The organism is Streptomyces sp. NPDC093510 (genome assembly GCF_040683555.1).
Taxonomy (GTDB): Bacteria; Actinomycetota; Actinomycetes; order Streptomycetales; family Streptomycetaceae; genus Streptomyces.
On the sequence record NZ_JBFBEE010000003.1, the window covers coordinates 286647 to 511133 of the forward strand.

Consider the following 224487-nt stretch of genomic DNA (forward strand, 5'->3'; position numbering starts at 1 on the left):
TCGGTGCCGCGCACGATGGCGACGAGGCGCCGCGCCCGGAGAGCCGTGGGGAAGTCGAGCATGTCCCCACATTCGCACAGCTGTTTAAGCCGCCCCGACCGGGGTGGCGGGTCTCTTCAGGCCCCTTGGCCAGGCTCAGACCCCTTGGCCAGGCTCAGACCCCTTGGCCAGGCTCAGGCCCCTCGGCTCGGCTCAGGCTCCTTGACCCCGCTCCTCCCGTATCTGCGCGACCACGCGCGCCACGGTCGTGCGGACCGCCTCGGTCTCGGTCAGGAAGTGCCAGTAGTCGGGATGGCGGCCTTCGAGGGACGCCACCGCGCGGTCCAGGCGGGCCACGGAGTCGTCCAGCGGGCGTGCGTGACGCGGCTCGGGGGTCTGGCGGCCCGCCATCGCGAGGCGTTGCGCGTCCCGGATCGCGAAGCGGGTGCGCTCGATCTCCTGCTGCGGGTCCTTCGCCACCGCGTTCAGCCGCTGGAGGCGGTCGCCGGCCGCCGAGACCGCCTCGTCCGTGGTGTTCAGGAGCGCGCGGGCCGTGGAGAGCCGTGCGGTGGCGTCCGGCCAGCGCTGCTCCTCGCGGGCCCGCCGCGCCTCCTCCAGCTTGGCCTCGGCCTGCCGCACGTTCTCCGCGGCCTGGTCGGGGACGTGCTGCAGGTCCTGCCAGCAGGCGGCGGAGAACCGGCGCCGCAGCTCGCTCAGGACCGGGTCGACCTGACCGCTGCGGGTGGTCAGCGCCTGTGCGCGGGTGCGCAGCGACACGAGCCGCCGGTCGATCTCGGCGGCCCGCTCGGGCAGCCGCTCGGCCTCGGCGCGCACGGCCTCGGCGTCGCGCAGGACCCGGTCGGCACGCTGCAGCGTCTCCGGCACGCCGTGCCGGCCCGCGCCCTGGTTGAGCTTGGTCAGCTCGGGGCCGAGGGCGGCCAGGCGGGCGGCGAGGTCGTCCGCCTTGAGCCCGGCCGCGCGCACCTCGTCGAGGGCGTTGCTCGCGGCGAGCAGGGTCTGGCGGGCGCGCTCCACCGCGGGGGCGAGCCGCGCCAGCTGGGTCTCCGCCTTGTCGAGCAGCGGTCCGAGGCCCTGCTGGAAGCGGTCCAGGTCCTGCTTGGCCTTGCCGAGCTCGGTCCTGGCGGCGGTGAGCTCGGTCCTGGCGCGGGCCGCGACGGAGGACTCCAGGTCGTCCCGGTCGAGGTCGTGGGCGTCCACGGCGCTGATGTACTGGTGGCTGACCTCGTCGATGCGCCGCCCGATCGCCTCGAAGTCCGAGACGGCGCGCTGGGCGGCGGGCGAGGAGTCGACGGCCACGATCGTCTCTATGGAGATGCGCAGATCCCGCTGGGCGGTGTCCAGTTCGTAGAAGGCCGCGGCGGCGGCGTCCTTCGCGGCCTGCGCCTCGGCGCGCTGGCTCTCGCCGCGGCCGCCGAACCACCGGCGGGTGCCGCCGCCCGCGAACGCGGCCGGCGCGGTGGCGGCGAGCAGCGGCAGGGAGAGGGTGAGGGCGGTGACCAGGGTGAGGACGTCACGGACGGGGCCGCCGCGGCGCGCGCTCCCGCGGAGCCGGGGCAGCCGGGGCCGAGGGCGGCGGACCGTTCCCCGCGGCATGCGAGCCGTGCCCGCAGCGCCCCCTGCCACCGCCGAGGCCGAGATGCTCCCTGCTGTCGCTGCTGTCGCTGCTGTCGCTGCTGCTGTGGTGCTCTCGGCCTCGGTTCTGTCCGGTGTGTACGGCTGCGAAGGTGTCGCCGTCACTATCCCTCTCCCGTGCTGTCATCCGCCCTGCCCGGTGTCACATTCTCCCACCGGTTAAGGACGAATACACGGGCCGGTTAGTTCGCGCTGCGCACAGTGACTTGTCCGTCGGCGCTGCGGACGGAGAGGTGGTGGGGGCTTTTGTCGTCGCGCGGCACGGACACGTCGACGGAGCCGTCGGCGGTCTCGGTCTTCACGTCGTACGCAACCTTCTTCCCGTCCTTCCCGTCCTTCCCGTCCTTCTCGCCGGGCACCGCTATGTCGACGGAGCCGTCCTTGCTCCGGGCGTCGACACGGTCGGGCACGGCGGTCAGCTCCAGCCGTACGGCCCCGTCCCTGGAGTCGACGGCCACCTGCCGGGACGTGATGCCGCGTGCGGTGACGGAGCCGTCGGAGCTGTGCACGTCGAGGGGCCCGTCGGCGCCGTCGACGGTGACCGAGCCGTCGGAGCTGCGCAGGTCGAGCGGTGCGCCGGTGTTTCTGACGGTGACGGAGCCGTCCTTCGTACGTATCTTCAGCGCGTCGCGGAACCCGCTCGCGGTCACCCGGCCGTCCTGGTTCTCGACGGTCACCTGGACCCCGCGCGGCACCTCGACGCGGTGCTTGGCCGAACAGTTGGCGATGACTCCGGAGCACGACATGCCGAGCGTGAGCCGGTCCCCGTCCATCTTCCACGTCACCTTGGGGTCGCCACCGAGCATGGTCTCCCCGTCGAACCACCGGGTCACCTTCACGCCCTCGGCGTCGCCGTCGGCGGGGACCAGTTCGAGCGTGGTGTCACTGGAGTCGACGGTCAGCTTCTTGCCAGCCAGCGCGAACGTCCGGTGCTCCGGCTCCGTGTCGGTGTCGGCGTCGGCCCCGCACGCGCCGAGGAGCAGGACGACGGCCGTGGTCCCGCCGACGGCGGCGAGTGCGCGGGCGGCGCGCGGGCGCCGACGGGTGCGGACGGTCATGACGGGCTCCCCCTGAGGTGATCTTGTGTTCCCGCCCAGACTTTACGGAGTGACCCGGGCAGGGAGGATCCGGGCGGCCACCGTTTCCGGGGTGGGGTTAACCCCCGGCCGTACGACGGCAGCACTGCCCGCCGCCGAGAAGCGCTGCACGACGACAAGAAGGGGTTTGCGGGGCACTGCCTGCGGCAAGGTAGGCTGTCCACTCGTCCCGGGCGCGTAGCTCAGGGGTAGAGCGCCTCCCTTACAAGGAGGATGTCGGCGGTTCGAAACCGTCCGCGCCCACCGGGTTGAAGCAGCAGGTGCAGTCCTGCTCGTGGCCCCCCAGCCGTCATCGGCCGGGGGGCCTCTTCCATGTGGGGGTTTGCGGGGTACGGGGTAACTCGAATGGGCTAATCGGTGGGTGAGGGGCCAGAACGGTCCGATCGCCGCAGGGGTGCCGTCGAACGGCTTTCGGGGGCCTTTCCGCACACCGTGCGTGACTTTCCTGGTTGCGGTGCGGCGCTGTACGGCGCGCGATGTAGGGGAGGCGTGCGTCCTCCGAGGCGAGAGTCGAGTTTCGCCTGTCGCGCGCTCCAAGGGAGTGATCACCCATGACGCAGGGCGAGGCCTTCACCAACCCCGACGGGCTCGCGGGCCTGACGGCCTACGACCGGACCGGCGAGAAGATCGGCAGTGTCGAGCAGGTCTATCTCGACGACCGCAGTGGCCGCCCCGAGTGGATCACGGTCAAGACCGGTCTCTTCGGTATGAAGCAGAGCTTCGTCCCGCTGGCCGGCGCCCGTCGTCAGGAGGATCAGCTCCACGTGGCGACGACGAAGGAGGCCGTCAAGGACGCTCCCCGTATCGACGCCGACCAGCACATCGAACCGGGCCAGGAGCACGAGCTCTACGCCCACTACGGACTCACCCGGCCCGGCACGGCGGGCGGCGGCCAGGGCCGTACCGCACCGGCCGCGGGCATGGGCGATCGCAGGGACATGGCGGGTGCGGGTGCGGGCGGTTCGCGCGAGTTCGCCAGCCGTGCCAGGACGGGGCACGACGAGAAGTCCGACGAAATGGTGCGCTCCGAGGAGCGGCTGCGCGTCGGGACGGAAGAGGAAGTGGTCGGGCAGGCCCGGCTGCGCAAGGTGGTCGTCACCGAAGACGTGACGACGTCCGTGCCCGTCTCGCACGAGGAGGTACGCGTGGTCCGCGAGCCCATCCGTGAGGGCGACGGCACGCGCTCCAGGATCGGCGAGGCCGAGACCGAGGTGACCCTGCACGCCGAGAAGCCGGTGGTGCGCAAGGAGGCGGTGCCGGTCGAGCGTGTGCGCCTGGAGACCGAGAAGGTCACCGAGACCCAGGAGGTCTCCGACAAGGTGCGCAAGGAGCAGATCGAGTACGACCGCGCCAAGGGCGAGCGCGGGGCGAAGGGCGACGACTGGCGCGACCGGAAGCAGGGCCCGCGCCACTGACACCACCGCTGACGCCGTCTCCGTCGCCGCACGCTTCAGGCGCCGGTCGGCAGTCCGGTCGAAGGCCCCCCGCCCCATTCGGCGGGGGGCCTTCGACCGGCTCGCGGTCTGTTCCGTGTGGCGCTGTGTGGCGCTGTCATCTGTGGCGCTGTGCGTTCTTCGGCCGTTCCGGCGGGGGCCTCAGCGGCCGGAACCGGGGTGTGTCCTGCGGTACCGGCGGTCCCAGCGTTCCTGGCGTTCCTTGCGGATGCGGTAGTCGCGGTAGGTCTTGGGGTAGCCGCCGCCTCCTGCGCCGCCTCCCCCTCCTCCGCTGCCTCCGCCGCCGCTCGCGCCACTGCTGCCGCTCCCGGAACCGCTGCTCTTGGAGTCCGAGCCGCCCTCGTAGAAGCGGACCAGGTAGAAGGCGAGGGCCGCCGCGGCCAGCCACAGCAGTGGTTGGCTGAAGCCCAGGCCGAAGAGGGCCAAAATCGCGATGACTATCAAGACATTCATGGCTGCACCTCCGTGGCTCGAAGGGGGCTCTAGTGCGCGGCTGGTAGGGAGTCAACGCCCGCCGTCAGCGCGTGTCAATGGCTTGAGGGGGCGGAGTCGTCCGGCGTCTCGTGGACGTGCTTGAGGCGGGCCCGTGCGGCCACGACCTCCGGACCCGAGACCTGCTCCCAGTAGCGATGGCAGGTCACGAAGACCGCCAACTCCCGCTCCCTCTCCCGGAGTTTCTCGACTTCGGCCTGCTCGTCCGGGGTCCAGCCGGGAGAGGCGGGGCGTTCCGTTCTGCGCCAGCCGCCCGTGTCGCTGAAGCCGTCGAGCGGCTCGACCGACCAGGGCAGGCGTTTGAGTAGAGCCAGGAGCGCGGAGCGGACCTGGTGCAGTTCCTCCTGGCCGGCGAGGAGGTCGCTCGGGAAGTCATGGGCTGGGGTGGCAGGCACGCCGTAATGGTACTCCTGTTCGAATTACGTGTGCGAGTGATCCGGCCGACCGCCGACTCCTCTCATGGGGCGGACTCCTGTCATAGGGCGGTGGCAAGCTGGAAGCATGTGCCGAAGCATCAAGACGCTGCGTCCGCCCGCCATCCCGGAAGAGGCCACCGAGGAGGAGATCCGGGCCGCCGCGCTCCAGTACGTGCGCAAGGTCTCCGGCTTCCGTGCCCCGGCCGCGCACAACCGCGAGGTGTTCGACCGTGCCGTGGCCGCCGTGACGGAGGCGACGTCGGAGCTTCTTGCCGACCTGGAGGTACGCGGAGCGCGCGCGTCGTAAACAGGCGCGCGCGTCGTGACAGGCGTGCGCGTCGTAGCCGCCCCCAGCCCCCGCGTCAGGAACGCGCCGCGAGGCCGAGCCGCCGCCCGCGTCCCGCGCCCCGCGTTACGCCTCCGCCGTCCCCGGGCCCGGTCGCCGGACCAGGAAGGCGGCGCCCGCGCCTGCCGCGAAGAGGGCGAGGAGGGAGACGCCCGTGGCGAGCCACGTCGCGCCCAGCCACTGGCCGCCGAAGTAGCCGAGGGCGACGCTGTAGCCGGCCCAGGCCAGGCCGGCCAGGGCTGACCACGGGAGGAACTCGCGGAGCCTGCGGTGGGCCGCGCCTGCGCCGAGGGAGACGATCGAGCGGCCCGCGGGCGCGAAGCGCGCGATGACGACGAGGACGCCGCCGCCGCGGGCGAGCGCCGTACCGAGCCGTTCCTGGGCGCTGGTCAGGCGGCGGGAGCGGGCGATGGCGCGGTCGAGGCGTTCGCCGCCGCGCCAGGCCAGGCGGAAGGCGACCATGTCGCCGAGTACGGACGCGGTGGCCGCGCAGAGGGTGAGGACCAGGATGTCGGGGACGTTGTGCGGCACCTGCCCCGCCCCGGTGCCCGTCGCGGCGGCCGCCGTCGCCGACATGATGACGAGTACGCCGCTGGGCAGCACGGGCACGAAAACGTCGAACAGGACGGACAGGGCCACGACCGCGTAAATCCACGGACTGCCGGTCAACGCCCCCACACTCTCAAGCACCGTAACTCCCCGTTACTCCCCGATCGGCAGCGCGGTGCCGCTGTGTCGCGGAGAACGGCAGGGGCGGCCTGGTGACAGCTGTACAGCGTACGCCGCGTGTGGGGTGTGAGGTCCACGGGGGGTTTAGATGTTCCCTACGTCACGTTCACCCGGCTGCCTCCCTTGATGCGGCGTACCAAGGCTGACACCACGTGGACGGACGACGGCGCCCTCTGCCTCGTACGGACCGTACGTACGGAATGTACGTACGGAATGTGCGAGGCAGAGGGCGCCGCGAAGGCGTGCCACGTGGGGCAAGCGGGGTCCGGCGGGGGCGGTCAGGCGGTCAGGCCGCGACCGGCGCGCGCTTCGAGCCCTCGTTCTCCTCGTCGGCCCCGTTCCCGCCCCGCGAGGCGAAGAACCGGTCCAGGCCGAACGCGCCGGACCCGGTGAAGACGAGAAGCAGCATCGCCCAGCAGAAGATCGCCGCGGCCTCGCCGCCGTTCTCCATGGGCCACAGGGCCTCGGGCTGGTGGACCTTGAAGTAGGCGTAGGCCATCGAGCCGGACGAGACGAACGCGGCGGCACGGGTGCCGAGGCCCAGCAGGACCAGTGCGCCGCCGACGAGCTGGATGACGGCCGCATACCAGCCGGGCCAGGTGCCGGCGTCGATCGTGCCGCCGTCCGCCGCGCCGCCGAGGACGCCGAAGAGCGAGGCCGCTCCGTGGCAGGCGAAGAGCAGACCGATCACGATGCGGAACAGGCCCAGGGCATAGGGCTGAGCGCTGTTGAGACGTCCAGTCATGGTGGGGGACTCCTTCGGTTTGGGGACGGTAACCGAGCGGAGGCCCAAGATTAGGCGAACCTAATTAGTACTTGCAAGTTCAACATTCGGTCAGTCGGAGATTCCGCTTCGGCTCCGCCCGGGGCTCGCGAGGTGACTCATCGGCTCCGGCCGCCGTGCGCAGCGCGGCCCGCGCCACCGCGTCCGCGTCCGACAGCGTGACCGAGTCGACGCCGGGCCTGGCACCGGCGGCGGTCACCCAATGAACCCCTTCCGTGGGCACTCCGAACGCGAACCTGCGGACGTGGGAACGACCTTGACGGTCTATCAGGTGATAGGGGCGCGGTGTCACGTCCAGGCCTCCGGTTTCGTAGCCGTCGACCACATGGGGCCGGCACAGGCCATCCGCCATCAGCTGTCCGAGCAGCGCGTCACCGGTGCGGCGCAGGTCCGGCTCGGGCAGCCGGGCCTCGATCAGCGTGGTGACCCGAACGGCGGAGTCCGGTACGTCGGGGGAGTGGGCGAGGAACGCCCCGCCCACGGGCCGCACGGTCAGCCGCGGGCCCAGCACCTCCAGGACCCCCGCCTCGATCAGCGCCGCCATCTCCTCGATGCGCCGGCGCGGCGGGCCGATGGACAGGAAGGCGTTGAGGGGCGTGTACCAGCGGTCGAGGTGGTCGCGGCGCGAGGTGCCGGACAGGCCCCCGTGGTCGACGATGCCGCGCAGCTCGTTGCGCAGGTCGCGGAGCACGTCGAGCGCGGCCTTCAGCGGGCCCGCGACATTGCCGAGAGCCGCCTGCGCGGCGTCTTCGCGCAACCGGTCGAGGAGCCAGGAGCGGTGGGCGCGCGGCGAGGTGAAGGGGCGGTCGGGATGCGGCCTGGAGAGCCGGTCCCAGGACCAGCGGTCGGCCTCCGCGACGCCGAACGCGTCCAGCACGCGCGCCTCCTGCGGGCTCCGGTGACCGGTGGCGAGAAACCGCCCCCGGAAGTCACTCGCCTCCGCCGGGCCGCCGCTGTGGCCCGCGAGCAGCGCCGCGTAATAGACCGTCTCCACCTCCTTCGCGATCAACGGCCATATCTCGTCGAGGAAGTCGGGGGCGTCACCGCTGTCGGCGCGCTTGCGGAAGCGGGCCACGACGTCGGCGGTCAGGACGGCGGGCTCGTGCCGCCCGTACGGCCCCTTCGCGTTGTCACCGCGCGCCTGGTACGGGACGCCGCGTCGCGATCCCGCGTACAGCCGCGGCTCGTGGCCCGAGGGTTCGTAGCGCAGCGCGCCGCCGGGCGTCCGCACGTACCGGCCGCCGCGGCCGTCGGTCAGCAGCGCCATGTGGTCGAAGAAGTTGAGGCCGAGCCCGCGCAGCAGCACCCGCTCGCCGGGGGCGATGGCGGACAGGTCCAGGTCGGCGGGGTTGGCGGGCGGGAAGTGGCGCAGGCCGTGCCGCCGCGCGTGGTCCGCCAGGCGCCGCTGCTCCGGTTCGCCGTCCGTCGGCACATGGCCCTGCGCGAGCACGACGGCCGAGAGGCCGGACAGTTCGCGGCCGTTGTCCAGTACGAGGGTCTGCAGTCCGTCGGCCGTCTCGGCCAGGCGCACCGCGCGCGCCGCGTGGACCTGGACCCGGACCGCGTCGGGGGCGCCACGGACCGCTTCGGTGAAGACCCACTCCAGGTAGCGGCCGTAACAGGCACGGGTCGGATAGTCGTCGGGCCCGAGCCCCGGTTCGTGCCCGGCGGCCGCCCATTCGTACAGGCTCGGCCCCGGCCGTATCGGCCCCGAGCAGTCGACGCTGTCGTCCGTGAAGAGGGTCACCTGGGACGCGACGGTGTTCATCAGGAGCCCGGCGGGCTGTGCCGTGCGCCAGACGCGGCCCGCGCCCGGCGGGGCGGGGTCGACGACATGGACCGTCAGTCGCGCTCCGGGTGCGAGCAGTTCGGGCGCCGACGCGCAGAGCCGTTCGAACACGCTGGTGCCGCGAGGGCCCGCGCCGACCAGGGCGAGGGTGGACGCGGCCGGTGCGGACCGGTGCGGTGCGGGTGGGAGCGGCGCGGGGACAGGTGCAGACAAAAGCGTGACTCCCGGGGCATAGAGAACGCTGGAACCGGACGGTCCGCATCATCATGCCGTCGGGGACCCGAATGCCGAACCCCTGACGGAAGATCCGCTTCCGCCGGCCTTCACGCGAACCGGACCACCCTCACGAAAGCCGCGTCTCCTCCGCCGTCTCCAGGCGTACGCCCCCGCCGCGCACCGCCCGCGCCTGGTCGAGCCGGAGCCGCGCCGAACGGCCCCGCAGCGTCAGCGTCATGAGCTGGTTGCCGAACCAGGGCCCGCCCGTCCTGCGCCAGTCGATGCCCGCCTGCGTCACCCCGCCGTGCCGCGCGAAGCGCCGTCCGAGGGCGCGCCCCACCCGGCTCCACCCGAAGCGGAATCCGAGCCTGATCGAGGCCGGGATGGAGTTGTGGACGGGCGAGCAGGTCAGCTGGAGGACCCGGGCGGCGGGTCCGTCGCCCGACGGCCAGCTCGGCTCGGCGATGTAGGCGTGATGGACGTCTCCGGAGAGCACGCACACCGTCGCGGGTGCCCGCGAGCCCGAACCCGCCTGCGTGATCAGTGCCGTGAGCGCTTCGAACGAGCTGGGGAAGGCGGCCCAGTGCTCCAGGTCCGAGCGTCTTCGCAGGTTCTCGCCGAAGCGGGCCCAGCGTTCGCCGCGCTCGCCGCGGCACAGCGCGGCGTTCCACCCCTCGGCGTCGTGGATGAGGTGGGGAAGGAGCCAGGGCAGGGAGGTGCCGATGAGGAGGTGGTCGTACGCGCCCGGATCGGCGAGCGCCTGTTCGCGCAGCCAGCCGGCCTCGTCGGCGTCGAGCATGGAGCGCCGGCCCTCTTCGAGGACGCGGGCGGCGCGGGTGTCGACCATCAGCAGGCGTACGCGGCCGAAGTCCCGCCGGTAGCTCCAGCGGGCGCTCTTCGCGTCCGCGTCGGCCGCGGCGGCGAAGGCGCGCAGCGCGTCCGTGCCGTCCGGGGTGGCGCACACGGAGGCGTAGACGTCGTCGTGTGCCAGCTCCTCGGGGCGGAGGTTGCCGAGGTGCTGGTGCACCCAGTACGACATCAGGCCGCTCAGGATGCGCTCGCGCCACCAGGGAGTGGTCCGCATCTCGGCGAGCCAGGCCGCACTGGTGTTCCAGTCGTCGATGACGTCGTGGTCGTCGAAGATCATGCAGCTGGGGACGGTCGACAGGAGCCAGCGGACCTCCGGGTCGAGCCAGGATTCGTAGTAGAGGTGGGCGTACTCCTCGTAGTCCGCGACCTGCGCGCCCGGGGGATCGGCCAGGTCCCGGCGGGCGGCGAGCCAGCGCTGGGTGGCCTTGGAGGTCTGGTCCGCGTACACCTGGTCGCCCAGGAGCAGCAGGACGTCCGGGCGCTCGGCGGCCGGGTCGGCGGCGATGCGGGCGGCGAGGGTGTCCAGGGCGTCGGGGCCCACGGGGTCGTGCTCGCCGGACGGCGGCGCGGCCCACCGGCAGGAGCCGAAGGTGACGCGCAGCTCGTCGGCGTGCGCCTCGCCGGACTCCGACGGCGTGTGGATGGTGCTCGCGGGAAAGGGCGAATCGGGCAGCGGCCAGACGGCCGCCCGAGCCCGCGCGCTGTCGCCGAGCCACACCTCGTACGCCGTCTCCGTGCCGGGGGTCAGGCCGGTGACCGGGACGAGTGCGTAGTGGTGGCCCGCGACCTGGAAGGTCCGTGCCGTGCCGCGCGCGCCGTCCGTGCAGCGCACTTCGGCGGTGCAGGGCCCGTCGGTCTCGACCCAGACGGTCGCCGTGGAACCGTCGACGTATCTCAGCAGTGGACCCAGGCGCAGCCGTGCCACAGGTGATCACCTTCCTCCGTCGCCCCGTACGGTACGGAACGACGGAGGAGGGCGGGCCGGTTCCGGGTCAACCCGTCGGACCCGTCCGGCCGCCGGTGATCAGCAGCCGCTGAGGATCGAGGAGAGGGCGCTCTTCTCCTCGGTGTTCACCGTCAGCTTGTAGTGGTGCTTCACGTCCACCCACATCCGGGCGTAGAAGCAGTGGTACGAGGTGGTGGGCGGCAGCCACTCCGCCGGGTCCTGGTCGCCCTTGGCCTGGTTCACGTTGTCCGTGACGGCGATCAGCTGGGGCTGGGACAGGTCGTTGGCGAAGCCCTGGCGCTGCGCGGTGGTCCAGCCGTTCGCGCCGGACTTCCACGCCTCGGAGAGCGGCACGACGTGGTCGATGTCGACGTCGGACGCGGCGGTCCAGGTGCCGCCGTCGTAGGGGGACTTCCAGGTGCCGGAGGTGGCGGCGCAGCTGGAGTCCTGCTCGACGTTCGTGCCGTCGCGCTTGAGGACGACCTCACGGGTGTTGCAGGCGCCGGACTGCGTGCTCCAGTGCGGGAACTTGTCGCGGCTGTAGCCGTCGGAGGAGCCCTCGGCCTTGACGGTGAGCTCGCCGAGGTAGGTGCGGGCCGTGGCGGCGCTGACCGGGGCCGGGGGAGCGGCCTGGGCGGGCGTGCCGGTGAAGAGGGTGGCGGCGGTGGCCAGGACGACGGCCGCGGCGGCGAAGGCGGGCCGGGTGTGTCGACGCGCGTAGACAGCGGACATGCGAACTCCCTTGGTGTGGGGGGCAGTTGACCGGTGGGGCGGTCATGGTTGCGTGCGGGGGTTACGTGCGGATGTGCGTCTAGTGACAGGGTCGCGTCAAGGGGGTGCCGACTTCAAGGGTTCTGGCGTGGCGTCAAGTGCATTGGGTGGGACGGAAGTTGCATTCCGGCGCATTTCCGTGATCCGGATCACTCCGGCGCGGACCGAAAGGCCCTGGTTGCGGGCCGTGCGCCGTCCCGTACGATGGGCGGCGCAGAAGGGGAGTAGCTCTTCGCCGGACCGTCGACATACTGCTCAGCTCGTCTGAGCCGGCGCCCGGAGGCAGGCCCCATGGGGCAGGCCAGCGAGACCTTCGGCAAGCAGTGCCCGGCGTACGCGATTCGTGTACGTCCGGACGCCCACATCCGTGTGCGTCCGTGTGCGCTGCCGTGCCGAGGTGTCGTACGCGAAACGGTGGAACACTCTCGGTGGGGCAGCCCCGACCGATTGAGGAACCCTTGATCAGCATCAGCGTGACGGCGCTCGTCTTCGGCGTCGTCTTCCTTGCCGAGTTGCCGGACAAGACGGCGCTTGCCGGACTCGTCCTCGGCACGCGCTACCGCGCCTCCTACGTCTTCGCCGGTGTCGCGGCCGCCTTCGCCGTCCACGTGGTCCTCGCCGTCGCGGCGGGCAGCGTCCTGACCCTGCTGCCGCAGCAGCTGGTCCACGCGCTGACGGGCGTCCTCTTCCTCGGCGGCGCGGCGATGCTGCTGCTCAAGGGCGGCGACGACGAGGAAGAGGTCAGGCAGCCCGGGGACCAGAGCTTCTGGAAGGTCTCCGGGGCGGGCTTCATGCTGATCCTGGTCGCCGAGTTCGGCGATCTGACGCAGATCATGACCGCGAACCTGGCAGCCCGCTACGACGACCCCCTCTCCGTCGGCCTCGGCGCGGTGCTCGCGCTCTGGGCGGTCGCGGGTCTCGGTATCGTCGGCGGAAAGGCACTGATGAAGCGGGTGCCGCTGGCGCTCATCACGAAGATCGCGGCGCTGCTGATGCTGGGGCTCGGCGTATGGAGCCTGTACGAGGCCATTGCGTGAGGGCGCCCCTTCGGGGGGCGATCGGGGGCGGTATCTGTTACGGGTCTCAGCTGGTCTGTTTTGGGGGTCTTGACCGGTCTGACCTGCGGCGTTGGCTTTTGTGGCCCGCGTTTTGTACCGTGCAGGAACAAAGTGGCTCCGCCCGTACTCCCTGACCGGCGGGCGGGGCTGCCTTGATTCTTCCGCCGCCTCTGCGCTCTGGAGCACTCCCGATGACGGCAACGACCGCCGACCTTGTCGCACCCGTTCTGACCGCCCGGGCCGTTCTCCTCGACATGGACGGCACCCTCGTGAACTCCGACGCGGTCGTCGAGCGCTGCTGGCAACGCTGGTCCGCGCGGCACGGGCTCGACTTCGACGAGGTCATCAAGGTCGTCCACGGCCGGCAGGGCTACGCGTCCATGGCGGTGCTGCTCCCCGAGCGGCCCATGGAGGAGAACTACGCGGAGAACCGCGAGATGCTCGCCGCGGAGACCGCCGACATGGACGGTGTCGTACCCGTGCCCGGCGCGCCCGCGTTCATGGCCGCGCTGGCCTCCCTCGGCCTGCCGCACGCGCTCGTGACCTCCGCCGACGTGCCCCTGTCCACCGGCCGGATGGCCGCGGCCGGGCTCGCGCTGCCCGACGTACGGGTGACCGCGGAGAGCGTCGGCGCGAGCAAGCCGGACCCCGAGGGGTTCCTCAAGGGAGCGGCGGCGCTCGGTTTCGAACCGGCGGACTGCGTGGTCTTCGAGGACTCCGAGGCAGGCATACGCGCCGGTCGCGCGGCCGGCATGCGGGTCGTGGGCGTAGGCTCCCGGGCCGCCGAATTCGACCCCACGGTGCATGTCCAGGACCTGACGGGCGTGGGCGTCGCGGACGCGGGGGACGGGTCGATCCGGCTCACCTTCGGCGGCTGATCCCGGCTGATCCCGGCTGATCCCGGCTGATCTTCGACTGATCTCCGGCTGCTCTGCGACGGGCCCGCGGCTGCTCTGCGACGGGCCCGCGACGGATCTGCCACGGGCCCGCGACGGATCTGCCACGGGCCTGCCACGGGCCTGCTTCAGGGCTCCGACGTCTCCGACTCCAGGCTGCGGCGGGTTTCCCGGCCGTACACGCCCTGAGCGTCGTCCGTGAGGCCTCGGGCCCACTGGTAACGGGCCACCGCGTCGGTGACGCGCGATGTGTAGGAGCCGTCCCGCTCACCCACGTACAGATAGAGCTGTGCGAGCCGGCCCTGCAGCTCAGCGACGCGCGGCCCCTTGTCCCCCTCCCGCAGCGTCACGTCGGGCGCCCTGCGGGACGGTGACGACGACGGCCGACCGACCGATCCCGTCGCGCTCGCCGTGGAGGGCGGACGCGACGACGGGGACGAGGAGGGCGACGGCGCCGAGCGGGTGGGCGAGGGAGGCGGTTCCGCGACGCTCGGCGTGGCGGAGGGTGCCCGTGGGGTGGAGGTGGGCCGCTGCGCGGAGGGCGGCGCGGGTTTCGTCGGGTCCGCGTACGCCGATACCGGGTCGCCCGGCAGCGCCCGGTCCCTCGTCGGCCTGTCCGATGCCGACGAGAGGAGCCCCATCGCGAAGACGGTGGCGGCCGTGAGGGCGGCCGCGGCGCCGGCCCCGGCGAGTATCGCGTAGCGGCGGTTGCGGGCGGAGGGCTTGCGGGGCATCGCGGGATCGGGCCCGGGGTCGGGGTCGGGCCCGGGATCGGGCTCGGGCTCGGGCTCGGGCGTGGGGTGTGATCGCTCCGGGTGTGCGCCTGGGGCTGCGTCTTCCCCGGTGCCCCTGGCGGGGGCGAGTGCGGGGGCCGGTGCGGGCATGGGTGTGGGTGCGGGTGCGGCCGTGTCCGGGTCCGGCAGCGATACGTAGGGACGTATTCGTAGCGGGTCGAAATCCTCGGCGGCGGCTGCCGCGGCCGAGCGGGCGCGGGTCCGGTCACTCGCGTCTACGGCGTCTACGGCGTCTACGGCGGCGTCTACGGCGTCCAGGGCGCTTACCGCGCCCGCCTCACCGACCGTGCCCGCCTCGGCTGCCCCACCAGCCGTGTTCGCCTCCTCGCCCGTACGAGGGCCGCAACCGCACCCCGAGGTGGCCTCCGCCTCGCCCCGCGCATCTCCGCACCCCGGGCACCCCGGGCACCCCCGAGCCTCCCGCTCCCCACCCCGTTCGTCCTGTCGCCCGCCCTGTCGTTCGTCCCGTCCGGCCACCGGCCGTTCCTCCCCTCCCTGTGCCCCGTTCGTCCCGCCCGCCCCGAGAGCTCCAGCGATTATGCAGAGCCGGGCTTCAACAGGCCATAACGGGAGACACGCACCAGGATGGAAAGGGAAGGCCGCAGCGGACCCGGCGGTCCGGGCGGTCGCAGCGGACCCCAGGAGGTGTCCATGTCGCATGACGTCAGCGCCCACCCCGCGGGGGAGGGCCCCGGCCCGGCCCCGGCCCACGTCGGCAACGGGCATCCCTCCGGAAACGTACTGGTCTCCATCGGCGCGCTGCTGCTCGGCATGCTCCTCGCCGCCCTCGACCAGACCATCGTCTCCACCGCCCTCCCGACGATCGTCAGCGAGCTCGGGGGCATGGACCACCTGTCCTGGGTCGTCACCGCGTACATGCTGGCCGCGACGGCCGCGACCCCGCTGTGGGGCAAACTCGGCGACCAGTACGGCCGCAAGAAGCTGTTCCAGACCGCGATCGTGATCTTCCTGGTCGGCTCGGCGCTGTGCGGCATGGCGCAGAACATGCCGCAGCTCATCGGGTTCCGCGCGTTGCAGGGCCTCGGCGGCGGCGGGCTCATGGTGCTGTCCATGGCGATCGTCGGAGACCTCGTGTCACCGCGCGAACGCGGCAAGTACCAGGGCCTGTTCGGGGCGGTCTTCGGCGCGACCAGCGTGCTCGGCCCGCTGCTCGGCGGGCTCTTCACCGAGCATCTCAGCTGGCGCTGGGTCTTCTACATCAACCTCCCCATCGGCGTGATCGCGCTCGCCGTCATCGCCACGACGCTGCACATCCCGGCGCGCGGGACCCGGCACACCATCGACTACCTCGGCACGTTCCTCATCGCGTCCGTCGCGACCTGCCTGGTCCTGGTCGCCTCGCTCGGCGGCACCACGTGGGCCTGGGGCTCACCGCAGATCATCGGGCTCGCGGTGCTCGGCGCGGTCCTGGCCGTGGCCTTCGTGGCGGTGGAGCGCAGGGCCGCGGAGCCGGTGCTGCCGCTGAAGCTGTTCCGCGTCCGCACCTTCACGCTCTCCGCCGTCATCAGCTTCATCGTGGGCTTCGCGATGTTCGGGGCGATGACCTATCTGCCGACGTTCTTGCAGGTCGTGCAGGGGGTATCGCCGACCATGTCGGGCGTGCACATGCTGCCGATGGTGGCCGGCATGCTCCTGTCGACAACCGCCTCCGGGCAGATCGTCAGCCGCACGGGCCGCTGGAAGGTCTTCCCCGTCGCGGGCACGGCAGTCACCACGCTGGGCCTGCTCCTGCTCCACCAGCTGAACGAGAACAGCGGCACCGGCGAGATGAGCGCGTACTTCTTCGTCTTCGGCCTGGGCCTCGGCCTGGTCATGCAGGTCCTCGTCCTCATCGTGCAGAACGCGGTCAGCTACGAGGACCTGGGCGTCGCCACGTCGGGCGCCACGTTCTTCCGCTCCATCGGCGCCTCCTTCGGCGTCGCGATCTTCGGCACGATCTTCACCAACCGGCTCGGCGACAAGCTGACCGACGCCCTGGCCGGGCAGCCACTGCCGCCCGGCGTGAGCGTGGGCGCCCTGGAGGCCGACCCGCGGGGCATCGCGCGGCTCCCCGCCGACCTGCGTCCCAGGGCCCTGCACGCGTATGCCTCGTCGATCACCGATGTCTTCCTCTACGCGGCGCCGGTCGCCCTGGCCGCCTTCGTCCTCGCCTGGTTCCTGCGTGAGGACAAGCTGCGCGCCTCGGTCACGGCACCCGATCCGACCCAGACGCTGGCGAGCAACCCCGTGCAGCGTTCGTCGTACGACGAGTGCGCGCGGGCCCTCTCGGTGCTCGGGACGCGCGAAGGGCGGCGCGCGGTCTACGAGCGGATCACGGAACGGGCCGGCCACGACCTGCTGCCCGCGTCGAGCTGGCTGCTCCTGCGCATCGCCCGGCACGGCACCGTCGAGCCCGGCGTGCTCGCCGAGCGCACCACGGTGCCGCTGACCGTCATCACGGCGGCCGCCCGGCAGGTCGAGGAGCGCCGCCTGGCCGAACGGCGGGGCCTGGAGATGGTCCTCACCGACCGCGGCCACGAGGTCGCGGCCGAACTGGCCACGGCCCGCGAGGAGTCCCTGTCCGAACTGCTCGGCGACTGGTGGGGCCCCCACCGCCCCACCGACCTGGCCCAGCTGGTGAAGGAACTCAGCGCGGAACTGTGCGGCTCGGAGTCGGAGCGGCCGCATACGGGCGCGACGGTGGTACGGGCGGCGTGACGACGTGACAGTGGGCTGAGGCCCGCCCCGCTATGGGGACGGGCCTCAGCCCACTGGCCGGTCTGCCGCCCACGAGCCGAGGAGCCGAGGAGCCGACGAGCCGACGAGCCGTCGGCAGGAGCGCAGGAGCTCTACGCGCCCTTGGGCGCGGCCTGCTGGACGACCTCGAAGGACCACACCGTGGACCCGCTGGCGGCGGGCTTGGGGCGCTCGCCGCCCTCACCGCCGCCCTGGTGCGCGGCCTTCATGGGGCCCTCCATCCACGCCTGGAAGGAGGCCTCGTCGCGCCAGCGGGTGTAGACGAGGTACTGGTCCGTGCCTTCGATGGGGCGCAGGAGCTCGAACCACTCGAAGCCGTCCGAGCTCTCCACCGCGCCCGCGCGGGAGGCGAAGCGCTTTTCAAGGATCTCGCGCTGTTCTTCGGGGACGGTGAGGGCGTTGATCTTCACGATGCTCATGCCGCCATCCTGCCGTACCCGCGTGTCGGGGCGGCGTGAGCATCGGTTGATGTCAGGCCGTGGTGACCGTGGTGGTCGTGGTGGCCGTGGTGGTCGTGGCGGCGTGGCTCACAGACGCAGCAGGCGTTCCGCCGTTTCGCGGTAGTCGCGCAGGGCCAGGCGGAGTTGTTCCGTGTCGCCGGTGGAGGGGCGGGAACCGGGGGAGCCGGTGGGGGGCTGGGCGGTGGCGGTGCCGGTGGTGGGCCGTGTGCCGGTGGGCGCGGGGGCCTCGGTGATCGCGGGGTCGGCCGGTGCGCCCTCCGCCGGGAGGGACTGCCACGTGGTGCGCAGAGTGCGGCGGCGCTCCTCGAGCATGTGCGTCAGGTCGGCGATCGTCTCCTCCAGGACGCGGTCGGCGCTCTCGACGGCGGCTCGCGGCTCGTCGACGAAGCCGTTGACGGCGTTCTGGAGGCGCAGCGTCAGCTTGTCGCGTGCGTCGGGCGGAAAGAGAGCGGTCCCGTCAGCCATGCTGGACTCCCTTGTGAGTGATGCCGGTCGAGCGCTTGTGGGTGCCGTGCCTGCCGTCGTGGGTGGCGCCGGCGTCGGTGTGCTGCTCCGCCACGAGGGCGTCGAACAGGGCCCGCGCCTCGATCATGGCCGCGCGCAGCTCCTCGGTGGCGGCCGCGTTCTCCTGGTGCTCCGGGGTGGTGCCCGGCGTTTCGAGCGCCGCGCGGTGCACCTTGCGGTAGCCGTGTACGTGGTGGGCGTGGTGCACGGAGAGCGCGTCGACCTGGTCCTCGTAGTGGCCCGCGTCGGGGAACCCGCGGGCTCCGGCCAGCTCGGCGATGAGCCGGTCGGCCTCGGCCACGGCCTCGCGGGGGGAGTCGACGAAGCGTTCCTGGGCGACGGTCCAGCGGGCGGTGTACTGCTCGCGGGCGGCGGGCTCCAACGGCCGCGTACGCAGGGAACCGTGCCGCTTCACACGCTCGCCGAGGTCGCGTTCGGCGGCCTTGGTGTCGCCGTCGTGCCGGGCGACGGCGCGGTCGTACTCGGGTCCGAAGCGGCGCCTGAGGCCGCGTCCGCCCGCGCCCTGCCGCTTACGGCTCAGCACGGCGGCAGCGGCGGCGACGAGGACGACGGCGACCACGATCAGAACGATGATCATGACTGTGGACATGGGTGGGTGCCCTTTTCGGCTCGGGGATCGGCCTGGGGCGCGAGGCCCGGTGGGGCCTCGACACCCGTTCCCCGAGTCGAGTTGCCCGGAATCGGTCCCCCAAACGGGCCGGGCGGCCACCGAACGGGCCGGGGAGCACCGAACGCGCTGCCCATGCGCGCGAGTTGTTCAGGCCTCTTGTCCAGCCCTCTCGTCCAGTCCTCGTGTTCAGTCCTCGTGTTCAGTCCTCGTGGCGTTCGCGCCAGTCGCGGGCCAGCTCGTCCACGTCGTAGGGGGTCAGGCCGAGCGGGGGTCCCGGAGGCGGGGTGCGCAGGGCCTCGCGGATCTTCTCGTTGAGTTCCGTCACGAGCCTGCGCGCCACGCGTTCGGACGGCGCTTCGGCGGCCGCGGCCAGCGTGTCCTCGGCCTCCTTGCGCAGGGCGAGCGTGGGCGACAGATAGGAGAGGCCCTCGCGGGCCATCTTCCGCTTGACCCACCACATTTCGTCGTACGTGGGGTCGGGTCCCTCGGGGAGCGGTTTGCCCTTGCCGGGCAGGGCGGCGAAGTCCCCGCGTTCCTCCGCCTCACGGATCTGCCGGTCGACCCAGGACTCGAAGTCGACTCCAGGTGGCTTGCGCTCAGTCATGGATCGATTGTCCCAGGAGGGTCGTGCGCCCGCCCGGCGGGGCATTTAGGATGCGGCAGCGCGCGACACGCCAACCCTGCTCGCGCCGCCCCGAGTTGAAGGAGCGTACCCACGTGCTGGAGCTGACCATGGCCTCGGTGTCCGGGGCGGACGCGGACGCGGGCGCCACCGCGGGCATGCTCATGGCCGAGGCGCCGAGCGAGCCGGGAGCGGTGCTGCGCGTGGGGCGCGACAGGAGCGTGTGCCGCCTCGTGACGCCCGACGACTGGCTGTTCGTGTCCCGTACGCACCTGGAGTTCCGCTGCGGGCCCGACGGGGCCTGGAACGTCAGCTGGCTGCGCGGCTCGAACGCCGACCCGGCCTCCGAGGTGCGGCTGGTGGTCTCCGGGGGCACGGCGCTGCCCCTCTCCTACGGAGGAGCCGCGCCGCTGTCCCGGGGCGGCTCCGGCGAGGTCGTCATCCAGGACAGGTGGGGGCCGCGGAGCGTGAACATCGGCTACTACCACGAGGGTTGAGGTTCTCCCGGTCGAGGCGAACCCTCTCTGCGTCAGGCGAGTACGCGGGCCAGCGCGAAGCCGTCGTACCCCTTGGTGCCCACCGTCTGTACGGCCGTGCCGTCCAACTTGGGGTGCTCCGCGATGAGTTCGAGTGCGGCGCGGGTGCCCAGGACGGCCGGGTCGGTGCTGGTGGCGTCGGTGACGGCGCCGCCCCGGACGACGTTGTCGAGGACGATCAGGCTGCCGGGGCGGGTCAGTTGGAGCGACCACTCCACGTAGTGCGCGTTGTTGACCTTGTCCGCGTCGATGAAGACGAGGTCGAACGGCTCGGGGCGTGCGGCGTGTTCGGCGCCGAGTGCGGTGAGCGAGTCGAGGGCGGGGCCGACGCGCACCTCGACGAGCTTGTCGAGCCCGGCGCGGGCGAGGTTGCCGCGGGCCACGGCGGCGTGCTCGGGGCTGTATTCGAGGGTGACGAGGCGGCCGTCGGCGGGCAGGGCGCGGGCCAGCCAGATGGTGCTGTAACCGCCGAGGGTGCCGATCTCCAGGATGCGGCGGGCGCCCTGGAGCCGGGCGAGGAGGTGGAGCAGCTTGCCCTGGTTCGGGGCAACGCCGATCTGCGGCAGGCCGGCCGCGTCGCTGTCGTGCAGGGCGGCGGTCAGGGCCTCGTCGTCGGGGGTGAGGAGGCCGGTGAAGTAGTCGTCGACGGAGTCCCATTGCTGCTGGTTCATGTGACTCGTACGTTCCCTTCGGCTGGCTAGTTAGTTTTGCTAAGGAGCCTACGGCGGGTGAAGGGCGTTGTCAGTGGGGGCTCGCATACTGGGTGCAGAAGATCGTCGGGCGAGCGGCGTACGGGGAGATGAGTGATGTACGGGTGAGTGGTGCGCGGGTTCGCCGAACGGTGGCTGACCGAGATGCAGCGGTCGGCCGAAAGCGACGGCGGTTCGGGTGACTTCGTGTGCTCGCCCGCGGGCATGTGGCTCGCCCTGGCCTCCGTCGCGGCGGGCGCCCGCCGGCAAACCGCCGACGAGCTGCGGGAGTTGCTCGGTGTCGCCGAGGGTGAGGCCGCCCGTGCGGTGACCGACGGCGCGCGTGCGCTCGCCGGCACGGACGCGCTGGGCGTCGCCACGCGCGTGTGGAGCCGGGTGCCGGTCCTCCGGGAGTACGAGGAAGCGCTCCCCGACATCGGCTTCGGGCCCCTGGACCCGGATGCCGCCGACGCGTGGGTGCGGGAGGCCACGGACGGCATGATCGAGCGTCTGCCCGTGGTCGTCACTCCGGACACGCTGCTTCTGCTGGTCAACGCGCTGGTGCTGAAAGCACGCTGGGAGGACCCCTTCGAGGGGGCGGCCACGCGGGATGCGTGGGTGGTGGACGTGGGTGTGGGTGCAGGTGGGGGACTGGGTGTGGGTGTAGGGGCTCGTGTCGTCGAGATGCGGTGTGCCGGGCGTGGTGGGCTGCCTCCCGTGCGGGTCCGCTTCGTCCTGGGGGAGCCGGGGGCCGGGCCCGCCGCCGTGCTGCCCCTGGCCTGGGCACCACGCGAGCGGCGGTCGGCGATCGACGCCGAGCAGATATCCATGGCTCTGCCCCGCCTCTCGCTCCGCACGCGGACCGACGCGGCCGACTTCTCCGGGATGTCACCCAGCCCCGCCCCTTCCCGAAACCGGGGGCAGGCCCCCGGGCCCCCGCCGCGTGGCTCGGTCTCCTGGGGCTCCGCCCCAGACCCCGCTCCTCAAACGCCGGAGGGGCTGAATTACCTGCCCCTAGGGCGCCGGAGGAGGGGCTGAATGTCCTAGGAGTCGGAGGAGTCGGAGGAGTCGGAGGAGTCGGAGGAGTCGGAGGAGCCGGAGCCCGTCGCTCTGAGCGTCCTCGCCTCGTCCTCCGTCTCCACCGCCGGCGGCGAACCCGGCAGGGGGCGGCGGGCCGATTCCGTCAGGTACCAGACGGCGATTCCGCCCACCACGGCCGCCGCCATCATGTAGTACGCGGGCATCATCTTGTCGCCCGTCGCGCCGATCAGGGCCGTCACGACGAGGGGGGTCGTGCCGCCGAAGACGGAGACGGAGATGTTGAAGCCGATGGAGAGGGAGCCGTAGCGGACCTTCGTCGGGAAGAGGGCGGGGAGGGTCGACGGCATGGAGGCCGTGAAGCAGACCAGGAGCATGCCGAGCGCGCCGAGGCCGAGGCCGATCGCCCACAGGGAGCCCTCGCGGATCAGGAGCAGGGCGGGGACGGAGAGCAGGAGGAAGCCCGCGCAGCCCGCGGCGATCACCGGGCGGCGGCCGACGCGGTCCGTGAGCGCCCCCATGAACGGCTGGGTGCACATCATCAGCGCCATGACGGCGAGGATCATCAGGAGGCCGTGCGTCTCGTCGTACTCGAGCTCGCTCGTCAGGTAGCTCGGCATGTACGACAGCAGCATGTAGTCCGTGACGTTGAAGACGAGGACCAGGCCCATGCAGAGGAGGAGGGCCTTCCACTGGCCGGTGACCATGTCGCGCAGGCGTACCTTCGCGCGGGCCTGCTCGTCCTTGTGGGCCTTCTCCAGTTCCGCGGCGAAGGCCGGGGTCTCCTCCAGCTTCATGCGGAGGTAGAGGCCGATCAGGCCCATCGGGCCCGCGATCAGGAACGGGATGCGCCAGCCCCAGGAGAGCAGGTCGTCCGAGGAGAGCAGCGCGGTCATCAGGGTGACCAGGCCCGCGCCGCCGATGTAGCCCGCCAGCGTGCCGAACTCCAGCCAGCTGCCGAGGAAGCCGCGCTTCTTGTCGGGGGCGTACTCGGCGATGAACGTGGAGGCACCCGCGTACTCGCCGCCCGTGGAGAAGCCCTGCACCAGGCGGGCCGCGAGGAGCAGCACCGGCGCCCAGACGCCGATCGACGCGTAGGAGGGGATCAAGCCGATCGCGAAGGTGCCCGCCGCCATCATGATCATGGTGAGCGCGAGGACCTTCTGGCGGCCGACGCGGTCGCCCAGCGGGCCGAAGACCATGCCGCCGAGCGGCCGGATCAGGAAGGCCGCGGCGAAGGCGCCGAAGGTGGAGAGCAGCTGGGCCGTCGGGTTGCCCGAGGGGAAGAAGACCTTGCCGAGGGTGACCGCGATGTAGCTGTAGACACCGAAGTCGAACCACTCCATCGCGTTGCCGAGGGCGGCCGCCTTCACCGCCCGCTTGACCATCGCGGGGTCGGTGACGGTGACGGCGACGGGGCCGTCCTGGGCCGCTTCTCTCCGGGGCCCGGCCTGCTGTCCGGGCATGTGTCCCTGCGAGGACTCCGGCTCGCGTAGGGCGACGGGGGTGGCGCTCGCCAAGGGTTCGCTCGCCTGCTTTCGGTCGACGACAAGGACGAGGCCGCACCCGGTGACCGGGGTGGCCCGAAAAGCGACCATAGGTGCAAGGGGCATCATTACGTTGGGTGCCCGGACGGCCGCGCAGCGCACGGAAACGGCTCCTGTCCAGGTCAAACGGCTTTTCGTCCGGTAGGGGAGACTAGGTCTCTATGTGATCTATGTCGCCGCTCCGGGGTGCAACCGCGGCACAACCGCACGTCGGAGGCCGGTTTCCTGCCGCGGTCCCGGGCATCGCGCGGGCGCGAGGCCCGAAAAGCCGATAGAAAGCGATGTGGCCGCCAGGTGAAAAGGTGGTTGCGTGCGTCTCACATGAAGGGCGTGGACTCTTCGTCTGAAAGGCGTGGATTCTTCGTCCACCATCCGGCCCTGTCACGAACAGGGCCGCAGACATGACGAGCGGGACGGAGGGCCGACGGGGCGTGGCGAACGTTGAGCACAGGGGACCGGGAGACGCCCTGGGGGCAGGGCCGGCCGGCGGACCCGAGTCGAGGACCGGAGCGGCCCGCGTCGTCCTCTGGCTGATCGCCGCCGTCCTCGCCGTCCGGCAGGTCACCGACGTCCTGCGCACCCCCGAGGGCGAGCGGCTGACCGATCTGGAGACCTGGATCGGGCCGGAGGGCGTCCTGCACGTCAAGGGCTCCTTCTACGACGCCGACAAGTTCACCGGCACGCCGTTCGCCGGCCTCGTCCTCAAGCCGCTCACACGCTCGGGCGAACAGGCCCTCGGCTGGGCCTGGACCTTCGGCACGCTCGGCCTCGTCGTCGCGCTCGGCCTGGTCGCCGCCCGCGCCCTGCCGCAGCCGGTCACCCGGCGCACCTCGCTGCTCGCGGCCCCCGTGGCGATCAGCCTGCTCATCCTCTCGCTGCCGGTCCGCAACACCCTGCACCTCGGCCAGACCAGCATCCTCCCCGTGCTGCTCGTCCTGCTCGGCCTGTTCGCGGTCCGCGGGGAGCGGGGCAGCGGCGTCCTGATCGGCATCGGCGCGGCCCTCCAGCCGACCATGCTGCTCTTCGCCGCGCTGCTCTGGTTCACCGGCCGCAAGCGGGCCGCCGTGTCCACCGGCGCGGGCTTCGCCGCCTGCACCGCGCTCGCCTGGGCCGCGATGCCGCGCGATTCGTCGACGTACTGGTTCCATCACCTCGGGGGCGCGGGCCTGGGGGCGAACCCGGACGGCAACGCCAACCAGTCGCTGCACGGCATGCTGCTCCGCTTCGGCGCCGAAGGGCCGCTGGAGATCGGGCTCTTCCTGGCCCTGAGCGCCGCCGTCGTCCTGCTCGGCCTGCGCCGCGCCGTGTACTACGCGAAGGACGGGCAGCTCCTGCTGGCCGTCGCGATCACCGGCTGCGTCGCGGTCGCGGTGTCGCCGACGACCTGGCAGCACCAGCTCCTGTGGGTGCTCTTCGCGGTGGTCGGCAGGGTCGGCAGGCGCCAGTCGGACCGCTACATGTGGCCGGTGGCCGTCGTCCTCGTGTCGACGCTGCCCGCCAAGATGATGCTGCCGAACATGCCGGTCACCGAGCCGATCAGGGACAACGTCGTACTGATCGCGGCGCTCGCCGCGGCCGTCGTCGTGCCGTTCCTGTCCCGGACGCACCCGCAGTACCGGAGTCCCATCCCCACGGACTACGCCGCGCCCGTCCCGGCCCGCTGGAAGTGGGTGCCGCTCGTCCCGTTCTGGCGGCGCGTCCTGACCCGGCCGAACCTCCTGCTCGAACTGCTCCTGATCCGCGTCGGCTACTCCGCGTACCAGCAGGTCAGGCTCGCGGCGACGGGCGGCACGATCTCCGGGGGCCGGGCGAACGCCGAACACCACGGCGAGCAGGTCCACGCGATCGAGCGGTTCCTGCACATCGACGTCGAGCACTGGTTCAACCACCTCACGGCGCGGACCGGCTGGCTCGAGGACTTCTTCAACTTCTACTACACGTCGTTCCACTTCGTGGTGCCGCTGACCGTCCTCGGCGTCCTGTACGCCCGCAGGCCCGGCGACTACCGCTGGGCGCGCTCCGCGCTCGGCTTCGCCACGGTCCTCGCGCTCATCGGCTTCTGGGCCTACCCGCTCGCCCCGCCGCGCCTGATGCCCGAGCTCGGCTTCGTCGACACGGTGCACGGCGTGCAGGACTTCACCCAGCCCGACTACGGCACGCTGACCGCGCTCACCAACCAGTACGCGGCGATGCCCTCGCTGCACTTCGGCTGGTCGCTGTGGTGCGGTCTGGTCATAGCGATCATCGCCCCCAGGTGGTGGATGAAGGCGCTCGGCCTGCTGCACCCGTTCTTCACCATCTGCGCGATCGTGGGCACCGGCAACCACTGGGTGCTCGACGCGGCGGGCGGCGCGGCCGTCGTGGGCGCGGGCTTCGGCCTCACCTATCTGCTGTCCGGGCCCCGGTCCGGCAGCCGCGCAGGACGCCCGTGAGGGAGCCGGTCACCGGCACGTCGAAGGACCACTCCGCGAAGGACCGTACCCCGAGCTGATCTCGTAGGTGCCCGGCGCGGGCACCGAGAGGCGCGTGAACTCGCCCTGCCGCCGCAGGCACGCCCCCTCCGCCCGCAGCCACGGCGAGTACACGAGGCGGACCGTCACCGAGCCCCGCTCGGGCACCCGCACCACCACGTTCGAGCCGGTGGAGCGGACGACGGCCGCAGGCTCCGACACCAGCGGCACCGGGTCCTTCACCCGGAAGATCTGCCAGTGCGCGTCCTTCCACACCGGCTTCAGCCACTTGGGCCCGCTGGCCACCAGCGCCGCCTCGTCCTCGGCGAAGCCGTCCGGCTTGCCTGCGGGCAGCACCACGTACCCCACGGCCCACTTGTCGAGCCACTCGCGGTAGCTGGCCGCCGAGAACGTCCCGTCGTAGAAGAGGCGGCCGCGTTCGATGTCGAGCTGGCGGTTCCAGCCGCGCGCCATGTTCACGTAGGGGGCCAGTGCGGTGGCCTCGCGGTGGTTGCGGGTCGGGACGACCTCGACGCGGGTGCGGTTGGCCTCCAGGCGCTCCAGCTCCCGCACCACGCCGTGGGTGTCGACCGCCCACTTCGGCACCTTCGTGGACACCCTGAGGTCGTCGAGGGTCTTCTGCGTCACCCAGGCCGAGGAGAGCACGAGCGCCACCACCAGCGTGATCCGCCGGGCCCGGGTCAGGCCGGGGGCGAGCAGCGCGGCGAGCAGCACGGCGGGGCCGACGAGCTCCGCGAGCCGCTCGACGTTGGTGCCGATGGGGGAGGGGATGAGATACGTGAGGACGGTGCCGACCGCGTAGACGCCGGCGCCCCACCGCAGCACCCGCCATTCGCGCGGCCCCGCCACGATGAGGGCCAGGCTGAACAGGACGGGCGGGAAGATCCGGTCGAAGGGCATCAGGTGCTCGCCGGTGAACGGGAAGAGCACCGTGGTCGCCGCGACGACCAGGAACGGCGGCAGGATCAGCGCGGCGGAGCGCACCCAGTCGCGTACGAAGAAGTAGCCGGCGCCCGCCACGACGAGGAAGAGGCCCGCGACCGGGGACCCCATCGTGGCGAGGGCCGCGCACGCCACCGCGACGACCGTGTGCCGCCGCCCCACCAGGGCCAGACAGGCCGCGAGGCCGAAGGCGAGGCCGAGCGCGAACGTCGTACGCCCGGACGCGACGTTGCACCACACCGCCAGCGAGGCGAGCACCGCGGGCCACAGGGGTCTGCGGATGCCGGTGCGCTCGATCAGGAGGGCGACCAGCCAGGCGCCCGCGACACCGGACACCGCGGTCACGGTCTTCACGCCGAGCGCGGCCATCAGATAGGGCGAGATCAGGCTGTAGTTGGCGGTGTGCATGCCGCCGTACCAGAAGAGGTTGTACGCGGCCGTGCCGTGCTCGGAGGCGAACCGCGCCCACGCCTCCTGCGCCGCGAGGTCGCCGCCGCCCGTCGCGAGGAACGCCACCCACACGGCGTACAGGGGAAGGGTGGGGACGGTGGCCAGGAGCGGGACGCGGTAGCGCTGGAGGAACGGCCGGAGGGGAGTGTTCCGGCCGGTGGACGCAGTGCCGGACGGGGCGAGCGAGACGTCGGCAGAGACCACGGTCACCGTTTCCGTTCGTGTCCTGGGAAGGCAAGGTTCACTTCTCAAGACGCTTCATGCAACGGAAACGTTGGTTCCGTAAATGTAATTGACCTGATAGGTCGCCTTATGGCGCTCTATCGGCTCAGGTGCGAGTGCCGCGGCCCGTGCTGACCCGGAGCTCCTTGACGCCGTTGAGCCAGGCGGAGCGGAGCCTGCGCGGATCGCCGGTCAGACGCAGGCCGGGCATGGCCTCGGCGATCGCGTTGAAGATGAGGTTGATCTCCAGGACGGCGAGGGACTTGCCGAGGCAGAAGTGCGGGCCGCCGCCGCCGAAGCCGAGGTGCGGATTCGGGTCGCGGCTGATGTCGAACTTCTCCGGCGATTCGAACACGTCGGGGTCGTTGTTGGCCGAGGAGTAGAAGATGCCGACCCGGTCGCCCTTCTTGATGCGCGCGCCGCCGAGCTCCGTGTCCTGGGTGGCCGTGCGCTGGAAGGAGACCACCGGGGTCGCCCAGCGCACGATCTCCTCCGCCGTCGTGTCGGGGCGCTCGCGCTTGTAGAGCTCCCACTGGTCCGGGTGGGTGAGGAAGGCGTGCATGCCGTGGGTGATGGCGTTGCGGGTGGTCTCGTTGCCGGCCACCGCCAGCAGGATCACGAAGAAGCCGAACTCGTCGGAGGAGAGGTTGCCCTCGTCCTCGGCGGCCACCAGTTGGCTGACGATGTCCTTGGCGGGGCACTCCTTGCGGGCCGCGGCGAGGTTCATCGCGTACGCGACGATCTCCATGGCCGCCTCGGCGCCGATCTCCTCGGTGATGGCGTACTCCGGATCGTCGTACGCCGCCATCTTGTTGGACCAGTCGAAGATCTTGGAGCGGTCCGCCTGGGGTACGCCGATCAGCTCGGCGATGGCTTGCAGGGGAAGCTCGGAGGCCACGTTCGTCACGAAGTCGAAGGAGCCGTCGTCGCCCGCGGTCGCGAGCGCCGTCTCCACGATGGAGCCGGCGCGGGCGCGCAGCGCGTCCTCCAGCGACCGGATGGCGCGGGGTGTGAAGCCGCGCTGCACGATCTGCCGGACCCGGGTGTGCTCGGGCGGGTCCATGTTGATCATGATCAGCTTCTGGACCTCGATCCGGTCCCGGTCCATCGACTCGTTGAAGCGGATGATCGCGGTGTTGACGTTGGTGGAGAACAGCTCCGGGTGGGTGGAGACGTACTTGACGTCCTCGTGCCGTGTGACGGCCCAGTAGCCCGCGTCGTCGTAGCCGGAGATGCGGTATGGCTGCGTCACCCAGTGCACCGGTTCCGTCTGCCGCAGCTGTGCGAACTCCGGCAGGGGTATGCGTTCTTGGATCAGGTCGGGGTCGGTGAAGTCGAACCCGTCGGGCAGCGCTGGACAGGGCATCGGCAACTCCAGGCGTGAGCTGGGTTCTGACGGTCCATCAGAAGGCTTGTCGGGCAAGGTAATAACGGGTTCTACAAGTGGCAAGGCCCAGAGCGGGCCCGATTGCGCGCGGATCCGGGCAAGGTGCGTGCAGGACCCTTGCGGTACGGGGGCCGCGCTCAGCAGACTGCACAGCGGAACTAGAACGCGTACTAGTTCCACTCGCGAGCCGCCGGGACGGCTCGCGGGACGTGGAGAGGGAGGACGAGCCCATGGCCGCGGAACCCGTCATCGTCGAAGCAGTACGCACGCCCATCGGCAAGCGCTCAGGCGCGCTCGCCAATCTCCACCCCGCCTACCTGCTCGGTGAGACCTACCGCGAACTCCTCGGCCGCACCGGCATCCACGCCGACTGCGTCGAGCAGATCGTCGGCGGCACGGTGACGCACGCCGGGGAGCAGTCCATGAACCCGGCGCGCACGGCCTGGCTCACCATGGGCCTGCCCTACGAGACCGCGGCCACCACCGTGGACTGCCAGTGCGGCTCCTCGCAGCAGGCGAGCCACATGGTCGCCAACATGGTCGCGGCCGGCGTCATCGACGTCGGCATCAGCTGCGGCGTCGAGGCGATGTCGCGGGTGCCGCTCGGCTCCGGGTCCAAGCACGGTCCGGGCAAGCCCTTCCCCGACGAGTGGAACGTCGACCTGCCCAACCAGTTCGAGGCAGCCGAGCGTATCGCGCGGAAACGGGGGCTGACCCGCGAGAACGTGGACTCGCTCGGGCTCATCTCGCAGGAGCGGGCGGCCGTCGCCTGGGCCGAGGAACGCTTCAAACGCGAGACGTTCGCCGTGCAGGTGCCCACCACGGAGGAGGAGCAGGCCGCCGGGCAGGGCATGTGGCGGCTCGTCGACCGCGACGAAGGGCTGCGCGACACCACCATGGAGGGTCTCGGCCGCCTCAAGCCGGTCATGCCGACCGCCGTGCACACCGCGGGCAACTCCTCGCAGATATCGGACGGCGCGGCCGCCCTCATGTGGGCGTCCAAGCGGATGGCGCGGGCCCTGAAGCTGAAGCCGAGGGCGCGCATCGTCGCGCAGGCGCTCGTCGGCGCCGACCCGCACTTCCACCTGGACGGGCCCATTGACGCGACGCGCGCGGTGCTCGGTAAGGCGGGGATGTCCCTGAAGGACATCGACATCGTCGAGATCAACGAGGCGTTCGCCTCAGTGGTGTTGAGCTGGGCGCAGGTCTTCGGCCAGGACCTGGAGAAGGTCAACGTGAACGGCGGCGCGATCGCGCTCGGCCACCCGGTGGGGGCGACGGGCGCGCGGCTCATCACCACGGCCCTCCACGAACTGGAGCGCAGGGACAAGGAGTTCGCCCTGATCTCCATGTGTGCGGGCGGGGCGGTGGCCACGGGCACGATCATTCAGCGGCTGTAGAGACACGAATCGCCGGACAGTCATAGCCTGTCCGGCGATTGAGGACGAACTCGGCGGAGCCGGTGATTCGGCGGTGCTCAGTGGAGCCGGTGATTCGGCGGCGCTCAGTGGAGCCGGTGATTCGGCGGCGCTCAGTGGGACCGTTCAGGTGCCTGTCGCGACGCTCAGTACCAGCCGTTCGCCTGCCAGTGGCTCCACGCGCCGGTCGGGCTGCCGTAGCGCTCGTTCATGTACTTGAGGCCCCACTCGATCTGGGTCTCGGGGTTGGTCTTCCAGTCGGAGCCCGCGGAGGACATCTTCGAGCCGGGCAGGGCCTGGACCAGGCCGTAGGCGCCGGACGAGGAGTTCGTCGCGCTCGGGTTCCAGCCGCTCTCGTGCGAGACGATCTTGTCGAACGCGGCGAACTGCGCCGGGTCCGGGATCATCTTCTTCGCGATCGCCTTGGCGGACGAGGGGGCGGCGGCGGGAGCGGCGGCCGGGGCGGCGGCCTTCGCGGTGGTCGGGGTGGCTGCCTGGGCCGGGGCCGCGGCGAAGACCATGCCGGAAGCGGCGGCGGCGACGAGGCCGCCGGTGATGGCCTTCTTCGGGGAAGCGATGCGGCGGATGAGCGAGGCGGGCACAGAGGACCTTCCGGTGGGGAACGGGGCGGTCGCGGCGCACGCTGTGGCACTCGGGGAGTGTGGGGGGCATGCGGCGGCGCCGAGGCCGTGGGGGGCTGTCGGCGCCTTGCGACTCATCCAGAGAAACAGGCTCGCCGGCTCGCCGCAATGCCCCTGTTTACTAGTGGAAGCCGCATCCGCGCCGAATGTCCATCATGTGACGTGGCTCTCAATGCCCAGGTCAGCGCGGGGATTGATGCATGTACATCAAGCATCTTCGGCTACGGGCCTCTTTCGTAGAGGACCAAGGTCCTGTGGGCCGCCTCACTCAGGAAAGCCCCCGATGTGACGGAGCGCAGCGGCTCCCTCACGTCTTCGGGGCCTCGAATGTGACCGGCGCCTCGAACGCGGCCCGGCGCGTGGCCCGCCGCAGCGCCTTCAGCACGGCAGGACCGAGCGTGAGGCTCAGCAGCACGGTGACCACGGCCCGCGGCAGGTCCCAGCCGAGCGAGGTCGCCAGGCAGTACGCGACGAAACGGCCGAGGTTGTCCAGGAGGGGATCGCCCGGCACGAAGGAGACACCGGTGGCCGAACCGGCGAGATAGGTCCAGCCCTGCAGATTCATCACCGTGCCGTACAGGACGGAGGACGCCGCCCCGTACACCGCGAGCAGCCACAGCTCACGGCGACCGCGCAGGGTGTCGGGCCCCGGCAGCAGCCCGGCGCCCATGCAGACCCAGCCCATCGACAGCATCTGGAACGGCATCCACGGCCCGACACCACCGGTCAGCAGCGCCGACGCGAACATCGACACCGCACCGAGCACGAACCCGAAGCCCGGCCCGAGCACCCGCCCGCTCAGCACCATCAGGAAGAACATCGGCTCGATGCCCGCCGTCCCCGCGCCCAGCGGCCGCAGCGCCGCACCGGCCGCGGCCAGCACACCCAGCATCGCGATGGCCTTCGCGTCCAGACCGGCGTCCGCGATGGTCGCCACCACCACGGCGATGAGGAGCGGAAGCAACGCCGCGAACAGCCAGGGCGCGTCCTGCGCGTGATCGCTGAGCCCCGAATCGCCGTCCGCGAGCAGCGGCCACCCGAACGCGACCACGCCGACGGCGCTGACCAGTGCGAGCGCGGCGACAGAGCGGCGCCCCAGGCGGATGGGGCGGACCCCCGAGGCCGTCACGAGAGGTCCTCCCCGCCCGTGCCGAGAGCCCGGCGCACCTGCGCCACCGTCAGCCACTCCTGCGGCGCGAGGATCTTCGTGACCTGCGGCGCGAAGGACGGCGACGACACCACGATCTGCTCGGTCGGGCCGTCCGCGACGACCTCGCCGTCCGCGAGGATCACCACGCGGTGGGCGATCTCGGCGGCCAGTTCCACGTCGTGCGTGGCCAGCACGATCGCGTGCCCTTCGGCCGCGAGCCCCCGCAGAATCCCGACCAGCCGCGCCTTGGCCGCGTAGTCGAGACCGCGGGTCGGCTCGTCCAGGAGGAGCAGGGGCGGGCGCGTGGCCAGGACGATGGAGAGGGCGAGCGCCAGGCGCTGCCCCTCGGAGAGGTCCCGGGGGTGCGTGTCGTCCGCGATGCCGGGCAGCAGCTCGCTCACCAGGGCGCGGCACGACCCCGGCGCCGCGCCCGCGTCACGGTCGGCGGCCGCGCACTCGGCGGCCACGGTGTCCGCGTACAGCAGGTCGCGCGGCTCCTGGGGGACCAGGCCGACGTGCCGGATCAGGTGGCGCGGGGCCGTGCGGTGGGGGACGGCGCCGCCGACGCGGACGGTGCCCGATGTGGGTTCGAGCAGGCCGACCAGGGTGGACAGGAGCGTGGACTTCCCGGCGCCGTTGCGGCCCATGAGGGCGACGGTCTCGCCGGGCGTGACGGTCAGGTCGACGCGGCGCAGCGCCTCGACGCGGCCGCGGCGCACGGCGAGGCGCTCGACGACGGCGACCGGCGCCTCGTCCTGGTTAGGGCCCTTCGCCTGCGACCCATGTCCTTTGGGAGTGCGGTCCTTGCGCAGCCGGGTCCACCGGCCGGGCGTCCGACCCGCCGACGGTCCGGCCGGTGCCTCCTCGCGCCGCGGCCCGGCGCCCGCGAGCCGCTCCCGGAGCGCGCCCGCCATGCGCCGCGCGTCCCGCACGGTCAGCGGCAGCGGTGACCAGCCCGCGAGGCGGCCGAGCGCGACCACCGGGGGAAAGACGGGGGAGCGGGCCATCAGAGCGGCCGGGTCGCCCAGCACCGGCGGCTCGCCCGGCGCGCCGAGCAGCAGCACCTGGTCCGCGTACTGCACGACCCGCTCCAAGCGGTGTTCGGCCATCAGGACCGTGGTGCCCAGGTCGTGGACGAGCCGCTGCAGTACGGCGAGGACCTCCTCGGCGGCGGCCGGGTCGAGCGCGGACGTCGGCTCGTCGAGGACGAGGACCCGCGGGTGCGGGGTGAGGACCGAGCCGATGGCGACGCGCTGCCGCTGGCCGCCCGACAGGGTCGCGATGGGGCGGTCGCGCAGGTCGGCGAGGCCGAGCAGGTCCAGGGTCTCCTCGACGCGGCGGCGCATCACGTCCGGGGCGAGGCCCAGCGACTCCATGCCGTACGCCAGCTCGTCCTCGACGGTGTCCGTCACGAAGTGCGCGAGGGGGTCCTGGCCGACCGTGCCGACGACGTCGGCGAGTTCGCGCGGCTTGTGCGTGCGGGTGTCGCGGCCCGCCACCGTGACGCGGCCGCGCAGGGTGCCGCCCGTGAAGTGCGGCACGAGCCCGCTCACGGTGCCGAGCAGCGTCGACTTGCCGACCCCGGACGGGCCGACGAGGAGCACGAGCTCGCCCTCGGGGACGGTGATATCGACCCCCTGGACGGTGGGCCCCGCGCTCCCCTCGTACGTCACGGAGACGTCCTCGAAACAGATCATGACGTCTCCTTCTGGTCCTTCACGTTCTTCTGGGGCCGCCGGTCCCGCTGGGAGGACTCGGCGGGGACCGGCGCCACGAACGCCGGCAGCAGGCCGATCAGCACCGCCGCGGCGGGCCACAGCGGCAGCGTCGGCGCGACCAGCGGCACGACCCCCGGGTGCAGCGCGGCCGGGTCGCTCACCGCGGCCCGGATGACCAGCCCCGCCACCGCGATCCCCGACCCGGCGACCAGCCAGGCGCGCGTGCCCCACGGATCGGGCCGGTAGCGGGTGCGCACCGAACGGCGGCCGCCGAGCCGCAGCCCCGCGAGTGCGGCGAGCAGGCCGACGAGGAGGAAGGCCAGGCCGTACGAGGCGCCTGCCGCGGTCAGCAGTCCGTACGTCCCCACGCAGACGCCCACCAGGCCGCCGAGCGTCAGCACGGCCGTCGCCCTGCGCACCCCGGCGGGCACGGGGACGGTGCGGCCGAAGCCGCGCGCGTCCATGGCGGCGGCCAGCGCGACCGACCGCTCCAGCGCGTCCTCCAGGACGGGCAGCCCCACCTGCAGCAGCCCGCGCATTCCCTTGTCGGGGCGGCCCCGCAGCCGCCGGGCGGCCCGCAGCCGCTGTACGTCGATGATGAGGTTCGGCGCGAACGTCATCGCCACGACGACGGCGACCCCCACCTCGTACAGCGCGCCCGGCAGCGACTTCAGCAGCCGGGCCGGGCTGGCGAGGGCGTTCGCGGCGCCGACACAGATCAGCAGGCCGGCCAGCCTGATCCCGTCGTAGAGCGCGAAGGTCAGGCCCTCGGCCGTGACGCGGCCACCGATCCGCACGCCCCTCGCCCAGTCGGGCAGCGGCACCTCGGGCAGCGTGACGACGGTGTGCGTGCCGGGGATCGGCGAGCCGAGCACGATCGCGAAGACCAGCCGGATCACGATGACCGCGAGCCCCAGCTTCACGAACGCGCCGTACGACTTCGCCCACGGCGCCGACGTCCGCCGCGCCGCCACCACATAGCCGGCGACCCCGATCAGCATCCCGAGCAGCAGCGGATTCGTCGTGCGGGACGCCGCGGTGCCGAGGCCGATGGCCCACACCCACCAGGCGCCCGGATGCAGGGCGTTGCTCCGGTGCGCCTCGGGGGCGAGGCGGCGCCGGAGGGGTCCGGACGCGCTGCTGCCGTGCTCGGTCATGGTGCTGTCCGTGTCCGTGTGCGGGTCCGTGTCCGTGTCCGTGTGCGGGTCCGTGTGCGGGTCCGTGTCGATGGACGGGCCGGCGGCGTCAGCCGCGACGACGCCTGGCCTGCCAGATCGCGGCACCGCCGAGCACCGCGATCGCGGCGATCCCGGCGACGATGCCGAGGGAGGGCCCGCCGTCGGAGCCGGAGCCGGAACCGGAGCCGGAACCGGAGCCGGAGCCGGAGCCGGAGTCGGCGTCGTTAGCGGGCTGCGACTCGGTGGCCCGGTCTCCGCCGACCTGCTCGCCGCAGCCCGACTTCGGGTAGCCGTCGATGGCGCAGAGCAGCGCCTTCGTGTCGTAGCGCAGCGGCTTGGCGACAGAGGCGAGGGCGTCCGCGCTGGTGGCGTCGGAGTCGACCCGCGCGCAGGCCGTGCGGGGCGCGGGCGGCCGCTCGCCCTCGGGGGCGTCCTTCGGCAGGCCGAAGTCGATGACGAGGCCGACCCGCTTGCGGCCGTCCTCGGCGGGTGTGCTCGCGCAGATCTCCTTGAAGCCGGCGGAGCCGCGCGGCCGCGCCGAGTCCTTCGAGTCGTCGGAGACGGAGAAGCGGAACCCCTGCACGTCGCCGTCCTCGGGGCGCGCGGTGCCGGGCCCCTGGCTGGCGTACGTCCACCGGTCGCCGTCCCGCTCCCAGAACGACCAGTAGCGGTAGCCGGCGGCCTGGGCGGGCGCGGCGGCGAGGACGCCCAGCAGGACGGCGAGGAGGACGCCGACCGCGGAGCCGCGCCGCACACGGCCCCGCGTCACGGCTGCTGCTTCTTGCGGTTGCCGCTGTACAGGAAGCCGATGCCGATGCCGGCGACCATGCCGACGCCGATGATCCACCAGACGCTGACGCCGCCGTCGTCGTCGGTCTTCTCCTCGTCCGCGTCCGCCTTGGCGGAGGAGTCCGCGTCCTGCGGGGCCGGGCCCTGCGCGTTCAGCTGCTTGACGAGGTCGGCGCCGCCGAAGTCGCGCGGGTCCAGACCGGCCGCGTGCGCGGCGAAGATCAGCTTGGAGTACGCGGCCGGGCCGGACTGCTTCGCCCAGTCCGCGGAGTTCTCCGCGAGCCACTCGGCGGACTTCTCGGCCCGCTCGCCCTGTCCCGCGGCGGCGAGGGCGAGCACGGAGTCTGCGGTGGTGCCGAAGTCCGGCTGGTCCGTGGAACCCGGCATCGACGACATCAGGTGGTCGTCGGTCTTGCCGAGGGTGTCGAGCAGATAGCCGACGCCGTTGCTCGCGGCCTGCGTGGCGGTGTCCGGCTTCGCGCACTTGGGCGCGGTGTCCTCGGACTTCTTGGGCGCGGTGACGACGAGGCCCTTGCCGAGGCTGCCGAGCACCCCGGCGGCGGTGGCGTAGGCGTTCGGCGCGAGCTTGCCGGACTTGGCGTCGGCGAGGCCGAAGGCGCCGCCGTCCTTGCCGCAGTCCATGGCGAGCTTCGGCAGCGCGTCGTAGGCGGACTTGCCGTCCTGCGACTTCATGTCGGCGGGGTTGCGGCCCGCGGCGGCGAGCGCGCCGACCACGATGCCGGTGGAGTTCGCGTCGGAGGGCAGCCCCGGGTTGTTGCCCCAGCCGCCGTCCTTGTTCTGCACGGACTTCAGCCAGTCGACGCCCTTCTTGACCGTGGCGTCCTCGTGGCCGAGCGCGGCGAGGGCCTGTACGGCGGCGGCGGTGGAGTTGCTGTCGACCGCGGTCTTGGAGTCGCACGGCTCGGTCGCGTCCGCGCGGTACGCCGCGAAGCCGCCACTGGCGCACTGCTGCCCGGTCAGCCAGTCCACGGCCTTCGTGGCGGGCCGCACGCCTTCGGTGTGCTGGGCGAGCAGGGCGTACGACTGGCGGAAGACGCCGTCGAACTTGGGGTCGCTCTTGCCGTAGAGGCCCGAGGGGAGCGCGGTCGAGGGCGACGGCTTGGCTTCCCCTAGCTCTCGGCTTCGCTCGACCTGGGGGAGGCCCCTATCCGCGAAGGCGGCTGGTGCTGCCACCGAGCTGAACACGGCGACGGCGGCCAGGACCGCGGCGCTGCGGCGAACGTTCATGATGCGGCGGGTTGCCTCTCCCTGCGGGGAGCGGGGCGGCACGGCGCGTGCGAGCACGGCTACCGGGCGGCTCCGGCTCCGTATACCTCGACGGTGCCGCTCATCGGGGGTCCCGATGAAGCGAGCCGGTCACGTCCCGCTGGGCATTCCGGCTCACCACGTTCCGTGGTTGACGGATTGGGGCCTCCCCCGCTCGAGCGAAGCCGAGAGCTCGGGGAAGGGTCAGCGCCGGATTCGCACCGGCTTCCCCCTGCTGGACGTGAGGACGACGCGCCCACTCTACCGGCCGGTCGGCGCGCGCCCCGGGTCACACCGCCACGAACGTGACCGGATCGCTCCCCTGCACGGCCTCCGCGCGGCCCAGCTTCACCAGGCGCCGCACATGCGCCTCGGCCTCCGAGACGGCGATGTTGCGCGAGCCGTAGGGGATCTCCGCCCAGGGGCGGTTCCACTCCATGCGCGCGGCGATCTGCCAGGGGGTGAGGGGCTCGGCGAGCAGGGCGAGGAGTCCGGTCAGGCGTTCCTCGTGGTGGGCCAGGAGCTCGCGGACGCGGGCGGGGGCGTCGGTGAACGTGTGCTGGTGGGCGGGGAGGATCTCGGCCGGGGCGAGGCGGCCGACGCGTTCCAGGGAGTCCAGGTAGTCGCCGAGGGGGTCTCCGCTGCTCGATCGAAGCCGAGAGCTTGGGGAAGGGTCGGTCGCGGTCTCGGCGTCCGGGTCCTCGTACAGGCCGATGTGCGGGGTGATGCCGGGCAGCAGGTGGTCGCCCGAGAAGAGGCGGCCGTTGCCGGGCAGGCCCGTGGGGTGGTCCTCCTCCAGGTGCAGGCAGACGTGGCCCGGCGTGTGGCCCGGGGTCCAGATGGCGCGGAGCCTGCGTCCCGGCAGGGCGAGCAGTTCGCCGGGGGCGATGCCGCGGTCGGGGAGGGCGGGCGCGAGGCCGGGGAGCTTGCGGGGACGGCCCTCGTCCCGGGCGCGGATCAGCGGGGCGACGTGGTCGGCGGGGGCGCCGGCGGCCGTGAGCTTGTCGACCAGGTACGCGTACCAGCGGTCCGGGGGGTTCGAGCGGGTGCGGTGGACCACGGACGCGTCGGCCTCGTGCATGGCGATCCACGCCCCGGAGACGTCCCGGACCTTCTGGGAGAGGCCGTGGTGGTCGGGGTGGTGGTGGGTGATGACGACGCCGTGCACGTCCTCGACCGCGACGCCGCACGCGTCGAGCCCGGCGACGAGGGTGTCCCAGGACGTCGGGTCGTCCCAGCCGGTGTCGATGAGGACGGGGCCCGCGTCGGTGTCCAGGAGGTGGACGAGGGTGAAGCCGAGGGGGTTGTCGGGGATCGGGACCTTGATGCTCCAGACGCCGCCGCCGTGCTCGGTCACCGGCGGGTCTGTCACCTGCGGGGTCATGAGGGCCTCGTCTCTCGTCGCCGGATGCCGTCACTATAACTAGAACTAGTTTCAATGGTCGCCCAAGTCGACTGACCCGGGGGCGAGTTGCCCCTTCCCTCCGTGGGCTCGGCCAACTAGAACTGGTACCAGTTCTGAAACGGCGTCAGAAACCGTCCCGCAGGAGGCAGTCAGCCATGACCGAGCTCGTGGAACACGGACAGCTGTTCATCGGCGGGGAGTTGGTGGACCCGCTCGGCAAGGGCGTCATCGACGTCGTCTCCCCGCACACCGGCGAGGTCTTCGCCCGCGTGCCGCACGCGGCACCCGCCGACGTCGACCGCGCCGTCGCCGCCGCCCGCAGGGCCTTCGAGCACGGGCCCTGGCCGCGGATGACCCTGGACGAGCGCATCGAGGTCATCACCAGGATCAAGGACGGTTTCGCGGTACGCCACGAGGAGATCGCCCGCGTCATCAGCTCCGAGAACGGCACCCCGTACACATCCAGCGTGATGGTGCAGGCCCTCGCCGCGATGATGGTGTGGGACGCGGCGATCACCGTCGCCCGCGACTTCCGGTACGAGGAGGCGCGCGACGGAGTCCTCGGCAAGATCCTCGTCCGGCGCGAGCCGATGGGCGTCGTCGCGGCCGTAGTGCCCTGGAACGTCCCGCAGTTCACCGCCGCCGCCAAACTGGCGCCCGCACTCCTCGCCGGCTGCCCGGTGATCCTCAAGACCTCCCCGGAGGCGCCCCTCGACGCCTACATCCTCGCCGAGCTGGCCGCCGAGGCCGGCCTGCCCGAAGGCGTGCTCTCGATCATCTCCGCGGACCGCGAGGTGAGCGAGTACCTCGTCGGGCACCCCGACGTCGACAAGGTGTCCTTCACCGGGTCCGTCGCCGCGGGCAAGCGCGTCATGGAGGTCGCGGCCCGCAATCTGACGCGCGTGACGCTGGAGCTCGGCGGCAAGTCGGCCGCCGTCGTCCTGCCGGACGCCGACGCGGCGAGCGCGGTCGCGGGCATCACCCCGTTCGCCTGGATGATCAACGGCCAGGCGTGTGTGGCCCAGACCCGCATCCTCGTGCCGCGCACCCGCTACGACGAGTTCGCCGAGGCCTTCGCCGCCGCCGCCTCCGCCTTCAAGATCGGCGACCCCCTCGACCCCGCCACCGAACTCGGCCCGCTCGTCGCCCGGCGGCAGCAGCAGCGGTCCCTCGACTACATCCGCATCGGCCAGGAGGAGGGCGCCAAGATCCTCGCGGGCGGCGGCCGCCCGCCCGGCCTCGACCAGGGCTGGTACGTCGAACCGACGCTGTTCGGCGGCGTCGACAACTCGATGCGCATCGCCCGCGAGGAGATCTTCGGGCCCGTCATCTGCCTGCTGCCGTACGGCGAGGAGAGCGAGGCGGTGAAGATCGCCAACGACTCCGACTACGGGCTCAGCGGCAGCGTCTGGACCGCCGACGTCGAGCACGGCATCGAGATCGCGCGCCGGGTGCGCACGGGAACGTACTCCGTGAACACCTTCAGCCTCGACATGCTCGGCCCCTTCGGCGGCTACAAGAACTCCGGCCTCGGGCGCGAGTTCGGCCCCGAGGGGTACGGCGAGTACTTCGAGCACAAGATGATCCACCTCCCCGCCGGATATGAGGGGAGTGGCGCCTGATGGGCGACCGCTGGCACGTCGAGGTCGACCGGTCGGTCTGCATCGGCTCCGGGATGTGCGTGCTCACCGCGCCCGGCGGCTTCGAGCTGGACACCGCCCGCCAGTCACACCCCACCGCGCCCGAGACCGACGCCAACGAAAAGGTCCTGGAGGCCGCGGAGGGCTGCCCGGTCGAGGCGATCACCATCGCGCTGGCGGACGGCGGGGAGACCGTGTTCCCGCCGGAGGAGTGACAACCCGGAGATCTCAACAGGAATACACCCGCGCCCCGTTGACCCCACGGCGGCGCGGGTGTCGCCATTTGTCCTGCCGACGGATATTCTGTGCTCTCGAACATGAGCGAACGTGACTTTACGCATGCGTTCCGCACGGTGATCTGATGACACTCGTGACTGTTCTGTCTCCCGGCGTCCTGGAAATGTCACTGCCACGCCGAGCAGTGAGGGGACACCATGGACAAGCGGTACGAGGTCTACTGCCTGGCCGACAGGTACTTCTACGAGACCCCGGACCGACTGTCGTCCAAAGGCAATTCGAGCGCCCCGGAGTACCCGGTGGCCGCCCGCCCCGTCCCCGCCGGCTGGCGCTCGGGCCGCATAGGTGACTGGCTCTCCCTCGTCCCGGTGGACGACGCCGGAGCCGCCCTCCCCGCGCCCCAGCAGGGCTGGAAGGTCCACGTCTCCGCCACGCTGGAGAACGCGGACCGCGTCGCGTCGACGGTGTGGGACTACTGCGTGGCCCGCGGCATACCCTTCAAGTTCGTGCCGGCCAAGCACCTCCTGCACCTGCGCAACAGCAAGTACGCGGGACGCGACCACAGCGGCAAGGCCGTCACCGTCTACCCGGCCGACGAGACGCAACTCCAGCGCATACTCGAAGAGCTGGGCGACCTCCTCGACGGCACCGACGGCCCCTACATCCTCACCGACCTGCGCTGGCGGCAGGGCCCGCTGTACGTCCGGTACGGCGCGTTCACCCGCCGCATGTGCGACGACGGCAAAGGCACGATGGTCCCCGCCATCGAGGACGGCGAGGGACAGCTCGTACCCGACCCGCGCGACCCCGCCTTCAAGGTCCCCGCCTGGGTGACGCTGCCCTCCTTCCTCGAACCGCAGCTCGCGGCCCGCAACACCACGACCGTCACCGACCTGCCGTACCGCATCGAGAAGGCCCTGCACTTCTCCAACGGCGGCGGCGTCTACGCAGGCACCGACACCCGCGACGGCAGCAAGGTCGTCCTCAAGGAGGGCCGCCCGCACGCCGGACTCGCCTCCGACGGCGCCGACGCCGTGGCCCGGCTCGAACGCGAGAAGGACGCCCTGGAGAAGCTCTCCGGACTCGGCGTCGCCCCCGAGGTGCGCGACTGGTTCATCCTCGACGGCCACCGCTTCCTCGTCATGGACTTCCTCGAAGGGTCCACCCTCAACTCGTTCTTCGCCCACCGGCACCCGCTGTGCACCAGCGAGCCCGACGACACCGCCATCGCCGACTACACGGCCTGGGCGCTGCGCATGCACCGCGCCGTCGAAGAGGCGGTCACCGCCGTGCACGAGCGGGGCGTCGTCTTCAACGACCTGCACCTCTTCAACATCATGGTCGCGCCCGACGAACAGTCCGTGTCGCTCCTCGACTTCGAGGCGGCCGCCGCCGTGGGCGACCCGGGCCGCCAGATCGTCGCGCACCCCGGTTTCCTCGCCCCGCCCGACCGCACCGGCACCGACATCGACCGCTACGCCCTCGCCTGCCTGCGGCTCGCACTCTTCCTGCCGATCACCTCGCTGCTCTCCATCGACCGCGGCAAGGCGGCCCACTTCGCCCAGGTGATCGCGTCCGAATTCCCCGACGTGCCCAAGGAGTTCCTCGCCGAAGCGGTGACGGAGATCGAGCGGGCGCCGGCCCGCGCAGCGGGAGATGCACAGGCCCCGGCGGGGGGCGTCCAGAAGGGGGAACGGGCCGGCGCCACCAGCCGCAAGACGGCGGCCGCCCCCCTGGTCGACCCCGCCGACTGGCCGCACAGCCGCGACTCCATGGTCGAGGCCATCCTCGCCTCGGCCACCCCGGACCGCGACGACCGGCTCTTCCCCGGCGACATCGCCCAGTTCGCCGACGGCGGCGGCCTCGGCATCGCGCACGGCGCGGCCGGCGTGCTGCTCGCCCTCGCCGAATCCGGCGCCGAACGCTACGAAGAGGGCGAGAGATGGCTCCTGAAGCACACCGGGCCCGCCCCGACCGGCACCCCCCTCGGCCTGCACGACGGTCTCGCCGGCATCGCCCACGTACTCGACAGGCTCGGCCACCGCACCCGCGCCCTCGACCTCGTCGACGGCATCCTCCGGGAGAACTGGCAACGGCTCCCCTCCGACCTGTACGGCGGCCTCGCAGGAGTCGGCCTCGCCTTCGACGCCCTCGCGCAGAGCACCGGTGAGAGCACCCTCGCCCGGCACGCGGAGCAGGCGGCCGAAATCCTCGGCGAACGCCTCACCGCCCAAGCCGCCGAAGACGCAGAACCCGTCCCGAAGAACGGGCGGCGACGCGCCGGACTGCTCCGCGGCGCCACCGGCCCCGCCCTCCTCTTCCTGCGCCTGTACGAGCGGAGCAAGGACCCCGCGCACCTCGACCTGGCGGCCCGCGCCCTGCGCGCGGACCTCGCCCAGTGCGTCACCCAGGAGCGGGACGGCAGCCTCGCCGTGAACGAGGGCTGGCGCACCATGCCCTACCTCGGAGACGGCAGCGTCGGCATCGGCATGGTCATCGACGACTACCTCGCGCACCGGGACGACGCCGCGTTCGAGGCGGTACGGCCGGGCATCCTGGCCGCCGCACGCTCGCGCTTCTGCGTGCAGCCCGGACTGTTCCAGGGAAGGGCCGGACTGCTGCTGCACGTCAACCGCAGCACCACACCCGGCATCACACCCGAGGACGTCGCCGCGCAGATCGAGGCACTCGGCTGGTTCACCATGGCGTACGCCGGTCACCTCGCCTTCCCCGGACACCAGATGCTGCGCCTGTCCATGGACCTCCACACCGGGACGGCGGGCTGCCTTCTCGCCCTCGCCGGCGCCCTCGGTGACGGCACGGCGCACGTCCCCTTCCTGCCGCCCCTGCGGCAGCCCAAGAGCCGGTCCCGTGACACAGCGGGGTCGTGACACAACCAGCACGGAAAAGAGCACATCCCCCGAGAGAGAGGCAAGACCATGGCACTTCTCGACCTGCAGAGCATGGAATCCGACGAGATGACCGGTGGCGGCGGCGGCGGTGGCGGCAGCCTCGCGAGTCTGCTCCTCTGCTGGAGCGACGCCAGCGTCATCCTCTGTCTCTGACGCCTGACCGCACCTGAGCGGCATGGCATTTAAGGCCCGGGCGGTAACCCCTGAGGGGTCCGCCCGGGTCCACCACTGCCACCGCCACGGAACACCGGAGACGAGGCGACGGAGACCCGGACCGCATGGCGACGACGACCACCCGTCCGCACCAAGCCGCTGCCGACACCCGCCTGCTGGGCGCCGCGACCCGGTACAGCGCAGGACGCTGCGCCGTCCTCGCGCTCTGCGCCGTCGCGGGCTCGGGCGCGACCCTGTTCCTGCCGCTCGCGATCGGCCGCGCCCTGGACGCCGTCCTCACCGGCCACCTGAGCGGCGGCGCCGGCACCGACGCCACCCGCTGGATCGCCGTGTGCGCCGCGCTGATCGGCGCGAGCGCCCTCCTCGACGCCGTCGACGGCGTCCTCACCGGCACCACCAACGCCCGCACCACGGCCTGGCTGCGCGGCCGCGCCGTCCGCCACGTACTCGCCGTCGGACCGCGGGCCACCGCGCGCTTCGCCCCCGGCGACCTGGTGGCGCGCCTCATCGACAACGCGGCCCACGCGGGCATCGCGCCCGCCACCTTCGCCGCGCTCCTCGCGGCCCTGGTCACGCCCGTCGGCGCCGTCGTCGCCCTCGCCCTCATCGACGGCTGGCTCGCCGTCGTCTTCGTCATCGGCGCGCCCGTCCTCTTCCTGCTCCTGCGGGCGTTCGTCCGCGTCTCCTCCGACTGCGTGGCCCGCTACCAGCGGGTCCAGGGGGACATCGCGGGCCGCCTCAGCGAGGCGATCGGCGGGGCACGGACCATCGCGGCGGCCCACACCGAGGACAAAGAGGAAGCACGCGTCCTGCGCACCCTCCCCGAACTCGCCCGCCACGGCCACCGGATGTGGCGGGTCCAGGGCCGCTCCCAGGCGCAGGCCGTCGCCGTCGCGCCGCTCCTGCAGCTCGCCGTCGCCGCGGTGGCGGGCCACCTCGTGCTCCACCAGCGCATCAGCGTCGGCGACCTGCTGGCCGCGACCCGGTACGCGGTCCTCGCCACCGGCATCGGCATGCTCGTCGGCCAACTGGGCGGCCTGGTACGGGCCAGGGCCGCGGCCCGGCGCCTGGCCGAGGTCCTCGAGGAGGCCCCGACCGCGTACGGCGATGCCGGACTCCCGCCCGAGGGCGGCCTGCTGGAGCTGCGCGGCGTCAGGGCGTCCCGTGGCGGGCGCGCCGTCCTCGACGGCGTCGACCTGACCGTGCCCGCCGGCGCCACGGTCGCCGTGGTCGGCCGGTCCGGCGCGGGCAAGTCACTGCTCGCCTCCCTCGCGGGCCGCCTCGCCGACCCCGACGAAGGAGTCGTACGCCTCGACGGCGTCCCGCTCGACTCGCTCAGCCGCGAGGAACTGCGCCGCGAGGTCGGCTACGCCTTCGAGCGGCCCGCGCTGCTCGGCGACACCCTGGAGGACACGATCGGTTTTGGAACCCCCCGCCCGGGACGGGAGCGCATCCGCGACGCGGCCCGCGCGGCCCGCGCCGACACCTTCGTCACCCGCCTCCCCGACGGCTACGCCACCCCCTGCGGCGAAGCGCCGCTCTCCGGAGGCGAGGCCCAACGCCTCGGCCTGGCACGGGCGTTCGCGCGCGGCGGCCGCCTCCTGATCCTCGACGACGCGATGTCGAGCCTCGACACGGTGACGGAACACCACATCGCCGAGGCCCTGCTCCGCCACACCCCCCACAGCAGCCGGCTGATCATCGCCCACCGTGCGGCGACGGCGGCCCGCGCGGACGCGGTGGCCTGGCTGCACGAGGGCCGCATCCGGGCGGTCGGCACCCACGCGGAGCTGTGGGAACGGCCCGAGTACCGGGAGGTGTTCGGCGCGTGAGGCCGACGTCCCCCTACCGCCGAGGCGTCCTGTTCCTGCGGCGCAGGTGGCCCGTCGTGGTGCGGCTCGCGATCTGGTCCGTACTGGAGACAGGACAGACGTTCCTCACCGGATACGCCCTCGCCCGCGCCCTGGACGACGGCTTCCTCGACGGGCGCGAATCGGTCGGCCTCGCCTGGCTCGGCGCGGCCGCCCTCGGTGTGCTGGTCGCCGCGTACGGCACGGGGCAGGTGTACCGCGCGGTCGCCGACCTGGTGGAGCCGCTGCGCGACAGCCTCGTGCGGCAGGTCGTCGGGCGCGGGCTGCGGGACGCGGACGGCGCCGCCGTGTCCCGGCTCACTCAGCAGGTGGAGATCGCCAGGGACACCTTCGCGGGCCTGGTGATGGTCTCCCGCTCCTTCATCTTCACGTCCGTCGGCGCACTCGTCGGCCTGTTCTCGCTCGACCCGCTCCTGCTCCTCGTGGTGGCGCCGCCCCTCCTCGCCGGCATCGGCCTCTTCGTGGTGTCGCTGCGCCCGCTGGCCCGGCGGCAGGAGGACTTCCTGGTCGCGGACGAGCGGCTGGCGGGCCAACTCGGCATCGTCTGCCCGGGGTTGCGGGACGTCGCGGCGGCCGGCGCGGAACCGGGCGTCGCCGAGGACCTGGACCGCGGCGTCGCCCAGGAGTACTCGACGGCCGCCGCCCTCGCCCGCTGGGGCGTCCTGCGCACGGCGGCCCTCGCGACCGGCGGCCAGCTCCCGCTCGTCCTGCTCCTCGCCACGGGCCCCTGGCTCCTGGACAACGGGGTCTCCCCGGGCGCCCTGGTCGGCGCCCTCGCCTACGTCACCCAGGCCCTGCTCCCCGCCCTGCACAACCTGGTCAACGGCCTGGGCGCGAGCGGTTCCCGCCTGGCGATCGTCCTGCGCCGCCTGACGTGGGACCCGCCTCAGGAAGCCGGGACGGTGAGCGGCCCGAAGGAGGCCGGCACGGACGCGGCAGCCCGCGCCGAAACGGACACGGCAGCCCGCGCCGAAACGGACGCGGCAGCCCGCGCCGACACGGACACGGCAGTCCGCGCCGACACGGACGCCGGGGCCCGCGAGGCCGGGAGCCCCGCTCCTGCCCCCACCCTCGCCCCCACCCCCGCCCTCCAGGTCTCCTCCCTCACCTTCGCCTACGGTCCCCACGCCGAGCCCGTCCTGCGTGACCTGCGGCTCACCGTCGACCGCGGCGAGCACCTCGCCGTCGTCGGACCCAGTGGGATCGGCAAGTCCACATTGGCCGGAATCATCGCCGGACTCCTCGAACCGGACGCCGGAGAGGTGCGTGTCGACGGTATGCCCGTGCGCGGCGAGGGGTCCGTGGGGCGGCGCGTCCTCATCCCGCAGGAGGCGTACGTCTTCACCGGGACGCTCCGCGACAACCTGAGCTACCTCCGGACCGACCCCGTCCCGGAACAGGAGATGCTGGCCGCCGCCGAAGCCGTCGGCATGACCGCGCTGGCCGAACGGCTCGGCGGCCTCGGCGCAGAGCTCGTGCCTTCCGAACTCTCCGCAGGTGAAAGGCAGTTGATAGCGCTGACCCGCGCCCACCTCTCGTCCGCCCCGCTGGCGGTCCTCGACGAGGCGACCTGCCATCTCGACCCGGTCGCGGAGTCGCGCGCCGAGCGGGCCTTCGCGGGCCGTCCCGGCGGCACCCTGGTGGTGATCGCCCACCGCATCAGCTCGGCCCGCCGCGCCGACCGCGTCCTGGTGATGGACGGGGCACACGCCCTGTGCGGGCGGCACGACGAGCTGATGGAGCTGTCCTCCCTCTACCGGGATCTCAACGGGGCGGGCGACTGGGGTGAGGCGGACGCCGTCTCACACCCACCCCTCGCCCTGCGAGATCCTTATCGCGTCGATCCTGTTCCGCGCCCCGGTCTTCCGGGTGATCGCGGCCATGTAGTTGCGCACCGTACCGTTGGACAGATGGAGGCTGTTCGCGATCTCGGCGACCGACGCGCCCCCGGCGGCAAGTGACAGAACGCTCAACTCCCGTCGCGTGAGCGGCATTTGAGCCGCCCTGAGAAAACCGAATCCCAGCGATTCGTCGACGAACCGCTGGCCTGCCGCCACCTGTCTGATCCCGGCGAGCAGCCGTTCCGGCGGGCTCGCCTTATTGACATATCCGAGCGCGTCCGCCTCCGCCGCACGCCGCAGCTGGCCCGGCCGGTTGGCCGTCGTGAGCACCAGGACCCGGCAGCCCCTCCCCAGCGCCGAGGGCCCGGTCAGCTCGCCGAGCGGAGCCGCGGCGTAGGTCGCCTCGTCGTCGAGGTCCACCACGCAGAGGTCCGGCCGTACGCTGCGCTGACGGCCGCGTGCGTGCGACCACGGCGCGTGGAACACCTCCAGATCCGGCTCACGGGCGAGTTGTTCCGCCAGAGCCATTCGCAACAGACAGGCGTCGTGCACGAGTAGAACCCGGATCACGCTCTGCCCCTCCAGCTCATGCTTCCGGTTGCTCCGTTCAAGCACGCAGACCATTCATAGCGGTGAGTACCCCCGTCGTGACGCAGAGAACTGGCCAAGGCGGAGGCAGGGGGCGCATTTGCCATACGACTGTGCGCCCCCCGTGCGCAGACGGGCGGGGGACTTCTTTACGTACGGGACTCCGCCGTAAGGTCGATGAGCCGGCACACCGTCTCGATGTCGATCTTCACCTGGGCGATCGAGGCCCGGCCGGAGAGCCAGGTGATCAGCGCCGAGTGCCAGGTGTGCTCGATGACCCGCACGGCGGACAGCTGCTGGGCGGTCGGCGTCTCCGTCAGGCCCATCGCGTCCAGGATGATCGCCGTCGTCAGCCGCGAGACCGTGTCGACCTCGGGGCTCACCGAACGGTCCGCGAAGGTCAGGGCCCGCACCATCGCGTCCGCCAGATGCGGTTCGCGCTGCAACGCGCGAAAGGCGCGCATCAGCGTCTCGGCGACCCGCTCGGCGGGCGTCTCGCCGGCCGGCGGGCGCTTCCTGATGGTCGTGTGCATGTGCTGCAGCTGGTCCTGCATGGTGGCGACCAGCAGATGGACCTTGGAGGGGAAGTAGCGGTAGAGGGTGCCGAGGGCGACACCGGCGGCCTCGGCGACCTCCCGCATCTGCACGGCGTCGAAGCCGCCCCTGCTGGCCAGTTGGGCGCTTGCGTGCAGGATGCGGCGGCGGCGCGCCTCCTGGCGCTCGGTGAGGGCCGGCGCCGCAGGGTTCGCCGCCTTGACTTCCGCTGTCATGTCGATGCCCCTCCGAAAACGCCTCGCGAGATCGCACAGCATGGCAGGGAGCCTGTCGTGGCGCGAATCACCTGATCCGGGCCTTACACCTCGCCTACCTGCCGGTAGATTCAAAGCTCGTTCAGCGATCATTCAGCGATCAAGTCTGAAACTTGTTCTAGATTACCGTCCCGGCGTAACCTCGCGGAGAACTGCAGGGAGAAGGGGGCCGAGAGTGACCGCTGAGGCCATGGAGGCGGGCCCCCGAAAGGGCTCTGGCGGCGACGGCGAGCGCCCGTTGCGCATCGCTCTCCTCACGTACAAAGGGAACCCGTTCTGCGGGGGACAGGGCGTCTACGTACGCCATCTCTCGCGCGAACTCGCCCGGCTCGGCCACAGCGTCGAAGTGATCGGCGCACAGCCCTACCCCGTCCTGGACGAGGGTGCGGGGCTGGAGAACCTCAAGCTCACCGAGGTGCCCAGCCTCGACCTCTACCGCTCGCCCGACCCCTTCCGCACCCCCAAGCGCGGCGAGTACCGCGACTGGGTCGACGCCCTCGAAGTGGCGACCATGTGGACCGGCGGCTTCCCCGAACCCGTCACCTTCAGCCTGCGCGCCCGACGGCACCTGCGCGCCCGGCGAGGCGACTTCGACGTCGTCCACGACAACCAGACCCTCGGGTACGGCCTGCTCGGCGACCTCGGCGCGCCCCTCGTCACCACCATCCACCACCCCATCACCGTCGACCGGCAGCTGGAGCTGGACGCCGCGCCCGACTGGAAGCGCCGCGCCTCCGTCCGCCGCTGGTACGCGTTCACCCGCATGCAGAAGCGCGTCGCGCGCCGCCTGCCCTCGGTCCTCACCGTCTCCGGCACCTCCCGCCAGGAGATCATCGACCACCTCGGGGTGCGCGAGGACCGTATCGACGTCGTCCACATCGGCGCCGACACCGGCCTCTTCTCACCGGACCCGGCCGTCCCCGAAGTGCCGGGACGGATCGTCACCACCTCCAGCGCCGACGTCCCGCTCAAGGGCCTCGTCCACCTCGTCGAGGCGCTCGCCAAGGTCCGCGCCGAGCACCCCGGCGCCCACCTCATCGTCGTCGGCAAGCGCGCCGAGGACGGACCCGTCGCCCAGGCCATCGAGCGCTACGGCCTCGAAGGAGCCATCGAGTTCGTCAAGGGCATCACCGACGCCGAACTCGTCGACCTCGTCCGCTCGGCGCAGGTCGCCTGCGTTCCTTCGCTGTACGAAGGGTTCTCGCTGCCCGCGGCGGAGGCGATGGCCACCGGCACTCCGCTCCTCGCCACCACCGGCGGCGCGATCCCGGAGGTCGCGGGCCCCGACGGCGAGACCTGCCTAGCGGTCCCGCCCGGCGACGCGGGGGCACTGGCGCTCGGTCTCGGCCGGCTGCTCGGCGATGCGGGGCTGCGGGCGCGACTCGGCGCCGCGGGACGCGAACGCGTCCTGGCGAAGTTCACCTGGGCCCAGGCCGCCAAGGGCACCGCAGACCGCTACCGCGAGGCCATCGCCCGCTCCGCGGCCACGAACCCCGGCCGCGCCGCCGCGGCCACCACGACGTACTCGACGCACTCCGGGAGCCATCGCTGATGCTGACCGTCGACTTCACCCGCTTCCCGCTCGCCGCGGGCGACCGCGTCCTCGACCTGGGCTGCGGCGCGGGCCGGCACGCCTTCGAGTGTTACCGGCGCGGCGCGCAGGTGGTGGCCCTCGACCAGAACGCCGAGGAAATCCGCGAGGTCGCCAAGTGGTTCGCCGCGATGAAGGAGGCCGGTGAGGCACCGGCGGGCGCGACCGCCACCGCGATGGAGGGCGACGCGCTCAACCTCCCCTTCCCCGACGCCTCGTTCGACGTCGTCATCATCTCCGAGGTCATGGAGCACATCCCCGACGACAAGGGTGTCCTCGCGGAGATGGTCCGCGTCCTCAAGCCCGGCGGCCGCATCGCGGTGACCGTCCCGCGCTACGGCCCGGAGAAGGTCTGCTGGGCCCTCTCCGACGCCTACCACGAGGTCGAGGGCGGCCACATCCGCATCTACAAGGCGGACGAACTCCTCGAACGCATGCGGGAGGCGGGCCTCAAGCCGTACGGCACCCACCACGCGCACGCACTGCACTCGCCGTACTGGTGGCTGAAGTGCGCGTTCGGCGTCGACAACGACAAGGCGCTGCCGGTGCGCGCGTACCACAAGCTCCTGGTCTGGGACATCATGAAGAAGCCCCTCGCGACGCGGGTGGCCGAGCAGCTCCTGAACCCCGTGGTCGGCAAGAGCTTCGTGGCGTACGCGACCAAGCCCCACCTGCCCGCCGACGCCGCAGCCCCCGCCGACGCCGCGGCGGCCGCCAAGTGACGAGCCCGGAGCGGACCGAACACCTCGTCCTGCCCGGCGTCCTGACGGCCGATCAGGCCACGGCGACGGTACGCGGCATCCTCGCCGTCCAGCGCGATGACGGCGCCCTCCCGTGGTTCCGCGGGCACCACCTCGACCCGTGGGACCACACCGAGGCAGCCATGGCACTGGACGCGGCGGGCGAGCACGCGGCCGCCGAGCGCGCCTACGACTGGCTCGCACGCCACCAGAACCCCGACGGCTCCTGGTACGCGGCGTACGCCGACGGCGACCCGCACGACGTCACCGACCGCGGCCGCGAGACCAACTTCTGCGCGTACCTCGCGGTCGGCGTCTGGCACCACTACCTCACCACCGGCGACGAGGCGTTCCTGGACCGCATGTGGCCCGCCGTCCTCGCCGCGGTCGAGTTCGTCCTGGCGCTGCAGCAGCCGGGCGGCCAGATCGGCTGGAAGCGGGAGGACGACGGCACGCCCGTCACCGACGCGCTCCTGACCGGCTCCTCCTCCATCCACCAGGCGCTGCGCTGCGCCCTCGCCATCGCGGAGCAGCGCGACGAGCCGCAGCCCGACTGGGAGCTGGCGGCCGGCGCCCTCGCGCACGCGATCCGCCGCCACCCCGAGCGCTTCCTCGACAAGGACCGCTACTCGATGGACTGGTACTACCCGGTCCTCGGCGGCGCGCTGACCGGCGCGGAGGCCAAGTCCCGCATAGAGGAGAGCTGGGACCGCTTCGTCGTCCCCGGCCTCGGAGTGCGCTGTGTGGACCCGAACCCCTGGGTCACCGGCGGCGAGAGCGCCGAACTCGCCCTCGCCCTCTGGGTGCTGGGCGAGTCGGACCGCGCCCTGGAGATCCTCCAGTCCATCCAGCACCTGCGCGACCCGGCGTCGGGCCTGTACTGGACGGGCTACGTCTTCGACGACAAGGCGATCTGGCCCGAGGAACTCACCACCTGGACGGCGGGATCGCTCCTGCTCGCCGTCGCGGCCCTGGGCGGCGACGAGGCGACCTGCGCGGTCTTCTCGGGGGAGCACTTGCCGCGGGGCCTGGACCCGGACTGCTGCGAGCCGCCCGAGCAGTCGCCTCAGTAACGGCGCAGGCGGCTCGCCACTGCGTGGCCGATGAACAGGTAGCCGGCGACGACTCGGGCCCAGTTCTCATCGAACGTGCTGTGTCTTTCCGGGGGTGCCCCCCGGGCCCCCGGGTCGTGTGACCGGTCTGCTGTGGGGCGGGTATGTGCTTCAGTAGCGGCGCAGGCGGTTCGCGACGGCGTGGCCGATGAAGAGGTAGACGACTGCGGCGAGGCCGTAGCCCGCGACCACCCTGGCCCAGTTCTCATCGAACGTGAACAAGTCGTGGGACCAGCCTGCCAGCCAGCGGGCCACGTCGTGGATGAACTGGACGAGGTCGTTGGCGCGGTTCGCGTCCAGCAGGTACATCAGGATCCACAGGCCGAGGATGGCGGCCATGATGTCGGCGACGAGCGCGATGACCCGTGCCGCGGTGCTGCCGTGGGAGTTCCGCGTGGGAGACATGGCGTCCGGGTACCGGGGAAGCCGCCGTTCGAAACCCGTTCGGGTCCACCCCGGTGGCGGGGCACGGCGGGCCGGGTGAGGGTGCGAGCAGGTCCGCGCGCTCCCGCGCGCCGCTCAGCCCACGCCTGGAGGCCCCGCCGTGCCCAGCCCCGTAACCGTCCGCCGAGCCGGAGTCTCCCTCACGCTCTGCTGCACCCTGCTGGCCGGAGCGACGGCCTGCGGCGGCAGCAGTGAGGACACCGCCGCCGCGTCGGCACCGTCCGCCAGCAGCAGCGCCGAGAAGCAGAAGTTCGCCAAGACCCGCTTCGTCGCCAACGCCGGCCTTGCCGCGGGCGCGACCTACCAGTGGATCGTGAAGCCGTACCGCGCGGGCAAGTTCAAGAAGGGCGCCAACGGCCGCAAGTTCGCCCTGGTCAAGGCGGGCCTCGCGGGCGCGTTCACGTACAACAGGCTGAAGGCCGCGACGAAGAACGCGAAGGGCGACCCCACCCTCTCCAAGGCGGTGGCCCCGCTGACGTCCGGCATCGACGCCCTGAAGGACCTCCCGTCCAAGCTCCGCAAGGGCGAGGGCACGGACTCGGTCGTGAACTCCTTCGACGACATCATCAAGGACGTCAAGGGCGCGGGCAGCAGCGCGGGCGCCGAGGTCAAGGACAAGGTGCCGTCGGCGGGCGAGCTGTCCAAGGGCTGAGCGGCACGGACGCCGGACGTCACGCGTTGAGTTCGGCGAGCACCCGCAGGGTGTGCGGGTCCGGGGCGAGCACCAGCAGATCCGTCACCGGACCCTTGCGCCACAGTTCAAGACGCTCCGCGATCCGCGCCCGCGGCCCGACCAGCGAGATCTCGTCGGCGAAGGCGTCGGGCACGGCGAGGACCGCCTCCTCCCTGCGCCCCGCGAGGAACAGCTCCTGGATGCGCCGCGCCTCGGTCCCGTACCCCATGCGCGCCATCAGGTCGGCGTGGAAGTTGCGGGCGGAGTGCCCCATCCCGCCGATGTAGAAGCCGAGCATCGCCTTGACGGGCAGCAGGCCCTCGCCGACGTCGTCGCACACCTTGGCCCGTGCCATGGGGGCGATGAGGAACCCCTCGGGGACGTCGGTGAGCGACGCCTCGTACACATCGGTCCGCAGCGGCGACCAGTACAGCGGCAGCCAGCCGTCCGCGATCCGGGTCGTCTGCGCGATGTTCTTGGGCCCCTCGGCGCCGAGCAGCACCGGCAGGTCGGCGCGCAGGGGGTGGGTGATCGGCTTGAGGGCCTTGCCGAGCCCGGTGCCGTCCGGGCCGTTGTACGGGTGGGAGTGGAAGCGGCCCGCGACCTCCACGGGGCCCTCGCGCCGCAGGACCTGCCGGATCACCTCGACGTACTCGCGCGTCGCGGTCAGCGGCGACCTCGGGAACGGCCGCCCGTACCAGCCCTCCACCACCTGTGGCCCGGAGAGCCCGAGGCCGAGCATCATCCGCCCGCCGGAGAGGTGGTCGAGGGTGAGCGCGTGCATGGCGGTGGTGACGGGGGAGCGCGCCGCCATCTGTGCGACGGCCGTCCCCAGCCTGATGCGGGAGGTCTGGGCGGCGATCCAGGTCAGCGGTGTGAAGGCGTCCGAGCCCCAGGCTTCGGCGGTCCACACGGAGTCGTAGCCGAGCCGCTCGGCCTCCTGGGCGAGGGCGACGTGCCCGGGGTCGGGGCCGCGCCCCCAGTAACCGAGTGCGAGCCCGAGCCGCATAGGCCTGCCTCCCTGGTGAACTGACGGTGTGTCAGATGGGGTCCGTAGGGGAGGGACTGTACGACAACGGCCCCCCGCCCGGAAGGGCGAGGGGCCGCGGTACCGCGAGTGCGTGGGATCAGCCGCGCTGGATCCCCGTGGTGTCCTGCAGCACACCGCGACGGCCGTCCTGCGTCTGGGCCACCAGGCCGGGACCGCGCTGCTCGACGGCCAGGTACCAGGTGCCCGGCGCCAGTTCGGCGATCGGCGTGGGCGAGCCGTCCTCCGCGTACAGCGGACGCGGCACCGGCACGGCGAACCAGAACGGCGAGAAGTCACCGGCGGGCTGCGCCTGCGCGGGCGGCGGGGTCTGCCCGGCCTGCGGCTGCGGCTGACCGCCGAAGGACTGGCCCTGCGGCTGACCGGGCTGGCCCGGCTGGGCGCCGTAGGGCGCACCCGGCTGCGGCTGGCCCGCACCGGCGCCCGGGTAGCCGTAGCCACCCTGCGGCTGACCGCCGTAGGGCTGCGGGGCCATCGGCTTCGGGGCGCCCATGAGCGGACCCTTCAGGGCGGGAACGATCAGCCCGGCAACCGCACCGGCGGCGAGCACGAGGGCGGCGATCAGGCCGAGGATGAGGCCGACACCGGCGTCGGGCCCCTCGGCGCTACGGCCGCCGTAGGCCTCGAAGAAGAAGTGGTAGGACTGGTCGACGTCGAAGATCGCACCGAGCGAGCTCCAGGCAGCGGCGATGGCGAAGGCCACACCGAGCTGGCCGAGGTCCAGGCCCACGACCTTGCGCGGCTGCGGCAGCGCGCGGCCGACGACGATGAGTGCCGCACCGATGATGCCGAGCAGGTACACGCTCAGCAGCAGGTTGCCGTTTTCCCAGGCGTTCGGCAGCTTGTCACTGGGAGCGCCTTCGATGTCCAGGGTGTCGAGGAACGAGGCGATGAAGAGCAACACCGCTGCTCCGATCACCACGCCGTCGCCTCGAGTGAGGGAGCGGAAATTCACTTCAGGTCCTTCGTCAGTCGTCTCGTCAGTGGAGGCGTCGCTGTCGCAGTGGTCGCGGTCGTGTCGCGGTGCGCGTAGCGCGGGGGTGGCCCCTCATCGTAGGGAGGACAATATCGTCCGGACGTGCGGGGTGTCTGCTCGGGATAAAGACGTGCACGCTTCATGGCGAAGACGTTCACTTCCACTTACGCCCCTACTTCCGCAGGAACCCCGCGATTCCCTCCGAAATCCCCTGCGCCGCCTTCTGGCGCCACGCGGGGCTCGTCAGCAGGGCCTCGTCCTTCGCGTCCCGCATGTTCCCGCACTCGATGAACACCTTGGGGACCGTGGAGAGGTTGAGGCCGCCGAGGTCCGTGCGGGTGTCGAGGCCGGTGCCGCCGCCGATGTAGTTGGAGGGGGCGCTGCCCGTCGCGCTCACGAACTTTCCGGCGATGCGCTCGCCCAGCTCCTTGGAGGGCGCGACGATCGCCGAGGTGTCGGCCGACCCCGACCGCACCTTGCCCGGCATGATCACGTGATAGCCGCGGTTGCCCGCGCCCGAGCCGTCGGCGTGGATGGAGACCACCGCGTCGGCGTGCGCCTTGTTGCCGATCCGGGCGCGCTCGTCGACGCACGGCCCCCACGGGCGGTCGCCGTCCTGCGTGAACTTGACCGTGGCGCCCTGCTGTTGCAGCAGCGTCCGCAACCTGTGCGAGACGTCCAGGGTGAACTTCGCCTCGGTGTAGCCGTGGTTGGTGGACGTGCCCGTCGTATCGCACTCCTTGCGGTTCGTCCCGATGTCGACCTGGCGGTTGATCTCCGACGCGTGGCGGAAGTTGCCGGGGTTGTGCCCGGGGTCGATCACGACGACCTTGCCCTTGAGGGGGCCGTTCGCGGCGGGACGGCCACCGGACGGCTTCGTGGCCGAATCGTTGTCGTCGGCGTCCCGGCCCTTGCCGTCGTTGTCGTTCTTGTCGTCTTTGTCGCCCTTGTCGTGCTTCCCGTCCTTGCCGGGGTCGCCGGTCCCGGAGGGGGACGACGAGGAGCCGGACGGCGCGTCCCGGTCGGCGGACGCGCTCGACGAGGCCGGCAGCGATCTCGCGGGTTCGTTCCCGTCGGGCCCGCTCGTCGCCTGGTAGACGAGGTAGCCCGCCAGACAGGTCGGCACCAGCGCGGCGGCGGCCACCGTCAGCGGTCGGCGGACGCTGCGCCGGGGCGGCTGGGAGGGATCGAATTCCGGACCTACGTACGACACGAGGGCGAGCCTATCCGCGAGGCCGGGCCCCTCGCTGCCGTTGAGGTCAGATCCCCGGCCCCGTCCGCCGCAGCACCCGCAGCGAGTCCGCCACCGCGACCTCGGTGAACGCCCCGGACTCCAGGGCCCTGAGGTAGACGCGGTACGGCGCCTGCCCGGTCATGATGTCGGCGGGGTCGGGGAACACGTCGTGGATCACGAGCAGCCCGCCCTCCGCGACGTGCGGCGCCCACCCCTCGTAGTCGGCCGTGGCGTGCTCGTCCGTGTGGCCGCCGTCGATGAAGACGAGGCCGAGCGCGCCGCCCCACGCCTTCGCCACCTGCGGCGAGCGTCCGACGACCGCGATCACGTGGTCCTCCAGGCCGGCCCTGTGCAGCGTGCGGCGGAAGGTGGGCAGCGTGTCCATCCGGCCGATCTCGGGGTCCACCGTCTCCGGGTCGTGGTACTCCCAGCCGGGCTGCTGCTCCTCGCTGCCGCGGTGGTGGTCCACGGTGATCGCGGCGACGCAGGCCCGCCGGGCCGCGTCGGCCAGCAGGATCGTGGAGCGGCCGCAGTACGTGCCGACCTCCAGGAGGGGCAGGCCGAGCGTCGCGGCTTCCGTCGCGGCCGCGTACAGCGCGAGCCCCTCGTCACGCGGCATGAAGCCCTTGGCGGCCTCGAAGGCGGCCAGGACTTCCGGTGCCGGTGTCGGTGCCGGTGCTGGTGCTGGTGCTGGTGCCGGGGCCGGTACGGGGGTGGGCGTCGGCTGCGCGGCCATGGGTTCCTCCTGGTCGGACGGGGTGTGCGGGGGCCGCCCATGCTGCCGCACGGCGCGAACGGCCCGGGGGCGGGGGGTGCCAGGGGGTGTCAGGGGTGTCAGGGGTGTCAGGAGGGGATGTGCGAAAGACCCGTCGGCACACCGCGCTGCGCGGCATGCCGACGGGCCTTCCAGCGACGTCCCGGCGTCCCGGGGGAGGGCTCCCGTGGGCCGGTCAGGCCGGGACGTCGCTCTCGGCCGGGAGCGCGAGGTCCATCAGGACCGGGCGGTCCTGGCCCGGGTGGGCGGCCGCCGAGGCCAGCGGCCCGTGGCCGAGGGCCCGCACCGCCAGGACGTACGAACCGTCACCGGGCACGGCGAGTTCGTACCGCCCGCCGTCGTCCGTCAGGGCCGCGCCCGCCTGGCGCCCCCTGCGGTCGATCAGCGTCACCTTCGCGCGGGGCACGGGCGTGCCGTCCGCGTCCCGGACCTGGCCGTGGAAGCCGGCGAGCGCCTCGGTGGCGCGCTTCAGGTTGGCGTCCTCCTCGCTGCTCGCGCGCAGCTGCGTGGTGGCGGAGCGGCGTGCGGAGGGCAGCATGAGGGCGAAGAGCAGACCGACGACGACGGCGCCCGCGGCGATCAGGAACGAGACGCGGAAGCCGTGCATGGTGGGCACGGCGACGCCCCCGACGTGGTCCGCGGTGTTGGCCAGGACCATGCCGATCACGGCGCTCGACACCGACGTGCCGATCGAGCGCATCAGGGTGTTGAGGCCGTTGGCCGCGCCGGTCTCGGACGCGTCGACCGAGCCGATGATGAGCGCGGGCAGCGAGGAGTAGGCGAGGCCGATGCCCGCGCCGAGGAGCACCGCGATGACGACGGTCTGCCAGGCGGCGCTCATCAGGCCGAGTCCGGCGCCGTAGCCGATCGTGATGATCAGCATGCCGAGGATGAGGGTGACCTTGGGGCCGTACTTCGCCGACAGGCGGGCGTAGACGGGGGCGGTGAACATCATCGTCAGGCCGAGCGGCATCACGCACAGACCCGCGACGACCATCGACTGGCCGAGGCCGTAGCCGGTGGCGGTCGGCAGCTGGAGCAGCTGCGGCAGGACGAGCGAGACGGCGTAGAACGCGACGCCGACCATGATCGAGGCGAGATTGGTGAAGAGCACCGAGCGGCGGACGGTGGTGCGCAGGTCCACCAGGGGGGCCTTCAGGCGCAGCTCCATCACGCCCCACAGGACGAGGACGACGGCCGCGGCACCGAAGAGGCCGAGCGTGGTGGGCGAGCTCCAGCCCCAGTCGCTGCCCTTGGTGATGGGGAGGAGGAAGAGGACGAGGCCCGCGGAGAGGCCGAGCGCGCCGAGCACGTCGAAGGTGCCCTCGGCGCGGACCGGGCTCTCCGGGACGAAGACGAGGGTCAGGAGGATGGAGAGCGCGCCGAGGCCCGCCGCGCCGAAGAACAGCGCGTGCCAGTCGGCGTGCTGCGCGGTGAGCGCGGCGACGGGCAGCGCGAGGCCGCCGCCGACACCGATGGAGGAGCTCATCAGGGCCATCGCGGAGCCGAGCTTCTCGCGGGGCAGGCCGTCGCGCATCAGGCCGATGCCGAGCGGGATGGCGCCCATGGCGAAGCCCTGGAGCGCGCGGCCCACGATCATCACGATCAGATCGTCGGTGAAGCCGCAGATCAGCGAGCCGACGATCATCACGGCGAGGCTGGTGAGCAGCATCTTCCGCTTGCCGTAGAGGTCGCCGAGGCGGCCCATGATCGGCGTGGATACGGCGCCCGCGAGCAGGGTCGACGTCATGACCCAGGTGGCGTTCGACGGCGAGGTGTCCAGCAGGGCCGGCAGGTCCTTGATGACCGGGACGAGCAGGGTCTGCATCACCGCGACGACGATGCCGGAGAAGGCGAGTACGGGGACGACTCCGCGTGTACCGCGTGGGTGGGTCGTCGACATCGACATTGCTTGGGGCCTCCGGGGAGGTAGAGAGCTCGGCAGGAGTACGTGTAGCTCGAACCTGTATCCCGGGGCGACTATTCCGACGGATGTCGTACGAGGGGAACTCTTGACCTTCTGTTAACCGAGTCGTCAAGCGCGGAGGGCGTCCGGCTCCGATCCGGGCCTGATCCGACCGCGATCCGACCGCGATCTGACCACGATCCGACCACGACCTGACCTTCCGTCAGATTGAAACGTGTTCTACTCTGCCTCCGTCCCGGCAGCTGCCACCGGCGAGGATGCGCAGGGAGATCGCGATGGGAATCGGAATCACGCGGGAGCAGGGGGAGTTGGCGTCGGCGGTGCGCGGCTGGATCGCCCGCGCCGCGCCACCCGAGGAGACACGCCGGCTGCTCGACACCGCCCCGGCCCCCCGGCTCCGCACGGACGGGAAGGGCCCCGCCCCCGGCGACGGCAGGCCCGCCCACTGGGACGGACTCGCCGGGCAGGGCCTCCTCGGCGTCCATCTGCCCGAGGAGTACGGCGGCGGGGGCGGGGACCTCCTCGACCTCGCCGTGGTCCTCGAAGAGGCGGCGCGGGCCGCGCTCCCCGGCCCCTTCGCGGCGAGCTCCCTCACCTCGCTGGTGCTGCGCCGCGCGGGCGCGCACGCGCTGGTCGCCGACCTGGCCGCCGGTGCCCGCATCGGAGCCGTCGCCCTGGACACGGGCACCCTCACCGCCGTCTCCGTACCCGACGGGCACATCCTCGACGGCACGGCGCCGCCCGTCCTCTCCGGCGGCGAGGCGGACCTGCTCGTGCTGGCCGCCGCGTCGGCGACGGGCCCCGTGTGGCTGGCCGTCGACGCCGACGCCCTGACCGTACGTACCCACGAGAGCGCCGACCCGACGCGGCCCACCGCCGAAGTGAGCGCACGGGCCGTCCACGTCCCCGCGGAACGGACGCTCGCCGTGGACTCCGCGGCCGTCCGCGACCTGGCGGCCGCCGTACTGGCCGCCGACGCGTGCGGCACCGCGGCGTGGGCGCTGCACACCGCGGCCGAACACGCCAAGGTGCGCGAGCAGTTCGGGCGCCCCATCGGACAGTTCCAGGGCATCAAGCACCTCTGCGCCGACATGCTGGTCCGCGTCGAGCAGGCCCGCGCCCTGGCCTGGGACGCGGCCCGCGCCGCGGACGACCCCGGCCTGCCGGAGGACATACGGGGCCTGGTCACCGCCCTCGCCGCGGGCACCGCCTTGGACACCGCGTACTCCTGCGCCAAGGACTGCGTGCAGATCCTCGGCGGCATCGGCTTCACCTGGGAACACGACGCCCACCTGTATCTGCGCAGGGCGGTCGTGGCGCGGCAGCTGCTCGGCGCCGGCGACGCGCACAGGCTGCGTGCCGTGCGGCTCGCCGAGGGCGGCGCGCGGCGCGAACTGCGCCTGCACCTGCCGGCGGAGGCCTCGGCCGACGCGCAGGCGTACCGGGTCCGGGCCCGGGCGGCGATCGCCCCCGCCCGCGGACTCGCCCCCGCCGAGGCGCGCAAGGCACTCGCCCCCACCGGTTACGCGGCCCCGCACCTCCCCGAACCGTACGGACTGGGCGCGGGTCCCATCCAACAACTCGTCGTACAGGAGGAGTTGAAGGCCGCCGGGGTGAAGATCGGCGACCTCGGCATCGCGACGTGGGTGATCCCCTCCCTCATCGCGTACGGCACCGACGCGCAGCGCGAGCGCTACCTCGCGCCGACCCTGCGCGGTGAACTGCTCTGGTGCCAGCTCTTCAGCGAGCCGGGCGCGGGCTCCGACCTCGCGTCCCTGCGCACCAGGGCCGAACGCGTCGAGGGAGGCTGGCTCGTCAACGGCCAGAAGGTGTGGACGAGCGCCGCCCAGTGGGCGGACCACGGCATCCTCCTCGCCCGTACGAACCCGTCGGCGCCCAAGCACAAGGGCCTCACGTACTTCCTCGTCGACATGAGGAACGCCGCGGGGATCGACATCCGCCCCCTCAAGGAGATCACCGGCGACTCCCTCTTCAACGAGGTGTACTTCGACGACGTGCTCCTCCCCGAGGACGCCGTCGTCGGACAGATCGACGACGGCTGGCGGGTCGCCCGCGACACGCTCGGCAACGAACGCGTCCACATGGCCGACCAGGTGGCGTTCGACACCGGGCTCGAAGCGCTCATCGCACGCGCCGGTGAACTCGACGGCGCGCACCGCGCACGCGTCGGGGCGCTCGCCGCCGAGGCACACGCACTCGCCTGCATCGGGCTGCGCACCACCATCCGGCAGGTGGCGGGCGCGGAGCCGGGCGCGGGCGCCGCCATACGCAAACTCGTCCAGACCCCGCACCAGCAGAAGGTCGCCGAACTGGCCCTCGAACTCCTCGGCGCGGCGGGCGCGGTGCGCGAGGGCCCGGGGGAGCGGGCGCTGCACGGCTTCCTGATGTCGCGCTGCCTGACGATCGCGGGCGGCACCACTCAGGTCCAGCTCAACGTCGTCGCCGAACGCATCCTGGGCCTGCCCCGTGACTGATCCCATGACTGGAAGGACCCTCATGAAGGCGTACGTCGTCGGTGTCGGGATGACCAGGTTCGAGAAGCCCGAGACGCGCGACTGGCAGTACTGGGACATGGCGAAGGAGGCGGGCACGAAGGCACTGGAGGACGCCGGTATCTCGTACGACCAGGTCGAGCAGGTCCCCGTCGGCCACTGCTTCCAGGCCTCGACGGCCGGCCAGCGCGCCGTCTACGAACTCGGCCTGACCGGCGTCCCCGTCTACAACGTCAACAACAACTGCGCGACCGGATCGACCGCGCTGATGATGGCGCGCCAGTTCGTGGAGGGCGGCCTGAGCGACTGCGTGCTCGCGCTCGGCTTCGAGAAGATGACGCGCGGGGCGCTGGGCGGAGGGGGCGAGGGCGACTTCGCGACGTCACCCGTCGCCCGGCACTACGGGATCATGGCCGAGCGGCACGGCTTCGAGATGACCCCGCCCACCGCGCAGATCTTCGGCAACGCGGCCCGCGAGCACATGGAGAAGCACGGCACGACCGAGGCACAGCTCGCGGCGGTCGGCGCCAAGAACCACCGGCATTCGGTGCACAACCCCTACGCCCAGTTCCAGGACGCGTACACCGTCGACGAGGTCCTCGCCGCCAGGACCATCCACCGGCCGCTCACCAAGCTCCAGTGCTCCCCGACGTCGGACGGTTCGGCGGCGGCGGTCGTCGTCTCCGAACGGTTCGTGGCACGGCACGGCCTCGCCGGGCGCGCGGTGGAGATCGCCGCCCAGGCCATGACCACCGACACCGGCGAGTCCTTCGCCTCCGGGTCGTGCGTCGACGCCGTCGGACAGCCCATGTCGCGCGAGGCGGCACGCCAGGTGTACGAGAGGTCGGGGCTCGGCATCGAGGACGTGGACGTCGTCGAACTGCACGACTGCTTCTCCATCAACGAACTCCTCACGTACGAGGCACTCGGCATGTGCGCGCCCGGCGAGTCGGGAGAACTCGTCGAGAGCGGCGCGACGACGTACGGCGGACGGTGGGTGGTGAACCCCTCCGGCGGCCTCATCTCCAAGGGCCATCCGCTCGGCGCGACGGGCATCGCGCAGGTCGCCGAGCTGACCTGGCAGCTGCGCGGAGAGGCGGCGGCACGACAGGTGAAGGGGGCGCGGGTAGGACTCGCGCACAACATCGGTCTCGGCGGGGCGGCGGTGGTGACGCTCCTGCGCAGGTAGGGGGGCGGGTTCCCTGCTCCCCTTACGGGGGGCGGGTCTCCCTGCTCCCCTTACGGGGGGCGGGTTCCCTGCCCCCCTTACGGGGGGCGTTGGACCTAGGCCTGTCGGCCCAGGACAGAGGGCGCGAATTCCCGATGCGTCGCTCGAGTCTCGCTTGAGAGGATGGCTGTCATGGTCCAGACGCCCTCCACCACTTACACAGCCGGTTCGGCTCCCGTGTCCGCCCCCGCCCCTACCTCTGCCCCTACCCATACCCCGGCCCCCGCCTCGCCGAAAAGGTCCGTCCCGGTGTGGGCGGTCCTGCTGACCGCCTGCGCGGGCCAGTTCCTGGTCGTCCTCGACGTGTCCGTCGTGAACACCGCGCTGCCGTCGATGCGGTCCGACCTGGGTATGAGCGCCATCGGCCTGCAGTGGGTCGTCAACGCGTACTCCATAGCCTTCGCCGGCTTCATGCTGCTCGGCGGACGAGCGGGCGACCTCTTCGGACGCAAGCGGATGTTCCTCGTCGGGCTCGGCCTCTTCACCGCCGCCTCGCTCGGCGGCGGCCTCGCGCAGGCCGAATGGCAGTTGCTCGCGGCACGGGCCGTGCAGGGCCTCGGCGCCGCGGTCCTCGCGCCGTCGACCCTGACCATCCTCACCTCGGCGGTGCCCGAGGGCGCGGCGCGGGCGAGGGCGATCGGCGTCTGGTCGGCGGTCGGCGCGGGCGGCGGCGCGGCGGGCGGGCTTGTCGGCGGGGTCCTGACCGACCTGCTCTCCTGGCGCTGGGTGCTCCTGATCAACGTGCCGGTCGGCGCCCTGGTGATCGTCGCCGGCCTGGCCTGGCTCACCGAGAGCAGGGCCGACCGGACGCGCCGCCTGGACGTGCCGGGCGCGGTGCTCGTCACCGCCGGACTCGCCACCCTCGCGTACGGCATCGTGCAGACCGAGGAGAAGGGCTGGACGGCGGCGGCGACCCTGGTGCCGCTGGCGGCCGGGCTCGCGCTCCTCGTGGCCTTCCTCGTGGTGGAGGCGCGCACGAAAATGCCGCTGATGCCGCTGAAGCTGTTCAAGGTACGGACGGTGTCGGCCGCGAACGCCGCGATGTTCGTGTGCGGCGCCGGCATGTTCGCCATGTGGATGTTCATGACGCTCTACACCCAGAACGTCCTCGGCTACTCCCCGCTCAAGGCGGGCCTCGCCCTCATGCCGTCCTCGCTCACCGTCGTCCTCGGCTCGATGCTCGCACCCCGCCTGATGCCGGTGCTGGGCGCGAAGAACGTCTCCGTGATCGGCATCCTCGTCGCCTCCGCGGGCTTCGGCTGGCAGTCGATGATGATGACGGTCGACGGGGCGTACGTCACCTCGATCCTGCTGCCCGGCATGGTGATGATGCTCGGCGCGGGCCTCGCCACGACACCGCTCGCCTCGCTCGCCACGTCGGGCGCCCGGCCGGGCGACGCGGGACTCGTCTCCGGCCTGGTCAACACCTCCCGCACCATGGGCGGCGCGCTCGGCCTCGCGGTGCTGTCCACGGTGGCGGCAGCGCAGATGAACGGCTCGGCGTCGCGGCAGGCGCTCACCGACGGATACGCGATGGCGTTCCGGACGAGCGGGTGCATTCTGCTGGCGGGCGTCGTGGTGCTGCTCCTGTGGATGCCGCGGCAGCGGAGTTCCTCACAGGGGTGAGGCAGGAGTTCCTCACAGGGTGAGGCAACGGTTTGCGGCCCTCATGGACTCCAATGTGCAAGGAGGCATTCATGGGGGAGCGAAAACAGACCGTGGACGGTGAGTGCGGCGGTGGGTTCGGCGGTGGGTTCGACGGTGACTTCCAGGGGTTTGTCACCGCCCGCTGGTCGCAGCTGATGCGCACGGCGTTTCTTCTCACCGGACAGCAGCACGCGGCAGAGGACCTGGTGCAGTCGTCCCTGGAGCGGACGTATGTGTCCTGGCGGAAGGTCAGCGCGGCGGGCGACCCGGACGCGTATGTGCGCCGGATCATGATCAACCTTCATGCGCGCAGACACCGCCGGAAGCTCAAGGAGTTCCTGTCCGTGCAGGACGCGGCCCCGGTGCTCGACAGGCCGGAGCACGGCGACCGCATGGCGCAGGCGGACGACCGCGCGGCGCTGCTGCATGCCCTCGCCCAGCTGCCCGTCCGCCAGCGAGAAGCGGTCGTCCTGCGGTATTGGGAGGACCTCAGCGAGACCCAGACCGCCGAGGCTATGGGCTGCTCGGTCGGCGCCGTGAAGAGCAATGCCGCCAAGGGAATCGCCAAGCTGCGCGCCATACCCGCACTGACCGAGAAGGTCGGAAGCCGAGGGGAGAAGCAATGACCAGGGACCAGGACCCGGCGCAGCTCGACACCGCCGCGCACAGCGACATCACCCAACGCCTCGCCGACGTGGCGGACGCGGTCGAGACCGGCACGGTCCCGTTCGAGGCGGTGCTGCGCGGCGGCCGGCGCAGGAAGACGCGCCGCTGGGTGATCAGTGCCCTGGCGGCCGTCACGTTCGCCGGCTCCACGGGTTCGCTGGCCCTCGCCGTGGTGGACGGCAAGGACCAGACCCGGGCGGCATCACGGGGCGACTCGGTGCGGGACCGCCATGTGTACACCCCGCAGTTCACCCCGTTGACCGAGATCAGGGACAGCTCCGGCACCCGGGTGGCCCGGGTGGAGCTCCAGATGTGGGGCGCCCCGCGCGACGACGAGGAGGCGCGCGGCCAGAAGAAGGCGATGACGGAGGCCGGCCTGTGGGACGAGCGGACGACCGACCCCGTCCCGAACTTCCACCAGCCCTGGTTCGCGGTCGTCGTCAGAGCCGACGGCAAGGAGAAGGTCGCCTCCTTCGGCCTCCAGGACAAGAAGCCGGGCGGCGACGACGGCATGGGCTTCGCCTCGGTGGAGTTCGAGGTGAAGGGCCGCGAGCTCACGGTCGGCCACGTCGGCCCGAAGACGGACCGCCTCGAGTTCGAGTACGAGAACGGCACGACCGAGCCCGAACTCCGCAAGGCCGCAGGCTCCGCGTACTTGTGGTTCACACGCCAGCAACCCGAACCGTCCCCCAAGGGCAAGCTGGTGTCGGTGCACCTCTATGACGGGGACGAGGTGGTGACGGTGGTGCAGGAGGACTAGAGCCTGTTCGGAGTCGTGATCTGGTAGCAATTGAGGGCTGTGGTATGCATGGGCGGTGACGGCTTCCGAGATATCCAGCAGGCCCTTTGACGCGGTGCTGTGCGACCTCGACAACGTGATCCGCTTCTACGACTTGACTCCGCTGGCCGAGTTGGAGCGTGCAGTGGGAGTGACCGAGGGCATCACCGCAAGGGTGGCCTACGCCCCTGAAGTGGACCTGCCGCTCCTCCTCGGCAAGATCACCGAAGAGGAATGGGTGGACTCCATCGCGTCGGCGCTCTCCGACAAGGTCCCGCAGGCGCAGGCCCGTGAGTTGGCGGTGGCGCTTGCCGATGCGCCGTTCCGGGCCGACGACGTGGTGGTGGCCCTGCTGCGCCGGCTGCGAGGACACATGCCCGTGGTCCTGGTAACCAACGCGACCCTGGAGCTGGAGCGCGATCTTGAGGCGATGGGGCTGGCGGATCTCGCGGACCATGTCGTCAGCAGTGCACGGGTGGGGGTGGCCAAGCCCGATCGGGAGATCTACGAAATCGCAGCCGAGCGAGCCGGAGTCGCCGCCCACCGGTGCCTGTTCGTGGACGACTTGCTGAAGAACGTCGAGGCCGCCACCGCGCTTGGGATGACTGGTGTGCACTACCAGGGGCCTGGCGACCTCCAGAAGGTGCTGGGCTTTCTCCCCGGCAGTTGAGAAGTTGAGAATCCCCCTCACCTTCGGTGCCGGCCCTGGGCATGCCCTGGCCATGATCATGTGGTGGGGCGGAGGCTGCGTATCCAGATGACCGAGCCGCGCAGTTGAAGCCCGGCCAGATAACTGCCCGGCGTCTTGTCGTAGCGTGTGGCCACGCCCCGCCACGCCTTCATCTTGTTGATCAGCCGCTCCACGGTGTTGCGCTCCCGGTAGAGCTCGGCGTCGTGGGAGATCGGGCGCCCGCCCATGCTTCCGCGTTTCCTGCGGTTCGCTGCTTGGTCGGTCTTTTCCGGGATCACCGCTTTGATCTGCCGCTTCCGCAGGTAGGCGCGGTTCGCGCGGGACGAGTAGGCCTTGTCCGCCGAGACTGCGTCGGGCCGGGTACGAGGACGGCCCACTGGGCCGCGGACCCTGACTTTCTCCAGGACGGGGATGAACCGGGGGCTGTCGGCGGTCTGTCCCTCGGTCACCACGAAGGCCAGCGGGCGGCAACGCCGGTCGGATGCCAGATGAACCTTGCTGGTCAGCCCGCCGCGAGAGCGCCCCAACGCCGCCGCCTTGAGCCTCGCGCGGCGTCGGCGCCGGATGCGCCGCCGCTCAGTCCGGTCGGCATCCTCTTCCTCTCCCTGAGCCACATCCCGCTCCTTTTGCCGCTTTCGCACGCCCCCTTTGTTCGATCGACGGTCTCCTCCAATGAGGTGAGGACATCGTCACTCACCCGCATTCCCGCTGCGTCGTGGTGGGCACGAGCCACCGTGGAATCGACGCTGACCAGGGACAGCTCCGCCTGCCCGCGCCGGGCGGTCTCCGCGATCATGCCCTCCATCAGGGCCTCGAAGACGCCGGAGTTCCGCCACTGAGCAAAGCGGTCATAGACCGTCGACCACGATCCGAACTCCGGCGGCATCTCCCCCCACTGACTGCCCGTACGGAACCGCCAGATCACCCCCTCGAACTGCTCACGCAGGCGCTCCGGGTAGGGGCCGTAGCGCCCTATCGGCAGGAACGGCTCGACCAACTGCCACTCATCATCACTGAGTTCACGTCGTGCCACACAAGCGTTCTACCAGCCCAAGCGGCACTCAGGGCACAGAACCCGAGCACATTGATCACGACTCCGAGCAGGCCCTAGAGCCTGACGAGCCCGGCGTGGTAGCGGACAGCGAGCTTGTCGAACCGCGTCGCAATCGCGCGGAACTGGATGCCCCGGCGCCGTCGAGGACCTGACCGAGCGTGGTGGCATCGTGAACGTTGCCGGGCGTGAGCACGACGGACAGAACTCCGCTGGCGCATCGAGCGCGACTACCGCGAGCTCAAAGGCGGCCTGGGGCTGGCGCACTTGGAGGGCCGCACCTGGCGCGGATGGCACCACCACGTCAGCCCCACGCAAAACACCATTCGCGACGCGCAGTTAGCATTCAAGCCTCCGTGATAGGGGGCCCCTTTCGTTAGTCGATGTCGCGTCAGGTAAGGGTGGTAGGAAAACCCTTCTTCCTTTGCGTCTCATTTAAAAGCGCATTAGTCTCCGGGCTGCTCTCCCTCGGTGATGCAAGCTCACTCGTTCGAGGGCCACTTAGTGCGCGAGGAGACTCTGTGAAGCCATACGGTTTGCGGACCCCGACGTTTCACGGGGACCCATCGCGCGCACAGTACGCACGAAAGGCTAAACGTGAACCGTAAGAGCTGGCGTATCCGCACCACCGTCATCTCTGCAGCCGTCGCAGGAGCCGTAGCCGTAGCCGGCGTCGGCACCGCAAACGCTGTGGCGGCCCTCGACAGCAGCCAGTCGAAGGCGCTCACAGCCCAGACCTCCCAGCTGGCCACCGACAGGCTCAGCCTGGAAGACGACCAACTGGAACAACTTGGCTCCGAAGACGAAGTCCTCGCAGGAATCGAGAAAGCCTTCGCCGTCGTCGACGCCATCCCCGACGATGTCCTGGAGAAGGGGCAGGAGGCCACGCAGCAGTGGCTGCAGAAGGAGCTGGCCGCCGGCGGCAGCGAAGCCGCGGCGACCCGAGCCTTCAGCGCCCCCAAGTGTGCGGCGGGAATCCTTCAAGCTATCGGTTCCAACATCTTCGCTGTCGCCAAGATCTACAAGATGAAGAAGGCGATCGACAAGCTCGGCGGCATCAAAAAGATCGTCAACAAGATCCGCAGCGCAAAGAAGAAGGGTAAAACATTCAAGCAGGGCATCAGGGACGTCTTCGAAGAGGCTGGCGCCGGTATGGGCGCCATAGCCATCGGATTCCTGGGAGTCGACGGCGTCATCAAGAACTGCTGGTAAGGGGAGCCGGTGAACACCCTGGCAGAGGCTCTGCGCTGGACATTCCTATGCGGGGCAGCCGCTCTCCTGGTCGCATGCATGATCACAGCCATCCGGAAGCGTGCCACAGGAGCTGGCTTTGGGCCGATCGTCGCCCACATGGAGAGCAAGTGGTTCAGCGCCGACAAAACCCTCTTCGCCATAATCACCGGCTACTTCGGTTCGTGGGTCGCAGCACACATCGGCGGATCGCCCCCTGATGTAGGCGAATGCCTCACAATCCTCTTCCCGCTAGGCGTCGTTGCCGCGTTCGTCGCGACCCGGCTCACGGCGAGGAGAGCCGACCGCGCCCTACAGATCAAGCTGCTGGCACTCGTCGCCGCACCCATAGCGCTCGGCGCCGCTATGACAGGCTGGTAGCGAGCGCGCCCCAGCCGGCTCCCGCGCGAGCATGGAAACCGGCTGGGCACCATGCCCGCCCCAGACCCACGCCCAAGAGGCCCGACGACGCATCCCCCGCCCGCACCGAACGGCCGGGCGCAGGCAACCAGGGCCTGTATGCCAATTCCCGTCTGCCGCGCTCCGGGAAACGACGCGAATTGTCAGACAGGCCCTGGACGGGGGCGTGTGGTGCGGGGCGGCTTCTACTGGGTGGGGCGGGGCACTGCCCGGGGTGGCTTCCACCGGGTGGGGCGGCAGTTCGCGGCGCGGCGGCCCGCACCTGCACGGAGAGGCCCGCTTTGCGCGGCCCGCACCCGCACCGCGCCGCTGCCCTGCACCGCGCAGGCTGCCCTGCACCGCGCAGGCTGCCCTGCACCGCGCAGGCCGCCCCGCACTGCGCCGCCCGCACGTGCGGCGCTCACAGCCAGCCCTGTTGCCGGGCCTCCCGCACCGCCTCCATCCGGTTCCGAGTCCCCGTCTTGCCGATCGCGGCGGACAGATAGTTCCGTACGGTCGACTCCGACAGATGCAGCTTGCCCGCGATGTCGGCGACCGTGGCGCCGTCCACGGAGGCCTTGAGGACGTCCGCCTCACGGCCGGTAAGGGGGCTCGGCCCCGCACTCAGCGCGGCCGCGGCGAGTGCCGGGTCGATCACCGTCTCGCCCCGCAGTGCCCGGCGGACCGCTTCGGCGAGCTCCTCGACCGGCCCGTCCTTGACCAGGAAACCGACCGCGCCCGCCTCCATGGCACGGCGCAGATAGCCCGGCCTGCCGAAGGTCGTGAGGATGAGGACACGACAGTCGGGGCACTCCTCGCGAAGGTCGGCCGCGGCGTCCAGTCCGCTGCGGCCCGGCAGCTCGATGTCGAGCAGTGCCACGTCCGGGCGGGCGGTCAAGGCCGCGTCGACGATCTCGTCGCCCGCCCCGACCTGCGCGACGACCTCGATGTCCTCCTCCATCCCGAGCAGCAGGGCGAGCGCGCCTCGCATCATGCCCTGGTCCTCGGCGAGGAGAACTCTGATGGACTTTCCCGGGCGGCGGTCCTGCGGCATCTCGTTCACGGGGAAAAGGGTATGGGTGGTGGTCTGTTGAGGCAGGGCGGCGCGGTCGCGTCGCGTCCGTGGCCGAAGCGGCGGAAGCCGACCCCGAGAGTGCGTGCCGGTCGCCGGGGCCCGTCCGGTCTCGCGGAGCAGCGCCCGCGAAAGCTTGCGCACAGGCTGATGGGACTCAGCCCGCAAACGGGGGCCGTTCACGTGTCTGTCCTGCTTCGTGCCGCCACGACGACCCTGATCGCCGCGCTCGCCCTCCTGGGCGCCTCCATTGGACTCCGGCACCACCCTCTACGACTCCTTCGGCAACGCCAACGCCCGAGGCTGACGGCACCCTCCGTGACGACCGGTCAGGTGCGGAGGAGGGTTAGGAGAGACCCGAGGTCGGAGTCGGAGTCGGTGCCGAAGTCGAAGCCGGCGTCGGAGGCGGGGTCGGGGCCGGGTCGGCTTCGGTGGACGGGAGGACGGCCGTGACGCGGAAGCCCGGGTGGCCCGGGCGGGGGGACGGGCCGGAGGTGAGGGAGCCGCCCGCCGCGGCGAGGCGCTCGGCCAGGCCCTTCAGGCCGCTGCCCGATACGCCCGGTGCGCCTGGTGTGCCTGGTGTGCTCGATGTGCCTGAGGGCGTGCCCGGGGTCGATGCCGGGTCGGGGGAGGCGTTCGTCCCGCCGCCGTCGTCCGTGATGACCAGGCGGGTCTGTTCGGAGGTGCCGGTGACCTCGATCTCGCAGTGGGCCGCGCCGGAATGGCGTACGACGTTGGTGGCGGACTCGCGGACCACCCAGCCGAGGAGCGCCGCGGTCTGCGGGGAGAGGGGCGGCCCCGACTGGCGTACGACCGATTCGATGCCCGCCGCGCCGAGCAGATCGCGGGCCCGGTCCAGCTCCGTGGCGAGGCTGCCCTCGCGGTAGCCGGTGACGGCCTCGCGGATCTCGGTGAGCGCCTGACGGCCGACGGATTCGATGTCGGCGACCTGGCCGAGCGCCGCGTCCAGGTCGCGAGGGGCCAGGCGGCGGGTGGCCTCCGCTTTCACCACGATCACGGAGAGCGTGTGGCCGAGCAGGTCGTGCAGGTCGCGGGAGAAGCGGAGGCGTTCCTTCTCGACGGCGGCGCGGGCCAGTTCCTCGCGGGTGTCGCGGAGTTCGCGGACGGCCTCGGACAGGGAGAGGATCGCGGCGGTCACCATGGTGGAGAGGAACGTGCCGTAGGCGATGGTCACCGCGCCCCAGCCGTCCCGGAAGCCGCCGATGACGCCGGCGAGTGTGCTCAGGCCCAGGCCGACAGGGCCGAGGCCGCGCCCCCGTACGACGGCTCCGGTGGCGAGGCCGAGGAGGGGGAAGAACATCAGCCAGTTGCCGCCGTAGCCCGCGGCGAGGGCGATGGTGAGCGCGGCCAGGGCGCCGAGGGCCCGGAGAGTGGCGGGTGCGGTGCGCTTCTCCTTGTCGAAGGCGCGGAATACGACGGCGATGTAGAGGGAGTTGAAGGCGAGCAGCCCCACGCCCGCGATCCACGGGTTGGGGGTCTTGCCCTGGAGGAGGTGCGAGAAGGCGCCCATGCCCATGAGCAGCCAGGGCAGCAGGGCGAAGCCGTTGGGCGGGCCGAACTCGTGCGGGGGGATCTCGCCCGCCTTCTTCTTGGCGCGCCGGGCGGGCTCGGCCTCCGCCCATTCGGACTTCCACGCCCGGCGGGCGTGCTGCCACCCGTGCATCCGGCAGCTGACCTTGTTCTTCCAGGACATGTCCACGTTCCTCGTCCTCCGGCTCATGCGGCTCACGCGGTCCGCGCGGCCCGCCGGTACGAGACAACAGCGTACGAACCGAACGCCAGCAGCCAGCAGAGCAGGACCGCCACCGTGACGAGGCCCGGCGCGCTGTGCTCGGTCACCGCGACGCCGAGGTCCGCGAACCGGTGGGTGGGCGTGTAGTCGGCGACGGTCCGCAGCCAGTCGGGGAACTGCGTGATCGGGAACCACAGGCCGCCGAGCACCGCGAGTCCGAGGGAGCAGGCGATGTTGACGACGCCGGTGGACTGGGCGGTGAGGCGGTAGCCGTTGCCGAGCCCGAGGAGGGTGAACGGCAGCGAGCCGAGCCACAGCAGCAGCGTGGCCGCCGCCCACTGCCAGGCGTCCATGCGCACGCCGTTGACCAGGCCGCCCGCGATGAACACCGCGGCGATCGAGGGGAGCACGGTGACCGAACCGTTCAGGGCTCGACCCGCGACGACCTCGCGCGGGGTCATCGGCGTGACCCTGAGCTGCCGCAGCCAGCCGACGGACTTGTCCTCGGCGACACCGGTGCCGGTGTTCATGGCCGCGCCCAGGGCGCCGTACGCGGCCATGCCGATCATCATCTGTGTCTTCCAGGCGTCCGCGTCGTCCCCGCCAACGTTGGTGAACAGCAGGAACATCAGGACCGGCATCGCGATCGCCGAGATCACGTAGCCGGGATCGCGCAGCGTCCTGCGGACCTCGAGTCGGAGGTAGGCGAACATCAGAAGCTCTCCAGAGCGGTCGGAGCGGTCGGGGCGGTCGGGGCGGTGGGGGTGGTCAGGGCCGTGGGGCGGGCGGAAGTGAGGGCGAGGAACGCGTCGTCCATGGAGGCCGGTGCGACCTCGAGACTCCGGATCGCGCCGAGCGAGGCGAGCGCGAGGACCGTCGCGTCCGAGTCGTCGGTACGCAGCCGGGCCCGGTCGCCATGCACCTCGAGGGAGAGCACCCCGGGCAGCTCGGTGAGCCCGGACGTGCCGCCGCCCGCCAGGTCGAAGGAGACGAGGCTGCCGCCCGCCGCGCGCCGCAGCTGCTCCCCGGTGCCGTCGGCGACGACCCGGCCGCGGTCGAGGACGACGATCCGGTCGGCGTGCAGCTCGGCCTCCTCCAGGTAGTGGGTGGAGAAGAGGACGGTGTGGCCGCGCCGCGCATAGGTGCGCATCGAGGTCCAGAAGGCGTTGCGGGCCTCTACGTCGAGGGCGGCGGTCGGCTCGTCGAGCACGAGCAGCGCCGGGTCCCCGGCCAGCGCCACGGCGAACCGCACGCGCTGTGACTGGCCCCCGGACAGCCGGTCCACGCGCCGGTCGGCGAGTTCGGCGATGCCCGCGAGGTCGAGGGCGCGGGCGACGGGCATCGGCTCCGGGTAGGTCCGGGCGACGAAGGAGACCAGTTCGCGGACGGTGACACGTGGCACCTGGCGGCTCTCCTGCAACATCGCGCCGACCTGTCCGGCGGCCACGGCGTGCTCCGGGGACCGTCCGAAGAGGCGGACCGTGCCCGCGTCGGGATCGTTCAGGCCGAGGAGGAGGGAGAGGGTGGTGGACTTGCCCGCGCCGTTGCGGCCGAGCAGGGCGACGGTCTCGCCCCGCCGGATCTCCAGGTCGACGCCGTCCACGGCGCGGACCCCGCCGAAGGTTTTGACGGCCCCGTCGAATGCCACCGCGGGTCCGTCCTGTGCTGTCTTCTTCATGGTGACGACGCTACGAATCCGGGGCGGGGCGGCGACAGATGCAGCTGTACGGACCAGGCCGGTACAAATGTCACCGCTCTCCGACGCGGTCCGTGCTCTCCGACGCGGCCCGCGATCTCCGAAGCCGTCCGCGATCTGACGTTGCGTCAGGAGGGTTCACAAGTGCTGGGCCCTCGGCTATACATGGGATCGCCGGACTGGAACGCGTTCTAGAACAAGCCGGTTCGCGGACCGCTCGCGGACCGTTCGCGGACCGTTCGCGGACCGGTCTCCGGCCCTGTTGCGACCTCGGTGCGGCCGACGGTGCGGACGGTCGCACCGAGGTCTTCTCCCGTCGGCCCAAGGAGCTGCCACCCGATGCCCATCGACGCCGAGAAGGCCATGGCCGCCGAGCCCCGGTCCGCCGAGATCGCCTGGGACCACAAGGACGTCCAGCTCTACCACCTGGGGCTCGGCGCCGGACTGCCCGCCACCGACCCGGACGAGCTGCGCTACACCCTGGAGTCCAGGCTGCACGTCCTGCCCAGCTTCGCCACTGTCGCGGGCGCCGGCATGGGCGTCGTCGGCGGTCTCTCCGCGCCCGGCATCGAGATCGACCTCACGGCGGTCCTGCACGGCGGCCAGAGCATCACGCTGCACCGCCCCATCCCGGTCAGGGGCGAGGCCGTCACGACGTCCAGGGTCGCGGCCGTGTACGACAAGGGGAAGGCGGCGATCCTCGTCCTGCGCTCCGAAGTCGCCGACAGCGACGGGCCGTTGTGGACGAGCGACGCCCAGATCTTCGTACGCGGCGAGGGCGGATTCGGCGGCGACCGCGGCCCCTCCACCCGGGTGCCCGCACCCGAGGGCGACCCGGACCTGGAGGTCGAGCGGCCCGTCCGCGAGGACCAGGCACTGCTCTACCGCCTCTCCGGGGACTGGAACCCACTGCACGCCGACCCCGAGTTCGCCGCGCTCGCCGGGTTCGACAAGCCGATCCTGCACGGCCTGTGCACCTACGGAATGACGCTCAAGGCCGTCGTCGACACGCAGCTCGGCGGCGACGTGACCCGCGTCCGCGGCTACAGCACCCGTTTCGCGGGCGTCGTCTTCCCCGGCGAGACGCTGCGCATCCGCATGTGGCGCGGCGAGGGCCGTGTCCAGGCCACGGTCACGGCGGTCGAGCGGGACGACGCGCCGGTGCTGGCCGACACGGTAGTCGAACACGCCTGAGAGCCAGCGATCTTCGTACGAGAGGAGCCGCACCATGCGCGCAGCCGTACTGCACGAGACAGGCCAGGAGAAGCTCGAAGTCCTCGACGACATCGAGACGGTGGGCTTTGGCCCCGGCAAGGTGAAGATCCGGGTCCGGGCCACCGGACTGTGCCACTCCGACATGTCGGCGATGAACGGCGTGCTGCCGCAGCCCGCCCCCTTCGTCCCCGGCCACGAGGGCGCCGGCGAGATCATCGACGTCGGCGACGGCGTGAGCGGCCTCTCCCAGGGCGACCGGGTCCTCCTCTGCTGGCTCCCCGCCTGTGGCGCCTGCCCCGCCTGCAAGCGAGGCCAGACCCAGCTCTGTCTCGCCGGGTTCATGAACGCGGGCACGCCCAACTTCAAGCGCCCCGGCGGTGACGTCTTCGGCTTCGCGGGCACCGGCACCTTCGCCGAGGAGGTCGTCGTCGAGGCCGGGTGCGCGGTGCCGATCCCCGACGACGTGCCCTTCGACATCGCGGCACTGATCGGCTGCGGCGTGACGACGGGGCTCGGCGCGGCCGTCAACACGGCTGATGTGGCGGTCGGTTCGTCGGTCGCCGTGATCGGCTGCGGCGGCGTCGGCATCTCCGCGATCCAGGGTGCCCGGCTCAAGGGCGCGGCGCAGATCATCGCGGTCGACCCGGTCGCGTCGCGCAGGGAGGCCGCGCTCACGTTCGGCGCCACGGAGGCGGTGGCGCCCGACGAACTGGCCGACGCCAAGCAGCGGATCACCGCGGGCGAGGGCTTCGACTACGTCTTCGAGGTCGTCGGCAAGTCGGCCACGGCCCGCACGGCGTACGAGACGACCCGCCGCGGCGGCACCCTGTGCGTCGTCGGCGCCGGAGCCATGGACGACTACCTGCGACTCAACATGTTCGAGCTCTTCTTCGACGAGAAGCGCATCCTGCCGTCCATGTACGGCGGGGCCGACGTCCTCACGTCGTACGAGCGGGCCATCGCGCTCTGGCGGGCCGGACGCATCGACCTGGCGAGCCTGATCACGCACCGCGTGCAGCTCGCCGAGGTCAACGAGGCCCTGGACCAGATGCGCACGGGCGTCGCCCTGCGCACCTGCATAGAGATCTGACCAGAGATCCGACCAGAGATCCGACCAGAGATCTGATCAGAGAACTGACCCGACCAGTCCCAGTTCCGGGAGGACATGGATGGCACTGCCACTTGAGGGCCTGTCGGCGATCGTCACCGGCGCGGGTCGCGGGCTCGGCCGCGCCGAGGCGCGGGAACTCGCCAGGCTCGGCGCGAGCGTCGTCGTCAACGACTTCGGGCAGCCGGGACGCGACGGCTCCGGCGAGGCGTCGGCGGCGCCCGCCGAGGAGGTCGCGGCCGAGATCCGGGCGGCGGGCGGACAGGCCGTCGCCCACACCGGCGACGTCGCGGACCACACGCAGGCCCGCGATCTGGTGCGCCTGGCGGTGGACGCGTACGGAAAGCTCGACATCCTGGTCAACAACGCGGGCATCCTGCGGGACCGGATGATCTTCTCGATGAGCGAGTCCGAATGGGACTCGGTCATCCACGTCCACCTCAAGGGCCACTTCAACACCACCCACTTCGCGTCGGCCCACTGGCGCGAGCGTTCCAAGGCGGCGGGCGGCCCGGTGTACGGCCGGATCGTCAACACCTCGTCCGAGGCCTTCCTCGCCGGGTCGGCCGGGCAGCCCAACTACGCGGCGGCGAAGGGCGGCATCGTCGGCCTGACGACCTCGACGGCGCTGGCCCTCGCCAAGTACGGCGTGACCGCCAACGCCATCTGCCCCCGTGCCCGTACGCGGATGACGGAGGACGTCTTCGCCGGGTTCGAGGAGCCGTCGGAAGGAGAGCTCGACCCGCTGGCACCCGAGCATGTCGCGCCCCTGGTGGGGTACTTGGCGTCACCCGCCGCCGGGCGGGTCAACGGGCAGCTGCTCGTGGTCCACGGCGGCATGGTCGCGATCGTCGAGCGGCCCAAGGTGGCGGCGAAGTTCGACTCGGCGAAGGAGGCGTTCACCTTCGACGAGCTGGACGAGGCGCTCTCCCCCTATTACGCGGACCGTCCGGCGAGCGAGACGTTCGCGGCGGCGGAGGTACTGGGGCTAAAGCGGGGCTGAGCCACCGGCGTTCCGCAGGCGACGGAGAGACCGAGAGATGGGGAGACGGGGAGACGGGGAGACGGAGAGGCGGAGAGGCGGGGAAAGGTCTCGCCCCCGTGCCGCTCGTGACGGCGCGGGGGCGAGACCTTTCTGCACATCCGCTGCTCTGCGGCGCGGCACGCGGTGGATCAGGACTGGTGGTCCTGCCTGCGGTGCCGCCCCCGCGGCGCCGTCGCCTCGTCGTGCTCGGCCACCGGGCCCCGGTGCCTGCCCGCGCCGACGTGTGCGCCGGTGGGTATGGTCGCCGGCCGCTGTGGTGCGGCGTTCTGCTGTGTCTCCGTGACGGTCTCGGTCGTAGTCAAGCCATTCACCCCGTAAGAAGATCGTTCGTACAGCCGGGCGAGTCTAACCGCCCGCCGTCCGACCTCCGAGGGGTGCCTGCTGCAGGGGGACGGGGCGTGCCGCGGCGGGCTTCGGGGGGCCCACCGGGGGCGGCTGCGGGGTGTGCGGGACGCCGTCCGGCAGGGCCGCCGCGGCGGCGGGGGGCGGCACGGGCCCCGCCACCCGGGCCACTCCGCACGGAGTCGTACCCGTCACGTACGGCAGACACAGGGTGCCCTCCCGCGTCCACCAGCCCGAACCGGCCAACCAGCCCGGGGGAGCGGCCAGTTGATGCACCTGCCGCCGCGCGGGCCGCCACAGGCCGAGCCGGCTCGCACCCTGCGCCGGACCGTCGATCCGCAGCGCCACCCCGCAGGACTCCGGCGTGAGCACCTGACCCGGCTGGATCGCGAACGGCGTCACCGTGAGGCCCGGCAGCCGCAGGCACTCCGGGAAGCGCACCGGCCGCGTACCGCCGAGGACGCCCCAGCCGAGGCGGTGCTCGCCCGGGGCGTCCGAGCGGATCAGGAGCAGGCCGCTGCCCGCGTCGGCGAGCAGCAGCCGGTCGTCGCTGTCCTCGGAGATCTGCAGGAGGGGAGAGACCTCGCCGCCGCGCTCCAGGTCCACCGCGACCGTCTTGGTGCGGCCGTCCAGTTCGCGGTCCAGGGCGAGCATGCGGTCCGTGCCGTCGAGCCAGACGCCGCCCGAGCACCGGCCGGGCACCTCGGCGAGGTGCTCGGGCCCGAAGGCGCCGCCCGCCACCAGCCACACGTCCGAGGCGCGGGCGCCGGGTGCGAGGGCGTACGCGCGCGTGCCGCCCGGTGCGGGCGGCAGCAGGCTCAGCTCGCCGCACTCCACGGCCCCCAGCGGCACCTCGCCGGTGCCCGGGCCGGTCGGGTAGAGCAGGGAGAAGGTGTGCCGCTCGCCCACCACCCGGTGGATGAGGACACGGCCGTCGGCCATCGGGAGCACTTCCGTGGCCGGTTCCTCGGGCTGGTTGCCGGGCAGCGGCACGGCGTACGGCTCGGCGGAACCGAGGGTCCAGCGTTCGGGATACCAGGAGTCGGGCGCGCCGGCCGCGCGGGCGAGGCGCGCCGCGTACGACCCGTCCGCCGTGATCGTGCATCCCGCGGCGCGGGCGGGTGTACGGACACGGACGCGGGCCTGGACCGGTGGCGGCACGGGGGGCGCCAGAGGCGCCGGTGGTGCTGGTGGCGCTGTCATCGTGGGTGTCACCTCCGGCCATGAAGCTAGTTTTCGCACGCACTGCCGCGGCACCGACGGGCGTCCGCTTCACACAGAAGGGTGGCGATGTCCGGATTCGCCTGAGAGGGCAGGGACGGTTGTGCTGTGCCGGGTGCGAAGGTTCCGCGGACGGCGGTTGCCGCCGCTGTCCCCTGCGCCCCTCACCGGGGCCGGGGAGCCGTTCCGTAGCGGCCCGACAGCGGTCCGTCACGCACGACCTGCCGGGCACGGAGGGAAGGTAGCCTTTCTCCGTGCCCCGTCTGTCTGAAGTCATCGCCGCGCTCGACGCCCTGTGGCCCGCCGAACTGGCCGAGAGCTGGGACGCGGTCGGCACGGTCTGCGGAGACCCCGACGCGGAGGTCTCCCGGGTCCTCTTCGCCGTCGACCCCGTCCAGGAGATCGCCGACGAGGCGGTCGCGCTGGGAGCCCAGCTCCTGGTCACCCACCACCCCCTCTACCTGCGGGGTACGACGACGGTCGCGGCGTCCACCTTCAAGGGCCGCGTCGTCCACGACCTGATCAAGCACGACGTCGCGCTGCACGTCGCGCACACCAACGCCGACCGCGCCGACCCCGGCGTCTCCGACGCGCTCGCGGGCGCCCTCGACCTCCGGGTCGTACGCCCCCTCGTGCCGGACCCCGCCGACCGGCACGGCCGCCGCGGCCTCGGCAGGATCTGCGAACTCGAACACCCCCTGACCCTGGGCGAGCTGGCCGAGCGCGCCGCGAAGCGGCTGCCCGCCACCGCGCAGGGCATCCGCGTCGCGGGCGACCCCGACGCGCTGATCCGCACCGTCGCGGTCAGCGGCGGCTCCGGCGACAGCCTCTTCGACGACGTGCGCGCCGCGGGCGTCGACGCCTTCCTCACCGCGGACCTGCGCCACCACCCGGCGTCCGAGGCCCGCGAACGCACGCCTCTCGCGCTGCTCGACGCGGCGCACTGGGCCACCGAGTGGCCCTGGTGCGAGCTGGCCGCAGCCCAGCTCGACGAGATCTCCGACCGGAACGGATGGGGACTGCGCGTCCACGTCTCCAAAACGGTCACCGACCCCTGGACCGCCCACGCGGCCTCCACCACTTCTCAATCCTCTGGAGCCCCCAACTGAACGCCGCGCCCGCCGACCAGATCCGACTGCTCGACGTCCAGGCCCTGGACGTACGCCTGCAGCAGCTCGCGCACAAGAAGAAGTCCCTGCCCGAGCACGCCGAGATCGAATCGCTGAACAAGGACCTCGCGCAGCTGCGCGACCTGCTCGTCGCCTCGACGACCGAGGAGAGCGACTGCGCCCGCGAGCAGACCAAGGCGGAGCAGGACGTCGACCAGGTCCGCCAGCGCGCGGCCCGCGACCAGCAGCGCCTCGACTCCGGCGCGGTCACCTCGCCCAAGGACCTGGAGAACCTCCAGAAGGAGATCTCCTCGCTGGCCAAGCGCCAGGGCGACCTCGAAGACGTCGTCCTCGAGGTCATGGAGCGCCGCGAGGCCGCGCAGGAGCGGGTCACGGAGCTCACCGAGCGGGTCTCCTCGGTCCAGTCGAAGCTCGACGCCGCGACGGGCCGCCGCGACGCCGCGTTCGAGGAGCTCGACGGCGAGGCCGCGACGGTCGGCAAGGAGCGCGAGGTCGTGGCGGGTTCGGTCCCGGCCGACCTGCTGAAGCTCTACGACAAGCTGCGCGTGAAGGAGGGCGGCGTCGGTGCCGCCAAGCTCTACCAGCGGCGCTGCGAGGGCTGCCGCCTGGAGCTCAACATCACCGAGGTCAACGAAGTGAAGGCGGCGTCCCCGGACACCGTGCTGCGGTGCGAGAACTGCCGCCGCATCCTCGTCCGCACGTCCGAGTCCGGCCTTTAGGGTCCAGGGGGCTTTGTCCGTGCGGGAGTTCATCGTCGAGGCCGACGGCGGGTCACGGGGCAACCCGGGGCCCGCGGGGTACGGCTCCGTCGTCATCGACGCGGCCACGGGGGAGACCCTGGCGGAGGCCGCCGAGTACATCGGCGTCGCGACCAACAACGTCGCTGAGTACAAGGGCCTCGTGGCCGGTCTGAAGGCGGCGTACGCGCTGGACCCGGCCGCCTCGGTGCACGTCCGCATGGACTCCAAGCTCGTCGTCGAGCAGATGTCGGGCCGCTGGAAGATCAAGCACCCCGACATGAAGCCGCTCGCGGCGGAGGCCGCGCAAATCTACCCGTCGTCCCAGGTGACGTACGAGTGGATCCCGCGCGAGAAGAACAAGCACGCGGACCGGCTCGCGAACGAGGCGATGGACGCGGGCAAGCGGGGGGAGCCGTGGTCGCCTTCGGCGTCCACGGCGGAGCTCGACGCGCGGGCCGCGCGCGCGGCCGCGGCGGTCGCCCCGCTCGCCGGTCCGTCCACCTGTTCGCCCACCGGTCCGTCCACCTGTTCGCCCACCGGTTCGCCCACCGGTCCGCCGGGGGACGCTGCGGCGGGCGCGGCCCGGGCGCGGGCGGCGCTGGCCGCCAGGGGTGACGGCGCCGCGGGCTTTGGCACGGGTTCTCCCGCTGGCACGGGTTCTCCTGCTGCCGCGGGTTCTTCCGCTGCCGCGGGGTCTCCGGCTGCCGCGGGTTCTTCCGCCGGCGCGGGTTCTTCCGCCGTCGCGGGTTCTGGTTCTCCCGTTGTCTCTCCGCAGGGCGGAACGGCCGCGGCCGTGGGTGCGGACGTCCGGGCCGCGGGGAACGCCGCGCGGGTTCCGCAGGTCGGCTGGGCCGCGCCCGCCGATCTCGGTGCCCCCGCGACCTTCGTCCTGCTGCGGCACGGCGAGACCGCGCTCACCCCCGAGAAGCGGTTCTCCGGGAGCGGCGGATCCGATCCGTCCCTGTCGGACGTGGGACGCGAGCAGGCCGAGCGGACCGCGGCCGCGCTCGCCGCGCGCGGCACGATCCAGGCGATCGTCTCCTCACCGCTCAAGCGCTGCCAGGAGACCGCGCACACCGTCGCCGCCCGCCTCGGGCTCGACGTGCGCCTCGAAGAGGAGCTGCGCGAGACGGACTTCGGGGCCTGGGAGGGCCTCACCTTCGGCGAAGCGCGTGAGCGCTACGCCGAGGAGCTCAACGCCTGGCTGGCCTCGCCGGACGCGGCCCCGCCGGGCGGCGAGTCGTTCGCGGCGGTCGCCCACCGGGTGTCGGCGGCGCGCGACCGGCTGACCGGCGCCTACGCGGGCCGAACGGTCCTGCTCGTCACGCACGTCACGCCCATCAAGACGCTCGTGCGGCTCGCGCTCGGCGCCCCGCCGGAGTCCCTGTTCCGCATGGAACTCTCGGCGGCCTCGGTCTCGGCCGTCGCGTACTACGCCGACGGCAACGCGTCGCTGCGGCTCCTGAACGACACGTCGCACCTGCGCTAGCGCAAGGACGCGGCCTCGCGGGCCAGGGACTCCACGCGGGCCCAGTCCTTGGCGGCGACGGCGTCGGCGGGAAGCATCCAACTGCCGCCCACGCAGCCGACGTTCTTCAGCGCGAGGTAGGTCGGCGCGGTGCCGGCCGTGATGCCGCCCGTCGGGCAGAAACGGGCCTGGGGGAGCGGGGCGCCGAGCGACTTGAGGTAGGCGGTGCCGCCGGCCGCCTCCGCCGGGAAGAACTTCATCTCCCGTACGCCGCGTTCGAGCAGCGCCACGACCTCCGACGTCGTCGAGACGCCCGGCAGGAACGGCACGCCGGAGTCCCGCATCGCGTCCAGCAGCGTGTCCGTCCAGCCCGGACTGACGAGGAAACGGGCGCCCGCCTCCACGGACTCGGTGACGTTCCGCGTCGAGATGACCGTGCCCGCGCCGACCATCGCGTCCGGTACCTCGGCGGCGATCGCCGAGATCGCGTCCAGCGCGACGGGCGTCCGCAGCGTCACCTCGATCGCGGGCAGGCCGCCCGCGACCAGTGCTCGCGCCATCGGCACGGCGTCGTCGAGGTCCGCCACGACGACTACGGGGATGACGGGGGCGAGGTCCAGGACGGAGGTCGTCGGCTCGGGGGAGGGTGCGGAGGCGGAGGCGGAGGCGGAGGTGGTCATGAAGGCATCCTGCACGGGGTGCGCAGCATGCGCAAAGGGTGTTGCGCATGCTGCAACGGTGAGGGTGTCGGGATGCGGGGACGTGGGATGTGGGGGCGTGGGATGTGGAGACGTGGGATGTGGGGGAGGGGGTGAGCTTCCTTCTTCGCTGTGTCAGTGGATCTCGCGTACCACCACGTCCAGGGCCCACGGCTTGCCCGCCTTGGCCGGAGCCTCCGCCTCCACCACGTGCCCCAGGTCCCGCAGCGCCTCCACCAGCTCGGCCGGGTCCTTCGGCTGCGTCCCGGTCGTCAGCAGGGAACGGACGATGCGGCCCTTCGTCGCCTTGTTGAAGTGCGACACGACGGATCGCTTCTCGGCGCCGGTCTTCTCGTCGACCTGCGCGTGCAGCACGCGTACGGTCGCCGTCCGGCCCGCGACCTCGCCCTTCGGCTTCCACGCCGCCGCGTACGCGGACGACCGCAGGTCCAGGACGAGGCCGTCGCCCGCGGCCTCGGGCATGACGGAGGCCATCGGCGTACGCCAGTACGCGCCGAGTGCGCCGATGCCCGGGAGCTTCACGCCCATCGAGCAGCGGTAGGAGGGGATCCTGTCGCCCACGCCGACGGCGCCCCACAGGCCGGAGAAGACGAGCAGGGAGCGGGTGGCGCGGCGCTTGGCGGGGGCGTCGAGGGAGGCGAGGCCGAGGGCGTCGTACAGGACGCCCGTGTAGATCTCGCCGGCCGGGCGGGCGCCCGCCGTGCGCAGCTCGGCGTTCTTGGCCACCTCGCCGCGCAGGCCCTCGCTGAGGCCGAGCACGGTTCGGGCCTTCTCCTCGTCCGCGGCGCACAACTCGACGAGCTCGTCCAGAACGGCCTGCCGCGCCTCGGCGAGCCCCGGCAGCGACAGGGACTCCGGCTTGAGGGGGGCGCCCCGACCGGAGGGAGCCTTGCCTTCGGACGGCGGCAGCAGGACGAGCACGATCGGACTCCTTAAGCGGTACGGGGGAGGGGTGCGGCCCCTGCGAAAGCGTACGGGGTGCGGGGGCTGGGGCGGGTTCGCCTGCTGGTCTGTGGGGCGGGGCCGTGGGGGTATGTACGTACTCGCTATCCCTTCGCCACGCCTCAAGTCCAAAGACGCCAGAGTGTGCTTGGTGCTCCGTGCGCACATACCCCCACGTCCCCTCGGGCCGGTTGCGCGGCTGCGGCCCGGTGGAGGGCCACCCCCCTACTGCTCCTACCCCTGCAGGGCGTCGCGGGGAACACCCCACCCACCCGCCCCTACTCCCGCGGGACGTCGCGGGGCGAACGGGTGGGTGGGTGGGATACATCCGCCGCGGAGCGGCGGGCTTGGTGCTCCTACCCCGGGGGGACGTCGCGGGGAACATCCCACCCACCCGCCCCTACTCCCGCGGGACGCCGCGGGGCAAACGGGTGGGTGGGTGGGGAACATCCGCCGCGGAGCGGCGGGACTGTTTGGGGGGTGGGGCGGCCTACCCTCGGCGTATGCCCCGTCGTCGATTCCGTGTGACCGGCGCAGCCGAGGCCCCCCTGCGGGCCGCCCTGCGTGAGCTGCGTACGAAGCTGGAGGTGCCGGGGGAGTTCCCCGACGGCGTCCTCGCGGAGGCGGAGCGGGGGGCCGCCGCGCCACGGCTTCCGGAGTACGACGCCACCGGTATCCCGCTGTTCACCGTCGACCCGCCCACCTCCGTCGACCTCGACCAGGCCATGCACCTGGCGCGCCGCGAAGGAGGCGGCTTCCGGGTGACGTACGCGATCGCCGACGTCGCCGCGTACGTCGCGCCGGGCGGCGCCGTCGACGCGGAGGCCCACCGGCGGGTCACGACCCTCTACTTCCCCGACGGGAAGGTGCCGCTCCACCCCACCGTGCTGAGCGAGGGCGCCGCCAGCCTGCTGCCGGGCCAGAGCTGTCCGGCCGTCCTGTGGACCATCGACCTCGACGAGGACGGCCGTACGGTGGCGACCGACGTGCGCCGTGCCCTCGTACGCAGCCGGGCGAAGCTCGACTACGAAGGGGTGCAGAGGGACATCGACGCGGGGACGGCGGAAGAGCCCGTCGCGCTGTTGCGGGACATCGGGCTGCTGCGGGAGCGGCAGGAGGTGGAGCGGGGCGGCATCTCGCTCGACGTGCCCGAGCAGGAGATCGTGGAGCGCGACGGAACGTACGAACTCGCCTTCCGCGCCCCGCTCCCCGCCGACGGCTGGAACGCGCAGATCTCCCTCCTCACCGGCATGGCCGCCGCCGAGCTCATGATCGCCTCGGGGACGGGCCTCCTGCGGACGCTGCCCACCGCCCCCGACGGAGCCGTGGCCCGGCTGCGCCGCACCGCCAAGGCGCTGCACATCGACTGGCCGCACCACGTTCCGTACGCGCGGCTCGTACGCTCACTCGACCCGCGCAGCCCGCACCACGCCGCCTTCCTCCAGGAGTGCACGACGCTGCTGCGCGGCGCGGGCTACACGGCGTTCCGCGGCGGCGAGGTCCCCGAGCTCACCACGCACGCCGCGGTCGCCGCCCCGTACACCCACTGCACCGCCCCCCTTCGCCGCCTCGTCGACCGCTACGCCTCCGAACTCTGCCTCGCGGCCTGTGCGGACGTACCGCCCCCGGAGTGGGTGCTCGCCGCCCTGGACGAGCTGCCCAAGGAGATGGCGGACGGCGCGCGGCGCGGCAACACCGTGGAGCGGGAGTGCGTGGACATCGTCGAGGCCGCGCTGCTCAAGGGGCGGGTCGGTGAGATCTTCGACGCGGTCGTCGTGGATGTGAAGGAGGGGGCGACGGCCGTCGGGACCGTGCAGTTGGCGGAGCCGGCCGTTGTCGCGCGGATCGAGGGCGGTTCGGCGCAGCTGCCCCTGGGGGAGCGGATGCGGGTCCGGCTCACCCAGGCCGACCCCGGGACGGCGAAGGTTCAGTTCGCGCCCGCGTGAGGGCGGGCGGGGGGAGGGCGCCGCTCCGTCAGTGCCGTGAAGAGGTGCTTCGGGTCGTCCGCGTGCAGGCGGATCGTCGTCACCTCCCGGCGCCTCCCCAGGAAGCCGACGTCGGTGACGGGCCCGGTGAGCTCCAGGGTCAGTGACGTCGTCGAGGCGACCGGCACGTCGAGCACTCCGTCGGCGACCTCGTGCGTGAACCGGCGTTCGAGGCGCACGGCGCCGACCAGCGCCAGCGGTATCCGCAGGTCCCGGTGCGCGCCCTGGCGCACCCGCAGCGCGTCCGGCGACAGCACGTGCGGGTGGGTGACGGACGCGGCGTGGACGCCGATCAGCAGGACCACGCTGTAGACGTGGACGACCAGCACGACGGCGTGGACGGTCGCCCAGTCCCGCAGCAGCACGGACATCCCGAACGCCTCGACGGCACAGATGAACGTCAGGGCGTACAGGGTCGCCGCCTGGTCCTTGGCGTGCCCGAAGGCCCGCTCGCCCGCCGCCTCCCGCACACCGTGCCGCCGCCGGGCCACCCACAGCACGAGGCTGGCCAGGACGCGCAGTTCGTGCCCGAGGATGCGGCCCGGGAAGGTCATTCCGATCCCCTCTCTCCCGCACGGTTCGTGTCCGGTCCGCGGCGTGCGAGCAGCCGCATCGCGCGGCGTACCGCTTCGGCCTGCGCGGGCGCGAAGTCGGCGAAGAACGCTTCGAGGAAGCCGTCGTCACGGCCCTTGTGGATCTCTCCGTTCTCGGTGAAGATCTGTGCTCCCTCGGTTCCCAGGTCCGTCAGGAGCGCGTCGGGCAGGAGGTCGGCGAGCGTCCGCGCGGCCTCGTCCACGGCGGCGTCCGTGCGGGGATCCGCGAGGTCGGCGTCGGCGAGCGCGTCGAGGCGCGTGTACACCTCGTGGGCCCGCTCCACCGCCCCGGGCGCGGTGAACGCCGGACGCATCGCGGCGAGGAGGGCGTCCCGGTCCTCGGGCGAGGCGGTCGTGTCGAGCAGGGCGAGGAACTCGCGGTCCTTCGCGGCCATCACGGACTCCGGCCCCGGGCGCCCCTCCGAGGCGCGTGCCATCTCGCCGAAGAAGTCGGCCAGTTCGGGTGAGACGGGCCCTTCCGGCGAGAGGCGGCCGCGTTCCGCGTCGTCGAGGAGGGCCCGCAGCCGCTGCCTGCGCCCGCGGATCGCGGCCTCCTGCCGGGCCAGGTCCGCGTCCAGTTCGGCGAGGACCTCGGCGAGGTCGCGGCCCGCGTCGTCCGCGAGTACGTCCCGCACCTCGGCGAGCCCCAGCCCGAGCTCGGTCAGTCGCCGGACGCGGGCCAGCGCGACGGCGTGCCGCAGTCCGTATGCGCGATAGCCGTTGGGCCGTCGTTCCGGTTCCGGCAGCAGGCCCTGGTGGTGGTAGTGCCTGATGGCGCGTGTGGTGACGCCGATGATGGCGGCGAGCTCTCCGATCCGCATGCGCTCAGTAGAAACGTTGACGCCGCGACAAGGTCAAGCAGCCGCGGCGCCCGGCCGCGGGACCCGGCGGGTACCATGGTCGGCACGGCAGACGAGCCGGGCGGACGGTCGCGTGAGGATCCCTTCGGGGAGCTTCCCGAGGAACGTCCGGGCTCCACAGGGCAAGGTGGTGGCTAACGGCCACCCGGGGTGACCCGCGGGACAGTGCCACAGAGAACAGACCGCCGAGGGCTCCGGCCCCCGGTAAGGGTGAAACGGTGGTGTAAGAGACCACCAGCGCCTGAGGTGACTCAGGCGGCTAGGTAAACCCCACCTGGAGCAAGGTCAAAAGGAGCGCCGTGAAAAGCGCTCTGCGCGGACGTTCGAGGGCTGCCCGCCCGAGTCCGCGGGTAGACCGCACGAGGCCGGCAGCAATGCCGGCCCTAGATGGATGGCCGTCACCGCGACGTCCGCGAGGACCCGCGGTACAGAACCCGGCGTACAGCCCGGCTCGTCTGCCCCACCCGCTCCGGCCCGGCCGGAGCGGCGCACCACTCAGGCCCGCGCCCGCTGGGCCGAAGCCTGCCGGGCCTTTCTCGGTACGCGTACGCTCCCGATGCGGAAGGCCGCCATGACCCACCAGGAACGCCCCGGCACCCCGACCGCCGAGGACGCCCCCGCCGTCGCCGTCTCCTCCTTCGCCGACCTGGACCTGCCGCCCGCCCTGCTGCGGACGCTCGACGGGCTCGGCGTCACCGAGCCCTTCCCGATCCAGGCCGCCACGCTGCCCAGCGCCCTCGCGGGACGCGACGTCCTCGGGCGCGGACGCACCGGTTCCGGCAAGACGCTCGCCTTCGGGCTGGCGCTGCTCGCGCGGACGGCCGGGCGGCGCGCGGAGCCGAAGCAGCCCCTCGCGCTGGTCCTGGTGCCCACCCGCGAGCTGGCCCAGCAGGTCACCGAGGCCCTCACCCCGTACGCCGAGGCGCTGCGGCTGCGCCTCGCCACCGTCGTCGGCGGCATCTCGATCGGCCGCCAGGCCGCCGCGCTGCGCGAAGGGGCCGAGGTCGTCGTGGCCACCCCCGGCCGGCTGCACGACCTCATCGACCGCAAGGACTGCCGCCTCGGGCGGGTCCGGATCACCGTCCTCGACGAGGCCGACCAGATGTGCGACATGGGCTTCCTGCCGCAGGTCACGGAGGCTCTCGACCAGGTGCGCCCGGACGGTCAGCGGATGCTGTTCTCGGCCACCCTGGACCGCGACGTCGACCAGCTGGTCAGCGACTACCTCGACGCCCCCGTCGTCCACTCCGTCGACCCGTCCGCGGGCGCGGTGACGACGATGGACCACCATGTCCTGGTCGTCCACGGCCCGGACCGGTACGCCGTCACCACGGAGATCGCCGCCCGCGACGGCCGCGTCCTGCTGTTCCTGGACACCAAGCACGCCGTCGACCGCCTCACCCGGCACCTGCGGGACAGCGGCGTGCACGCCGCCGCCCTGCACAGCGGCAAGTCCCAGCCGCAGCGCAGCCGGACACTCGCACAGTTCAAGGACGGCCAGGTCACCGTCCTCGTGGCGACGAACGTCGCGGCCCGCGGCCTGCACGTCGACGACCTCGACCTCGTCGTCAACGTCGACCCGCCGACCGACCCCAAGGACTATCTGCACCGCGCGGGCCGCACCGCACGGGCGGGCGAGTCCGGCCGCGTGGTCACCCTGGTGCTGTCCGCGCAGCGCCGCGAGATGAGCCAGTTGATGGCCGAGGCCGGCATCGAGCCGACGATCACCAAGGTCCGCTCGGGCGAGGCGGAGCTGACGCGGCTCACCGGGGCGAAGGCTCCCTCGGGCACCCCGCTCGACCGCGGACCCGCCACGGCCCGCGCCAAGAACGTCAACGCGCCCTTCCGGGGCCTGGGCACCAGCAAGGACGCCTCCCGCGGTTCGGGTGGCACGGGCGGCAAGTCCCGCAAGGCCGGCGAGGCCCGCAAACTCGCCGAGGCCCGGAAGGCGGCGCGGGTGCGGCGCGGGGGCTGAGCCGGGGGGTCGGCAGTCGGCGGCCGGGACGCCGGATCTTCCGGGATCATGCCCGGACGCCGGGGTTCGCCGCGTCTGCGTTGCTCACCTCGGCCCGGGTCCAGCAGCCGTTCCGGACGGCTCTCCAGAAGACGAGAGCGAGAACCGCCGACGGAATCAGGGCGCCGGCGACGGCGAGGACGGCGGAATCCCAGACGAACACCGCGACGGCCGCCAAGGGGATCGCGAGCGCGTAATTGGTGACCGTGGAGGCGAGTGCGAGCAGGCCACCGCGCTGGTGGACGGTGAGGATCTCACCGAAGTGATGCTCGAGCAGGTACGCGGGGACAGTGAGCAGACAGGCCAGGACCAGTGACCGGGTGAGTTCGGTGTCCTGCTGTCCGTCGGCGAAGGCCGCCACGAGCCAGGGCGAGAACACTGCTACGAGTACGGCTCCGGCAGCGGTCGGTACGGCCGCGTACCGCAGCAGCAGCCGGGACGTACGGGAGAGGTCCGGTTCGCCTTCGCCCAGCCGGTATCCGTAGAAGACGAACGTGCTGGACACGCAGGCCTGCGGTATGCGGCAGAAAAGGCTCCAGATTTTGACGGCCACGGTGACGGCGGCAAGTGTCCGCACACCCAGTGTGCCCAGGAGCATCGTTCGCGCGATCGTGCCGGAGTAGTCGTTGAAGTGGCGCACACCCACGCCCGGCGCCGTTCGGGCCATGGACCGTGCTTCGGCCGCCGACGTGCTCCAGCTCAACTTCGCGAAGGAATCGGCACGTTCCCTCAGCGCCCGCAGGAACAGCCAGAGGCTGCCGCACGCGATCAGGAGCTGGGCCGCCGTCGTGGCGGCCGCGACGGCGGCGGCGGGGGAGGCGAAGAGCTCTGCCGCTCCGGTGTAGAGGAACAGCCAGTTCAGCGCGGCGTTGGCGCCGAAGCCCAGGACGAGGAGCATGAGCGACTTGTTCTTCAGGCCGCATATCTTCAGCGCCTCGTTGAGAGCGGCGTACACGACGGAGAAGCCGATGCTGAGTCCCCGGACCGTCACGAAATCGCCGGTGAGCGGCACGACGTCGGCGCTCTGTCCGGCCAGTCGCAGAGCCGGTTCGACGCCCAGGATGATGAGCGAGGCCACGATCTGGACCGGGATGACGAGGAGCAACAGGGCCCCGGCCAGGGCAGGCAGGCGTCGCGCGATGGAACCGCTGCCCTCGGCGATGGCGAGACGGCCGCTGAAGGTGTCGACGATGCCGATGACGAAGAGCGCCGATATTCCCGCGGTGATGACGTCGCCCAGGCCCACGGCCGCCACTTGGTCGATGCCCTTGGGGGCGATCATCAGAAGGTCGATCGCGCCGAAACCCACGGAGGCCAGACCGATGAGTCCGATGGTCGTGGCGAGCCCGGCATAGTTCCGCACGGTCAGTTCAGTGTGCCGAAGGTCCGTACGCGTCATCGCGTCAGCGCGTCCCGCCACCCGATGCCGCCGCGTCCTCCGTGAGGCTCAGGTGGATCAGATGGGCCACCGTGGGCGCGGTGCGCTTGCTGCGGATGCGGCGCAGGTACGTGCTCACAGTGTGCACGCTGATGCCCAGACGTCGGGCGATCTGCTTGTGGGAGAGGCCTGCCGCGATGTGGGCCAACACCTGACGCTCCCTGTGGGACAACGCCGGTGCGTTCTGCGGGCGGCTGTCTACTGGCATCTTCCCTCCGGGAGGGACTGTCAACACGTACGGCGGCTGTGGCCGCAACGTGATCTAACCACGGTCGTGGAGAAACAGAAAGGAACCCCCGCACACCCAGGGAAAACGCGGCGCTACTGAGCGCCACCGGCGGTGTCAAGTCCCCAGTTCGGGTGACTGTGGACGCGCTTCGGTGCGGGCGAGTGTGAAGGCGGTCTCGGCTGAGCGGCAGCCGTGCACGTTTCGAATGGCAGCCCGGCGCGGACCAGGGGGGAACGCTTGCGGCACTTTCGCCTGCTCGTCGTGGGGAACGGCGTCTCGGCGTACGGCAGTTACCTGAACATGGTCGCCCTGAACGTCTTCGTCTACGAGGTGACCGACAGCGCGCTGGCCGCCGGACTCTTCATGGCCGTACGCCTGTTGACCAGCGTCGTATCCGGCTTTGTGAGCGGACGGCTGGTATCGGCGTACGACCGCAAGAGGTTGATGGTCGGAGCCGATCTGACGCAGTGCGTCGCCATGATAGCGCTGCTGATCGCCCCCGAGGGGGGACGTGCGGGGCTTCTGTACGTACTGGCCGTCGTGACCGGCTTCTGCTCGACCCTGTCGGGCGTCGCACTGCGCAGCAGCATCCCGGAGATCGTCGGCAGCGACCTGCGTATGCGCGCCAACTCCCTCCTCGCGACCGGGCGTTCACTCGCGATGATCGCGGGCTTCGCCTCCGCGGGTGTCGTGGTCGCCCAGCTCGGTTACGTCGCCGCCATCTCCCTGGACGCCGCCACCTTCGCTGTCTCCGCGTGCGTGCTGCTCTCGCTGCCGATCCGTACGCGGGCAGAGGCGGTCGAGGGAACCGAGGGAACTGGCGGGGCCGTCGGTGAGGAGTCGACGGCATCGGATGCCAAGAAGGCGGCGGCGCGTGACGCGCGGCGCGGGCCCGGTGCCGGGGCGTTCCTGCTGCTGCGGGCCGCCCCCGTCCTCGCGCTCATGATCGCGCTCAGAGCCGCCGACGGTCTCGGCTCCTCGTCCCACAACGTGGCCCTGCCCGTCTACTCCAGCGACCTCGACCCGTCCCACCCGGCCACGTTCGTCAGCCAGTTCTGGGCGACGTGGGCCATCGGCAACATCGTCATGCAGCAGGTGTGCGGGCGGTGGGCGGGGCGCGGCGGTCGGCAGGGGCCGGGGGAGCGGGCGTTCGCCGTCGGGGCCTGCGTGATGTCGGTCGCGTTCATCGTGGTCTTCGCCGGGCTGCCCACGGGTGTGGCGGTCGCGGCCGCCCTGGTCGCGGGCATGGCCGACGGGCTCACCGAGATCGCCTACGTCACCCGCCTCCAGGCGGCACCCGACGAGCAGCGCGGCCGGCTCTTCGGGCTCTCCGCGTCGGTCGAGAACACCGGATTCGGGCTGGGGATGCTGGTCAGCGGTGCGCTGCTCGACCGCTTCTCGCCGCTCCAAGTGGTGGGTCTGCTGCACGGCCTCGCGATCGCACTGTGCCTCGGGATGTTCGCCGTCATGGTGCGCCAGGGCCGGGAGAGCAAGGCGGTGACCGCCCCGGCGGAACGGGACGTGGCGCCGCCACCGAAGAGCGGAGGCCCTGTCGGGGGCGGGAAAGCCGTCGAGGGCGAGAGGCACGAGGAGAGCGGGAGTGAGGTCCGATGATCCCCGTCGGCCGTGACGCCGTAGCAGTCGTCGGCATGTCCTTCCGGCTGCCCGGCGCGGACACGCCGGAGGAGTTCTGGCACACGATCCGCACCGGCGCCGACCGCATCCGCCGCTTCACCGACGCCGAACTCGCGGCCGCCGGAGTGCCCGAAGAGGAGTACCGCGCCGAGGAGTTCGTCGGGGCGAGCGGAATCCTCGACGACATCGCCGGCTTCGACGCGGGATTCTTCGGGATGAGCGCCCACGAGGCGCGGATCACCGACCCGCAGCACCGGCTGTTCCTGGAGTGCGTGCACCACGCGCTGGAGAACGCCGGCTACGCGGGCGGGCACGAGGGCGGCCCCGGGGAGCACGGCGGTCACGACGTCGGCGTGTACGCCAGCACCGGCTACCACCTCTACTCCCTCCAGACCTATCTGCAGAACAACGTCCTCCAGGGCGGCATCGCCGACTGGGTCGCCGGACTCCAGGTCACCGTCGGCAACTTCACCGACTTCACCGCCAACCGTGCCGCCTACCGCCTCGGCCTGACAGGCCCGGCCGTCAACGTCCAGACGGCGTGCTCCAGTTCGCTCACCGCGGTGTACCTCGCGGCGCAGTCCGTGGTCGCCGGGGAGTGCGACATCGCTGTCGCCGGGGCCACCGCCCTCCACGTGCCGCAGGTGCTCGGCTACCAGTACGTCAAGGGCTCCATCCTCTCCAAGAGCGGCTACCTGCGGCCCTTCGACGCCGACGCGGACGGCACGGTCGGCGGCACAGGAGTCGTGGCGGTGGTGCTCAAGCGCCTCGACCGGGCCGTCGCGGACGGTGACCACATCCACGGCGTCATCAGGGGCTGGGGCGTCAACAACGACGGCGCGGACAAGAAGGCGTTCACCGCGCCCAGCGCGGACGGCCAGCGGGGAGCGATCCGCCGCGCCCTGAAGCGGGCGGGCGTCGGCGCAGAGACCATCGGCTACCTGGAGACGCACGGGACCGGCACGTTCAAGGGCGACCCCATCGAGTTCGAGGGCGCCACCGCCGCGTTCCGCGCCGACACCGACCGCACCGGCTACTGCGCGCTCGGCTCGGTCAAGGCCAACATCGGTCACCTCGACGTGTGTTCGGGACTCGCGAGCCTCGTCAAGGCGCTCCTCGTGCTGCGGCACGGCGTCATCCCGCCGATGGCCAACTTCCGCCGCCCCAACCCCGCCCTGGACCTCGCGAACAGCCCGTTCCACATCCCCGACACCGCACGCCCGTGGCCGAGGGGCGACGTGCCGCGCAGGGCCTGCGTCAGCTCGTTCGGCGTCGGCGGCACCAACGTCCACGTCGTCCTGGAGGAGGCCCCCGAGCCCGCACCCCGACCGTCCGACGCCCCGCGGACGCCGGGCGTCCTCGTGGTCGCGGGCCACACGGAGGAGGCGCTCACCGCCAACGCCGAGGCCCTGCGCGACCACCTGCGCGCCCACCCCACGACACACCACGCCGACCTCGTGACCACGCTGGCCCTCGGCCGCGCCCACCGCAGGCACCGTCTCGCGGTCCGCGGCGACTCCGTGGCCGCGCTCACCGCCGCCCTGGACGACTGGCTGGCGCGGCCGCCGTCGCGGGCGCCGGGCGCGGGCGGCGCCGGGTTCCTCTTCACGGGGCAGGGCAGCCTCCACCGGGGTGCGGCGCGCGCTCTCCACGAGCGCTTTCCCGTCGTACGCGAGGTCCTGGACGCCTGTGAACGGCAGTACGCCGAGCTCACCGGCGGGGACAGCCTCCTTGCCCCGCTCCTCGGCACCCGCCCCGGCGATGGGAACGGAAGCGGGAGCGGGGCCGGGGACGGGAACGGGGCCGGGGACGGGAGCGGGGCCTGGGACGGGAGCATGCCCGCGGGGGAGCCGGTCCGCGACACGGGCGTGGCGCAACCCGCGCTCTTCGCCCTGCAGTGCGCGCTCGTCCGCCTGTGGCGCGAGGCGGGCGTCGCGCCGGACGTGGTGGCCGGACACAGCGTGGGGGAGTACGGCGCGCTGCACGCGGCGGGCGTGCTGAGCGTCGAGGACGGGCTGCGGCTGACCACCGGGCGCGGCCGGCTCATGCGGCTCCGGTGCGAGCCCGGCGCGATGGTCGCGGTCCCGGTGGACCCGGCCACGGCGGAGCGACTCGCCGCCGAGGTGCCCGGAGTGGAGCTCGCCGTCACCAACGGCAGCCACAATCAGGTGCTCGCGGGCCCGGCGGCCGCCATGGAACGCCTGACGGGGCTGCTCGCCGAACGCGGCGTCCACGCACGGGAACTGCCGGTCGGGCACGCCTTCCACACCGCCCTCATGGACCCGGTACTCGACGGGCTGCGGGAGCTGGTCGCCGACGTGGCGCCGCGGCCGGCCGACGTGCCGTTCGTGAGCGGCCTGGACGGGCGCACCCGGCCCGTCGGCTGGGTGCCGGACGCCGACTACTTCGTACGGCAGGCACGTGAGCGGGTGCGTTTCGCGGACGTACTGCGGGAGTTGGGGGCGGCCTCGTATGACGGCGTGGGCGCGCTGGTGGAGATCGGCCCGCACACGACGCTCAGCGGGCTCGCGCGCCGGGAGCTCCCGGGCCGGGCCGCCCTGCCGTCGCTGCGGCGCGGCGCCGGGCTCGAACCGCTGTGGGACGCGGCCGCCGGTCTGTACCGGGCCGGGGCGCCCGTCGCCTGGCGGGCGTTCATGGGCGGGTCGGGACGCAGAGTCCCCCTGCCCGGATACCGATTCCAGCACAAGCACTACTGGACAGGGCCGGAGAACTCTCTTCCCCGGCCCGCACAACCCGTACAAGCGGCAAGGGATGGGGCGGAAGTGGCACAGGACGAGGCAGCGGTCGAGCGCGTGCTCCAGCACATCATCAAGGTCACCGCGAAGCACCTCAGCTACGACACGAGCGAGATAGCCGAGGACGCTTCCTTCTTCGACCTGGGCGCGGACTCGCTCCAGATGATCGGAGTCCTCCGGGAGCTGGAGGAGGAGCACCGGGTCAAGGTGTCGATGCGGGAGCTCTTCGAGGAGGCGGGCACGGCCAGGGGGCTCGCGGTGATCATCGCGGGGAAGGCGGCGGCGGAGCAGGCGGTGGCGGGGCAGGCGGTGGCAGGGCGTACCGAGCCGCTGCCCGAGCCGCTGCCCGAGTCGCCGGTCCACGCGGCTCCCGTGGCTGCCCCGGCCTACGCGCCCGCCCCGGCCCCTCTGGCCCCCGCGCCCGTCCCGGCGCCCCGGGAGACGGTCACCGCGCCCACGGCCGTGCCCGTGTCCGTGCCCGTGCCCGCTGCCGTGCCGCCCGCCCGGGCGGCATCCACCGAGTACGCCACCCGGCAGGAGGTCGACGACCTCGTGCGCCAGGTGCACCAGCTCTCCCAGATGCAGCTGCAACTCATGGGCCAGCTCACGCGGCTGCTGGACGCCCAGACCACGCGGACCGACCGATGAGCGCGCACCGGGGCTCCGTCTCCGCCGCCGTCGACCAGGACCTCGCCGCGATGGCCGAGCTCTCACAGCGCATCACCCGGCAGCTGGCGGCCCCGACGGCCCCGACGGCCCCGGCGGCCGAGGAAGCGCGGGTCGAGGAGACGCAGGTCGAGGAGACGCGGGCCGAGGAGGCGCAGGCCACCCCGCGCCCCGCCCAGCACGGCCCCCGCCTGGAAGTCGCCCGTGGCTCCGGCATGCTCCGCGGCAACGCCTCCGCGTCCCAGCGGGCCCACCTCGACGACCTCGTCCGCCGCTACACCGCGAAGACGCCCACCTCGAAGAGCATCACCCAGCGCTACCGCCGCGTGCTCGCCGACAGCAGGGCGGCGGTCGGCTTCCGCAGCACCACGAAGGAGATGCTGTACCCCATCGCGGGGCGGCGGGCGAAGGGCTCCTCGCTGGAGGACATCGACGGCAACCGCTACGTCGACATCACCATGGGCTTCGGCGTCCTGCTCTTCGGCCACGAGCCCGCCTTCGTCACCGAAGCGGTCCGCGAACACCTCTCGCGCGGCATCCAGCTCGGCCCGCGCAACGTGGAGACCGGCGAGGCCGCCGAACTGCTCGCCGAGCTGACCGGCATGCAGCGCGTCGCCTTCGCCAACTCCGGTACGGAGGCGAACTCCGCGGCCATCCGGCTCGCCCGCGCCGCCACCGGGCGCTCCCGCATCATCACCTTCGAGGGCGCCTACCACGGTCACAACGACAACGTCCTCGGCCGCTCCCCGCGCACCGGCGGCGAGGGTCTGACCACCGTCCCGATGTCCGCGGGCGTCCCGCACAACGCCGTCGCCGACCTGCTCGTCCTGCCGTACGGCAGCGAGGAGAGCCTCGCCGTCATCGAGCAGCAGGCCGCCGACATCGCGGCGGTCGTCGTGGAGCCGGTGCAGAGCCGTCACCCGTCGCTGCGGCCCGCCGAGTTCGTGCGCCGCCTGCGTGAACTGACGCGGCGGCACGGCATCGTGCTGCTCTTCGACGAGATGCTGACCGGCTTCCGTCCCGCGCCGCGCGGCGCCCAGGAGCTCTACGGCGTCACGCCCGACCTGGCCACGTACGGAAAGCTGCTCGGCGGCGGCTTCCCCATCGGGGCGATCGCGGGCCGGGCCGACATCATGGACGGCATCGACGGCGGCCACTGGACGTACGGCGACGACAGCTACCCGCGGGCCGACACCACGTTCTTCGGCGGTACGTACATCCAGCACCCGGTGTCGATGGTCGCCACCCGCGCCGTACTGGCCCACCTCAAGGAGCACAGCCCGCGGCTCCAGGAACGCCTGAACGCCCGCACCGACGACATGGCCGCCACCCTCAACGCCTTCTTCGAGGCCGAGGGGTTCGCCCTGAGCATGAGCCACTTCGGCTCGATGTTCCGCTTCGAGCACCGCGCGGACATGGAACTGCTCTACCACCACCTCATGCTGCGCGGCGTGCACGTGTGGGAGTGGCGGAACTTCTTCCTGTCCACCGAACACTCCGACGGCGACGTCGAGTTCATCGTGGACGCGGTGAAGGACTCGCTGCGGGAGCTGCGCGCGGCGGGTTTCCCCCTCGGAAGCCCCACCGCCTCAATTCCTACTCCTATTCGTACTCCTACTCCTACTCCTACTCCTACTAGTACTCGTACTCCCGCTCCCGCCGCCAAGCCGCAGGCCATGGCCTGGAACAGCGCGGCCGCCGTTCAGCCGGAGCGGCCGAAGCAGTCGCAGCAGCCGGAGCGGCCGAAGCGGCCGGCACCCGCCCGGCCCCGCCCTCTCGACTTCGGTGTCTACTTCTTCGGCGACTACCCGCAGGACGAGGCGGCCCCGCGGCACGGCAAGTACGACCACCTCCTGGAGACGGCCCGGTTCGCCGACCGCAACGGCTTCCACTCCCTGTGGATTCCCGAGCGGCACTTCCACTCCTTCGGGGGCCTGTTCCCCAACCCCGTCGTGCTCGCCGCCGCACTCGCCCGCGAGACCAGTCGCATCCGCATCAACGCGGGCTCGGTGGTGCTGCCGCTGCACGACCCGATCCGCGTCGCCGAAGAGTGGTCGATGGTCGACAACCTCTCAGGCGGCCGCATCGGCATCGGCTGCGCCGGCGGCTGGAACGCCAACGACTTCGTCTTCTTCCCCGAGCGCTTCGGCGCGCACCGGGAGCTGATGTACGAACAGGTGGCCCAGGTACGGCAGTTGTGGCGGGGCGAGCCGGTGCGCCGCACCACCGGGAACGGCGAGAGCGACCTGCGGCTGTTCCCCCGGCCCGTCCAGGACGCGCCGCCGATGTACACGGCCGTGGTCGGCAACCCGGCGTCGTACGAGCTGGCCGCACGCCACGACGTGGGCATCGTCACCAACCTCATGACGCAGAGCGTGGAACAGCTCCGCGACAACGTCGCGCTCTACCGCCGCACGCGCGCCGAGTGCGGCCTCGACCCGGACGCCGGGCACGTCGCCGTGCTGCTGCACACCTACCTCGCCGAGGACCACGCGACGGCCCGTGCCGAGGCGCGCGAGCCGCTGTCGCGGTACATGCGCTCCTCCCTCTCCCTCTTCGGGAACGTCGCCAACAGCCTGGGCCAGAACATCGACCTGTCGGCGATGACCGAGGACGACCTGGACGTGGTCTTCCGCCGCGCCTACGACCGCTACTGCGACCAGCGGGCCCTCATCGGCAGCCCCCAGAGCGTGCGGCCCGTGGTGGACGCGGTGCGGGCCGCGGGCGCCGACGAGGTCGTCGGGCTCGTCGACTTCGGCGTCGCGCCCACCGCGCTGCGGGACGGCCTGGTCCACTTCGACGGGCTGCGCCGCGCGTACGTGGCGCCCCCGGAGCGGGAGCCCGAGCCTGTTCCTGGCGCGGAGCCGGTGGCCGACCGCGGGGCACCCCTGTCGCCGGGCCAGCAGCGGGTCTGGTTCCTGGAGCGGATGCTGCCGGGCCGTACCGCGTACAACGAGACCAAGGCCATCGAGCTCGAAGGGCCGCTCGACGTCCCCGCGCTGCGCGCCGCCCTGGGCGACCTCGCCGCACGGCACGAGCAGCTGCGCACCGTGTTCCGCGAAGTGACAGGCGAGGCACGGCAGTTCACCCTGCCGCCGGGCCCGGTGGACTTCGAGGTCGTCGACGGCACAGGTGCGGGCGCCGGCGACCCCGTCGCCGACGTGCTCGGGGCGGAGAGCGGGCGCCGCTTCGATCTGGCGAACGGCCCGCTGTTCGTCACGCGTCTCGTCCGTCTCGGCGAGCGGCGGCACGTCCTCGTCCTCTCCCTGCACCACATCGTGATGGACGCGGCCTCGGCGGCCGTGCTCGCCCGCGACGTCTCCGCGCTCTACCGCGCGCACCTGCCGGGCGCCCCCGCCGCGGACCTGCCCGCCCTCACCCGCACCTACGCCGATCACGCCCGCGGGCAGCTCGACTCGCTCGGCGGCCCGAAGGCGGCCGAGGACCTCGCGTACTGGAAGAAGGCGCTCGACGGCGACCTGCCCGTCCTGGAGCTGCCCGCCGACCGCCCCAGGCCCGCCGTCATGACCTCCAACGGCCGCGCCCTGTTCCGCACACTCGAACCCGAACTGGCCGGACGTATAAGGAAGTTCGCGCGCGAGCGACGCAGCACCCTCTTCATGACCCTGCTCGCCGGGTACGCGGCCGCGCTGCGCCAGGTCACCGGCCAGGACGACCTCGTCATCGGCACACCCATGTCCGACCGCACGCCCGAGTACGAGAACGTGGTCGGCTTCTTCGTCAACACCCTCGCACTGCGCCTCGACCTCTCCGGCGACCCGGACTTCGGCACGCTCCTGGACCGGGTGCGCGGGGTGGCCCTGGACGCGTACGACCACGCGGACGTGCCCTTCGAGGCGGTCGTAAGGGAGTTGGCGCCGCCTCGCGCGCTCGACCGGACGCCCGTCTTCCAGACGCTCGCCGAGTTCGAGACCGGCGACCCCTTCCGCTTCGACCTGCCAGGCGTGCGGGCGACACCGCTCGACTCGGGGCCCGACAAGGCGCTGACGGACCTCAGCGTGTACTTCACCGACCAGCCCGACGGCATCCGCTGCCATCTGGAGTACCACACCGACCTCTTCGACGAGGCGACGGTCGACGCGCTCTTCGCGACGTTCCGGGACGTTCTCGCGGAGGCGGCCGGGGGCACGGCCGCGGTGCCGCGGGAGTGGCGGCACGGGCCCGCCCGGCAGCGGACGCGCAGCACCGTCGACTCCCTCACGTCGCGCTGGGCCGCCGTCGCCCCGGCACGCCCCGCCGTGGTCAGCGGTGAAGAGGTCCTGACGTACGGGGAGTTGGAGACGCGCGCCGAGCGGCTCGCGGCGGCGCTGCGGGCCGCCGGCGGAGGGGGCGCGCCGGTCGCGCTCTGGCTGCCGCGCGGCACCGGCCTGATCGTGGCCATGCTCGCGGCTCTCAAGGCGGGACGCGGGTACGTGCCGCTGGACCCCGGCCAGGGCAGGGCACGGGCCGAGACCATCCTGACGGAGAGCGGCGCACGGATCCTGGTGGTGGACGGCGCGGAGGACGGGAACACGGGCGTACGTCCCACGTGCCCGGCCGGGACGAAGCTGCTCGACCTCACCGCCACCGCCACCTCCGCTGCCTCCCTCACTGAGAGCGGTCCGGCGGAGCCCAGCTCCCCCGAGTCCCTCTGCTTCGCGATCTACACCTCCGGCAGCACCGGCACCCCCAAGGGCGTCGCCGTCCCGCACCGGGCCGTCGTGGACCTGTGCCAGTGGCACCACGAGCGCTTCGGGTTCACCGCGGACGACCGCAGCGCCGCCGTCTGCAGCCAGGGCTTCGACGCGGCCGCGCTGGAGATCTGGCCCGCGCTGACCGCGGGCGCGACGGTCGTCGTGGCGGACGAGACGATCCGCAGGGACCCGGCCGCGCTGGCCCGCTGGTACGCGGACCGGCGGATCACCTTCTCCATCCTGCCGACGGCCCTCGGCGAGGCGGTCCTCACTCTCCCCACGTCACAACAGCCCCCGCTGCGGCACCTGTTGCTGGGCGGCGACGTGTTGCGCACCCGCCCGCGCCCCGGCGTCCCGTACGAGACGGTGAACGTCTACGGCCCCACCGAGGTGACGGTGCTGTGCACGGTCGCGACCGTGGAACCGCACGCTCCCGAGGGGCCCGTCCCGATCGGCCGCCCCGTCGACAACGTCACCCTGCGGGTGCTGGACGCGCGCGGCCGGGAGGTGCCCGCCGGTGAGGTGGGAGAGCTGTACGTCGGCGGACCAGGCGTGGCGACCGGCTACCTCGGCCGGCCCGACCTCACGGCGGAGCGCTTCGTCGACGACCCGCTGGGCACGGAAGGGCGGATGTACCGCACCGGCGACCTGGTCCGCTGGACCGGCGACGGCGCGCTGGAGTTCCGCGGCCGGGCCGACGACCAGGTGAAGATACGCGGCCACCGCGTCGAACCCGAGGAGGTCACCCGTGCCCTCGGCGGCCTGGCGGAGGTCCGCGAGGCACTCGTCCTGGCCCGCCGCGACCGGCGGGGCGAGGCCCGCCTCGCCGCCTACGTCGTGCCCGCGTCGGCCGCCGCCGGGCAAGGACAGGAGCTCGCCGACCGGCTGACGGCCGAGCTGGCGGCACGCCTGCCGGACCACCTGGTGCCCCATGCCTGGACCGTGCTGTCCGGGCTCCCGTACTCCGCCAACGGCAAGGTGGACAGGGCCGCGCTGCCCGCTCCCGCCCTGACCACCTCGACCGCCGCCCCGGCACGCCCGGTGACGACGGACGTCGAGGCCCGCCTCAAGCGGCTCTGGGCCGAGGAGTTCGAGGTGGACGCGGCGGCGATCGCCTCCGACGCCTCCTTCTTCGAGCTGGGCGGCCACTCGATCACGGCCATCCGGCTGGCGAACGCCGTCCGGGAGGAGTTCGGTACGGAGTACCCCGTGGCCCGCTTCTACGAGGAGCCGACGCTACGGGCGATGGCGGCGTTCCTGGCGGGAGACGCAGGGGGAGCGGCGGGCTCCGAGAGCGGGGCAGGCTCCGGGGACGGGGCAGGCTCCGGGAACGGGGCAGGCTCCAGGGACGGGGCAGACTTCGGGAGCGAAGCAGGCTCCAAGGGCGGGACAGCCTCCGGGGACGGGACAGGCTCCGGGAACCGGGCAGACTCCGGGAGCGAAGCAGGCTCCGGGGACGGGGCAGACTCCGGGAACGGGGCAGGGCAGGACGACGTGCCGGCCCGCGCCCCCGTCACCGCCCAGCAGGGCGCCTTCATCACGCGCCACCGCACGCACCCCCGCCCGCAGATCTACAACGTGGCGATGCGGCTCACCCTGACGGGGGCACTGGACGTACCGGCCCTGCGGACCGCGCTGACCCGGCTCGTCGCCCGGCACGAGGCGTTGCGCACACGCTTCGTGGAGGACGGCGGGGAGTGGTGGCAGGAGGCGCTGCACCCCCGGGCGGTGGAGCTCCCGGAGGAGGACCTGTTCGCGCGGCACGGCTCGGCGGCCGCCGCCGAGGAGGAGGCGGAACGCGCGGCGGCGGGGACAGCGGCGACACCGTTCGACATCGACGCCGAACTCGCCCCGGTCCTGCGCCTGTTGCGCACCGGTGAGGACCGGTGGGTGCTGCTCTTCGTCCTGCACCACGCGGCCTGCGACGGCTGGTCGGTCAGCATCCTGTTGCGCGAACTGGCCGCGCTGTACCGGGCGGCGACGACAGGAACCCCGCACGGCCTCCCGGAGGACGTCCCGCAGCCGGGCGACTACGCGCGCTGGCAGCGCGAGCAGAGCCGCACGCGGGACAAGGGCCGCCTGGTCGATTACTGGACGCGCCAGTTGAAGGGCGCCTCCTTCGGCATGCCGCTGCCGCTGGACAGGCCCCGCCCCGCGGAGCTGAGCGGGGCGGGCGACGTGGTCCTGTTCACGGTGGACCGGGCCGTGCGTGCCGATGTCGAGGCGCTGGCGCGACGGCACCGCACGACGCCCTTCGTGGTGACGGCGGCCGCGCTGGCGCGGCTGGTCGCGGAGGTGGGGGAGGGGCCGGACGTGGTGCTCGGCATCTCCTACGCCAACCGTGAGCGGCGCGAGTTCGAGGCACTCGCCGCCTGCACGGTGTCGTCCTTCACGCTGCGGGTGCGGGGCGGCGAGGCCGCGTCGTTCGGGGAGCTGGTGGACCAGGTGGCGCGCGGCGCGGTCGGCGCCATCGACCATGCCGCGCCGATCCGCGCGGTGGCCGCGGACGTGAGCGCGGCGCTGGGGACCGAGGTGCCCGAACGGCTGCCGCTCGGCTTCCAGTACCAGAGCTCGCTGGAGACGGAGATCGAACTGCCGGGCGTCGTCACGGCGGTCGAGGACCTCGCGGTCCCGGGCGCGCGCTCCGAGTTCAACTTCGGTCTGATCCCCACGGGGGACGTGCTCTCCGGGTATCTGGAGTACTCGACCGACCTGTGGGACCGGGCCACGGTCGAGGCGTGGACGGGCGCGTACGTCGAGCTCCTGGCGAGGGAGGCGAGGGAGGCGAGGTAAACCGGGGAGCGGTGGGGGCCGTGGCGACCGGAATTGGTCGTGACATGTCAAAAATCATGGAGTCCGGCCTTGTCGCCCCAAGGCCCCTGTGCATCAATGGGCAACGATCCCGCGCGCTGACTACCCGTCAGGTACCGCATCCCCCCTCGCTCCCCCCACCTCATGAAGGCAGGTCCTCCATGCGAAACGGCAGCAGGCACGGCAGGCACAGCAGGCTCGGCGGACTCGGCAGAGGCATCGGCTCGGCGCTGGGTGTCGGCGCCCTCGCCGTCGGCGCGCTCGCGATGGCACCGGCGGCCGGTGCCGTCGAGCCGCAGAGCGCCACCCTCTCGTTCGACTGCGGATCGTACGGTTCCGGGACGGCGACCCTCACCGCCGCCCAGGACGGCACCAACGCGACCATCGACGTGTCCACCTCGGCGATAACGGCCCCGATCGACCTCGGGGCGGGCTCCGTCAACTCGACCCTCACCCTCACCAAGAACGGCACGGGGACGACCGACTTCACCGGCAGCTCCAACCCGGCCATCCCGGCCGGCGGCGCCATCTCCACCGGACCGCTCACCGGAACCGTCGCCGCGGGCGACAGTCTGGAAGGGAAGTCCCTGCGCATAGTGGTCTTCGGTCTCACCGTGACCTGCAACGCCACGTCGGCCCAGTCGCCGGGCCCGTTCGTGTTCTGAGGGCCCGCTCCAACGCTCTCAGACCCCGGCGAGGGGGCGCCAGAACTGCTGCGCCCCCTCGCCGCGTACGACGAAACCGAGGCCCCGCACGGTCTCCGCCAGGTCCCTGGCGTCCTGCGGGGCCTTCCGCTTCAGCGCCGCCTTCCGCGCGGCGAGCAGCGCGTGGACCTCGGCGGGCAGGTCGGGGGTGCCGGGAATCCAGCGGTGGAACAGCGACGCGTGCGGGTCGGCGTCCCGCCACGGGTAGCCGTGCGCGCGGAACGCCCCGGCCAGCGCGGCGGCGCGCGGCCCGTGCTCCTCCCGTACGAGCTCACCGGAGTCCGCGCCGAGCAGCACGAGCTGCTTGCCGTCGAGGAACACCGCCGACACATCGGCGCGCTCGAAGCTCCACGTCCGGCCGTCCCGCTCGACGTGCACCAGCGCGTCGCTCAGCTTCAGCGTCGCCGTCTCGGCGATCGCCGTGAAGGCGAGGGCGAGTCCGGCCACCAGACCGGCGGCCATGACGAGCGCGGTCTGCCAGGGCGCGTCGAACCTGCCGATGAACTCGATGCCGTCCCGCCACGGCAGCACCGGCGACCCGGACGCCCAGCGGGCGAGCCGCGGCACCACGAGGCCGAGCAGCAGCCCGAGGACGGGCAGGCCGACGAGCAGCAGAAGCAGATCGCTCCGTGGATGCCCGAGTTCCGTGGTCCCGCCCCGTGCGTCCCGCGCCCCGCCGAGCTCTTTGCCCGCCATCTCATGGACTCCGTTCCGTCGATCGTCTTCATCGAAGACGCTAGGAGCGGGGCGGGGTCCGGCACAGCCGCCGAAAGTCGCGCACGGCCCTACTTCGGTATCAGACCTTTTCGAGCGGGCGGTGCGGGCCCTCCGGCAGGACGGTCTCGATCGCGTCGCCGGGACGGATCTCGCCGCCCCGCAGGACCACGCTCATCACCCCGGCCTTGTAGACGACGGCCCCCGACGCGTCACGGCCGACGACCTTCTTCATCAGGCCCGCCTGGAACGCGTCGATCTGGCGGCACGGGTTGCGCAGACCCGTGATCTCGACGACGGCGTCGGCACCGATGTGCAGGAGCGCGCCGACGGGCAGGCCGAGCAGGTCGATGCCGCGCGTGGTGATGTTCTCGCCGAGCTCGCCGGGCGCCACGGTGAAGCCGTCGTCCGCCAGCTCGTCGAAGAGCTCCTCGTGCATGAGGTGGACCTGGCGGAGGTTCGGCTGGTCCGGGTTCTGCGCGACACGGAAGCGGTGCTTCACCTTCGTACCGGCATGCACGTCGCCCTCGACGCCGAGGCCCGCGAGCAGTGTCACGCTCTCACGGTTCGGCTTGGTGAAGGAGTACGTTCCGTTGCTGCTGACCGCGGTGACCCTGGCGCCCATGGTGCGAGCCCCCTGTTCCGTTCGATTCGATCCGTGAGGGGTAGGAGCCTGTGCCAGGCTCCTACCGCGCGACCCTAACCCGCCTCAGCCGACCGGCACCAAGGTCAGGTATGCGATGCCGAGCACCCGGCGGTAGCCGCGCAGCCAGGACGAACGCTGTGCGTCGACGCGTGCGCGGGTCTCGGCGGCCAGCGCGTGGCCGGGGTGCGCGGCCAGCCACTCCTCGACGTCGGAGCGGTAGCCGGACTCGAACTCCTCCCACTCCTCGGCGCTCGCCGTCTCCACCCACAGCGGGCGGAACCCCGCCTCGATCGCCGCGTCCACCAGGTCGCCCAGCGACAGGTGCTCGCCCGCGTCGGCGTCCGGCCACATCGCGGCGAGCTCCGCCGCGGTGGGCTCGCGCTGCCAGAACCCCTCACCGAGCACGACGCGCCCGCCCGGGTTGACCAGGCGCCGCAGCGTGCGCAGCGCCTCGATCGTCGTCCGGGGCGGCTCGGCGGAGCTGAGGGCCTGGCTCGCGCCGAGACACAGCACGAGGTCGGCGGGGCCGCGGGTGGTGTCCGTCGCCGATTCCTCGGCGAAGACGACCCGTCCGTCCAGCCCGCGCTCCTTGCCGTTCGCGCGGCCGCGGTCCAGATCCTCGGCCTTGATGTCGACGCCGACGCCGACCGCCTCCGGCACGGCTTCCAGAACGCGGAGCAGCAACTCGCCCCAGCCGCAGCCGATGTCGAGCACGCTCCGGGGCCCGGCCGCGGCCAGCCGCCCGACCAGCCGGTCCGCGCGCTCCTCGGAGAGCGGCCCGTGGAAGGTGAGCCGGGTGAGCCGCGGGGGATGATCGCTGTCAGTGGTCATGACCGCGCACGCTAACGGACCACCCGACGCCCCAACCATCAATTTTCGCCCGCTCACCGCCCTGGGCCCGCTCACCGCCTTGGGCCCGCTTGCCGCCCTGGGTCCACCCGTCGCCCCGGGCCCACCCGTCGCCCCGGGCCCGCCCGCCGACGCGGCGCCCCGGCTGCCCCTCGTCCCCTACCCCTATCCCTCCTCCGCCCCCGCCCCCGCCTCCGCCGCCCGGACGTTCCTCTTCCGGGCGCCCAGTGTCGCCAGTACCCCGACCGCTGTGCCGGTGATCGCGGCCGGGACCATCCAGGCGCGGTTGAGGGAGTGGCCGAGGGCGTGGTCGGCGGAGTAGCGGCCGGGGCCCGTGACGGCGAGGGCGGCGGAGACCATGCCGAGGAACGCCGGGTACTCGTAGCCGCCGCCCTGGCTGAAGAAGCCGTTCGGCGCGTGCACGGCCGCGGCGCCCGCCATCGCGCCCGCCGCCGCCGACCCCGCCGCGGGGGTCGCGAGGCCGAGGGCGAGGAGTACGCCGCCGCCCGCCTCGGCGAGGCCCGCGACGACCGCGTTCGCCTTGCCGGGCGCGTAGCCGACGGACTCCATGAAGGCGCCGGTGCCCTCGACACCACCGCCCCCGAACCAGCCGAACAGCTTCTGGGCGCCGTGTGCGGCGAGCACTCCGCCGGTGCCCGCGCGGAGCAGCAGCAGCCCGAGGTCTCGTCGGTCCAGGCACGAGCAGGTGGTCATGGGGAACTCCCGGTTCGGCCCCTCGGCGGGGCGGCGGATGCGTCCGCCTCCACCGTCCACCGGACCCGCGCGCGCCACCCGGCCCGCCGGTCCGTCCGGGTGACCCGCCGGTGACCCGCCGACTCGCCCGGCGGGGCAGCGGTGGCGCCGCGGGCCGCCCGGTGTGACCGTGAGCCCATGAGCATCCAGGTGAACCGTCTCTCCGACCCCACGGTCCGGTCCTTCGTCACCGCGGTGAACGCCCACGACAAGGCCGCCTTCGACGCCCTGCTCGCGCCCGGCGCGACCATGTCCGACGACGGCTCCGACCGGGACGTCGCCGACTGGACGGACCGCGAGGTCTTCTCCTCCAACGGCCATATGGACGTCGAGACGGAGTCGGACGGCGGCCGCACGCTGGTCGTCTCGTACCGGAACGACACCTGGGGCGAGATGCGCACGAAGTGGCGGTTCACGGTCGAGGGCGGAAAGATCGCGCGCTTCGAGACGGGCCAGGCCTGAGCCCGCGCGTCGCAGGGCGACCGTTCCGCGGCGTGCGTCGGCCCCGCGGCCCCAACCGCGGGGTCACCACCGCGGAGCGGTCGCCCTGCCCCCTCCCCCTGATGGTGGTCAGTGGCAGCTCGTGTGACCCGATCCGGTCCGCGACCACGAGCAGGAGTCCTGCTGGGAACCGCTCGGCTTGATCAGGCGCGCCTTGTCGCCCGTGTTGTTCCACACGTAGTTGGTGCGGCCCCAGTAGCGCACGCCGGAGGCGTTGGTGCCCTTGCCGGTGCGGACCTTGACGGTCTTGCCGGCGCCGATCTTGTAGCTGCCGAAGGTGTACGTGTAGCCGGTGTCGTCCTTCAGCTTGTAGCCCTCCAGCTGGATCGCCGAGCGGCTGTTGTTGTGGATGTTCACCCACTCCGCGTTCAGCGAGGAGTTCGAGCGGGTGTCCCGGCCCGGGCTGTCGTACTGGATGTAGCCGAGGTGCAGGCCGCCCTGGTGGCGTGCCGTCGCCGCCGACGCGGGGGACGCGGCGAGCAGTGCCACCGACAGGGCGGTGGCGGTGAGGACGGCGGGGGCCGCGGTGCGTATGCGCAAGGAGTGCTCCAAGTGTGAAGTTCTCGTGGAGAGAAGCTGAGCATACGGGGAGCCGTGACCTGGATTGATGCGGTAGATCCTATTCCGCTTGTGTAGATCTCGGGCCGGGATGAGGGTCCCGTCCCAGGGCGGGACCCAGGGCGGGACCCAGGGCGGGACCCAGGGCGGGACCCAGGGCGGGCCTCCGGGCGAGCCCGGCCCGGATCGGCGCCCCCGCCTCAACCCCGCCCGACGTACGGCATGTTGGTCGCGAGCACCGTCGCGAACTGGACGTTCGCCTCCAGCGGCAGCTCCGCCATGTGCCGCACCGTGCGCGCCACGTCCGACACGTCCATCACCGGCTCGCTCGCCAACTGGCCGTTCGCCTGGAGGATTCCGGACTGCATGCGCTCGGTCATGTCGGTCGCGGCGTTGCCGATGTCGATCTGCCCGACCGCGATGCGGTAGGGCCTGCCGTCCAGGGAGAGCGACTTCGTCAGGCCGGTCAGGGCGTGCTTCGTCGCCGTGTACGCCACCGAGTTCGGGCGCGGCGCGTGCGCCGAGACGGAGCCGTTGTTGATGATCCGCCCGCCCTGCGGGTCCTGCCCCTTCATCTGCCGGAAGGCGGCCTGCGCGCACAGGAACGCGCCGTTCAGGTTGGTGTCGACGACGTGCCGCCAGGCGTCGTAGGGGAGCTCCTCGACCGGTACGCCGCCGGGGCCGAAGGTGCCCGCGTTGTTGAAGAGGAGGTCCAGGCGCCCGAAGCCCTCGCCGACGCGGGCGAAGAGCGCCGCCACGTCCTCGGGCCGCGACACGTCCGTACGTACGCACAAGGCGGCGCCACCCTCCTTCGGTGCGAGCGCGGCCGTCTCCTCCAGCGTCTCCGCGCGCCGGCCCGCGAGCGCCACGGACCACCCCGCGGCGAGCAGTTCGAGGGCGACGGAGCGGCCGATTCCGGAGCCGGCCCCGGTCACCACTGCGGTCTTCGGCGATGCAGTTCGCTCAGCGTTCATGGCCCCGCAGCGTACGGGAGGGCTGTCCACGCGGACATCATCCGACCGCCATGCGGCTGTTGTGTACGCGACAGTCCCGCGTCGTCCCCCGCCACTTACATGCCCCTGACACCAACCGTCAGGGGAGGGCCACATGACACCCGCAGGCCAGCACCACGCACCGGAACTCCGGGCCGCGGCACGCCACTTGGGACGCCGCAGGTTCCTCACCGTCACCGGCGCCGCCGCCGCGCTCGCCTTCGCCACCAACCTGCCCACCGCGGGCGTCGCGGGCGCCGCCGAGCTCGACGCCCGCCGCATCACCGAGAACCCCTTCACGCTCGGCGTCGCGTCCGGCGACCCGCAGCCCTCCTCGGTCCTGCTCTGGACCCGCCTCGCCCCCGCCCCCTACGAGCCGGGCAACGGCCTGCCCCAGGAGCGCGTCACCGTCCACTGGGAGCTCGCCCACGACGCCCGGTTCCGGCGCGTCGCCAGACGCGGCAAGGTCACCGCGCACCCCGAGTTCAACCACACCGTGCACGTCGAGGCCGACCACCTCGACGCGGGCCGCACCTACTACTTCCGCTTCAAGACCGGCCGCTGGGTGAGTGAGACGGGCCGCACCCGCACCGCGCCGCCCACCGGCAGCCGCCCCGGCGCCCTCACCCTCGCCGCCGTCTCCTGCCAGGCGTACCACGACGGCTACTTCACCGCGTACAAGCACCTGGCCAAGGACGACGTCGACGTCGTCTTCCACCTCGGCGACTACCTCTACGAGTACGCCGTGAACTCCGTCGGCGGCGCCCGCAACTACACCGACCGCACGCTGCCCGCCCACTTCAACAAGGAGACGCAGACCCTGGAGGACTACCGCCTGCGGTACGCCCTCTACAAGTCCGACCCGGACCTGCGCGCCGCACACGCCGCGCACCCCTTCGTCGTCACCTGGGACGACCACGAGGCCGAGAACAACTACGCCGACGACATCGACGAGAACGGCAACCCGCCCGCCGAGTTCCTGCTCCGCCGCGCCGCCGCCTACCGCGCGTACTGGGAGAACCAGCCGCTGCGCCGCCGCCAGCTGCCGAGCGGCCCCGACGCCCAGCTCTACCGGCGCCTGACCTGGGGCCGCCTCGCCCAGTTCGACATCCTCGACACCCGGCAGTACCGCTCCGACCAGGCGTACGGCGACAAGGCGCACGTCCCGGGACCCGAGACGGACGACCCGAGGCGCACCATCACCGGCGCCACGCAGGAGCGCTGGCTCATCGACGGCTGGCGGCGCTCGCGTGCCCTGTGGAACGTCGTCCCGCAGCAGGTCACCTTCTCCGAGCGCAAGCTCGACCTCAACGCGCAGGCGAAGCTCTCCATGGACGCCTGGGACGGCTACCGTGCCTCCCGGCAGCGCGTCCTCGCCGGCGCCCGGTCCGCCGGCATCGAGAACCTCATGGTCCTCACCGGCGACGTACACGTCGGCTACGCCTTCGACATCAAGGCCGACTTCGACGACCCGTCCTCGAAGACCGTCGGCACGGAGATCGTCGCCACGTCCATCGCCAGCGGCAAGGACGGCGCGGACAAGCCAGCCAACTGGGACACCTACACCAAGGCCAACCCGCACCTGAAGTTCTACAACGGCCGCCGCGGCTACGTGACGGTCGCCCTCGGCGACGACGCGGCGCGGGCGGACTACAAGACGGTGTCGGCGGTCACGACGCCGGGCGCCCCCATCAGGACGGCGGCGTCGTTCGTGACGGAGGCGGGCGACCCGGGGCTGCGGCCCGCGTAGGGCCCCGCGGCCTCCGGGGCCGGCCTGAGCGCCAGCGCCAGGTTGTTGTTCACCGTGAAGTAGGGGCGCACGGAGGCGGCACCGGGCCCGTCACCGGGTGTCCGGGCGGCCGGGTACGCGTCGGTGCGCTTGCGGTCGATGACGTCGCCGATGACGCGCGCCACGCGGACCGGCTCGGCCCCCGGGGACAGCCGCAGCGCGAGGTCCCAGGTCTCCCTCGCCCCAACGCAGGCGTCCAGCGTCCGGGAGTGGGCGAGGGAGAAGAGGAAACGGTCCGTCCCCGACGTCGTCACGTCGGCCTCGAAGGCGGCGGACGGGTCATGACGCGGTACGGCGAGGAGGCGGGGGCGCTGCCCCTGGGGGAACTCCGCGCCGTACAGCGTCCCTTCGACCGTGCACGACACGGCGTCGGTGGTCACCGTGTGGGCCTCCGCGTGCGCCGGGCGGTACCAGGCACGCACGGAGAGGTTGTTCTTGACGGTCGTATAGGGAATCCACCAGCCGAACGGTGCCTGTGGCGAGAGCCGCGGGTTCAGCAGGTTGTGCTGTTCGACCGCCGTGGCGGCGACACGGCGCCGCGCCCCGTCGTCCGCGCGGACGACGTGGAAGTCCCAGCGGCCCTCGGCGAGCAGGTGCGTGCGGCGTTCGAGGACGGCCGTCCACGGCTCCCCTTCGGTCCCGGGCCGCCGCAGCGGAACCTCGACCAGGTGGTCGCCGCCGCCTTCCGATCCCCGCAGCGTCGCCGTCAGCGTGAACGCGGTGCCGGGCAGGCCGGCCGGGTCCAGCCGTACGACGAGGTCGCCCGCCGCGTCCACGGAACAGGTGGACCGCGGACGCAGCGCGCCGGAGCTCGCCGAGCGCCCCCGCACGGCCCCGCGCACGGTCCGGCGGACCGCCTGCCGGACGGCCGCCCCGGCCCGCCCCGCACCGGCCGCCACCCGGCAGTCGAGCGGCACCGGGGCGGGCGGGGATGAGGCGCGCAGGCCGTCGAAGAGTTCCTCGTAGCGCCGGGCGATGTTGTCGGGCGCGTACCGCTCGACGTTGCGCCGGGCGGCGCTGCCCATGGCGCGGCGCAGGTCGGCGTCCTCGATGAGCCCGATGAGGCCCCGGGCGACGGCGGCGCTGTCGCCCGAGGGGACGAGCAGGCCGTCCTCGCCGTCCCGGATGATCTCCGCCGGCCCGTGGGGGCAGTCGGTGGCGACCACCGGGGTGCCGCACTGCATGGCCTCCACGATGGTCATGCCGAACGACTCCTCGCGCGAGGTGACGGCGGCGATCGACCCCTTGGCCCACTCGGTGGCGAGGGAAGGAGTGGCGCCCATCAGAAAGACGTGGTCGCTCAGGCCGAGCTCGTCGATGCGGGCCCGCAGCGCCGCGTGCTTCGGCCCGCGCCCGTAGATCCGCAGCTTCCACCGCGGGTGCGCGGCGGCCACCGTGGCGAAGGCGTCCACCAGCACGCCGTACCGTTTCACCGGAATGAGACGCCCGCCGGCGATGACGAGCGGAGCCTCGCCGTCCGACACGGCGGTGGAGGGCGGCGGCGGTGACGAGTTGGGGACCGACACGATCGGGGTGCCCGTGGCCGCGAGATGCCGGCGGTGCGTGACGGCGTCCGCCTCCGTGACGGTGGTGTGCGCGTCCAGCGCGGCGATGGCGGCGTCCTGGGCGGCGCGGATACCCGGCTCGTGCGTGCCGTAGACCCGGTGCTCCTGGCCGATCCGCAGATAGTGGCCGCGGCCGAACTCGGCCAGGTACATCACCAGACCCGGCCTGGTGGCCACCACCACATCGGTGTCGGTACGCCGGAGGAACCGGGCCACCCGCCGGTCGGTGAGCCGGTCGAACTTCGCGCCCCGCGCCTCGGCGGGAGGAACCAGCGGGGTCGCTTCGCCCAGCAGTCCGTTGCCGAGGTCGTTGCGCGGCGCGTGCGGCCTGCTGTCGATCAGGGACAGCAGCCGGACCTTTCCGCTCAGCGCCAGACTGGGCCTGTCGCGCGGGCGCCAGACACTGACGATCTCGACGTCGTTGCGCTCGGCGAGAGCACTGGCGGAATTGAAAGTGGCGCGGATGGTGCCACCGATTCCATAGGCGTTCTGCAGCAGAAAGGAGATTCTCATCGAGCCTTGTCCAGATCGGCGGCATAAAGGAATTGCCCGGCGATGGCTAAACGATGAAGGCTTCAGGACGTCACACGACCTTCCCCCGTCGGTGTCCCCGGGACGGCGCCGGGCCGGAATCCGGTCCCTACCACGCACCGGGAGCTGCGACCATGGACGACGGATCGGATCGACCGGGAGGGGCGCGATGGCTGAGCGCGGGCAGACGACGGCGGAGCACCACATACCGAAGGCGGCGGAGCCACACGGGCCCGCCGCCCTCCGCCGTACCGGCGCCCTCGTCACGCTCGTCCTGGGCGGCCTCACCGCGGTCCCCGCCCTCTCCATGGACATGTACCTGCCGGCCCTGCCGGAGGTCACCGACGCCCTCGGCGCCCGGGCCGCCACCGTCCAGCTCACCCTGACCGCCTGCCTCATGGGCATGGCGCTCGGCCAGCTCGTCGTCGGCCCGATGAGCGACAGGTGGGGTCGCCGCCGCCCGCTCCTCGGCGGCCTGCTCGTCTATGTGATCGCCACCGCGACCTGCGCCTTCGCGCCCACCGTGGAACTCCTCATCGGCTTCCGCCTGTTGCAGGGACTCGCGGGCTCGGCCGGCATCGTCATCGCCCGCGCGATCGTCCGCGACCTCTACGACGGCGTGGCCATGGCCCGCTTCTTCTCCACCCTGATGCTGATCTCCGGCGTCGCCCCCGTCGCCGCGCCCCTCATCGGCGGCCAGGTCCTGCGCTTCACCGACTGGCGCGGCATCTTCGTCGTCCTCACCGTCGTCGGCACCGCGCTGACCCTCCTGGTCTGGCGCCGCCTCCCCGAGACCCTCGCCCCCGAGAAGCGGCACGGCGGCGGCACCGTCGAGGCGCTGCGCACCATGAGGTCGCTCCTCGCCGACCGCGTCTTCGCCGGCTACATGATCGCGGGCGGCTTCGCGTTCGCCGCGCTCTTCGCGTACATCTCCGCCTCGCCCTTCGTCATCCAGGAGATCTACGGCGCCTCCCCGCAGACCTTCAGCCTCCTCTTCGGCGTCAACTCCGTCGGACTGATCGCCGCGGGCCAGCTCAACGGCAAGGTCCTCGTCGGCAGGACCAGCCTCGACAAGGTCCTCGCCGTCGGCCTCGCACTGATCGCGACCTCGGCGACGGCACTCCTGCTCATGACGACCGGCGTCTTCGGCGACGTCGGCCTGTTCCCCGTCGCCACCGGACTCTTCGTCCTCATGTCGGCGATGGGCCTCGCCCTGCCCAACACCCAGTCGCTGGCGCTGAACCGCACCCCGCACGCCGCGGGCTCCGCCTCCGCGCTGCTCGGCACCTCCTCCTTCCTCATCGGAGCGGTCGCCTCCCCCCTCGTCGGCATCGCGGGCGAGGACACGGCGGTCCCGATGGCCGTCGTCCAGCTGAGCTGTGCGCTGGCGGCCGTCATCTGCTTCGTGGGACTGTGCCGCCCCTGGCCGCGCAAGCCGACGGAGGAGGCGGACCACTGAGCGCACCAAGACTCCTGCGCCCCGGCACGCCGGACCGCGCGGGCCTCGACCCCGACGAGATCGGCCGCCTCGTCACCGAGGTGCGCGACCTGACGTGCGGCCCGCGCCCCTGGTGCGCGGGCGCCGTGGTCATCGTGGGCCGCGGCCCCGTGATCGCGGCCGAGGAGGCGACGGGCTGGGCGGTGCGCTACGCCTCGTACGACCCGGAGACCGACACGGGCGTCGAGCTGCCCCGCGAGTGGCGCGTGCCGATGCGCACCACCACCCCCTTCGACCTGGCCTCGCTCACCAAACTGTTCACGACGGTCGCGGCCGTCCAGCAGCTGGAGCGCGGCACGCTCGGCATCGACGCGCTCGTCGGGGCGTACGTCCCCGAGTTCACGGCCGCCGCCGAGCACGGCATCACCGTCCGCCAGCTGCTCACCCACACCTCCGGACTGCGGCCCGAACTGCCGCTGTACGACTGCCCGGACGACGCGGCGCGCCTCGCCGCCCTGCGCACGGAGGCCCCGGTCACCGCGCCGGGCGCGTACGTCTACTCCGACCTGAACATGCTGCTGCTCCAGCACATCCTGGAGCGCCTCACCCGGCGCCCACTCGACGCCCTCGTCCGCGACGGCATCACCCGGCCGCTCGGGATGACCGCCACCGGCTTCGGGCCGCGCCCCGACGCCGCCGCGACGGAGGACCAGCGCAGGCCCTGGGCCAAGGCCGACCGCGGGATGCTCCGCGGCACCGTCCACGACGAGAACGCCTGGGCGCTCGGCGGCGTCGCCGGGCACGCGGGCCTCTTCTCCACCGCACGCGACCTGGCGGTGCTCTGCCGCACGCTGCTGTGCGGCGGCTCGTACGGCAGGGCCCGCATCCTCGGCCCCGACTTCGTCGAGCTGATGCTGGCGGGCTCCGGGCTCGGGTTCAACATCGACCAGCCGTGGTTCATGGGGGAGCTGGCGGGGCGCGGCGCGGCCGGGCACACCGGCTTCACCGGCACGTCCCTGGTCCTCGACCCGGCGACGGACACCTTCCTGGTGCTGCTCGCCAACACCGTGCATCCGCGGCGCAGGCCCGCGGACAACGCGCCCCGGGTGGCGGCGGCCACGCGGCTCGCCCGCGCGGCGCGGGGGCGGTAGCGCCGGCCTACAGCTCCCGGCGGAAGCAGACCCTGTCGTGGCCCGGACCGTCGTAGTCGCCGTGCACCGGCAGCCCGTCGACCTCGCGGTCACCCGGTTCGAGGCCGAAGCCCATGGCCCGGTGGAAGGCGATGGAGCGGGTGTTGCGCGGTGAGGTGACCGACCGCACGTCCTTGCACCCGGCCGCCGCGGCCCGCCGGCAGAACTCCTCGTAGAGCGCCCGGCCCACGCCCTGCCCGCGCAGCTCCGGGGCGACCCCGACGAAGTGGATGTACGCGCGGCGGCCGTCGGCGGCGGTGTCGGGGGAGTGCAGCCCGATCAGGAAGGCGTCGATGCGACCGGCCCGCTCCACGACCAGGCTGGTCTCCGAGAAGAACTGCAGGAACAGCTTCGGCAGCAGCAGCGACAGCTCCCGCGACTGCTCGGGCGAGTGCGTGTCGCCCCACCAGCTCTGCACCCGGTCGATGATCGCGGGGTGGTCGGACACCCGCGCCTGCCGTGTCCGCGTGCCCGTCGTCTCTGTACTCATCGCGCTCCCTGCGTCGGCTCCTGCGTCTCTCCTACCCCCGTAGAATCACGGGGTGAACGTCCCGATCCCCCCGGCAGCGGCAACCGCCCCGGCCGAGACCCTGCGCACCGCCCTCGCCGGCCTCCTGGACGGCCTCCCGCCCAAGCAGGCGACGCAGGCCGTCGACCGGCTGATCGCCAACTACCGGGGCCGCACCCCGACCGACGCCCCGATCCTGCGCGACCGCGCGGACGTCGTCGCGTACGCCGCGTACCGCATGCCCGCGACCTTCGAGGCGGTACGTGCCGCGCTGGACGCCCTCGCGGACGCGGCGCCCGAGGGCTGGGCGCCCGGCAGCCATGTGGACGTGGGCGGCGGGACCGGTGCGGCGACCTGGGCGGTCGCGGCGACGTGGGCGGGGGAGCGTCCGGTGACGGTTCTGGACTGGGCGGAGCCCGCGCTCGCGCTGGGCCGGGAACTGGCGGGCGCGGCATCCCAGCTGCGCGGCGCCCAGTGGCAGCGCTCCCGCATCGGATCGACGCTCACCATCGAGAGCACTGATCTCGTCACGGTGTCGTACGTTCTCGGGGAGCTCACGGAGGCCGACCGCCGCTCCGTCGTCGACGCGGCGGCCGACGCGGCGTCGCAGGCCGTCGTCATCATCGAACCGGGCACCCCCGACGGCTACGGACGGATCATCGAGGCACGCGACCGGCTGATCGCCGCGGGCTACCGGATCGCCGCGCCCTGCCCGCACAGCTCGGCGTGCCCCATCGAGCCGGGCACGGACTGGTGCCACTTCTCGGCACGGGTCAGCAGGTCCTCGTTGCACCGCCAGGTCAAGGGCGGCTCCCTCGCTTACGAGGACGAGAAGTTCAGCTACGTCGCGGCGGTCCGCTTCGATCCGGAACCCGCGCCCTCACGTGTGGTGCGGCGCCCGCAGATCCGCAAGGGCCAGGTGCTCCTCGACCTGTGCGGGGCCGAGGAGTCCCTGCGCAGGGAGACCGTGACCAAGCGCCACGGCCCCCTCTACCGCGCGGCGCGCGACGCGGACTGGGGCGACGCGTGGCCGCCCCCGTCCGCGGACTGAACTACCTGGGGCCCCAGGTCCCCTGGTTCACCGCGCAGTTCCAGCCGGTCCCGCGCAGGGTGAACTTCACGCCGAACGAACTGGTGTTGAGCAGGCGGGTCTGCACCTTGAAGCCGAGCTTCGCCTTGCCCTTGAAGGTCTTGTCGTAGACCGAGACGGTCTTCGTCGTGCGACGGGTGATCTTGCCGCCCGTCGGCGTCGCCTTCTTGAAGCGGACGTTCTTGGTGTTGGTCACCGTGAAGGTGACCTTCTTGATGCTCTTCGTGGTCTTGCTCTTGATGCCGAAGTACAGGCCGCCGTTCGTCACGTTCCCGTACCGGTCGTACGAGAAGCGCTTCGGGTAGACGATGTCGATCGGGCAGCCGCTGACGGCCTGCGGCGAGGCCTTCACGGTGGTCGGCCCGGATGCCGCGGAAGCGGACCCGGCCAGGCCCAGCTGAGCGGCGGTGAGCGCCCCCGCGGTGGCCAGAACTGCGGCGGACGTGCGCATGCGGTTCACTGCGCTGATACCTCTTCTTCCCCCTGGGCCCCGGTGGGGCCCAACTGTTTGGTTGTGGTGTTGCGTTCGTATTGTTAGCACGTTGTCGGCCAGATGGCTGAACCGCCCCTCTTCTTAAAAGGTTCTTAGAGGCGGCGACTATCCACTACTCCATGCCGAACCCCACGCCGAACAAGCGCACTTCACCCGGCCACGCCCGCAGGCGGTCGGACACCCGATTCCTCGCCCTGTCCGTCGCGTTGGCGGTCGCCGCCGCCGGAGCCACCACCTACGCCTTCACCGCCGGGGCGGACGAGCCGCACGGCCGCGACATCGAACTCGCCGTCGACGGCGGCACCGCGGTCGTCGACACCGCCACCCTCGCCGTCCGCGCCCGCACCCGCGACGGCCGCGACCTCACCCTCTCCGACGCCTCCGGCACCGACCTCGGCAAGCCGGGCCCGGTGACCCGCACCGGCACGGGCCGGGCCCGCTGGAGCTACCCCGAGCGCGGCATCGACGTGAGTGCCCGCACCGACCACGGCCGCCTCTCCCTCAGCATGAAGGCGCACCGCGACACCTCACTCAGCTGGCCCGTCACCGGCACCGACGCCACCGCCTCCGCCCTCCAGCTCCCGCGCGGCGAGGGCCTGGACATCCCCGTGAAGGACGCGTTCTGGACCAAGGGGAAAGGCGCACTGGCCGGCAGCACCGTCGACATGAGCGAAGGTCTGACACTGCCGCTGTGGGGCTACTCCCTCGGCAGGCGGGCCGGCGTCAGCTACCTCACCCCCACCGACATCGGCACGAACCTCGGATTCACCGCGGCCGACGGGCAGTTGCGCACCACCGCGGAGCACACCTTCGACCGCGGCGAGGGCACCCGCGACTACACCGTCACCTTCGCCCTGACCGACGGCAACGCCGTCGCGCCCGCAGCCGACTACCGCTCCTACCTCGACGAGCGCGGACAACTCGGCAGCCTTAAACGGAAGATCGCCGAGAACCCCGCCACCGGGAAGCTCCTCGGCGCCTTCCACGCCTACACCTGGGGCGCGGCCCGCACGGCGGACGGCGTCGAACAGCTCCGCAAGCTCGGCGTCGACCGGATGTGGCTCGGCTACGACGCGGGCCCCGGACCCATGGACAAGGCCGCGGTGAGCGCCGCACGGAAGGCCGGCTACCTCGTCGGCCCCTACGACTCCTTCGCCAACGGGCAGGACCCGGAGAAGGCCGACAGCCCCACCTCGGCCTGGCCGGGCACCGTCTACCCCGACTTCTGCGTGCGCGACGCCGCCGGCAAGCCCGTGACCGGCTTCGGCGGCCGCGGCTGCTACCTCAGCTCGCGGGCCTTCGAACGGGCCGAGCCCCGCCGCCACCACCTCGCCGACCGCACCCGCTCGATGGTCGCCAACGGAGCCGACAGCTACTTCCTCGACGTCGACGCCACCGGCGAACTCTTCCGCGACCACGGCAAGGGCCACCGCATGACCAAGGCCGAGGACCGCACGAACCGCCTCGCGCGGATGAAGCGCATCGCAAAGCACGGCAAGGAGGGCCTCGTCCTCGGCTCCGAGACCGCCCAGGCCTGGGCGAACAAGGTGCTCGCCTTCGACCACGGCGCGGGCACACCGGTCGCCGACGGCCTGTGGAAGCTCCAGAAGGACCGCGAGAAGTGGGGCGGCTACTACCCGGATGAGGCGCCCGGCATCTTCTTCAAGCCGGTCGACCTCCCCGCCGACCTCGCCAAGGCGATGTACGACCCCCGCTACCGCGTCCCGCTCTACGAGACCGCGCTGCACGGCTCCCTCGTCAACGCCGAGCGCTGGGAACTCTCGTACGAGAAGCTGCCGCGCCAGAAGAGGGACCGCGCGCTGCTCGCGATGCTCTACAACACCCCCCTCAACTATGTGCTCGACGGCCCGTCGCTGAAGAAGCACGGCACCGAACTCGCCGCGCTCCAGAAGTACTTCGCGCCGCTGCACAAGGCCGCGGGCACCGAGCCCCTCACTTCCTACCGGCGCCTGACCGCGGACAACACGGTCCAGCGCACGGTGTTCGGCGGGGGCACGCTGACCGTCACGGCCAACTTCGGCACGAAGGCGTACGACGGGCTGCCGGGCGGCTGCGTCGACGCCCGCCTCAAGGGCGACGACGAGCCGCGCCGGCTCTGCCCGGCCGGGCCGCGGAAGAGCTAGGACACGGGCCCTAGCTCCGCAGCTCCTGCGTGCAGCACTTCACGCTGCCGCCACCCTTGAGCAGTTCGCTCAGATCCATCGCGACGGGTACGTAGCCGCGCTCGCGCAGCGGGTCGAAGAGCCCCACCGCGGCCTGCGGAAGCAGCACGTGGAGCCCGTCGGAGACGGCGTTGAGCCCGAGCGCCACGGCGTCGGGCTCCTCGGCGATCAGCGCGTCGGGGAAGAGCCGCCGCAGGACCGCGCGGCTGCCGGGCGAGAAGGCGGGCGGGTAGTACATGACCTCGTCCGCCGCGTCGTCCAGGACGGCGAGCGCGGTGTCCAGGTGGTAGTAGCGGGGGTCGACCAGGTCGAGCCCGATCACCGGGCGGCCGAAGCACTCCTGTGCCTCGCCGTGGGAGAGCGGGCTGGCCCGGAAGCCGCGGCCGGCCAGGACGTAGGAGGCGGTGACGGCGAAGTCGCCCTCGCCCTCATTGATGTGCGTGGGTTCGTGGATCTCGGTGAAGCCGTGCGCGCGGAACCACTCCAGGTGGGCCGCGGCCTCCTGCTCCCGCTCGCGGTAGGCGAAGCGCGCGCCGAGCACGCGTCCGCCGACGACGGTCGCGCCGTTCGCCGCGAAGACCATGTCCGGCAGCCCGGGCAGGGGGGTGAGCTCCTCGACGGTGTGACCGAGCGAGACGTAGCGGTCGCGCAGGTCCTCCCACTGGGCGATGGCGAGGGGGACGTCGACCGGCTTGGCGGGGTCCATCCAGGGGTTGATGGAGTAGGTGACCTTGAAGTGTGCCGGTGGGCACATCAGATAGCGCCGGGGTGTGGCGCGCCGAGGAGAGCGAGGATTGCGGGACAAAGAAGGCTCCTCACGTACCGCAGGGTCATGTGCTGCCCGTGGTGGGGCAGTTGATGCCCATAGTGCGGTGTGAGAAGTCTTCGCGCAGTGATCCGAACGGGTGGTTACGAAAATGACCGGACAGCCTCGGCGCCTTCCTGAGACGGTACGTCTCGGTTCGGCCGCTGCTACATTCGACGACATGGCCCAGAAGACCGCCCCCGACTCCACGCGCCGCAGCGAACGCTCGCGCCGCGCGATCTACGACGCAGCCCTCGCCCTCGTCGCCGAGGTCGGCTACGCCAAACTGACGATCGAGGCCATCGCCGCCCGGGCCGGCGTCGGCAAGCAGACGATCTACCGATGGTGGCCGTCCAAGGGCGCCGTCCTGCTCGACGCCTTCCTCGACCTCGGCGAGCAGGCCTCCCGGGCGGCCAGTGAGAACGCGGGCAAGGCGGAGGCCGAGACCGAGATCCCGAACACCGGGGACCTGGAGGCCGACCTCAAATACGTGATGCGGGCCACGGTCGACGAGTTCAACGACGCCAAGTACGACGCCCCCTACCGCGCGCTCGCCGCCGAGGGGCTCCTCAACCCCGAGCTGGGCGCCGAGTTCGTCGAGAAGCTCCTGGAGCCCCAGCTCCAGCTCTTCGTGAAGCGGGTGGAGCAGGCCCGCGAGGCGGGTCACATCATGCCCCACATCGACCCGCGCATCGCGCTCGAACTGTGGGCAGGACCGCTCGCCCAGCGCTGGCTGATGCGCTCGGGCCCCCTCACCCACGACTACGTCGACACGCTCGTCGAGTACGCCCTCTACGGCATCACACCGCGCCCGGCCTCGTCCTGAACGGCTTCACCGGCGTGCGCGAGAGCAGACCGGGCGCGTCCGTGATCACCCCGTTGCAGCCCAGCCACAGCACCCGGTCCCGCTGCCTCGGAGTGGTCACCGTGTGTGCCCACACCCGTGGGACGCCCGAGTTGACCGCGCGCAGCAGATCGACGTCCCGCGCCTTGTAGTCCACGTCGAGGACGTCCACGAACGCCGCCCAGTCCGCGGGCCGGTCCCCGCGCATCTGCGTCCTGGAGCGCCACAGCTGGGCCAGCAGGCCGAGGCGGTGGGCGCGCCTGGCGACCGCCGGATCGTTGGTGTTCACGAAGACCGAGCGGGTCAGCCCGCGGGCACGGATCAGCCGGGCCAGCGGCTCCAGGCTCGCCGGGTCCTTGGCCTCCAGCATCAGCATGATCCGCCCGCCGAACCGGTCGAGGACCTCCGCGACCGTCGGCGGCCGCTCCGGACGCCAGCGGCCGGGCACCGTGCCGTCCGGGCGCAGCCGGACGCTCAGCCAGCCCCACCGGTCGAGCACGCGCACCGGGCCCGACGTGTAGGTGGTGCGGTCCAGGGTCGCGTCGTGCATGACCACCAGGGTGCCGTCGCGCAGTATCCGCGTGTCGAAGTCGATGACCTGGGCGGTGCCGCGTTTGTAGGCGGCCAGCAGGCCCGACATGCTGTTCTCCGGGACCTCCAGGGCGCCGCCGCGGTGCGCCGTGTAGACGACCCGGGGGAGCGCGTCCACGGTCAGGGGCCCACCGCCCCACTCGATCGGGGCGAGGAACCCGTTCGCTGCCGTGAGGGTCAGCGTCGTGAGGCCCGTCAGCACAGTCCTAATGACCATGACGACCACGGTAGGCAGGTAAATCCCTACTTCGCTCGGAATGACGCGCTATGTCGTCCGGCGGTCGGCATCACCCCGGCCACCCCGGATGTGGGCTCCGGCCCCCCGAGGCGCAGGATGGTGGGACCATGGGTCATGCTTTCGGCACAACGGCGAGGTGAGGGGCTATATGGGCGTGGAGTTCGGCAGCCGGTCCGGCGGACAGGGCAAATTCTCCCAGTGGCTCCGCCGGCGCCCCAAGGACACGGCCGGGGATGACCGGGCCCGCGAGGAGCTGCTCCTCGCCGCCGCGGCGGCCGGACTGCCGCTCGCCCCGGCCGCGTATCCGTCGGGGTACCGGTGTTCCTGCGACCGCATCGGCTGTCCCACCCCCGCCCGGCACCCGGTCTCCTTCGCCTGGCAGACACAGTCCACGACCGACCGCGGCCAGATCGAGCGGTGGGCCCGCCACCAGCCGCAGGCCAACTTCATCACCGCGACCGGCATGATCCACGACGTCCTCGACGTGCCGCTGGACGCCGGGCTCGAAGCCCTGGAGCGGCTCCTCGCCGCCGGCATCGAGGTGGGGCCCGTCGCCGAGTCGGGCAGCGGCAGCGGACAGGGCCGGCTGCTCTTCTACACCGCGACCCGCGGCACCCCCGAGGACGAGGACGAGTGGTGGCCGTGCGAGCTCGACTGCCACCCGGAGACGATGGACGAGCACCCCGGCCTGCGCTGGCACTGCCGCGGGTCCTACGTCCTTGTGCCGCCCGCCCGGCTCCCCGACGAGCAGGAAGTGCGCTGGATCCGCGGCCCCGAGCATCCGCTGCCTGACCCGCTGACGCTTCTGGAGACACTCACCGACGAATGCGCGCGCGTGGCGGGGGAGCCCCAACAGGACATCGCGGCCTGGCCGTTGCGGGGCTAGGGCTTTCGGGCCGGCCCTAGTCGCCCTGCGCGCCCGTCAGGCCCTGGAGGCGGCCAAGGAACGCCACCTTGTCGCCGTCGGACTTCTTCGGGTCGACGACCACCTGGTTGGAGACCCGGTCCAGCAGCAGGGACTGCCGCACCTCGCCCTTGAGCAGGGCCTTCGCGTCCGCGTCGACCTTCGGGCTGAGGCCCTTGAACGCGGTCTGCTTCTCGTAGTGGCGCGTGGCGAAGAACACCAGCGCACCGCCGTCCTCGGTGCGCAGCCCCAGCGGGGCGAACGTGCCGCCGTTCTGCGGCTCGTCGACGTACTGCACGGCGAGGCCGGCCCGCTTGGTGTTCCGGTCGCGGTACGCCTTCCAGCGCGAGGTGTGGTCGCTCGGTGCGAACGCGTCACCCCCCGACTTCAGGTATGACGTGTACTCCTTGCCGAGATCCGAGGGGGCCAGCGCGAGGTCCTTCGCCCGCGGGGCCACCGGCTCGGCCCAGCCGTCCTCGTCCTTCTTCAGCTTCGGCATCTTCTCGGGCGACACCAGGTTCAGATAGGTCGCCCGCCACAGCTGGTCGGGGCCGCCCTTCGTGAAGACCCACAGCCACCGCAGGTCCGAGCGGCGGTTGGCCTTCGTGTCCGCCATGAACCAGCGCGGCCAGCCGGCCTTCTTCGGGATCGTGTACGTCACGTCCGTGAGCTCGAGCGGCACGTGCTTCGCGTTGCCGTCCGGGTGCTGCACGCTCCGCGACTTCAGGCCCCCCTGGTTGATGGCGCCCAGCGGGCCGGTGATGCGGGCGGCGTCCAGGGCCGGGTCGTAGGCCTTGTCCGCCGCGTTGTACGCCTTGAGGAAGTCCTTGAGGGCGCGTTTCGCCTCCGGCTCGGTGGCCGTGGGAACGATCTCCCGCTCACCGTGCACGGTCACGCATCCGCTCGCCGCGAGCGCGAGTGCCGTCACCGCCGCCGACGCCATGACGGGCCTGCCGAGACGGCGAACCCTGCGAACGTTGCTCATCGGAATTCCTTCACCTACCCCTTCCCGGGCCCGAACCTTATCGGGCCCGGAAATGAGGCGCGTGGTGCGGGTCAGATCTCCTGGAGGAGCTGCGCGTTGACCCAGCCGCGCTTGCTGGTGCGCGGCAGGTCGCCGTAGTACCACTGGGTGCCGCGCTTCACCGTGTAGCAACGCACGTAGACGTTGTCGAACCACTCCAGGCGCTTGCGCTTGCTGTAGCTGCTGCCGGGGCCCGAGTAGGCGGTGGCGCCCACGTTGATGACCATCATGTTGTGGTTCTTGACGTTCTTGGTGCAGGCGCTGCCGCCGACCGCGGAGGCGGTGGGGGCGGTCATGAGCGAGGCGCCGAGCGCCACGGCGGTCGCCGCGGTCAGCGTGGCGAGGCTCTTCCCGAATCGGGAGGTTCGCATGGGGGGATCCTCAGAGATGTCGATCGACTGGTGAACGACGATCATAGGCACGGGAGTTCGAGCCGGGTGGGCGGGTGCGGGAAAGGGCGGCCGACACGGGGACGGCGGCCAGCGCGGGGACCGTGTACAGCAGCCAGACCGCGACCTGGAGCACGGTCGGATCGGGACGGAAGCCGAGGACGCCCGCCAGGAGCGCGCCGTACCAGCTGTCGGGCGGGACGACGCCGGAGACGTCGAACGCCGTGTCCCGCGGACCGCCGAGGAGCTCCGCCTCCTGAAGGGCGTGCACGCCCTGCGCGAGGAAGCCGGCCGCCACGACGAGCAGCACGACTCCGGACCAGGTGAGGAACCGTGTGACGTCGACGCGGATCGCGGCCAGGTGGAGCAGCAGGGCCAGGACGAGCGCGGTGAACAGACCGAGGAGCACGACGAGCAGCGGCCCGTGCGAACCGTCGAGGGAGGCCCGCACCGACGCCCAGAGGAACAGGCTCGTGTCCAGGCTCTCCCGGCCCACCGCGAAGAACGCGGTGGCCGCGAGCAGGGTCCTCACGTGCCGTGCGGCCATGCGCCGCGTCCCGAGGACCGTCCACATCACCAGGGCCACGGCGACGGCCGACAGCGTCCCGCCCAGCGTCTCCTGCGCCCGGGGCGTCAGCTGCTGCGAGCCGAAGGTCAGGGCCCAGCCGAAGCCGAGCGCGAGCACCACAGCGACGCCGATGCCGGCCCGCACGGGCGGCAGCGCGTCCCGCCGCCCGGTCCGCACCACAAGGGCGAGGAGCAGGCAGGCGGCCACGGCGGCCTCCAGGCCGTCGCGCAGCCCGATCAGATAGTCGTCGAACACGGCCGAAGCCTCCCCCGGTGAACCAGCCGCCCGCCCCACGGGAAGAGTAACCGCGCCTCTTCTTCACCGTCCGCCGTCCCTGAGTGGGGCGACCACAGGGGCGCCCGTGCGCGGGTGCGGAAAGACCTCGACGGGCTGCCGGTACACCTCGGAGAGCAGCGCTTCCCCGAACACGTCGCCGGGGGCGCCCTCCGCCGCGACGGTCCCGCCGCGCAGCACGGCCACCCGGTCCGCGTACGCCGCCGCCAGGCCCAGATCGTGCAGTACCACCACGACCGCGTCCCCGGCGGCCGCCCGCTCGCGGCAGATCCGCAGCACCAGTTCCTGGTGGCGCAGGTCGAGCGCGGCGGTCGGCTCGTCGAGCAGCAGCAGTGGGGCGCGCTGGGCGAGGACGCGGGCCAGCGCGACCCGGGCGCGCTCGCCGCCGCTGAGCGCGGAGAAGGGGCGTACGGCGAATCCGTCCACCTCGGTGGCCGCCATCGACTCGCGCACCACCCGCTCGTCGTCGTCCGCCGCCCGCGTCCCCGCCCAGGGCGCGCGGCCCATCCGTACGACCTCCTCGACCGCGAACGGGAAGGAGAGCGCCGCGGACTGCGGCAACACGGCCCTGCGCAGAGCGAGTTCGGGGGCCGGCCAGTCGGGGGCGGGCCTGCCGCAGACGCGTACGACCCCCTCGACGGGCGGGAGATCGGCGGCCAGCGCGGCCAACAGGGTCGACTTGCCGGCGCCGTTGGGGCCGACCAGGGCGAGCACCTCGCCCGCGCGAGCGGCGAGCGAGACTCCGCGGAGCACCTCGCGCCCGCCGAGCCGCACCCGCAGCCCCTCGGTCTCCGCGAGGACGTCCCCGGGGACGGCCGGGGCGGGCAGTGCCCGCTCGCGGCCCGCGAAGAGCCTTCTGCCCAGCTGTCCGATCACGCCCAACCCCCTTGCCTGCGGCGGGTCCTGCGCAGCAGCCAGAAGAAGAACGGGCTGCCGAAGAGCGCGGTGAGCACGCCCAGCGGCAGCTCGGCGGGCGCGGCCACCGTACGCGCGGCCAGATCCGCGGCGACGAGGACCAGCGCTCCGCCGAGCGCGCTGCCGGGCACGAGGAAGCGGTGCCCGGGGCCTGCGGCCATCCTCAGCAGGTGCGGCACGAGGAGGCCGACGAAGGTGATGATCCCGGCGACGGCCACGGCGGCCGCGGTCAGCAGGGCCACCACGAGCACGAGCACGAGCCGCAACCGCTCGACGTCCACCCCCAGGTGCCGGGCGGGACGCTCGCCGAGCGCGAGCAGATCCAGCTTCCGTGAGTAGCAGGGCGCCACGGCCAGCCCGATGAGGGCGCACGGCAGCACGGCGAGGACCTTCGGCCAGGTCGCCTGGGCGAGCGAGCCGAGCTGCCAGAAGGTGATCTGGCTGATCTGCGCGTTGTCCGCGAAGAAGACGCACAGGCCGATGAGGGCGCCCGCGAAGGCGTTCACCGCGATGCCGGTGAGGATCAGCGTGACGACTTCCGTGCGGCCGCCCTCGCGCGACATCGCGTACACGAGCAGGACGGTCACGAGTCCGGTGACGAACGCGCAGACGGTGACGGTCCAGTTCCCGAAGAAGGTGAGGCCGAGCGCGATCGAGGCGACGGCGCCGACCGCGGCGCCCGACGAGATCCCGATGACGCCGGGCTCGGCGAGCGGATTGCCGAACACGCCCTGCATCAGCGCGCCCGCGCAGCCGAGGGAGGCGCCGACGAGGAGGGCGAGCACGACGCGCGGCAGCCGCACGTTCCACAGCACGCTCTCGCCGACCCGGTCGAGCGCGGACCCGCCGAGCCCCGCGCGGTGCAGGACGGAGGAGACGACATCGCCGAGGGAAATGTCGTACGCGCCGATCCCGGCGGAGAGCAGGCAGAGCAGGACGAGGGCGGTGGCGAGGCCCACGGTCAGCGGGAGGGCGGCGCCGCGGCGGGTCCGGGGCGCCTCTCCGGGCGCTTCTTCGGGCGTGTCTCCGGGCGTGTCTCCGGGCGGCGCGGGGGCGGTCGCGTCCGCACCGTCCCCGGGCCGCCGCCCGTCGTCGGCCTTGGCGAGCACGCTCACTCGCCGTCTCCGTACAACTGCTCCACCAGGGACTTCAGGACCTGGTCGGTGCGTGGTCCGTAGTTGAGGAGCACGCCGTCGTCGATCGAGACGATGCGCCGGTCCAGGCCCGCGGGGGTCTCGGCGACACCCGGGACCTTGAGGAGCCCGTCCACTCCGTCCACCGATTCGAGCCCCTTCCTCATCACCAGGATCGCGTCGGGCGCGGCCTTGGCGAGCGCCTCGCTGGTGATCGCCGTGAAGTCCTTCCGCAGCCCGGACTCCTTGCCCGCGTCGACCGCGCCCGCCGCCTCCAGGAGCGAACTCGCCCCGGACTCGCGCCCGCCCAGCAGATACACGGAGGCCGAACCGCGCAGGTAGAGGAAGGCGACCCGTGGCTTCTTCCGTCCGTCCCCGGCCGGAACGTCCTCGCGGGCCGCCGCGATCCGCTGCCGCGTGCGCCGGTTCAGCTCGGCGCCCGACTTCTCCACCCCTAGGGCCCCGGCCACCGCCTCGATGCGGGGGCTCACGTCGTCGAGGCTCTTCGCGGGGTCGAACACGACGAGGGGGACGCCCGCGTCACGGATCTGGTCGATCGCCTCGGCGGGTCCTGTGGTGGTGTCGGCGAGGACGACGGTGGGTTCGAGGGAGAGCACGCTCTCCGCGGAGACGTCGTGCGCGCGGGTCACCACCGGCAGCTTCTCCGCCTGCTGGAAGGTGGCGGTGATGTCGCGGGCGACGACGTTCTTGCCGAGCCCCAGAGTGAAGACGATCTCGTTCAGGCTGCCGGTGAGCGGCACGATGCGGCTGGTGTCCTTCACCGTCACCTTGTGGCCGTCGGCGGAGGTGACGGTGGCGGGGAGCCGGGGTTCCGGCCTGTTCTTCAGCGGCTCCACCCGGTCGGGCGCGGAGGTCTTCGCCTGCGACCGCCGCGGGTGTCTGCCGCCGCCGTCGTCCGGCGTTCCGCACCCGGTGAGACCGAGGGCGAGCACGGCGGCCCATGCGCCGGCGATGCGGAGTGAGCGCGGCATACGCACCGAAGTCCACCGTCCTGTCGAGCAGTTGAGGTCTGTCACCGGGCCGGTTCCGGTTGGGGGGTTCCAGCCCGGAGTGATCGTAGTTTAGGTTAGCCTTACCTAATTAGCCAGACCTGGAGGGGTCCCCCATGCCGTCGTCCAGAAAGGCGCGAGCCACCGCCCGTACGGGAGCCGTGGCCGTGCTCACCGCACTCGTCGGAGCGCTGCTCCCGGTGGCCACCGCGCACGCCGAGGACCGCACGGTCCAGGGTGGACGGCTCGACTGGGGCATCAAATCCTCCTTCCAGAGCTACGTCACCGGGCCCATCGCCCACGGCGCCTCGACGCTCCAGGGCGGCGCCGCCACTGTCGGCGGCAGCCAGTTCCGCTTCCACTCGGCGAAGGGCTCGTACGACCCGGACAGCGGCGTGTTCGACGCGGGATTCTCGGGCGGAGTGCGCTTCACCGGGCACAAGAAGGGCGGCTCGTACGAGCTCGACCTCACGATCAGCCGCCCCACCGTCAAGGTCTCCGACGGCTCCGGCACGCTCTACGCCGACATGGTCAGCAAGGAGAAGGGCACCGGCAAGGTCACCACGACCCCGCAGGTGCCGCTCGCCTCGCTCGACGTGTCCGGCATCGACATGAAGGGCGGCACCGGCCCCATCGCCCTCACCAACCTTCCCGCGACGCTCACTTCACAGGGCGCCAAGGCCTTCGCCGGGTACTACACGGCGGGCACCGCCCTCGACCCGGTGAGCCTGTCGACGGACCTCGCCGCGGGGAGCAGCCGCAAGAGCAGGAGCGAGCGCGAGAAGTCCGGCGGCGAGAAGAAGTCCGAGAAGTCCGAGAAGCCCGCGAACAAAGCCGGGAAGGGCCGCATCGAGGACGCCGCCGTCGACTGGGGCGTACGCCGCACCTTCCGCGAGTACGTCACCGGTTCCATCGCCAAGGGCGAGTGGAAGCTCTCCGCCGGCGCCCAGGACGGGGGCGCCCTCTTCCGCTTCCCCCGGGGCAAGGGCACGTACGACGAGAAGAAGCGCACCCTTGCCGCGGACTTCGCCGGGTCGGTCCGCTTCACCGGTGAGCACGGCCTCGACCTGACGCTCGCCGGGATCGCCGTCGACGTGCGGGACGGCAAGGGCACCCTCTCGGCGGACGTCGACAGCAAGGGCGACCGCGGCGCCACCCTGAAGAACGCCCCGCTGATCACCTTCGCCGCAAAGGAGTTGAAGCCGAAGGACGGCCTCGTCTCCCTCGCCGAGGTGCCGTCGAAGCTCACCGCCGAGGGCGCCGAGGCGTTCGGCGGCATGTACAAGGCGGGCTCCGCCATGGACCCGCTCTCGCTCGCCGTCGCCCTCGACGCCGACGCGGAACTGCCCGCGCTGCCCGACCTCGGCTCGTCCCCGAAGCCGGACCCGGCAGCGGACCCCGCGGCGAAGTCCGCACGGCCCGGTACCGGGAACGCCGCCGACTCCTCGGAGTCCTCCGGTTCCTCGTCGAACGCCGTGCCCATCGGCGTCGGAGCGGGCGTCGCTGTGCTGCTCGCCGCGGCTGTCGGGTTCGGAGTCGTACGCAAGAAGCGCGCGGCGACCGGCACTTCCTCCTCCGCCGGCACTCCCCCCTCCGACGAGTCCTGACCGTCGCCCCCCCCTCGCCCCTCCCTCACCCAAGGAGAAGTCTGACCATGGCCGCCACCCGTCGCCCCACCGTCCTCGCGGCAGCCGTCGCGACCGCCGTCGCGCTCGGTGCGAGCGCCCTCACCCTGCCCGCGATCGCCGCCGACACCGGCAAGGCCGCCCCGCCGAAGCTGGAGCTCAAGGACGGCACGCTGCAGTGGGGCCTGAAGGAGTCCTTCCGCAAGTACGTCACGGGCATGGCCCACGGCAAGATCGAGGCCGAGGGCGGCGCCCAGCAGGCCCCGGACAACGGGGTGTTCACGTTCTCCGGCGGCAAGGGCACGTACGACACCGGTACGCATGCCACCGACACCGCCTTCAAGGGCAGCGTCCGCTTCACCTCCACGATCCACCGCTTCGACATCGACATCGCCGACGTGAAGGTCCGCACCAAGGGCGGGACCGGCGCCATCCAGGCCGACGTGACCCTCAACGGCGCCGTCCAGAACGACATCGACCTCGCCGCGCTGGACCTGAGCACGGTCAGGCCGGGCCAGGGCGAGGGCGGCGCGATGGTCTTCAAGGACATCCCGGCGACGCTGACGGCGGACGGCGCCAAGGCCTTCAACGGCATGTACGAGGCGGGCGCCGAGCTCGATCCGGCCACGCTCACCGTGACGGCGGGCGGCCCCGTGACCGAAGAGCCCACCGAGAAGCCGACCCAGAAGCCGCCGCAGAAGCCCACCCAGAAGCCCACCCAGAAGCCCCCGAAGAAGCCCACGCAGAAGCCGGCCGACTCGTCCGGGCCCGCGGAGTCCGGCGCCCGGCAGACCGGGCAGGACCGCCAGACCACAGGCGCCCCGGTCGACGGCCGCCTGTCCTGGGGGCTGAAGGAAAGCTTCCGCAAGTACATCTCCACCGGCGGCGAGGCGACCGTCGCGGGCGGCGCCAAGAAGATCTCCAGCGGCTACCGGTTCCCCTTCGTCAAGGCGGACCTGGACTCCGACGCCAAGAAGGTCGACGCCTCTTTCGGCGGCAGCGTCCGCTTCACGTACAAGGCGCACGGCATCGACATGAAGTTCAGCGACCTCAAGGTGCGGGCGAACGGCGCCAAGGGCACCCTCCTCGCCGACGTCACCACGCCCCAGGGCACCAACAACGACGTGAAGTTCGCGGCGCTCGACCTCTCCAACGCCTCGTACCAGCCCAAGAACGGCGTAGTGCAGCTCACCAAGGTGCCGGCCACCCTCACGGCGGCGGGCGCGAAGCAGTTCGCCAACGACACGACCGGCTCCCCGTACCAGCCCGGCGAGAAGCTCGACCCGGTGACGGTCGCGCTGTCCTCCTCGGCGGGCGCCGAACTCCCCGCGGGCGGCGCCGGGGCCGGTGACGGGACGACGGGCGGCGGCACGGGCACGACGGGGTCCGGCTCCGTGGGCGGTGGCGGCGGTACGGTCGGCGGCTCCGGTGCGCTCGCGGCCACCGGCTCATCCATCCCCTCGGCCGCGCTGCTCGGCGTGGCCGGCGCGGCGATGGCGGCGGGCGCGGGCGCTGTCGTCGTGGCACGGCGGCGACGGGGCGCCGAAGCGGTGTGATGCTTGAATGCGCGAGTGACTGAACCACTCGACGCACGCGACGCGTCTGACGTGCCTGACGCGCCTGACGCGCCTGACGCACGCCACGCACCCGGCGCCTCCGATGTGCTGGACGTACTCGATGTAGTGCGTGTTTTCTGCGGGCCCGACGGTCGGCACGGCAACGAACTCGGTGTCGTGCGCGACGGGGCCCGCATGCGTGACCGCGAGGACCGGCAGACGTTCGCGGGCAAACTCGGCTTCAGCGAGACGGTGTTCGTCGACGACCCCGAGCGCGGGATCATCGACATCTACACGCCGACGCTGCGGCTGCCCTTCGGCGGCCACCCCTGCGTCGGCACGGCCTGGCTCCTGGACGTGCCCGAACTGGTCACTCCCGCGGGGGTCGTGGAGGCCAGGGACGACGGTGAGTTCAGCTGGATCACCGCGCGCGCGGACTGGGCGCCGCCGAGGACGCTGCGGCGGTACGGGTCGGCGGCCGAGGTCGACGCGCTCGACGTGCCGCCGCCGGGGGAGTGGGTGTACGCCTGGGCCTGGGAGGACGAGGCCGCGGGGCGCGTGCGCGCGAGGGGCTTCCCCGGCCGGAACGACGGCATCGACGAGGACGAGGCGACGGGCGCGGCGGCGCTCCTGCTCACACACGACCTGAGCCGCGCCCTCAACATCACGCAGGGACGCGGCTCACAGATCCTGACGGCGCCGGGCCCAGGAGACCTGATCGAGGTCGGGGGCAGGGTGCGCCTGAGCAGGTGATCTTCGGAGACCGGAGACCGGAGACCGGAGATCGGGGGTCGGGGATGGGAGAAGGGGGCGGAGCGGGCCTACTTGGTGGTGTGCGTGGGGTAGACCTGCACGTCGGTGTAGGCGCCCTTGATGTCCCCGGCGCCCGCGGGCCACTTCAGGGTCACGGTGTGGGTCTCGTTCGGGGGCGTCACCAGGATGTGGGTGGGCGACGTGAGGCTCTCGCCGCTGTTGTCGATCTCGTAGGCGAGGTTGAAGACGGCGGCGTCGCCGGGCTTCAGAGTGGTGATCCGCGGCTGGGCCTGGCCGCGCTCGATCGGGCTGGAGGTGTGGTCGGCGTCCTTGATGTCGACGCCGGCGAAACCCGTCGCCGAGCAGGTGGCCGAACCCCGGTTGACCATGGTGATGTCGATGCGGCCGGTGTTCTCGTCGGGGGCGGCGTCCCGGGCGTCGATGGCCAGGTCCTCCGTCTTGCAGAACGTGGCCTTGGCGCCGGCCTTGTTCGTGCCGCCCGCCGCCTCGGTCTTGGTGTCCTCACCGGAACCGGACTGCTTGCCCGCCTCGGAGCTGCCCGAGCCCGAGCCTGCCTCGGACTTCCCGTCACCGTTCGAGGACGAGGAGTTGGAGGTCGAGGAGCCCTTGGACGACGTGTCCGACCCGGAGTCGTCGCCGCCGCAGGCGGTGAGCGAGAGGGCGGCGGCGAGGCTGACGGCGGCGAGAGCGGTGACGCGGGTGTTCTTCATGGTTCCCCCAGAAGGAGTGCGGCGTGTGTGCGGGTGCCGTGCATGTGGTCCAACTATTTGTATCCCGCACCGAGTTACAGGCCGTCCTCCGCGACGTCTTCGTTCTGTCACAGCCGATGCCCGAGTTGCCTTTCAGCCCCTCCGGCGTTTGAGGAGCGGGGGCCCGGGGGCAGAGCCCCCGAGTCGTCCGCCCGTCAGGCGCTGAGCGGAAACTCTTCCCCGAGCTCACGAAAGACCGCCGAATTCAAAGCGAAAGCGCCCTTGCACTCGTCGACGATCCGCTTCTTCTCCAACTCGTCCGTGACCACCGCGTCGATCCCGTCGAGCAGCTCGCGGTAGCCCCGCTTGAACGCGGCCGGGTTGGGGATCTCCTCGAAGACGTAGAACCGCACGCCGTCGCCCTTGCGGGCGAAGCCCCAGGTCTGCTCCGCCTTGCCGCGGATGATCTGGCCGCCGGAGAGGTCGCCGAGATAGCGCGTGTAGTGGTGGGCCACATAGCCGCCGGGCCAGGTGCGCGCGCACTCCTCGACCCGCGCCGCGTACGCCGCCGTGGCGGGCAGCGGGGTGAGGCCCTCGCGCCAGTCCGCGCCGCGCAGGTGGGTGAGGTCGCGCTCCAGCTCGCCCACGCGGTTCAGCTCGGGCTGGATGAAAGGGCCCGCGACGGGGTCGTCGCGCAGGGCCTGCGCGCCGGCCTCGAGGGCGCGGTACACGAACCACAGCTGTTCGGTGTAGCGCGTGTACGCGTCGACGCCGAGCCTGCCGCCGAGGAGGTCGCTCATGAAGGCCGAGGTCTCCGCCTCGGTGTGCTGCTCGTGCGACGCGGTGCGGATGACCGTCGAGAAGGGCGTCAGCGGCGTGTCCATGAGGACCTCCAGGGGAGCCGGGAAGGACGGGGTGGCGGAAACCAGTGACCCCTGCAGATCATGCAAGTTAGGCTTACCTAAGTCAACTGGTTCCCGACAACCTGTCGGTAAAAACGCTACCCGCTCCCGGCCCGCGGAACCTCCCGTTCAGTGGATCTTCAGGTCCTCGGCCTTCAGGACCCTCGGGTCCTCGGGATCCTCAGGGCAGCGTGAGGATCTCCGTCCCGGTCTCCGTCACCACCAGCGTGTGCTCGAACTGAGCGGTCCGCTTCCGGTCCTTGGTGACGACCGTCCAGCCGTCCTCCCACAAGTCGTACTCGTACGTCCCGAGCGTCAGCATCGGCTCGATCGTGAACGTCATGCCGGGCTGGATGACGGTCGTGGCGTGCGGGCTGTCGTAGTGCGGGACGATCAGGCCGGAGTGGAACGACGTGTTGATGCCGTGGCCGGTGAAGTCGCGCACCACGCCGTAGCCGAAGCGCTTGGCGTACGACTCGATGACACGGCCGATGATGTTGATCTGGCGGCCGGGCTTGACGGCCTTGATGGCGCGGTCGAGCGCCTCCCGGGTCCGCTCGACGAGCAGCCTGGACTCGTCGTCGACGTCCCCGACGAGGTACGTGGCGTTGTTGTCGCCGTGCACGCCGCCGATGTAGGCCGTCACGTCGAGGTTGATGATGTCGCCGTCGTTCAGGACGGTGGAGTCGGGGATCCCGTGGCAGATGACCTCGTTGACCGAACTGCACAGCGACTTGGGGAAGCCGCGGTAGCCGAGCGTCGACGGGTAGGCACCGTGGTCGCACATGTACTCGTGCGCGACACGGTCCAGCTCATCGGTGGTCACGCCGGGCGCGATGTGCTTCGCGGCCTCTTCCATGGCACGGGCGGCGATGCGGCCCGCGGTGCGCATCAGCTCGATGGTCTCGGGGGTCTGCACCTCCGGACCCGTGTAGGGGGTCGGGGCGGGTTTCCCCACGTACTCGGGGCGCCTGATGTTGCCGGGTACGGAACGGGTGGGAGAGATCTCCCCTGGGACGAGCAGTGACTGGCCAGACATGCCAGCGAGTCTAGCCAGCCGTCATGGGGCAGCATGGTCTCGGAGAACGGGACCCGATCGGGGACGGAAGGAGCGGGGCATGGCGCTGTTCAAGAAGCGGACCGTGGGCAAGCCGGGCGAGTGGTTCTACTGCCTGGAGCACCGGAAGGTCGAGGAGGGCCCGGACTGCCCCGGCAAGGACCGCATGGGCCCCTACGCCTCGCGCGAGGAGGCGGAACACGCGATGCGGACGGCCGCGGAGCGCAACGAGGAGTGGGAGAACGACCCTCGCTGGCACGACCGCGCCGCGCGGGGCGAGGACGGCTGACCCCGGGGGCGGCCTGGCACCGGGCCCGGCCTGCCCGGCACCCGCCTCAGGGGGCGGTGGGCTGGGGCTGCGACTTCGTGCGGTGCAGTTCCGCGTCGGGGTCCGTCGTCGCGTCGTACGAGATGAGCCGCGGCAGCGCCGCCGCCAGGATGCCGACCGAGGCCACGCAGGCCAGGCCGCCCGACCAGATGGCGGGCCGCGTGCCCGTCCAGCCCGCCGCCGCGCCCGCGCGCACCTGCCCGAGCTGCGGGCCCACGCTGTACGAGAGGACCTCGATCCCGGCGAGCCGCCCCCGCAGCCCGTCCGGGATGGTCTGGTTCCAGATGGTGGAGCGGCCGAGCCCGCTCGCCATGTCGCCCGCGCCCGCGAACGCGAGGCAGCCGAGCACCACCCAGATGTTGCCGAACCATCCCGCGGCCGTGATCGCGAGGCCCCAGCCCGCCGCGCCGAAGACCACGAGCAGCCCGTGCCGCCGCACCCGCGACGTCCAGCCGCTGGTGAGGCTGAACAGCAGCGAGCCGACCGCCCCGGCCGCGTACATCAGGCCGAGCGACCACTCCGCGTCCAGGTCGTCCGCGAGGAACGGGAAGATCGTGTTCGGGAAGGCGAAGAACATCGCCGCCATGTCGATCGCGTACGTACCGAGCAGTACCGGCCGCGACCACGCGTACCGCGCGCCCTCCGCCAGGCCCTTCAGCGACGGCTTCTCCGCGTCGTGCGCGGCGGGCGCGGGGGAGAGGCGGGTGCACAGCGCGACGGACAGCACGAAGCAGACGGCCGTGACGCCGTACGCCGAGGCGTGGCCCGCGTACGCGACGACGATGCCCGCGAGGGCGGGCGCCGCGATGGCGCCCACGTTCCACCGCAGCGAGTTCAGCGCGGCGGCCGCCGTCAGCTGGTCGTGCGGCACGATCCGCGCCATCAGGGAGTCGAGGGCGGGCCGCTGCAGTCCCGCGAGCGCGGAGACACCGGCCGCGACGACGTACAGCGGCCACAGCAGCGGTTCGGGCAGCAGCGCGTTCACCAGGAGGACGGCGGCGAGGAGCCCGAGTCCCGCCTCGGTGAGCAGGATCACCCTGCGCCGGTCCACGGCGTCGGCGAGCGCCCCGCCGTACAGCCCGAAGACGATCAGCGGCACCAGCTCGACCGCGCCCATCGCGCCGACCGCGACCGGTGAGTCCGTCAGTTCCTTGATCTGGAGGGGCAGGGCGACCAGGGCCATGAAACTGCCGAACGTGGTGACGACCCCCTGCACCCACAGCAACCGGAAGTCACGGGTGGAACGCCAGGGGGCCAGATCGGGCAGTATCGCGGAGAGAGGCACGAAGAGTCATGCTCTGCGCAGACCGGTGCGGCGAGCAACTTATTTCCGCTCCCTCCGCCGATCTCTGCTCCCTCCGCCGATTTCTGCTCCCTCCACGGATTTCTGCTCCCTCCGCGATCACCACCGCGTCGGCGGCGGGGACGTCAGCTGGTCGGCGAGGCGGGACAGCCGGTCGCGCAGGCGCCTGCGGCCCCGCGCCTGCGGCAGCGCGTTCTCCCCGGCCGCCGCGCTCACCAGGTGCTGGACCGTGTCGAGGTCGAGGTCACACGTCCCGGGCACCGCCAGCGCCTCGTGTGCCAGGGCGCCCAGGTCCCGGTCCCCGGAACCGAGCGCGAGCACCGTCGCCCCGGCGCGCCGCGCGTCGTGCACCCGCGTGAGGAGCTCCGGGTCCGGCGCGTCCGGTGCGTCCGGCGCCACGACGAGCAGCGTCTCGCCGCGCCGGGCCGCCTCGATCCGGCCGAGCCCGGTCGACAGGTGGGACGGGTCCGTGGCGAGGACCCGGTGCCGCACCAGCGTCGGGGTGAGCTCCGGCGTGCCCGACCAGGCCGCCTCGTCGACCAGATGCGCCGCCAGATGCCACGGCTCGTACGCCGCCGTGCCCACGAGCAGCAGCCCGCCGCCGTGCGGCACGACGGAGGACCGCAGCGCCCCCGCGAAGCGGCGGGTGGCGCCGAGCCACTCGGTCCCGGCGAGCACTTCGCGCAGCAGCGCGACCCGTACGGCGTCCATGGCGCCGCATCCTGCCCCAACATGTCAGTCGTCACCGGGAGTTCACCGGGAATTCCACCGGGATGGGGAGGCGCGGAGGATGACTTATGAGACGTCTGTTCCCTTCCGGGCGGGGCGCGAGGGATACGCGAGCTTCCGCATCCCCGCCCTCGTCACCAGCGCCGCCGGCACCGTCCTCGCCTTCTGCGAGGGCCGCGTCGGCTCCCAGGACGACTTCGGCAACATAGATGTCGTCCTCAAACGCTCCGCCGACGGCGGCCGCACCTGGGGACCGCTGCAGGTCGTCGGCAAGAACGGCGCCGACCTCGCGGGCAACCCCGCCCCCGTAGTCCTCGGCACCGGGCGCATCCTCCTCGTCCAGGTGCGCAACTCCGCCGCGGCCACCGAGGACGCCATCCGCCGCGGCAAGGTCTCCGCGGCCAACGGGCGCCGCGTCTGGGTGCAGCACAGCGACGACGACGGCCTCACCTGGACCACCCCGCGCGAGATCACCGGCCAGGTGAAGCGGGCGAACTGGCGGTGGTACGCGACCACGCCGGGGCACGCCGTGCAGCTCACCACGGGCCGCGTGGTCGTCCCCGCCAACCACTCCCTGCCGCCCACGGGCACCGACAACGGCACCGAGGGCAAGTACAACGGCGGCCACTGCCTGCTCAGCGACGACGACGGCGCGACCTGGCGGATCGGCTACATCGACGACAACGTCAACGGCTACATCAACGTGAACGAGACCACCGTCGCCGAACTCCCCGACGGGCGCCTCTACTTCAACACCCGCAACGACTCCCCGGCGCCCGGCAACCGCGCCGACGCCCACTCGCGCGACGGCGGCGTGAGCCTGGCCAAGCCCTTCCGCCCCCAGGCCGGCCTCACCGGCCCCGTCGTCGAAGGCAGCGTCCTCCAGCTGCGCGACCCCGATGTGCTCCTCTTCTCCGGACCCGCCGACCCCGGCTTCCGCGCGCTGATGAGCGTGCGCCGCTCCACCGACGGCGGCGTCACCTGGCAGGTCGCCCACACCGTCGACGGGCTGCCGGCCGCGTACTCCGACCTGTCGCGGCTCGACGCAGGGACGGTCGGGCTGCTCTACGAGACCGGGGACTTCAGCGCGTACGAGACGATCTCGTTCCGGCGCATACCGGTGGAGGAACTCGCCGGGTAGCCGATGACCGGCGGGTGACGGTGGTTAAGGTCGGCCCATGACCTCTACAGACAGTGCGCAGAACGGCCGGTCGACCGGCTCATCGACCGGCTCATCGACCGGCTCGTCGACCGGCTCGTCGACCGGCTCGGAGAACGCTTCCGCGAAGGTTCCCGCGAAGGACCCGTGGGAGCTGCCCGACGTCTCCGGCCTCGTCGTCGGCGTCCTCGGCGGCACCGGCGACCAGGGGCGCGGCCTCGCCTACCGGCTGGCCCGCGCCGGACAGAAGGTGATCATCGGCTCCCGCGCGGCGGACCGGGCGCAGACCGCCGCCGACGAGCTGGGCCTCGGTGTCGAGGGCGCCGACAACGCGGAGTGCGCGCGGCGCAGCGACATCGTGATCGTCGCCGTGCCGTGGGAAGGGCACGCCAAGACCCTCGAAGCACTGCGCGAGGAACTGGGCGGCAAGCTCGTCGTCGACTGCGTGAACCCGCTGGGCTTCGACAAGAAGGGCGCCTACGCCCTGAAGCCCGAGGAGGGCAGCGCCGCCGAGCAGGCCGCCGCGCTCCTCCCCGACTCCCGCGTCACCGCCGCCTTCCACCACCTGTCGGCCGTGCTGCTCCAGGACGCCGACATCGAGGAGATCGACACGGACGTGATGGTGCTGGGGGAGAGCCGCGCCGACACCGACATCGTCCAGGCCCTCGCCGCCCGCATCCCCGGCATGCGGGGCGTCTTCGCCGGGCGGCTGCGCAACGCCCACCAGGTCGAGTCCCTGGTCGCCAACCTGATCTCCGTCAACCGGCGCTACAAGGCGCACGCGGGGCTGCGGGTCACGGACGTGTAGGGGGGCGATGGGCAGGGGTGTGGGTGTGAGGGACACTGGGTGCGTACGTCCGCACGCCTCAGTCGACAGGAGCCGACCCCCATGCCCCGCCTCGCCGTGTACGCCCTCGTCGTCTGCGCCCTCGCCGTCGCCGCGGCCGTGGTCTCCTTCGTGCAGGGCAGCTGGCTCGGCATCGTCTGGGTGCTGCTCGCCGGCCTCTCCTCGAACATGGCCTGGTACTACCTGCGCCGGGCCAAGGCGGAGCGGGACGCGCGCCGTGAGGCTGCTGCTTCGTAGGGACGGGTCGTTCGCGTAGGGCTCAGGTCGTGGGGATTTCCTGGGAGCCGTCCCAGAAGCGGTACAGCTCGTGACCCCAATAGGTGTCCCACTCGGTGACGCCGAGCGCGCGCAGGATCGCGTCGATCGCGTCGAAGAACGCGTGGTTGATCTCCGGGATCCAGAGGACGGCGAAGACCGCGATGAGTCCGAACGGCGCGAACGGCTCCACCTGGCGGCGGATCTTGTGTGACAGCCAGGGCTCGATCACGCCGTAGCCGTCCAGGCCCGGGATGGGCAGGGAGTTCAGGATCGCGGCGGTCACCTGGAGCAGGGCGAGGAACGCGAGCGCGTAGCGGAACGTGTCCGGGACGCCGTCCAGGGCGTCCAGCCAGAACGGCGCGGTGCAGACTACGGCGAACGCCACGTTCGTCAGGGGGCCCGCCGCCGAGATCAGGCTGTGCTTCCAGCGGCCGCGGATCCTGCCCCGCTCGATGAAGACCGCGCCGCCGGGCAGGCCGATGCCGCCCATGATCACGAACAGTACGGGCAGCACGATGCTGAGCAGGGCGTGCGTGTACTTGAGCGGGTTGAGGGTCAGGTAGCCCTTCGCGCCGATGGAGATGTCGCCGCTGTGCAGGGCGGTGCGGGCGTGTGCGTACTCGTGGAGGCAGAGCGAGACGATCCAGGCGGCCGTCACGAAGAGGAAGACGGCGAGGCCGGGGTTGTCCGCGAAACCGGTCCAGGCGGCCCAGCCGGAGACTGCCGTGACGGCGGCGATTCCCAGGAAGACGGGGCTGACGCGGCGGTCGCTGCGGCGGATGGGGGTGGGGGTGCTGGTCATGGGGCGGGGCTCCTGGAGTCCGACGGCCTTGCGTGCCTCGACGCTATCGGGTTCGTGTGGGGGGTTGGGGTGGGGTTCGCCTGCGGTTCGCCTGCGGTTCGTCTGTGGGGCGGGGCCGCGGGGGTATGTACGTACTCGCTATCCCTGCGTCACGCCTCAAGTCCAAAGACGCCAATGTTTCCTCGGTGCTCCGTGCGCACATACCCCCACGTCCCCTCGGGCCGGTTGCGCGACTGCGACCCGGTGGCGGCCGCCCCCCTGCTCCTACTTGGCAGCTGCGTCGCGGGGCGAACGGGTGGGTGGGTGGGATACATCCGCCGCGGAGCGGCGGGCTTGGTGCCCCTACCCCCGGAAGGCGGCGGCGGCGCGCGGCTGGTTCAGGTGGCGGGCGGCTTGGACGGGGAGAAGAGCCACGTGGTGAACAGGTCCGAGAGGTCCTGGCCCGACTTCTGCTCGCACAGTGCGATGAACTGCTCCGTGTCGGCGTTCCCGTGCCGGTGCTCACGTGTCCAGGCCCGCAGGATGGCGAAGAAGGTGGGGTCGCCCACCTTCTTGCGCAGCTGGTGCAGGGTCATGGCGCCCCTGCCGTACACCGACGGGTCCGAGACCTTGGTGGCGGTCGGCGGGTCGGCGGGCGGGAAGTCCCAGATGCCCTCGCTCTCCCCGTGCGTGCCGTCGTAGAAGGAGTCGAAGGTCTCCTGGGCGCTGCGGCCCCCGTGCTCCTCGTCCCACAGCCACTCGGCGTACGTCGCGAAGCCCTCGTTCAGCCACATGTCCTGCCAGGCGCGAGGCGTGACGGAGTTGCCGAACCACTGGTGGGCCAGTTCGTGGACGACCAGGAGGGTGTCCGGGGCCTCCTCGAAGTACGGCTTGGTCTGGGTCTCCAGGGCGTAGCGGAGGTCGGGCAGGTGGTCGACGACGGCGCCGGTGGAGGAGAAGGGGTAGGGGCCGAAGCGGTCGGCTGCCCAGTCGACGACTTCGGGCACCAGGTCGGGGACGTCGACCGGGCCGTCCGCCTCGTCGGGGTCCACGGCCGTGTAGACGGGCAGGCCGTCGTCCGTCGTGCCGGTGGAGACGTCGAAGACGCCGGTGACGACGGTCGCGGCGTAGCTCGCCATGGGTTCGGGGTTGCGCCAGCGGAACGTGGTGCGCTTGCCGTGCCGGCGCGTCTCGCGCAGCGTTCCGTTGCTGACCGCGGTGTAGTCGGACGGCACGGTGACGTCGATGTCGTACGTCGCCTTGTCGGACGGGTGGTGGTTGCCGGGGAACCACGTCATGGAGCCGGTGGGCTCGCCGAGCGCCGCCACGCCGTCGTCCGTCTCGATCCAGCCCTCGTTGCCGCCGTCGCTCGCCGTGAGCATCCGGGGCACCCCGTCGTACCGGACGGTGGTTCTGAAGGTCTTCCCCTTGCCGATCGTTCGGGCGGGGGTGAGTGTCAGTTTGTTCTTCGCTCTGCTGACGCGGGCCTCGGTGCCGTCTGTTGTGGCGTGGCGCACGTTCAGGCCCGCCAGGTCCAGGGTGAAGCGGGGCAAGTCCCGGGTGGCCCTCGCGGTGATCACCGCGGTGCCGGTGAGCCGGTTGGCGTCCGGGGCGTAGTCGAGGGTCAGGGCGTAGTGCGTGACGTCGTAGCCGCCGTTGCCGAGTGTGGGGAACAGGTGGTCGTCGACGCGGTTCCCGCGCGCGTCGAGCAGGACGAAGTCCCGTACGGTGCCGTCGCCGTCGTCGCCGTCCCACCAGGTGCGGAAGAGCTCCGCGAGTTCCTCGGCCTCGGCCGACTTCGCGGGGAGGTCGGTCCTCAGCTCCACGTCGTAGTCGTACGTGTCGGTATCGGTGTCGGTGACTTCGACCGTGTGGAGAGCCTGCGCGTGGCGTGCCGTGCGGGACTCGCCGGCGTCGCGCGCCCAGGAGCGGAACTGTTCCAGAAGGCGGTGGTGGGGCTCCGGCGCGGGCTTGTCCGGGGGCCGCGTGCCGCTGCATGCCGTCAGGGTGAGGCAGAGGGCCGCCGCGGATGCGAGGGCGCGCTTCATGATGTGGTCTCCGTCCGGTTGTCCGACGGGGAAGAGGGGCGGCGGCACCGTGAGGTTGCCGCCGCCCCTCGTGCCCCGCGCTCAAAAGGGCTCCGCCCCTTGCGACGCAGGTGCCACGAGTTGTTACGCAGGTGCCACGAGCTGGTTCTCCGTGCCGACGCCGGAGGCGTTCCCGTCGGCGCAGAGGGTCAGCTGCCGTCCGACCAGCGCACGGTGGTGTCGTCGGCCCAGGGGTTGTCGGTGAAGTCGCCGCCGCTGACGATCAGGTCGTGCTTCCACCGGCCGTTCAAGGACAAGGAGACCCGGAAGAACGTCGACGCCCTCGGGAAGGTGTTCGCCGACTGGTGGGACGGCGATGAGGATGCGGCGTCCGTCACGGTGACCAGCGAGGGCCAGGGCGCCCGGGCCGGACGGAAACTGCCCCGCTCGTGAAGCCCCCGCCCGCCGGCCATCGCCACCAAGGGACAATGGCCTCGTGCGATACCGCGTCCTGGGGCCGACCCGAGCTGTCCGTCCCGACGGAACCCCCGTTCCCGTCGGCGGCGCCCGCCTGCGCGCCCTCCTGACCGCGCTCGCCCTCCACGCGGGCCGCCCCGTCCCCGCCCCGGCCCTGGTCGACGAGGTGTGGGCCGGTGAGCCGCCCGCGGACGCGGTGGGTGCGCTGCAGGCGTTGGTGGGCCGGCTCCGCAGGGCCCTCGGCGCGGATGCCGTCGTGTCGGTCGACGGCGGCTACCGGCTCGGCGCGCGCCCCGACGACGTCGACGTGTTCCGGTTCGACCGGCTGGTGGGCGAAGGCGGGCGCGCCCTGGCCGACGGCGACGCGGCGAAGGCCGCCTCCGTACTGGACGACGCGCTCGCCCTGTGGACCGGTGAGCCCCTCGCCGACCTGCCGGAGCGCACGGCCGACGCCGCCCGCTGGCGGGCGCGCCACCTCGATGCCCACCGCGCCAGGATGACCGCGGCCCTCGCCCTCGGTGAGGGGGAGCGCGTCCTGCCCGAACTCACCGGACTCTGCGACGCGCATCCCCTCGACGAACCGCTGCAGGCCCTGCGGCTGCGGGCGCTGCGGGACGCGGGACGTGCGGCGGAGGCCCTCGCAGCGTACGACGGTGTGCGGCGTGCCCTGGCCGAGCGGCTCGGGGCCGACCCCGGGCCCGAACTCATCGCCCTGCACGAGGAGTTGCTGCGCGGCGTGGCCGCTCCTGCCCCGGTGCGGGCCCGTGCGGCCGGGAATCTGCGGGCCAGGCTCACCTCGTTCGTCGGGCGCGAGGCCGACATCGACGCACTGCGGGGCGACCTCGCGCACGCCCGGCTCGTCACCCTCCTCGGGCCCGGCGGCGCCGGAAAGACCCGGCTGTCCCAGGAGGCCGCCGAGGCCGTCGCCGCGGGCGTACCCGACGGCGTGTGGCTCGCCGAGCTCGCGCCGGTCGAGGACCCCGCGGACGTCCCCGCCGCCGTCCTCACCGCGCTCGGCGCCCGCGAGACCGTGCTGCGCGGCGCCGGCGCCGAGGAGCTGCGCGCCATCTCCGAGCGGCACGGCGAGGACCCCCTCGCCCGCCTCGTCGAACACTGCGCCGCGCGACGCATGCTGATCGTCCTCGACAACTGCGAGCACGTCATAGGGGCGGCCGCCCGCCTCGCCGACGAGCTGCTCGCCCGCTGCCCCGGACTGACCGTGCTGGCCACGAGCCGTGAACCCCTGGGCGTACCGGGCGAGTTGCTGCGGCCCGTCGAGCCGCTGCCCGAGCCGGTGGCGGTGCGGCTGTTCGCCGAGCGCGGCGCCGCCGCACGGCCCGGGTTCACCGTGGACGGGGACCCGGCGGCCGTCGCCGAGATCTGCCGCCGTCTCGACGGACTGCCGCTCGCCATCGAACTGGCCGCCGCCCGCCTGCGGATGCTCAGCCCGCGCCAGATCGCCGACCGCCTCGACGACCGCTTCCGGCTGCTCACCAACGGCGCCCGCACCGTCCTGCCCCGCCAGCAGACGCTGCGGGCCGTCGTCGACTGGTCCTGGGACCTCCTTGACGAGGCCGAGCGGACCGTGCTGCGCCGGCTCTCCGTCTTCGCGGGCGGCTGCGATCTGACCGCGGCGGAGGAGGTCTGCGCGACCGCCGGGAGCACGGACGACGTCGCAGGACCGCTGGGCTCCCTCGTCGACAAGTCCCTTGTGGTCGCGGCCCCTTCGGCGACGTACGGCGGCGGCATGCGCTATCGGCTCCTGGAGACCGTCGCGGAGTACGCGGGCGAACGGCTCGACGAGGCGGGCGACCGGGCCGCGGCCGAGCGGGCGCACCTCGTGCACTACCGCGAGGTCGCCAGGACCACTGACCCCGAGCTGCGCGGCCGCGGCCAGCACGCGGCGACGGAGCGGCTGGAGGAGGAGTACGAGAATCTGCGCACCGCACTGCGGCACGCGCTCGCCGCACGGGACGAACAGGAGGCACTCTGCCTCGTCCTGTCCCTCTCCTGGTACTGGCAGATGCGCGGCATGCGCATGGAGACCCGCAACTGGTCCCGCGACGTCATGGCCCTCGGCCCCGACCCCTTCGCCCCGCCCGTCGCCCTCGCGCCCCCGCTCCACGAGTCGTGCACCGCGGCGCCCCCGCCGATGAGCCCCGACATCTTGGTGGAGGCCCGCCGCGGCGCTCATCTGCTCCACCTCTCCTGCATGGAGATGGACCTGCTGGACTGGCAGTCGCCGGAGGCGGAGCAGAAGCTGGCCGCCATCAGGCACGCCTACCGGCCCGGCCTCCCGCAGACCTGCCGGACACCCGGCAACCTCTGGTTCTACGCCGTACTGCTGAGCGGCGACATGGAGCTGCTGCGCGTCACCCTCGACGAGACGGTCGCCGCCTGCCGCGCCTTCGGCTACGACTGGGAGCTCGCCGCCGCCCTCCAGTTGCGCGCCAACATCCTCGCCAACCGCTCCGACTGGACGGGCGACGCCATCCGCGACGCGGACGAGGCGCTGCGCGGGTTCCGGCGGATCGGCGACGTGTGGGGTATCGCCGAGGCGCTGTCCGCGCGCGGCGAATCGCGGGAGCGGCGCGGCGAGTTCGCGGCGGCCGCCGAGGACTACGAGGCCGCCGTCGAGTACGCCGAACAGCTCGGCGCCCAGAGCCAGGTGGCCCTGCTCAAGGCCCGGCTCGGCTCGATCCTGACGGACTCGCCGGAGCGGCGGGACCTCTTCGACCGGGGCGAGGCGCTCCTGCGGGAGGTCCTCGCCAACCCCGGCCGCCACCACGCGGGCGAGGCCATGCCCGCCGCCCGGCTCTTCCTCGCCTGCGCGCTGGGCCGCGTCCGCCGCACCGCCGAGGCGCGCGAGCAACTGCGGCTGCTGCGCCTGGAGTTCAATGGCATCGGCTACGCGGTCTTCGACAGCTCCGTGCTCGGCGTCACGGCCTGGCTCGACGCGCTGGAGGGGCGGTACGCCGAGAGCGCCGCCGGGGGACGGACGGCCTTCGAGAAGGCCCTCGACCCGCTGTCGCGGATGGTCGCCCCGCAGATGGTCTCCGTCCATCTGTCGATCGTCGCCATGGCCCTGGCCGGATACGGCGACGGCGTCCGCGCGCACGACGCCGCGCGGCTCCTCGCGGTCGCCGACCGGGAACTGCCGCCCCGGCACTTCGCGAACACGATGGAACGGGAGATCCGTGGGGGCGCGGAGGAGTGGTCCCGCGCCGCGCTCGGGGACGACGCGTACGAATCGGCGTACGCGAAGGGCGGCGGCCTCTCCCTGGAGGAGGCCGCCGCCCTGTGCACCGCGTGGGCCGAATGACCCGGCCGCCCGGTGCCCCGGTGCCCCGGCCGCCCGGTGACTCGGCCGCCCGGTGACTCGGCCGCCCGGTGACCCGGGGGTCAGTTCTTCGTGCGGAACTTGTGGATCGCGATCGGCGCCATCACCAGGGTGAGCGCCACCGACCAGCCGACCGTCACCCACACGTCGTGCGCGACGGGGCCGCCGACCATCAGGCCGCGCGCGGAGTCCGCGAGCGAGGACAGCGGGTTGTAGTCGGTGAAGCCCTGCAGCCAGCCCGGCATCGACTTCGTCGGCGCGAAGATCGACGAGCCGAACTGCAGCGGCATCAGGACCAGGAAGCCCATCGCCTGCACCGACTGGGCGCTCTTCATGGAGACGCCGAGGACCAGGAAGATCCACATGATCGACGTGCCGAAGAGCGCGGAGAGGCCCACGGAGGCGAGCAGTCCGCCCCAGTTCGTGATGTCGAAGCCCACCAGGACGCCGACGATCATCATGATCGTCGTCGCGATGAGCAGCCGCATCAGCTCCACCACGATCTTGGCGAAGAGCACCGAGCCCTGACCGATCGGCAGGGTCCGGAAGCGGTCCATGATGCCGTTCTGGAAGTCCTGGTTGAAGCCGGTGCCGACGGCCATGGCGATGTTCATGCTCATCATCGCCATCATGCCCGGGACCACGTACTGCACGTACTGGTCCTGGCCGCCGCCGAGCGCCTGCCCGATCGAGCCGCCGAACACGTACACGAACAGGAGCGTGAAGACGATCGGCATCAGGACGGCGTCGAACATCGACTCCGGGTCCTGTCTGATCCACAGCAGGTTGCGGCGGACCAGGGCGCCGGTGTGGCGGACGTGGCCGCGCAGGCCGATGCGGGCGTCCGCCTCCCCCGTCTTGTCGAGGGGGGCCGTGAGTGTGGTGGCGCTCATACGGCGACCTCCTCGAGCTCGTTCTCGGACGGACGGGCGTCCTGCGGGGCACTGGCCTTCTGGCCGGTGATGGACAGGAACACCTCGTCCAGGCTGGGCAGTTCGGTGGCTATCGAGCCGATCGTGATGCCGCGCGCGGTGACCGCGCCGACCACGGCCGTCAGCTGCTCGTCGCTGAGGATCGGGACGAGGACCGTGCCGGTCTCGGCGTCGACCGTCGAAGTGGCGAGGCCCGTCAGACCCAGGTCGTCGAGGGCGTTCGCCAGCGGGCCCAGCTCCAGCGGGTCGGCCGGGCGGACACGCAGGGTGCGGCCGCCGACCTTCGCCTTCAGCTCGTCGATGCCGCCGTTGGCGATGACCTTGCCGCGGTCGATGACCGTCAGCTCGGAGGCCAACTGCTCGGCCTCCTCCATGTACTGAGTGGTGAGCAGCACGGTCACGCCGTCGCCGACCATGCGCCTGACCTCGGCCCACACCTCGTTACGGGTGCGGGGGTCGAGCCCGGTCGTCGGCTCGTCCAGGTACAGGACGGCCGGGCTGCCGATCATCGACGCGGCGAGGTCGAGGCGGCGGCGCATACCGCCGGAGTACGTGTTCGCAGGGCGCTTGGCGGCCTCGGTGAGCGAGAACCGCTCAAGCAGACCGTCGGCGCGGGACCTGGCCTCCTTGCGGGACAGGTCGAGCAGCCGCCCGATCATGTAGAGGTTCTCGCGGCCGGACAGCTTCTCGTCCACCGACGCGTACTGGCCGGTGAGGCCTATCACGCGGCGGAGCTGGCGGGGCTGGCGGACCACGTCGTACCCGGCGACGAGGGCGGAGCCCGCGTCCGGGGTGATCAGGGTGGAGAGGCAGCGTACGAGGGTGGTCTTGCCGGCGCCGTTGGGGCCGAGCACGCCGAGGACGGTGCCCTCGCGTACGTCCAGGTCCACGCCGTCCAGAGCTTTGGTCTCGCCGTAGTGCTTGACCAGTCCCCTTACGGTGACCGCGCTCCCTGCGCCGTCGGGGTTCATGTCGATTCGCGTCATGCCCACAAGGTGTCAGACGCCACCGACAAACCACCGACATCCCGCCGACAGGCGGGCGGCGTCCTGGGGGCTGGGGGCTCGCTTTCACCCGCGGCCCGGTGGGGGCATCCCTATCCCGCCGCTCCGCGCCGGATGCCTCCCACCCACCCACCCGTTCACCCGGCACCGAACGGGGCTGTAGGGGCTCTGCCTGCCCCTGGGGCCGGTGGGGGCTTGCCTGTCCCGCCGCTTCGCGCCGGATGCCTCCCACCCACCCGCCCGTTCACCCGGCACCGAACGGGACTGTAGGAGCCGGCCCTGCCTGTCCCCCTGGGCCTGGTGGGGTGCTTGTCTGTCCCGCCGCTTCGCGGCGGATGCCTCCCTCCCACCCGCCCGTTCACCCGGCACCGAACGGGACTGTAGGAGCCGGCCCTGCCTGCTCCCCTGGGCCTGGTGGGTGGGCGCCGGATGCCTCCCACCCACCCGCCCGTTCACCCGGCACCGAACGGGCCTGTAGGGGCCGGCTCTGCCTGCTCCTCTGGGCCTGGTGGGGTGTTTGCCTGTCCCGCCGCTTCGCGCCGGATGCTTCCCTCCCACCCGCCCGTTCACCCCGCACCGAACGGCACAGTAGGGGCCCAGCCTGCCCGCCCCTGTGTGGGGCAAACGGGCGGGCGGGGGTGGTCCGCCGCGTAGCGGGCGGCACTGGGCCCCGGCCATTCGGTGCGGGGCAAACGGGTGGGTGGGTGGGAAAGATCCGCCGCGGAGCGGCGGTACGAGAGGGGCCCGCCCCGCGGGCCTCGGGCGGTACGAGGGGCCCACACCCCCCGAGGCCCGTGGGGCGGCGGTACGAGAGGGGCCCCCGGGTCCGCGGGGCGCGGTACGAGAGGTGCCCGTCCCCCCCCGGGCCCCGGGCGGTACGAGAGAGAGCCCGCCCGCCCCCGGGCCCCGGGCGGTACGAGAGAGAGCCCGCCCGCCCCGGGCCCCGGGCGGTACGAGAGAGAGCCCGCCCGCCCCGGGCCCCGGGCGGTACGAGAGAGAGCCCGCCCACCCCCCGGCCCCCGGGCGGTACGAGAGAGGCCCCGCCCGCCCCGGGGCACCCGAGCCCACCCCACCGCCCCGGGGCACCCGAGCGCACCCCACCGCCCCGGGGCACCCGAGCCCCCACCCCACCGCCCAGGGGCGAGAAAAGGCAGCCCGCCGACGGGGGAATCGGCGGGCTGCCATGGTGCCGCGATGGTCTCAGGGCGGCGGACGGCAAAGGAGTGGTCCGCCGCCACGGCCTCAGTGGACCGCGTGCTCCGGCGCCGGGAACGCGCCGCCCACGACGTCCTCGGCGAACGCCTTGGCCGCGCCGGCCATGACGTTCCGCAGCTCCGCGTACTGCTTGACGAAGCGCGGCATCTTTCCGCCGGTCAGGCCCATCATGTCCGTCCAGACCAGGACCTGGGCGTCGCACTCGGTGCCCGCTCCGATCCCGACGGTCGGGATGTGCAGGGAGCGGGTGACCTCGGCGGCGAGCTCCGCGGGGACCAGCTCCAGGACGACCGCGAACGCGCCCGCGTCCTGCGCCGCCTTCGCGTCGTTGAGGAGGCGGTGCGCGGCCTCGTCGCCGCGGCCCTGCACCCGGTAGCCCATGGTGTTCACGGACTGCGGGGTCAGGCCCAGGTGGGACATGACGGGGATGCCGGACTGGACCAGCAGCTCGGTCTGTGCCAGGGAGCGTTCGCCGCCCTCCAGCTTCACCGCGCCGACGCCCGCCTCCTTCACGAGGCGCGTCGCCGAGCGGAGCGCCTGGACGGCGCCCTCCTGGTACGAGCCGAACGGCAGGTCGCCGACGATCAGGGCGCGCGAAGTGCCCCGTACGACCGCGGCCGACAGCATGGTCATCTCGTCGAGGGTGACGGGCACGGTCGTCTCGTACCCGAGGTGGCAGTTGCCCGCCGAGTCGCCGACGAGCATGACGGGGATGCCCGCCTCGTCGAAGACGGACGCGGTCATCGCGTCGTAGGCGGTCAGCATGGGCCACTTCTCGCCGCGTTCCTTGGCGGCGGTGATGTCGCGCACAGTGATGCGCCGGGTGCCCTTGCCGCCGTACAGCGCCTTGCTGCTGTCGGGGCTCTGCGGGGCGTCGGCGCTCTTCTGGGCAGCCGAAAGCTGCGTCATCGCAACGGCTCCTTCTGTCATCTCGAGGCGCCCTGACGGCGTCCCCGGATCACCTCCATGGTGGCACCACGTGCCGCTCCGGGGCTAGTGCGGGGTCAGGTAATGCCGATCGGGTAAAGCGGGGCTATACCGTTCGGCAAGACATTCCAATACGAGACGGTCTCGTATCGAAATGGTCTTAGGGTGATGGGCATGTCTTCCCCTGTCATGCCCATCCCGTCCCGCGTACCGGAAGCCGTCCACCGGCGCCGGTGGGCGATCCTCGGGGTTCTGATGCTCAGCCTGCTGATCGTCGTCCTCGACAACTCGATCCTGAACGTCGCCATCAAGACGATCTCCACCCCCGAACCGACCGGCCTCGGCGCCACCCAGAGCGAGCTCGAGTGGGCGATCAACGCCTACACGCTCGTCTTCGCGGGCCTGCTCTTCACGGCGGGCCTGCTCGGCGACCGGCTCGGCCGCAAGAAGGTCCTGCTCGGCGGCCTCGTCGTCTTCGGCATCGGGTCGGCGCTCGCCGCGATGTCCGGCTCGCCCCTCCAGCTCATCGCCTTCCGGGCCGTCATGGGTCTCGGCGCGGCCTTCGTGATGCCGGCCACCCTCGCCGTCCTCATGAACGTCTTCGAACGCGACGAACAGCCCAAGGCCATCGGCATCTGGGCCGGCGGCGTCGGCCTCGCCATCGCCATCGGACCCATCACCGGCGGCGTGCTGCTCGACCACTTCTGGTGGGGCTCGGTCTTCCTCGTCAACGTACCGATCGTGCTCATCGCCCTGGCGCTGATGGTCTGGCTGGTGCCCGATTCCCGCGACCCCTCGCCCGGCCGGATCGACCTCTTCGGAGTCGCGCTCTCCGTCGTCGGCCTGGTGCTGCTCGTCTACGGCATCATCAAGGGCGGCCAGCTCGCCGACTTCACCGACCCCACCGTCCTCGGCACGGTCGTCGCGGGCCTCGCCGTCCTCGTCGCCTTCGTGCTGCACGAGAAGCGCAGCGACCACCCCTCCGTAGACGTCACCTATTTCAAGAACCGGGTGTTCTCCGCGGCGATCTGCGCCATCGCGCTCGTCTTCTTCGCGCTGATGGGCGTGACCTTCTTCTCGGTCTTCTACACCCAGAGCGTGCGCGGCTACTCGCCGCTGCAGACCGGCCTCCTGATGCTGCCCCTCGCCGTCGCCCAGCTCCTCTTCGCGCCGCGCGCCCGCCTCGTCGTGGACCGTTTCGGCGTACGGGCCGTGTGCACCGGCGGACTTCTCCTGGTGGCGGCGACCCTGACCGCCTTCACGCTCTTCGACTCCGACACGCCGATCTGGCTCCTGGAAGTCGTCTTCTTCCTGATGGGCACCGGCATGGCGCACATCATGACGCCCACCAGCGTCGTGATCATGCAGGCCCTGCCGCGCGAGAAGGCCGGCTCGGCGTCCGCGCTCAGCAACACCTTCCGGCAGGTCGGCGGCGCCCTCGGCATCGCGGTCCTCGGCTCCGTGCTCTCCACGGCGTACCGGAACGGGGTCGAGGACGAGCTGGCCGTGCTCCCCGAAGGGGCCCGGCACACCGCGGGCGAGTCCATCGAGGCGACCCTCGGCATCGCGGCGAAGCTCGGCCCGAAGGGCGAGCCCCTGGTGACCGCGGCCAACGACTCCTTCCTGCACGCCATGCACGTCACGGCGGTGTGGGGCGCGGGCGTCGCCGTGCTCGGCGCGCTGGTCGTCTTCCTCTTCCTGCCGGGGCGTACGCCCCCGGAGCCCGGCCCGTCGCAGAAGGAGGACGAGCCGGTGGGCGCCGCGGGGCGCTGAGGCAGAATCGGCCCGGAGAGCGGCGCGGAGAGAGCGGAGAGACGACGTGATGCACCAGGGCGTGCGGGTCGCGGACGACGGTGACATCGCGAAGGGCGTGCCCCTCGTCAAGGGCGGCCGTGGGCGGCCCAGGAGCGAGGCCGTGGAACAGGCGATCATCGAGGGCGTCGTACGGCTCCTGGAGGACGGCGTCCCGCTCCCCGAGCTGTCCATCGAGCGGATCGCCCGCACGGCCGGCGTCGGCAAGGCCACCATCTACCGGCGCTGGGACGGCAAGGAGGCCCTCTTCGTCGACGTCATGCGCGCCTTCGAGGAGCCGGACCCCGAACTGCCAGGCACCTCGATGCGCGACGACCTCGTCTGCATCCTGGAGGGCCTGCGCCGGCGCGGCCTCGGCATGCGCTCGTCCGCCCTGCTGCACAACGTCTTCGCCCAGATGAAAGCCCTGCCCAAGCTCTGGGAGGCGTACCAGGAGACGGTCGTCGCACCCCGCCGCCGCATGGTCCTCGACGTGCTGCGGCGGGGCGTCGCCGACGGTGAGCTGCGCGCGGACACCGACGTGGAGATGGCCAACGACCTCTTCGTGGGCCCCATGCTGCTCCGCACGATCCTGCGGCAGGGCGCGCCGCTCGACGACAACCTCCCGGAGCGGATCGTCGACACCGTCCTGCAAGGGCTGCGGCCCACGGAGTGAGACGGCCCGCCGGGCGCCGTCAGCGCCCACAGGGTTATGCGCATTTCGTCACAGACGACGCTCACCCCGGCGGATCAGGAACCCCGCGCGCCGCCCCGATCGTCCTCGTGCCAGTACGGCCGTCGTGGGCGGCAGGGACGACACCGGATCATCGCCTAGTGTTTCAGGGGCGGGACAGACGGTGTGTACGGCAGTCAGTGAGGCGACGAGAGCATGGCGCAGGCGTATATGACGGAGACGGGCAGCGGCGGCTCGGGCCCCGAGCGTCCGGGGTCCCGGTTCCGCCGCCTGCTCGAGGGCTGGCGGGGCGACCCGGGCATCTGGCGGCGCGGCCTGGTCACGGCGGGGGCCGCGGTCCTCATCGCGCTGGTGATGCTCTTCCACGCGCAGATCCCCAACAACGTGGGCAACCTCGGCAGTCTGACCGAGACCTTCCTGCCGTGGCTCGGCCTCTTCGTCCCGGTGCTGCTGGTCCTCGCGGTGGTCCGCAAGTCCGCCACCGCGCTGATCGCCCTGCTGCTGCCCGGCATCATCTGGCTCAACTCCTTCGGCGGCCTGATCACCGGCAAGTCGGGCACGGGCGGCGACCTGACCGTGGCCACGCACAACGTGAACGCGGACAACCCCGACCCGACCGGCACCGCTCAGGACGTCGCCTCGTCCGGCGCCGACGTCATCGCCCTGGAGGAGCTCACCGCGGACGCCGTGCCCACGTACGAGAAGGCGCTGGCGGGTGAGTACAAGTACCACTCGGTGAAGGGCACCGTCGGCCTGTGGAGCAAGTACCCGCTGACCGACGCCAGGCCCGTGGACATCAAGCTGGGCTGGGTGCGCGCGATGCGCGCGACGGTCAACACCCCCAAGGGTGACGTCGGCGTCTACGTCGCACACCTGCCCTCGGTCCGCGTGAAGCTCGACGCCGGCTTCACCGCCAACCAGCGCGACAACAGCGCCGACGCGCTCGGCGAGGCCATCGCCGACGAGAAGCTCGGCAAGGTCGTCCTGCTCGGCGACCTCAACGGCACGATGAACGACCGTGCCCTGAACGCGGTCACCTCGCAGATGCGGTCCACGCAGGGCGCGGCGGGCGACGGCTTCGGCTTCAGCTGGCCCGCGTCGTTCCCGATGGCCCGCATCGACCAGATCATGGTCAAGGGCGTCGAGCCGGTCTCCTCCTGGACGCTGCCGGAGACGGGCAGCGACCACCTGCCGATCGCGGCACGGGTCGACCTCTCGTCGTAACGTCCGCGTGGTGCGCATGTGACCGCACGGCTGCGATCTCACGGAATACTCGGGGCGCGCGACTTTGTTCCGTACGTAAACTTACGGATTCCCCTTTCTTCACACCCCTCGCACCGCCCCCAGCTCCCGTGGAAGGTACTTCTTCATGCCCCTGGCCCTGCTCGCCCTCGCCGTGGGCGCCTTCGGCATCGGCACCACCGAGTTCGTGATGATGGGCCTGCTGCCCAACGTCGCCGACGACCTGCACCTGTCCATCCCCACCGCAGGACACCTCGTCTCCGCGTACGCGCTCGGCGTGGTCATCGGCGCCCCGCTGCTCGCCGCCGTCACCGCGAAACTGCCGCGCCGCCGCGTCCTGATCGGCCTGATGGTGCTCTTCGTGGTCGGCAACGCGCTGTCGGCGGCCGCCCCCGACTACCACCTGCTGATGGCCGCCCGCTTCCTCAGCGGGCTCCCGCACGGGGCGTTCTTCGGCGTCGGCGCGGTCGTCGCCACCGGCCTCGTCGCCCCCGAGCGCAAGGCCCGCTCGGTCTCCCTGATGTTCCTCGGCCTCACCGTCGCCAACATCGTGGGCGTGCCCGTCGCCACGGCCATGGGGCAGCAGCTCGGCTGGCGCGCCACGTTCCTCGCGGTGAGCGCCATCGGGCTCGCGGCCATCGCCGCGCTCGCCCTCCTGGTCCCGGCCGACCACGGCCACGGCGACGCGGCCGGCCTGCGCGGCGAGCTGCGGGCGCTGCGCAGCCTCCCGGTGTGGCTGGCGCTCGGCACGACCGTCGCGGGCTTCGGGGCGCTCTTCGCGGCGTACAGCTACATCACGCCGATGCTCACGGACGCGGCCGGCTACGCCGAGTCCAGCGTCACGCTGCTCCTCGCGCTGTTCGGCGTGGGCGCGACGGCGGGCAACCTGCTGGGCGGGCGCCTCGCGGACCACTCCCTGCGCGGCACGCTCTTCGGCGGACTCACGGCGCTGGCCGTCGTCCTCGCCCTCTTTCCGCTGCTCATGAGCGCCGGGTGGAGCGCGGCCATCGGCGTCGCCCTGCTCGGCATGGCGGCGTTCACGACGGGCTCGCCCTTGCAGCTCATGGTCATGGAGAAGGCGTCGGCGGCCCCGTCCCTGGCCTCCTCCGCCAACCAGGGGGCGTTCAACCTCGCCAACGCGGGCGGCGCCTGGATCGGCGGCCTCGCCCTCGCGGCGGGCTTCGGCGTGACCTCACCGGCGGTGACGGGCGCGGTCCTCGCCGTCCTCGGCGTCGCGGTGGCCGGGGTGGCGTACCTGGTGGATCTCCGCCGGGGGCCCGTGCCGGGCACGGAGCGGGTGGTGGCTTCGTCCCTGGACCGCGAACGGGTCCACCACTGAGTCCACCACTGACCCCCTCCGCCCCCTGACCCCCTGATCCGCGGGGCGCCCGCCGAACCCTCCGGGCGCCCCGCGGAACCGTGTCCTCAGCCGGCGGCGGACTCGCGCCAGCGGTTGGTGATGGGCAGCCGGCGGTCCTTGCCGAAGCCCTTCGCGGAGATCTTCGTCCCCGGCGGGTACTGCCGCCGCTTGTACTCCGCGGTGTCCACCATGCGCAGCGTCTTGACGACCAGCTCCCGGTCGTAGCCCGCGGCCACGATCGCGTCGGCGCCCTTGTCCCGGTCGACGTACAGCTCCAGGATCCCGTCCAGTACGGGGTAGTCCGGCAGCGAGTCCGTGTCGACCTGGTCCGGCCTGAGCTCCGCGCTCGGCGGCTTGCTGATGGAGTTCTCCGGGATCGGCGGCGTCTGCCCCCGCTCCCGCGCCGAGCGGTTGCGCCACTCGGCGAGCCGGAAGATCGCCGTCTTGTAGACGTCCTTGATGGGGCCGTACGCGCCGACGGAGTCTCCGTAGAGCGTCGAATAGCCCACCGCGAGCTCGGACTTGTTGCCCGGCGCGAGCACGATGTGCCCCTCCTGGTTGGAGAGCGCCATCAGCATCGTGCCGCGCAGCCGCGACTGGAGGTTCTCCTCGGCGAGCCCGGTGAGCCCGAGCGAACCCATGTACGCGTCGAACATCGGTGCGATCGGCACGGTCCGGAAGTTGAGCCCGGTGCGCCGCGCCAGCTCCTCCGCGTCGCCGATGGAGTGGTCCGAGGAGTAGCGGGACGGCATGGCGACGCCGTACACGTTCTGCGCGCCCAGCGCGTCGCAGGCGATGGCGGCGGTGAGCGCCGAGTCGATGCCGCCGGAGAGGCCGATCAGGACGCTGCTGAAGCCGTTCTTCGCGGCGTACGCGCGCAGGCCCACGACGAGCGCCGAGTACACCTCCTCGTCGTCGTCGAGCCGCTCGGCGTACCCGCCGGTCAGCTCGGCCTCGTACGCGGGAATCGGCTCCTCGGAGAGGGTGACGTGCTCGATGCGCAGCCCGTCGTCCACGACACCGGACGGCGGCACGGGCGCGGCGGCCGGCAGCTCCAGGTCGAGCACGACGCATCCCTCGGAGAACTGCGGGGCGCGGGCGATGACCTCGCCGTCCTTGTCGACGACGATCGAGTCGCCGTCGAAGACCAGCTCGTCCTGACCGCCGATCATCGCGAGATACGCGGTGGTGCAGCCGGCCTCCTGCGCGCGCTTGCGGACGAGTTCGAGGCGCTGGTCGTCCTTGTTCTGCTCGTACGGCGAGGCGTTGATGGAGAGCAGCAGGCCCGCCCCCGCGCTGCGGGTCGCCGGCACGCGGCCGCCGTCCTGCCAGAGGTCCTCGCAGATGGCGAGCGCCACGTCGACGCCGTGCACGCGCACGACCGGCAGCGTCTCGCCCGGCACGAAGTAGCGGAACTCGTCGAAGACGCCGTAGTTGGGAAGGTGGTGCTTGGAGTAGGTGAGGACGCACTCACCGCGGTACAGCACGGCGCCCGCGTTGCGCGGCGCCCCCGCGGGCTGGCCGAACTTCGGCTTGGCCTCCTCGGTGCGGTCGAGATAGCCGACGACGACCGGCAGCTCCCCGAACCCCTCGTCCCGCAGCCGCACGGCGAGCGCGCTCAGCGCCTCCCGCGAGGCCTGGACGAAGGACGAACGCAGCGCGAGGTCCTCGACGGGGTAGCCGGTCAGCACCATCTCGGGGAACGCGACAAGATGCGCCCCCTGCTCGGCGGAGTGCCGGGTCCAGTGGAGGATCGCCTCGGCGTTCCCGGCGAGATCGCCGACGGTCGAGTCGATCTGATTCAGAGCGAGGCGTAGTTGAGGCACGGAACCAGTGTAATCGTCAGAGCGACGCGATGCCCTGTGGGGCGGGCCGGGGCGACGAGCCGACCAGCTCACCCGGCGCTTCCGGACCAGGTGGCGCTGTCGTACCGGAGGAAGCCGGGCTCGACCTGCACCTCCAGCGTGCGCGCGGCGTCGGCCGGGAGACTGACGGCGTAGGTGGCGACGGACTGCTTGCCGGGCGCCGCGCCTCTGTTGGTGGCCTGGCCCCTGCGGGCCCGGCCGATGCCGACGAAGCCGAAGACCAGCGCGAGTACGGCGAGCACGCCCGCCGCCCAGAACAGCAGCGGAACCAGCCCGCACAGCACACCGATGATGCCGAGCACGAGGGCGGCGGTACCGAGGCCGTTGCGCATCTGCTGGTGCTGGTGCTGTGGCGGGGGCGCCTGCGGCTGACGCCCCCATTGGAGTGGCGGTGGCCGGCCCGCGGAGCTGCCCGTCAGGTGCGGTAGCCGAGGACCGTCATCATTCCTGCCTCCGCGTGGTACACGTTGTGGCAGTGGATCATCCACAGGCCCGGGTTGTCCGCCTCGAAGTCCACCGTCAGGGTGCCGTTCGGCAGGATGATCGCGGTGTCCTTGCGGGGGCCGTCCGCCGTGCCGACCAGGGCGAAGGTGTGGCCGTGGAGGTGCACGGGATGCCACATCGACGTCGAGTTGGTGAAGGCCAGGCGGACCCGCTCGCCCGCGCGGACGGGGTGGCGCCGGCCGGGGGAGTAGGGCTTCCCGTCGAAGGCCCAGTCGTACGTGGCCATGCCGCCCGTCAGCCGCAGCCCGACCGTGCGGTCCGGCTTGCGGGAGGGCAGGGCCACGGACTCGTGTGCGCGCAGCTTGTCCGCCGTCAGGAGGCGGCCCTTCAACTCCTCGGGACGGGTCGACGCCGTCGGCGCGGCCCCGCCGCCCGTGCGCAGCACCGCCAGCGCCGCCGCCTTCTTGCCCTCGGCCACCGCCGTCAGCGGGAAGACACCGTCCTCGGCGGTGACCAGCACGTCGTACCGCTCGCCCATGCCGAGGAGCAGCGCCTCCGTCTTCGCGTGCCGCACCGGGAAGCCGTCCGTGTGCGTCACCGTCATCTCGTGGCCGCCCAGCGCCACGCGGAAGGCGGTGTCCCCGCCCGCGTTGATGATGCGCAGGCGGATGCGGTCGCCGGGGCGGGCGCGGAACTGCGAAGGCGCCCCGGCCGTACGGCCGTTGATGAGGTAGTGCGGGTAGGCGACATCGCCCGCGTCACCGCCCAGCAGGCCGCTCGTGGCGCCCATCATCATGCGGGAGGGGCCGGACGGGCTGGAGGGGCCGGACGGGCTGGAGGGTGCTGAGTCGGGCACGCCGTGGCCGCCGTGCCCGCCATGTCCGCCGTGGCTGCCGTGCCCTCCGGAGTCCTCGTCGCCCATGTCGTGGTCGGCCATGCCCTTGCTCAGCTCCGCGAGCACGCCGTCCGGGGTCGAGCCGTCCACTCCGTCGACCCAGTCGTCGAGGACGATCACCCACTCCTTGTCGTACTTCAGCGGTTCCCTCGGGTCCTCGACGATCAAAGGTGCGTACAGGCCGCGGTCCTGCTGGGTGCCGGAGTGCGGATGGAACCAGTACGTCCCCGGGTGCGGCACCGCGAAGCGGTAGGTGAAGTCCGCTCCCGGCTTGATGTTCCGTTGGGTGAGGCCGGGGACGCCGTCCATGTCGTTGCGCAGGGCGATGCCGTGCCAGTGCAGGGACGTGGCCTGCGGGAGGTGGTTGGCGAGGGTGAGGGCGAGGGTGTCGCCGGCGGTGACGCGGACCTCCTTGCCGGGGATGCTGTCCCCGTACGCCCACGTCCTGACCGTGGGGCCGCCCAGGTCGAGCTCGGTCTCCAGGGCCGTCAGCCTCACCTCGCGGGTGCGGCCGCCCCTGCCGCGCTTCTTCTCGGCGGCCGCGACCTCCTTGCCCGCCGGGTCCACATAGCCCTCGGGCCCGGACGCGCCGCCCTGGCCGTGACTGCCGTGGCCGCCGCCCGGATCGGTGTCGGAACAGGCCGTCAGGATCCCCGTCCCGGCGACGGCGGCCACGGCGCCGAGCACGGAACGCCGGGAGGGAACGGAGCGTCGGGAGGCAACGGATCGTGACGGGTCGTACGGAGAAGCTTCGTTACGCATGGCTGGGTGACACCTCGTCGTGATGGTGCGTGCAGATGGGCGCATCTGCCGCTTCCGGCGCACCGCTCGACACCCGCGGGGCCCCACAGGAACACGGGAGCACCACGAGTTCGGCGGGCAGCGCGAAGCAGCCGGTGCGCAGGCCTAAATGCGCAGCACCGACAGACGGGAGAGGAGTATCCGGGGCGGCGGCGGGTTGGGCCGCAGGGTGTGGAGGAGCCGCCCGGGTGCGGGCAGATGGGCGAGAGCCCCGCCGGGCCGCAGCAGGCCGGCCCGCAGCAGCAGGATGAGGGTGAAGGCGCCGAGGACCGCCATGCACACGGACAGAGGGTCCATCGCCATCCCGCCGCCGCCGTGCGGTTCGGGCGCGGGACCGGCCGGGGTCGCGGCCACGTCGACGACGCGGTCGCCGTGGTGGTTCGCGATGACAGGGTCCATGTGCCGGCCCCCGGGCCGGAGCTCACCGGCCACGTGACCGCCACCCCCATGCCTCCCGCCGGACCCACCGGACCCGACGGACCCACCGGACCCGACGGACCCGCCGGACCCTCCCGACGGATGCCCCAGCGTGTGCATGGTGACGATCCCGAAGAGCAGCGCGACGAGCAGCAGCAACTGCCCGCACCCCGTGCCGCTCCTCGTCCTCGCCATAGGGCGACCCTACCCCCGCCGGGTATACGGCGACATGCGGGCCCCCGTCGCTCGGACGATCATGAGCGCATGACGAACAAGGACGAACCGGGACAGACCCGTACAGGGACCCTGCCGGAACCGGACCCCGCGATTCCGCGACAGTTCATCTCCTGGGTGACGCTCGCCCTGATGACCACCGCGTCCGTGGCCAGTCTGCGCCCCTCGCCCTCGATGGCCATCTACGGACTGGCCGCCGTCTTCCTCTACCTCCTGCCCGCCGTGGTCTTCCTGCTCCCCACCGCCCTCGTCGGCGCCGAGCTCGCCTCCGGGTGGTCCGGCGGCATCTACCGCTGGGTGAGCGAGGCACTGGGCAAGCCGCTCGGGTTCGTCGCCGTGTGGTGCCAGTTCGCCATGACCATCGCGTACTACCCGAGCCTGCTCGCCTACGTCGCCTCGACGTTCGCGTACGTCGTCCATCCGAGCCTCGCCGAAAACGGCCTCTACGTAGCGATCGTCATCGTCGTCATCTACTGGACGGGCGTCTGGATCACCTGCCGGGGGACCAGGACGGTCGCCGGGCTCTCCTCCCTGGGGCTCGTCATCGGCACTCTCATTCCCGGTGTCGTCCTCGTCGTCCTCGGCATCGTCTTCCTGGGGCAGGGCAACGCCTCCGCCGCGCCGATGAGCACCGACCACTGGCTGCCCCCGTGGACCGGACTCGCCAGCCTCGTCCTCATCGTCAACAACTTCCTGTCCTACGCGGGCATGGAGATGAACGGCGTCCACGTGTCGTCGCTGCGCCACCCCCGCGCCGAGTACCCGCGTTCGATCTTCCTCGCCACCGGCCTCGTCCTGCTGATCTTCATCCTTCCGGCCCTGGCCATCAGCTGGGTCATGCCGTCGGAGGAACTGAGCCTCACCGCCGGTCTGATGCAGGCGTTCCAGGCCTTCTTCGACCACTTCCACGTCGGCTGGATGACGAAGATCGTCGGAATCATGCTGGTCATGGCCGCGCTCGGCGGCATGCTCACCTGGCTCGCGGGACCCGCCAAGGGCCTGGTGACGCTCGCGCGCCAGGAGGGCTATCTGCCGCCCGTGCTGCAGAAGTTCAACAAGGCGGGCGTCCCGCGGAACATCATGGTCGCGCAGGGGGTCGTCACCACGCTGATCGGTGTCCTCTACGCCTTCAGCGACGACGTCTCCAGCGCGTACTGGATGTTCTCCGTCATCACCGTGCAGATCTACCTCATCGCGTACCTCCTGATGTTCGTGGCCGTCGTACGGCTCCGGAAGTCGCATCCGGAGGTGCCCCGCGGCTTCGTGGTCCCCGCCGTGACGCTCGTCGCGTCCGTCGGCTTCGTCGCGTCGCTCGCCGCGCTGGCCATCGGCTTCGTGCCGCCCGACCAGTTCGGGAAGGGGCCGCTCTGGCGCTATCTGCTGATCGTCGGCGGCGGCCTCCTCGCGCTCGGCGTCCTGGCGCCCGCGGCCTTCCTCAAGTACCGCAAGCCCAGCTGGGTCCACCCCGAGCATCGGCCGGCACATGCCCCGAAATAGCACCTGTCCCGCCACGTCCACGTCTTCCTCGACGACGGCAGCCGCCCCCATGGCCTCACAGCAGTCGCGGCAGTGGCAGTGGCAGTGGCAGCGGCGGCCGCGCGGCGACCGGCCCTCCCGGCCCCCCACCGCACGTGCCGTCGCGGTCCTCCTGCTGGCCGGCGCCCTCGCGTACAGCACGTGGTCGGCCGAGGTGTTCGTGCCGACCGGGCTCTCTCCGCGCACGGCGTACGTCAGTGAACTCGCCGCCGAGGACCAGCCGTACGGGACGTTCTTCCGCACCCTGGACTTCCTCGCGGGTCTCCTCGTCCTCGTGGCGGCCGCGTCGGCGCTGCTGCGGCTGCCGCTGCGTGACCGGTGGTCCGCCGCGGGCTGGGCCGGGCTCGCGCTGTTCGGGGCGGCCACGGCTGCCGACTCGCGGCTGCCGCTGAGCTGCGCGGCGACCGCCGACGCCGGCTGCGCCGCGCGGGAACGGGCCGGCGCCGTCCCCTGGACGCACACCGCACACACGGTCAGCAGCAGCCTGGCGGTCGCCGGGGCGCTGATCGGCATGGTGCTGCTCACGGTCGCCGCGCGCCGCCGCGCGGACAGGTGGCCGTCGCTCGCCCGCACCGGGCCGCTCCTCGTCGTCCTCGAACTGGCCGCCACCGGCTGGACGCTGGCGTCCGTCGCCGCGTTCGAGGCCGGGCGGGGGACCTGGGGGCTCGGGATCGGTCAGCGGCTCCAGGTGCTGTCCATCGCGGTGTGGCTCGTGTTGCTCGCCCGGTCGCCGACGTGGACGGCGGGGACGGCGAAGGCGCCGTGACGTTCGTACGCGTCGGGGGAGTGCCGCACCACGTGGAGGTGACCGGGAGCGGTCCTGTGTGCGTGCTGAGCGCGGGCTTCGGGCTCGGCTGGTTCGACTGGGACCCGGTGGTTCCGCTGCTGGCCCCGCAGCGGACCGTGGTCCGCTTCGACCGCCCCGGCCTCGGACTCAGCGGCCACGCGCGCGTGGCGCCCACGCTGCGAGGCGAGGCGGAACGGATGCTGAGAATCCTGGACGCGATCCGGCTCGGCGAGGTGCCGGTGACGGTGGTCGGGCACTCCCTCGCCGGCTTCCACGCCGAGGCGTTCGCGCGGTTGTACCCGGAGCGTACGGAGGGGCTCGTCCTGGTCGACTCCAGCGTGGAGGAGCGGCCGCGCGCACTGCTGCCGCGCGGGGTCCGGGTGGCCGCCACGCGCGCGTGCGGGACGCTGCTGTGCGCGACGGGTCTCCCGAGGGCGGCAGGCCCCACGCTCCGGCGCCTCACGGCACCCACGCCGTGGGCACGGGTGTACGGCAGCAGCCGCGTATGGCGGGCCGCGCTCATGGAGTACGCGACGTACGCGGACGTGGCACGCGAACTCGCCGCCCTGCGCCGAAGCGCGGCCCTGCCGGGCGAGGTGCCGGTGACGGTGCTCGCGGCGTACGAGGGCGGCTCGCGACGCTGGCTCGACCGCCAACAAGCACTGGCCCGCCGCCTCGACGCCACGTTCCACATCACCGAACCGTCGAGCCACCTGGCCATGAGGGACAGCCCGACAGACGTCGCCAAGACAATCCTGACGACAACACCATGACGAACCGCCCCCCGCCCCCCGTCAGGGACGCACTCAACCACGACGGCCCGTCACTGGACACCCGGGCCGGTTCAGGGGCGCGGGGAACTGCGCGATCAACCACAACAAACCCGCACCCGAGGACGGCCCCGTTCAGGGGCGCGGGGAACTGCGCGAGCAACCACGACCGACCCGCACCCGAGGACGGACCCATTCAGGGGCGCGGGGAACTGCGCGATCAACCACGACGGCCCGGCACTCGACAACCGGGCCCATTCAGGGGCGCGGGGAACTGCGCGACCGGACCACCCGCACACTGTCCCGGATCACGATGTGCGTCCCAAGGACATGCCGCTCCTGGCCCGCCGCCGGGGAGCCGGAGAGCGCGCGGCGGACGGCCGTGCGGCCCATCTCCTCCGCGGGGATGTGGACGGTCGTGAGGCCGGGCGTGATGTCGCCGGCCACCGGGTCGTCGTTGTAGCCGACCACCGACATGTCCTCCGGAACCCGCAGCCCGTACTCCCGCAGCGCGATGACCGCCGCCGCCGCGGCCCGGTCGTCGCCCGCGAAGACCGCCGTGAAGTCGGGCTTGCCGCCGGACTTGTCGAGCAGGTCCCGCATGGCGCGGTAGCCGTGGTTCTGCCCGAACCCGACGCCGTGGAGGACGGCGTCGCCGCGCGGCACCCCGTGGTCCGCGAGTGCCCGGAGGTAGCCGGCGAGCCGGTCCTCGCCGGTCGTGTTGCCCGGCTCGTAGCCGAGCAGCGCGATCCGCCGGTGCCCGGCGCCCAGGAGGTGGCTGGTGACGGCGTGGGCGCCCGCTTCGTTGTCGTACTCGATGACCAGCGCCGGCATGTCGGGCGTCGGCGCAGGACGCCCGCACAGGACGAGCCGGGAGCCCGCCGCCGCGAGCGCCTCGGCGTAGCGCGCCATCCGCTGCCGGTACTCGTCGTCCTGGACCGCGCCACCCACCAGCATCACGGCCTCGGCGGCCTGTTCGCGCATCATCTGGACCAGGGCCAGCTCCCGGGCCGGATCGCTGCCCGTGGACGCGACCAGGGTGAGGCGGCCGCGCTGGGCGGCCTCCACCTCCACGCCCTGCGCGACCTGCGCGTAGAACGCCCCCACCACGTCGTACATGAGCACGGCGATCGTCTTGCGGCCCGCGCCCGCCAACGCGCGCGCGTGCGCGTTGGCGACGTAGTCCAGGTCCTTGACGGCGCGCAGCACCTTGGCGCGCGACGCCGTGGACGTCGGGTAGTTGCCCGCGAGCACCCGCGAGACCGTCGCCACCGAGACGCCCGCGCGCGCGGCCACCTCGCGGATGGTGACCCGCTCACCCACTGTGTCTCCCTCAGCTAGCCATCGGCCGACCGCCGTCCGGCGGCCAACCCGCCGGGTCCGGGGCGGAGTTGCCCCCACGGCACCCCGCCCCGGACCCATCATCCCGCGCCCGGCCCCCGGGTCAGTGCGCGGCCTCGTACTCCTTCAGGAACTCCTCGGCGGCCCGCTCGCCGCCCTGCGACCGCCACTTGCGGTAGACGCCGTCCCATTCGGAGAGGCTCTTGCGGCCGGAGACGATCGCCGTGACGCCGTCCTCGATGATCTGCTGCATGGAGGCGCCCTGCCGGTTGTACGTGTCCGACATGAGGCCCCAGTGGTCGTCGGGCACGAGGAGCGGGACGACCTTCTTCTCCCAGGCGTGCAGCCGCTCGGTGAGGTCGGGGAAGCCGGGGAAGTACAGCGGCTGCGGCGCGTCCATGAGGTAGGGGAAGGGGAGGTTGGTCTTGGAGTCGATGAGGCCGAGCTCGGTGGCGACGGGGTCGCCGTCCTTGTTGTACTCGAAGTGGGTGCCCTCCACTCCGTAGTGCATCAGCTCGTACTCCTTGGAGCCGAACGGCGAGGCGAGCCAGTTGAGCACCCGCAGCATGAGTTGGACGCGCTCCTTGGAGGCCTTCTTGACGACGGTGTAGCCGAAGCAGCCGCGGTTCTGCTGGTAGACGGGCGTGGCCCCGTCGACCGTGTAGGGCTCGGCGACATCGAGGGTGAACTCGTCCTTGATGCCCTGGGCGTTGGAGATGGTGGCGCCCCAGCCGTCGGTCATGGAGCGGACGGTCCCGTTGTAGAACTGGGTCTTCAGATCGACCTGGGAGATCGACGTGGCATCGGGGTTGTACGAACCGGCCTTGCGCATCTCGGCCATGTACTCCAGTGCCGCCTTGAACGCGTCGGTCCCGTACATGTCGGTGGCCTTGCCGCCCTTGATCCGCCACTGGTTGGGCGCACCGTGCCACATCGCGTGGTAGAGGTACCCGAAGAAGCCGACCGTGGACGCGCCGAGGGCGGACTTCCTGCCCTGCGAGGCCTCCCTGGCCATCGCCCGGAAGTCGGGCGCGGACATCCCCGGTTCGTACCCCGCCTTGTCGAACGCCTCACGGTTGATGAACATGGCGCCCTGCACCTTGGCGCGCTCGATCGGCAGTCCGTAGATGCGCCCGGCGATACGGCCCATGCCCTCCCAGGCGTACGTGGGGATGTTCGCGAGGTTGGGGTAGTCCTTGATCGCGTCGCCCGACAGGTGCTCGCTCAGATCGACGCACCGCGACTTCACGAACTGCGACTCACGCGGCAGGACGTACCCGCCCCCGAAGTTGATCATGTCGGGCAGGTCGTCGCCCGACATGAGCGTGGACATCTTGGCGCGGAAGTCCGCGTCCGGCACGACGGTGAACTCGACCTCGACGCCCAGCGCCTCGTTGACGGCCTGCCAGTACTCGTTGCGGCCGACGGGCTTCGGCGGGGTGCCGTACGTGATCGTCATGACCTTGATCTTCTGCTTGCCGGTGCCCGGCTTCTCGGCCGTCGCCCGCACCAGTTCCTGGGGGTACTTCGTGTACCCGGGCTGGACGCCCTCGGCGGTCGGCGCGAGGTCGGGGGTGGGGCCCTTCGCCGGCGTGTACTTCGGCCAGGGCACCGCCTTCTTGCCCGCGTTGGCGACGTTGCCGCCGCCGCTGGATCCGGTCGAGCAGGCGGTGAGGACGGACGGGGCGGCCAGGGCGGCGCCGCCGACGGCTATGGAGCGGAGCACGGTACGCCGCGACATCGAGGAACCGGACACGTGAATGAGCCCTTCTGGACGGCTGTCGACTGGTTGAGGTATCAGCTCTTGATGGCGCCGGTGAGCACGCCCTTGGTGAAGTACTTCTGGAGGAAGGGGTAGACGAGCAGGATCGGCACGGTGGCGATGACCAGGACGGCCATCTGCGTCGTCTGCGGGGCGGAGACCAGGCCGGCCTCGCTCAGCCCGGTGTCGGCGATCTGGGAGCCGCCGATGACGTACGTCCGCAGGACCTGCGACAGCGGCCAGTGGCCGGACTCCATGTAGATGGAGGCATGGAACCAGGCGTTCCAGTAGCTCACGGCGTAGAAGAGGGAGACCACGGCGAGCGCCGCCTTGGACAGCGGGAGCACGATCCGCCACAGGATGTGCCAGTCTCCGGCGCCGTCGAGACGCGCGGCCTCGTACAACTCCTCGGGTATCCCCTGGAAGAAGCCGCGCAGCACGATCAGATTGAAGACGTTGATGAGGACGGGCGCGATCAGCGCGGCATAGGTGTCCATCATCCCCATCCCCTTGACCAGCAGGAACGCGGGGATCATGCCGGGCGGGAAGAGGAACGTGAAGAGGATGAGCAGCAGCACGGGCTTGCCGCCGAAGACGCCGGGGCGGGCCAGGGCGTACGCGAGGAAGGTGGTGCACGCGAGCGAGAAGAGCGTGCCGACGACCGTGAGCCCGACGCTCACGCCGAGTGCCTTGGTGACGATGCCGCCGTCGAGGATGGTCCGGTAGGCGCGCAGCGTCGGATCGCTCGGCCACAGCACCCAGCCGCCGTTGTCCACGACCTCCTGGTTGGAGGCGAGCGACGTCGAGATGATGACGAGGAACGGCACGAGCACGAGCGCGAGGACGACCGTCACCGCGACCGCCTTGGCGGCCTTGGTCGCGAACCGCGGCTTCTCCATCCAGGCGGGCCTGGTGACATGTCCGGCACTCACTTGTAGACCCCCTGCTCGCCGAGTCGGTGGGCGATCCGGTTGGCGGTGAAGACGAGCGCCGCGCCGACGACGCCCTTGAACAGCCCGGCGGCCGCCGCGTATCCGGTGTCGCCGCCGACGATTCCCTGCCAGAAGACGAAGGTGTCGAGGACCTCGCCGACCTCAGGGCCGACCGACTGCCGTTGCAGCAGCATCTGTTCGAAGCCGACCGAGAGGATGTCGCCGAGCCGCATGATCAATAGCAGGATGATGATGGGCCGGATGCTGGGCAGCGTGACGTGCCAGAAGCGCCGCCAGGGCCCGGCCCCGTCGATCGCCGAGGCCTCGTACAACTGCTCGTCGACCTGCATCAGCGCGGCGAGGAAGATGATCGTCCCCCACCCGGCGTCCTTCCAGATCACCTCGACGACGACGAGCGGCTTGTACGCGTCCGGATTGCCGATGATGTCGACGGTGTGCAGCCCGGAATCACTGAGGAAGGTGTTCAACAGGCCGGTGTCACTGAGCACTTGCTGGAAGAGAGCCACCACGACGACCCACGACAGGAAGTGCGGCAGATAGATCACGGACTGCGTGAAACGACGCAGCAGATCCGAGGTCAGACTGTGCAGGAGCAGGGCGAGCGCCAGCGGTGCCGGGAAGAAGAACACCAGTTGCAGCACGGCGATGAACAGGGTGTTCCACGTCGCGTGCCAGAAGTCCGGGTCGCCGAACATCCGTGAGAAGTTCTCCGTGCCCACCCACGGACTGGCCCAGAGGCCGTCGAAGGGCACGTACTCCTTGAAGGCCACGGCGTTGGCGACGAACGCTCCGTAGTGGAAGACCAGGAAGTACGCGAGCCCGGGCGCCATGAGCAGCACGAGGAAGCGCGTGCGCCGAAACCGTTTCCACAACGTATCGCGCCCCGACTTACTACCTTCTGACCCGGTATCACGCCTGCCGGGCGGTGTCACCGCCTCGGTTTCCGCCCGGTCCTTCGTCACCGTCGGCACGGCAACCCCTCCGTCGTCGGAATAAGGTGCCCGGAATCTAAAGCGGTTACTTCGCCCGGTCAACCCCCCTTGCCTCGCTGTCTCTTGACCACTCTCCCGGATTGGTCCTAGCCTCCAGGCGCTGGTTGGTAACCGGTTACTACGAGGGACGGTCACGCGTGGCAGATCAGGCAGAGCGGGCGGATCGGCGGGAGCGGAACGGCGCAGGACCACCGGTCGCGGCCCTGGCCATGGGCGTCGAGGTCGCGGAGCGCGTGTTCACACCGGACCTGCGCGAACGACTCGCCCGCAGCGTGCGGCTGGCCCCGCCGCTCCTCTCCGGAACCCTCACGACACCCGAGGCGACGGCAGTCCTCGACGAGACGGAAGTCCTGGTCACCGGCTGGGAATGCCCGCCCCTCACCCCGGAGATCCTCACCCGCGCCCCCCGCCTGCGCGCCGTCGTCCACGCGGCGGGCTCCGTCAAACCGATGGTGACGGAGGCCGTCTGGGACCGCGGCATCGTCGTCTCCTCGGCGGCGGACGCCAACGCGGATCCAGTGGTGGCCTTCACCCTCGCGGCGATCACGTTCGCGGCGAAGGGGGCGCTGTCGACGTCCTCCGCGTACGCGGCCGGGTGGCCGCCGTTCACCGGGCGCACCGGAGCGGACGCGCGCACGATCGGCGTCATCGGGGCGTCCCGGATCGGCCGCCGGGTGATCGCGGCGCTCCGGGCGTCGGACGCGGGCTTCCACCTCCTCCTCACGGACCCCTATGTCGCCCCCGCCGAGGCGGCGGAGCTGGGCGCGGAACTCGTGGAACTGCCCGACCTGTGCGAACGCAGCAGCATCGTCACGGTCCACGCGCCCCAACTCCCCGAGACGCGGGGCCTCCTCAACGCCGACATGCTCAAACTCATCCCGGACGGCGGGGTCGTCATCAACACGGCACGCGGGTCGCTGGTCGACACGGAGGCGTTGGCGGGGGAGTGCGGGGCGGGGCGCCTGGACGCGTTCCTCGACGTCACGGACCCCGAACCGCTGCCTCCGGGCCACGCGCTGCTCCGCCTGCCGAACGTGCTGGTGACCCCGCACATCGCGGGGGCGCAGGGAAGCGAGGTGCGCAGGCTCGGGGAGTACGCGGTGTCGGAGGTCGAACGCTACGTGGCCGGGGCGCGGCTCCGGGGTCGCCTCCTACGGGAGGACCTGCCGCGCATGGCCTGACGTCACCTGGCCCCTGGGCCCCGAGCACCCCCTCGGCACCCGGCGACGCCCTGCCGGGGGCTGGGAGGGGGTGTTCCCGCGACGTCCCGCCGGGGGGGTTGGGTGGGGGGTGTTCCCGCGACGTCCTGCCGGGGGGCTGGGTGGGGTGTTCCCCGTGACGTCCCGCCGGGAGGGGCTGGGTGGGATGTTCCCTGCGACGTCCCGCCGGGGGCTGGGTGGGGTGTCCCCCGCGACGACCCGCCGGGGTAGGGGCACCAAGCCCGCCGCTTCGCGGCGGATGTTTCCCACCCACCCACCCGTTTGCCCCGCGACGCAGTTGCCAGGTAGGAGCAGGGGGGGCGGCCGCCACCGGGTCGCAGCCGCGCAACCGGCCCGAGGCCGCGGAGGGTTGGGCACATGCACCCCCACCGGGCCGCAGCCGCGCAACCGGCCGGAGGGGACGTGGGGGTATGTGCGCACGGAGCACCGAGCACACTGTGGCGCCTTTGGACTTGAGGCGTGACGCAGGGATAGCGAGTACGTACATACCCCCACGGCCCCGCCCCACAACGCAACAGCAGGCGAGCCCCGCGCGCACGCGCAGACGCCCACGGACCCGCCCCCAACCGAACAGCAGGCGGGACCCCCGCGTACACGCAGACGCCCGCGGACCCACCCCCCCCCCCAACCGAACAGCAGGCGAGCCCCACGAGTACGTGCCGGAGGCCCCCGTAACCCCGCCCAGGCACAGCGCCAGCGTCACGGCTTGGCGCCGCGCTCCTTGAGCAGCGTCGACATCAGCGCAATCTCCGACTCCTGAGACTCCACCATCCCCCGAGCCAACCGCCGCTCCACGGACACCTCGCACCGCTCCACACACCCCTGCGCCATATGCACCCCACCCCGATGGTGCCGCGTCATCAGCCGCAGGTAGAGCACTTCCGCCTTCTTGCCGCTCAGCTTCCCCAGCCGGTCGAGCTCCGCCCTAGTCGCCATCCCCGGCATCAGCGCCCCGTCCTCACCCGGCGGCACGTCCCCCATGCCCATCCACTCCATGGGCGCCCCGTCCGGCACCTTCGGCAGCTCCCACAGGTCCAGCCACCCCAGCAGCATCCCGCGCTGGTTGGCCTGGGTCTGCGCGATGTCGTACGCGAGCCGCCGCACCTCTTCGTCGTCGGTCCGGTCCCGCACGATGTACGACATCTCCACGGCCTGCTGGTGGTGGACGGCCATGTCCCGCGCGAACCCCGCGTCGGCGGACGAACTCGCGGGCGTACCCCCGGAGTCGGAGGAGCCCGTGGCGGCCACCGCCGCCGTGATACCGCCCCCGGCGACGACCGCGGCGACGACGCCCCCGACGATCCAGTTGGTACGCCGCCTCACAACAGACCCCACTCCACCGCGCCCACCACACGCACAGCGCGACCCGCGCCGCCCCCGCTCACCGAGCCGCCCTCACGCACCGCGCCCACCACACGCACAGCGCGACCCGAGCCACCCCCGCTCACCGAGCCGCCCCCACGCACCGCGCCGACCCCACGCACCGCACCGACCCCCCTCACTGCCCCATCCCACTCGTGCACGCCGCCCCCGGCTCCGGCGTCTGCTTGCCCTGGACGTACTTGGAGAAGAACTCCTTGACCTTGGGGTCGTCCGCGCCGGAGACCGTCCGCTGGTGCGCCCACGCGGTCAGCATGACGGGGTCCTTCTGGTCCTTGACGGGGCTCATCAGCGAGTACGGCGTGGCCTTGACCTTCGCCTCGAGCTTCTTCAGGTCGGCTGGCTGCGCCTTGTCGTTGTACGTGACCCAGACGGCACCGTGCTCCAGGGAGTGCACGGCGTTCACCTCCGGGATCTCCTTCTTGTAGACGTCGCCGTTGCAGTTCATCCACACCTGATTGTGGTCCCCGCCGACGGGTGGCGTCATGGGATAGTCCACGGTCTTCGCGACGTGCGTACGGCCGAGCTTGCCCCAGACCTTCTCGCCGTCCGCGGACACCTTGTACTTCGGCCAGCCCTTCGCGTCGTCCTTGGAGTCGGAGTCGTCGGACGTCTGGGAGAAGAGGAAGAAGCCGCCCACGCCGAGCGCCGCGACGACGACCGCGCTGACCGTGATCATCAGGACCCGGCCCCGGCGGTCACGTGCGCGATCCGCCCGGCGCATCTCCTCTATCCGGTCCTTGCGGGAAGCCTTGCTCGTGTTCTTGGCGGAACCCATGGTGTGTCCTTCTGCGAAAAGGGACGGACGGGGACGACGAACGAGTCCGCTGATCGTAATGCGAGGGGGGCCGCCACCACAGGGCGTCGCGGGACCGTCCTCGGATCCAGGACGCCGACGCGAAGGCCGGACGAAAAATTTGAGCCAGGGATGCGCATTACCTACGCTCGGAGGCATGCGGCTCATGCGATCCACCGACCTGGCGCTGCGCACGCTCATGCGCCTGGCTGTGGTGAGCGGAGCGGCCCCCACGACGCGCGAGGTGGCCGCCGACATGGCGGTGCCGTACACCCATGAGGCGAAGGTCGTCGCCGAGCTCCAGAAGATGGGGCTGTTGGAGGCCCGCCGGGGCAGGGGCGGCGGCCTCGCGCTGACCGAGGCGGGACGCGGTGCGTCGGTCGGCGCGCTGGTGCGGGCCTTCGAGGGCACGGGCGACGTGGTGGACTGCGAGGGCGGCACCCCCTGCCCGCTGAACTCGGCGTGCCGCCTGCGGGACGCGCTGCGCACGGCGCAGGAGGCCTTCTACACCTCGTTGGACGGTCTGACGGTGGCGGACATCGTGGCGGCACCGACGGGCCCGCTGCTCCTGAACATCACGCCCCGCACGAACACCTGATCCCCAAGCCCCCCAAGCCCCCCGCGGCACCTGTCGCCCCGCCTACCCCTGCGCAAGCCACAGATCAGGCCCGAACACTTCATAGTGGATGTCCGCGGCAGCGACCCCGCGCTCGATCAGCTGGGTGCGTACCGTCCGCATGAAGGGCAGTGGCCCGCACAGATACGCCCGCGTGCCCGGAGCGACGGAGGGCACCGCCGCCAGGTCGACGAGGCCCGTGAGTTCCGATGGGTGTCCCGCGTCCGGCCGCTCGTAGAAGAAGTACGCGGTGCCGTCGGGGAGTTTGGCGGTGTACGTCTCGTGATCGGCGCGCAGCGCGTGCTCGGCGGGAGAGCGGTCGGCGTGGACGACGGTGACGGGCGCGCGGTGACCCCCGGCGGCGAGCTGCTCCAGCATGGCGATCATCGGCGTGACGCCGATCCCCGCGGAGGCGAGCAACAGCGGAACGCCCCCGTCGTTCCCGTCCGCCCCGTCGGCCTCGTCGAGGACGAGATCCCCGTACGGCGGGGAGACCCGCAGAACGTCCCCTTCGCGCACACGCGCATGCAGGTGGTTCGAAACCTCCCCCTCAGGAACCCCAGCCCCAGCCCCAGCCCCTGCCCCTGATCCTGCTCCCACCCCAGCCCCCGCCGGCACCCGCTTCACACTGATCTGCCGCACATCAGAGCCGAAGCCATCGGCCATGGCCGCCGCCCCGACCCCACCCGACAAGCTGTACTGCCGTATCTGACGCGCCCCGTCGTCGAGTTGGACCTGGACGGACACGTACTGCCCCGCGCGAAAGCCCGGGACGGGCGCACCGTCGACGGGCCGCAGCCGGAACGTGGCGACGTCGTCCGTCTCCTCGACGCGCTCCACGACCTTCCACTCGCGCCACGTGCCGTCGCCCGCGGTGACGCCCTGTTCGGCGTAGAGGCGGGCCTCGATGGCGATGAGGGCGTTGGCCATGAGCCAGTAGACGTCGTTCCAGGCGGCGGCGACCTCGGGCGTGACCGCGTCGCCGAGCACCTCGGCGATGGCGGCGAAGAGGTGCCGGTGCACCGTCTCGTACTGGTCGGCGGACACGCCGAGCGAGGCGTGCTTGTGCGCGATGCGGCTCAGCATGACGTCGGGCCGCTCGTCGGGGTGCTCCACCAGGTGGACCGCGAAGGCGGCGATGGAGCCGGCCAGGGCCTGGCGCTGGGTCCCGGCGGCCTGGTTGCCGCGGTTGAACAGGTCCCGCAGGAGCTCCGGGTGGGCTTCGAAGAGTCGTTCGTAGAACCGTTCGGTGATCTCGCCGATGGCGGCTGCGACGACGGGCAGGGTGGCGCGGACGGTCGCGGCGGACTGCTCGGACAGCAACGGGACTCCTCGGCTCCGGGGAGATGCGCAGAGGGATACGCCTCCCTTGTCTGTTTTCAGAAGGTAGAAAACTTGCATATCAGATGCAAGTTAAGAATGGGGGGATGGGATGAGGGCTGGGAGATGGGCTGGGGAGATGGACTGGGGACAGGGGCTGGGGAGAGGGGAGGCGGGAAGAGATCGACGGCCCGCTGTTACCGAGCCGCCGATCAGAAGGCACTATGGGCACAGAGCACGGGCGCCGAGCTCGGGGACAGGGCGGCAGGCGGGTCGGTAGCCGGAGCGGCACGCCGCCCGGCACGGCCCGGCACGCTCCGGTACGACCCGGCACGGCGCGGTGCCCGGCGGCGTCCGCAACGCGCTTGAAACCGCGGAGTGGGATGCTCGGGTACCGATGTGTCCCGAGGCGCGGGCGCAGGTGGCCTGACCAGCAAGGATGGGTGGAAGCGGAAGATGAACAAGCAGCAGGAATTCGTGCTCCGTACATTGGAGGAGCGCGACATCCGGTTCGTGCGCCTGTGGTTCACGGACGTCCTCGGCTTCCTGAAGTCGGTGGCCGTGGCCCCGGCCGAGCTGGAACAGGCCTTCGACGAAGGCATCGGCTTCGACGGCTCGGCTATCGAGGGCTTCGCCCGGGTGTACGAGTCGGACATGATCGCCAAGCCGGACCCCTCCACTTTCCAGGTGCTGCCCTGGCGCGCGGAGGCCCCGGGCACGGCCCGCATGTTCTGCGACATCCTGATGCCGGACGGCTCCCCGTCCTTCGCGGACCCGCGCTACGTCCTGAAGAGGGCTCTCGCCAAGACCTCCGATCTGGGCTTCACCTTCTACACCCACCCCGAGATCGAGTTCTTCCTCCTGAAGGACAAGCCGCTGGACGGCTCGCGGCCCACCCCCGCCGACAACTCCGGCTACTTCGACCACACCCCGCAGAACGTGGGCATGGACTTCCGCCGCCAGGCCATCACGATGCTCGAGTCCATGGGCATCTCGGTGGAGTTCAGCCACCACGAGGGCGCCCCCGGCCAGCAGGAGATCGACCTCCGGTACGCCGACGCGCTCTCCACGGCCGACAACATCATGACCTTCCGCCTGGTCATGAAGCAGGTCGCGCTCGAACAGGGCGTCCAGGCCACCTTTATGCCGAAACCGTTCTCCGAGCACCCGGGTTCGGGCATGCACACGCACCTCTCCCTCTTCGAGGGGGACCGCAACGCGTTCTACGAGTCGGGTTCCGAGTACCAGCTCTCCAAGGTCGGCCGCTCCTTCATCGCGGGCCTGCTGCGGCACGCCGCGGAGATCTCGGCCGTCACCAACCAGTGGGTGAACTCCTACAAGCGCATCTGGGGCGGCTCCGAGCGCACCGCGGGCGCGGGCGGCGAGGCCCCCTCGTACATCTGCTGGGGCCACAACAACCGTTCGGCCCTCATCCGCGTCCCGATGTACAAGCCGGGCAAGACCGGCTCGGCGCGGGTCGAGGTCCGCTCGATCGACTCCGGCGCCAACCCTTACCTGACCTACGCGGTGCTGCTCGCCGCCGGCCTCAAGGGCATCGAGGAGGGCTACGAACTCCCGCCGGGCGCCGACGACGACGTGTGGGCGCTGCGCGACGCGGAGCGCCGCGCGCTGGGCATCGAGCCGCTCCCGCAGAACCTCGGCGAGGCCATCGCACTCATGGAGAAGTCCGAACTGGTCGCCGAGACGCTCGGCGAGCACGTCTACGACTTCTTCCTGCGCAACAAGAAGCAGGAGTGGGAGGAGTACCGCTCCGAGGTCACCGCGTTCGAACTCCGCAAGAACCTGCCGGTGCTTTAGGCGCAGGTCAGAGCGAACTTCCTCGTGACATGAGGCGTGGGGTCGACGGACGTGGGTCGTCGACCCTCGCTCGTTTCCCCCGGTCGTGTTGCTCCTGCGACGGCTGGAGGTCGAGGGCGCATCGCTTGGGCGGAGATGATGTCGCTGGACGATAACTACGTGCCGGAGTTACCGGAAGGCGAGCGCTCGATCGTTGCTGCGTGCTTGAATCGCCTTGCGCGAGTGAAGGTGCGATTGACCATTCGGGGGAAAGCGTGCGAGAAAGCCGTGAAAAGATCGAGGCTGCGATTAAGAGGGAGGTTCGGCAGAGGTGCGGCTTCGGGTGCGTAGTATGCGGAAAGCCATTTTACGAGTACGATCACATCACTGAATACAGTACGGTGAAGGAGCATGAAGCGGACAATCTCACGCTTCTGTGTCCGGACCACCACGCCGAGAAGACCAGAAGGCTACGATCTGTCGCTCAGGTGAGAGCCGCCAACGCTGATCCATTCAATAGGCGAATGGGCTCATCAAGCCCTTATAAGCTGGCGTACGGTGGAGCTGTGAGCAAGGTTTCGATCGGATCGAACACCTTTGTGCAGACCATGGGATCAGTCAGTGAACCACTGGTCTTGAATGGTGAACCACTTGTGAGAGTCCGCACTGAGAGCGGAAACCTCCTCGTGAGTGCAAAACTCTTTGATGCGTCGGGAGCTGTCATTCTGACCATTGATGACAATGAGCTGAAATATAATACAGGGATCTGGGACGTAGAGTTTGTTTCCGACAGGCTGGTCGTTCGGGAAGCTCATCGCAAAGTCATTGCCAAAATTGTCTTCTCTCCGCCTGACTCCATCACTGTGGAGCGCGCCTATTTTGCGCATGAAGGGCTGTCGGTGCAGGTGACTGCGCGCGAGATCCTGTACAGGACGAAAAGCGGAAAGCTGTCACTCTCCGGCAATAAGGTCCTGGATGTTCCATATCCTCGTGGCGTCGTGCTGACAGATGAGCACCACGACGAGGTGGTTAACTTGCCCGCCGCCATCAATCTTCCCGTTAGAATCGGGTAGCGGGCCGACGTTTACATGTGTCGGCCCGCTACCATGGCGGGTCCTGGCTGCAGGACCCTGAGTGCTTGTAAAGGCAGTCCACGGCCTTCCGGGCTCGCACGTCACTACTCGGCATCAGGTCTTTATAGACCCTGATCCGTAAGCCCGGATCGTTGTGCCCAAGGTAGTTACTCAGAGCCTTGCACGTTGGATCACTGACTACCCGGAGCTGGCCCTGGGCGAACCGTTCGGGGTCGAACGGCGACGCCCCGACGCCTATGGCATCACGGGAAAGCCCGAGAATCTCGATCCCAACAGCGACCTGGCCGGCGGCTGGGGCAACGACAGTCGCAGAGGAATTCGGTATCGACCCAACCACGGTCGCTGATGCGGGCTCAACCCACAGCACGGCATGAGCGGCCGTGGATCGTGGATGATGAACTGTGGGAGCTGATCGAGCCGTTACTGCCGGCCTGGCTCGAGTGGTCGCCGGGGCCGAAGCCGGTGGACGACCGACTGTGTTTGCAGGGGATCCTGTACGTCCTGGTCAACGACATTTCCTGGCAACTCCTGCCGCTGAAGCCGGGGTTCGGCTCTGGACGGACCTGCTGGCGCCGACTGGGCCGCTGGCAACAGGCCGGGGCCTTCGACCGGCTGCACCGGATTCTGCTTGCGAAGCTGCACTCGGCCGACGAACTCGACTGGTCGCGTGCGTGCGTGGATGGCTCCCATATCCGTGCGAAAAAGGGGGGCCCGCGACCGGTCCGTCACCGGTCGACCGGGAGAGGAGCAGCAGACACCACCTGGTCTGCGATGGCAACGGCACCCTGCTCCGAGTCATCACCACCGCCGCGAACGTCAACGACATCACGCGGGCCCTCGCCCTGCTCGATGGCATCCCGCCGGTGATCGGACGCCCCGGCCGCCCCCGCAGTCGCCCCGATGCCATGCTCGGCGACAAGGCGTACGACTCACGGGCCGTGCGCCACGAGCTCAGCCGACGCCGGATCCTGCCCGTGATCTCCCGCAAGGATTCGCCGAACATCAAGGGCCTCGGCAAGCTTCGATACGTCGTCGAGCAGACCATCGCCCTGCTCCACCGTCCGGTGGGAGCGGCGCATCGAACTACACGACGCCTTCCTCTCGGTGGCCTGCAGCCTCGTCTGCTGGAGACGCTTCAAGAAGGCCAACTCGTGACGTGCCCTTCTTCTTGCTACGGCGATGGATGACGGCCAGTCGTGCGGAGTGGGCCAGGCAGAGGACGGCCAGGACGGGGAGGGCGATCAGGGTGGGGTTCACCCAGGCCGGGACTAGGTCGTAGCCCGCGTGGCACTTTTCGTGCAGCGGGTACCACCGCCCGAATTCGCCGAAGTGTGCACTGCGGTACGCCGAGTCGTAGGCCTGGCCTGCGCTGTGGCATTCCTCTTCCGTGTCCAGCCCACCGGCCAAGGCGCCGATGAGGTAGATGATCCCGGTCCCCAGCAGAAGGAACACGGCGGTCACGGCGAACCAGACGGAACTGCGCCGCCACGTTCCGGCGAACAGCGGGTAACACCAGAGCCCAATTAGGACCGGCACGAGGATCAAGGTGATGCTCATGGAGTAACTCTGCCCGTTCTTCCTGCCCTACCTGGCCCCCGCCGCCCGCTTCGCGATCTGCCTGCGGTAAGTCGAGCAGATCTTCGTCCTGCTCCACCCGGTCAAGCACCTCGCCGTCCGGTGGGAGCGGCGCATCGAACTACACGACGCCTTCCTCTCGGTGGCCTGCAGCCTCATCTGCTGGAGACGCTTCAAGAAGGCCAACTCATCCTGTTACGAGCTCTCAGGGAAGGAACACTGCCACCCATCACCTTCAAGCACACGCCTTCGGAGGCCAGGTGCATCTCAGTCGTCCGTGCAGTCAGAGCGGAGCGAGCCACCTTGAATCAGTGGAGAGAGTTCCAACTCAGGCGTCGCGTGAGATGTGCCAGAGAGGTGCTTCGTACTGGAGTGGGCGACGGTTGATCAGCAAATCGCGGAGAGGCTGTCGTTGTTTGCCGTCGAAGCCCAGGGCTTCGGTGATTCTGCGGAAGGTCGTGTGCGTGATGCCGCGTCGGCGGGCGTCTGCCTCGAACTCGGCGAGGCGGCGGAGTGTCAGCGTGGGATCGATCTCGTGGGGCGGTTGGGTCGCGAGTCGATTCGCCTTGTTGCGCTCGTAGTCGATCTCCGAGTAGCCGCAGATCTCTCGGCTGCGCTGCTCCGCCTGGGCGAGGGTTTTCGTGGTGAGGAGAGCGCGGGCCAGCTCGTTCCGCTGCAACGCTTCGTCCAGGGCCGCTTCGTGGAGGATGGCGCTCTGGTCGGTGAGCGGGACCGGTAGGCCGGCGTCTCTGACTTCGCACAGGCCTCGGACTCCTCGGGCCGCGGCGGCCAGCATGCCCGTGGCCTCGGAAGGGTGCCATTCCAGTACCGAGCTGATCAGTGCGATGTGTTTGCTCGTAAATGTCAGGACCGGTGGGCCCGTGCGGTCGGTCAGGTCTTCGGCCGGTATCTCGCCGTCCAGCCCTGGGCCAGCAATCAAGAGCCGGACCGGAGCGTCGAGTTGGGAGCACGCGGAAAGCGTGAGCGCGTCTGCGAGGGGGCTGCGAAGTGTGGGCTCGTCGCCCTTGGCGAGGATGTCGCCGCCGACGTCCATGAGGTCGATGGACTCGGGGTTCAAGTGGTGTATCAGGGACGTGAGTTGGCGCACTATTCCCTCGGCGCCGTGCTGGGGGTCGAGCAGCGCGAAGGTGTGGGGGAGTTCGCTCGCCAGTCGGGGGAGCGTGGAGCCGGCCGGTGCGATCGGCCTTGCGGTCGGCGGGACCGTCCAGACGCTTGGCGTGAGAGGGGCCAGCCCCGTGAAATCGTCCGGCCCTCGGGGGCCCGGCAGCGGGTCGATGAGCAGCCGGTCCCACGCGTACGTGAGAATCACCGCTGGACTTCCGCTGTCCCCGTACAAGGCTGCGTCGACTGCCGCCGCGGCGACGGCGTCGCCCCCTCCTCCGGCTGCCACGATCAGGCGTGTCACCCGCGTCAGCGTAGGCGTTCGCGTATTGGCCACTCACCCTATAGTGGCCACTGGCCATAGCCACTTAGCAAGGGGAGATCCGATGCCGCAGATCGAAGAGGCCCAGCCCAAGTACCTCCAGATCGCACACCACATCCGCGATCAGATCCTGCGGGGCGACCTGAGGCCCGGCGACGAGGTTCCGTCCGAACGGCAACTCGCCGCCGCCTGGACGGTGTCACGGCCGACGGCGGCTCGATCGCTGGAGGTGCTGAGTCATCAGGGACTGGTCGAGAAGCGGCAAGGATCGGGTACCTACGTCCGCGGCCTTGCCCTCAATCGCCGGGCTCGGGAGCTCTACGGGCGCGCGAGGCAGACCGGAAAGATCTACACGCCCGGTGAATACGCGGTGATCACCTCGGCGGGTTGGCTGGAGGCTCCTGAGCATGTGGTCGAGGCCCTGAGTCTGTCGCCCGGGTCCCGTGCCGTTCATCGCCGCCGCGTGACCAAGGACGCGTCCGGGCCGATCGCGATCTCCACCTCGTGGTTCAGCGGCGATGTGGGTGAGCATGCGCCCAAGCTCCTCGATCCCGAACGCATTCAGGAGGGCACCCTCATGTACGTCGAGAACGTGACAGGTCGCCAAGGGAGTTACGCGGAGGATCGGATGTGCGCTCGACTGGCGACCGAGGACGAGGTCTCGGACCTCGAACTCGCCGCTGGGGACGCTGTCTTGGTTTGCCGTCACGTTGTCTATGACGTGCAGGATCGCCCCCTGGAGTTCGCTGAGGCCACGTATCCGCCTGGCCGTTGGGCGTTCGAGCAGGGTTACCCGATCGGTTAGAGAACCCGCTCTGCGACGCGAACCGCTTGTGACCTCAAGTGGCCAATGCCACTATCCGGTAAGTGGCTAAGGCCACTTCACAGGAGGAGTGGTGCTCATGACGGATGTGTGTGGCCGGCCGGAGGGAGCTTGCCCGCTCGGGGGCATGACTCTCTATCCCGTGCCCGAGTCCGTGGCTCGGGCACGGGATAGAGAGAGTGCGCGTCGAATGGTGGCGTGAGGGAGAAGCCCTGGGAGTCGACGTGCGCAATCCGGGGTTTCCGGCTGACGTCCGGCGACGCGATCCTGATGCGGATGACGCGCATGGGAGAGGGCTACTCCTCGTCGATGCGCTGTCCGACTCCTGGTGCGCCGGACCCAGCCGTTTCGGTGGCACTGTCGTCTCCTTCAGGGTCGATGCGGCTTGGAAGCCGAGTCAGAGGAGTCTTACGCCGGCGTGGGCGCGGACGGCCGGTGGGGGCCCCGCGGGGAGCGGGCCCCGCTCCCCGCGGGGCTCCGCGAGAAACCCCCGCTCACCGGCGCATGATCAGAACGAGGACGGTCACCAGGCTCGCGCCGACGAGTAGTGCCGCTCCCAGTTCCGCTTTGTGCAGAGCCGCGTAGGTGCCCAGTGCCCCCACCAGCAGCAGGACCAGGGCTCGCAAGCTCGTTTCCTCGTGCACCGAGAACCTCCGTGTCGATCGCCTTGTTCCGATGACTTCAGCAGGAACGGGAGAGTTCATGGGGCTACCTGAGCTTTGAACTCCGAAGCGGAGTGCTCTGAAGGGGAGTGGGGTGCAGTAGTGCAGGGGATGAAGCGGGGGGAGCTGCCCGATCCGGCCGCGGTGTCGTCCGTGGCCGGACTTGCGGCCGCGGCCAAGGCGTTCGTCGCGGCGCTCGGGCTGAAGCAGAACCAAGTGGCTCAGCGCAGCGAGTTGTCCGAGGGCACGATCTCGGGCCTGTTCAAGGGGCGGTCATGCCCGCGCGAGGACACCTTCGAGCGGTTCATCACCGAGGGGTGCGGCCAACCGTGGAAGCCGTGGCACGAGGCGTGGGTCCGGGCGTATTCGGAGCGTCGGCGGCCGTCGTCCAACGATCTCGCCGCTGAGGTGGAGGAACTGCGCGCACGGGTCGAGGAGCTGGAAACGGTCGTCGACGGCCTGAGCACCGTGGCGCGCGCGCAGGCACGGACGCCGGCGCAGGCGGACGGCGTGAACGACTGGGCCCGGCAGTCGCGCCGCCAGCAAGGAGCACAGTTCCTGGCGACGGTCGGACCTGCCGACTTTCCCGTCGTGTCAGGGCTGACCGCCACGGTGCTGCATGTCGCCGAGGTGGACGAGTTCCTGGGGAAGGTCAAGGAGCTGGCCCTCCAGGACATGGCGGAACTGTCCGTCTTCGTCCTGACCCACGCCGGATCGTTCTCGCCCGTCCTCGCGGACGAGCACTGGGACACCGGTTACGACGAGGTGACCGTCGACGCGTACGTGAGGCGCCTCAGACACGAGGTCGTACGCCACCTCGGAGTCGCCGTGCCGCCGGCGGAAGCGCCCGCGCAACGTGCTGCCTGGCTCGCGAAGGACCCGTGGGCGGAGCGCCCTACCGGTGGGTCGCTCCCGGCCGTGGAGAGTCACAGCGCGTGGGTCAGCGACGAACCGCCCTTCTGAGGGGCAGGGCCGTCCGGCAGGGCCGTCCGGGTGGGGCAGCGGCGAACCGCGGCACCACCCGGACGGCACCACCCGGACGGCCCTGCCCCTGCCCCTGCCCCTCCCCGTCGGCGGCGGCGGTCAGGCCTTCGGCACGATCGCGTCCCGCAGCGAAGTCGTCGCCCGCACCCGGTACTCCTGGATCGCCCAGCCGTTGCCGTCCGGGTCCTTGAAGTACATGAACGTGCCGCCGTCCTGCGGGGCGTGCTGCACCGGCTCGCTGATGTCCAGGCCGCGTGCGACCAGCTCGGCGTGGGCGGTCTTCGCGTCGGCGACGCACAGCTGCAGGCCCTGGTAGGAACCGGCGGCCGGCTTCGGTCCTGCCATCGTCTCCCAGAGCGCGTCACCCGCCAGGGCGATGGAGCAGCCCGAGCCGGGCGGGGTCAGCTGGACGATGCGCATGCCCGGCATGACCTCCGTGTCGATGTCGACGTGGAAGCCCAGCTTGTCGCGGTAGAACTCCATCGACCGGTCGATGTCGGCGACCGGGAGCGGGATCACTTCGAGTGTGTATTCCATGGGCCGCAGTACATCAGGCAGTTGGGGGCCTGTCAGCGTTCCGCGAGGGGTGTCGGCACTCACGCGAACCGCCACCGCGTCTGGCTGAACGGTTCCCCCTTGCCGAAGCCGAAGGCCGTGCGGGGCGCCACCGCGAACACGTACGCGTGGCCGTCTCCGTGGTGGAAACAGCCGTCCCGCACCTCGTAGTGCCAGAAGCTGCCGTACTTGTCCTCCCAGGCCGTCGCCAGGCGCCGCAGCCGCGCCTCGTCGGCGACGCGCACCGCCGTGCCCTCCACGACCAGGTCGTAGCCCTTGTCCCAGAGGTTGACGCCGGTCGTCAGGACCGTCTCCGGGTTGGCCGCCAGATTGCGGGCCTTGCGCTCCTCGGGGCCCGTCGCGAAATGCAGGGCGCCGTCCAGCCACACCGCGGGCAGCGGGGTGACGTGGGGGCGCCCGTCGGGTCGTACCGTCGAGATCCAGAACAGCTCGGCCGCCTCCAGGTGGGTCACGGCCGACGGCCACGGCGTCGCCTCGGCTCCAGGGCTGCTGTACCTGCTGTCCAGTTCCGTACGGGGCTCTTCGCTCGGCATGGTCCCTACCTCCCGGTGCACCGGCGGTGCTCCTTCGAAAGGGCAGACTCCGTGAGTGCGCCGAGTTCATCGGTGAGGCCGTAGGCTCGGGCCGAGGGTGATCGAACGGAGGCTCGGCATGACGGTGCCGCAAGGGCGACGCAGCAGTACGTTCACACGGCTGCTGCGGCACGGTTTCACCGACCCGTCCGCGGCGGAGCGGCTCCTCGACGATCCCGCGCTGAGCGCCGTGCGCTCCGACCCGCTGCTCCTGGACGCGCTCGGCGCCACCGCCGACCCCGACCTCGCGCTGCTGGGCCTCGTCCGGCTGGTGGAGGCGCAGGAGAACGACCTCAGGCGGCGGGAGCTGCTCGACACCCTCGTCACCGCGAAGCCCCTGCGCGACCGCCTCCTCGGCGTGCTCGGCGCCTCCGAGGCCCTCGCCGACCACCTGGCGAGGCACCCCCGCGACTGGCGTGCCCTCGTCACGTACGAATCGGCCGACCTGCACCCCGGCGTGGCGGAGTTCGAACGGGGCCTCGCCGACGCCACCGACCCGGAGTCGCTGCGCGTCGCCTACCGCCGCTGCCTGCTCTCCATCGCCGCCCGCGACGTGTGCGGTACGACGGACATCGCCGAGGCGGCGGCCGAGCTCGCGGACCTGGCGACGGCGACGCTGCGCGCGGCGCTCGCCATGGCCCGCGCGGCGGCGCCCGGTGACGCCTCGCAGTGCCGGCTCGCGGTCATCGCGATGGGCAAGTGCGGCGGCCACGAGCTCAACTACGTGTCCGACGTCGACGTCATCTTCGTCGGCGAGGCCACCGAGGGCGCCGACGAGGACAAGGCGCTGCGCGCCGCGACCCGCCTCGCCTCGCACATGATGCGGATCTGCTCCGAGACGAACGTCGAGGGCACCATCTGGCCCGTCGACGCGAACCTCCGCCCGGAGGGCAGAAACGGTCCTCTGGTGCGTACGCTCTCCAGCCACCTCGCGTACTACCAGCGCTGGGCGAAGACCTGGGAGTTCCAGGCGCTCCTCAAGGCCCGCCCGGTCGCGGGCGACCTCGCGCTCGGCGAGGAGTACGTCGCCACGCTCGCACCGCTCGTCTGGCACGCCGCCGAACGCGAGAACTTCGTGCCCGACGTGCAGAAGATGCGCCGCAGGGTCGTCGAGAACATCCCGGCAGGCGAGGTCGACCGGGAGCTGAAGCTGGGCCCCGGCGGCCTGCGCGACGTCGAGTTCGCCGTACAGATGCTGCAGCTGGTGCACGGCCGCAGCGACCCCTCGATCCGCAGCGGGTCGACGCTGGCGGCACTGCACGCGCTCGGTACGGGCGGCTACGTGGGACGCGTGGACGCCGCCCAGCTCGACGACGCGTACCGGTTCCTGCGCTCCCTCGAACACCGCATCCAGCTCTACAAGCTGCGCCGCACCCACCTCGTGCCGGAGGGCGACGCGGACCTGCGGCGCATCGGCCGCTCCCTGGGGATGCGCACCGAGCCGATCACCGAGCTGAGCCGCGCGTGGAAGCGGCACACCTCCGTGGTGCGCCGCCTGCACGAGAAGCTCTTCTACCGTCCACTCCTCGACGCCGTCGCCCAACTCGCGCCCGGCGAAGCCCGGTTGAGTACGGAGGCGGCCCGCGAGCGCCTCGTCGCGCTCGGCTACGCGGACCCGAGCGCCGCGCTCAGGCACCTGGAGGCGCTGGCGTCCGGCGTGTCCCGCAAGGCGGCCATCCAGCGCACCCTGCTGCCGGTCCTGCTGGGCTGGTTCGCGGACTCCGCCGACCCGGACGCGGGCCTCCTCGGCTTCCGCAAGGTGTCCGACGCGCTGGGCAAGACCCCTTGGTACCTGCGGCTGTTGAGGGACGAGGGCGCGGCGGCCGAGAACCTCACCCGCGTCCTGTCCGCCGGACGCCTCGCCCCCGACCTGCTGCTGCGCGCCCCCGAGGCCGTCGCCCTCCTCGGCGACCAGCGGGGGCTCGAACCGCGCGGCCGCGCCCACCTGGAGCAGGAGATCCTGGCGGCGGTGCGCCGCGCCGACGGCGCCGAGCAGGCCGTGGCGGTGGCGCGCGGCGTGCGCCGCCGCGAGCTGTTCCGCACCGTCGCGGGGGACATCATTCGCTCGTACGGCACGGAGGACAGCCCCGCCGAGGCCGATCCGGGCGCGCTCGCGGACCGGGTGGGCGACGCGGTCTCGGACCTGACGGCCGCCACGATCGCGGGCACGCTGCGCGCGGTCGTCCGCGAGGGCTGGGGCGACACGCTCCCGACCCGCTTCGCGGTCATCGGCATGGGCCGCTTCGGCGGTCACGAGCTGGCCTACGGATCGGACGCGGACGTCCTGTTCGTGCACGAGCCGCGCGAGGGCGCCGACGAGCAGGAGGCGGCGAAGGCCGCGGCCAAGGTCGTCGCCGAGATGAGTCGCCTCCTCCAACTGCCCTCCGCGGACCCGCCGTTGCTCATCGACGCCGATCTGCGCCCGGAGGGCAGGAGTGGCCCGCTGGTGCGCACCCTGAAGTCGTACGAGGCGTACTACCGCCGCTGGTCGCTCGTCTGGGAGTCCCAGGCACTGCTGCGGGCCGAACCGGTCGCGGGCGACGAGGATCTCGGCCGGGCCTTCATCGACCTCGTCGATCCGCTCCGCTATCCGGTGGAGGGGCTCGGCGAGGACGCGGTCCGCGAGATCCGCCGCCTCAAGGCCCGGATGGAGGCGGAGCGGATGCCGCGCGGCGCGGACCCGACCCTGCACGCGAAGCTGGGCCGCGGTGGCCTCTCCGACGTGGAGTGGACCGTCCAGCTCATGCAGCTGGAGCACGGCTGGGCCGAGCCGGGCCTGCGCACGACCCGCACTCGCAGGGCCCTCGCGGCGGCCTGCGCGGCGGAGCTGATCCCGGCGCAGGACGCGGCGGTCCTCGACGAGGCGTGGGTCCTCGCCACCCGCGTGCGCAACGCGGTGATGCTGGTACGCGGCCGCGCGGGCGACACGTTCCCCTCCGACGGCCGTGAACTCGCCGCCGTCGCCCGGTACTTGGGGTACGACACCGGGCACGTGGGTGACATGCTGGACGACTACCGCCGGACCACGCGCAGGGCGCGGGCGGTGGTGGAGGAGCGGTTCTACGGAGCGTAGGGCACGCGCAGGCCGTCCGAGCTGCCCCAACAGCCACGGAAGGCTGCCCTCACGCACCTGGCCCGGCACCGTCCCATGGCGTATCCAGGAAGAGTCAGAGTCCGTCTCCCTGGAGGCCCCATGCGTGCCCGTGAAACCGCCCGACCCGCCGATGGGGAGAGGAGTGGCCGCGCACCGGCCCGTCCCGCCGCGTCGCCGTCGAGCGCGGAGGGCATGACCGCGCAGGAGCTCCGGGCACTGCAGCGCAGCGCGGGCAACGCGGCCGTCGTCCGGGCGGTGCAGCGGTCCGCGGTCCACGACGTGCTCCGCGGTGGCGGACGGCCTCTCGACGCCGGTACCCGTACCGACATGGAGGCCCGCCTCGGCGCGGACTTCTCCGACGTCCGCATCCACGACGACAGTGCCGCGAAGGCCTCCGCGGCCGAGGTCGGCGCCCGCGCCTACACCTCCGGCAACCACGTCGTCATCGGTGACGGCGGGGCGGACCGGCACACGCTCGCCCACGAGCTGACGCACGTCATCCAGCAGCGGCAGGGCCCCGTCGCGGGCACCGACCACGGCAACGGGCTGCGCGTGTCGGACCCGTCCGACCGGTTCGAGCGCGAGGCCGAGGCGAACGCCCACCGGGTCCTCTCGGGACCGGCGCCCGGGGCTCGCGCGGAGGCTGCGGTGGCCCAGCGCGCGACCGCGGGTCCTGAGGCGGCCGCCGTGCAGCGCGCGCCCAGCACCCAGACGGCTCCCCGGGTCGACTGGGACCAGCTCCTGAACATCATCGTCGGCCAGGACCGGTCGCTCGCCGGGTTCCAGTTCGGGCCCGAGTGCCGGAACAACGGCGGCAACAACCTCATCTCCCGGCCCGTGGAGGTGACGGTGAGCGCCGGCGGCACGACGGCACGGCTGGCCGTCCACCTCAACGTGATGCTCACCAGCGGCGGCGAGGTGCGGGACCGCAAGACGGGCGCGTCCACGGCGGCGATCAGGGGTGCGCTCTTCCATCTGACGGCACGTCCGCTGGCCGGTCAGAACCTGATCCACGAGGCGGGCGCGTCCGCCCTCACGGCGTCCGAGTCGATCCACGTGGGGCGCAACAACGCCGACGGCTGGAACAACCGGCCCTCGAACACCCAGATGCTCGCCGACGCCGTCGACGTGCCGCGCCAGGCACTCCTCGACGCGCTGAACTCCAAGTACCCGCCGGGCGGCATCGAGGACCTGATCGAGCGCTTCAAGAGGGACGTCGGCCGCGCCGTGGTCCACGGCCTCGCCCCGGAGGTCGTCCACGTGAACTGGGACGGCGACGAGTCGTTCAAGTAGCGCCGCGCGCCTCGCCAGGGCGCCGAGTCCATCCGTCTCGACTTCACCGTGTGGAACGGCCGTCACTGGCCGGCGTACTCACTCGTCGTACGCCGCCAGCATCGCCCGCGCATGCGCGAGGAACCCCGCGAGCGCCAGCTCGAACGCCTGTTCCGTGCGGCCCCGCGGTGTCGCGCCGAGCGCCCGCGCCAGATGCGGAGTCGCCGTCTCGTCGGCCAGCACCCACAGCGTCTCCGGCGCCGCCAGGTCGAGGGCGGAGCCGAGGACGACGTTCTCCAGGCCCGTGATCACCGACATGACGTCGGGCAGCGCGAAGCCCGCGTCCAGGAGCAGTGCCACCGCCCGCTCGTACTGGTCGAGGACGCGCGGCGCCCGCACCGGTGACGTCGTCAGGAGCGGGATCGACTTCGGGTGGGCCGCGAAGGCCGCGCGGTAGGAGCGGGCCCAGGCCGCGAGCGCCTCGTCCCACACGCCCCCATCCAGCGCCGCCGTCTCGATCGACTCGGCCACCCGCTCGCGCAGCAGCTCGACGATGCCGTCCCTGCCGTCCACATGGTGGTACACCGAGCCCGTCTGCACGCCGAGCCGCCGCGCGATCTGCGGCACGCTGAAGTCGCCCTGCTCGTCGACGAGTTCCATTGCGGTCGTGGTGATGCGCTCCCGGTCGAGGAGGGGTGTGCGCGGCCGTCCCATGATCCCGGTCTCTCTCTGAAAAGTCTTCCCGAACTGCCCTGGGTGAGGCTACATTGCCAAAACCGAAAGCCTTTAGGTTTTCCTGGCCGGATATCTACGCGAACCCATAGGAGCAAAGAACCGTGCCCGCAGCCGACCTCGTCCTCACCGGTGCCCACATCCGCACCCTCGACCCCGACCGCCCCCACGCCACCGCCGCCGCCGTCCGGGACGGAGTGATCGTCGCCGTCGGTGACGACACCGACGTACGGGACGCACTCGGACCCGGCACAGAACGGATCGACCTGGCCGGGGCCACCCTCACGCCCGGCCTCGTCGACTCCCACAGCCACCCGGTGTGGGGGCTCGAGATGGCCACCGGCACCGATCTCTCCGCCGTGCGCGACCTCGACGCGCTGCGGGCGGCCCTGCGCGGCGCCGGGCGGACCGAGGGGTGGGTCATCGCCTGGGGACTCGACCACAACGCCTTCGGCGGGCGTCCCGTGGACCGCGCCCTCATCGAGGACGTGCTCGACGGCTCGCCCGCCTTCATCCGCCTGTACGACGGGCACTCCGCCCTGATCAGCGGTGCCGCACTGCGTGCCGCGGGGATCGAGGGGCCGCGCGAGTTCGCCCAGCGGTCCACCGTGGTGTGCGACGCGGACGGGCGCCCCACCGGCCACCTCGTCGAGCACGCCGCCATGGACCTCGTCCAGCACGTGCTGCCCCGGCCCTCGTACGCCGAGCGCCGGGCCCGCCTCGTCGAGCTGCTGTCCGCCATGGCGGCCACCGGCCTGACCGGCGCCCACGTGATGGACCTCGGCGACGATGTGCCGAGGCTCCTCGCGTCGGCCGAGGAGGACGGTGACCTGCCGCTGCGGCTGCGGCTCGCCCCCTGGTGCATGCCCGGCGTCGGGCAGGAGGGCATCGACGAGATCATCGCTCTCCAGGCCGAGGCGGGGCGGCTGTGGCGGGTCGGCGGCGCCAAGTTCTTCATGGACGGGACCATCGAGGGCGGTACCGCCTGGCTGGAGCACGCGGACTGCCACGGCCAGGGCACCGACGCCTTCTGGCCGGACCCCGCGGCGTACACGGACGCCGTGCGGCGGCTGCACGCGGCCGGGGTGCGGACGGCGACCCACGCCATCGGTGACGCGGCCGTGCGGCATGTGCTCGACACCGTGGCGTCACTGGGCGAAAGCGGTCGTCTCGCGCATCGGATCGAGCACATCGAGACCGTTCCCGACGACACCGTCCCGCGCTTCGCCGAGCTGGGCGTCATCGCGTCGATGCAGCCGCCGCACACCGCGTACACGCGGGCCGACCACAGCGACGAGTGGTCCAAGCGGCTGGGCGGCGCCCGCGCGGCCAGGGCCTGGCGCATCCGGGACCTGCGGGACGCCGGCGCCCACGTCGCCCTGGGCTCCGACTGGCCGGTCGCGCACTATGACGCGCGTGAGGTCCTTGCCACGGCCCGGGTGCCCCGGGGTGCGGCGGGCCCCGGCCAGGGCCTCACGGGGCTCATGGCGCTGGAGGGCTGCACGTCGCACGCCGCGGTCGCCGCGGGCGAGGCGGACAGGGCCGGGCGGATCGCCCCGGGGTTCCGCGCGGATCTCACGGCCTTCGGCCTCGACCCGGTGACGGCGCCCGCGGACGAGGTGGCGCAGGCGCCGGTCCGGCTGACGGTGGCGGGCGGCAACGTCACGTACCGTGACAGCTGAGTCCTTGGGCCGCCACCTCGCGGGGCAGCGCGTACGGCATCGCGCCGTACCAGAGCCGGGCCACCAGGAAGCCGAAGGCCAGGCAGATCATGCCGCCGACCGCGTCCAGCCAGAAGTGGTTGGCGGTGGCCACGATGACGACGAGCGTCGTGACGGGGTAGAGCAGGCCGAGCACCTTCACCCACGGCACCGATGCCAGGGCGAAGATGGTCAGACCGCACCACAGGGACCAGCCGATGTGCATCGACGGCATCGCCGCGTACTGGTTCGACATGTTCTTGAGGTCGCCGGAGGCCATCGAGCCCCACGTCTGGTGGACCACCACGGTGTCGATGAACGTGGTGCCGTTCATCAGCCGCGGCGGCGCCAGCGGGTACAGGTAGTAGCCGAGCAGGGCCACCGCCGTCGTCGCGAAGAGGGTGAGGCGCGTGGCCGCGTACCGCCCCGGATGCCGGCGGAAGAGCCACACCAGGACGCCGAGCGTCACCACGAAATGCAGTGTCGCGTAGTAGTAGTTCATGCCGACGATGAGCCATGTCACCGAGTCCACGGCGTGGTTGACGCTCTTCTCGACGGCGATGCCCAGGTCGTGCTCGACGCGCCAGATCCAGTCGGCGTTGCGCAGTGCCTGCGACTTCTGCTCCGGCACGGCGTTGCGGATCAGGGAGTACGTCCAGTAACTGACCGCGATCAGCAGGATCTCGAACCACAGCCGAGGGCGGCGGGGGGTGCGGAACCGTTGGAGACGACGCAGCGCGTTCCGCCCATTGCGGTCTTTTTCCTCGGCCGCGATGGGTGATGCATCGGGCCTCTGCCGGCCCTCAAGTGTCGTCACGGTCGTCTCACCCATAGGGACAGAGTCTGCCAGATCCCCACCCTTCGACCGATCATCCCCTGGTCGGGTTCGGGCCGCATTCTCTACGCCACAGGAACGACTCCGCTGCCCCGGGGTGACACCGGTGTGCCCCTAGGGGCGCCTGGGGCCTGAGGCTGTTGAACCGCGAACCACCAGTTCGGGCATGAAGACGAATTCGCTGGGCGGCGCGGGCGTGCCGCCCAGCTCCTCCAGGAGCGTGCGGACCGCCGCCTGGCCCATCGCGGGCACCGGCTTGCGCACGGTCGTCAGTGGCGGATCGGTGAACGCGATCAGCGGGGAGTCGTCGAAGCCGACCACCGAGACGTCGTCCGGCACCTCCAGGCCGCGCTGCCGCGCCGCCCGTATCGCACCGAGCGCCATCATGTCGCTCGCGCACACGACGGCCGTGCAGCCGCGGTCCATCAGCGCCGCGGCCGCCGCCTGGCCGCCCTCCAGCGTGTACAGAGAGTGCTGGACGAGATCTGTCCCGATGTCGTCGGGAGCCAGGCCCAGCTGGTCCCGCATCGTGCGTACGAAGCCCTCGATCTTCCGCTGTACGGGCACGAACCGCTTCGGGCCGAGGGCGAGACCGATGCGCGTATGGCCGAGCGAGACGAGGTGGGTGACCGCCAGGCGCATCGCCGCGCGGTCGTCGGGGGAGATGGACGGCGCCTGCACCTTCGGGGAGTGGCCGTCGACCAGCACGAAGGGGACGCCCTGCGCCCGCAGCTGTTCGTAGCGGTTCATGTCGGCGGAGGTGTCCGCGTGCAGGCCCGACACGAAGATGATCCCCGCGACCCCGCGGTCGACCAGCATCTCGGTGAGCTCGTCCTCGGTGGAGCCGCCCGGAGTCTGCGTGGCGAGCACCGGCGTGTACCCCTGCCGGGTCAGGGCCTGCCCGATGACCTGCGCCAGCGCGGGGAATATCGGGTTCTCCAGCTCCGGCGTGATCAGCCCGACGAGGCCCGCGCTGCGCTGCCGCAGGCGTACAGGGCGTTCGTAGCCGAGCACGTCGAGCGCGGCGAGCACGGACTGACGGGTGCCCGCGGCGACGCCCGGCTTGCCGTTGAGCACGCGGCTTACTGTCGCTTCGCTGACCCCCGCCTGGGCTGCGATGTCGGCTAGCCGTGCGGTCACAGGATTGGACTGTACCGGTCGTATCTCAGGCTGCCCACCAGACCGTTGAATCAGCCGGAAGCACGGTCCCCGCGGCGTCCGGCCCGGCGCCGGGCACGACATGCGCGCTCGCCAGGAGCAACGTGCCGGGAGTGGGCACCGTGACGGGCGACGCCGAGAGGTTCGTCGTACACACGAACGAGCCGGCGGAGGTGGTGCGGCGGAAGGCGAGAACGCCCTCGGGCGACGGCACCCACGCGATGTCACGGCCCGCGCCGAGCGCCGGATGGGCGCGGCGCACCGCGAGAGCGCGGCGGTAGAACTCCAGGGTCGACCCCGGGACGCCCGTCTGCGCCGCCACCGACAGGTCCTTCCAGGAGTCCGGCTGCGGCAGCCAGCTCGGGCCGCCCTCGACGGGCCCGAAACCGAACGGCGGCCGCTCACCTGACCACGGCAGCGGCACCCGGCAGCCGTCACGCGTGCCGTCCTGCCCCGAGCCGCGGAAGAACGCCGGGTCCTGGCGCACCTCGTCCGGCAGTTCGGTCACCTCCGGCAGGCCGAGCTCCTCGCCCTGGTAGAGGTACGCGGAACCCGGCAGCGCCAGCATCAGCAGCGTGGCCGCGCGTGCCCGGCGCAGCCCGCGGACCTCGTCGCCGTCGGCGAAGCGCGTGGCGTGGCGTACGACGTCGTGGTTGGAGAGCACCCATGTGGCGGGCGCGTCCACCGCGTTCATCGCGGCGAGGGAGCGGTCGATGACGGCGCGCAGCGCGGCCGCGTCCCAGCCGGTCGTCAGATACTCGAAGTTGAACGCCTGGTGCAGCTCGCCGCGGCGCAGGTACAGGGCGCTGCGCTCGACCGTCGGCGTCCACGCCTCGGCGACGGCGATCCGCTCGGTGCCGTTCCCGGTCCCGTACGCGTCGAGGATTCGTCGCCAGTCGCGGTAGATCTCGTGCACGCCGTCCTGGTCGAAGTAGGGCACGGCCTGCTTGCCGAGCAGCTTGACCTGCTCCGCGTGGCCGATGTCCGGCAGACCCGGCGCCTTGACCAGACCGTGCGCCACGTCGATGCGGAAGCCGTCGACGCCGAGGTCGAGCCAGAAGCGCAGCACGGAGCGGAACTCGTCGTGGACGTCCTGGTTGTCCCAGTTGAAGTCGGGCTGCTCGGCCGCGAAGAGGTGGAGGTACCACTGGCCGTCCTCGACGCGGGTCCAGGCGGGACCGCCGAAGACGGACTCCCAGTCGTTCGGCGGCAGCGCGCCGTCCGCGCCCCGCCCGGCACGGAAGTGGAAACGGTCGCGCGCCGCCGACCCCGGGCCCTCGCGCAGCGCCTCCTGGAACCACTCGTGCCGGTCGGAGCAGTGGTTGGGCACGATGTCGACGATGAAGCGCAGGCCGAGCGCGTGCGTCTCGCGGACGAGGTCGTCGGCGTCGGCGAGGGTGCCGAACACGGGGTCCACCGCGCGGTAGTCCGCCACGTCGTACCCCGCGTCGGCCTGCGGCGACGCGTAGAAGGGGGAGAGCCAGACGGCGTCCACCCCCAGGTCGCGCAGGTACGGCAGGCGGGCCGTGATGCCGGGCAGGTCGCCCATGCCGTCGCCGTTCCCGTCGGCGAAGCTGCGCGGGTAGACCTGGTAGATGACCGCGTCGCGCCACCACTCCCCGGCGGACGGGGAGCCGGTGGTGGGCGCGGCGGTGACGTTCTGGGTCATGTAGTCCCTCGGAAGTACGGGGAGTCACGGCAGGAAGGGGGCGGTCCTGCGCCTGCGGAGCGGCCGGACTCCCCGGGAGAACGTCCGGCGGAACACGAAGGTCACGACCGCCTCCGCCGCCCCGGCGTGTTCCGGCCCCGGGCGGTCGCAGATCCTATCGTCAAGTACACCCTGTCCGAGCAGAGTTCTTGGATCTTCACCGATCCCGGTCGGAGGACCGTCATCATCTCCCGAAGCCCGCGTCTGAGCGCTAACTTGGTCGGGCAGGCCCGAGGGGGGTCTGTCCCACCAGCCCCTGAGGGGCCCCGCGTGAGCGTCAACGGCAAAGCAGGCACCACGGTCCTGGTGGTCGACGACGTCGCCGCCAGCCGGTACGCACTGGGTGCGGTCCTGCGCAGGGACGGCCACCGCGTCGTCCTCGCCGCCAGTGCGAGCGAGGCTCTCATCGAGCTCGACGCGCGCCGGCGCACCGGCGAGCTGCCCGATGTGGCGCTCGTCGACGTCGGCCTGCCCGACATGAGCGGCTTCGAGCTGTGCCGCCGCCTGAAGGAGTCGCCGCCCTTCGCCGCGCTGCCCGTCGTGCACTTCTCGGCCGCCCGGATCGCCCCCGCCGACCGGTGCCGCGGCCTCGACGCGGGCGGCGAGGCCTATCTGACGGTGCCCGCCGAACCGGAGGAGATCCAGGCCGTCGTGCGGGCCGCCGCCCGCGGCGCACGCCACCGCAACGACGCCGAGGCACAGGCCGGACACCTGACCCGGCTCGCCGAGACGATCCTCGACGTGCAGTCGGCCCGCTGCCCGCGCGAACTCGCCGAGGCCGCCGCGGCCGGCGCGGCCCGCCTCACCGGCGGCCCCGCCGTCGCCTTCGTCCTCGGCGACGACGGGGAGGTCCACCGCGGCCTGTCGCGGCGCAGAGCCGCCGCCTCACTGCCCGACGACGGGGCGCACGAGGCGGTGGCCCTCCTCATCGAGCGCGACATGTCGGGCCGGGTCGGCGTGCGCGACCTCGTCGTGCCCTCCCCCCTGTGGCCGGCCGGCTTCTTCCACACCGAGCCGTCCGACGCCACCGCCACCGGGCCCTCCGTCGGCCCCGGCGTCCCCGAGGGCGCCCGGCTCACCATGGCCCGCGCCCGCGAAGGGGCCGCGCCCGTCTGCCTCGCCACACCCGCGTACGACCAAGGGCTCGTGCCCGGCACGGTCAGGTTCGTGGGGCGGCTCGCCCACGCCACCGCGGTCGCCGCCGAGCGGCTGCTGATGTACGAGGTGGAGCGGCACATCGCCCTGACCCTCCAGCGCAGCTTCCTGCCCGCGCACGTGCCCCAGATCCCCGGCACGGAAGTCGTCGTCCGCTACGAACCGGCCTCCCGCGACACGGAGATCGGCGGCGACTTCTACGCCTCGCTCAGCACCGCGCAGGGCCTCCTCACCGGCATCGGCGACGTCGTCGGCCACTCCCTGGACGCCGCCACCGTGATGGTCGAGATCCGGCACGCGCTGCGCGCCTACTGCGTCGAGGACCCCGACCCCACCACACTCGCCCGGCGCCTCGACAACATGCTGCAGCGCTACCACCCCGAGGTGACCGCCACCCTCTGCCTGGCCCTCACCGACCCGGCCACCGGGCACACACGCGTCGCCAACGCAGGGCACATTCCGCCCCTCGTCGTCGCCGACGACGGCACCGCCGACTACCTCCGGGCGCGAGGCCCGCTGCTCGGCCTCGGCCTGAACAGACCGCCGGCCACCGAGACGGTCCTGCGCCCCAGCGACCGGCTCCTGTTGGTCACCGACGGACTCATCGAGACCCGCGGCACCGACCTGGCCGTCTCCATGGAACAGCTGCGCGTGGTCGCGGCCCAGGCACCCCTCGGCGTCTCGGCGCTCTGCGACACCCTGCTCGCCTGCCTGGGCCACGGCCGCGACGACGACATCGCCCTGCTCGCCATGAGGCTGCGGGCGGACGGCTGACGTCGGGCTCAGCCGAGCGGCCGCTCCATCAGCAGGACGCCGTACGGGCTGCCGTCGGCGGCGGGCTTGTCCGCGAGCTCTCCGACCGCCGCGTAACCGGCCTCTTCGTAGTACGTGCGCAGCCGCGGATTGGACACCACGACGTCCAGGCGGCTCAGTTCGCGGCCCGCCCCCGCGATGCGCCGCTCCGCGTCCCGCAGCAGCGCCCGGCCCGTCCCCGCGGGCGCGCCGCGGCGCGTCATCAGCCGGTGCACATACCCGGCGACCGGCGGCTGGACGCCCCACGCCTGCTCGTCGGACCACCACAGCTCGTACGCCCCGAGAGCCCCGGACCCGTCGTGCGCGAGCCACACCTCCTCGGAGCGGGACTCGATCAGCCGGCGGAAGTGCCGCTCGTCCTTGGCACCCGGCTTCCACTGGTCGATGCCGTGGTCCAGCATCCAGCGGGCCGCCCCTTCGTAGAGGCCGACCAGCGTGGCTATGTCGTCCATGTCCGCACTGCGGAAGGTCAGTTGCGCCGTCATGTCGATCACCGTAAAGGTGGGGACGACATCGGACGAACAAGGGGTGGCCCATGCCGCAGATCACCGTCGACTACTCCGGACAGCTCGCGGAGGGCTTCGACCGCGGCGGATTCGCCCGCGCCCTGCACCCGCTGCTCGTCGACGTCGCGGGCGCCTCGTCGGACACCTGCAAGACCCGGTTCGTACGGACCGAGGAGTGCGTCGTGGGCGACGGCACGGGCAGCGACGGCATCGTCCACGTCATGATCGGACTGCTCCCCGGCCGCTCCGACGAGACCAAGGCACGGGTGACGGAAGGCGCGCTGGATCTCGTACGGCAGTACGTGAAGCCCGCCGACGGTCTGCGGCTGCACGCCTCGGCCGAGATCCGGGACCTGGACGCCTCCTACCGCAAGTCGGCGGAGGCCTGAGGCGTCAGTGCGAACAGCCGGCCGATGAGCTCGGCGAACGGTCCGTCGGCCGGCTCCGCGACGAGGATGCGGCGCAGCAGCTCCGCCATCTCCTCGTCGTAGGCGGCGCTCACCGCGGTCAGCGCCGCGAAGTCGTGCACCAGCTGCAACTCCAGCTCCGCGCGCGGAATGCGCCGCCCGTCCAGCCAGATCAGCGCCGTCGACTCGGCGAGCGATATCCAGGACCGCACGACGAGTTCGAGGCGCGCGGGCGGGTCGGTGACCCCCAGATGCGCGAGGATCTGGTCGTACGCCGCCTGCCGCACCGAGTCGATCAGCGCGTTCGTCGCCGAGGCCGTCTCCCGCGAGAGGGCGCCGCCCGCCGAGACCGCGGGACCGCCCCGCATCAGTGCGGAGAAACCGGGGCCGTGCTCGTCGACGAAGGAGAGGTAGCGCCCCATCACCCGCAGCAGCCGCGCCCCGAGCGGCCCTTCGCGCGGCTCCACGAACCGCCCGGCCAGATCCTCCGCCGCCCGGCGCAACGCCGCCTCGTACAGGCTGAGTTTGCCGGGGAAGTAGTGGTAGACCAGCGGGCGCGAGATGCCCGCGGCCGCTGCTATCTCGTCGATGGAGACGTCGTCGGGCGAGCGGTGGCTGAACAGTTCGAGCGCGACCCCGATCAACTGCTGCCGCCGCTCCTCGACACCCATCCTGCGGCGCACCCCGGTTGTCATGCGAACACCTTACCGAGCAGAACCGGCCTCTCCACCGGCCGGTCCGCGTCCGTCCGGGGCGCGCGTCTCACATATCCAGGACGATCCGCTCGCCGCGCGCCCGTGAGACGCAGATGAGCATGGAGCCGGCCCGCTCGCCGTCCGTGAGCAGCTCGTCGCGGTGGTCGATCTCCCCTTCCACGACGCGCTGTTGGCACGTTCCGCAGAAGCCCTGCTCGCAGCTGTACGCGATGTCGGGCAGCTCGGCGCGGACCGCGGCGAGCACCGTGGTGTCGGCTGCGACCGCCACCGTGCGTCCGCTGCGCCGCAGTTCGACCTCGAACGCGGTGTCGCCGTCGGTCCCGGTGCGTGGCGTGAACCGTTCCAGGTGCAGGGAGCACCCGTCCGGCAGGGCGGTGCCGACGGCGTCCATCAGGGCCTCGGGGCCGCATACGTGGACGGCGGCGCCGCGCGGGGTTCCGTCGAGGAAGGCGGCCAGGTCCGGCAGCCCGTCCTCGTCCTGTGCGACGACGGTGACCCGCCCGCGCTCCGGGCCGCCGAGCTTCTCGACCTCTTCGAGGAACGGCATCGAGGCACGCGAACGCCCCCCGTACAGCAGCCGCCACGGGGCCCCGGACGCCTCGACGGCCCGCAGCATCGGCAGGACCGGCGTGATCCCGATGCCGCCCGCCACGAACACGTACGACGCCGCGTCGGCGAGCGGGAAACGGTTGCGCGGCCCGCGCACCTCGACCTCGGCGCCCTCACGCAGCCCGTGCACCTCACGCGAGCCGCCCCGGCCGCCCTGCTCGGCCGTGATCAGCCGGGTCGCGACGGTGTACGAGGAGGAGTCCTCGGGGTCGCCGCAGAGCGAGTACTGCCGCACGAGCCCCGACGGCAGCACGACATCGAGGTGGGCACCCGGCTCCCAAGGCGGCAAGTCCCCACCCTCCAGCCGCAGTTGTACGACACCGTCGGCGACCGTCTCGTGCCGCGCGACGCGCAGCCGCAGCGCCCGGGAGCGCGGCCGCCCGGAGACCGGCTCCTCCAGGGCGGGCAGCGGCCACAGCGGGGAGGCCTCGATGCGGCGCCGCACGGCCCGCCTGGAGAGCAGGGCGACGCCCGCGACGAGCGCGACGGTGCGGATGCGGGGCATGTCAGACGGTCCCCTTCTCGGCGGCGAGAGCGGCGCGGGCGGCGGGCGATGAGGCGAGATAGGCGACGGCCTGCTCCGTGCTGCCCTCCTGCGAGGGGTGGTAGCTCCGGCTCAGATAGCGGGGGATGGAGCGGATCATGGCGCCGGTGGAGGGAAGCGTCCCGGCGCGCCCGCTCCGGTGCAGGTCCTTGAAGCTCGCCCTGCCGTCGACGAGCGTCGGGTCGTTCTCCATGAAGAACCGCGCCCCGCGCTGCCAGAGGAACACCAGGGCGCTGAACGCGGTCGCCCACGTCCTGACCCGCCGCCGGTAGCCGCCGTCCACGTGCATGAACAGCTCGAAGGCGACGGAGCGGTGCTCGACCTCCTCCGCGCCGTGCCAGCGCAGCAGGTCCAGCATCGTCGGATCGGCGCCCCTGCGGTCCAGCTCCTCGGCGTTGAGCACCCAGTCGCCGAGGAACGCGGTGTAGTGCTCGATGGCCGCGATGATCGCCACACGCTCCATCAGCCACCACCGGCGCGCCTTGCCCGGCGGCAGGGTCCGGTCGCCGAGCAGCTTCTCGAAGAGCCAGTCGACCTGCGCGGTGTACGGCGTCGGGTCGAGCCCCTGCTCCTTCAGATGTGGCAGGACCTCGTCGTGGGCCTGCGAGTGCATGGCCTCCTGACCGATGAACCCGATGACGTCCGCGCGGAGCCGCTCGTCGCGGATGAGCGGCAGGACCTGCTTGTAGACGTGCACGAACCAGCGCTCACCGGCGGGCAGCAGCAGATGCAGCACGTTGATGGTGTGCGTGGTGAACGGGTCGTTCGGCAGCCAGTGGAGCGGGGTGTTCTCCCAGGAGAAGGAGACGTTGCGTGCCTTGAGCGGTATGTGCTCGGACGCGACGGGCTCGGGCGCCCGGCTCTGCGTATTAGACATGGCGTCAATGTACTGATGGGTAGTTCGGCGGTACAGGGGTGTGCGGAGGGAACTTCGCTCAGCGGAGCGTCGTCACCTTCCTGCCGTCGGCCAGCACACCGCTGAGCCGCGCCTGCGCGGACCGCTGCGTCCTGGTGGCCAGGACGTTCCCGGCCACGCGCGTGCCGCCCGACGCGGTGATCGAGGTGACGTTCTTGCTGCCCGCGCCGAGGAGGTACCAGCTCCCGGCCCGGGACTTCCACAGGACGCCCGCGAGCACGTGCGGACTGCGGGTGCCGCAGGCGGGGGAGTCCCCGGCCTGCGCGGCGACGGCGCCCGCGGGCCCGTCGGCGGTCCGGAACTCGGCGAGGACCCGGCTGCCGAAGCCGCGCCAGGTCTCGGCACGGGTGCAGGCCCAGTCCGCGACGCCGTTGCCCTCGGGCAGTGCCTGACGGGCGTACGTCCACGAGTTCACGGACCGCACGCCGTGCGAGCGCACCGACGCGAGGGAACACGCGGACTTCGACCAGTCGGCGGGCGTCGCCTCGCGCGGGGCCTGCGGGCGGCCCGCGGTCAGATGGGCGGGAACCAGCTCGCCGAGGTCGGTCGACATGCGGACCGCGCCGGTGTGGTCGCGCAGCCGCAGCGCGTTCCACGACGTGCACTGGCCGGCGGCCTGCGCGGGCCCGGCGAAGGGGGCGGTGACACCGTCCTTGGACCGGCGCAGCGCGACGGCCTTCACGGCGGGCTTCAGCAGATCCTGCACCGAGGCGGCGCCCACCCAAGGAGCGGTCAGGTAGCGGATGTTCCCGTCGGCGCGATCGACGACGACGGCGTTCGCCTCGGTGCCGGTCGCGCCGTCCACGCGTGCGAAGTCGAGCGCCGCGCCGCTCGTGCCCTCCCGGGGCTCCGCGTACCGCACGATGCGCAGTCCGTCGTAGAGCAGCACCACGCGCGCGGAGTCGACGTCACCGGCGAAGAGCAGCTGGGCGGGTCCCGGCGGCGCCCCGGCCGCGGTGCCCGGCGTCGCCGAGACCTGCACGGACTCGCCGGGCCTGGCCCAGACGGCGAGGGCGCGGCGGAGCAGTTCCTTGTCGCCGGTGAGGTTGCCGCGGGCGGGCCACACCGAGAAGTCGGTACGGGCGGAACGTTTCCACGCCGCCGCGGGCGCCGCCCTCAACTGGGCCGGATCGAGCGCGGCCTGCCCGGCAGGGTTCTTCGCGTAGGGCGGGGCGGCGGCACCGTCCGGCCCCCAGCCGTCACCGGGCATCCCGAGCAGGGCCCCGCACACCAGCGCGGCGGCGACCGCGACACCCGCGGCCTTCATGTGCTGCCTGCGCCGCATCAGGTCCGTCGGCCTGGCCTGCAGCGTGCAGGGGTCGAACTCGGGCGACGCCAGCAGCTCGTACCGTGCCTCGACCTCGTCGGCCTCGTCGAGGGCGTCGTCCGGGTCGTCACAGCCCACGGCGGCGAGAACGGCACACACGTCGACGTCGTCGAGCCCTTCGAGACCCCGCAGCACATAGGCGACACGAGCGGCACCGGAGAGCCCGGACAGCAACTGGTCAAGGGCGAGTTCCTCGGCGCCCCCCGAACGCGGGAAGAGCCGCAGCCCCCGTACCTGAGGCAGCAGCGGCGGCAACTGGGCCCGCTTCGGCCAGGAGCTCCACCGCAGGGGAAGCCCCGCATCAAGGGCACTGCGCACTACTTGGAGCCGCACGCACGCATAAGCCGGATCACCGTACGGCTCACCGCCCCCACCAGTCCGCTGCGTAGGGACGACGACCGCCTCACCCGTCTTCCGGTTGCGCGGCAGGGCGCGCTGGGTGAGGGAGTGGGCGGTCAGGACCCGGCGGTTGCGGCCGAGACTCGGCGGCAGCACGAGATAGGCGAGCCGCACGAGCCGCGGGTAGTGCTCGACGAGGGCGGCCTCGGCCTGCTCCACGTCGACGACGGGGGCGTGGCCGCTGGACTTCGCGGACTTCGGGGACTTCGGGGACTTCGACGGAGACTGCACATTCGACGACACGTTCAGCAAAACGAGCGAATCCTCGGTTGGTCACCTCATGACCGGTCGTCCGCCACGAGCGCACGGGCGTAATTCGCCATCGACCGCTGGTAGCGCGGCAGATGGGGCGCGAGCGCCTCCAGCACGAGGGCGAGGCCCTCGCGCTCGCGGCCGAGATCCGCGAGACACAGGGCGAGACAGGCACGCACGGCATCGTCCAACTCATCGCTTTGCGCACTGAGTTCCCTGGTCAGCAGCGCGACGCCCTCGTCGGCCCGCCCCACATTCCGCAACGAACTGGCCAGCTGCACGGCCGTACGCCGCCTGCGATGTCCGTCGAGGCCGCGCTCCAGGGCTTCCTGGTAGAGCGGTACGGCGCGGTCGGAGTGGCCGGTGGAGTCGAAGGCGCAGCCGCGCTCGAAGAGGCCGACGGGGTGCCCCGGAGGCAACTCCTCAACGAGCGCATCAATCACCCCCCGAAACAGCCCCTCTTCCACCTCCCCGCCCTCAAACGCCCTCCAAGCCCCCAGAACCCGCCGCTCCCACACCTCATCCATCCCCCCACCCTGACACCCACCCCACCCCTAGTCACACTCTTTTCCACTCGAGACCCGGGCGGCGGCCCCTCAATCAACCCCGCCGCTCCGCGGCGGATTTTCCCCACCCACCCACCCGTTTGCCCGCAACGCCCGGCGGGAGCAGGAGCGGGTCGGACGGCGCCCGACCCACGACGCGGCTGCCGGCCAGGAGCGGGTGGGCGGGCGGGCGGAAAGGATGTCTGAGCCGACGCCGGGCCGCGGCCGTGAACTGGCTGCCCGACCGGCCCCCGAGGGACGCGGAGGCTTGGGGCCCGGGCAGCCCCACCGGCCGCAGCCGCGCAACCGTCCCGAGCCCCTCGCCCGCACCCGGCGACGTCCTGCGGGGGGCTGGACGTCGTTCCCACCCTCCCGCCGGGGGGTGGGTGGGAGATTCCCCGCGACGTCCCGCCGGGGGGAATGATGGGGTGTTCCCTGCGACGTCCCGCCGGGGGCTGGGTGGGGTGCCCCCCGTACGTCCCGCCGGAGGGCTGGGCGGGAGCCGCCCGCGACGACCCGCCGGGGTAGGGGCACCAAGCCCGCCGCTTCGCGGCGGATGTATCCCACCCGCCCACCCGTTTGCCCCGCGACGCAGCTGCCGCGTAGGAGCAGGGGGCGGCCGTCACCGGCCAACAGCCGCGCAACCGGCCCGAGGGCCGTGGAGACCGGGCGCAGAAGCGCCCACCGGGCCGCAGCCGCAAGCGCTCCCGAGGGGACGTGGGGGTATGTGCGCACGGAGCACCGAGCACACTGTGGCGTCTTTGGACTTGAGGCGTGACGCAGGGATAGCGAGTACGTACATACCCCCGCGGCCCCGCCCCACAACGGATGCCAAGGCGCCCCCGCGAGCACGCGCGGACGCCCACACCCCCCCGGCGCCCCCCCTACCCCTCCAACCGCCACCCGCTGAACTCCACCGTCCCGCGCCCCCCATCACCCCCATTCGTCGCGCTCATGAACAGGCCGACATCCAACGCCGCCCCCGCCCCGGGCACAGTCACCGACGCCACGGTGCGCCACGTCGCGCCCTCGTCCGTCGAGCACGTGGCCGTGAACGACGACCCCGCGCGGGTCAGGCGCAGCAGGACCGGTGCCTTGATGCCGGTGACGCGCTGGTACGTGTCCAGCGTGCCGTCGCCGTTCGTGTCGTACGAGAGGACGACCCCGTTGGCCGGCGTCACGGCGAGGTTCAGGAAGCCCGGTGACAGCGGCGTCCGCAGGGAGTTGCGGGCGATGAGCCCGGCCCGCGCCCACGGCCCCGTCACCGCCTGCGCATCGACCCGTACCGTCACCGACACCCCGTCCCGCAGCGCCCCACCCCGATACAGCGCCCCGAACTCCGCCGTCCCCTTCCACAGATCCGCACCGCCCCCGTCGATCGCGTACCGGCCCTCCAGCTCCCCGAAGACCGCCGCGTTGTTGCTGTACGTCTGCCATGCCGAGCTGACCGGCCCGGCTTCGTACAGCGTCCCTTCGTGGACGGACCGCACGCGCCGCTCACCCGCGGGCCCGTACCGTACGGCGATCTCGTACGGCAGTGGCCGCAGTGGCCGGTCGAGCGGGACGTCCGGCACGGAGGTCCGCCACGTCACCTTGCCCGTCCCGCCGGGTCCGACCCGCTCCAGCGACTCGGGCCCGACCGGCTCCGCCTCGATGCCGGTCAACGCGAAGTCGACGCGGCCCGTGGCGCGCAGTCCGTTGACGTTGCGGAAGGTGGCGGAGAGGAGCGCGTGCCCGCCGGGCGGGACGGTGGGCGGGTCCGCGGTGACCTGGACGCTGCCCTGGTAGGGCGCCCGCGCCAGTACGTCCCGCACGCGTGAGGCGACCCCGAACGCCGTGCCGACGGGCCGCAGCGGATAGTCCTTGCGCTCCCGGGTCCACGCCTCCTCGAACGCGAACCAGTCGACAGGAGCAGGAGCCGCAGCCGCAGCCGAAGCCGACTCCCGCCCAGCCCCAACCCCAGCCCCGGCCGCCCGCCCCGAACCCAGCGCATCCTCCAGCTCGTCCAGCCACTTCTGCCACCGCGGCACATAGAAGTCACCCATCAGACCGTGCCATTCACGGTTGCCGTAGTCGTGGAGCCGACCGGCGTCGGAGGTGGCCCGGTCGCCCCACACCGTGATCAGGACCTTCGCGGTGCGCTCGAACTCGGCCCGTTCGGCCTCGCTCGTCCCCATGCGCCGCGCCGCCTCGATCCAGGGGCCCAGCAGGAACGCGGAGTGGGTGCCCGTCACGTCGTCCGACAGCCGCATGAGGCGCAGCCACAGCTTCGACAGGGAGCTGAAGGTCTCCCGGTCCTGCCTCGCGTACGCGGCCCGCAGCTGCGGCAGGAGCTGGCGGCTGCGGTGGGCGAGGGCCTGCCGGGCGACGTCGACCAGGTCGTGCCGGTACGCGGCGCTGCTCCGGAGCGTCCCGGCGACCCCGAGGAGCCCGGCGAGAGCGGCGTCGAACCGCCCGGGGTCGTAGGTGAGCGCGCGCGGCGCGTACTCCGCGGCGCGGGCGGCCGCGAGGTCGGGCCGCGCGGCGAAGAGCGAGTCGTGGGGGTCGCTGCGCTCGACGGCGGTGTGCTGGTAGGCGGTGTCGTGCAGGGCGCGCCACGCGGCCCGCGCGTGCCGGTCGCGGCCGCCGTACCGGAAGTCGGCGTACGAGGAGAACCATGCGGCCCGGTCCACGGGGCGCTTCGTCCAGGCGAGTTCCGAGAAGAGCTCGAAGGCGGCGGGGTCGCGGTCGGTGGCCTCGGGCATGAAGGCCGTGCCCACCAGCGCGCTGTCCTCCTTGTCGCGCCAGGCGAAGAACTTCTCGTTCCAGAGGTGGGTGCGGGCGCCGATCGTCGTGCGTCCGCCGAAGTTGGGGATGGTCCCGAAGGCGTACGGCGTGCCGCCCCAGTCCTTCTCCCGGTCCGTGACGCTCGCGTACCGGTCCGAGACGCCGTCGACGATCAGCATCCGCTTCTTGTCGACGGCGTCGAGCAGGACGGGCAGCGGGTTGGCCTCCCAGCCGAGGATGACCCAGATCGCGCCGGGCCTGGCCCTGCGCAGGGCGCTCTCCACGCCGCGGGCGGCGGCGGGCACGGGCACGTCGCCCGCGGTGCCGCCCTCGTGGAGGAGGTCCATCTTGAAGAGGTCGGCGGGGCCGAAGAGCCTCTCCTGGTGTTGGTAGAAGGAGGCCGCGACCTTCGCGAAGGCCGAGGTCCGCGGGTCGAGCCAGTCGGGCCGTCTGAACCCGTGCCAGACGCCCTGCGGCACGACGCGCGCGTCGCCGCCGTTGCGTTCGACGAAGCCGTCGGGGACGTGGCCGTAGTAGCCGGGGAAGACGGGCGCGATGCCGAGGTCCCGCAGCCGGTCGACGATGCGCCGACCCAACTCGGCCCGGTCGTCGATGAGTTGCTGGGAGAGCGGCCCGCCGTACCCGGACAGGTTCTGCAGCAGCCACCACGGCTGGTGCGAGGGGGAGGGCAGCCACGCCCTGGCCTCCGCGTCGGAGTAGCCGAACTCCTTCAGGACCCGCTGGTACACGGCCTCGGCGCCCGCGATCACGAGGACCTCGTTGCAGCCGTGCAGGGCGAGTACGTCGATCATGCGCTCCCAGTACGCCCAGTCGGCGTAGGGGGCGGTGTATCCGTCGTTGGTGTCGTTCAGGGCGAACCGGTGGGGGAGCGAGGTGGAACGTTCCAGCGGGCGGGCCGGTGCGGGCAGCCTGCGCGGCAGGTCCAGCTGGTTGCCGTTCCAGGTGATGTGGGCCCCGCACACGTACTTCAGGTACCAGTGGACGCCGGTGAGGAGCACCGCGGGCGTCGTGCCGGACACCTCGATCCGGCCTGTGGTGCCGGTGACTCTGAAGCGGTCCTCGCGGCGGCGCGCGGGGAGGAGTCTGAGCCGGAACTGTTCCGCGTGATGCGGCAGGAGTCTGTTGAGCGCGGAGCGCGCCGCGTCCGTATCCAAGGCGGAAGCCTCGGCGGGTTGCGCCGTGGCGGTGCCGGTCAGGACCGGCAGGCCGCCGGCGGCGACGCCGAGGCCGAGGGCGCCGGCGCTGCCGAGCACGGTACGTCGGGACGGTTCGGACATGTGTACCCCCAGGAGTGTGGGTTGCGCGCGCACGGTATCCGCGTCACCCCTCGTGCTCAACGGTGCGCGTGGAGTGGGCGGGTCGAGTTAGCTGAAAGGGAGTGCTGGGACGGTGGACGCGGCGCGAATGGCGTGGGGGAAGCGGGCAGCACGGAGCGCGCTTCCGGGCATGGCTGTGGGAGTCCTGCTGACGGTGGTGGGGTGCGGCTCGGGGGGTGACGACACACCGCGCACGGCGAGCGGCAGCCTGGAGCAGCTGGCGGCCGAGGCGGGGTGCAGGCCCGACGTCCGGACGGACGCGGCCGAACTGCGCCAGGCCACCTGTGAGAACGGTGCCCGGCGCTACGTCCTCGTAACCTTTACAAACGCCCGTGGCCAGGCCGAATGGCTGGACGAGGCGAACGATTACGGCGGTACGTTCCTCGTCGGCGGCAGCAGCTGGGTGGCGGTCGGCGACGCCGACGACATCTCGGCGCTGCGCGACCGTCTCGGCGGAACCGTGGTGGACGCCGCGGGGAGGCACGGCGGCCACCACGGCCGGCACGAGGGGTGAACGTTCTCGCGATCAGGTGCCCGACAGCCAGATGCCCGACAGCCAGGTGCCCGGCGCTCAGGTGCCCGACGCTCAGGTGCAGCGTTGGCCGTTGTTGACGCACTTGGCGACGCGCCGCATCAGCCGCTCGTCGAAGACGTTGATGAAGTCGCCGTGGTCGGTGACCGGCTTGTGCAGCTGTTCGGGGAACGAGTCGACGGCGAAGCCCGGCCCGGGCGGCACGTCGTACACGACCCGCTGCACCAGCTGGGGAACGGCGCGGAAGCCCTGCGGGCAGGTGCCGGTCCGCGGGTCGGCGAAGGCGACGTGGGTGCGGTGGTTGGCGCTGTCGGTGTTCTGTCCGTCCCAGCAGCTCTGGAAGTTGAACGTCCGGACGACCTTGCTGCCCTCGGGGCAGATCGGGTACTTGTCCTTCAGCTGCCGGTTCTCGAATCCGGTGCAGCTCCAGGAGGCGTTCGCGTTGGCGTCGCCGTTGGTGAACGCCTTGGCGTCACCCGTGATGATGCGCAGGAAGCGGGGCATCGCGACGACCTTGCTCACCGGGTTCCCGGCGAACTTCAGCGTCACCGAGGCCGGTGTCTGGATCTCGCCGGTGTTCTGGTCCTTTCCGCCGCCGTCGGCTTGGGCGTCGTCCTCGTCCTCGCCGTTCTGCAGCCTCAGGACGGGCCAGTAGTACGTCGACTTGTCGCCCTGGTTGCGGCAGCTGGTCTGTCCTGCGGCGAGGTCGTCGTCGCTGGAGAAGGCGTCCGTCGCCTGGTTTCCCACGTAGTCGTGCATGTGGTGGGCGCCGTTGCTCACGCCGGGCGCGACGATGACGTTGTCCGGATTGAACTTGCCGTTCTCGTTCCGCCCGCACTTCGTGGTGAAGGTGCCGCGTGAGGCGTTGCGGCCGTCGCGGGGGCGCTTGACGTTCGGCCGGACGGACTCGATCGCGACGAAGTCACCGGCCTCGGGCCCGTTCCCGCTCTGCCCTTGACCCTGGTCCTGTCCCTGTCCTTGGGCCTGGCCGCCCTGCCCCTGGTCGTCGGCGCGCAGCGTGCAGGGTGCCATGCCGTCGAGCCCATCGGGCCGGGCGCCGGCCCGGGCCAGGGTGCTCGTGATCCCGTCGAGGGTCTCCCTGCGCTTCTCCTCCAGGGGCGCGAGCAGGGTCTCCTTGTCCCGGGTCCGCTCGAACCGTCCGTACGCCTCCGTGATCTGGCCGTCCAGGTCGGCGAGTTGCCGGTCCACGTCGCCGCGCGCGGCATCGGGCACCTCGGGCAGCTCGTTGCCCACGTCCGGACAGCTGATGGTCGACGCCTGCTGCCCGGCGCTCTGCGGCGGAGGCTGATCCGTTCCTTCGTCGGCGTTCGCGTAGACGTTCACGGCGATCAGGCCGCCGCCGCCCATGATGAACGCTGCGGACGCGGCGACCGTGCGCCGCGCCAGCCTTGATCGTTTTCGTGAGGTACGTCCCATGGGGCTACATACGCATCAACGACCCGGTGCGTTCAGCCGCGTACCGGCCCCTTCAGCGCCCCTGGTCCAGGTACGCGAGGACCGCGAGCACGCGCCGGTTGTCGTCGTCGGAGACCGCCAGGTCCAGTTTCCCGAAGATGTTGGACGTGTGCTTCGCGATGGCCCGCTCGGTGACGACGAGCTGCGCCGCGATGGCCGCGTTCGACCGGCCCTGCGCCATGAGTTCGAGCACCTCGCGCTCGCGCGGGGTGAGCGCGCCGAGCGGCTGGTCGTCGGCGGCCCGCCGCGACAGGAGCTGCTGGATGACCTGCGGGTCCATCGCGGTGCCGCCCGCCGCGACCCTGCGTACGGCGTCGATGAACTGGGCGGCGTCGAAGACCCGGTCCTTGAGGAGATAGCCGACACCGCCGGTCCCGTCGGCGAGGAGCTCGCGCGCGTACAACTGCTCGACGTGCTGCGAGAGGACCAGGACGGGCAGGCCGGGTCTGGCCCGGCGGGCGGCGAGCGCGCACTGCAGGCCCTCGTCCGTGTGGGACGGCGGAAGCCGGACGTCCACGACGGCGACGTCAGGCTGCAACTCCTCAAGGGCCTTGGTCAGTTCGGGCCCGCTCTCCACGGCCGCCGCGATCTCGAAGTCGAACGCCTCCAGCATCCGCACCAGGCCGTCGCGCAGCAGGAAGAGGTCTTCGGCTAGGACAACTCGCAAGGGATCTCCATGGTCACCATGGTCGGACCGCCCGCGGGGCTGCTGACGGCCAGTATGCCGTCGAATGTACCGAGTCGGCGTTCGATGCCGCTCAGCCCGGACCCGGAACCGATCGAGGCGCCGCCCTTGCCGTTGTCGGTGACGGCGATGCGCAGCGTGCCGTCGGCGTGGTGCATGTCCACCCAGACGCGGTCGGCCCCCGAGTGCTTGATCGCGTTGGTCAGGGACTCGCTCACCGCGAAGTACGCGGCCGACTCGACCGGCGCCCCGGCCCGCCCCGTCAGCTCCACATCGACCTCGGTGGCGACCGGCAGGCGCAGCGCGAGAGCCTTCACCGCGTCGCCGAGGCCGCGCTCGGCGAGAACCGGCGGGTGGATGCCGCGGACCAGGTCGCGCAGCTCCGTCAGCGCCTCGCCGGAGTTCTGCCGCGCCTTGGCGATCAGCTCCTTGGCCTTGGCCGGGTCGGTCTCGATCATCGCCTCGATGGTGCCGAGGTCCATGCCCATGGCGACCAGGCGGGCCTGCGCGCCGTCGTGCAGATCGCGCTCGATGCGGCGCAGCTCGGCGGCGGAGTTGTCGACGGCGTCGTGCCGGGTCTCGGTCAGCCGGTCCACACGCCGCGCCAGTTCGCGCTCCCGCATGCTCGTGGTGGGGGTGAGGAACGTACGGGCGAGGAGGAAGTGGGTGCGTACGAGGGCCGGGTTGACGAAGAGGCCAAGCACGAAGAAGCCCGTGCCGAGCACGGCCGCCTGGTTGGCGGTGGACTGCGAGGTGACGTGGATCCAGGCGAACCACTCGCCGCCCCCCGCGTTGTGGATCGGCTCCCACACGCCGAGGGCGAGGACCCAGCCGTACAGCATGTAGAGCGGCAGCGCGGGGGCGAAGACCGCGACGATCGGGGCCACGGTCATGTTCACGAGCAGCCACTGCAGGTCGCGCCAGGTCGCCGCGTCCTTCAGCATCAGCGTGCAGCGCTCCACCTGCCCGGTGATGCCGGGGCGCAGGTCGGCGGGGAAGGGGCGGTAGGCGTCCGGGATCGTCACGCCGGACCACTCGGCGGCCCGGACACGGTAGGCGTTCGCGTACTTGCGCACGCCCGCGAGGACGACCGGGGTGGTGAGGAGGCCGACGCCCAGCAGGATGAACGCCATCGAGACGACGGAGAACACGAAGAGGACGATCGAGCCCGCCAGCGACCAGATCGTCAGGTAGAGGCCCCGCGCCCCCGCGAGCAGTGCGTCCTTGAGCCTCGTCATGGTCATCCGTCCCTCTCGTCATCCCCGTGGGTCCGGCCGCGTTCCGTGCGTCCGGCACGGTCATATCTTCGCTGGTCACGCGGGGGCGGGTCATTGGCCCCTCCACCCGGGCGGGGGTGTACCTGACGACACCCCCCGGCCTCGCCCTGCGCTTCGGCGAGAGGGGGCCTCGGCGGCTGGGGCGCGCGGCGGCCGGTTCCTAGCGTGAGTCACGTCTTATCCGACCCATATTCACGCAGACTTGATGGGGGCGAAGCGCCATGAGGCGGAACCTCGCGGCACGACTCGGTGTGTGGAGCGCACACCACCGGAAGGCGGCCATCCTCGGCTGGCTGGTCTTCGTGGTCCTGGCCACGGTCATCGGCGGGGCCTCGGGCACGGTCACCGCCTCCGACGACGAGATGGGGGTCGGCGACTCGGGCCGGGCCGCCAGGATCTTGAAGGACGCGGACATCGACGAGCCCGCCGGCGAGCTCGTCATGGTCAGCGCCTCCGACGGGGCGTCCGCCGACGGCTGGCGCGACGCGGCGGCCGACCTGTCGAAGGCGCTGACCGCGACCGGTGACGTACGCGACCTCAAGGCGCCGCTGCCCTCCGAGGACGGCAGGGAAGCGCTGCTCCGGTTCGAGATCAAGGGCCCGTCGGACGAGGCCGCCGACCGCGTGCAGCCGGTCCTCGACGCCGTGGCGAAGGCGAAGGAGGACGGCGCGGCGCACGGCATCGCCGTCCACCAGTTCGGCGACGCGAGCTCCGAGAAGCAGCTGTCCGACCTGCTCGCCGACGACTTGAAGAAGGCCGAGTTCACCGCCGTACCGCTGGCGCTCGGCATTCTCCTGGTCGCCTTCGGCGCCGTGGTCGCGGCGCTGCTCCCGGTGGGCCTCGCGCTCACCGCGTGCGTGGCGGCGTTCGGACTGCTCTCCCTCGCGAGCCACCAGCTGCACCTGTTCGAGACGACGTACTCCGTGATGTTCCTGATGGGCCTCGCGGTCGGCGTCGACTACTGCCTGTTCTACCTGCGCCGCGAGCGGGACGAGCGGGCCGCGGGACGGGACGCCGAGACGGCCCTGCGGATCGCCGCGGCCACCAGCGGACGCGCCGTCCTGGTCTCCGGCCTCACGGTGATGGTCGCGATGGCGGGCATGTTCCTCTCCGGCCTGCTCCTCTTCAAGGGCTTCGCCGTCGCCACGATCCTCGTGGTGTGCGTGGCGATGCTCGGCTCGGTCACGGTCCTGCCCGCGCTGCTCGCCGCGCTCGGCGACCGGATCGACGCCGGCCGCATCCCCTTCCTCAACCGCCGTGCCAAGAAGGGCGTGCACGCCAGTGGCGGCACCGCGGCGAAGATCCTGAGGCCCGTCCTCGCCCGGCCGAAGTTCTTCGCCGTCGGCGCCGCGGTCGTGCTGCTCGCCCTCGCCGCCCCCGCGCTCGGCATGAAGACCGAACAGCTCGGCCTGGAGAAGCAGTTCGGCTCCGACGCCCCGCTGTCCGTCGCCCACCAGCGGATCACTGACGAGTTCCCCGGCGGGCCTGCCCCGGCCCGGGTCGTCGTGGAGGCCGACGACATCGGCGCGAAGCCGGTGCGGGCCGCGCTCGACTCGCTGACCGGGAAGGCCGGTGACGGCGCCGAACTCATCGTCCACAAGGCGAAGAACGTCGCCGAGATCGAGGTTCCGCTGCCGGGTGACGGCACCGACGCCGAGGCGAAGAGGGCGCTGGACGAACTGCGCGACGACACGGTCCCGGCCGCCTTCGACGGCGTGGACGCGACGGCCTACGTGGGCGGTGACCTGGCCTCCTCCGAGGACTTCAGCGACCAGCTCGGCAAGGGCATCGTGCCGGTGTTCGGCTTCATCACCGCGGTGACCTTCCTGGTGATGCTCTTCAGCTTCCGCTCGCCGGTGATCGCGGCGACGTCGGTCGCGCTGAACCTGCTGTCCGTGGGCGCCGCCTACGGAGTCATGACCGCCGTCTTCCAGCACGGCTGGGGCGCGGAGCTGATCGGCTCGGAGAAGGTCGGCGCGATCGAGAACTGGATGCCGCTGTTCGTCCTCGTCGTCCTCTTCGGGCTCTCCATGGACTACCACGTGTTCGTGGTCTCCCGGATCCGCGAGGCCCGCGACCGGGGCCTGGACAACCGGTCGGCGATCCGCGAGGGCATCACCCGCACGGCGGGCGCGATCACGGGCGCGGCCGTGATCATGGTGGCGGTCTTCGCGGTGTTCGGCACGCTGTCCATGCAGGACATGCAGCAGATGGGCGTCGGCCTCGGCGTGGCGGTCCTGCTGGACGCGACGGTGGTCCGCATGATCCTGCTGCCGTCCCTGATGTCCCTCCTCGGAGAGCGCAACTGGCACACGCCGCGGTACCTGGAGTGGCTCCCGCGCATCTCCCACGAGGAGGAGGCACCGGCCGCCCCGCAGCGGCCCGGCCCGTACAACACCCCGGTGTCCAGCGGCCGTTGACGAGACACCCGCACACCGGCGTGGCCCCGGCGCGCGCACCGCGCCGGGGCCACGCCGTGTCACCTCACAGGCCGAGCGCCTTCGCCTCCTTCTCCGGGGGGAGCCCCACGACCGGCCGGTCGGGCCGCTGCGGCGCCGTGCCGCCGATCGACCGCAGCCACTCCCACGTGTCGCGCACCGTCTCGGCGGCGGGCCGGGTCCTGAGCCCCGCCGCGACCGCCTTCTCCGACGACGTCCGGTGCATCGTGTCGTGCAGCTCACCCGGGGCCAGCCACACCGGCAGCTCCATCCACGGCTCGATGCCCGCGTCCAGCACCGCCTGCGGCTCCGTCCAGCGCAGCTCCGCCGCGGGCCCCGCCACCTGCGCGCACGCGTCGAGGAGGTCGCCCATCGTGATCCGGCCCATGGGACTGACCAGGTTGTACGCCCCGTACAGCCCGGCGGCGGCCGCGTCCAGGACCCATTCGGCGAGGTCGCGCACATCGACGTACTGGATGTCGAGGTCCCGGGGCCCGGGGGCGAGCACGGGGCCGCCGCGCGCCATCCGGTTCAGCCACCACGGCAGCCGCCCGATGTTCTCGTACGGTCCGAGGATCAGCCCGGCCCGCGCCAGCACCGTCCGCTCCGCCCCGAACTCCGCGATCGCCGCGAGCTCCCCGCCCCGCTTGTCCTCCGCGTACGCCGACGCGTCCGCGTCCGGATCGCCGTCCACCACGGGGAAGCTCTCGTCGGAGCCGGCCGCGCCCGGGTAGCGGTACACGGAACCGCTGGACACGTACACGTACCGCCCGGCGCGGCCCGCGAGCAGCCGCGCCGACTCCCGCACCACCCGGGGCGCGGCCGACCAGGTGTCGACCACCACGTCCCACTCGCCGTCGGCGAGCCCGTCGAGGCCGCCCTCGGCGGTGCGGTCGCCGTGGACGGCCCGTGCGCCCTCGGGCGGCGCGTGGTGACCGCGGTGGAAGACGGTCACCTCCCAGCCCCGGGCGAGGGCCGCCTCGGTGACCGCACGCCCCACGAACTCGGTACCACCCAGCATCAGAAGTCTCATGGCGGCGACTCTGCCCCGGCGCCCCGCACCGTGGGAACCGGATTCTGCTCGCAGCAGAGAAAGCGGCCGGAGGGCGGGAACCGCAGCTCAGCGCGGTGTCGTCGGCGGTGCGTACTTGTAGCCGACGCGGCGCACCGTCTGGATCGTCCTGCGGTGCTCGGCGCCGAGCTTGCGCCGCAGCCGTGCGACGTGGACGTCGACGGTACGGCCGTCGCCCACGTGGCCGTACCCCCACACCGTCGTCACCAACTGGTCGCGGGTGTGCACCCGGTGGGGGTGCGCGACGAGGTGCGCGAGCAGCTCGAACTCCAGGTACGTGAGGTCGAGGAGGTGCCCGTCGACCTCGGCGGCGCGCCGCACGGTGTCGATCCTGATCGGCCCCGCGGCGGGAGCGGGCGCGGGCGGCGTGTCGGGCGTCAGGGGCTCGGCGGCGGCGAGCTCCTGCCCGGCCGGGACGAGGACGAGGTAGCCGACCATCGGCGGCTGTCCCGGCAGGGTGGGCAGGGTGTGCTGCGGCGCGGGCAGCCAGGTCGCGCCCGGCGGCAGGAAGTCGGCGATCTGCACCACCTCGTCGGGGTCGACGGCCCGCAGGCGGCCCCGTGCCGGGGGCACGGGCGCGGTGAGCGCGGACACGGAGGAGGCAGGGAAGGAACGGGAGTTCGCCATGGTGGGATCAGCTCTTTCGCGCGAAGAAGGAGTCGTCGAGAACGAGACGTACGTCGTGCGCGTCAGGCGAAGGCCGGTTGCGGCGGCTTCAGGCCGGGTGCAACGGCTTTAGAGGGCCCGCGCGTTCATCGCGCGGCAACACACCCGGTCGAAGTCGTGATGCTGCCGGGAGGGCCAGAAAGGCTCGAGGTCATGACGACCCGTCGCGGTGATCTGGTGGTTGCTGCCCATGCCCCCCATTGAATCAGATGGCAACGGGGGCGCCCACCGGAACCGGTGGGCGCCCCCGTCGGTGGCGGTCATGGCGGCGTCAGACCTGGCCGGCCTTCTCCAGCGCGGTGCAGCACGTGTCGACGAGCAGCCGCGTCACGACGTACGGGTCGACGTTCGCGTTCGGGCGGCGGTCCTCGATGTAGCCCTTCTGCTCCACCTCGACCTGCCACGGGATGCGGACCGAGGCGCCGCGGTCGGAGACGCCGTACTTGTACTCGTCCCAGGGGGCGGTCTCGTGCAGGCCGGTGAGGCGGTCGTCGATGCCCGCGCCGTAGTTCTTGACGTGGTCCAGCGGCTTCGAGCCCTCGCCGAGGGCCTCGCAGGCGGTGATGATCGGCGCGTAGCCCTCGCGCATCGCCCGGGTGGAGAAGTTGGTGTGCGCGCCCGCGCCGTTCCAGTCGCCCTTGACCGGCTTCGGGTCGAGGGTCGCGGAGACCTTGAAGTCCTCGGCGGTGCGGTACAGCAGCCAGCGGGCGATCCACAGCTGGTCGGAGACCTCCAGCGGGGCGAGCGGGCCGACCTGGAACTCCCACTGTCCCGGCATGACCTCGGCGTTGATGCCGGAGATGCCGAGGCCGGCCTCGAGGCAGTTCTCCAGGTGCGCCTCGACGACGTCACGGCCGAAGATCTCGTCCGAGCCGACACCGCAGTAGTAGCCGCCCTGCGCGGCGGGGAAGCCGCCGACGGGAAAGCCGAGCGGACGGTCGCCCTCGAAGAACGTGTACTCCTGCTCGATGCCGAAGATCGGCTCCTGCGCGGCGAAGCGGCCCGCGACCTCGGCGAGTTCGGCGCGGGTGTTGGACTCGTGCGGCGTCATGTCCGTGTTGAGGACCTCGCACAGGACGAGGATGTCCGCGCCGCCGCGGATCGGGTCCGGGCAGGTGAAGACCGGCTTGAGGACGCGGTCCGACGCGTGGCCCTCGGCCTGGTTCGTGCTGGATCCGTCGAAGCCCCAGAGCGGCAGCTCGGCGCCCTTCGCGTCGTCCGCCAGGATCTTGGTCTTGGAGCGGAGCTTGGCGGTCGGCGCGGTGCCGTCGATCCAGATGTACTCAGCCTTGAAGGTCACGGGGCCTCATCCTCATAACGCTCGGTACGGCGCAGAACGTGCGGGTGCTGCGGTGCCGTGGTGATGAGCGGCAGCCTGGCAACCGGCGATTTCCCGACCGTTGCTCTCATGTGAACCCCGTGTTACCTGAGGCGAGTGTGGCGCACGTCACTTGATGGCGGCGTTGGTGGCCTTGGCGGCGTTGGCGGCCGTGCGTAGTACGGCGTGCAGGCGGCACTTTCCGAGTGCGGGGCCGCGAGCGGCGCGCTCGCGAGGACCTTCCGTATACACCCCCGAACACAGGCCCTCAACCGAACACAGGCCCTCAACGCGACAGCGCGTCCCGTACCGCCTCCCCCGTGCGGGCCACCACTGCCGTGCCGTCGTCCGCGGTGATGATCGGGCGCTGGATCAGCTTCGGATGGTCGGCGAGCGCCTTGATCCAGCGGTCGCGGCCCGAGGCGTCGCGGGGCCAGGCCTCGCGGTCCTTGAGGCCGAGATCCTTGGCGTCCTGCTCCTGCGTCCTGGTGATGTCCCAGGGTTCGAGGCCGAGGCGGTCGAGGACGTCGCGGATCTCGTCCTCGCTCGGTACGTCGTCGAGGTAGCGGCGGACGGTGTAGTCGGCGCCCTCCGCGTCGAGCAGAGTGAGCGCGCTCCGGCACTTCGAACAGGCGGGGTTGATCCAGATCTCCATGCCCCACACGCTACCCGTGAGCTCCCCGCGAACCACCCGTCGCAGGCCGCGCTCCAGGAATCTGTTCGAATACCTCAAAGCCCTTCTGGCCAGCGGCGATTGTCAGTGCCCCGCAGTAGAATCACAGTAGTGTTCGAGGGCGCCCGACGGGGGGTCCTGACCGCGACAGGAGGATGCCAGTGCCCGCTGCCGCACTCACATCGAAGCGTGTGTCCAAGACCGTACCGAAGCCCGTCCTGATCGACCTGCCGTATGTGCCGCTGGAGAAGAAGGCGCTGCCCCCGGGGCGGCCGCGCGAGTGGTACGTCAACCACAACCGCCGCCTCAAGGCCATGCGCCTCGCCATCGCCCTGCTCGACTCGGGCGTCTATCTGCCGAACCAGGCGAAGAACAGCACGATACGAAGCATGGCGGAGGAGGTCGGCATCCATCCGCCGTCCGACATCACCTGCCACATGGTGCGGGCGCTGATGCGGTACAGCCGCTGAGCAAACGCGGGGCCCCTGGCGGGAGTCGGCCGCCGCGGGCCCCGCTCCCGCACGGCCCGCCACGGATTCCGTACGGGTTCCCCACGGGACCCGCACGGGTCTGTGCGGTCATGTGTGCGATGGGACATGCTGGGCCCCATGACCCATCCGGACCCCGTCGGCGAACTGCCGCTCCTGACGACCGCCGAGCTCCCGGACGGCACCCGCCTTCCCGTGCGCGCCCTGCGCGCCCCCGCGCCGGAACGCTTCCTGCCGTCCGGCTCGGGGCCCGCGCCGGGCCCGCCCCCGGCCCCCGCGGTGCTCGTCCTGCCTGCGATGGGCACGCCCGCCCGCTTCTACCGCCGCTTCGCGGCCCGACTGCGCGACGAGGGCCTGACGGCGCTCACCGTCGACCTGCGCGGCCAGGGCGAGGCGGCCCCACGCGCCAGCGGCCGCGGAACGTCCGGCCATGGAACGTCCGGCCACGGAACCTCCGGACGGGGGCACGGTTACCGCGAGATCGTCGAGGAGGACATCCCCGCGGTCGTCGCGGCGATCCGCGCCGAGCTCGGCACCGAAACACCCCTGTACTTCCTCGGCCACAGCCTCGGCGGCCAACTCGGCCTCGTGTACGCCTCATTGGCGAAGGACGCCAAGAACGCGGGTGTCGACGGGGTGGCGGTCGTCGCCACCGGCTCCGTCTGGTTCCGCGCGTTCGGCCCGGTGCGCGGCCCCGGTCTGCTCCTGGTCCAACTGCTCATCACCGCGACGGCGGCCGCGCTCGGCCGCTGGCCCGGCACCCGGCTCGGCTTCGGCGGCAACCAGTCCAAGGGCGTCATGCGCGACTGGGCCCGGCAGGTGCGGACGGGCCGCTACAGCGGCCAGGGCTCCGCGCTCGACTACGAAGCGGCGCTCGCCGCGCTGGACCTGCCCGTGCTCGCCGTCTCCGTCGACGGCGACACGTTCGCCCCGGCGTCCGCCCTCGACCACCTGCTCGGCAAGGTCCCGCGGGCCCGCCTCACCCGCCGTCACTACACGGTGGAGGAGGCGGGCGACCGGCTCGACCACTTCGCGTGGACCCGGTCGGGCGGCACACTCGCCAAGTGGGTGGCGGCGTGGGCGGCGACGCCCGAAACGTAGCCCGGATCAACCGGGTCAACCGGGTCAACCGGGTCAACCGGGTCAACCGGATCAGCCGGATCAGCCGAGCAGCGCGTCCACCAGCCGTCGCCGGTCCTCTGCGTGGTCCCGCAGCCAGGCGCCCAACGCGTGGTCGGCGTCCGGCAGTTCGATGCGCTCGAACCGGGCGCGGGTGGCGAGCGCGGCGCCCACGGCAGCCGTGACCGCGGGCGGAATCACCGCGTCGGTGCCGGGCACGACGAGCACCGCGCGCTCGCCGAAGCCCCGGTAGACGTCGAGCGCGGCGGACTCGCGCCACCGGTCCGGCGTGCGGATGATCTCGGTGAAGCGGCTGTCGCCTGCGCCGAAGGGGAGCGGCCAGGCCTCCGCCGCGTACACGGCGGGTGCGCACAGGCCGACGCCCGTGACCCGCGCGCCGAACCGCGCCACCAGGTCCGCCACGGTCTGCCCGCTCATACTGAACCCGACGAAGACCAGCCGGTCCGCGTCGGGCACCCGCCCCTCGACCACCGCGGCCGCCTGCGCCGACCGCCGCCGCAGGCTCAACTCCCGCAGCGCGCCCGTGCTTTCGCCGTGCCCGGAGAAGTCGAGCGCGAGCGCCCGGCAGCCACGCGCCGCGAAGTCGGCCTGCAGAGGGGCCAGCCGCGCCTTGTTCCCGCCACCGGCGCCGTGCAGCAGGACGACGGTGGTGGCAGGGGTCCGCGCGACGCCCGGCAGCGCCTCGGCGCAGCTCAGCGTCTCGCCGTCACAGGCGAAGGAGAAGGCGGACAGGACGGGTTCCGTGGCGAGGAATTCCTGAGTCATGCCGCCCATCCTGCGCGGTCCAACCGATCCGGTCAGCCGATCCGGTCAGCCGAGCCGGCCGGCGGACCCGGTAAGCCGGTCAGCCGATCTGGTCCGGCGTGACCGTCAGCCACCGCTTGTCCGCGGTCACCTTCCGGCCCAGCTCGCGCTGCCGCTCCGCGTTCTTCTTCTTCATTCCGTCGAGCTGCTTCATGTACGAGTCCTTGCGGTTGACCCAGACGCGCACGCCGCCGTGCTCGACGTCGGCGGAGTGGAACAGCATCGGCCCGTCGCTGACCGGGGTGTCGCCGGCCGCGAGGATCGGCTTCCGCCACTCGTCGATGTACGTGTTGATCGCCGCGGGCTTGCCCTCGTACCAGGTCAGCGGCGCCCACAGGTTCGGCGTCAGCTCGCGCTTCGCGAGCTTCGCGCGGTCCTTCTCGCCGAAGCGGCCCTCGGCGATCTCCTTGCGGGAGCTGGTCACCTCACCGGTCCTGCGGTCCTTGAGCTGCATGGACACCCCGAGGACGTTCTGCGGCTTCACGCCGTAGCCGTACTTCGGGTCGGCGAGCACCATGCGCACCAGGTCCTCGCTGGCCGCGCTGACCACGTACACCTCGATGCCGTGCGCCTGGAGCGTCTTGTAGAGCTGCTGCATGCCGCGCGAGAACTCCGGCGGCTTCACCTCGGTCTTCGTCGGCTTCCCGTCCTCGTAGTACTCGGCGGGGATCGGCTTCTTGTACGCGAGGAGCTCGTCGACGTACCCCTTGAGCTCTTTCAGCGTGAAGCCGGAGAAGATCTGCGCGGCCCACGGGTAGCAGACCTGGTCGTCCACCTCGCACAGCCGGTTGTAGTAGCTGTAGAGGCTCTCCTTGTGCCCTGCCTTGTCCTTGAAGGGGATGACCTTCAGGGACGGGTCCATCGTCTTGCGCGTGAGGACGCCCTTCATCTCCAGGAAGGGGAGCAGCGACTCCTCCAGGTCGTTGCGGTACGTCGTGTTGTCCGCGTCGAAGACGGCGTACGCGCCCTTGTGTCCGTTCTCCGCGATGACCTTGCCGAGCTTCTTCGCAACGGGCTTCGGCCAGTGCGACAGCTCGCGGGCGGTGGCCGCCGAGGTGCCGGCGGCGGTCGCCTCGCTCGTCGGCCACAGTGCGCTGCCCGCGAGGACGGCGGCGGCCAGCGCGCCCGTGGTGCCGATGACGGCCAGCTTGCCCTTTGCCCGTACTGCCATGTCTCTACGTCCCTGCCGTTCCCTGAGAGCGATGCGCGGCCCCGTCCGGAGCGGCGCGCAATGCTATGGGGCGCGGCAGGCATTTCCCATGATCGAAGTCACCGGGGCGCGGCGGCATGAGGCAGGTGAACACGGGTAGCGGAGGGGCTCCGCGCATACTGGGTCCATGGGCTCCCGTGAGTTCGTCCGGGCCGTTCCGCGGCTCGACGGCATGGTCGTCTCCGCGGTCGGCTACCGCACCGCGGGGCAGCGGCCCGCCCTGCACCGGGGCCTCCCGTCGCCGTACCTGACGGTGATCTTCTCGCTGGACGGGCCCATCGCCACCGGCGGCACTCCCGACCAGGCCACGGGCCCGCGGGCCGCGCGCACCGACATCGTCGTGGGCGGCCTGCACCAGAGCCCGGCGTACGTCGTCCAGCCCGAGCACGAGGCGGGCATCCAGCTCGCCGTGCACCCTCTCGCGGCCCGCCCGCTCCTCGGCCTGCCCGCCGCCGAACTGGCCGGACAGCTCGTCGTCGGCGGCACCGACGTCTTCGGCGACCACGCCGCCGAGGTCCGCGAGCGCCTGTGCGAGCTGGACCGCTGGGAGGACCGCTTCACCCTCCTGTCGGCCTACCTGAGGCGGTGCGCCGTCCCGGACCGCGCCGCCTCCGTACGGCCGGAGGTCGCCGAGGCCTGGGCGTGGCTGGCCCGGCACCGGGGCGCGGGCACCCTCGGCGGCCTGTCCCGGCACGTCGCGCTCAGCGAGCGCAGGCTGACCACGCTGTTCCGCGCCGAGACCGGGCTGAGCCCCAAGCAGGCCGCCCGCCTGATGCGGTTCCAGCACGCCAAGGCCGCCATGGTCCGGGCCGTCGCGGCGGGCGGCCCGCCGGACCTCGCCCGGGTCGCCGCCGACACCGGCTACTACGACCACTCCCACCTCGTACGCGACTTCCGGCAGTACACGGAGGCAAGCCCGACGCGATGGCTGGCCGAAGAGTGCCGGAATATCCAAGCCGGGGCACACGACGCGGGAGAAGAGTGGGACACATGAACACCACACCGGACACCACACAGCACCAGCCGCTCACCACACCCGCCCCCGCCATCTGGCCGGCCCTCCAGGCCGAGGACGCCCCCGCGCTGATCGACTTCCTCGTCGGCACCGTCGGCTTCCTGCGCACCGCCGTCTACGAGGACGGCGGCCGCGTCGCCCACGCCCAGCTCGACTGGCCCGAGGGCGGCGGCATCATGCTCGGCTCGTACGACCCCGAGTCGGCCTCCGAGGCCTGCGGCACGCCGGGCACCTCCGGCGCCTACATCGTCACCGACCAGGTCGACGCCCTGTACGAGCGCCTCACCGCGGCCGGCGTCAGGATCACCGCTGAGATCGAGGACAAGCCGTACGGGAGTCGTGAGTTCGGTATCGCCGATCCCGAGGGAAACCGCTGGTCCTTCGGCACCTACCGCGGCGAGCCGAGGCCCGGGCCGACCCCGTGAAGGAGCGTGATAACTTGCGCAAGCCAGTCAAACCCACACCTGGGCCAGGGAATCCGGTGCGAATCCGGAACTGACGCGCAGCGGTGAGGGGGACGGGCGGGGCCACGGCCACTGGACGTCGCAAGACGCCCGGGAAGGCGCCCCGCCCGGCCGATCCCGAGTCCGAAGACCTGCTGGCGCCCTCCGGCCGCTCACCCGGCGGCGGGGGTCCGACGCAGGCCAGGCTCCGCGTATGAGCCGTGACACTCAAGGGATCACGTGTCCTCGACAGCCCGTATATCCGCCCTCCTCTGTGCCTGCCTGTTCGCGCTCACCGCGTGCGGCGACGGCTCCGCACAGAAGTCCGCGGGCAAGAGCGCCGACGGCTACCCGGTCACGGTCGCCTCCTGCGGCAAGGAGGCGAAGGTCGAGGCACCGCCGCAGCGGGCCGTCTCCCTCGACCAGGGCTCCACGGAGATCCTCCTCTCCCTCGGCCTCGCCGACCGCATGGCGGGCACCGGCACCTGGACCGACCCGGTCCTGAAGGGCCTGGAGAAGGACAACGCGAAGGTGGAGCGGCTCGCCGACCGCTACCCGTCGCTGGAGAAGGTCCTCGCCAAGGAGCCGGACTTCGTCAGCGCCTCCTTCCTCTACACGGTCGGCAAGGGCGGCGTCGCCGACCGCGCGAAGTTCGACGACCTCGGCGTCCCCGTCTACGTCTCGCCCACCGACTGCGCGGGCAAGGACAACAACGGCGACGGCGACGGCAAACGCGTCAAGACCCTCACCATGGACACCGTCTACGACGAGGTGCGCGACCTGGCGAAGGTGTTCCACGTCGAGCGGCGCGGCGAGAAGCTGGTCGCCGACATGAAGCGCCGGGTCACGAAGGCGACGAAGGACATCGACAAGGCAGCCGCCGCGGACACCACGCTCCTGTACTGGTTCGCCAACTCCGACGCCCCGTACATGGCGGGCTGCTGCGGCGCGCCCGGCATCATCACCCGCGAACTCGGCACGAAGAACGTCTTCGACGACACCCGCGAGGAATGGCCCCAGATCAACTGGGAGACCGTCGCCGACCGCGACCCCGACGTCCTCGTCATCGGCGACCTCACCCGCAAGTCGCAGTCCGCCGAGAGCGCGGCGGCGAAGATCAAGTTCCTGGAGTCCAACCCGGCGACCAAGAACCTGACCGCCGTGAAGAAGAAGCGGTACGTCCTGCTCAGCGGCCAGGCCATGAACCCCACGATCCGCACGGTCGACGGCATCGAACAGGTCGCCGCGGGCCTGCGGAAGTTCGGGCTGGTCAAGTGAGGGAGGCCGCGCCCGGCGTTCGGGACGGCGTTCGGCAGGGCAGTGGGGACGCCGGCGTACAGGAGGACGTGCCGGACGGCGTACGGAAGGGTGTGCGGCAGGCGCTCCTGTGGCCGGCCGGGGTCGCCGCGCTCGTGATGTCCGTGTCCGTGGCGGTCACCATCGGCCCCGCCGACATCTCCGTGCCCGACGTGTGGGCGACCGTCGCCGCCCACCTCGGCTGGGGCGAGAGCCCGCTCAGCCCGATCAGGGACGGCATCGTCTGGAACCTGCGGATGCCGCGCACCCTGCTCGCCGCGGTGTGCGGCGCGGGCCTCGCGGTCTGCGGGGCGGTCATGCAGTCCCTGCTCCGCAACCCCCTCGCCGACCCCTTCGTGCTGGGAGTCTCGTCCGGGGCGTCCACGGGAGCGGTCGCGGTCGTCGTCCTCGGCGTCGGCGGGGGAGTGGTGTCGGTCTCCGCGGGCGCCTTCGCGGGCGCGCTCTGCTCCTTCGCGCTGGTCCTGCTCCTGAGCCACACGCTGGGCGACACGACGGACCGCGTCGTGCTGTCCGGCGTCGCGGCCATGCAGCTCTTCTCCGCGCTCACGTCGTTCGTCGTCCTCACGGCGGGCGACGCGGAGACCACCCGGGGCATCCTGTTCTGGCTCCTCGGCTCGCTCAGCGGGATCGGCTGGACGGACGTCTGGCTGTGCGCGGCGGTGCTCGCGGTGGCACTGGCCGTCTGCCTCGGCCACGCCCGCACCCTCGACGCCTTCGCGTTCGGCCCGGAGGCCGCGGCGGCGCTGGGCGTCCGGGTGGCCCGCACGCGGCTCGTCCTGCTCTGCACGACCGCTCTGCTGACCGCCGCCCTGGTCAGCTCGGCGGGCGCCATCGGCTTCGTCGGCCTGGTCCTGCCGCACGCGGCCCGCGCGGTCGTCGGCTCCGGCCACGCCCGGCTGCTCCCGGTCACGGTACTCGCCGGCGCGGTCTTCCTGGTCTGGGTGGACACGCTGGCCCGCACGGCCCTGGACCCTCAGGAGGTTCCGGTCGGCGTGGTGACCTCGCTCATCGGCGTACCGGCGTTCGTGGCGGTGCTGTACCGGACGCGGAGGACGACGTGACGTACGACGTGCATCTCTCGCAGGCCACGGGCGCCACAGACGCCACAGACGCCACAGGTGTCACAGTCGCCACAGGTCTCCGTGCCGACCGGGTCTCCCGGGAGGCGGGTGGCCGGCTCGTCGTCGACGGCGTCAGCCTCGCCCCGCCCGCCGGCGCCACCGTGGGACTCCTCGGCCCCAACGGCTCCGGCAAGTCCACGCTCCTGCGCATGCTCGCGGGCGTCCTCGCCCCGGCGTCCGGAGTGGTCACCCTGGACGGCCGCACCCTGTCCGACACGGGCCGCCGCGCGGTGGCCCGGCGGATCGCCGTGGTCGAGCAACACGCGTCGACACAGGCCGAGTTGACCGTACGGGATGTCGTACGCCTGGGCCGTATCCCGCACCGCCGCGCGTGGTCGACCCCTACGCCCCACGACGAGCGGGCCGTACGTGAGGCCCTCGCACGCACCGGGCTCACCGAGCGCGCCGCCCAGGCCTGGCACACGCTCTCCGGCGGCGAGCGCCAGCGCGTCCAGATCGCCCGCGCCCTCGCGCAGGAACCCCGCGAACTCCTCCTGGACGAGCCCACCAACCACCTGGACATCCAGCACCAGCTTGACCTGCTGTCCCTGGTGGCGGATCTCCCCGTCACGAGCGTCGTCGCGCTGCACGACCTCAACCTGGCGGCCATGTTCTGCGATCACCTGCTGGTCCTGAAGGAGGGCATGGCGTACGCGGCGGGCACCCCGGCCGAAGTGATCACCGAGAAGCTGATCGCGGAGGTCTACGGGGTGCGGGCGGTGGTGACGCCGGGGGAGGACGGCCTTTCCCGGCCTTCGGTGCGGTTCCTCCGGGGCTGAGGTGTTCCCGGGGCTGAGGCCGCCTCGGGCTGAGGCAGCCTCGGGGCTGAGGCCGCCCCGAGGCTGAGGTCTACGGGGGTTCGCCCGTCGGTCGGCGTCTGCGTCGCTCTCCTCACTCCTCCTCCGGCGCCCCGATGGGCCGTACGTGCCGCAGCAGCGCCATCGTGAGCCCGGCGAGAGCGACCAGCAGCACGGCGCTGATCAAGGCGACCGTGCCGACGCCCCTGGCGAAGGCGTCGCGGGCGGCGCCGAGCAGCGCTTCGGCGGCCGCCCCGTCTGGCGGCCCGTCGGCCGTCGCGCCCCGCACCGCG

At 71.9% G+C, this 224487-nt stretch carries 190 protein-coding genes, 1 tRNA gene, 1 other RNA gene, 8 pseudogenes and 1 riboswitch (1 of these 201 cut by a window edge); of the genes and pseudogenes, 88 read left to right on the plus strand and 112 right to left on the minus strand.

Annotated features, from left to right (window positions below):
• The 3 genes from AB0N81_RS06040 to AB0N81_RS06050 all read right to left on the minus strand — a co-directional run.
• Positions 1 to 62: the 5' end (the start) of a bifunctional 4-hydroxy-2-oxoglutarate aldolase/2-dehydro-3-deoxy-phosphogluconate aldolase gene (locus tag AB0N81_RS06040; protein ID WP_365356074.1), read on the minus strand. The gene continues 574 nt to the left of window position 1, outside the view; only the first 62 of its 636 coding nucleotides appear in the window; it begins with the start codon at positions 60 to 62; its stop codon lies off the left edge, out of view.
• 130 nt (positions 63 to 192) lie between these two features.
• Positions 193 to 1593, minus strand: a complete 1401-nt coding sequence (locus tag AB0N81_RS06045; RefSeq protein WP_365356076.1) for a hypothetical protein — start codon at positions 1591 to 1593, stop codon at positions 193 to 195.
• Between the two features lie 221 nt (positions 1594 to 1814).
• A complete protein-coding gene (locus AB0N81_RS06050; protein WP_365356077.1) occupies positions 1815 to 2690 on the minus strand; it encodes a DUF4097 family beta strand repeat-containing protein in 876 nt (291 codons plus the stop codon).
• 210 nt (positions 2691 to 2900) lie between these two features.
• On the opposite strand from AB0N81_RS06050, the gene AB0N81_RS06055 reads away from it, so the two are divergent.
• Positions 2901 to 2972, plus strand: a tRNA-Val gene (locus AB0N81_RS06055).
• 308 nt (positions 2973 to 3280) lie between these two features.
• Positions 3281 to 4144, plus strand: a complete 864-nt coding sequence (locus tag AB0N81_RS06060) for a PRC and DUF2382 domain-containing protein (protein ID WP_365356079.1) — start codon at positions 3281 to 3283, stop codon at positions 4142 to 4144.
• A gap of 180 nt (positions 4145 to 4324) precedes the next feature.
• Here AB0N81_RS06060 and AB0N81_RS06065 read toward each other — a convergent pair whose 3' ends face one another.
• Together AB0N81_RS06065 and AB0N81_RS06070 are read right to left on the minus strand one after the other, a co-directional pair.
• On the minus strand, positions 4325 to 4636 hold the full coding sequence (locus tag AB0N81_RS06065; protein ID WP_365356081.1) for a hypothetical protein: 312 nt from the start codon (positions 4634 to 4636) through the stop codon (positions 4325 to 4327).
• Positions 4637 to 4710: 74 nt separating this feature from the next.
• Positions 4711 to 5070 (minus strand): hypothetical protein, encoded by a 360-nt coding sequence (locus tag AB0N81_RS06070; protein ID WP_365356082.1) that lies wholly within the window; start codon positions 5068 to 5070, stop codon positions 4711 to 4713.
• Between the two features lie 106 nt (positions 5071 to 5176).
• Here AB0N81_RS06070 and AB0N81_RS06075 point away from each other — a divergent pair, with 106 nt between their 5' ends.
• On the plus strand, positions 5177 to 5398 hold the full coding sequence (locus tag AB0N81_RS06075; RefSeq protein ID WP_365356083.1) for a DUF2277 domain-containing protein: 222 nt from the start codon (positions 5177 to 5179) through the stop codon (positions 5396 to 5398).
• Positions 5399 to 5503: 105 nt separating this feature from the next.
• Here AB0N81_RS06075 and AB0N81_RS06080 read toward each other — a convergent pair whose 3' ends face one another.
• From AB0N81_RS06080 to AB0N81_RS06100, 5 genes are all read right to left on the minus strand, one after another.
• Positions 5504 to 6127 (minus strand): VTT domain-containing protein, encoded by a 624-nt coding sequence (locus tag AB0N81_RS06080; protein WP_365356084.1) that lies wholly within the window; start codon positions 6125 to 6127, stop codon positions 5504 to 5506.
• A 325-nt stretch (positions 6128 to 6452) separates the two neighbouring features.
• The gene (locus AB0N81_RS06085; protein ID WP_365356086.1) at positions 6453 to 6911 is read right to left on the minus strand and encodes a DoxX family protein; all 459 of its coding nucleotides are present in this window, start codon (positions 6909 to 6911) and stop codon (positions 6453 to 6455) included.
• Positions 6912 to 6990: 79 nt separating this feature from the next.
• Positions 6991 to 8880, minus strand: a complete 1890-nt coding sequence (locus AB0N81_RS06090; protein ID WP_365356381.1) for an FAD/NAD(P)-binding protein — start codon at positions 8878 to 8880, stop codon at positions 6991 to 6993.
• A gap of 202 nt (positions 8881 to 9082) precedes the next feature.
• Positions 9083 to 10750: an alkaline phosphatase D family protein gene (locus tag AB0N81_RS06095; RefSeq protein ID WP_365356088.1), complete on the minus strand. Its 1668-nt coding sequence runs from the start codon at positions 10748 to 10750 to the stop codon at positions 9083 to 9085.
• Positions 10751 to 10849: 99 nt separating this feature from the next.
• Positions 10850 to 11503 carry an HNH endonuclease family protein gene (locus AB0N81_RS06100; RefSeq protein ID WP_365356090.1) on the minus strand — a complete coding sequence of 218 codons (654 nt, stop codon included), beginning with the start codon at positions 11501 to 11503 and terminating at the stop codon, positions 10850 to 10852.
• A 497-nt stretch (positions 11504 to 12000) separates the two neighbouring features.
• Between AB0N81_RS06100 and AB0N81_RS06105 the strand changes: the two genes are divergently transcribed.
• Positions 12001 to 12579 carry a TMEM165/GDT1 family protein gene (locus tag AB0N81_RS06105; RefSeq protein WP_365356091.1) on the plus strand — a complete coding sequence of 193 codons (579 nt, stop codon included), beginning with the start codon at positions 12001 to 12003 and terminating at the stop codon, positions 12577 to 12579.
• A gap of 212 nt (positions 12580 to 12791) precedes the next feature.
• Positions 12792 to 13478 (plus strand): HAD-IA family hydrolase, encoded by a 687-nt coding sequence (locus AB0N81_RS06110; protein ID WP_365356092.1) that lies wholly within the window; start codon positions 12792 to 12794, stop codon positions 13476 to 13478.
• A 146-nt stretch (positions 13479 to 13624) separates the two neighbouring features.
• On the opposite strand, the gene AB0N81_RS06115 is transcribed toward AB0N81_RS06110, so the two are convergent.
• Complete coding sequence (locus AB0N81_RS06115; protein ID WP_365356094.1) at positions 13625 to 13846, minus strand: peptidoglycan-binding domain-containing protein; 222 nt, start codon at positions 13844 to 13846, stop codon at positions 13625 to 13627.
• Here AB0N81_RS06115 and AB0N81_RS06120 point away from each other — a divergent pair.
• Both AB0N81_RS06120 and AB0N81_RS06125 read left to right on the plus strand, forming a co-directional pair.
• Positions 13824 to 14198, plus strand: a complete 375-nt coding sequence (locus tag AB0N81_RS06120) for a hypothetical protein (protein ID WP_365356096.1) — start codon at positions 13824 to 13826, stop codon at positions 14196 to 14198. The genes AB0N81_RS06115 and AB0N81_RS06120 overlap by 23 nt on opposite strands.
• Before the next feature lie 743 nt (positions 14199 to 14941).
• On the plus strand, positions 14942 to 17008 hold the full coding sequence (locus tag AB0N81_RS06125; protein ID WP_365356097.1) for an MFS transporter: 2067 nt from the start codon (positions 14942 to 14944) through the stop codon (positions 17006 to 17008).
• A 131-nt stretch (positions 17009 to 17139) separates the two neighbouring features.
• On the opposite strand, the gene AB0N81_RS06130 is transcribed toward AB0N81_RS06125, so the two are convergent.
• The 4 genes from AB0N81_RS06130 to AB0N81_RS06145 all read right to left on the minus strand — a co-directional run bounded on the left by AB0N81_RS06130 (position 17140) and on the right by AB0N81_RS06145 (position 19247).
• The gene (locus AB0N81_RS06130) at positions 17140 to 17466 is read right to left on the minus strand and encodes an antibiotic biosynthesis monooxygenase (RefSeq protein WP_365356099.1); all 327 of its coding nucleotides are present in this window, start codon (positions 17464 to 17466) and stop codon (positions 17140 to 17142) included.
• A 108-nt stretch (positions 17467 to 17574) separates the two neighbouring features.
• Entirely contained in the window at positions 17575 to 17973 is a 399-nt protein-coding gene (locus AB0N81_RS06135; RefSeq protein ID WP_365356101.1) for a hypothetical protein, read from the minus strand.
• Positions 17966 to 18622 carry a hypothetical protein gene (locus tag AB0N81_RS06140; RefSeq protein WP_365356102.1) on the minus strand — a complete coding sequence of 219 codons (657 nt, stop codon included), beginning with the start codon at positions 18620 to 18622 and terminating at the stop codon, positions 17966 to 17968. The genes AB0N81_RS06135 and AB0N81_RS06140 overlap by 8 nt, the downstream gene beginning before the upstream one ends.
• A gap of 220 nt (positions 18623 to 18842) precedes the next feature.
• A complete protein-coding gene (locus AB0N81_RS06145; protein WP_365356104.1) occupies positions 18843 to 19247 on the minus strand; it encodes a DUF1992 domain-containing protein in 405 nt (134 codons plus the stop codon).
• Between the two features lie 113 nt (positions 19248 to 19360).
• Between AB0N81_RS06145 and AB0N81_RS06150 the strand changes: the two genes are divergently transcribed.
• Positions 19361 to 19762 (plus strand): hypothetical protein, encoded by a 402-nt coding sequence (locus tag AB0N81_RS06150; protein ID WP_365356106.1) that lies wholly within the window; start codon positions 19361 to 19363, stop codon positions 19760 to 19762.
• 32 nt (positions 19763 to 19794) lie between these two features.
• On the opposite strand, the gene AB0N81_RS06155 is transcribed toward AB0N81_RS06150, so the two are convergent.
• Positions 19795 to 20472: an O-methyltransferase gene (locus AB0N81_RS06155; protein ID WP_365356107.1), complete on the minus strand. Its 678-nt coding sequence runs from the start codon at positions 20470 to 20472 to the stop codon at positions 19795 to 19797.
• A gap of 183 nt (positions 20473 to 20655) precedes the next feature.
• Between AB0N81_RS06155 and AB0N81_RS06160 the strand changes: the two genes are divergently transcribed.
• Positions 20656 to 21528 (plus strand): serpin family protein, encoded by an 873-nt coding sequence (locus AB0N81_RS06160; RefSeq protein WP_365356383.1) that lies wholly within the window; start codon positions 20656 to 20658, stop codon positions 21526 to 21528.
• A 5-nt stretch (positions 21529 to 21533) separates the two neighbouring features.
• Here the strand turns inward: AB0N81_RS06160 and proP are convergent, their stop codons facing one another.
• Positions 21534 to 22994: a glycine betaine/L-proline transporter ProP gene (gene proP, locus AB0N81_RS06165; protein ID WP_365356385.1), complete on the minus strand. Its 1461-nt coding sequence runs from the start codon at positions 22992 to 22994 to the stop codon at positions 21534 to 21536.
• Between the two features lie 512 nt (positions 22995 to 23506).
• Between proP and AB0N81_RS06170 the strand changes: the two genes are divergently transcribed.
• Positions 23507 to 25507, plus strand: a complete 2001-nt coding sequence (locus AB0N81_RS06170) for a bifunctional glycosyltransferase 87/phosphatase PAP2 family protein (protein ID WP_365356109.1) — start codon at positions 23507 to 23509, stop codon at positions 25505 to 25507.
• A gap of 9 nt (positions 25508 to 25516) precedes the next feature.
• Here the strand turns inward: AB0N81_RS06170 and AB0N81_RS06175 are convergent, their stop codons facing one another.
• Both AB0N81_RS06175 and AB0N81_RS06180 read right to left on the minus strand, forming a co-directional pair.
• Entirely contained in the window at positions 25517 to 27148 is a 1632-nt protein-coding gene (locus AB0N81_RS06175; protein ID WP_365356110.1) for a hypothetical protein, read from the minus strand.
• A 118-nt stretch (positions 27149 to 27266) separates the two neighbouring features.
• Positions 27267 to 28526: a cytochrome P450 gene (locus tag AB0N81_RS06180; RefSeq protein ID WP_365356113.1), complete on the minus strand. Its 1260-nt coding sequence runs from the start codon at positions 28524 to 28526 to the stop codon at positions 27267 to 27269.
• A 251-nt stretch (positions 28527 to 28777) separates the two neighbouring features.
• Here AB0N81_RS06180 and AB0N81_RS06185 point away from each other — a divergent pair, with 251 nt between their 5' ends.
• A complete protein-coding gene (locus AB0N81_RS06185; RefSeq protein ID WP_365356114.1) occupies positions 28778 to 29947 on the plus strand; it encodes a steroid 3-ketoacyl-CoA thiolase in 1170 nt (389 codons plus the stop codon).
• Between the two features lie 164 nt (positions 29948 to 30111).
• Here AB0N81_RS06185 and AB0N81_RS06190 read toward each other — a convergent pair whose 3' ends face one another.
• The 7 genes from AB0N81_RS06190 to AB0N81_RS06220 form a co-directional block, all read right to left on the minus strand.
• Entirely contained in the window at positions 30112 to 30567 is a 456-nt protein-coding gene (locus AB0N81_RS06190; protein WP_365356116.1) for a transglycosylase SLT domain-containing protein, read from the minus strand.
• A 346-nt stretch (positions 30568 to 30913) separates the two neighbouring features.
• Positions 30914 to 31735 carry an ECF transporter S component gene (locus tag AB0N81_RS06195; protein ID WP_365356118.1) on the minus strand — a complete coding sequence of 274 codons (822 nt, stop codon included), beginning with the start codon at positions 31733 to 31735 and terminating at the stop codon, positions 30914 to 30916.
• The gene (locus AB0N81_RS06200) at positions 31732 to 33453 is read right to left on the minus strand and encodes an ATP-binding cassette domain-containing protein (protein ID WP_365356120.1); all 1722 of its coding nucleotides are present in this window, start codon (positions 33451 to 33453) and stop codon (positions 31732 to 31734) included. Before AB0N81_RS06200 ends, AB0N81_RS06195 begins: the two co-directional genes overlap by 4 nt.
• Complete coding sequence (locus AB0N81_RS06205) at positions 33450 to 34631, minus strand: energy-coupling factor transporter transmembrane component T (protein WP_365356386.1); 1182 nt, start codon at positions 34629 to 34631, stop codon at positions 33450 to 33452. Before AB0N81_RS06205 ends, AB0N81_RS06200 begins: the two co-directional genes overlap by 4 nt.
• Positions 34632 to 34719: 88 nt before the next feature.
• The gene (locus tag AB0N81_RS06210; RefSeq protein WP_365356121.1) at positions 34720 to 35421 is read right to left on the minus strand and encodes an SCO2322 family protein; all 702 of its coding nucleotides are present in this window, start codon (positions 35419 to 35421) and stop codon (positions 34720 to 34722) included.
• Positions 35418 to 36689 (minus strand): prenyltransferase/squalene oxidase repeat-containing protein, encoded by a 1272-nt coding sequence (locus AB0N81_RS06215; RefSeq protein ID WP_365356123.1) that lies wholly within the window; start codon positions 36687 to 36689, stop codon positions 35418 to 35420. The genes AB0N81_RS06210 and AB0N81_RS06215 overlap by 4 nt, the downstream gene beginning before the upstream one ends.
• A 307-nt stretch (positions 36690 to 36996) precedes the next feature.
• Complete coding sequence (locus AB0N81_RS06220) at positions 36997 to 38091, minus strand: MBL fold metallo-hydrolase (RefSeq protein WP_365356125.1); 1095 nt, start codon at positions 38089 to 38091, stop codon at positions 36997 to 36999.
• 176 nt (positions 38092 to 38267) lie between these two features.
• Here AB0N81_RS06220 and AB0N81_RS06225 point away from each other — a divergent pair, with 176 nt between their 5' ends.
• From AB0N81_RS06225 to AB0N81_RS06250, 6 genes are all read left to right on the plus strand, one after another.
• Positions 38268 to 39734 carry an aldehyde dehydrogenase gene (locus AB0N81_RS06225; protein WP_365356126.1) on the plus strand — a complete coding sequence of 489 codons (1467 nt, stop codon included), beginning with the start codon at positions 38268 to 38270 and terminating at the stop codon, positions 39732 to 39734.
• Positions 39734 to 39967, plus strand: coding sequence for a ferredoxin (locus AB0N81_RS06230; protein WP_365356128.1), 234 nt, complete (start codon positions 39734 to 39736; stop codon positions 39965 to 39967). Before AB0N81_RS06225 ends, AB0N81_RS06230 begins: the two co-directional genes overlap by 1 nt.
• Before the next feature lie 219 nt (positions 39968 to 40186).
• On the plus strand, positions 40187 to 42880 hold the full coding sequence (gene lanKC, locus AB0N81_RS06235) for a class III lanthionine synthetase LanKC (protein WP_365356130.1): 2694 nt from the start codon (positions 40187 to 40189) through the stop codon (positions 42878 to 42880).
• Positions 42881 to 42928: 48 nt separating this feature from the next.
• A complete protein-coding gene (locus AB0N81_RS06240; protein ID WP_365356131.1) occupies positions 42929 to 43054 on the plus strand; it encodes a SapB/AmfS family lanthipeptide in 126 nt (41 codons plus the stop codon).
• A 125-nt stretch (positions 43055 to 43179) separates the two neighbouring features.
• A complete protein-coding gene (locus AB0N81_RS06245) occupies positions 43180 to 44907 on the plus strand; it encodes an ABC transporter ATP-binding protein (protein ID WP_365356133.1) in 1728 nt (575 codons plus the stop codon).
• On the plus strand, positions 44904 to 46907 hold the full coding sequence (locus tag AB0N81_RS06250; RefSeq protein ID WP_365356135.1) for an ABC transporter ATP-binding protein: 2004 nt from the start codon (positions 44904 to 44906) through the stop codon (positions 46905 to 46907). Before AB0N81_RS06245 ends, AB0N81_RS06250 begins: the two co-directional genes overlap by 4 nt.
• Here the strand turns inward: AB0N81_RS06250 and AB0N81_RS06255 are convergent.
• Both AB0N81_RS06255 and AB0N81_RS06260 read right to left on the minus strand, forming a co-directional pair.
• Positions 46833 to 47411 (minus strand): annotated as a pseudogene (locus AB0N81_RS06255) (response regulator transcription factor); the annotation flags it as partial. The gene AB0N81_RS06250 and the pseudogene AB0N81_RS06255 overlap by 75 nt on opposite strands.
• A 113-nt stretch (positions 47412 to 47524) precedes the next feature.
• Entirely contained in the window at positions 47525 to 48145 is a 621-nt protein-coding gene (locus AB0N81_RS06260; RefSeq protein WP_365356137.1) for a TetR family transcriptional regulator, read from the minus strand.
• A 214-nt stretch (positions 48146 to 48359) separates the two neighbouring features.
• Between AB0N81_RS06260 and AB0N81_RS06265 the strand changes: the two genes are divergently transcribed.
• From AB0N81_RS06265 to AB0N81_RS06275, 3 genes are read left to right on the plus strand one after another with little or no spacing between them, the layout of a single operon-like run.
• Entirely contained in the window at positions 48360 to 49736 is a 1377-nt protein-coding gene (locus AB0N81_RS06265) for a glycosyltransferase family 4 protein (protein ID WP_365356139.1), read from the plus strand.
• Positions 49736 to 50497 carry a methyltransferase domain-containing protein gene (locus AB0N81_RS06270; RefSeq protein WP_365356140.1) on the plus strand — a complete coding sequence of 254 codons (762 nt, stop codon included), beginning with the start codon at positions 49736 to 49738 and terminating at the stop codon, positions 50495 to 50497. The genes AB0N81_RS06265 and AB0N81_RS06270 overlap by 1 nt, the downstream gene beginning before the upstream one ends.
• Positions 50494 to 51588, plus strand: a complete 1095-nt coding sequence (locus AB0N81_RS06275; RefSeq protein WP_365356142.1) for a prenyltransferase — start codon at positions 50494 to 50496, stop codon at positions 51586 to 51588. The genes AB0N81_RS06270 and AB0N81_RS06275 overlap by 4 nt, the downstream gene beginning before the upstream one ends.
• Before the next feature lie 150 nt (positions 51589 to 51738).
• On the opposite strand, the gene AB0N81_RS06280 is transcribed toward AB0N81_RS06275, so the two are convergent.
• Complete coding sequence (locus AB0N81_RS06280; protein WP_365356143.1) at positions 51739 to 51966, minus strand: hypothetical protein; 228 nt, start codon at positions 51964 to 51966, stop codon at positions 51739 to 51741.
• A gap of 205 nt (positions 51967 to 52171) precedes the next feature.
• Here AB0N81_RS06280 and AB0N81_RS06285 point away from each other — a divergent pair, with 205 nt between their 5' ends.
• Complete coding sequence (locus tag AB0N81_RS06285; RefSeq protein WP_365356145.1) at positions 52172 to 52723, plus strand: hypothetical protein; 552 nt, start codon at positions 52172 to 52174, stop codon at positions 52721 to 52723.
• A 19-nt stretch (positions 52724 to 52742) separates the two neighbouring features.
• Here the strand turns inward: AB0N81_RS06285 and AB0N81_RS06290 are convergent, their stop codons facing one another.
• The 5 genes from AB0N81_RS06290 to AB0N81_RS06310 all read right to left on the minus strand — a co-directional run bounded on the left by AB0N81_RS06290 (position 52743) and on the right by AB0N81_RS06310 (position 58686).
• A complete protein-coding gene (locus tag AB0N81_RS06290) occupies positions 52743 to 53753 on the minus strand; it encodes an LLM class F420-dependent oxidoreductase (protein WP_365356147.1) in 1011 nt (336 codons plus the stop codon).
• Positions 53754 to 53871: 118 nt separating this feature from the next.
• Positions 53872 to 54747, minus strand: a complete 876-nt coding sequence (locus AB0N81_RS06295; protein ID WP_365356148.1) for a hypothetical protein — start codon at positions 54745 to 54747, stop codon at positions 53872 to 53874.
• 193 nt (positions 54748 to 54940) lie between these two features.
• Complete coding sequence (locus AB0N81_RS06300) at positions 54941 to 55981, minus strand: N-acetylmuramoyl-L-alanine amidase (RefSeq protein WP_365356150.1); 1041 nt, start codon at positions 55979 to 55981, stop codon at positions 54941 to 54943.
• A gap of 46 nt (positions 55982 to 56027) precedes the next feature.
• Entirely contained in the window at positions 56028 to 56738 is a 711-nt protein-coding gene (locus AB0N81_RS06305; protein WP_365356151.1) for a class I SAM-dependent methyltransferase, read from the minus strand.
• Positions 56739 to 56952: 214 nt separating this feature from the next.
• The gene (locus tag AB0N81_RS06310; protein ID WP_365356152.1) at positions 56953 to 58686 is read right to left on the minus strand and encodes an MFS transporter; all 1734 of its coding nucleotides are present in this window, start codon (positions 58684 to 58686) and stop codon (positions 56953 to 56955) included.
• A gap of 293 nt (positions 58687 to 58979) precedes the next feature.
• Here AB0N81_RS06310 and AB0N81_RS06315 point away from each other — a divergent pair, with 293 nt between their 5' ends.
• The 6 genes from AB0N81_RS06315 (at position 58980) to AB0N81_RS06340 (ending at position 66206) form a co-directional block, all read left to right on the plus strand.
• Positions 58980 to 61199 carry an acyl-CoA dehydrogenase gene (locus tag AB0N81_RS06315; protein WP_365356154.1) on the plus strand — a complete coding sequence of 740 codons (2220 nt, stop codon included), beginning with the start codon at positions 58980 to 58982 and terminating at the stop codon, positions 61197 to 61199.
• Between the two features lie 22 nt (positions 61200 to 61221).
• Entirely contained in the window at positions 61222 to 62406 is a 1185-nt protein-coding gene (locus AB0N81_RS06320) for a lipid-transfer protein (protein WP_365356388.1), read from the plus strand.
• Between the two features lie 288 nt (positions 62407 to 62694).
• Positions 62695 to 64071 carry an MFS transporter gene (locus tag AB0N81_RS06325; protein WP_365356155.1) on the plus strand — a complete coding sequence of 459 codons (1377 nt, stop codon included), beginning with the start codon at positions 62695 to 62697 and terminating at the stop codon, positions 64069 to 64071.
• 71 nt (positions 64072 to 64142) lie between these two features.
• Positions 64143 to 64718 carry a SigE family RNA polymerase sigma factor gene (locus AB0N81_RS06330; protein ID WP_365356156.1) on the plus strand — a complete coding sequence of 192 codons (576 nt, stop codon included), beginning with the start codon at positions 64143 to 64145 and terminating at the stop codon, positions 64716 to 64718.
• Complete coding sequence (locus AB0N81_RS06335) at positions 64715 to 65518, plus strand: hypothetical protein (protein WP_365356157.1); 804 nt, start codon at positions 64715 to 64717, stop codon at positions 65516 to 65518. Before AB0N81_RS06330 ends, AB0N81_RS06335 begins: the two co-directional genes overlap by 4 nt.
• A gap of 55 nt (positions 65519 to 65573) precedes the next feature.
• The gene (locus tag AB0N81_RS06340) at positions 65574 to 66206 is read left to right on the plus strand and encodes an HAD-IA family hydrolase (RefSeq protein WP_365356158.1); all 633 of its coding nucleotides are present in this window, start codon (positions 65574 to 65576) and stop codon (positions 66204 to 66206) included.
• A gap of 56 nt (positions 66207 to 66262) precedes the next feature.
• Here AB0N81_RS06340 and AB0N81_RS06345 read toward each other — a convergent pair.
• A pseudogene (locus AB0N81_RS06345) lies at positions 66263 to 67260 on the minus strand (IS5 family transposase).
• Positions 67261 to 67875: 615 nt separating this feature from the next.
• Between AB0N81_RS06345 and AB0N81_RS06350 the strand changes: the two are divergent.
• Both AB0N81_RS06350 and AB0N81_RS06355 read left to right on the plus strand, forming a co-directional pair.
• Positions 67876 to 68490, plus strand: a complete 615-nt coding sequence (locus AB0N81_RS06350) for a hypothetical protein (RefSeq protein ID WP_365356159.1) — start codon at positions 67876 to 67878, stop codon at positions 68488 to 68490.
• A 9-nt stretch (positions 68491 to 68499) separates the two neighbouring features.
• Positions 68500 to 68889 (plus strand): hypothetical protein, encoded by a 390-nt coding sequence (locus tag AB0N81_RS06355; protein WP_365356161.1) that lies wholly within the window; start codon positions 68500 to 68502, stop codon positions 68887 to 68889.
• 439 nt (positions 68890 to 69328) lie between these two features.
• Here the strand turns inward: AB0N81_RS06355 and AB0N81_RS06360 are convergent, their stop codons facing one another.
• From AB0N81_RS06360 to AB0N81_RS06375, 4 genes are all read right to left on the minus strand, one after another.
• Positions 69329 to 69961 carry a response regulator transcription factor gene (locus tag AB0N81_RS06360; RefSeq protein WP_365356390.1) on the minus strand — a complete coding sequence of 211 codons (633 nt, stop codon included), beginning with the start codon at positions 69959 to 69961 and terminating at the stop codon, positions 69329 to 69331.
• 364 nt (positions 69962 to 70325) lie between these two features.
• Complete coding sequence (locus AB0N81_RS06365) at positions 70326 to 71693, minus strand: sensor histidine kinase (protein WP_365356162.1); 1368 nt, start codon at positions 71691 to 71693, stop codon at positions 70326 to 70328.
• A gap of 32 nt (positions 71694 to 71725) precedes the next feature.
• On the minus strand, positions 71726 to 72445 hold the full coding sequence (locus AB0N81_RS06370; RefSeq protein ID WP_365356164.1) for an ABC transporter permease: 720 nt from the start codon (positions 72443 to 72445) through the stop codon (positions 71726 to 71728).
• Entirely contained in the window at positions 72445 to 73410 is a 966-nt protein-coding gene (locus tag AB0N81_RS06375) for an ABC transporter ATP-binding protein (RefSeq protein WP_365356165.1), read from the minus strand. The genes AB0N81_RS06370 and AB0N81_RS06375 overlap by 1 nt, the downstream gene beginning before the upstream one ends.
• 357 nt (positions 73411 to 73767) lie before the next feature.
• Between AB0N81_RS06375 and AB0N81_RS06380 the strand changes: the two genes are divergently transcribed.
• The 3 genes from AB0N81_RS06380 (at position 73768) to AB0N81_RS06390 (ending at position 76754) form a co-directional block, all read left to right on the plus strand.
• Positions 73768 to 74622 carry a MaoC/PaaZ C-terminal domain-containing protein gene (locus AB0N81_RS06380; RefSeq protein WP_365356166.1) on the plus strand — a complete coding sequence of 285 codons (855 nt, stop codon included), beginning with the start codon at positions 73768 to 73770 and terminating at the stop codon, positions 74620 to 74622.
• Positions 74623 to 74656: 34 nt separating this feature from the next.
• Positions 74657 to 75733 carry a Zn-dependent alcohol dehydrogenase gene (locus tag AB0N81_RS06385; RefSeq protein WP_365356167.1) on the plus strand — a complete coding sequence of 359 codons (1077 nt, stop codon included), beginning with the start codon at positions 74657 to 74659 and terminating at the stop codon, positions 75731 to 75733.
• Between the two features lie 79 nt (positions 75734 to 75812).
• Positions 75813 to 76754 (plus strand): 3-oxoacyl-ACP reductase, encoded by a 942-nt coding sequence (locus AB0N81_RS06390; RefSeq protein ID WP_365356169.1) that lies wholly within the window; start codon positions 75813 to 75815, stop codon positions 76752 to 76754.
• A gap of 170 nt (positions 76755 to 76924) precedes the next feature.
• On the opposite strand, the gene AB0N81_RS06395 is transcribed toward AB0N81_RS06390, so the two are convergent.
• Both AB0N81_RS06395 and AB0N81_RS06400 read right to left on the minus strand, forming a co-directional pair.
• Positions 76925 to 77098 (minus strand): hypothetical protein, encoded by a 174-nt coding sequence (locus AB0N81_RS06395; protein WP_365356171.1) that lies wholly within the window; start codon positions 77096 to 77098, stop codon positions 76925 to 76927.
• 43 nt (positions 77099 to 77141) lie between these two features.
• Positions 77142 to 78341: a hypothetical protein gene (locus AB0N81_RS06400; RefSeq protein WP_365356172.1), complete on the minus strand. Its 1200-nt coding sequence runs from the start codon at positions 78339 to 78341 to the stop codon at positions 77142 to 77144.
• A gap of 272 nt (positions 78342 to 78613) precedes the next feature.
• Between AB0N81_RS06400 and AB0N81_RS06405 the strand changes: the two genes are divergently transcribed.
• Genes AB0N81_RS06405 through AB0N81_RS06415 form a run of 3 tightly spaced genes read left to right on the plus strand, consistent with a single transcriptional unit; the run spans position 78614 to position 81718 of the window.
• Positions 78614 to 79468, plus strand: a complete 855-nt coding sequence (locus AB0N81_RS06405; protein ID WP_365356174.1) for a Nif3-like dinuclear metal center hexameric protein — start codon at positions 78614 to 78616, stop codon at positions 79466 to 79468.
• On the plus strand, positions 79465 to 80208 hold the full coding sequence (locus tag AB0N81_RS06410; protein ID WP_365356391.1) for a C4-type zinc ribbon domain-containing protein: 744 nt from the start codon (positions 79465 to 79467) through the stop codon (positions 80206 to 80208). The genes AB0N81_RS06405 and AB0N81_RS06410 overlap by 4 nt, the downstream gene beginning before the upstream one ends.
• Before the next feature lie 19 nt (positions 80209 to 80227).
• Positions 80228 to 81718: a bifunctional RNase H/acid phosphatase gene (locus AB0N81_RS06415; protein WP_365356176.1), complete on the plus strand. Its 1491-nt coding sequence runs from the start codon at positions 80228 to 80230 to the stop codon at positions 81716 to 81718.
• Here AB0N81_RS06415 and eda read toward each other — a convergent pair.
• Both eda and yaaA read right to left on the minus strand, forming a co-directional pair.
• Positions 81715 to 82377, minus strand: a complete 663-nt coding sequence (eda, locus tag AB0N81_RS06420; RefSeq protein WP_365356178.1) for a bifunctional 4-hydroxy-2-oxoglutarate aldolase/2-dehydro-3-deoxy-phosphogluconate aldolase — start codon at positions 82375 to 82377, stop codon at positions 81715 to 81717. The genes AB0N81_RS06415 and eda overlap by 4 nt on opposite strands.
• A 153-nt stretch (positions 82378 to 82530) precedes the next feature.
• Positions 82531 to 83337: a peroxide stress protein YaaA gene (gene yaaA, locus AB0N81_RS06425; RefSeq protein WP_365356179.1), complete on the minus strand. Its 807-nt coding sequence runs from the start codon at positions 83335 to 83337 to the stop codon at positions 82531 to 82533.
• 524 nt (positions 83338 to 83861) lie between these two features.
• Between yaaA and AB0N81_RS06430 the strand changes: the two genes are divergently transcribed.
• Positions 83862 to 85304, plus strand: a complete 1443-nt coding sequence (locus AB0N81_RS06430; protein WP_365356181.1) for an RNB domain-containing ribonuclease — start codon at positions 83862 to 83864, stop codon at positions 85302 to 85304.
• Here AB0N81_RS06430 and AB0N81_RS06435 read toward each other — a convergent pair.
• Together AB0N81_RS06435 and AB0N81_RS06440 are read right to left on the minus strand one after the other, a co-directional pair.
• Positions 85286 to 85897, minus strand: a complete 612-nt coding sequence (locus AB0N81_RS06435; protein WP_365356182.1) for a hypothetical protein — start codon at positions 85895 to 85897, stop codon at positions 85286 to 85288. The genes AB0N81_RS06430 and AB0N81_RS06435 overlap by 19 nt on opposite strands.
• Entirely contained in the window at positions 85894 to 86757 is an 864-nt protein-coding gene (locus tag AB0N81_RS06440) for a MerR family transcriptional regulator (protein WP_365356184.1), read from the minus strand. Before AB0N81_RS06440 ends, AB0N81_RS06435 begins: the two co-directional genes overlap by 4 nt.
• Positions 86758 to 86849: 92 nt before the next feature.
• Between AB0N81_RS06440 and rnpB the strand changes: the two genes are divergently transcribed.
• Both rnpB and AB0N81_RS06450 read left to right on the plus strand, forming a co-directional pair.
• An RNA gene (rnpB, locus tag AB0N81_RS06445) (RNase P RNA component class A) lies at positions 86850 to 87254 on the plus strand.
• A 113-nt stretch (positions 87255 to 87367) separates the two neighbouring features.
• The gene (locus tag AB0N81_RS06450) at positions 87368 to 88771 is read left to right on the plus strand and encodes a DEAD/DEAH box helicase (RefSeq protein WP_365356185.1); all 1404 of its coding nucleotides are present in this window, start codon (positions 87368 to 87370) and stop codon (positions 88769 to 88771) included.
• Positions 88772 to 88817: 46 nt separating this feature from the next.
• Here AB0N81_RS06450 and AB0N81_RS06455 read toward each other — a convergent pair whose 3' ends face one another.
• Positions 88818 to 90173 (minus strand): MATE family efflux transporter, encoded by a 1356-nt coding sequence (locus AB0N81_RS06455; protein WP_365356187.1) that lies wholly within the window; start codon positions 90171 to 90173, stop codon positions 88818 to 88820.
• A gap of 40 nt (positions 90174 to 90213) precedes the next feature.
• Positions 90214 to 90456: a helix-turn-helix transcriptional regulator gene (locus tag AB0N81_RS06460; protein ID WP_365356188.1), complete on the minus strand. Its 243-nt coding sequence runs from the start codon at positions 90454 to 90456 to the stop codon at positions 90214 to 90216.
• 258 nt (positions 90457 to 90714) lie between these two features.
• Here AB0N81_RS06460 and AB0N81_RS06465 point away from each other — a divergent pair, with 258 nt between their 5' ends.
• From AB0N81_RS06465 to AB0N81_RS06480, 4 genes are all read left to right on the plus strand, one after another.
• Entirely contained in the window at positions 90715 to 92091 is a 1377-nt protein-coding gene (locus tag AB0N81_RS06465; protein ID WP_365356189.1) for an MFS transporter, read from the plus strand.
• Complete coding sequence (locus AB0N81_RS06470) at positions 92088 to 95516, plus strand: beta-ketoacyl synthase N-terminal-like domain-containing protein (protein WP_365356191.1); 3429 nt, start codon at positions 92088 to 92090, stop codon at positions 95514 to 95516. Before AB0N81_RS06465 ends, AB0N81_RS06470 begins: the two co-directional genes overlap by 4 nt.
• Positions 95513 to 103021, plus strand: coding sequence for a MupA/Atu3671 family FMN-dependent luciferase-like monooxygenase (locus tag AB0N81_RS06475; RefSeq protein WP_365356193.1), 7509 nt, complete (start codon positions 95513 to 95515; stop codon positions 103019 to 103021). Before AB0N81_RS06470 ends, AB0N81_RS06475 begins: the two co-directional genes overlap by 4 nt.
• A gap of 179 nt (positions 103022 to 103200) precedes the next feature.
• Entirely contained in the window at positions 103201 to 103704 is a 504-nt protein-coding gene (locus AB0N81_RS06480; protein ID WP_365356194.1) for a hypothetical protein, read from the plus strand.
• 18 nt (positions 103705 to 103722) lie between these two features.
• Here AB0N81_RS06480 and AB0N81_RS06485 read toward each other — a convergent pair whose 3' ends face one another.
• The 4 genes from AB0N81_RS06485 to AB0N81_RS06500 all read right to left on the minus strand — a co-directional run bounded on the left by AB0N81_RS06485 (position 103723) and on the right by AB0N81_RS06500 (position 106666).
• The gene (locus AB0N81_RS06485; protein WP_365356196.1) at positions 103723 to 104439 is read right to left on the minus strand and encodes a hypothetical protein; all 717 of its coding nucleotides are present in this window, start codon (positions 104437 to 104439) and stop codon (positions 103723 to 103725) included.
• 100 nt (positions 104440 to 104539) lie between these two features.
• A complete protein-coding gene (locus AB0N81_RS06490; RefSeq protein WP_365356198.1) occupies positions 104540 to 105082 on the minus strand; it encodes an MOSC domain-containing protein in 543 nt (180 codons plus the stop codon).
• Between the two features lie 84 nt (positions 105083 to 105166).
• Complete coding sequence (locus tag AB0N81_RS06495; protein WP_365356199.1) at positions 105167 to 105934, minus strand: class I SAM-dependent methyltransferase; 768 nt, start codon at positions 105932 to 105934, stop codon at positions 105167 to 105169.
• A gap of 183 nt (positions 105935 to 106117) precedes the next feature.
• Complete coding sequence (locus tag AB0N81_RS06500; RefSeq protein WP_365356200.1) at positions 106118 to 106666, minus strand: DoxX family membrane protein; 549 nt, start codon at positions 106664 to 106666, stop codon at positions 106118 to 106120.
• A gap of 177 nt (positions 106667 to 106843) precedes the next feature.
• On the opposite strand from AB0N81_RS06500, the gene AB0N81_RS06505 reads away from it, so the two are divergent.
• The gene (locus tag AB0N81_RS06505; protein ID WP_365356201.1) at positions 106844 to 107167 is read left to right on the plus strand and encodes a nuclear transport factor 2 family protein; all 324 of its coding nucleotides are present in this window, start codon (positions 106844 to 106846) and stop codon (positions 107165 to 107167) included.
• A gap of 108 nt (positions 107168 to 107275) precedes the next feature.
• Here AB0N81_RS06505 and AB0N81_RS06510 read toward each other — a convergent pair whose 3' ends face one another.
• On the minus strand, positions 107276 to 107746 hold the full coding sequence (locus AB0N81_RS06510; RefSeq protein WP_365356203.1) for a lamin tail domain-containing protein: 471 nt from the start codon (positions 107744 to 107746) through the stop codon (positions 107276 to 107278).
• Between the two features lie 218 nt (positions 107747 to 107964).
• Positions 107965 to 108738 carry an SDR family oxidoreductase gene (locus tag AB0N81_RS06515; RefSeq protein WP_365356204.1) on the minus strand — a complete coding sequence of 258 codons (774 nt, stop codon included), beginning with the start codon at positions 108736 to 108738 and terminating at the stop codon, positions 107965 to 107967.
• Positions 108739 to 108871: 133 nt separating this feature from the next.
• Between AB0N81_RS06515 and AB0N81_RS06520 the strand changes: the two genes are divergently transcribed.
• Entirely contained in the window at positions 108872 to 110506 is a 1635-nt protein-coding gene (locus tag AB0N81_RS06520) for an alkaline phosphatase D family protein (protein WP_365356205.1), read from the plus strand.
• On the opposite strand, the gene AB0N81_RS06525 is transcribed toward AB0N81_RS06520, so the two are convergent.
• The gene (locus AB0N81_RS06525; protein WP_365356207.1) at positions 110407 to 112623 is read right to left on the minus strand and encodes a glycosyltransferase; all 2217 of its coding nucleotides are present in this window, start codon (positions 112621 to 112623) and stop codon (positions 110407 to 110409) included. The genes AB0N81_RS06520 and AB0N81_RS06525 overlap by 100 nt on opposite strands.
• A gap of 187 nt (positions 112624 to 112810) precedes the next feature.
• On the opposite strand from AB0N81_RS06525, the gene AB0N81_RS06530 reads away from it, so the two are divergent.
• Positions 112811 to 114100, plus strand: coding sequence for a multidrug effflux MFS transporter (locus tag AB0N81_RS06530; protein WP_365356208.1), 1290 nt, complete (start codon positions 112811 to 112813; stop codon positions 114098 to 114100).
• Positions 114055 to 115230 (plus strand): serine hydrolase domain-containing protein, encoded by a 1176-nt coding sequence (locus AB0N81_RS06535; RefSeq protein WP_365356210.1) that lies wholly within the window; start codon positions 114055 to 114057, stop codon positions 115228 to 115230. Before AB0N81_RS06530 ends, AB0N81_RS06535 begins: the two co-directional genes overlap by 46 nt.
• A gap of 7 nt (positions 115231 to 115237) precedes the next feature.
• Here the strand turns inward: AB0N81_RS06535 and AB0N81_RS06540 are convergent, their stop codons facing one another.
• On the minus strand, positions 115238 to 115759 hold the full coding sequence (locus AB0N81_RS06540; RefSeq protein WP_365356212.1) for a GNAT family N-acetyltransferase: 522 nt from the start codon (positions 115757 to 115759) through the stop codon (positions 115238 to 115240).
• A 52-nt stretch (positions 115760 to 115811) separates the two neighbouring features.
• Here AB0N81_RS06540 and AB0N81_RS06545 point away from each other — a divergent pair, with 52 nt between their 5' ends.
• Complete coding sequence (locus AB0N81_RS06545; RefSeq protein WP_365356214.1) at positions 115812 to 116828, plus strand: small ribosomal subunit Rsm22 family protein; 1017 nt, start codon at positions 115812 to 115814, stop codon at positions 116826 to 116828.
• 1 nt (position 116829) lies between these two features.
• Here the strand turns inward: AB0N81_RS06545 and AB0N81_RS06550 are convergent, their stop codons facing one another.
• On the minus strand, positions 116830 to 117318 hold the full coding sequence (locus AB0N81_RS06550) for a hypothetical protein (protein WP_365356216.1): 489 nt from the start codon (positions 117316 to 117318) through the stop codon (positions 116830 to 116832).
• A gap of 161 nt (positions 117319 to 117479) precedes the next feature.
• Here AB0N81_RS06550 and AB0N81_RS06555 point away from each other — a divergent pair, with 161 nt between their 5' ends.
• Complete coding sequence (locus AB0N81_RS06555; protein ID WP_365356218.1) at positions 117480 to 119504, plus strand: glycoside hydrolase; 2025 nt, start codon at positions 117480 to 117482, stop codon at positions 119502 to 119504.
• A gap of 10 nt (positions 119505 to 119514) precedes the next feature.
• Here the strand turns inward: AB0N81_RS06555 and ddaH are convergent, their stop codons facing one another.
• Positions 119515 to 120348, minus strand: coding sequence for a dimethylargininase (gene ddaH / locus AB0N81_RS06560; RefSeq protein WP_365356219.1), 834 nt, complete (start codon positions 120346 to 120348; stop codon positions 119515 to 119517).
• A 181-nt stretch (positions 120349 to 120529) separates the two neighbouring features.
• Between ddaH and AB0N81_RS06565 the strand changes: the two genes are divergently transcribed.
• Entirely contained in the window at positions 120530 to 121174 is a 645-nt protein-coding gene (locus AB0N81_RS06565; protein ID WP_365356221.1) for a TetR/AcrR family transcriptional regulator, read from the plus strand.
• Here the strand turns inward: AB0N81_RS06565 and AB0N81_RS06570 are convergent.
• Positions 121149 to 122000: a glycerophosphodiester phosphodiesterase gene (locus tag AB0N81_RS06570; protein WP_365356222.1), complete on the minus strand. Its 852-nt coding sequence runs from the start codon at positions 121998 to 122000 to the stop codon at positions 121149 to 121151. The genes AB0N81_RS06565 and AB0N81_RS06570 overlap by 26 nt on opposite strands.
• A gap of 169 nt (positions 122001 to 122169) precedes the next feature.
• Between AB0N81_RS06570 and AB0N81_RS06575 the strand changes: the two genes are divergently transcribed.
• Positions 122170 to 122907 (plus strand): bifunctional DNA primase/polymerase, encoded by a 738-nt coding sequence (locus tag AB0N81_RS06575; RefSeq protein ID WP_365356224.1) that lies wholly within the window; start codon positions 122170 to 122172, stop codon positions 122905 to 122907.
• Positions 122908 to 122923: 16 nt separating this feature from the next.
• Here the strand turns inward: AB0N81_RS06575 and AB0N81_RS06580 are convergent, their stop codons facing one another.
• From AB0N81_RS06580 to AB0N81_RS06605, 6 genes are all read right to left on the minus strand, one after another.
• Positions 122924 to 123910 carry a hypothetical protein gene (locus AB0N81_RS06580; protein WP_365356225.1) on the minus strand — a complete coding sequence of 329 codons (987 nt, stop codon included), beginning with the start codon at positions 123908 to 123910 and terminating at the stop codon, positions 122924 to 122926.
• A 71-nt stretch (positions 123911 to 123981) separates the two neighbouring features.
• Complete coding sequence (locus AB0N81_RS06585; protein ID WP_365356227.1) at positions 123982 to 124320, minus strand: hypothetical protein; 339 nt, start codon at positions 124318 to 124320, stop codon at positions 123982 to 123984.
• A gap of 10 nt (positions 124321 to 124330) precedes the next feature.
• Positions 124331 to 125161, minus strand: coding sequence for an FTR1 family protein (locus AB0N81_RS06590; RefSeq protein WP_365356229.1), 831 nt, complete (start codon positions 125159 to 125161; stop codon positions 124331 to 124333).
• 63 nt (positions 125162 to 125224) lie between these two features.
• Positions 125225 to 126082 (minus strand): heme ABC transporter ATP-binding protein, encoded by an 858-nt coding sequence (locus AB0N81_RS06595; RefSeq protein WP_365356230.1) that lies wholly within the window; start codon positions 126080 to 126082, stop codon positions 125225 to 125227.
• On the minus strand, positions 126073 to 127230 hold the full coding sequence (locus tag AB0N81_RS06600; RefSeq protein ID WP_365356232.1) for an iron ABC transporter permease: 1158 nt from the start codon (positions 127228 to 127230) through the stop codon (positions 126073 to 126075). The genes AB0N81_RS06595 and AB0N81_RS06600 overlap by 10 nt, the downstream gene beginning before the upstream one ends.
• Positions 127227 to 128240 (minus strand): ABC transporter substrate-binding protein, encoded by a 1014-nt coding sequence (locus tag AB0N81_RS06605; protein ID WP_365356234.1) that lies wholly within the window; start codon positions 128238 to 128240, stop codon positions 127227 to 127229. The genes AB0N81_RS06600 and AB0N81_RS06605 overlap by 4 nt, the downstream gene beginning before the upstream one ends.
• Positions 128241 to 128374: 134 nt before the next feature.
• Here AB0N81_RS06605 and AB0N81_RS06610 point away from each other — a divergent pair, with 134 nt between their 5' ends.
• The 3 genes from AB0N81_RS06610 to AB0N81_RS06620 all read left to right on the plus strand — a co-directional run bounded on the left by AB0N81_RS06610 (position 128375) and on the right by AB0N81_RS06620 (position 132192).
• Positions 128375 to 129865, plus strand: a complete 1491-nt coding sequence (locus AB0N81_RS06610) for an HtaA domain-containing protein (RefSeq protein WP_365356237.1) — start codon at positions 128375 to 128377, stop codon at positions 129863 to 129865.
• A 47-nt stretch (positions 129866 to 129912) separates the two neighbouring features.
• Positions 129913 to 131439, plus strand: coding sequence for an HtaA domain-containing protein (locus AB0N81_RS06615; RefSeq protein WP_365356239.1), 1527 nt, complete (start codon positions 129913 to 129915; stop codon positions 131437 to 131439).
• Between the two features lie 108 nt (positions 131440 to 131547).
• Entirely contained in the window at positions 131548 to 132192 is a 645-nt protein-coding gene (locus tag AB0N81_RS06620; protein WP_365356393.1) for a PhzF family phenazine biosynthesis protein, read from the plus strand.
• A gap of 68 nt (positions 132193 to 132260) precedes the next feature.
• Here the strand turns inward: AB0N81_RS06620 and AB0N81_RS06625 are convergent, their stop codons facing one another.
• The 3 genes from AB0N81_RS06625 to map all read right to left on the minus strand — a co-directional run bounded on the left by AB0N81_RS06625 (position 132261) and on the right by map (position 134843).
• Entirely contained in the window at positions 132261 to 132923 is a 663-nt protein-coding gene (locus tag AB0N81_RS06625) for a DUF4232 domain-containing protein (RefSeq protein WP_365356241.1), read from the minus strand.
• 194 nt (positions 132924 to 133117) lie between these two features.
• Complete coding sequence (locus tag AB0N81_RS06630) at positions 133118 to 133786, minus strand: biliverdin-producing heme oxygenase (protein ID WP_365356243.1); 669 nt, start codon at positions 133784 to 133786, stop codon at positions 133118 to 133120.
• Positions 133787 to 133985: 199 nt separating this feature from the next.
• The gene (gene map, locus AB0N81_RS06635; protein WP_365356245.1) at positions 133986 to 134843 is read right to left on the minus strand and encodes a type I methionyl aminopeptidase; all 858 of its coding nucleotides are present in this window, start codon (positions 134841 to 134843) and stop codon (positions 133986 to 133988) included.
• Between the two features lie 79 nt (positions 134844 to 134922).
• Between map and AB0N81_RS06640 the strand changes: the two genes are divergently transcribed.
• The gene (locus AB0N81_RS06640; RefSeq protein ID WP_365356247.1) at positions 134923 to 135150 is read left to right on the plus strand and encodes a hypothetical protein; all 228 of its coding nucleotides are present in this window, start codon (positions 134923 to 134925) and stop codon (positions 135148 to 135150) included.
• Between the two features lie 46 nt (positions 135151 to 135196).
• On the opposite strand, the gene AB0N81_RS06645 is transcribed toward AB0N81_RS06640, so the two are convergent.
• Together AB0N81_RS06645 and AB0N81_RS06650 are read right to left on the minus strand one after the other, a co-directional pair.
• A complete protein-coding gene (locus tag AB0N81_RS06645) occupies positions 135197 to 136474 on the minus strand; it encodes an MFS transporter (RefSeq protein WP_365356248.1) in 1278 nt (425 codons plus the stop codon).
• A gap of 117 nt (positions 136475 to 136591) precedes the next feature.
• Positions 136592 to 137203: a hypothetical protein gene (locus tag AB0N81_RS06650; RefSeq protein WP_365356250.1), complete on the minus strand. Its 612-nt coding sequence runs from the start codon at positions 137201 to 137203 to the stop codon at positions 136592 to 136594.
• Positions 137204 to 137282: 79 nt separating this feature from the next.
• On the opposite strand from AB0N81_RS06650, the gene AB0N81_RS06655 reads away from it, so the two are divergent.
• The 3 genes from AB0N81_RS06655 (at position 137283) to AB0N81_RS06665 (ending at position 139464) form a co-directional block, all read left to right on the plus strand.
• Complete coding sequence (locus tag AB0N81_RS06655) at positions 137283 to 138362, plus strand: sialidase family protein (protein WP_365356252.1); 1080 nt, start codon at positions 137283 to 137285, stop codon at positions 138360 to 138362.
• 37 nt (positions 138363 to 138399) lie between these two features.
• A complete protein-coding gene (gene npdG, locus AB0N81_RS06660) occupies positions 138400 to 139188 on the plus strand; it encodes an NADPH-dependent F420 reductase (protein ID WP_365356254.1) in 789 nt (262 codons plus the stop codon).
• Between the two features lie 81 nt (positions 139189 to 139269).
• On the plus strand, positions 139270 to 139464 hold the full coding sequence (locus tag AB0N81_RS06665; protein WP_365356256.1) for a hypothetical protein: 195 nt from the start codon (positions 139270 to 139272) through the stop codon (positions 139462 to 139464).
• Positions 139465 to 139486: 22 nt separating this feature from the next.
• Here the strand turns inward: AB0N81_RS06665 and AB0N81_RS06670 are convergent, their stop codons facing one another.
• The 3 genes from AB0N81_RS06670 to AB0N81_RS06680 form a co-directional block, all read right to left on the minus strand.
• Positions 139487 to 140287, minus strand: a complete 801-nt coding sequence (locus AB0N81_RS06670; RefSeq protein WP_365356257.1) for a site-2 protease family protein — start codon at positions 140285 to 140287, stop codon at positions 139487 to 139489.
• 377 nt (positions 140288 to 140664) lie between these two features.
• Complete coding sequence (locus AB0N81_RS06675) at positions 140665 to 142314, minus strand: M1 family metallopeptidase (RefSeq protein ID WP_365356259.1); 1650 nt, start codon at positions 142312 to 142314, stop codon at positions 140665 to 140667.
• Between the two features lie 188 nt (positions 142315 to 142502).
• Positions 142503 to 142691 carry a hypothetical protein gene (locus tag AB0N81_RS06680; RefSeq protein ID WP_365356261.1) on the minus strand — a complete coding sequence of 63 codons (189 nt, stop codon included), beginning with the start codon at positions 142689 to 142691 and terminating at the stop codon, positions 142503 to 142505.
• Between the two features lie 98 nt (positions 142692 to 142789).
• On the opposite strand from AB0N81_RS06680, the gene AB0N81_RS06685 reads away from it, so the two are divergent.
• Positions 142790 to 146092 (plus strand): BTAD domain-containing putative transcriptional regulator, encoded by a 3303-nt coding sequence (locus AB0N81_RS06685; protein ID WP_365356262.1) that lies wholly within the window; start codon positions 142790 to 142792, stop codon positions 146090 to 146092.
• 80 nt (positions 146093 to 146172) lie between these two features.
• Here AB0N81_RS06685 and AB0N81_RS06690 read toward each other — a convergent pair whose 3' ends face one another.
• From AB0N81_RS06690 to panB, 3 genes are all read right to left on the minus strand, one after another.
• On the minus strand, positions 146173 to 147003 hold the full coding sequence (locus AB0N81_RS06690) for an ABC transporter permease (RefSeq protein ID WP_365356264.1): 831 nt from the start codon (positions 147001 to 147003) through the stop codon (positions 146173 to 146175).
• A complete protein-coding gene (locus AB0N81_RS06695) occupies positions 147000 to 148028 on the minus strand; it encodes an ATP-binding cassette domain-containing protein (RefSeq protein WP_365356265.1) in 1029 nt (342 codons plus the stop codon). Before AB0N81_RS06695 ends, AB0N81_RS06690 begins: the two co-directional genes overlap by 4 nt.
• Before the next feature lie 1260 nt (positions 148029 to 149288).
• Positions 149289 to 150170, minus strand: coding sequence for a 3-methyl-2-oxobutanoate hydroxymethyltransferase (gene panB, locus AB0N81_RS06700; protein ID WP_365356266.1), 882 nt, complete (start codon positions 150168 to 150170; stop codon positions 149289 to 149291).
• A gap of 192 nt (positions 150171 to 150362) precedes the next feature.
• Between panB and AB0N81_RS06705 the strand changes: the two genes are divergently transcribed.
• The 4 genes from AB0N81_RS06705 (at position 150363) to AB0N81_RS06720 (ending at position 155254) form a co-directional block, all read left to right on the plus strand.
• Complete coding sequence (locus AB0N81_RS06705) at positions 150363 to 151961, plus strand: MFS transporter (RefSeq protein WP_365356267.1); 1599 nt, start codon at positions 150363 to 150365, stop codon at positions 151959 to 151961.
• 46 nt (positions 151962 to 152007) lie between these two features.
• Positions 152008 to 152655, plus strand: a complete 648-nt coding sequence (locus AB0N81_RS06710) for a TetR/AcrR family transcriptional regulator (protein ID WP_365356269.1) — start codon at positions 152008 to 152010, stop codon at positions 152653 to 152655.
• Positions 152656 to 152868: 213 nt separating this feature from the next.
• Positions 152869 to 153897 carry an endonuclease/exonuclease/phosphatase family protein gene (locus tag AB0N81_RS06715; RefSeq protein WP_365356270.1) on the plus strand — a complete coding sequence of 343 codons (1029 nt, stop codon included), beginning with the start codon at positions 152869 to 152871 and terminating at the stop codon, positions 153895 to 153897.
• 145 nt (positions 153898 to 154042) lie between these two features.
• Positions 154043 to 155254: an MFS transporter gene (locus AB0N81_RS06720; protein WP_365356272.1), complete on the plus strand. Its 1212-nt coding sequence runs from the start codon at positions 154043 to 154045 to the stop codon at positions 155252 to 155254.
• Between the two features lie 86 nt (positions 155255 to 155340).
• Here the strand turns inward: AB0N81_RS06720 and AB0N81_RS06725 are convergent, their stop codons facing one another.
• The 4 genes and pseudogenes from AB0N81_RS06725 to AB0N81_RS06740 form a co-directional block, all read right to left on the minus strand.
• Positions 155341 to 157101 carry an NAD+ synthase gene (locus tag AB0N81_RS06725; protein ID WP_365356274.1) on the minus strand — a complete coding sequence of 587 codons (1761 nt, stop codon included), beginning with the start codon at positions 157099 to 157101 and terminating at the stop codon, positions 155341 to 155343.
• A gap of 203 nt (positions 157102 to 157304) precedes the next feature.
• Positions 157305 to 157559, minus strand: a pseudogene (locus tag AB0N81_RS06730) (hypothetical protein); the annotation flags it as partial.
• Positions 157556 to 159241, minus strand: coding sequence for a multicopper oxidase family protein (locus AB0N81_RS06735; protein ID WP_365356275.1), 1686 nt, complete (start codon positions 159239 to 159241; stop codon positions 157556 to 157558). The gene AB0N81_RS06735 and the pseudogene AB0N81_RS06730, both read right to left, overlap by 4 nt.
• A 144-nt stretch (positions 159242 to 159385) precedes the next feature.
• A complete protein-coding gene (locus tag AB0N81_RS06740; protein ID WP_365356277.1) occupies positions 159386 to 159892 on the minus strand; it encodes a hypothetical protein in 507 nt (168 codons plus the stop codon).
• A 69-nt stretch (positions 159893 to 159961) separates the two neighbouring features.
• On the opposite strand from AB0N81_RS06740, the gene AB0N81_RS06745 reads away from it, so the two are divergent.
• From AB0N81_RS06745 to AB0N81_RS06755, 3 genes are read left to right on the plus strand one after another with little or no spacing between them, the layout of a single operon-like run.
• Positions 159962 to 161428: an APC family permease gene (locus tag AB0N81_RS06745; protein ID WP_365356278.1), complete on the plus strand. Its 1467-nt coding sequence runs from the start codon at positions 159962 to 159964 to the stop codon at positions 161426 to 161428.
• 49 nt (positions 161429 to 161477) lie between these two features.
• A complete protein-coding gene (locus tag AB0N81_RS06750; protein ID WP_365356279.1) occupies positions 161478 to 162233 on the plus strand; it encodes a DUF998 domain-containing protein in 756 nt (251 codons plus the stop codon).
• Complete coding sequence (locus tag AB0N81_RS06755) at positions 162230 to 163027, plus strand: alpha/beta hydrolase (RefSeq protein ID WP_365356395.1); 798 nt, start codon at positions 162230 to 162232, stop codon at positions 163025 to 163027. The genes AB0N81_RS06750 and AB0N81_RS06755 overlap by 4 nt, the downstream gene beginning before the upstream one ends.
• A gap of 255 nt (positions 163028 to 163282) precedes the next feature.
• On the opposite strand, the gene AB0N81_RS06760 is transcribed toward AB0N81_RS06755, so the two are convergent.
• The 4 genes from AB0N81_RS06760 to AB0N81_RS06775 form a co-directional block, all read right to left on the minus strand.
• Positions 163283 to 164347 (minus strand): LacI family DNA-binding transcriptional regulator, encoded by a 1065-nt coding sequence (locus tag AB0N81_RS06760; protein WP_365356281.1) that lies wholly within the window; start codon positions 164345 to 164347, stop codon positions 163283 to 163285.
• A gap of 121 nt (positions 164348 to 164468) precedes the next feature.
• Positions 164469 to 166106, minus strand: coding sequence for an extracellular solute-binding protein (locus AB0N81_RS06765; RefSeq protein WP_365356283.1), 1638 nt, complete (start codon positions 166104 to 166106; stop codon positions 164469 to 164471).
• Positions 166107 to 166162: 56 nt separating this feature from the next.
• Positions 166163 to 167026, minus strand: a complete 864-nt coding sequence (locus tag AB0N81_RS06770) for a carbohydrate ABC transporter permease (RefSeq protein ID WP_365356396.1) — start codon at positions 167024 to 167026, stop codon at positions 166163 to 166165.
• 29 nt (positions 167027 to 167055) lie between these two features.
• Positions 167056 to 167910 carry an ABC transporter permease subunit gene (locus AB0N81_RS06775; protein ID WP_365356285.1) on the minus strand — a complete coding sequence of 285 codons (855 nt, stop codon included), beginning with the start codon at positions 167908 to 167910 and terminating at the stop codon, positions 167056 to 167058.
• 371 nt (positions 167911 to 168281) lie between these two features.
• On the opposite strand from AB0N81_RS06775, the gene AB0N81_RS06780 reads away from it, so the two are divergent.
• Positions 168282 to 169253, plus strand: a complete 972-nt coding sequence (locus AB0N81_RS06780) for a hydroxyacid dehydrogenase (protein ID WP_365356398.1) — start codon at positions 168282 to 168284, stop codon at positions 169251 to 169253.
• Between the two features lie 738 nt (positions 169254 to 169991).
• Here AB0N81_RS06780 and AB0N81_RS06785 read toward each other — a convergent pair.
• Together AB0N81_RS06785 and AB0N81_RS06790 are read right to left on the minus strand one after the other, a co-directional pair.
• Entirely contained in the window at positions 169992 to 170615 is a 624-nt protein-coding gene (locus AB0N81_RS06785; RefSeq protein WP_365356287.1) for a DUF305 domain-containing protein, read from the minus strand.
• Between the two features lie 175 nt (positions 170616 to 170790).
• A complete protein-coding gene (locus AB0N81_RS06790; protein WP_365356289.1) occupies positions 170791 to 171450 on the minus strand; it encodes a DUF3105 domain-containing protein in 660 nt (219 codons plus the stop codon).
• Between the two features lie 175 nt (positions 171451 to 171625).
• On the opposite strand from AB0N81_RS06790, the gene AB0N81_RS06795 reads away from it, so the two are divergent.
• Positions 171626 to 172066: an Rrf2 family transcriptional regulator gene (locus AB0N81_RS06795; protein ID WP_365356291.1), complete on the plus strand. Its 441-nt coding sequence runs from the start codon at positions 171626 to 171628 to the stop codon at positions 172064 to 172066.
• 42 nt (positions 172067 to 172108) lie between these two features.
• Here the strand turns inward: AB0N81_RS06795 and AB0N81_RS06800 are convergent, their stop codons facing one another.
• On the minus strand, positions 172109 to 173407 hold the full coding sequence (locus AB0N81_RS06800; protein WP_365356292.1) for a globin domain-containing protein: 1299 nt from the start codon (positions 173405 to 173407) through the stop codon (positions 172109 to 172111).
• Between the two features lie 453 nt (positions 173408 to 173860).
• Between AB0N81_RS06800 and AB0N81_RS06805 the strand changes: the two genes are divergently transcribed.
• The 4 genes and pseudogenes from AB0N81_RS06805 to AB0N81_RS06820 all read left to right on the plus strand — a co-directional run bounded on the left by AB0N81_RS06805 (position 173861) and on the right by AB0N81_RS06820 (position 177450).
• Positions 173861 to 175222: a glutamine synthetase family protein gene (locus AB0N81_RS06805; protein WP_365356294.1), complete on the plus strand. Its 1362-nt coding sequence runs from the start codon at positions 173861 to 173863 to the stop codon at positions 175220 to 175222.
• Positions 175223 to 175476: 254 nt separating this feature from the next.
• A pseudogene (locus AB0N81_RS06810) lies at positions 175477 to 175659 on the plus strand (HNH endonuclease); the annotation flags it as partial.
• Positions 175660 to 175767: 108 nt separating this feature from the next.
• Positions 175768 to 176274, plus strand: coding sequence for a hypothetical protein (locus AB0N81_RS06815; protein WP_365356404.1), 507 nt, complete (start codon positions 175768 to 175770; stop codon positions 176272 to 176274).
• Between the two features lie 366 nt (positions 176275 to 176640).
• Positions 176641 to 177450 (plus strand): annotated as a pseudogene (locus AB0N81_RS06820) (IS5 family transposase).
• On the opposite strand, the gene AB0N81_RS06825 reads toward AB0N81_RS06820, so the two are convergent.
• Together AB0N81_RS06825 and AB0N81_RS06830 are read right to left on the minus strand one after the other, a co-directional pair.
• Entirely contained in the window at positions 177379 to 177852 is a 474-nt protein-coding gene (locus AB0N81_RS06825) for a hypothetical protein (RefSeq protein WP_365356296.1), read from the minus strand. The pseudogene AB0N81_RS06820 and the gene AB0N81_RS06825 sit on opposite strands and share 72 nt — an antisense overlap.
• Positions 177853 to 178198: 346 nt before the next feature.
• Complete coding sequence (locus AB0N81_RS06830) at positions 178199 to 179296, minus strand: DUF1152 domain-containing protein (RefSeq protein ID WP_365356298.1); 1098 nt, start codon at positions 179294 to 179296, stop codon at positions 178199 to 178201.
• Between the two features lie 82 nt (positions 179297 to 179378).
• Between AB0N81_RS06830 and AB0N81_RS06835 the strand changes: the two genes are divergently transcribed.
• Together AB0N81_RS06835 and AB0N81_RS06840 are read left to right on the plus strand one after the other, a co-directional pair.
• The gene (locus tag AB0N81_RS06835; protein ID WP_365356300.1) at positions 179379 to 180119 is read left to right on the plus strand and encodes a GntR family transcriptional regulator; all 741 of its coding nucleotides are present in this window, start codon (positions 179379 to 179381) and stop codon (positions 180117 to 180119) included.
• A gap of 197 nt (positions 180120 to 180316) precedes the next feature.
• Positions 180317 to 180526: pseudogene (locus AB0N81_RS06840) on the plus strand (ATP-binding protein); the annotation flags it as partial.
• 105 nt (positions 180527 to 180631) lie between these two features.
• Here the strand turns inward: AB0N81_RS06840 and AB0N81_RS06845 are convergent.
• Positions 180632 to 180763 (minus strand): hypothetical protein, encoded by a 132-nt coding sequence (locus tag AB0N81_RS06845; RefSeq protein WP_365356302.1) that lies wholly within the window; start codon positions 180761 to 180763, stop codon positions 180632 to 180634.
• Between the two features lie 147 nt (positions 180764 to 180910).
• On the opposite strand from AB0N81_RS06845, the gene AB0N81_RS06850 reads away from it, so the two are divergent.
• Positions 180911 to 181762, plus strand: coding sequence for a helix-turn-helix transcriptional regulator (locus tag AB0N81_RS06850; protein ID WP_365356303.1), 852 nt, complete (start codon positions 180911 to 180913; stop codon positions 181760 to 181762).
• 120 nt (positions 181763 to 181882) lie between these two features.
• Here AB0N81_RS06850 and AB0N81_RS06855 read toward each other — a convergent pair whose 3' ends face one another.
• Positions 181883 to 182320, minus strand: coding sequence for a VOC family protein (locus tag AB0N81_RS06855; protein WP_365356304.1), 438 nt, complete (start codon positions 182318 to 182320; stop codon positions 181883 to 181885).
• Between the two features lie 59 nt (positions 182321 to 182379).
• Positions 182380 to 182892, minus strand: coding sequence for a pyridoxamine 5'-phosphate oxidase family protein (locus tag AB0N81_RS06860; RefSeq protein ID WP_365356306.1), 513 nt, complete (start codon positions 182890 to 182892; stop codon positions 182380 to 182382).
• Positions 182893 to 183010: 118 nt separating this feature from the next.
• On the opposite strand from AB0N81_RS06860, the gene AB0N81_RS06865 reads away from it, so the two are divergent.
• Positions 183011 to 186004: a bifunctional [glutamine synthetase] adenylyltransferase/[glutamine synthetase]-adenylyl-L-tyrosine phosphorylase gene (locus AB0N81_RS06865; RefSeq protein ID WP_365356307.1), complete on the plus strand. Its 2994-nt coding sequence runs from the start codon at positions 183011 to 183013 to the stop codon at positions 186002 to 186004.
• A gap of 120 nt (positions 186005 to 186124) precedes the next feature.
• Positions 186125 to 186640 (plus strand): annotated as a pseudogene (locus tag AB0N81_RS06870) (DUF4157 domain-containing protein); the annotation flags it as partial.
• 756 nt (positions 186641 to 187396) lie between these two features.
• Here AB0N81_RS06870 and AB0N81_RS06875 read toward each other — a convergent pair.
• Positions 187397 to 188011, minus strand: coding sequence for a TetR/AcrR family transcriptional regulator C-terminal domain-containing protein (locus AB0N81_RS06875; protein ID WP_365356309.1), 615 nt, complete (start codon positions 188009 to 188011; stop codon positions 187397 to 187399).
• 122 nt (positions 188012 to 188133) lie between these two features.
• Here AB0N81_RS06875 and AB0N81_RS06880 point away from each other — a divergent pair, with 122 nt between their 5' ends.
• On the plus strand, positions 188134 to 189711 hold the full coding sequence (locus tag AB0N81_RS06880) for an amidohydrolase (RefSeq protein WP_365356310.1): 1578 nt from the start codon (positions 188134 to 188136) through the stop codon (positions 189709 to 189711).
• On the opposite strand, the gene AB0N81_RS06885 is transcribed toward AB0N81_RS06880, so the two are convergent.
• From AB0N81_RS06885 to AB0N81_RS06895, 3 genes are all read right to left on the minus strand, one after another.
• On the minus strand, positions 189692 to 190561 hold the full coding sequence (locus AB0N81_RS06885) for a phosphatase PAP2 family protein (protein ID WP_365356312.1): 870 nt from the start codon (positions 190559 to 190561) through the stop codon (positions 189692 to 189694). The two genes, AB0N81_RS06880 and AB0N81_RS06885, sit on opposite strands and share 20 nt — an antisense overlap.
• Before the next feature lie 117 nt (positions 190562 to 190678).
• Positions 190679 to 191704 (minus strand): LacI family DNA-binding transcriptional regulator, encoded by a 1026-nt coding sequence (locus AB0N81_RS06890; RefSeq protein WP_365356314.1) that lies wholly within the window; start codon positions 191702 to 191704, stop codon positions 190679 to 190681.
• A 25-nt stretch (positions 191705 to 191729) separates the two neighbouring features.
• Entirely contained in the window at positions 191730 to 193391 is a 1662-nt protein-coding gene (locus AB0N81_RS06895) for a glycoside hydrolase family 13 protein (RefSeq protein WP_365356316.1), read from the minus strand.
• A 309-nt stretch (positions 193392 to 193700) separates the two neighbouring features.
• Between AB0N81_RS06895 and AB0N81_RS06900 the strand changes: the two genes are divergently transcribed.
• Positions 193701 to 195359: a fused response regulator/phosphatase gene (locus AB0N81_RS06900; RefSeq protein ID WP_365356318.1), complete on the plus strand. Its 1659-nt coding sequence runs from the start codon at positions 193701 to 193703 to the stop codon at positions 195357 to 195359.
• Between the two features lie 8 nt (positions 195360 to 195367).
• Here AB0N81_RS06900 and AB0N81_RS06905 read toward each other — a convergent pair whose 3' ends face one another.
• The gene (locus AB0N81_RS06905; protein WP_365356320.1) at positions 195368 to 195883 is read right to left on the minus strand and encodes an N-acetyltransferase; all 516 of its coding nucleotides are present in this window, start codon (positions 195881 to 195883) and stop codon (positions 195368 to 195370) included.
• 50 nt (positions 195884 to 195933) lie between these two features.
• Between AB0N81_RS06905 and AB0N81_RS06910 the strand changes: the two genes are divergently transcribed.
• Complete coding sequence (locus AB0N81_RS06910) at positions 195934 to 196293, plus strand: isomerase (RefSeq protein WP_365356321.1); 360 nt, start codon at positions 195934 to 195936, stop codon at positions 196291 to 196293.
• On the opposite strand, the gene AB0N81_RS06915 is transcribed toward AB0N81_RS06910, so the two are convergent.
• The 6 genes from AB0N81_RS06915 to AB0N81_RS06940 form a co-directional block, all read right to left on the minus strand.
• Positions 196269 to 197006, minus strand: coding sequence for a TetR/AcrR family transcriptional regulator (locus AB0N81_RS06915; protein ID WP_365356322.1), 738 nt, complete (start codon positions 197004 to 197006; stop codon positions 196269 to 196271). The genes AB0N81_RS06910 and AB0N81_RS06915 overlap by 25 nt on opposite strands.
• Positions 197007 to 197073: 67 nt before the next feature.
• The gene (locus tag AB0N81_RS06920) at positions 197074 to 198141 is read right to left on the minus strand and encodes a PDR/VanB family oxidoreductase (RefSeq protein ID WP_365356323.1); all 1068 of its coding nucleotides are present in this window, start codon (positions 198139 to 198141) and stop codon (positions 197074 to 197076) included.
• Between the two features lies 1 nt (position 198142).
• The gene (locus tag AB0N81_RS06925; RefSeq protein WP_365356324.1) at positions 198143 to 199057 is read right to left on the minus strand and encodes a metal-dependent hydrolase; all 915 of its coding nucleotides are present in this window, start codon (positions 199055 to 199057) and stop codon (positions 198143 to 198145) included.
• A 58-nt stretch (positions 199058 to 199115) separates the two neighbouring features.
• On the minus strand, positions 199116 to 201053 hold the full coding sequence (locus AB0N81_RS06930; protein WP_365356399.1) for a hypothetical protein: 1938 nt from the start codon (positions 201051 to 201053) through the stop codon (positions 199116 to 199118).
• A 47-nt stretch (positions 201054 to 201100) separates the two neighbouring features.
• Positions 201101 to 201601 (minus strand): tetratricopeptide repeat protein, encoded by a 501-nt coding sequence (locus AB0N81_RS06935; RefSeq protein ID WP_365356325.1) that lies wholly within the window; start codon positions 201599 to 201601, stop codon positions 201101 to 201103.
• A gap of 902 nt (positions 201602 to 202503) precedes the next feature.
• A complete protein-coding gene (locus AB0N81_RS06940; RefSeq protein WP_365356327.1) occupies positions 202504 to 205683 on the minus strand; it encodes an alpha-N-acetylglucosaminidase in 3180 nt (1059 codons plus the stop codon).
• 169 nt (positions 205684 to 205852) lie between these two features.
• On the opposite strand from AB0N81_RS06940, the gene AB0N81_RS06945 reads away from it, so the two are divergent.
• A complete protein-coding gene (locus AB0N81_RS06945; RefSeq protein ID WP_365356329.1) occupies positions 205853 to 206236 on the plus strand; it encodes a hypothetical protein in 384 nt (127 codons plus the stop codon).
• 72 nt (positions 206237 to 206308) lie between these two features.
• Here AB0N81_RS06945 and AB0N81_RS06950 read toward each other — a convergent pair whose 3' ends face one another.
• Genes AB0N81_RS06950 through AB0N81_RS06960 form a run of 3 tightly spaced genes read right to left on the minus strand, consistent with a single transcriptional unit; the run spans position 206309 to position 209653 of the window.
• Positions 206309 to 207691 carry a DUF1996 domain-containing protein gene (locus AB0N81_RS06950; RefSeq protein ID WP_365356330.1) on the minus strand — a complete coding sequence of 461 codons (1383 nt, stop codon included), beginning with the start codon at positions 207689 to 207691 and terminating at the stop codon, positions 206309 to 206311.
• A gap of 52 nt (positions 207692 to 207743) precedes the next feature.
• A complete protein-coding gene (locus tag AB0N81_RS06955; RefSeq protein WP_365356331.1) occupies positions 207744 to 208397 on the minus strand; it encodes a response regulator transcription factor in 654 nt (217 codons plus the stop codon).
• On the minus strand, positions 208382 to 209653 hold the full coding sequence (locus AB0N81_RS06960; protein WP_365356333.1) for a sensor domain-containing protein: 1272 nt from the start codon (positions 209651 to 209653) through the stop codon (positions 208382 to 208384). Before AB0N81_RS06960 ends, AB0N81_RS06955 begins: the two co-directional genes overlap by 16 nt.
• 260 nt (positions 209654 to 209913) lie before the next feature.
• On the opposite strand from AB0N81_RS06960, the gene AB0N81_RS06965 reads away from it, so the two are divergent.
• On the plus strand, positions 209914 to 212112 hold the full coding sequence (locus AB0N81_RS06965) for an MMPL family transporter (RefSeq protein ID WP_365356335.1): 2199 nt from the start codon (positions 209914 to 209916) through the stop codon (positions 212110 to 212112).
• 64 nt (positions 212113 to 212176) lie between these two features.
• Here the strand turns inward: AB0N81_RS06965 and AB0N81_RS06970 are convergent, their stop codons facing one another.
• From AB0N81_RS06970 to AB0N81_RS06985, 4 genes are all read right to left on the minus strand, one after another.
• A complete protein-coding gene (locus tag AB0N81_RS06970; protein WP_365356337.1) occupies positions 212177 to 213163 on the minus strand; it encodes an NAD-dependent epimerase/dehydratase family protein in 987 nt (328 codons plus the stop codon).
• A gap of 87 nt (positions 213164 to 213250) precedes the next feature.
• Entirely contained in the window at positions 213251 to 213829 is a 579-nt protein-coding gene (locus tag AB0N81_RS06975; protein ID WP_365356338.1) for a winged helix-turn-helix domain-containing protein, read from the minus strand.
• Between the two features lie 310 nt (positions 213830 to 214139).
• Positions 214140 to 215168 carry a glutamine synthetase gene (glnII, locus tag AB0N81_RS06980; RefSeq protein ID WP_365356340.1) on the minus strand — a complete coding sequence of 343 codons (1029 nt, stop codon included), beginning with the start codon at positions 215166 to 215168 and terminating at the stop codon, positions 214140 to 214142.
• A 304-nt stretch (positions 215169 to 215472) separates the two neighbouring features.
• Positions 215473 to 215841, minus strand: coding sequence for an arsenate reductase family protein (locus tag AB0N81_RS06985; protein ID WP_365356342.1), 369 nt, complete (start codon positions 215839 to 215841; stop codon positions 215473 to 215475).
• Positions 215842 to 216020: 179 nt separating this feature from the next.
• Between AB0N81_RS06985 and AB0N81_RS06990 the strand changes: the two genes are divergently transcribed.
• Positions 216021 to 216329, plus strand: a complete 309-nt coding sequence (locus AB0N81_RS06990; RefSeq protein ID WP_365356344.1) for a hypothetical protein — start codon at positions 216021 to 216023, stop codon at positions 216327 to 216329.
• A 138-nt stretch (positions 216330 to 216467) separates the two neighbouring features.
• Entirely contained in the window at positions 216468 to 217448 is a 981-nt protein-coding gene (locus AB0N81_RS06995; RefSeq protein WP_365356346.1) for an alpha/beta fold hydrolase, read from the plus strand.
• A gap of 60 nt (positions 217449 to 217508) precedes the next feature.
• Here AB0N81_RS06995 and AB0N81_RS07000 read toward each other — a convergent pair whose 3' ends face one another.
• Positions 217509 to 218252, minus strand: a complete 744-nt coding sequence (locus tag AB0N81_RS07000; RefSeq protein ID WP_365356348.1) for an alpha/beta fold hydrolase — start codon at positions 218250 to 218252, stop codon at positions 217509 to 217511.
• A gap of 79 nt (positions 218253 to 218331) precedes the next feature.
• On the minus strand, positions 218332 to 219462 hold the full coding sequence (locus tag AB0N81_RS07005) for an HAD family hydrolase (protein ID WP_365356350.1): 1131 nt from the start codon (positions 219460 to 219462) through the stop codon (positions 218332 to 218334).
• Positions 219463 to 219628: 166 nt separating this feature from the next.
• On the opposite strand from AB0N81_RS07005, the gene AB0N81_RS07010 reads away from it, so the two are divergent.
• The 5 genes from AB0N81_RS07010 to AB0N81_RS07030 all read left to right on the plus strand — a co-directional run bounded on the left by AB0N81_RS07010 (position 219629) and on the right by AB0N81_RS07030 (position 224176).
• Entirely contained in the window at positions 219629 to 220495 is an 867-nt protein-coding gene (locus AB0N81_RS07010; RefSeq protein WP_365356351.1) for a helix-turn-helix domain-containing protein, read from the plus strand.
• Positions 220492 to 220941: a VOC family protein gene (locus AB0N81_RS07015; RefSeq protein WP_365356353.1), complete on the plus strand. Its 450-nt coding sequence runs from the start codon at positions 220492 to 220494 to the stop codon at positions 220939 to 220941. The genes AB0N81_RS07010 and AB0N81_RS07015 overlap by 4 nt, the downstream gene beginning before the upstream one ends.
• Before the next feature lie 7 nt (positions 220942 to 220948).
• Positions 220949 to 221134: riboswitch (cobalamin riboswitch) on the plus strand.
• Between the two features lie 65 nt (positions 221135 to 221199).
• The gene (locus AB0N81_RS07020) at positions 221200 to 222237 is read left to right on the plus strand and encodes an ABC transporter substrate-binding protein (protein WP_365356355.1); all 1038 of its coding nucleotides are present in this window, start codon (positions 221200 to 221202) and stop codon (positions 222235 to 222237) included.
• Between the two features lie 137 nt (positions 222238 to 222374).
• The gene (locus AB0N81_RS07025) at positions 222375 to 223337 is read left to right on the plus strand and encodes an iron chelate uptake ABC transporter family permease subunit (protein WP_365356401.1); all 963 of its coding nucleotides are present in this window, start codon (positions 222375 to 222377) and stop codon (positions 223335 to 223337) included.
• On the plus strand, positions 223334 to 224176 hold the full coding sequence (locus tag AB0N81_RS07030) for an ABC transporter ATP-binding protein (RefSeq protein WP_365356357.1): 843 nt from the start codon (positions 223334 to 223336) through the stop codon (positions 224174 to 224176). Before AB0N81_RS07025 ends, AB0N81_RS07030 begins: the two co-directional genes overlap by 4 nt.
• 112 nt (positions 224177 to 224288) lie before the next feature.
• Here AB0N81_RS07030 and AB0N81_RS07035 read toward each other — a convergent pair.
• Positions 224289 to 224487: pseudogene (locus tag AB0N81_RS07035) on the minus strand (hypothetical protein); the annotation flags it as partial.

Bases quoted from the DNA above. Each gene is read 5' to 3' on its own strand.
- AB0N81_RS06140 (WP_365356102.1), bottom strand. From the start codon at position 18,622: ATGTCCACAGTCATGATCATCGTTCTGATCGTGGTCGCCGTCGTCCTC.
- AB0N81_RS06705 (WP_365356267.1), top strand. From the start codon at position 150,363: ATGTCTTCCCCTGTCATGCCCATCCCGTCCCGCGTACCGGAAGCCGTC.
- AB0N81_RS06360 (WP_365356390.1), bottom strand. From the start codon at position 69,961: ATGCCGCAGGACCGCCGCCCGGGAAAGTCCATCAGAGTTCTCCTCGCC.
- AB0N81_RS06780 (WP_365356398.1), top strand. From the start codon at position 168,282: ATGGGCGTCGAGGTCGCGGAGCGCGTGTTCACACCGGACCTGCGCGAA.
- AB0N81_RS06290 (WP_365356147.1), bottom strand. From the start codon at position 53,753: ATGCGGCTCGGGCTCGCACTCGGTTACTGGGGGCGCGGCCCCGACCCC.
- AB0N81_RS06135 (WP_365356101.1), bottom strand. From the start codon at position 17,973: ATGGCTGACGGGACCGCTCTCTTTCCGCCCGACGCACGCGACAAGCTG.
- AB0N81_RS06370 (WP_365356164.1), bottom strand. From the start codon at position 72,445: ATGTTCGCCTACCTCCGACTCGAGGTCCGCAGGACGCTGCGCGATCCC.
- AB0N81_RS06305 (WP_365356151.1), bottom strand. From the start codon at position 56,738: ATGGCCGCGCAGCCGACGCCCACCCCCGTACCGGCCCCGGCACCAGCA.
- AB0N81_RS06630 (WP_365356243.1), bottom strand. From the start codon at position 133,786: ATGGACACGCCGCTGACGCCCTTCTCGACGGTCATCCGCACCGCGTCG.
- AB0N81_RS06220 (WP_365356125.1), bottom strand. From the start codon at position 38,091: ATGACCCCGCAGGTGACAGACCCGCCGGTGACCGAGCACGGCGGCGGC.
- AB0N81_RS06765 (WP_365356283.1), bottom strand. From the start codon at position 166,106: ATGTCGCGGCGTACCGTGCTCCGCTCCATAGCCGTCGGCGGCGCCGCC.
- AB0N81_RS06525 (WP_365356207.1), bottom strand. From the start codon at position 112,623: ATGAGAATCTCCTTTCTGCTGCAGAACGCCTATGGAATCGGTGGCACC.
- AB0N81_RS06390 (WP_365356169.1), top strand. From the start codon at position 75,813: ATGGCACTGCCACTTGAGGGCCTGTCGGCGATCGTCACCGGCGCGGGT.
- panB (WP_365356266.1), bottom strand. From the start codon at position 150,170: ATGACGCAGCTTTCGGCTGCCCAGAAGAGCGCCGACGCCCCGCAGAGC.
- AB0N81_RS06310 (WP_365356152.1), bottom strand. From the start codon at position 58,686: ATGTCGATGTCGACGACCCACCCACGCGGTACACGCGGAGTCGTCCCC.
- AB0N81_RS07015 (WP_365356353.1), top strand. From the start codon at position 220,492: ATGAACACCACACCGGACACCACACAGCACCAGCCGCTCACCACACCC.
- AB0N81_RS06615 (WP_365356239.1), top strand. From the start codon at position 129,913: ATGGCCGCCACCCGTCGCCCCACCGTCCTCGCGGCAGCCGTCGCGACC.
- AB0N81_RS06495 (WP_365356199.1), bottom strand. From the start codon at position 105,934: ATGACCACTGACAGCGATCATCCCCCGCGGCTCACCCGGCTCACCTTC.
- AB0N81_RS06520 (WP_365356205.1), top strand. From the start codon at position 108,872: ATGACACCCGCAGGCCAGCACCACGCACCGGAACTCCGGGCCGCGGCA.
- AB0N81_RS06885 (WP_365356312.1), bottom strand. From the start codon at position 190,561: ATGGGTGAGACGACCGTGACGACACTTGAGGGCCGGCAGAGGCCCGAT.
- AB0N81_RS06065 (WP_365356081.1), bottom strand. From the start codon at position 4,636: ATGAATGTCTTGATAGTCATCGCGATTTTGGCCCTCTTCGGCCTGGGC.
- AB0N81_RS06770 (WP_365356396.1), bottom strand. From the start codon at position 167,026: ATGGAGAAGCCGCGGTTCGCGACCAAGGCCGCCAAGGCGGTCGCGGTG.
- AB0N81_RS06375 (WP_365356165.1), bottom strand. From the start codon at position 73,410: ATGAAGAAGACAGCACAGGACGGACCCGCGGTGGCATTCGACGGGGCC.
- AB0N81_RS06380 (WP_365356166.1), top strand. From the start codon at position 73,768: ATGCCCATCGACGCCGAGAAGGCCATGGCCGCCGAGCCCCGGTCCGCC.
- AB0N81_RS06675 (WP_365356259.1), bottom strand. From the start codon at position 142,314: ATGAAGCGCGCCCTCGCATCCGCGGCGGCCCTCTGCCTCACCCTGACG.
- AB0N81_RS06260 (WP_365356137.1), bottom strand. From the start codon at position 48,145: ATGACAGCGGAAGTCAAGGCGGCGAACCCTGCGGCGCCGGCCCTCACC.
- AB0N81_RS06915 (WP_365356322.1), bottom strand. From the start codon at position 197,006: ATGACAACCGGGGTGCGCCGCAGGATGGGTGTCGAGGAGCGGCGGCAG.
- AB0N81_RS06965 (WP_365356335.1), top strand. From the start codon at position 209,914: ATGAGGCGGAACCTCGCGGCACGACTCGGTGTGTGGAGCGCACACCAC.
- AB0N81_RS06240 (WP_365356131.1), top strand. From the start codon at position 42,929: ATGGCACTTCTCGACCTGCAGAGCATGGAATCCGACGAGATGACCGGT.
- AB0N81_RS06750 (WP_365356279.1), top strand. From the start codon at position 161,478: ATGGCCTCACAGCAGTCGCGGCAGTGGCAGTGGCAGTGGCAGCGGCGG.
- AB0N81_RS06625 (WP_365356241.1), bottom strand. From the start codon at position 132,923: ATGAAGAACACCCGCGTCACCGCTCTCGCCGCCGTCAGCCTCGCCGCC.
- AB0N81_RS06655 (WP_365356252.1), top strand. From the start codon at position 137,283: ATGACTTATGAGACGTCTGTTCCCTTCCGGGCGGGGCGCGAGGGATAC.
- AB0N81_RS06365 (WP_365356162.1), bottom strand. From the start codon at position 71,693: ATGTCCTGGAAGAACAAGGTCAGCTGCCGGATGCACGGGTGGCAGCAC.
- map (WP_365356245.1), bottom strand. From the start codon at position 134,843: ATGTCTGGCCAGTCACTGCTCGTCCCAGGGGAGATCTCTCCCACCCGT.
- AB0N81_RS06335 (WP_365356157.1), top strand. From the start codon at position 64,715: ATGACCAGGGACCAGGACCCGGCGCAGCTCGACACCGCCGCGCACAGC.
- AB0N81_RS06835 (WP_365356300.1), top strand. From the start codon at position 179,379: ATGCCGCAGATCGAAGAGGCCCAGCCCAAGTACCTCCAGATCGCACAC.
- AB0N81_RS06225 (WP_365356126.1), top strand. From the start codon at position 38,268: ATGACCGAGCTCGTGGAACACGGACAGCTGTTCATCGGCGGGGAGTTG.
- AB0N81_RS06100 (WP_365356090.1), bottom strand. From the start codon at position 11,503: ATGTCCGCTGTCTACGCGCGTCGACACACCCGGCCCGCCTTCGCCGCC.
- AB0N81_RS06945 (WP_365356329.1), top strand. From the start codon at position 205,853: ATGGCTGTGGGAGTCCTGCTGACGGTGGTGGGGTGCGGCTCGGGGGGT.
- AB0N81_RS06720 (WP_365356272.1), top strand. From the start codon at position 154,043: ATGCCCCTGGCCCTGCTCGCCCTCGCCGTGGGCGCCTTCGGCATCGGC.
- AB0N81_RS06895 (WP_365356316.1), bottom strand. From the start codon at position 193,391: ATGACCCAGAACGTCACCGCCGCGCCCACCACCGGCTCCCCGTCCGCC.
- AB0N81_RS06995 (WP_365356346.1), top strand. From the start codon at position 216,468: ATGACCCATCCGGACCCCGTCGGCGAACTGCCGCTCCTGACGACCGCC.
- AB0N81_RS06280 (WP_365356143.1), bottom strand. From the start codon at position 51,966: ATGGCCGCCATCCTCGGCCTGTGGATCCTGATGTACCTGCTGGACGCG.
- eda (WP_365356178.1), bottom strand. From the start codon at position 82,377: ATGACCACCTCCGCCTCCGCCTCCGCCTCCGCACCCTCCCCCGAGCCG.
- AB0N81_RS06430 (WP_365356181.1), top strand. From the start codon at position 83,862: ATGCCCCGTCGTCGATTCCGTGTGACCGGCGCAGCCGAGGCCCCCCTG.
- AB0N81_RS06050 (WP_365356077.1), bottom strand. From the start codon at position 2,690: ATGACCGTCCGCACCCGTCGGCGCCCGCGCGCCGCCCGCGCACTCGCC.
- AB0N81_RS06270 (WP_365356140.1), top strand. From the start codon at position 49,736: ATGCTGACCGTCGACTTCACCCGCTTCCCGCTCGCCGCGGGCGACCGC.
- AB0N81_RS06155 (WP_365356107.1), bottom strand. From the start codon at position 20,472: ATGAACCAGCAGCAATGGGACTCCGTCGACGACTACTTCACCGGCCTC.
- AB0N81_RS06970 (WP_365356337.1), bottom strand. From the start codon at position 213,163: ATGAGACTTCTGATGCTGGGTGGTACCGAGTTCGTGGGGCGTGCGGTC.
- proP (WP_365356385.1), bottom strand. From the start codon at position 22,994: ATGCCCGGACAGCAGGCCGGGCCCCGGAGAGAAGCGGCCCAGGACGGC.
- AB0N81_RS06985 (WP_365356342.1), bottom strand. From the start codon at position 215,841: ATGGAGATCTGGATCAACCCCGCCTGTTCGAAGTGCCGGAGCGCGCTC.
- AB0N81_RS06925 (WP_365356324.1), bottom strand. From the start codon at position 199,057: ATGTCTAATACGCAGAGCCGGGCGCCCGAGCCCGTCGCGTCCGAGCAC.
- AB0N81_RS06185 (WP_365356114.1), top strand. From the start codon at position 28,778: ATGGCCGCGGAACCCGTCATCGTCGAAGCAGTACGCACGCCCATCGGC.
- AB0N81_RS06950 (WP_365356330.1), bottom strand. From the start codon at position 207,691: ATGGGACGTACCTCACGAAAACGATCAAGGCTGGCGCGGCGCACGGTC.
- AB0N81_RS07010 (WP_365356351.1), top strand. From the start codon at position 219,629: ATGGGCTCCCGTGAGTTCGTCCGGGCCGTTCCGCGGCTCGACGGCATG.
- AB0N81_RS06500 (WP_365356200.1), bottom strand. From the start codon at position 106,666: ATGACCACCTGCTCGTGCCTGGACCGACGAGACCTCGGGCTGCTGCTG.
- AB0N81_RS06460 (WP_365356188.1), bottom strand. From the start codon at position 90,456: ATGCCAGTAGACAGCCGCCCGCAGAACGCACCGGCGTTGTCCCACAGG.
- AB0N81_RS06670 (WP_365356257.1), bottom strand. From the start codon at position 140,287: ATGACCAGCACCCCCACCCCCATCCGCCGCAGCGACCGCCGCGTCAGC.
- AB0N81_RS06160 (WP_365356383.1), top strand. From the start codon at position 20,656: ATGCAGCGGTCGGCCGAAAGCGACGGCGGTTCGGGTGACTTCGTGTGC.
- AB0N81_RS06315 (WP_365356154.1), top strand. From the start codon at position 58,980: ATGGGAATCGGAATCACGCGGGAGCAGGGGGAGTTGGCGTCGGCGGTG.
- AB0N81_RS06485 (WP_365356196.1), bottom strand. From the start codon at position 104,439: ATGGCGGGCAAAGAGCTCGGCGGGGCGCGGGACGCACGGGGCGGGACC.
- AB0N81_RS06935 (WP_365356325.1), bottom strand. From the start codon at position 201,601: ATGGATGAGGTGTGGGAGCGGCGGGTTCTGGGGGCTTGGAGGGCGTTT.
- AB0N81_RS06245 (WP_365356133.1), top strand. From the start codon at position 43,180: ATGGCGACGACGACCACCCGTCCGCACCAAGCCGCTGCCGACACCCGC.
- AB0N81_RS06735 (WP_365356275.1), bottom strand. From the start codon at position 159,241: ATGCGTAACGAAGCTTCTCCGTACGACCCGTCACGATCCGTTGCCTCC.
- AB0N81_RS06045 (WP_365356076.1), bottom strand. From the start codon at position 1,593: ATGCCGCGGGGAACGGTCCGCCGCCCTCGGCCCCGGCTGCCCCGGCTC.
- AB0N81_RS07005 (WP_365356350.1), bottom strand. From the start codon at position 219,462: ATGGCAGTACGGGCAAAGGGCAAGCTGGCCGTCATCGGCACCACGGGC.
- AB0N81_RS06555 (WP_365356218.1), top strand. From the start codon at position 117,480: ATGCCGAACCCCACGCCGAACAAGCGCACTTCACCCGGCCACGCCCGC.
- AB0N81_RS06470 (WP_365356191.1), top strand. From the start codon at position 92,088: ATGATCCCCGTCGGCCGTGACGCCGTAGCAGTCGTCGGCATGTCCTTC.
- AB0N81_RS06745 (WP_365356278.1), top strand. From the start codon at position 159,962: ATGACGAACAAGGACGAACCGGGACAGACCCGTACAGGGACCCTGCCG.
- AB0N81_RS06435 (WP_365356182.1), bottom strand. From the start codon at position 85,897: ATGACCTTCCCGGGCCGCATCCTCGGGCACGAACTGCGCGTCCTGGCC.
- AB0N81_RS07000 (WP_365356348.1), bottom strand. From the start codon at position 218,252: ATGACTCAGGAATTCCTCGCCACGGAACCCGTCCTGTCCGCCTTCTCC.
- AB0N81_RS06610 (WP_365356237.1), top strand. From the start codon at position 128,375: ATGCCGTCGTCCAGAAAGGCGCGAGCCACCGCCCGTACGGGAGCCGTG.
- AB0N81_RS06910 (WP_365356321.1), top strand. From the start codon at position 195,934: ATGCCGCAGATCACCGTCGACTACTCCGGACAGCTCGCGGAGGGCTTC.
- AB0N81_RS06875 (WP_365356309.1), bottom strand. From the start codon at position 188,011: ATGGGACGGCCGCGCACACCCCTCCTCGACCGGGAGCGCATCACCACG.
- AB0N81_RS06480 (WP_365356194.1), top strand. From the start codon at position 103,201: ATGCGAAACGGCAGCAGGCACGGCAGGCACAGCAGGCTCGGCGGACTC.
- AB0N81_RS06230 (WP_365356128.1), top strand. From the start codon at position 39,734: ATGGGCGACCGCTGGCACGTCGAGGTCGACCGGTCGGTCTGCATCGGC.
- AB0N81_RS06585 (WP_365356227.1), bottom strand. From the start codon at position 124,320: ATGCGAACCTCCCGATTCGGGAAGAGCCTCGCCACGCTGACCGCGGCG.
- lanKC (WP_365356130.1), top strand. From the start codon at position 40,187: ATGGACAAGCGGTACGAGGTCTACTGCCTGGCCGACAGGTACTTCTAC.
- AB0N81_RS06215 (WP_365356123.1), bottom strand. From the start codon at position 36,689: ATGAACGTTCGCCGCAGCGCCGCGGTCCTGGCCGCCGTCGCCGTGTTC.
- AB0N81_RS06130 (WP_365356099.1), bottom strand. From the start codon at position 17,466: ATGAGCATCGTGAAGATCAACGCCCTCACCGTCCCCGAAGAACAGCGC.
- AB0N81_RS06205 (WP_365356386.1), bottom strand. From the start codon at position 34,631: ATGACCGAGCACGGCAGCAGCGCGTCCGGACCCCTCCGGCGCCGCCTC.
- AB0N81_RS06330 (WP_365356156.1), top strand. From the start codon at position 64,143: ATGGGGGAGCGAAAACAGACCGTGGACGGTGAGTGCGGCGGTGGGTTC.
- AB0N81_RS06695 (WP_365356265.1), bottom strand. From the start codon at position 148,028: ATGACGCGAATCGACATGAACCCCGACGGCGCAGGGAGCGCGGTCACC.
- AB0N81_RS06825 (WP_365356296.1), bottom strand. From the start codon at position 177,852: ATGAGCATCACCTTGATCCTCGTGCCGGTCCTAATTGGGCTCTGGTGT.
- AB0N81_RS06085 (WP_365356086.1), bottom strand. From the start codon at position 6,911: ATGACTGGACGTCTCAACAGCGCTCAGCCCTATGCCCTGGGCCTGTTC.
- AB0N81_RS06550 (WP_365356216.1), bottom strand. From the start codon at position 117,318: ATGCGCACGTCCGCCGCAGTTCTGGCCACCGCGGGGGCGCTCACCGCC.
- AB0N81_RS06075 (WP_365356083.1), top strand. From the start codon at position 5,177: ATGTGCCGAAGCATCAAGACGCTGCGTCCGCCCGCCATCCCGGAAGAG.
- AB0N81_RS06775 (WP_365356285.1), bottom strand. From the start codon at position 167,910: ATGGCGCCCGGGCTCGCGTACTTCCTGGTCTTCCACTACGGAGCGTTC.
- AB0N81_RS06180 (WP_365356113.1), bottom strand. From the start codon at position 28,526: ATGCCCTGTCCAGCGCTGCCCGACGGGTTCGACTTCACCGACCCCGAC.
- AB0N81_RS06575 (WP_365356224.1), top strand. From the start codon at position 122,170: ATGGGCGTGGAGTTCGGCAGCCGGTCCGGCGGACAGGGCAAATTCTCC.
- AB0N81_RS06540 (WP_365356212.1), bottom strand. From the start codon at position 115,759: ATGAGTACAGAGACGACGGGCACGCGGACACGGCAGGCGCGGGTGTCC.
- AB0N81_RS06475 (WP_365356193.1), top strand. From the start codon at position 95,513: ATGAGCGCGCACCGGGGCTCCGTCTCCGCCGCCGTCGACCAGGACCTC.
- AB0N81_RS06860 (WP_365356306.1), bottom strand. From the start codon at position 182,892: ATGCCGAGCGAAGAGCCCCGTACGGAACTGGACAGCAGGTACAGCAGC.
- AB0N81_RS06805 (WP_365356294.1), top strand. From the start codon at position 173,861: ATGAACAAGCAGCAGGAATTCGTGCTCCGTACATTGGAGGAGCGCGAC.
- AB0N81_RS06320 (WP_365356388.1), top strand. From the start codon at position 61,222: ATGAAGGCGTACGTCGTCGGTGTCGGGATGACCAGGTTCGAGAAGCCC.
- AB0N81_RS06530 (WP_365356208.1), top strand. From the start codon at position 112,811: ATGGCTGAGCGCGGGCAGACGACGGCGGAGCACCACATACCGAAGGCG.
- AB0N81_RS06450 (WP_365356185.1), top strand. From the start codon at position 87,368: ATGACCCACCAGGAACGCCCCGGCACCCCGACCGCCGAGGACGCCCCC.
- AB0N81_RS06505 (WP_365356201.1), top strand. From the start codon at position 106,844: ATGAGCATCCAGGTGAACCGTCTCTCCGACCCCACGGTCCGGTCCTTC.
- AB0N81_RS06400 (WP_365356172.1), bottom strand. From the start codon at position 78,341: ATGACAGCGCCACCAGCACCACCGGCGCCTCTGGCGCCCCCCGTGCCG.
- AB0N81_RS06570 (WP_365356222.1), bottom strand. From the start codon at position 122,000: ATGGTCATTAGGACTGTGCTGACGGGCCTCACGACGCTGACCCTCACG.
- AB0N81_RS06605 (WP_365356234.1), bottom strand. From the start codon at position 128,240: ATGCCGCGCTCACTCCGCATCGCCGGCGCATGGGCCGCCGTGCTCGCC.
- AB0N81_RS06850 (WP_365356303.1), top strand. From the start codon at position 180,911: ATGAAGCGGGGGGAGCTGCCCGATCCGGCCGCGGTGTCGTCCGTGGCC.
- AB0N81_RS06385 (WP_365356167.1), top strand. From the start codon at position 74,657: ATGCGCGCAGCCGTACTGCACGAGACAGGCCAGGAGAAGCTCGAAGTC.
- AB0N81_RS06515 (WP_365356204.1), bottom strand. From the start codon at position 108,738: ATGAACGCTGAGCGAACTGCATCGCCGAAGACCGCAGTGGTGACCGGG.
- AB0N81_RS06125 (WP_365356097.1), top strand. From the start codon at position 14,942: ATGTCGCATGACGTCAGCGCCCACCCCGCGGGGGAGGGCCCCGGCCCG.
- AB0N81_RS06715 (WP_365356270.1), top strand. From the start codon at position 152,869: ATGGCGCAGGCGTATATGACGGAGACGGGCAGCGGCGGCTCGGGCCCC.
- AB0N81_RS06640 (WP_365356247.1), top strand. From the start codon at position 134,923: ATGGCGCTGTTCAAGAAGCGGACCGTGGGCAAGCCGGGCGAGTGGTTC.
- AB0N81_RS06440 (WP_365356184.1), bottom strand. From the start codon at position 86,757: ATGCGGATCGGAGAGCTCGCCGCCATCATCGGCGTCACCACACGCGCC.
- AB0N81_RS06855 (WP_365356304.1), bottom strand. From the start codon at position 182,320: ATGGAATACACACTCGAAGTGATCCCGCTCCCGGTCGCCGACATCGAC.
- npdG (WP_365356254.1), top strand. From the start codon at position 138,400: ATGACCTCTACAGACAGTGCGCAGAACGGCCGGTCGACCGGCTCATCG.
- AB0N81_RS06790 (WP_365356289.1), bottom strand. From the start codon at position 171,450: ATGGGTTCCGCCAAGAACACGAGCAAGGCTTCCCGCAAGGACCGGATA.
- AB0N81_RS06740 (WP_365356277.1), bottom strand. From the start codon at position 159,892: ATGGCGAGGACGAGGAGCGGCACGGGGTGCGGGCAGTTGCTGCTGCTC.
- AB0N81_RS06940 (WP_365356327.1), bottom strand. From the start codon at position 205,683: ATGTCCGAACCGTCCCGACGTACCGTGCTCGGCAGCGCCGGCGCCCTC.
- AB0N81_RS06975 (WP_365356338.1), bottom strand. From the start codon at position 213,829: ATGGCGAACTCCCGTTCCTTCCCTGCCTCCTCCGTGTCCGCGCTCACC.
- AB0N81_RS07025 (WP_365356401.1), top strand. From the start codon at position 222,375: ATGTCCGTGTCCGTGGCGGTCACCATCGGCCCCGCCGACATCTCCGTG.
- AB0N81_RS06690 (WP_365356264.1), bottom strand. From the start codon at position 147,003: ATGAGCGCCACCACACTCACGGCCCCCCTCGACAAGACGGGGGAGGCG.
- AB0N81_RS06920 (WP_365356323.1), bottom strand. From the start codon at position 198,141: ATGCCCCGCATCCGCACCGTCGCGCTCGTCGCGGGCGTCGCCCTGCTC.
- AB0N81_RS06110 (WP_365356092.1), top strand. From the start codon at position 12,792: ATGACGGCAACGACCGCCGACCTTGTCGCACCCGTTCTGACCGCCCGG.
- AB0N81_RS06145 (WP_365356104.1), bottom strand. From the start codon at position 19,247: ATGACTGAGCGCAAGCCACCTGGAGTCGACTTCGAGTCCTGGGTCGAC.
- AB0N81_RS06905 (WP_365356320.1), bottom strand. From the start codon at position 195,883: ATGACGGCGCAACTGACCTTCCGCAGTGCGGACATGGACGACATAGCC.
- AB0N81_RS06580 (WP_365356225.1), bottom strand. From the start codon at position 123,910: ATGAGCAACGTTCGCAGGGTTCGCCGTCTCGGCAGGCCCGTCATGGCG.
- AB0N81_RS06865 (WP_365356307.1), top strand. From the start codon at position 183,011: ATGACGGTGCCGCAAGGGCGACGCAGCAGTACGTTCACACGGCTGCTG.
- AB0N81_RS06650 (WP_365356250.1), bottom strand. From the start codon at position 137,203: ATGGACGCCGTACGGGTCGCGCTGCTGCGCGAAGTGCTCGCCGGGACC.
- AB0N81_RS06665 (WP_365356256.1), top strand. From the start codon at position 139,270: ATGCCCCGCCTCGCCGTGTACGCCCTCGTCGTCTGCGCCCTCGCCGTC.
- AB0N81_RS06960 (WP_365356333.1), bottom strand. From the start codon at position 209,653: ATGACGAGGCTCAAGGACGCACTGCTCGCGGGGGCGCGGGGCCTCTAC.
- AB0N81_RS06060 (WP_365356079.1), top strand. From the start codon at position 3,281: ATGACGCAGGGCGAGGCCTTCACCAACCCCGACGGGCTCGCGGGCCTG.
- AB0N81_RS06490 (WP_365356198.1), bottom strand. From the start codon at position 105,082: ATGGGCGCCAGGGTCACCGCGGTCAGCAGCAACGGAACGTACTCCTTC.
- AB0N81_RS06200 (WP_365356120.1), bottom strand. From the start codon at position 33,453: ATGATCTGTTTCGAGGACGTCTCCGTGACGTACGAGGGGAGCGCGGGG.
- AB0N81_RS06795 (WP_365356291.1), top strand. From the start codon at position 171,626: ATGCGGCTCATGCGATCCACCGACCTGGCGCTGCGCACGCTCATGCGC.
- AB0N81_RS06565 (WP_365356221.1), top strand. From the start codon at position 120,530: ATGGCCCAGAAGACCGCCCCCGACTCCACGCGCCGCAGCGAACGCTCG.